Source organism: Halomarina halobia (genome assembly GCF_029338575.1).
In the GTDB taxonomy this organism is placed as follows: domain Archaea; phylum Halobacteriota; class Halobacteria; order Halobacteriales; family Haloarculaceae; genus Halomarina; species Halomarina halobia.
Genome location: NZ_CP119992.1, coordinates 1,865,380 through 2,085,526, shown reverse-complemented (window position 1 = coordinate 2,085,526; position 220,147 = coordinate 1,865,380). Strand labels below are relative to the sequence as shown.

Here is a 220,147-nt window from a genome sequence, read left to right as displayed (position 1 = left end):
TCGCCCCGCCGGGCCTGCAGGAGACCGCCCAGCGCGGCGGTCACGTCCCCGGTGCCCGCAACATCTCGTGGGCCGCGACGGTCAACGACGACGGCACGTTCAAGTCCGCCGACGAACTGCGCGAACTCTACGAGTCCCAGGGCGTCGACGACAACCAGGACGTCATCGCCTACTGCCGCATCGGCGAGCGCTCGTCCATCGCGTGGTTCGCGCTCCACGAACTGCTCGGCTACGACAACGTCACCAACTACGACGGCTCGTGGACCGAGTGGGGCAACCTCGTCAACGCCCCCATCGAGACCGGCGACGGCGAGTGAACGCGGCCTCGCCGCGGAGCGGCGAGCGCGGGCGAGCCGCGTAACCGGCGACGGAAGCCGGGCCGACCGCCGTATTTTCACCTTTCCGAGGCCCGGAGCGCCCGCTTCGCGTACTCGCTCAACGGACGAACGCGGCGACCCCGAGCGGACGCCCGCCGGTCAGTCCTCGTCCCCGGTATCCGGGGCGGAGAGCTCGCCGCGTTCGAAGCCCCGGCGCTCCCTGAGTCGCTCCTCGAACCACTGCCACTCGCGGGTGAACTGCCCCGTCTCCTTCAGGTTCCACACGTCGGCGTCCATCACTAGCGGGCCGGTGCGCAGCGACTGGATCATGTTGACGATCCAGAGGAAGACGCTGACGCCGATGACGTACGCGCCGACGGTGGCGATCTGGTTGAGCAGCGTGAATTCGGCGGGGTAGTAGGCGTACCGGCGCGGGAGACCGAGGTAGCCGAGGATCAGCAGGGCGTTGAAGGTGACGATCACGCCGACGATGAGCAGCACGGCCTGCACCCGCGCGAGGCGCTGGTCGTACATCCGCCGGGTGAGGATCGGGAACCAGTAGTAGCTCGCCGCGACCATGGACATCGCGATGACGCCCATGATGATGAGGTGGAAGTGCCCCACGACGTAGTGGGTGTCGTGCAGGACCAGGTCGACGGGGATCGAGGCGAGGAACACGCCTGTCACCCCGCCGACGATGAACGTGCCGATGCTGCCGATCAGGAGGATCATCGGGGCGGTCAGCCGGATGCGGCCGCTCCACATCGTCGTCATCCAGTTGAACGTCTTCACTGCGCTCGGGATGGCGATGGCGATGGAGACGGCCATGAACGACGCCCGCACGCGGGGATCGATTCCGGTCGTGAACATGTGGTGGGCCCAGACGCCGAAGCTGAGGACGCCGATGGCGAGCGTCGAGTAGACGATGAACTTGAACCCGAAGAGCTTCCGCCCGGAGAACTTCGGGAGGATGAGGCTCACCAGCCCGAACGCCGGGAGGACGAGGATGTACACCTCGGGGTGCCCCCAGAACCAGAACAGGTGCTGCCAGAGCAGGGGGCCGCCGCCGTCGACCGCGAAGAACGCGGTCCCGAAGTTCCGGTCGAGAAACAGCATGATGAGCGCGCTCCCGAGCAGGGGGAACGCGAACAGGGCGATGGCCGACGTGGTGAGCATCGTCCAGCTGAAGATGTCGAGCGTCGCCCAGGTGACCTCCTCGTCCCGCTCGGCGAAGATGGTGACGATGAAGTTGATCGCGCCCATGGTCGTCGCGACCCCGCTCAGGTGCAGCCCGAGCAGCGCGAGGTCGACCTGCGGGTTCGCGATCGTGCTCGAGAGCGGCGCGTACATCGTCCAGCTGATGTCGATGGGCGTGAGCGCGAACAGCGGCGCGGTCAGCGCGGTCAATCCGAGGGGCCTGAGGAGCTTCCCGAGGACCTCGGTGATGAGCCCGCCGCGGATCAGCACCAGCGCCGGGGGGAGCAGCCAGAAGGCGATGGCGTTGATGCGCGGGAACGACATGTCGTCCGCGCCGATGAGGATCGGGAGGAAGTAGTTCGCGATGCCGAAGAAGACGGGCAGCGCGAACAGGAAGATCATCGTGATACCGTGGGTGGTGAACAGCCCGTTGTACGTCTCGGTCCCCCAGATGGTCGTGCCCGGGGTGATCAGCTCCGTGCGGAGCATCATGGCGTCGGTCCCGCCCCAGAGGGCGGCCACGAGGCCGAAGATGATGTACAGTATACCGATGTCCTTGTGATCGACCGTCGTGAACCAGCGGACGAGGCCGAACGGCTTTTCAGTCTCCGTCACCGTCTCGCCGGAGGTGGGATAGCCGCCGTCGGCCATCGCGCGGCGTCGACGCACGACGCCGACGAGCGCGAGCACGGCAAGTAGCACGACGCCGAGTACCACTCCGGGGACGGAATCGATGGATACCATTGGTACGTAGAGTCACCGGGGACCCGTGGTTCACGTTGAACCTCCGGCGGCAAATACGTTAAGGCGGCGGCCTCGAGGCCGCCGGATCGCTCGTCCAGTCGGGGTGTTCGTCGCCCGACGTCACTGCCCCGCGTAGTACTCCTGTGGGACCTGCGATCCCTCGCGGAAGTGCCCGTAGACCATGCCGAGGGTGAACCCGTAGGCGAGGTGCGCGAAGAACGTGTAGGCCGTGTAGAGGATGAGGATCGGCCCCGAGAGGGTGCCCCGTCCGGTGATGGCGAACGCGACCCACAGCACGACGGCGAAGATCGCCCCCTGGGTGGCGGGGTCGGGACCGCGCGGGATGTAGTCGCGCAGCGCAACGAACAGCAGCGGCCACGCGACGACGCCCGCGACGGCGAACAGCACGAACCCGACCGTCGTGTCCCCCGGCGTTCCGACGAATCGCGCGATGACGTCGAACGCCCGGATCTGCTCTCGCGTCTGCACCTCGAGGAGGATCAACAGGAGCGTGAGGACCGCCGTCCCCGCGATACCTCCGGCGATCGCGCTGGTCACCCGGTTCGTCTCCATTTCGAATAGCTCAACGCCGAGGGGACAGAAAGGTTTGCCTCCCGACGGTGGGTACAAGCCCCCGCCCACCCTACGCCCGCGTATGACCGCCGAGGACTTCCTCGACCGCGTTCGGACCGACAATCGCACCGCACTCTCCCGTCTCGGCTCGTCGAAGGCGCTCTACGCCGACACGATGGGCGACATCGACACCGAACCCGTCCTGCGGGCCGCCGCCACCGCCGAGCACGCGGCGCGGGAGACGTTCGAGGCGTGGGCCGCCGAGGAGGACGGCGAGGCGGCGGCGGTCTTCCGCGAGACCGCCGAGGAGGAGCGCGAGCACTACGAGACGGTCCGCGCGAAGTTAGAGGCGGAGCCAGACCTCGAGGAGACGCCCGCCATCCAGGCGTACCTGCGCGACCTCGACGACACGCTCGACCGTGCGGGCGGATTCGTCGGGCGCACCCTCGCTGCCGAGAAGTCAAAGGAGCAACTGGTCGGCTTCTTCGTCGGGCAGGCGGACCCCAGGTCGAGCCAGACCTTCCGCGAGATGGGCGGGGACCTCGACGCCCAGCTGGAGCGCGGCGTCTCGCTGCTCGACTCGCTCTGCGAGAGCGAGGAGGACTGGGACCGCGCGCTCGACGCCGCGAGCGGCGCGATCCAGGCGGCCTACGAGGAGTACACCGAGCGGCTGGAGGAGATGGGCGTGAACCCGAAACCCGTCTGCTGAACCACCGGATTTTGCTGCGGTCGTGTCGGGCGACACGCTTCGCGGTCGCCCGTGACTCCCTGGCAAAAGCTGGACCAAAAGCCTGCGGTGCTCCCTTCGGTCGCGCCTTGGCCCGCTCCCTGTGGTCGCTCGCGGTGCGACTGCTCGTGCTGGCGATGGAAACGTGGGTTCCGCCATCGAGATCGGTGCGTGCTCCCGAAGCTTCTGGCAAGCGCTCGTCCATCCGCTCCTCGTGCTTTCGTTCGAAGGGAGGCGTCCGGCGAGCGCCGTCTACGGACGATCACGTCCACCGGCTCCTCGTCGCGCTCTACGACGGCGTCCAGCGGTAGCGCACCGTCTCGGTGCCCTCGAAGCGCGGCCCGTTGCCCGCCTCGACGAACGCCGCGTCGCGGGCGATCTCCCTCGTCGGCTCGTCGCCCGCGGAGACGAGCAGTTCGGCCTGCATGGACTCGTTCCGGGCGAAGCGGATTGGCTCTTCGAGCAGTCGCTCGCGGGCCTCCGACGGCCCCTCCAGCTGAGTCACGTAGACGGTGTCGCGCTGGGCGTCGAAGCTGACGAAGCCGACGATGTCGGCGTCGACGACGCCGACGCGGACGGTTCGGTCGTGCACGAGGTTTCGCATCACGTCCTCCGGCGACTCGGTGAGTTCGGCGAGGCGTTCGGCGTCGGCCTCGACCGCGTCCCGCACGTCCATGCTCGTGCTACCACACTGCACGACGATAAACCCCCGGTCTCGCGGTCGTCGCGTCCCACTGCCGTCTCCGGATATCGGGGACCGGCAAGGCTTCGGTGTATACCGGCAGTTTATACCCCGCGGAGAGCTACTGCCTCGGCAATGAGTTACACGCATCGGTGCTGTGAGGTGGTGGCGTGCGCGTCGTAGCGAAGTTCGGCGGGACGAGCCTGGGCAACGGCGACCGGGTCAACCGGGCCGCGGACTCCATCGCGGCGGCCGTCGAGACCGGCCACGAGGTGGCGGTCGTCGCCAGCGCGATGGGAAGCACGACCGACGACCTGCTCGACTCCATCACGTTCGAGATCGGGGAGGCGGACCGCGCCGAGATCGTGAGCATGGGCGAGCGCACCTCCGTACGCATGCTCAAGGCGGCTCTCGCCGCCCGCGGGGTCGAGGCGGTCTTCCTCGAACCTGGCGGCGACCTCTGGCCGGTCGTCACGAACGCCCGCGGGGAGGTCGACGTCGAGGAGACCCAGCGCCGCGCGAAGGCGCTCGCGGATCGACTCGGCGAGGTCGTCCCCGTCATCACGGGCTTCCTGGCGCAGGATCACGCGGGCAACGTCACCACGCTCGGGCGCGGCGGCTCCGACACGACGGCGGTCATGCTCGGGAAGTACATGGACGCGGACGAGGTGGTCATCGTCACCGACGTCGAGGGCGTCATGACCGGCGATCCCTCGGTGGTCGAGGGCGCGCGCAACGTCGGGAAGATCACGGTGGACGAACTGCGAAACCTCTCGTTCCGCGGCGCGGAGGTGGTCGCGCCGAGCGCGCTCAGCTACAAGACCAGCGACCTCGACGTTCGCGTCGTCCACTACCAGCACGGCGACCTGCTCGGCGGCGGCACGAGCATCGAGGGCCAGTTCGAGAACCTCATCGACCTCCGGGACGATCCGCTCGCCTGCCTCACGGTCGCGGGCCGGGCGATGCGCAACAAGCCGGGCGTCCTCGCGCGCCTCTCGACGGCGCTGTTCGAGGCGGGCATCAACGTGGACGCGGTCGCGAGCGGCATGGACTCGATCACCTACTACGTCGACAGCGGCGTGGCCGAGGAGGCCGAGACGGTCCTCCACGAGGAGGTCGTCGCCGACGAGACGCTCTCCAGCGTCACCGTCGACCACAACGTCGCCGTCGTGCGCGTCACCGGCGGCGAACTCCCCAACCGGCCGGGCGTCGTCCGCCACATCGTCGATCCGCTCGCGGACGCGCACATCAACATCCACGACGTCATCACGAGCGCCACGAGCGTCGCGCTGTTCGTCCACTGGAACGACCGCGAGGAGACGCTCCGCATCATCCAGGACGAGTTCATGCAGTAGTCCTCCCGCCGAAACGGGAAGGGAAGGGGGGGAAGGCGCGCCGGCCCGATGAGGAGGGAATGACACACACGGTGAACGGTCGTTCGGGCCGTCGGGGGCTCACGCGCCGGTTGACTCTCTTCGCTTCGAGCACAAATATCTCGCTAAGAGGTCTCCGTCCGACTATTGAGCGATTGGTACGCGGCCGTGTGGCGTAGCGGATGCTCGCACGGCGACGTTGCCCTAGACGGTGCTCTCGTCCTTCCACGCGGCGCGAGCCACCGTACCGCGAGCGAGTGCAACGAGCGAGCGGACGCGCCGAACCCCTCGAGCGAAGCGAGGGGGTGAGGCGTGGTTTTGGTCCAGCTTTTACCAGGGGGCGAGCGCAGCGAGCGACCGCGGCAAAACGGGGGCGGACAGGCGACGCCGCGACACTACTCGCGGGGCGTGGCGTCGCGCAACCGCGAGCGCCCCGCGACCGAAGTCAGGTCACACGGACGCTGGTCCCGCTCTCGGATATAAAGCTACGGGGAGACGGACGAGTTCGAGCGGTATCGTCTACGCCAGCGCGCCGTACCGCGAGCGGACGCAGTGAGCGAGCGGACCGAGGAGCGACCATCGGGAGCGACGAGGGTTTTGACCCAGATTTTACCGCGCGGTAAAAGGTGGATTTTAATAGATCAGTTCGTCGCTCCCCGTCGCCATGTAGAGGGTGCGCGCGGCGACGTTGACGGCGTGGTCGCCGACGCGTTCGAGGTCGCGCAGGGTGAGAAAGAGGACGGAGACGTCGTCGGCGAGCGCGTCCGCGTCGAGGTCGTCGTCGTCGAGTTCGTGCTCGATGAGCGTCCGGACGACGACGTTGCTCGCGTGTGCGCAGAGCGCGTCGAGTTCGTTGTCGCGGTCGGCCACCTCGTGACAGAGCCACCCGTCGTCGCGCCGGACGTAGGCGTCGACGGCGTCCTCGACCATTCGGATCGCGAGCGCGCCGATGTCGCCCAGGTTCACCTCGGGGAGCACCTCGCGGTCCGCGGAGAGCGCGTAGCTCGCGAGGTTCACGGCGAGGTCGGCGATGCGCTCGAGGTCGGTGATGATCTTGAACGAGGCGACCACGAAGCGGAGGTCGCCCGCGACCGGCTGTCGGAGCGCGACGAGGTCGGTACACGCGCGCTCGATGTCGAGGTACTGCCGGTTCACCACGCCGTCCCCGTTGAGGACGACGCGCGCGCCCCGCTCGTCGCCCTCGACGAGCGCGTCGAGCGCGAGTCGGAGGCGGTCGCAGACGAGGTCGGCCATCTCCTCGACCTCGGCCGCGAGCCGATCAAGCTCGCTCCGGAGACCGTCTGGTGTCATATCGGTTGATCAACCCGTCGTCGTTGGTCGCGGCGTGGAGTACTCGCCCCGCGATGTTAACGGCGCGGATGCCGACGCGCCTGAGGTCGCGCACCGCGAGCACGGCCGCGAGGCGGACGGCCATCTCGTCCGCGTCGGCCGGCGCGTTCTCGGGATCCGCGAGCCACAGCACGAGCCCCTCGCTCGCGTTCCCGCAGAACCGGCCGAGGCGTTCCCGGCGCAGCACCGTCCCGTGACACGGCCCGTCGTCGTCGGCGACGGCGTCCCGCTCCTCCCGGCTGCCCGCCGCCGCGAGCCGTCGGTAGGCGTCGACGGCGGTCTCGGCGGTCCCGACGGCGAGTTCGCTCAGCGAACGGACGTCGACCGGGCCGAACTGCGACCCGTCGGCGATGCGCGCGTACTGTCCGAAGCGGTCCGCGAGGGCTGACAGCTGCCTGAGCTCGCCGACGACGGCGAACGAGGAGAGGAGGTATCGCAGATCGCCCGCGACGGGATGCTGGAGCGCGATCGCGCTGAAGCACGCCGATTCGACCTCCGCACAGCGCGCCGCGACGTCGCGACTCCCGTCGAGCACGCGCTCGGCCCGCCGCTCGTCGCCCTCGACGAGCGCGCCGAGGGCCGTCCGCAACCGGTCGCAGACGAGTTCGGCGAGGTCGACGACGGCCTCGCCGACCTCGCCGAGCTGGTCGTCGAACCGGTCGCGCGCCATCCTCCGTTACCCGAACTTTCCGGTGATGTAGTCCTCGACGCGCTGGCTCTCGGGGTTCTCGAAGATCTTCTGGGTGTCGTCGAACTCGACGAGTTCGCCGCCGGTGAGGAAGACGGCCGTCTTATCGGAGATGCGGGCCGCCTGCTGCATGTTGTGCGTGACGATGATGACGGTGTACTCCTCGGAGAGCTCGTCGATGAGGTCCTCGATCTGGCTGGTCGCGACGGGGTCGAGCGCCGACGCCGGCTCGTCCATCAGCAACACCTCTGGATCGGTCGCGATCGCGCGTGCGATGCAGAGGCGCTGCTGTTGTCCGCCGGAGAGCTCGAGGCCGGACTCGTCGAGGCGGTCCTTCACCTCGTCCCACAGCGCGGCGCGCTTGAGCGACCGCTCGACGATCTCGTCGTGGTCGCCCCCGACGTCCTGGATCTTCAGGCCGTAGGCGACGTTGTCGCGGATGCTCTTCGGGAAGGGGTTCGGCTTCTGGAACACCATCCCGACGCGACGGCGGAGCGCGACCGGGTCGACGTCGGCGTCGTAGACGTTCTTGTCCCCGAGGTAGAGCTCCCCCTCGACGCGCGCGGCGTCGATGAGGTCGTTCATGCGGTTGATACAGCGCAGGAACGTGGACTTCCCACAGCCCGAGGGGCCGATCATCGCGGTGACCTTGTGCTCCGGGATCTCCATGCTGATGTCCCGGAGCGCCTGGTCGTCGTCGTACCAGACGTTGACGTTCCGCGCCTCGACGATCGTCCGGTCCACCCGCCGCGACCGGTCGGACTCGTCGAGGCCCGCGGTGACGTTGGTCTCGACCAGCATGTCGTCGCTCGTCGGGTCCTTCGACCGCTCGCTCGGGCTTGATACGACCTCCGCGTCGGTGTTTTCGTTGCTCATTGTTCTTTGATCCCTAGTTAGCTTTCACGCTGATACTTGTTCCGCAGGACGATGGCGATGGAGTTCATCGCGAGGAGAACGGCGACCAGCACCACGACGCCCGCGGGGACCGCCTTCTGGTAGAAGTCCGGCCCGGCGAACAGGGACGCCCACGCGTACACCTGAAGCGGCATCGCGGTCACCTTCGCGGACAGTTCCGTCGGGAGGCTGTAGTTGACCGTCGCGGCACCGATCATGATGAGCGGTGCCGTCTCGCCGATGGCGCGTCCGAGCGCGAGGATGGTCCCCGTCAGGATGCCCGGGAACGCCCGCGGGAGCACGACGTTCTTGACGGTCTGCCAGCGCGTCGCGCCCATGCCGTAGGACGCCTGGCGCATCTCGTCGGGCACCGCCCGCAGCGCCTCCCGCGAGGAGATGATGACGATGGGGAGGATGAGCAGCCCCAGCGTCGCGCCGCCGACCAGCGCCGTCCCGGTCGGCTGGCCGAGGTAGGTGACGAACAGCCCCAGCCCGAGGAGGCCGTAGACGACGGAGGGGACGCCCGCGAGGTTCGAGATGTTGACGTCGATGAGGCGGGTGAACCGGTTGTCTGGCGCGTACTCCTCGAGGTAGACCGCCGAGCCGACGCCGAGGGGAAACGAGAGTACCGCGACGACGACCATCAGGAGTATCGAGCCGCCGATGGCGGGGTAGAACCCCGCGTCCTCCGCGGTCCCGCTGTGCGGGCTCGTGAGGAACTGCCAGTCGACCCACGAGTTCGGTCCCGCGAAGCCGAGCAGGTCGACGACGCCCGCGCCGAGCAGCGCGCCGCCGACGATGACCCCGCTCAGCACGAGGCCGACGCGGTCGGCCGGACGGTTGACGACGACGTCCCCGACGTACGCGCCCGTCGGTACCACCACCGCGGCGGCGAGCACCGTCGCGGGGACGGGGGTGAGGTCGACCGCCGGGCCGACGAATGGCGCGATCACGGTCGCGAGGAACGCCGCGCCGCCGGCGATCAGCCCCGCGCGCGCGGCGTTTCGCCGCGCGAAGTAGTTACCGACGACGATCGCCGCCGGGCCGCCCAGCGTGAGCGCGAGCATCGCGCCGTCGCTCGGAACGACCGGCAGGCCCTGAACGAGACCCGGAACGACCAGCAGCGAGCCGCCGATCGCGGCGACCGTCAGGCCGAGTCGCGCGAGGAACGGAAGCCGCCGATCCAGCCGTTCGACGAGGACGACGACCGCCGCCGGGAGCGCGAGCGCGATCACGAAGGAGAACCAGACGAGCGGCGGGACGATGTCGACGAAGATCAGCGCGGCACCGCCGCCGAACATGAGGCTGACGACCAGGAGGCCGACGACTGCGAGTCCGGTCGCGAACGCCCGCGCGTCGCGGTAGTAGAGGTACCCCCCGACGCCGAGCGTCGGGAGGACGAGCGTGACGAGGAAGGTGAGCTGCCAGCCGGGGTCCGCGGTCAGCGGCTGGACGGCGTCGTTGGCGACGTAGACCAGCAGGACGCCGAGCAGGACGATCCCGAACAGCGTCGCCGCAAGCAGCGCGTAGCGGAAGATCGTTCCGACCGTCCGACTCACCTGACCGAAGCCCTCCGCGTAGTTCGCGTCCGTCCCGGTCGCCATGTCAGTACTCCTCCCTGAGGCGGACGGCGATCAGGTCGCTGACGACGTTCATGGCGAGCGTGATGACGAACAGCGTGAGGCCGATGGCGAACAGGCTGCGGTAGGCGAGGCCGCCGCCGGTGACGTCACCGGTCAGCAGCTGTACCATGGCCGCGGTCATCGGCAACGCCCCCTCGAGGTACGAGGCGGGGTTGATCGGGTTGAGGAACTGCGCCTGGGACCCCGCCGCGATGGTCACCGCCATCGTCTCGCCGATCGCCCGCGAGAGCGCGAGGATGAACGAGGAGGCGATGCCCGACACCGCCGCCGGGACGACGATACCCGTCGAGACGTCGAACTTCGTCGCGCCCATCCCGTAGCCCGCCTGCCGGAGTTCGTCGGGGACGGCGCTCATCGCGTCCTCACTGATCGAGGCGACCATCGGGATGATCATGACGCCGACGACGATGCTGGCCGAAAGCAGGTTGAAGAAGTTGATCGAGGGGAAGACGTTCGAGAGCGCGGGCGTGATGTACATGAGCGCGAAGAACCCGTAGACGACCGTCGGTATCCCGGCGAGGATCTCGAGGGCCGGTTTCAGCACGGACCGGAGCTGCGGGCTCGCGTACTCGCTCAGGTAGATCGCCGTCGCCACCCCGAGCGGGATGGCGATGACCGCCGACCCCAGCGTGATCATGAGCGTCGCCGACACCAGCGCCAGCACGCCGAACTTCCCCCTGGTTATCTCCCACTCGGTTCCCGTCAGGAACTCCACGACGGACGCCGTCTCGCCCGTGACTCCCACGAGGGGAGCGGTGACGCTGAAGAACTTCGCCGCCTCCGTCGTCAACAGGACCACGATCCCGACGGTGGTCGCGATCGACAGCGCCGCGCAGAAGAAGAAGAACGAGCGCGTCAACAGCTCCCGGGGCGAGTTCTCCGTCCTTCGGGTGAGGTCAGTTTTCAGGTCGTCCGTGCTCATTGATTTGCGTTGTTGGTTTCCTCGAGCGCGAAAAAACGCTTCGTTTGGTCGCGACGCCGCGATCAGTTGCCGCCGGCCTCGTCGATGGCCGACTGGAGCTTGTCCATCTGCTCCTGCTGCTCGCTATCGTCGAGGGGTACGTAGCCGACCTGGTCCGCGACGATCTCCTTGCTCGTCGAGTTCTCGATCCAGAACGTGGCGAACGCCGCGACGTGTTCCTCCGCGAGCGACTCCTTCGCCGGGTAGGTGAACAGCGGGCGCGCGAGCGGCGTGTACTCCCCGGACTTCGCCGTCTCGAGCGAGGGCTTGACGGGCTCGCCGCTGCCGTCGTCGATGCCCAGCGCCTTGACCGCGTCCGTGTTCTCGCTGTAGTACGCGAAGCCGAGGTAACCCATGGCGTTCTCGGAGTTCTGCACGCCCTGGATGATGGTGCGGTCCTGCTCGGTCGCCGAGTAGTCGGTCCGGTGGCCGGGGCCGTCCTCGCCGATGATGGCCTCGATGAAGTAGTCGTAAGTGCCGGAGGCGTCGGTCGGGCCGTAGAGCTCGAGCGGCTGGTCCGGCCAGTCGGAGTTGACGTCGCTCCACTTCTTCGGCGGGCTGTCGGCCGACCAGATCTCCTTGAGCTCCTCGACGGTGATGCTGTCGACCCAGTCTGCGTTGTTGTTGACGATGACCGTCAGCGCGTCCGTCGCGACCTTCAGCTCGACGGGGTTGACGCCGTTCTCCTCGCACGCCGCCTTCTCCTCCTTCTTGATGGGGCGCGACGCGTTGTTGAAGTCGGTACGGCCCGGACAGAAGTGGTTCGCGAACCCGCCGCCGGAGCCGGTCGACTCGATGTTGATCTTGACGTCGGGGTGCTCCTGGCGGAACTTCTCGGACATCGCCGTCGCCAGCGGGAAGACGGTCGAACTGCCGGCGATGTCGATGGTACCCGAGAGCTTCCCGCCGCCAGTGCCGTTTCCGTCGCCGCTGCCGTTCCCGTTTCCGTCGTCGGAGCCGTTGCCGGTGTTGCTCTGCGTACAACCGGCCAGCGTCAGCGCACCGACCGTCCCGGACGCTGCGATGAACTTCCGCCGTGAGATGTCGCGAATGGAGTCGTCTGCCATCACATCGACCTCTCGCCCTCCGCAATATGAAGCTTCCGAAGTCGATATATATTTCATTCGTATTTATTGCTTTTTTCTCATAGCGCTATAGCCAACTACGTACCGCTACCGAGCTATCACTATGCGGGAGTATCGCAACGTTCACGAAAAAACGAGGATCGGCGGAGATCCGCGGGTTACGCCTCGCCGGCGTCGAAGACCCAGATCATGTTGTTCTCGTGGAGGCCCGTGTCCTCCCCGATGACCACGCGCCCGTCGTCCATGACGACGATGTTGTCCGGGTTGGCGATGGTGTTGTCCGCGTCGAGTTCGGTCATCCCGGTCATCGCGAGCGCCTTCGCCATGCTCATCGTCCCGTTGATGAGCCCGCTGTCGCCCTCGTCGTCCTCCGTCGCGGGGTTGTACGGGCAGGACTTGCAGGCCTTGCTGTTGGACTTGGGGTTCGCGTCGTACGGACAGCCGCCGCAGATGTTGGCGTCCGGGCCGCCGGTCACGATGGGCTCCATCCGCGAGACGTCGTAGTCCGCGCCCAGCTTCATCCGGTAGACCGCGCCGTACTCGTTGCCCCGGAGCTGGATGTCGCCCTCCCCGTCCGACATGGTCTCGGTGACCGCGGACATGGCCATGTACATGTAGTCGCCGGGTTCGGCGTCGCGCCTGATGTTCACGCCCTCCATCTTGCGGAACTCCATGGTCGCACCTCTGGCGAGTCCCGCCTTGCGCGTCTCGAGGAACGCGACGCGGTCGTCGTCGGCCTCGCTGTTCGCCCACGCCTCGACCTCGGCGTCCGTGATGTAACTCGTCTCGCCCTCGGCGTAGTCGGCCTGCGTGACGTCGTCGTACTCCGCGATCCACGACTCGATCTCGTCGTTCGTAGCGTGGCCGAGTTCGACCCACTCCAGGTCGAAGCCGACGGTGTTGAAGTCGCGGCCGTCGTCCTGGGTCGCGCGCGCGACGTAGAGGGTGCCCGCCGAGAGGTCGCCCGCCTCGTCCGCGACGAACTTGTAGAAGCCCTTGCCCGTCCCGTCGGAGGAGGTGTAGACGGTCCGCTCGTCGGGCATGACGACCGAGTTCTCGTGGGCGCTCCGGCCGAGCGTGAAGTGCTTGACCGGCGTCGGCTCGTCGCTTCCCGGTTCGGTGATCTCCACGATGTAGCCGTAGCGATAGGGGTTGGGATAGACCGACTCGTAGTCGCCATTCGCGCCGAGGTACTCCGCGAGGTTCTCGACGCTCCCCACGCCGTCCCACTCGGGGTTGTTCCAGTCGGGCGTGCTCGTGTGCTCGTAGTTCTCCTCCGAGGTGAGGGGCGTCCCCCACGGGGAGACGGTGCCGAAGCAGTTGACCCACGTCCCCTCCACGTCCCGGAAGTCGACGTTCATCGACTCGGTGGGCTTCCAGGGTCCGTTCTTCCCCGTCGGTTCGATGCGCATCCGGCTGACCATCCCGGGGCGGTTCTCCCAGTTCGTGAAGACGTAGTAGCCGCCCTCGCCGTCCGGGACGACGCCGTTGAAGTCGGGGTTCGTCGCGTCGGTCAGCTCCTCGCCGTCGGGGCTGAGCGCGACGCCCAGCGGTTCGCCGTCGTCGGTCAGGTCGCGCCCCTCCGCGAGCACCTGGTAGCGCCCGTACGCCGTCCAGACGCGCTCCTTCTGGGGCTCGCTCCGCGGGAGCTGAACGCTCTCGAAGTCCTTCGGTAGTCGGTTGAAGTCGAGCCCCCAGACCGCGCCGACCGACCCGTGGTCGAACTGCGCGAACATGTTGTCCTGGTCGGGGTGCTGAACGTTGAAGAAGAAGTCGCCCTCCTCCGTGACGAACATCCCCGTGATCTCCGCGCCGTTGACCGTCGTCGCGAAGCGGTTGAGGGTCGCACCGTCCTGCTCGATGCCGCGTCCCTGTTCCTTGTCGTCGCCTGCCGCCGCCGCGCCAGTCCCGACCGCACCTGCCGCTGCCAGCGTCGCTAGCAGCTTCAGCGTGCCGCGTCGGTTCATCTCTCCGGGCATGCACGCGTAGCTTAGCTAACGAACACATGAACATATCGTAATTCTTATACGTTAGGGACTGTATCGATGGGGTTCCCTCTGATCGTTCAGAGCCCTCCCGAGCACTCACGAGACGCGACTCCCTCACCGACCGTTCCGGAGTCGTCCGGCGATTCCGTCGGGGAGGCCCGCGTCGCGGACGGCCCGCTCGACGGCCTCGACGTCGTAGGGGACCCGTCGGAGGTCGACGCGCTCCCGGTCGAGGTCGAGGACGGCGTAGGCGGCCCGGGGGTCGCCGTCGCGCGGCTGGCCGACGCTCCCCGGGTTGACGACGCTGCCGGCCGGGAAGCGTCGGACCCCCTGGACGTGGGTGTGACCCAGCACGAGCACCCGCTCGCCGTCGAGCAGGTCCGCCGAGAAGAGGTCCGGGTAGACGTAGCGGTCCGGGTCGGACGGGTGGCCGTGAGCGACGCGTATCTGCCCGTCGAACGCCCGGCGGGTCTCCGGCAGGGCGGCCAGCCACGCCACCTGATCGGCGGTCAGTTCGCGTCGAGCGTGTTCGAGCCCCGCGCCGGCCATCCCGCCGTCGAACGACGCCCCGGCGGCGAGCACCCGGTCGTGGTTCCCCCGGACGGGGACGAGCGACTCGCACGGCGGCCCCCGGGCCGCCCCCTCGCTCGACGCCTCGACCGCCGCTCGGTCGGGCGTCCACGCGCGGAGCGCCTCGACGCACGCGGCGGGGCGCGGACCGTACCCCACGACGTCCCCCGCGCAGACCAGCGCCGCGACGGGCGGCATGGCGGAGAGGACCGCCTCCAGCGCGACCGCGTTCGCGTGGATATCCGAGAGGAGGCCGACGCGCACCGTCACTCGTTGACGACGGCGGTGTCGATCCCGTCGCCGACGGTCACGCCCGCCGCGCACACCGCGTGCTCGAAGTCGGCGTCGTATACCGCGCGGGCGGCCTCGTCGGCGGTGTCGGCGTCGAGCGGGAACGCCGCCGGCGCGTTCCGCTCGTAGGTGGCGACGAGCGTCGGTTCGTCGACGCGCTCGACGAGGAGCGCGTCGCGGCGCACCGTCGCGACGTGCGCCTCGTCCTCGGCGACGACGCCCGCGATCCGCGGCGTATCGTAGTCGTCCCGCTCGAAGTCGAGCGCGAGCAGGGAGAGCGCGAGCGCGTCGCGCGCGGGGTAGCCCGTCGCGCGCTTCTCCGCGATCGGATCCACGTGCGAGCCGTTGCCGACGACGGCCTCCCCCTCGACCGTCCGCAGGCAGTTGTAGGCGATGTATGGGTTGTCCGTCTCCGGGGCGTCCGGCGTGGGCGCGACGGTGAGCGCGCCCTCGCGCTCCACGATCCGGCGATCGGGGAACGACCGCGAGGAGACGCGGTAGGCTCCGATACCCGGTCCGACGACGACGAATCGGCCGACGTACATACCGTGAGGCTCGTCCGCGGCGAGGTACGTCTTTCTACTCGGCACTCCGCGCCGCGGTCCTCGCTCGCCTCCTCACTCTCGTCCCCTCGCCGCCGACCGCCACTCGAAACCCGCCGCGCCTACCGACTGACCGCCACCCGAACCTCGCCCCCGCCGTCGCCGAGACGGACCGCCGGCGGGCGGTTCGGTCCGAATCACGAAGCTTTAATAGTCCGGTCCGTTACCCTTAGACTGCAGTCTGAGTTCCATGGGGTAGCGGCCAATCCTGTCGGCTTCTGGGGCCGACGACCCAGGTTCGAATCCTGGTGGAACTACTACCTCCGCCTCTCCCGTCGTTTCACCTGCGCCCCGGCCGGCGCGCAGTCGTACGGTTTCCAGTCGAAACAGAGGGGTTCGCGTAGCACGCCTCACGCCTCACGCCTCGCGCATCGAGCGTGCGGTACCGATTCGCTCATTCTCCTCGGCGGTGTACCCCCTCGAATGGACCCGGGGCGCGATCGGGACGGGGAACCGTCCGGGGTGCGCCGCGCGGCGGAGCGGGACGTGCCCCCGGGCGGGACCGAGGCGGACGAGTCGGTGACGAACCCGAGCGACGACGTTCGCGTCCGCCGCGTCGGCAATCCGCCGCCAGTTCCCGACGTCGTCGAGTGGCGCTGTCCGCACTGCGCGATGCACCACCCGCGGAACTCGCCGCCGTGCAGTCGCTGCGGCAACCCGACGCTCGAACGGGTGGCCGTCGTCCTCGACCCGCCGGAGGAGACGGTCGGGTTGCGCGCCCGCGCCCTCGCGGCCGGTCGCGCGGCGGTGCCGATCGCCGGCCTCATGCTCGCCGTCGTCGGCGGTGCCGTCGTGCTCTACGGCGGGCTCGCCGGGACGAACACGCAGGCGTACGTCGCCTCCGGCGAACTCCCGCCGAGCGCGCGGATCCTGGTCGTCGCGGGAGTCGCAGTGCTCGCCGTCGGCGCGTTCCTCCTGTTCGCGGGGACGCGCCAGCCGCGGGAGCCCCTCTGACCGCCGCGCCCCCCGAGAACCCCGACGTTAAAACCCCCTCGCGGCGTGGGGGGAGGTATGTCAGGGGCTGACCTCGCTTCCCGGGTTGCGGACGCGCTCTCTGTCGACCCCGAGGAGTTCGGAGCGCGCGTCGACGAGGAGGTCGACGTGTTGAAAGCGGCCGTCAGGGAGGGAACGTTCGACAACCCCCAGGGTATCGTCGGCCTCGAATACGAGTTCTACGGGGTCGACACGGAGACGGACGCGCTCAAGCGCGTCCCCCGCCCCCTGCTCGAGTACATCGGCTTCGAGAAGGAACTCGGCCTGCACAACGCCGAGATGCAGACCACCCCCCAGCCCTTCTCGGCGTACGGCCTGCGCGCCCAGGCCGCCGAGGTGCAGGCGCGCCTCGACGCCGCGCTCCGCGAGACGCGGACCCACGACATCCGTCTGGTCAGCGACGGCATCTGGACGGTCCCGCCGGTCGGCGAGACGGCCACCTCGTACCTCGCCGACAGCGTCGAGGACGACGGCGTCCGCATCGCGACGAACATGAGCGACGCGGTGCGCTACCACGCGATGGCGAACGTCGAGGCGCGCATCGAGATGAGCCTCGACGTGCCCCACGTCGCGCTCGACGCGAAGACGGTGATGCCCGAGAGCCTCATCACCTCCATCCAGCCCCACTACCAGGTGTCACACGCCCCCGACCTCCCCGAGTACCTCCGCTACGCGATCCGCATCGCCGGACCGCTGCTCGCCGTCGGCGTCAACTCGCCCTTCCTCCCGCCGGACCTCTACGACGAGGACCCCGAGACGGTCCTCGCGGAGTGCTGGATGGAGAACCGGATCCCCGTCTTCGAGTCGGTCTTCAACACCGAGAAGGGGAACAAGGTCCGCCTGCCGCCGGACGTGGACACCGTCGAGGAGGCCATCGACGACGTCGCCGCGGACACGACCGTCATCCCGATGATGCAGGACCCCACGGGCCGCTACGACGACCGCTTCGCCCACTTCCGGCACAAGCACGGCTCCTACTGGCGGTGGGTCCGCCCCGTCTTCGACGGCGCGACCCGCTCTGCGGCCAACGCCCGCATCGAGTTCCGTCCGCTGCCCGGCCAGCCGACCGTCCACGACGCCATGTCCCTCCTGGCCGTCTACGCGGGCCTGCTGGAGAGCCTCCCCAAGCGCGAGCACCCCGTCGCGTCGCTCCCCTGGGCGACCGCGGAGGAGAACTTCTACGCCGCCGCCGCCGCCGGCCTCGACGCCGAGTTCACCTGGATCACCGGCGGGGGCGACGAGACGACCGACGCGGCCGTCATCTACGACGACCTGTTCGAACACGCCCGCGACGGCCTCGCGCTCCGCGGCCTCGACGAGGCCGAGGTCGAGCGGTACGTCGGGCCGCTGGCCGAGCGCGTCGAGCGGCGGACGACGCCCGCGCGCTGGAAGCACGACCACGTGAGCGCCGCCGTCGAGGCGGGGACACCCTTCGCCGAGGCCGTCTGGGGTATGCAGGCCGAGTACATCGCCAACCAGAGGGAGACGCTCATCGAGGGGTCGTTCCTCGACTGGCTCTGAGCGCCGCACGCCTTTTCTCCACCGACGCCGTTACTTCAACGATGCAACAGGTTTCCAGGCGGCCGGTCGCCGGTCGCTCGCTCGGTCGGACGCTCGCCCCCTTCGCGCTCGCGCTGGTCGCGCTCGCCCTCCTCGTGGCCGCGATGGGTCCCGAGGAGGTCGCCGCCGAACTCGCCCGCCTCGACCCGGCGACGTTCCTCCTCGCGCTGGGGATCGCGCTGCTCGCCGTCGTCGCGTGGGGCGACGCGCAACGCCGCCTGCTGCGTTCGGCCGGCGGCCGCACCCCCCTCGGGCGGTTCTCCGGGGCCTACTCGCTCGCGGTGTTCGAGCGCCTCGCGCTCCCCGCGGGCCACGCCGCCGGGCCGGCGCTCATGGCCCACGCGCTCGGCGACGAGGCCGAGACGGGGTTCGACCGCGCGTTCGCCGCGACGAGCGCCGCCGAACTGCTGAGCCTGCTCGCCTCGCTGCTGCTCGCGGGCGTCGGCCTCGTCGCCTACCTCCTCGCCGCGCCGGCCTCGGCGGCCCTCCGGGAGGTGGAACTCGGCGCGGTCGTCGCGGCGGCCGCCCTGGCCGCCCTGCTGGCCGCCGCCTGGTACCGCCGGGGGACGGTCACCTGGGCGCTCGCGGGTCTCGCGTCCCTCCTGCGCGGGTCCGTCGGCCGCGTCTCGCCCCGTACCTACGACGCCCTTGCCCCCGAGCGCGTCGAGTCGGCGGTCGAACGCTACTACGACACCCTGGAGGCGGTCGCCGGCGACCGCCGGGCGGTCGCGCTGGCCGTCCTGGCCTCCGCGGTCGGCTGGGTCTGCTACGCGCTCCCGCTGACCGTCGGCGCGAGCGCGCTCGGCTACGCCGTGCCGCTGTCGCTCGCGCTGTTTCTCGTCCCCGCCTCGGGGCTCGCCAACGCCGTCCCCCTTCCCGGCGGTCTCGGCGGCGTCGAGGTGGCGCTCGCGGCGGCGCTGGTCGCGCTCGCCGGCCTCGCCACGCCGGAGGCGGCGGCCGTCGTGCTCGCCTACCGGCTGTGCACCTACTGGGGACACCTCGCCCTGACCGGACTGGTGGCGCTCGCGGGCGTGACGCGGTGGGGGATCCGTCCGTGACCCCGACCCCGGTCGCTCACTCGTAGGTGAGCGTCATCCCGCCGTCGTGGAGCACGTCGCCGCCGTCGAGGAAGCGCGCGTGCTCGGAGAAGCCCATCACGAACAGGTTCGCTACCTCGTACGGCTCCATCAGTTCCTTGACGCGCGCCTGGCCGAGCAGGACGTCCTCGATCGCCTCCTCGACGGTGATCCCGCGGCTGTCCGCCGTGTCCGGGAGCTGTTTCGCGACGAGTTCCGTCTTCACGTAGCCCGTCGAGACCGAGAACCCCCGAATCGCCCCGTCGCCCTCGGCGGCGATGGACTGGGTCAGCCCGCGCAGGCCGAACTTGAGCGCGTTGTACGCCACCTTGTCCCTGGTGACGTAGTGGCCGTGGACCGAGGCCATGTTGCCGACGACGCCGACGCCGTCGGGGTTCTCCCGGAAGTGGGGGAAGCAGCGCTTCGAGAGCAGCAGCGGCGCGCGGAGCATGACGCGGTGCATCAGGTCGTAGCGCTCCATCGGGAACTCGGCGAGCGGGGCGATGTGCTGGATGCCGGCGACGTTCGCGAGGTACCGGAGGTTCCCCTCGTCGGCTGCCCGCTCGACGATCCGATCGACCGCGTCGTCGTCGGTCAGGTCGCCGGGCACCGTGACGATCCGGCCGGGGGAGTCGAGCGCCCCGCGCTTCTCTGTGACCTCGGCCAGCCCCTCCTCGTCCACGTCGGTCGCGACGACCGTCAGCCCGTTGTGCGCGAGCGCGAGCGCCGTCGCCCGCCCGATGCCGTTTCCCGCCCCGGTCACCAGCGCCACGTTCTCCGCCGCGAACGCCGGATCCGGTACCGCGAGCAGGTCGTCGGCCGCGATCTCGCTCGGACCGTACCTCTCCAGGGCCTCCTCGGCGGTCATGTCGGCCATGATCGCCCTAAACCGACGAGGGTGATAAGCCGTCCCCCGGGCGTGGTAACGTCCCCCGAATTAGGAGCGCCTAAAAATCGGAGTCTTTTTGATGCTTTAGGCGAGCCAAAACCACATGGACGGCGACTCTCACCGAACGCGACGGACGTTTCTGAAGGGCGGCGCGGGCGTGCTGGCGGCGAGCGCGCTGGCCGGGTGCGCGGGCGAATCCCCCGGCGGGTCCGAGAACGGGTCGGACGGAAACGACACCGGGGGGAACGATACCGGGGGGAACGACACCGAGGGCGGGGCGAAGACGCCCTACACCGTCTCGATGGCACCGGTCGGGGAGGTCGAGTTCGACGCCGTCCCCGAGAGCTACGTGGTCTACGAGGCGGGGTACGCCGACATGGCCGTCGCCCTCGGGCAGGCCGACGGCCTGAAGGCGGTCGGGCTCCCCTCGCGCTACCACACCGACTACTACGACGAACTCGAGGGCGTGAGCGTCGACAAGGGCTCCCTGACGACGCTCTACAGCGACGGGGTCGACCGCGAGGTCTTCTACGAGATCGGCGCGGACGTCCACCTCATCGACCCGAACTGGCTCGTGAACAACGGCGCGTTCGGGCTCGAACAGGGCGACGTGGACGCCATCGGTCAGCAGGTCGCGCCGTTCGTCGGGAACACCATCTTCCGGCGCACGGACGAGTGGCACGACTACGAGTACTACACGATGTACGAGGCGTTCGAGAAGGTCGCCCAGGTGTTCCAGCAGGGCGAGCGCTACGAGGCGTTCGAGGAACTTCACGACGCGATGCTCGAGGACGTGGGGTCGAAGCTCCCCGCCGAGGACGAGCGTCCGAACGCCCTGCTCACGTTCGCGGCCGACGACGAGCCCGAGGAGTTCTCCCCCTACCGCGTGAGCGACGAGGGGACGAACAAGAAGCAGTTCCACGACCTCGGCATCGGGGACGCACTGGAGGGGACGGGCGTCAGCGGCCTCTCGACGAGCGACCGCGGCACGATCGACTACGAGACGATGCTCGAAGTCGATCCGGACTCGATCCTCGTCCGCGGCCACGAGACGAAGACCGAGGAGGAGTTCCGGAACACCGTCGTGACGTTCATGAAGAACCACAGCGTCGCCGGGAAGCTCACCGCCGTCCAGGAGGACCGCGTGTTCCGCGGCGGCCCGATCTACGAGGGGCCCATCCAGAACCTCTTTCTCACCGAACGGTTCGCGAAGCTGTACTACCCCGACAGTTTCTCGGGGAAGCTGTTCGATCGGGGCGAGGTGAGCGCGATCGTGCGCGGCGAGCTCTGAGATGGCGGGCGACGCGTCCACGGAGACCGCCGTCGACCGCGGAACGCGCACCGCCCGGTTCGGCTGGTTCGACGGCTCGCTCGTCGCGCTCGCCGTCGCCAGCGTCTGCGTCACGCTGGCGAGCGCGCTCGTGCAGGTCAGCTTCGGGACCTACTCGATGTCCATCCCCGAGGCGTGGCGGGCGCTGTTCGATCCCGCGATCCTGCTCGACCCGCGTCGCCTGCTCTACTTCTTCTTCGGGGAGTGGGTGATGCGCCTGCTGACCGGGTACGGGGGCGAGGTGGACGCGCTGCTCGACGGCCTCGCGGTCGGCACGACCGTCGTCTGGACGCTCCGGCTCCCCCGCGTGCTCGTCGGCGCGCTCGTCGGCGCGAGCCTCGCCGTGTCGGGGGCCATCTTCCAGGCGGTGACGCGCAACGAACTCGCCAGCCCGTACATCCTCGGCGTGAGCGCGGGGGCCGGACTGGGGGCGCTCGTGGCGCTCGTCCTGTTCACCGCCCTGGAGGCGGTGCTCCCGCTCGTGGCCGCCGGCGGCGGGGCGTTCGCGTTCCTCCTCGTCTACGTCATCGCGTGGAAGAACGGGACCAACCCCGTCCGCCTCGTGCTCGCGGGCGTCATCGTCAGCACGGTCTTCCACTCGCTCCAGACGGGGCTGTTCTTCCTCGCGAGCGACATCGGCGTCGTCCAGCAGGCCCTGTCGTGGACGACCGGGTCGCTCACCGGCGTCGGCTGGGAGCAGTTCCGCACCGCGCTCCCGTGGGTGGTCGTCGCGCTGGCGCTCGCGCTCGTCGGCGCCCGACAGCTGAACGTCCTCCTGCTCGGCGAGCGCACGGCGGCCGCGCTCGGCATGTCCGTCGAGCGGACGCGCTTCGCGCTGGCCGCGGTCGCCGTCCTCGCCGCCAGCGCCGCGGTCGCCGTCGCCGGCATCGTCAGCTTCGTCGGCCTCATCGTCCCCCACGTGGTGCGCACCATCGTCGGGAGCGACTACAAGCGGCTGGTCGTCGGCTGCGTCTTCGCCGGCCCGGCGCTCCTGACCGCCGCCGACGTGGGCGCGCGCCTCTTCTTCGAGGTGGCGTTCAACTCGCCGGTCCAGATCCCGGTCGGGATCGTCACCGGCCTCGTCGGCGGGCCGTACTTCCTCTATCTCATGCGGACGCGCGACCAGCTCGGTGAGCTGTGACGATGCCCGCCGAGCGAGATCGATGCCGCGACGACCGCCCTCCCGACCGCGAGTGGGACGTCGTCGTCGTCGGGAGCGGTCCGGCGGGCGCGTCGGCGGGCGTGTTCGCCGCCCGCGCGGGCCTCGAGACGTGCGTCTTCGACCGCGGCAGCTCCTCGATCCGTCAGTGCGCGTACCTGGAGAACTTCCTCGGCTTCCCCGCCGGCATCGACGTGCCGACGTTCTGTGACCTCGCGCGCGCGCACCTGCGAGAGGCCGGGGCGACCGTCGTCGAGGAGACCGTCGAGTCGGTCGCGCGCGCGGACGGGGGATTCCGCGTCGAGACGGACGCCGGGCGCGTCGCGTCGGCCGAGCACGTGGTCGCCGCCTCGACCTACGACGCGAGCTACCTCCGCGGTATCGACGACGGGGCGCTCTTTCCCGACGGCGAGTTCGTCCGCGACGCGGACGAGCGCGGGCGGACGCCCGTCGCGGGTCTCTACCTCGCCGGGCCGCTCGCGGGCGTGCCGAGTCAGGCCATCGTCGCCGCCGGACACGGGGCGATGGCGGCGCTCGCCCTCCTCGAGGACCGCCGCCTCGAAGCGGGTTACTGGCGGCCGGTCTCCGCGTACCACGACTGGGTCGTCCCGGATGGGCGCTACGGCGGTCCCGACTGGCACGGGGCGATGGACGAGTGGTTCGACGCGAACCCGCCGCCCGAGCGGTCGCTCGGCGATCCCGAGGTGCGGGACCTGCTCGCGGCCGAGAAGCGCCGTCGCCTCGACATGGCCGTCGACGAGGACGAACGCGACCGTCGAACCCGCCGCGGGCACGCGGTCCTCCGGTCGTTCCTGCGCGACGCTCGCGACGACGCGTAGGGCTAGCCCACGCGGCGCTCCACCGACTCGACGGCCTCGGCGGGCGTCTCGACCGCCTCGAACCCGCGGAACCCGGCGAGGTCCTGCGCGCCGATACCCGCCACCGGCCGGCCGAAGTCGAGGGCGTGACCCAGCTCGGAGAGCGTCCCCGCCGCCCCGTCGACGGCGACGACCGCGTCGCCGTTCAGCACCACGAGGACGTTCCTCGCGTTGCCCATCCCGGTGGCGACGGCGGTGTCGACGTACTCGTTCGCCGCGCGCGGGTCAGTCCCGGGGAGGATGCCGACGGTCTCGCCGTCCGTCGACGTTCGCGCGCCCCCCGTTCGCTCGTCCCGCGGTGCTCCCTCCCGCCGCGCGTCGCGGACGCCCCGACACGCGGCCTCCATCACGCCGCCCAGCCCGCCGCAGACGACCGTGTGACCGCGCTCGCCGAGCAGGTGGCCGACCTCGCGGGCCGTCCCGTAGGTCGCCTCGTCGATCCGCCCGCCGCCGATAACGCTGATGCGCACCCTACCACTCCATGCCGCCGTTGACGGCGAGGATCTGTCCGGTCATGTAGCTCGACTCCTCGCCCGCCAGGAACCGCACGATCCCGCAGACGTCGTCCACCTCCGCGAACCGCCGGAGGGGGATGCGCTCGACGATCTTCTCCCGGACGCGCTCGGGGACCTGCTCCAGCATGTCGGTCTGGACGAACCCGGGTGCGACGCAGTTGGCGGTCGACCCCGAGCGGGCCATCTCCAGCGCGATCGTCCGCGTGAACCCGAACATCCCCGACTTCGTGGTGGCGTAGTTGGCCTGGCCGTAGTTCCCCTGCTGGCCGACGACGCTCGAGATGTTGATCAGTCGACCGTGTTCGGCCTCGAGCAGGTCGTCGAACAGGCAGTGCGTGCAGTTGAACATCCCGCCGAGGTTCACGTCGATCACGCGGTCCCAGTCCTCCCGCGTCATGTTCCCGAACGTCCGGTCTACCGTGATGCCCGCGTTGTTCACGAGCACGTCGACGGGACCGAACGCGTCGCGGACCTCCTCGCACATGGCGGTCACGGCGTCCAGGTCGGCCACGTCGGCCCGCGCGGCGATCGCGCTCCCGCCCGCGTCCTCGATCTCCTCGACCACCGCCCGCGCCTCGGCCTCCGAGGAGCGGTAGTTGACGACGACGTCAGCGCCCTGTTCGCCGAGTTCGCGCGCGATACCCCGTCCGATGCCGCGCGATGCGCCCGTCACCACGCAGGTCTGCCCTGAGAGCATGGTAACACGATTCACTCGGGGAGAGAAAAAGGTGCGCCGGGGGAGTTAGCGCCTCGCGATACTGACTTTCACCGATTACGGTCGATCCACCGGCAGAACGCCTCGAAGTCCTCCGCACCCGCCCGTTCGGCGATGCTCTTTAGCGTGCCAATGCGAATCCGGTCGTGCATCGGGACCGTCACGGTACGCTTCTCGCCCGTCTTCGGACGCGTACACCTGAGGACGACGTTGCTGTCTGCGACCCAGTACCGACGCGGAGACGCGTTCGGAACTTCCTCGACGAGTTCGACCTCGATCTCGTTTGGAGAAGTCGTCACTCGTCTGTGGTCGGTTCCAGCGGTAGGCGCTCGGGATCGACATCCTCGTACGCTTTGTCCGACGAGAGGACGGGGAGATCGCGCGTTTCGGCGGTGGCCGCGTGGAAGGAGTCGAACGGCGTCATGCCGTCTTCGAAGTACGCGACCGCCTTCAGGACGACCTGCTGCTCGTTCTCGTCGCCGAGCGGGACGACGTCGAGGAGATTAGCGAACAGGCGGACGTAGTCGAACTGGTAGCGCTCCAGGACGAGGAGCATCTCCAGGTACGCGAACGGCGAGGTGACGACCTCCCGCTCATCGAGGACGTCTTCGGCGCGCTCCTGAAGCCAGTCGTCGCCCTTGGCGATAGCGAGGAGAAAGTCGGTCTCGACGAACACCGTCATTCGGCGGTATCCTCCGCCTCGCGCTTTGCCCGTTCGATGTCGTCCTCGACCTCCTGTTTCGCGCGCCGGAGCGCTTCCTCCCGCAATTCCTCTCTCGACGTCCCCTCCAGCGCGTCCCCGATCTCGTCGCGGACAGCCCGGAGCGGGTCCTCGTCGATCGGTATGAGTTCGATCCGGTCCTCGTATTCGACGACGTGGAACTTCTCGCCGTACTTCCGCCTCAGTTTGGAGGACAGGTAGAGGCGGCCGTGCGAGTCAGTTTCGACGGACACACGCGGGCGTAGGCGTGGCAAGAACAAAGAAGTTATCCCAAAGACGGGTCGAACGTCCCAAGTCCGCCCACTGGCCGGGTACTCGCTCAGGTGACTACCCGGGTCCGCGCCGACAAGATAGCGACAGGCCGACCACGCTCCGAAGATCGGGATGGTCGACGACCGCCCGCATGAGGGTCTCGCCGATCCCCTCGCCGCGTCGGTCGGCGGCGACGACGTCGCAAACAGTGGCGTAGTACGCGTAGTCGGTCAACACCCGCGCCGCCGCCACCAGATCGTCGTCGAGTGTGAGATCCCGTACGCGGGTCATCTACCGCCCCGTCGACCCCCGCGAACAATTCCCCTTCGATGGTGTGAGATGAACCGCCAAGGTGCCCGAGTGTACCGCCGTTCGACGCCGCATCTCACGCTCGGGAGGCGTCGCTACGTTCGCCGGCGCGCGTCCGAAAATTTACGGTGCGGCGTATTCCAGCGCCGCCGCGTTCGGCTCCTCACTCCTCGTCTTCGACCTGTTCGAGCCAGGTCTCGGCGCGGGCGACGCCGACCTCGGCGACCTCCGCGACGGTCTCCGCGTCCGCCCCGCGGAGGTCCGCGACCGTCTCGATGCCGGCCTCGCGCAGGCGCTCGGCGTAGGTGGGACCGATGCCGTCGACCGACTCGACGTCCGCCTCGTCGCCCGCGACCTCGACGAACTCCTCGCTCGTCGCCTCGACGTCCTCGGCGATGGCGGCGTCCGCGTCGGGCGTTTCCACGGTCTCCTCGACCGGTTCGCCACCCGACTCCCCGCTCGCCCCGCCGACGGCCTCCTCGACGCTTCGCTCGTCGCGCTCGACGCGTTCCGTCTGGACGCCGTCTTCGTCCTCGATCTCGATGGCGACCTCGTCGCGGCCGCCCTCGGTCGGATCGACGCGAACGTCGACGCCCTCGCGCTCCGCGACCTCGTCCGCGGTCTCGAGGACCTCCGGCGACTCGGGCGTCGACTTGTCGTGGTACCACTCGGCGACCTTCGGCCACACCTCGCGGTGGGAACTGGCGGACACCGAGAGGCCGATGTGACCGGTCGGGTAGTCGATGGTCGTCACGTCGTCGCTACCGACGACCTCGTTGAACGGCACGGACGACTCCGGCGGGATGAGGTGGTCGTACTCGCCGAGGATCTGGAGGACCGGCATGTCGATCTTCGATACGTCGACGCGCTTTCCGTTCAACTCCAGTTCGTTCTCGTAGAGCTTGTTGTCCTGGTAGATGTCCTCCAGGAACTGGACGTACGCCTCGCCGGCGACGTCGATGCCCTCGTTCAGCCAGCGCTCCATGCGCGCGAAGTTCTCGACGAACTCGTCGTTCTCGAGGTTGTCGTAGAGCCGGACGTACTTCGAGACGTAGTTGGCGACGGGGTCCATCAGCGCGAATCCCACCTCGAGGAACTCGGAGGGCATGTTCCCGAACGACTCGGTGACGGCGCGCGGGTCGTAGTACTCGTCCTCGCCCCACAGTTCCAGCACGCCGCCGGTTCCCTGGAAGCACAGCCCCGCGGCCATCAGCCCGAGGGCGTTCACCTTCTCGGGGTGGAGCGCGGCGTACATGGCCGATAGCGTGCCGCCCATGCAGTAGCCGAGGATGTTGATCGCGTCCTGCCCGGAGCGCTCGCGGACCACGTCCACGCAGTTCTCGATGTACCGGTTGACGTAGTCGTCGAGCGTGAGGAACTGATCGAGCCGCGAGGGCTCGTTCCAGTCGATGAGATAGACGTCGTGGCCCGCCTCGAGCAACCGTCGGACCACCGAGCGGTCGGGCTGGAGGTCGAGGATGAACGGCTTGTTGATGAGCGCGTAGATGATGAGGATCGGCACCTCGTTTTGCTCCTCGGTCTGGGCCTCGTAGTGTAGCAGTTCGAGCTTGTTCTCGCGGTAGACGACCTCACTCGGCGTCTCGCCCACCTCGACGGACTCCATGTCGTCGAGTCGCTCGTCGGCCACCTCGGCCCGCTCTATCGCGCCGGTGGCGGTCTCGAGGAGTTCCCGCTGGGTGTTCAGCGCCAGCGCGAACGGATCGTAGTATGAGTCTCCTTGTGCCATGGTCTCAACTCACTCCAGGTGCTCGATGACCGTATCTAATTTGTCTTCGACGCGCTGCTGTCGGCGCTCGAGTTCGACGAGGCGTTCGCCGACTTCGTCCACGTCGCCGCGGGTGGGCAGACCCATGCGCGCGAGCGTGTCCTGGCTCACCTCGTCCGCCTCCTGCTGGAGTTCCATCATCGCCTCGACCACGTTCCCCTGGGCCGCGGCGAACGCCGATGTCCCCATGACCTCCTTGAACGCCTCGTTGGCGCCGCGGAGCCAGATGTCGCGGAACTCGGTGAACGAGACGTCCTCGCCCTCGGCGGCGTCGAGGACGCGCTCGTACATCGTGTCCGCGGCGTCCATCCACACCTCGTAGGCGCGGTTGTAGGACTCGAAACTCTCTGCCATCGCGTCGTCGTCGGGCATGGAGCCCTCGATCGCGTCGGCCCAGGTCTCCATGAACCGGGCCTGCGCTTCGAGGTTCTGTTCGACCGACTTCGACATCGCCTCGTTCATCTGTTCGGCCATCCGTGTCCAGCGCTCCTGCATCTCCTGTGGGTCCGTGGTGTTGCTCATACTCGTACCTCGTCCTCTCGTGTAAAACGTCTTACTCGCCGTCCGCACGGCGCTGCATCTGCTCGATCTGCTGCTGCATCTGTTCGACCTGCTCCTGGAACTGCCCCAGCTGCGACTCGAACCGGCTCTGGAACTGCTCGGCCTGCTCCTGGAACTGCGCCTGGGCCTCCTCTGCCTGCGACTCCATCTGCTGCTGGAGGCGCTCGAACTGGTTCATCGCCTGATCGAAGGTCTCGACGGTCTGGCGCTCGATGTCCTGGTGGGCGTCGAGCAGCAGGTCGAGTTGCTCGTTCAGGGCGTCGAGGTACTCCTCGCTGAACTCGTCGTAACTGTCGAGGCTCTTCTCGAACTCGCCCTCGGTGGTGGCGAACGCCTCGGAGTGGGCGTCGAGTAGCGCGCCGAACTGCTTGTCGACCGCCCGGCGGATCTCGCTGACGTTGCTGCCGGAGCCCGGGAAGGCCGTCTCGACGGCGTCCAGGTAGGTGTGGATCGCGCTGCGCGACAGCTCGACGCTGTTGCGCTGGGCCTCCTCCTGGTTGTCGAGGTTGTCGAGCACCGACTCGTTCACGTTGCGTTGGAACTCGAGCGAGCGCTCGAAGGCGCGCTGTCCCTGCTTGATCGTCGTCCGCTGAAGTTCGAAAGCCGTACTGATGGGGGTTGTGTATTCACTCATCTGTGTTACCTCTGTTTCGCTTGACCGGAACGATGACCGTCTGCACGATGTCGCCCTCCTCGATGTCGAGGGCCTCGCGTTCCGCATCAGGGATGCTGATGCGGCCGCCGCTCTGGACCCGCGTCTTGAACGTCGCCATCTGACTCATCGCTCCCAACTGCGAAGGGAACCCCTTCGCGTCCACGCCGAACATCTGGCGGAAGAGATCCTGCTGTCGGTCGAACGCCTGCTCGCTCGCCTCCTGAAATCCGCGCGCGAACATCGCGGGCGTCCACGGGGGTCCTTCGCTCTCGTCTGGCATCGTCATTACCAACAAGCACCCTCGGACGCTTAAGTCTTACCCTGTTTACCATCTATTGGTGTGAAATGGTGCTCAATGGTAGATCGCTACTCGCCGTGCCAGTAGACGGTGGCAGTTCGACCAATGTGTATAGCGGGCTGCGGCCTATTCGGCGAACCGAATAGGCCGCGACTTTAATACGCTATGAGGAGAATAACCACTGACACGATGAGCTCCACCTCGTACTCGCTTTTCAACACGTGGTCTCGGACCTCCGAGCATCTCTTTAACAGCGTACTCGCGGCGAATCGTGCCGCTGCCGCCGCGTTCGGCGTGCCGATGTCCGACCCCGGGAACGCTTCGGAAGCGCGCATCACTGCCGGGAGCGACCTCGAAGAGTGGGACGTCGAGCGATCGACGCGCACGCGCGGCGACCTCTCCGTCGGTGATCGTATCGAGTTCGCCAAGACGATCACCGAGCGCGACGTCGAACAGTTCGCCGCGGTCAGCGGCGACACCAACCCCATTCACCTCGACGAGAACTACGCGGACGACACGCGGTTCGGCGGTCGCATCGTCCACGGGATGCTCGTCACCGGGCTCATCTCCGCGGCGCTCGCACGCCTCCCCGGCAACGTCATCTACCTCTCGCAGGACGTGCAGTTCCTCAAGCCCGTCCGCATCGGCGACCGCGTCACGGCCGAGGTGGAGATCGCCGAGGACTTCGACGACGAGCGCTTTCGCCTCGTCACGCGGGTCCTCGACGCCGACGGCGACCTCGTCGTCGACGGTGAGGCCGTCGTCCTCATCGACGACGCGCCGGCGCTCGACTAGCCGCCGGAGCCGATCCCCGCCTCTCGCTCCGGCCCGGACGCTACTTCTCGACGGTCAGCAGCGCGACGCGCTCGCAGACGAGCGCCTCGAGGCCCGCGTCGGTCGCCGCTAGCTCCGCGTCGGTGACGTCGAAGTACTCGCGGACGCGCTCTTCGTCGTAGTCGCCGAGCGTCTCCGCGGGCTCCAGGAACCCCTCGACTGCGGCGGCGGCCGCCGCCTCCGCCGCCCCGGCGCGTCCCCCCTCGCCGTCGACGACCACGACGACCGGTCGGTCCTCGCCCTCGCGCACCCCCATGGCGAGCGCCCGGTCGATCTGCCGCCGACCGGCCGCGTAGAGCAGTATCTCGACCGCCCGGTCGCGGGCGACGGCCTCGCCGCGCTCGTGCGCGCGGTTCGCCAGTTCCACCGCGCGCCGGAGGTGGCGCTCCCCGACGACCATCCGCGCGTCGAACGCCTGCACGGCGCAGCCGTGCTCGTCGCCGACGGCGGCGAGGTCGGTGACGAACGCGTCCACGTCCTCGACCGCTGCCAGCCCCTCGACCAACCGCATCAGAAGTCACCTAGGCTCGCCTGGTCGTCGTCCGCCCGCTCGCCCCCCTCGGTTCCCCCCGGCGTCGTGGAGGCGGCGGGCGCGGCCTCCGGGTCGGCCACGACGCCGTCCATCGAGGGGTCCTCCCGCCCGGCGTTCTCCAGGATCGTCTCCGCGGTCCGCCGTCGCCCGCGGAGCGCCGCGAGCACGACCGACTTGTCCGCCTCGCGGAGGTCGGCGCGCGTCTCGACGCCGGCGTCGTGGAGGCGGCGGGCGCGCTTGCGGCCCACGCCGCGCACCCGCGCCAGGTCGATCAGTTCCTCCCGCACGCCGTGCTGGACGCGCACGCGCGCCTCGTGGACGGCGGGCGCGGTGCCCATGTCCAGTTCGCCGGCGAGGCGCTCTGCCGCCCCCAGCAGCCACTCCGCGGTGTCCACCTTCCCGCGAACGTCGCCGGGGCCGACGCCGTACCGCTCGGCGATGCGCTCCTCGTCCACCTCGCTGGCCCAGTCCTCCAGCATGCGGGCGGTCTTGAGCGCCGACAGCCAGTCCTCGAAACGTCCCTCCTCGAACTCCGAGGGCATCGCGCCGAGGAACTCCGCCTCGCGCTCGTAGGCGAGCATCGTGTACTCCTCCCGGTCCCCCGAGCGGAGGTAGAGGTCGTACATGTCCGGCGTTCGACAGACGAGGTGGTACAGCCCCATGGCCGTCGGGTCCGTGGCCCCGCGCAACCCGTCGATGATCTCGGCGGCGCTCATCGGATCCAGGTAGAGCCGCGAGACGGTGTGGCCGAGGCTCGTCGCCCGCAGGGCGTCGCCGTCCCGTTCGAGGAACTCGTTGGCGACGAGGTAGGCGATGACGTTGTCCGCGACGCGCTCCAGGCGACCCTGCTCCGCCGTCTGCGTCGCGTAGAGCGTCCGGTCGAGAAACGAGAGCAGCGCTTCCCGCGAGTCGGCGAAGCCGGAGGCGACGGTGGCGAGCACGTGCGTCCGGAGGGCGGGTTCGGCGGCGAGCTTCGACCGCACCGCCTCCGGGTCTGCCCAGATGTAGCGCTCGAACAGTTCGTCGAGTTCGTCGTGGCTGTTCGCGAGCAGCAGCGCCTCGCCGTAGGGATCGAGCCCCGGCCGCCCCGCCCGGCCGAACATCTGGTGGACTTCGAGCACCGAGAGCGGGGCCATCCCGCCGACGCTCCCGTCGTACCGCCGCCAGTCGCGGACGACGACGCGCCGGGAGGGGGTGTTCACCCCCGCCGCGAGGGTGGGGGTGGCGGCGACGAGCTTGATGAGCCGGTCGCGGAAGGCGCTCTCGACGAGCGAGCGGTGCTCGCCGGCGCACCCCGCGTGGTGGAACGCCGCGCCCCGCTCGACCGCCCGCGCGAGGTCGTCGCTCGTCTCCGTGTCGCTCACCTCCCTGATCTCCGCCGCCACCGCCTCGAGGCGCTCCTCCTCCTCGGGAGTGAGCGCCCCCACCGTGACGCTCGCCAGCCGCTTCGCGGCGGCCTCGGCGTTGCGCCGGGAGTTGACGAACACGAGCGTCGAGCCGCCGTCGTCGAGCGTCTCCCGGGCGATGGCGGCCGTGGGTCGCTCGGAACTCCGCACCGGCAGCTCGCGCGTGTCGCCGTCGTCGAAGTGCAGCGCCTGCCCGTAGTGGACGCCCGTGCGGAGGTCGATCGGCCGCCAGTCGGAGTCGACGAGCCCGGCGTCGAGCCACTCGGCGATCTCTCCGGCGTTGCCGATGGTGGCCGAGAGCGCGACCGTCTGGAGGTCCGGGTTCAACCGCCGGAGCTTCGCGAGGGTGACCTCGAGCGTCGGCCCGCGGTGGGCGTCGTCGACGAGGTGGACCTCGTCGGCCACGACGCAGGCGAGGTCGTCGAGCCAGCCCGCGCCGTTGCGCACGAGCGAGTCCACCTTCTCCGAGGTGGCGACGATAATGTCGCAGGCCGCCAGCCAGTCGCCGTCGGACTCGTAGTTGCCCGTCGAGACCCCGACGGAGAGGCCGTACTCCTCGAACTGGTCGAACTCGCGCTTCTTCTCGCTCGCCAGCGCCCGCAGCGGGACGATGTACAGCGCCCGCCCGCCGCGCTCGACGCTCGCGAGCATCGCCAGCTCGGCGATGAGCGTCTTCCCGCTCGCCGTCGGGATGGAGGCGACGAGGCTCTCGCCCTCCGTGACGCCCCGCTCGACCGCCTCGGCCTGCGGCGGGTAGAGTTCCTCGATGCCGTCGTCGCGGAGGTGCCCCGGTACCCACTCCGGTACCCCCGAGACGTCTGCGACGTTCATTATCGACCCCTTGTTCGTCTCCCGATTTAAAAGGTCGGAGAGGCCGCGCCGGAAGTGGAACCGGCACCGTCACCCCTTTCTCGCCCACGGATCTACCACCGCGTATGAGAGTCGAGTTCGACCGCGACACCTGCATCGGGATGTTCCAGTGCGTCGCAGAGTGGGACAGGTTCGAGAAGAACACGAGCGAGGGGAAGGCGGACCTCGAGGGGAGCGAGGAGGTCGAGGAGAGCGTCTTCGTCCGCGAGGTGCCGGAGGGCGAGGAGTTCGACGCGACGTTCGCCGCGCGAGTCTGTCCCGTGGACGCCATCACCGTCTACGACGACGACGGCGAGCAGGTCGTCCCGTAGTCGCGCGCCGCTTCCGCTCCGCGGTCGGGCGTGGATCGACGGGCCGCGTCGTCGCCGTAGCTCTCAAAGCCGCGGTCGGGGAGCTACTCGATCTTCGAGTACTGCTCCGCGAGCTTCTCCGCCGCCTCCCCGAGCAGGTCGCGCTCCGTCTCCGAGAGGTCCCACTCGACGACCTCCTCGACGCCGTCCTTCCCGAGCTTCACGGGTACGCCGAGGCCGACGTCGTCGTGGCCGTACTCGCCGTCGAGGACGACCGAGCCGGGGAGCACCTCGCCGGTGTCGCGCAGGACGGCCTCGACCATGTGACCGACGCCCGTCGCGGGGCCCCACTCGGTCGCGCCCTTGCGCTCGATGACGTTCATCGCGGACTCCTGGAGGTCCGAGAGGATGCGCTCGCGCTCGTCGTCGCCGAAGTCGAAGTCCCGCCCGTTGACGCGCACCTTGGAGAAGACCGGCACCTGCGCGTCGCCGTGCTCGCCGAGGATCGTCGCCTCGACGTTCCGTACGGGCTCGTCGAACTCCCGGGAGAGCACGTAGCGGAAGCGCGCCGAGTCCAGCCGGCCGCCGAAGCCGATGACCTGCTCGCGCGGCCGGTCGCCCGTCTCGTAGAGGTGGCGGTTCAGCAGGTCCACCGGGTTCGAGGTGGTGATCGAGACGAAGTCGTCGTTGTGCTCCGCCAGCGAGCTCCCGATGTCCTCCATGATGGGCGCGTTGTCGCCCGCGAGGTCGATGCGGGTCTGCCCCGGCTTGCGCGGAATGCCGGCCGTGATGACCACCACGTCCGACCCGGCGGTGTCCTCGTAGGTGCCCTGCCGAACGACCGTGTTCGCGTCGTAGGCGATCCCGTGGTTGACGTCGGCCGCCTGCCCGACGGCCTCGTCTTCCTTGTCGGGGATGTCCACGAAGACGAGTTCGTCCACAACGTCCCGGAGTGCGATGTTGTATCCGGCGGCGGCACCGACCGTCCCTGCCGCGCCGACCACGCTAACTTTCGTCATACCACGTAAATCTGCACGCGGCCCGCCGTTAAATGCGTCGGAAACCGGTCTCAGTGCGCCTTTCGCCGATATTCGATTCGACGTTCGTCGAATAAACGGCCGTGGAGTCGGGACCGCACGCCGTCCCCCGCGCTCTCGTGCTCGCCGACGCGGCATCGGAGGATCACGCTTTTCGGTTCCGCCCTCCTGTCCTCTCCCATGAGCGACTTCGACAAGGAGGCCGAGCGCGAGAAGCTTCGGGAGCAGTTCGCCGAGGACGACCGCAAGCGCGCCTCGACCGAGCGCATGAGCGAACTCCTGCTCAAGGGCGCGACGATGACCAACAGGCACTGCGACGCCTGCGGCGACCCGATCTTCCGCTGGCAGGGCGAGGAGTTCTGCCCCACCTGCACCGCCGAGGGCCAGCAGCGCGCGGCGGAAGAACGGCCGGCGGAGTCGGACGGCGACCCGACAGCGGTCGAGGCGCCCCCGAGCGAGGGGACGGTCGACGCCGACGGCGTCGAGGTCGAACCGCTCGACGGGCCGGGATCGCCCGAGCGGCCCGACCCCCCCGAACCGCCGGAGTCGCCGGAGCCGTCGGCGACCGCCCGCTCGGCGCGAGACCCCCCCTCGGGATCGAACGAGGGCGCGGCGTCCCCGCGGGCGCCGCAGACGCCCCCTGCCTCCGGGAGTTCGTCCGGCCACTACGCCGACCTCTCGGCGGCGCGCGAGTCGCTCGCGCGGACGGTCACGCGCTTCGCGGAGGAGGCCGAGGCGGCGGACGATCTCGCGAGCGCACGCGAGTTCCTCGGTGCGGTCGGGGACGCGGCGGACGCGCTCGCGGCGGTGCGGCGGGCGGAACGGCGCTGACCGACAGTATATAGGGTCCGTCGCCCACCCTCGGGTATGACGCGCACCTTCGAGGAGATCGAGGCCGACGACGGAACCCGCCTCCGCCTGTGGCGTCGGCGCGCCGACGCCGGGAGCGCGGTCCTCTTCGTCCACGGCGCGACCTACCCGGGGCGGTCGGTCTTCGCGCTGGACGCCGACCCCGCCGGCGAGTCGTGGCTCGCTGCCTGCGCCCGCGGGGGGCGGGCGGCCTACGCGATCGACCTCCGCGGGTACGGCGACAGCGAGGCCCCGCCCGAACTCGACGCGCCGCCCGCGGCGAACGAACCGGTCGTGCGGGCCGACGCCGCGGCGGACGACGTGGCCGCCGCGCTCGCGACGCTCCTCGACCGCCACGAGCGCGTCCACCTCGTCGGCTACTCGTGGGGGTCGATGGTCTGCGGCCGCCTGCTCGCCTCGCGCGCGGTCGAGGTCGTCTCCCTGACGCAGTACGCGCCGGTCTACGCCTTCCCCGACGGGGCGGACGACCTGCCCGACGACCCCGACGCCTACCGCGTCGTGACGGCGTCCGAGGTGCGCGACCGCTGGGACGCGCAGTTCCCCGCGGGCGTCTCGCCGTCGTCCCGCCGCGACGAGGGGACGGTCGAGGCCTTCTGGCGCTCGCTTCGCGACTCCGGGCAGGCGGCGGACCGGGACGGCGCGCCCGCGGTCCGCGCGCCGAACGGGACGCTCGCCGACATGGCCGCCGCCGCGACCGGGACGCCCGCCTACGACCCGGCGGCGATCGACGCCCCGGCGCTCGTGGTCCGCGGGTCGTTCGACGCGAGCGCGACCCGGGCGGACGCGCTCGGTCTCTACGACGCGCTGGGCGCGGCGGACGACGAGAAGGCCTACGCGGAGGTCGCGGGCGGGACGCACTTCCTGAACCTCGAACGCCGACGGACGGCGCTGTTCGACCTCGTGTCGGGGTTCCAGCGCCGCTACGAGTAGTCAGGCGTAGTCGCTGCCGACGACCTCGCGGATGCGCTCGGCGGTCACCTCGCCGACGCCCTTCACGTCGAGCAGTTCCTCCTCCGAGGCGGTCATGACCGCCTCGACGCTCCCGAAGTGTTCGAGGAGCGCCCGCGCCGTCACCGGGCCGATGTCCGCGATCGCGCTCACGACGTACTGCTGCTGCTCGGTCAGCGTCTTCGCCGCCTTCTCGCCGTGGACGCGCACCTCCCGGTCGTCCTCCTCCTGCTCGCGACGGGCGATCACCTCGAGCAGGTCGGCGGTGTCCCGCTCGCCCTCCGTGCGGAGGACGCTCGCGCCGAAGTCGACGGCGAGCGAGGCGAGCGCCCCCCGGATGGCGTTCGGGTGGACGTTGCGCGCGCCGTAGAGGTCCCCGCCCTCGATGACGACGACCGGCCGGGAGTAGTGGCGCGTGGCCTCCTTCACCTGCTCGAACAGCGAGCGGTCGCCGCCGACGAGGGTGTCGAGGAAGTCCGAGACGGACTTGCGCTCCACCACCACGCGATCGGAGAGGACGTAGTCGCCCACGGCGAGCGTCTCCAGGCGGGTGGTGATGCCGTCGCGCGTCGAGAGGTCGCGGGCGATGGTCGCGTCGAGTTCGCGCTGGTCGGCGACGATCTCGACGGTCCCCGACTCCTCGTCGCCCTCGGCGGTCGCGACGACCCCCTCGTCCGCGCGCTCGCTCCCGTCGCTCCCGTCACCCTCCTCGCGCTCGTCGCTTCGCACACTGCCCTCGTCGTCCGCCGATTCGTCCGCCGCGAACGCGTCGAGGCCGGGCTGACCGTCCCCGTCTCCGTTCGCGTCCCCGTCCGCGCCGCCGTTCGCGCGGACGGTCCCCCCGGACTCGCCGGGTGCCGTCGCGGCGTCCTCGCCGCGGGTTGTCGGCGCGTCCTCGCCCGTCGCGGTCGGGTCGGACGCGCCGCTCGCTCCCCCGTCCGCGAAGTCGCCGAGGCTCCCCTGACCGAGTTCGCGGTTCACCTCGCTCGCGACGCCCTTGAGCGCGCGAAGCTCCTCGCGCATGCGCTTCTCCTCGCGCCGCGAGATCCAGAAGTACGCCTCGTCGCGGGTGTCCTCCGCGAGCAGGACGTGGACCTTCCCCTCGCTCTGTCGGCCCGTGCGCCCCTTGCGCTGGATAGCGCGGATGCCCTTCGGGACGGGCTCGTAGAACAGCACGAGGTCCACCTCGGGAACGTCGAGGCCCTCCTCGGCGACGCTGGTCGAGACGAGCACCTGAAACTCGCCACGGCGGAAGGCGTCGAGGGTCTCCTGTTGCTGCTTCTGCGTCATCCCGTCCGATCCCTCCTTGTCGCCTTGACCGACGAACTTGTGCGTCTCGAAGTGGTTCGAGAAGAACTCGGTGAGTGTCTCGGCGGTGTCGCGGGACTCGGTGAAGACGATGACGCGCTCGCCGCCCTCGATGCCGAGGGTCTGGGCGAGGAGGATGCGCGCCCGGCGGAACTTCGGGTGGAGGTCGTCGTACGCCTCCGCGCGGCGCATCGCCTCCCGGACGCGCGGCTCGCTCACGAACCGCTGGGCGGCCTTCGACGCGCCGGAGGAGCGCGCGGCGTTGCGCTGGCGCTCGAAGTACCGGCGGAGCGACTCGACGGACTGGGTCTCGACCAGTTCGACCGCCCGCCGGAGCTTCATGATCTCGGCGTGCGCGGACATGCCCTTGTAGCCGTCGCCGTTCCCCTCGTTGATCATCCGCTGGAGCTTCCCGCGGATCTCGTTCAGGTCGCGCTGGGACACGTCCGGCCGCGTCGAGTTCGTGACGCCGAGGCGCTTGAGCCGCTCTAAGCGGTCCGCGATCACCTCGTTCAGCGCGTCCCGGATCTCGATCACCTCCTCGGGGAGTTCGACGTGCTCCCACTCGATGTCGGTCTCGTGGGTGTAGTCGCTCACGTCCGAGTCCGCCTCGGTCATCACCTCCACCTCGCGCAGGCCGAGGTTGCCGCAGACGGTGAGGATCTCCTCCTCGTCGCCGCCGGGAGAGGCGCTCATCCCCGTCACCAGCGGATCCGCGGCGTCCTCGTGGTAGCGCTCCGCGATGTAGCAGTAGGCGTAGTCGCCGGTCGCGCGGTGGCACTCGTCGAAGGTGAGGTGGGTCACCTCCCGGAGCGAGATGCGGTTGCCGACGAGGTCGTTCTCGACCACCTGCGGCGTCGCGACGACGACCCGCGCGCGCTCCCAGAGCGCGGCGCGGTCGTCCGGCCTGACCTCGCCGGTGAACACCACGACCTCATCGTCGGGCACGTCGAGCGCCTCGCGGTAGAAGTCGGCGTGCTGCTGGACGAGGGGCTTCGTCGGCGCGAGCAACAGCGCTCGTCCGCCGGCGTCGTGGAGCCGCCCGGCGGTGACGAGCAGACTCACCGCCGTCTTGCCGAGGCCCGTGGGGAGGCAGACGAGCGTGTGCGTCCGCAGGGCTGCCGCCGCGAGTTCGAGCTGGTACTCGCGGCGCTGGAGGTACCCCGGGGTGAGCAGCGGTCGGTCGATGCCCTCGGTTGCCGCCATTACGCCTTCGTTCCTCCCCACGCCGAATAAGGGTTCGTACACCGGGGTGAAAGTGTCCTCCTTGAACCGGGCGTCCCGGTCAGCGCCCCCCGTCTGACGACCCGACGCCGGTCGTTCCCGCGACCGGATCGACGACGGTCACCCCGTCCCGGGAACGAACCGCGCGAGCGAGTCGGCGTACTGCATCAGGAGCGTCCCGAGGACGCTCATCACGAGCACGTAGCCGACGGCGAACGCCGGGATCGTCTCCGCGAGGACGGCGCTTCCCCCCGCGCCGGCGACGAGCGTGGCGATGATGAGCGAGAACTCCCCCCGCGTGACCATCCCGGCTCCGACCCTGACCGACCGCGTCACGTCGAGGCCGTAGTACCGGCGTCCGGTGAGGTAGCCCGAGAGGAGCTTCGTCGGGGTCGTGGCGACGACGGCGAGCGCGAGCAGGGCGGCGGTCGCCGCGACCAGTCGGGGGTCGGTCGTCAGGCCGATCCAGAAGAAGAACACGGCGGCGAAGACGTCCCGGAGGGGGACGAGCAGCCGTTCGAGTTTCTCCACGTGCGCGGTCTCGCTGAACCCCATCCCGACGAAGAAGGCGGCGACGGCCTCGCTCACGCCGATGGCGAGCGCGACGCCCGCCACGAGGACCGTCGCGGCCACCGCCCGGAGGACGAACAGCTCCGTCGAGTCCACGGCGAGGTAGCGCTCGAACAGGGCGTCGCCCCGCGCGACGCCCGCCACGAGCACGAGCAGGAACGCCATCGCGGTGCCGACGCTCGTCACCGCGCCCGTCAGGTCGCCGCCGCCGAGGACGACCGCCGAGAGCACCGCGAGGTAGAACGCGATGGCGAGGTCCTCGAAGACGAGCGTGCCGAGCATCGGTTCGCTCTCCGGGTTGGCGATCCACCCGAGGTCGATGAGCGACTTGGTGATGACGGCGCTCGAGGAGATGTAGACGATGCCGCCGAGGACGAACGCCTCGGTGGGAGACCAGCCGACGAGCAGGCCGAGCGCCACCCCGACCGGGAAGTTGAGCGCGGCGTCGAGCGCACCCGCCCTCGTCATCCGATCGCGCCCCTCGATCAGGCGGTCGATGCTGAACTCGAGACCGAGGAAGAACAGCAGGAAGACGATCCCCAGTTCGGCGACGACGGTGACGAACTCGCCGTCCTGGATGGCGGGCAGCCCGAGCGCGCCGAGCACGGCGTCGTTGACCAGGATGCCGGCGACGATGTACAGCGGGATGACCGACACGCCGAGCCGGTGGGCCCCGGCCCCGGCGAGGGCGATGACCGCGAACATCGCGCCGATCTCGAGCAGCGACGTCTCAGCCATCGAGCTCCGCGTCCCCGGCCACCACGTCGTCGAGCTTCCGACACGCCTCCTGCGATCCGAGGACGACGAGCGTGTCCTCGGCCCGGATCTCCGTGTCCGGACCGGGATTCGTCAGCGTCTCCTCGCCGCGCTGGATGGCGATGACCGAGACGCCGAGCGCCTGCCGGAGGCGCGCCTCGGCGAGCGTCTGTCCCGCGAGCGGCGATCCGTCCTGCACCTTCGACCACTCGATGAGCGTGTCGTCGGCGAGGACGGTGTCGATGGACTCCGTCCGGATGGGCTGGAAGTACGCCCCCTCCATGATGGTGCCCACCTGCCGGGCGAGCCGATCGGTCAGTTCGAACAGCTTCTCCGCGTCCGCGCCCTCCTCGCGGCGGAGGAACAGCTCCCGCTTTCCCGTGTTGTGAATGATGATGACGAGCCGCGTCTCGTCGTCGAGTTCCACCTCGAACTTCTTGCCCACCCCCGGGAGGTCGGCCTCGTAGACTGTCATACCGAAGAAAGCGTACGCGCCGGCAAAGGCACTTCGCTGCGAGACACGCCGGATCGGCGGCTCACGCTGCCATCAGGAACAGGCCGGCGGTCATCGCCGCGCCCGCCGCGAGCGGGATGGTGAGGTTGTCGTCGATGACGTAGCCCCGGACGACGGGCTTCACGCCGTCGGCCAGCGTCGCGGCGAGCGCCCCCAGGACGATAGCCGCGGGGGAGGTCACGAACGCGACGGCGATGAGCGCGCAGACGGCGAACATCACCAGCAGCACGGACGCGTCCTTGACGGCGCGAAGCTCGCCCGAGCCCAGCAGGCCGCTCACCGGATCGGCGAGCGCGAGCATCAGCATCGCCGCCGCGGCGACCCGCGGGACGAACAGCAGCGACGCGCCGGCCATGCTCAGCATGTAGAGGGCGTAGCCCGCGAGGTTGTCCCGCTCGTACTCCCGGGTGAGCTTCTCGAACACCCAGAGGTCGACGACGCCCGACAGCCGCAGGGCCTCGAACCCGAGCGCGGAGAGCGCCCCGGCGACGAAGACGGTCTGGACCCACGTCCACGGGACGAGGCCGACCGCCCACGCGAGCGGGACGCTCGCGCCGCTAGCGTGGACCAGTCGCCGCTCGATCTCCGGGGACAGCATGCTCAGCCCTGCGTCGCCTCGTCGGGCGTCTCGGTGCGAGCGTCGTCGAGCGATTCGAAGGCCGAGCCCGCCCGCAGCGCCGCGATGCGCTCGGGGAGCGCGTCGACGGGGACGCGGACCTGGTCGGTCGTGTCGCGGTCGCGCAGCGTCACCGTGTCGTCCTCCAGGGACTCGTAGTCGACGGTGACGCAGTAGGGCGTGCCGACCTCGTCCTGGCGGCGGTAGCGACGGCCGATGGTGCCGGAGTCGTCGTAGTCGACGCCGATGCCCGCCGCGCGGAGCGTCTCGACGATCTCGCGGGCGCGGTCGTCGAGGCCGTCCTTGCTCATCAATGGGAGGACGGCGACGGTCGTCGGCGCGAGCTCGGCGGGGAGGTGGAGGTACGTCCGCGCCTCGCCGTCCACCTCGTCCTCGCGCAGCGCGTGGTCGAGGACGGTGTAGAACACCCGATCGACGCCGAACGAGGGCTCGACGACGTGGGGCGTGATGTGCTCGCCCGCCTCGGTCACCTCCTCGACGGCGAACCCCGCGGCCTCGGTCGGGACGGTGTACGACTCGCCGCCGACCTCGACGGTGACCTCCTCGCCCTCGAACGCCGACTCGTCGGTCGCAGCGAGCCGCTCGAGTTCCTCGGCGACGTCCGCGGCCGCGCCGCCGAACTCGGGGCCGAGCACGCTCATGTCGGGATCGACGGTGGCCCGCTCGACCGTGATCGGCTCGTCGTACTGCCGGAAGACGGTGAAGTCGTCGTCCGCGTGCTGGCCGTGCTTCGTGAGGTCGTAGTCGCCGCGGTAGGCGAAGCCGGTGATCTCGATCCAGTTGCCGTCGAGTTCGGCCTCGGCGTCCCAGCAGTCGCTCGCGTAGTGGGCCCGCTCGCCGGCGAGGTGCTGGCGGTAGCGGAACCGGTCCATGTCGACGCCGATCCGATCGTACCAGTCGCGGGCGACGCCGAGGTAGTAGGCCACCCACGGGCTGCCGATGACGCCCGACTCGACGGCCTCGCCGATCGTCGTCGTCTCGATGCCGCCGTCGTCGGCCCGCTGGGCCTCGGCGGAGTACAGCGGCACCTCCACGGCCGCGACCCTGTGGAGCGGCGGCTCGTCGCGCTCGGGGTCGACGAAGTGCTCCAGTTCGGCCTGGGTGAACTCCCGGACGCGGATGAGCGAGCGCCGCGGGCTGATCTCGTTGCGGTAGGCCGTGCCGATCTGACCGACGCCGAAGGGGAGCTGGCCGCGGGCGTACTCCTTCAGCCGGGGGAACTCCACGAAGATGCCCTGGGCCGTCTCCGGGCGGAGGTAGCCCGGCGAGGCGCTGCCCGGCCCGATGTTCGTGGCGAACATGAGGTTGAACTCCGACACCTCGGTCCCGGCCAGCGACGCGCCGCAGTTCGGGCACGCCAGGTCGTGCTCGGCGATGAGGTCCGCCACCTCGGCGGTCGGGAGGCTCTCGGCGTCCTCGATGTCGGTCGCGTCCTCGACCAGGTGGTCCGCCCGGTGGCTCGTCCCGCACTCGGGGCACTCGACGATCATGTCGTCGAAGCCGTCGAGGTGACCCGACGCCTCGAAGACCGCCTCCGGCATGATCGTCGGGGCCTCGATCTCCACGTGCCCCTCGCGGGTGAGAAAGCGGTCGCGCCAGGCGTCCTCCAGGTTGCGCTTCAGCGCGGCACCCTGCGGACCGTAGACGTAGAAACCCGCGACGCCGCCGTAGGCGGCGCTGGCCTGGAAGAAGTACCCGCGGCGTTTCGCCAGTTCGACGATGTCCGCGTCGGTTCGTGTCATAGCGCCTTGAGCAGATCCATGTCGCCGACGATGCCGACGAGGTCGCCGCCGCTCACCATGGGGACCTGTTCGATGTCGTTCGAGAGCATCAACCGGGCCGCGTGCTGGGCCGTCTTCGTCCGGGAGACCGTCACGATCTCCTCGGTCATGAAGTCCGCGACGGTGCCCTCCGGGAAGACGACGTTCCGGGTGGGGACGTAGCGGTTGCCCACGGCCTTGATCCCCTCCCACATCCACTCGTCGTCCTCGTTGGCGATGGACTCGCCGGTGTCGCCCTCGCCCTCGACGATCTCGGCCACCTCGATGAGGTCGGTGTCGGTGAGGATGCCGCACACGTCGCCCTCGTCGTCGAGGACGATGCCGTACGAGACGTCGGCGTAGGAGAGTTCGCGCTCCGCGGTCTCGAGCGGCGACCCGGCGTACAGGCAGTTCACCTGCCGGGTCGCGAGCTCGCCGACCTCGGTGTCCCCGTCGGCGTCGCCGCTCGCGATGGCGCGCACCACGTCCGTGATGGTGATGATGCCCTCGAGACTGTCACCGTCGACGACGGGGACGCGTCGGGCCCCCGTCTCGCGCATGAGGCGGGCGAGGTCGTCGAGCGTCGCGTCGGCGCTCGTCGTCGGCCCCTCCTCGACGAGCAGCGCGAGCTGGTCCTCGTCGGGCTGTTCGATCAGCGCCTCGCGCGACACCAGGCCGCGGAAGACCTCCTCGCCGTCCTCGACCTTCACCACCGCGACGGAGGAGAACTCGCCCGTCCGGAGGTACTCGAGGGCGTCGTCCCGGCCGCCCGGAAGCGACACCGTCACCACGTCTTCGCGCGGCGTCATGGCGTCTGCGACGTTCATACCCCTTCGTCACCTCCCGCGTACTAAACCCCTTCACATCCGTGCCGACGATCCGCACGCGCGGGGCAGTGCTTCGTTTCCGTAGTCTTCTCGGGCGAGGTGCCCTCCGGCGGGTCATTCCGAGTCGACGACTGCTCGACGGCGCTCGTCGCAGGTGTCGGTCGAACGCGACGCGAGCCCGACGTGCTCCTCCTCGTGGAACGGATGCGTATCGGTCGAGACGAGGAGAAACGGGCGGTCGTAGTCCGCGAACAGCGCCGGATACCACACGACTTCGCCGCGCTCGTGTCCCGTCATCCCTCCGCGCGCCGTTTCCGTCGCCACCCCTCCAGTTCGGCCTCGTCCGCTTCGTGCTCCTCCGGACCGCTCGTCACTCCTCGTCGTCCTCGCCGATCCCGAACCGCTGTCGCGCCTCGGGGAAGAACAGCTCCCAGTCCTCGTGGCGGAAGCTCCCGAGATGGGTCTTATCGAGCGTCTGGACGTGCGTGTACATCTCGTCGCGCTCGATCGCCGTGCGGATCATCCCCTGGGCGAACGCGAGTTCGTACCCGCCCGCGAGGACGATGGCGACCCTCGGCTCGTCGGCGTACAGCACCGTCACCTGGAAGGCGCTCCCGCCGGCCTCCGTCCGGAACACCTCGTAGCGCTCGAACCCGCCCAGCTCCGTCACCTCGCCGTCCTCGCTCTCGGGGGACGCGCCGGTGCCGCGCTCGAACGCCCCCCGGAAGTCCTCGGCGCGGTTGTCGGCGACGACGTGCACCAGGCCGAAGCGATCGGACTCGCCGGCCTCGGGGTTCGTCGGCGCGGTGTTGACCGCCGACACGGCGGTCACGTCCCATCCCTCCGCCTCGAGCTCCGCGGCGATGGCGCGCATCTCCTCGAGGGTCGCCTCCCAGGCGTCCTTCAACTGGTCCGCGTTGCTCGCTAAGCGGTCGGCGTACTCCGTCTCCTCGCCGATGTCGGGCATGGGCGCACGTGCGGCGCTGACGCGGTAAAGCCTGTTGTTCGGCCCCCGACTCACGCGATCGTGACGCCGAAGACGAACTCCATCGCGGCGGAGACGGCGAGCACGCCGACGCTCGCCAGGAGGAGCTTCGCCGCGTCGGAGAACCGCTCGTCGGGCGCGAGGCGGTACCGCTCGCCGAGCAGGGCGACGAGCCGCTGGACGAGCGCCTGGAACCCCGTCTCCCCCTCGCTGTTCGCCGGGAGGAGGTCCCGCTCACTGTACGCCGCCTTCGGCCGGAGCTTGACGCTCGCCACCCCGAACAGGAGGAGGCCGACGACGAACAGGAGGTACTTCACGCCGACCCAGGGTCGCGCGACGCCGAGGGCGAGGGTCACCGCGACCGAGAGCGCGACGACGACGGCCGTCAGGACGAGCGCGTACGCCGCGGCGTCGAGCACCTGCAGCCGTCGGGGCGGGTGCGTTCCGTCCTCGAACTCGCGCGCGTACCGGCCGCGCTCGTCGTCGGGCATCGACTACCGGCTCCGGGTCTGTCTGGTCCCCCGGTCGAGCAGGTCGTCGAACACCGGCCCCGGCTCCTCGTACTCCGCGCGGTGGCGGTGACAGAGGCTCGTGCGCCCGCTCTCGCTCACGGGGTGGTGCGCCGGTCGATCCGTGTCGCACGCGCTCCCGAACTCCTCCAGCATGTACTCGCGGGCGGCCCGCTCGTCGCCCTCGCGGACGTACTCGACGACCCGCTCCACGTGTCGGCCGATCTCCGGCGGGAGGTCGAGGTCGCCCATCACCTCGTGGCGGATCTCGTCGATGTCGGAGAAGCGCGTCTCCATGCCCAGCCGCTGCTTCGCGCGCTCCGTGAGGGTGCGATCCGCCCGCTCGCGCTCGCGGAGGATCTCCCGGAGCAGTTCGACCGCGTCCCAGACCTCGTCGTCGAGGTCGCGGTACTGCTCCGGGCGGATCTTCACCGGGCAGCGCGTACTGAACGGACAGCCGGCCGGCGGGTCGCGCGGGCTCGGCGGCGTCCCCCGCAGGGTGACGCGCTCGCGCGTCGCGGTCGGGTCCGCGTCGGGGATCGCCGACAGCAGCGAGTAGGTGTAGGGGTTCTTCGGGTCGGAGAACAGCTCCTCCGTCTCGCCGATCTCCATGACGTGACCGAGGTACATCACGGCCACCCGATCGCAGATGTGGCGGACGACCGAGAGGTCGTGGGCGATGAAGAGGAAGGTGAGCCCGAACTCGTCCTGGAGGTCCTCCAGCAGGTTCAGGATCTTCGCCTGGACGGACACGTCGAGGGCGCTCACCGGCTCGTCGAGGACGATGAACTCGGGTTCGAGCGCGAGCGCCCGGGCGATGCCGACGCGCTGGCGCTGCCCGCCGGAGAACTGGTGGGGGTAGCGGTAGTAGTGCTCCTCGCGCAGGCCGACCGTCTCGAGTAGCTCCCTGACCCGCGCGCGGCGCAGCCGCGGCTTCGCGACGCGCACGTTCACCGCCACGTCGAGCGCGTCGCCCCGCTCCGTGACCGACGCGGTCACGTCCTCGTCCGGGAGCGGGATTCCCTCGCGGACCGACGCAGTCGCCGAGTCCCCCGAGACGGTGACGACGACGTCCGCGTCCGAGGCGTCCTCCGGCACGGGCCGTCCGTCGCCCGAGACGGTCACCTCGCGGCCGCGCGCGCCCTCGACGCGGACCGAGAAGTCGGGCCAGTCGTGGACGTCGAGGGGCTCCCGGATGATCTCGCCGACCGTCATGCGGTCGTTGAGGCTCGACTCGGGGTCCTGGAAGACGATCTGTGCGTCGCGCCGCCAGCGCTTGAGCTTCGAGCCGGAGAAGGTCGTGATGTCCTCCCCGTCGAAGAGCACCTCGCCGTCGGTCGCCTGCTCGAGGCGGACCAGCGTCCGCCCGAGGGTCGTCTTCCCGCAGCCGGACTCGCCCACGAGACCGAGGGTCTCGCCGCGCTCGATCCGGAACGTCACCCCGTCGACCGCCTTGACGGGCCGTGAGCTGAGCAGCCTGCCGTCCTCGTAGTAGGTCCTGAGCTCGTTCACTTCCACGAGCGCGTCGCGCTGCTCGGCCGCCTGGGGCTGTTCCTGGACCAGTTCCTCACTCATCGTCGGTCACCTCGGTCGCGCGGTCGTCGCGCTCGCGATGATAGGCCACGGCCTCCTCGCGGCTCCGGTCGTCCGGGTAGAGGAGGCAGGCCGCGGTGTGGGGGGCCTCCGAGTCGCTCACGTCCACGTTCACCGGGTGGACGACGTCGCAGGCGTCGAACGCCTCCGGGCAGCGCGGCGCGAACCGACAGTACGTCGGGACCTCGTTCGGCGTCGGGACGTCGCCCTCGATGGTTCGCAGGCGGTCGTTGCCCACGTTCCTGCCGGGGATGGATTCGAGCAGTCCCTGCGTGTAGGGGTGTTTCGGGCGAGAGAACAGCTCCTCGACCGGCGCGCTCTCGACGAGTTCGCCGGCGTACATCACGTTCACCCGGTTCGCTATCTCGGCGATGACGCCCATGTCGTGGGTGATGAACATGATCGAGAGGTCGCGCTCCTCCTGGAGCGCCTGGAGGAGTTCGAGGATCTGCGCCTGGATGGTCACGTCGAGCGCCGTCGTGGGTTCATCGCAGATGAGCAACTGGGGCTTGCAGGCGAGCGCCATGGCGATGACCGCGCGCTGGCGCATCCCGCCGGAGAACTGGTGGGGGTACTCGCCGATGCGACGCCGGGCGTCCGGGATGGAGACGGCCTCGAGCAGGCGAACCGCCTCCTCCGTGGCCGCCTTCCCCGTCTTGCCCTGGTGGAGGCGGATGGCCTCCTTGATCTGGTTGCCGACCGTGTAGACCGGGTTGAGCGACGTGAGCGGGTCCTGGAAGATCATCGCGATGCCGCGCCCGCGGAGCGCCCGCAGCGCCTCCTTCGACGCGTTCGTGATCTCGACGTACCCGCCCGGCCCGTCGCGAACGACGAACGCGTCGGCGTCGACGACGCCGAGCCGAGCCGCGTAGCCGCGCTCGACGAGGTCGCGCATGTCGACCGCGCCCTCGCGGACGAGCAGCGTCGCGTCGCGGGTGTCGTACTCGCCGTCGGTGAGTCGCTCGGGCGTGACGCCCCGGTCGAACAGCCGCTCGATCAGTTCGACGACGTCGTGGTCCTCGCGCAGCCGGTCGACGTCGACCGTCCGCTCGGGGAACCGGTTCGCCAGCCGATCGACCGTCGCCTCGTCGCTGAAGCGGATACTCCCGCCCATGATGCGACCGGGCGAGTCCACGAGCCCCATGATGGAGCGGGCGGTGACGGACTTGCCGGAGCCGGACTCGCCCACGATGCCGACGGTCTCGCCCGTGCGGATGTCGAACGAGATGTCGTCGACGGCGCGGATGGTCTCCTTGTCCGTGAAGAACGTCGTCCGGAGGTGCTCCACGGAGAGGACCGGCTCGCGGCCGAGTTGGACGCTCATCCGCCACCCCCTGCGACGGCAGCCTCCTCGGCCGCTCCGCCGCCACCCTCGCTCTGCGGGTCGATCGCGTCGCGGATGCCGTCGCCGAGCGCGTTGAACGCCGTCACCACGAGGACGATCAGGACCCCCGGGACGAACGCGATGTGCCACGACGCGGTCGCGACGTATCCCCGCCCGTCCGCGACTACCTGCCCCCACTCGGGGGTCGGGGGGTTGATGCCGATGCCGAGGAACGACAGCGCCGACGTCGTGATGATGACGCCGCCGATGGTCATCGACGCGTAGACGAGCAGGTAGCCGACGATGTAGGGGAGCATGTGCTTTCGCATCGTGACGGTCGAGCGCTGCCCGTAACTGCGGGCGGCGTCGACCCACTCCTGCTCCGAGACCTGCATCGCCGGCCCGCGGATCAGCCGCCAGATGCCGGGCCAGTAGATGAACCCGAACACCAGCGCGATCAGCAACCCGCCGTTGTAGAAGTCCCCGAGCCAGTGCTCGGAGAACACGACGGACATGAGGATGAGCAGCAGGATGGCCGGGATGGCCTGGATCGAGTCGCTCACCACCACGGCGGCGAGGTCGGCGAGGCCCTTGTAGTAGGCCGTGAGCAACCCGAGCCCCACGGCGATGAGGCCGCTGATGCCGATGGCGAGCAGCCCGACGAACAGCGACACGCGCGCCCCGTAGGCGAGCTTCGTGAACAGGTCGCCGCCCGGGGTCGGCAGGGTGCCGAGCGGGTGGAACCGGCCGTACTCGTCGTACTCCCCGATGCTGACGGTGTCCGCGGGGTCGTCCCCGCCGGTCGACGCCGTCGCGAGGTTGGCCTGACCGTAGTTGGTGGTCCTGACCTCCCCGGCCTCCTCGTCGAAGTACTTCAACTCGGCACCGTACGGGTCCATCGCGTCGTCCTGGTAGGTCACCGGCGAGAGCGTCGGCGCGAACAGCGCGAGGGCGACGAACATGACGACGACGACGAAGCCGAACTGCCCCCAGCGGTGGGTGCGCAGGCGACGCACCATGTCGTCGCGGGGCGTCCAGTCGGCGTAGCGGTAGTGGGTGACGAACAGGTCGTAACCCCTCCACAGCCAGTAGAGGAAGAAGAAGACGTAGGCGTAAACGAGTACGAAGCGGATCCCCCACGCGACGGCGGGCGGAAGGCCGAGGAAGGTCCCCTCCCAGCCGCCGCTCGGGGTCCTGTACCCCTGGTTGGGGACGAGTTCGCGCGAGAGCAGCGTGGGGATCTGCCCCGCCGCCCTGCCCAGGCCGTCGAGGTAGCCCATCGCGGCCGCGATGCCTGCCGTGACGTCCACGACGCCGTTGATCAACCCGCCGCCGATCTCGACGACGAACTTGAGGACGTCGATGGCGATCCCGAGCAGGGCACCGAGTTCGACGAGGACGAGCAGGGCGAACACGGCCCCCCACGCGAGCGCCGGTCCCGGGTTCTCCCGGATCCGGGCGCGAAGCGGTAGTTCGTCCGCGTACGGTGTCTCACGCATGGTCATTCGTACCCGATCCGCGGATCGATCACGGTGTAGAGGAAGTCCTGTAGGATGTTCATGCCGAGCGTGATGAGGACGAAGATGAATATCAGCGCCCCGGCCAGCGGGAGGTCCCCCTGGACCGTCGCGTCGAAGAAGAGCTTCCCGAGGCCGTTGATGCCGAAGACGGACTCCACGACGACCGAGCCGCCGATGAGCAGGAACGCCTCCGCCGTGATGACCGGCACGAGGGGGATGAGCGCGTTGCGGAAGACGTGCTTCCAGACGATGACGCGCTCCGAGAGCCCCTTCGCCCGAGCCGTCTCGACGTAGTTGGAGTTGATCGTCTCGAGCACCGCCGTCCGGCCGATGCGCATCTCGTTACCCATCGACGCCGATCCCAGCACGAGCGCGGCCGGGAGGATCTGTTTTATCGCCGCGACGAGGTTCTCGAACCCCTCCCCGTCGTACGACGGGACGCCGCCCTCGAACGAGACGAAGCTGAGGTTATCGAGCGGCGGCGCGGTGATGACGTCGGTCTCGACGATGAACTCGCTCCAGTTGAACAGCCCGTTGGTGAGTTCGGAGGAGGTGACCAGCACCCCGGCGAGGATGATGCCGAGCCAGAAGTTCGGCATGGCGCGCCAGACGATCCCGCCGAAGGAGGCGGTGTAGTCGGACAGCGTGTTCGGGTTCAGGCCGGCGTAGAACCCGAGCGGAATGCCGATGAACAGCGCGACGAGCACCGACCAGAACCCGAGCCAGATGGTCCGCGGCGCGCGGCTGGCGATGAGGTCGGTGACGGACGTCCCGCGATTGATCACCCACGCCTGACCGAGGTCGAACGTGAGCAGCCCCCACATGAAGTCGACGTACTGTCTCCAGAGCGGTACGGGGTCTCCGTTCTTATCAAGGATGCCGATACTCTTCGCGACAGCGATCCGATACTGCGGGTCGTTGTTCAGTCCGACGATGGCCGCCACCGGGTCGGTCGGGCCGATCCGGATGATGAGGAAGGTAAGCGACATCGAGAACAGCAGGATCGGAACCACGAGCACCAGTCGTCGGAGGAAGTAACTCCACCGACTCATAGTGCACCACCGCTGTCGGCTCGCTGGCGCAAACGGCGAATAGAGCGGTCTCTACCGCCGTCGCTGCAGGTGTGAATCATTGTAGCGTATCGCTGGGTTTTGTGTTGCGGCAATTATGTCTTTCCATCCCTTGCCTCGGGGCAAAAAGGGAGGCGGGCGGTTACTGGCTGCTGTTGTTGCCGCTGGGCGGTGCGTCGGTGGAATCGGGCTGCGCGTCCTGTTCGATCCAGAACCGGTTGTACTTCTGGCGCGATGGCCCCATCGCGCCGAACTTGGGCGCGTGGAGGTAGTCGTAGCTGAAGCGCTCGGTGGCACCGTGGAAGGTGTTCACGAGCACGACGTCCTCCCAGTTGGCCTCCTCCATCTTCTTGTAGGCCGCGTTGCGCTTCTCCTGGGCCTCGTCGGTCGGTTCGAGGTTGCCGCTGATGGTCTTCCACGCCTCTGCGGCCGCCTTCGACGCCTCGGTCTCCTGTTCGCGGCCCCAGTTGGTGTAGGTCAGCACGCCCGTCTGGCCGGTGTAGGTGTTCGACGGGTTGATGAGCTGCAGGAAGTTGTCGGGTGCCGGCCAGTCGGCGATCCAGCCGAGGGTGTACGCCTGGAGGTTGCCCTTCTCCCCGCGTTCGAGCAGCGTCGCGAACTCCGCCTGCTCGATCTTGAGGTCGATGTAGGCGCCGCGGAGCTGTTGCTGGAGGATCTGCGCGATCTGCTTCCACGTGTCGGAGACGTAGTGGGTGAAGGTGACCGAGATACGGTTGTTCTCGCCGTAGCCGGCCTCCTCCATGACCCGCTTCGCCTCGTCGACCTGCGACTCCTTGCCGTAGGGGTAGGCCTCCTCGATGTGGCTATCGTACCCCTCGCCCTCGCCGGGGAAGACGAGCGGTGGGGTGAGGTGGTAGCCGGGTTCGACGCGGCCCTTGTAGACCTCGTTCGCCAGCTGCTCCTGGTCGGTCACGTAGGCGACCGCCTGGCGGACGGGCTTGGGCACCTTCGCGGTGTTGAACGCGAAGTAGTAGGTGGAAACCTCGGGGACCTTCAGGTAGTTGACCTCCTCGCCGTTCTCGAGCGGCCCGTACTTGCCGACGGTGCGCCCCTGCTCGTCCTTCTCGTCGTCCTTGATCTTGCTCTGCTGGTACTTCGGCGTGGGAATGGGGAACGTGTCGACGTTCTTCCCCATGGCGTAGTTGTAGATCGCCTGGTCGTCCTCGATGACCTGCCAGTGGACCTTATCGACGTAGGCCGCCTCGCCGTGGTAGTCCTCGAAGCGGCTGGCGTCGGCAGCCGTCCCCTTCTCCCAGCCGTCGAACACGAACGGCCCGGAACCGATCGGCTCCTGCTGGGCGAACTGCTTGTACTGCTGGCTCGGGTCGCCGTCCCCGTTCGTCTCCTCGTCGATCCCGCCGACGATCCCCTCGGGTACCGCCGCGAAGGAGCTGTACGCGAGCATCTGCAGCGACGCGTGGAACGGGCGTTCGAGGTTGACGACGAACGTCTTCTCGTCCTCCGCCTCGACGCCGAGGGTACCGGGCTTGTAGTTCCCGTCGCCGTCCGTCTCGTGGGTCACGCCGAGCGAGTCGAGGAGGAAGTACGCCCGCTCGGAGTGGGGCGACGCGGCGAGTCGCTCGAAGGAGTAGACGAAGTCCTGCGCGCGGACCGGATCGCCGTTGTGGAACTGCGCGTCCTTGATCGTGAACGTGTACTGGGAGGCGTCGTCGTTCTCCGCGACCTCCGCGGCGAGGAGCGACTCGACCTCGGTCTCGCCGTTCGGGTAGTTCATCAGCGGATCGAACAGCTGCTGGACGACCTGCCCAGAGGCCGTGTCCCCCGCCGCCACGGGGTCGAACGTCGTGATCGTCGAGTTGATCTTCCGATACGTTCCGCCCTTCTGGGGTTCCTGGTCGCCGTTGCCGCTGCCGTTACCGTCGCCGTCGTCGCCGCCCATGCAACCCGCGAGCGCAGCGGCGGCCGCCGCGCCACCGGTCGCCCGAAGGAACCGACGCCGTGATACTCCGTTATTGTCTGTCATTCCAAATCCTCGTATTTGATTATGATTGATAAGTCTGCCGTTGTCCGGTCGTTAGCGGTCTGCCCGGCCGCGCTAACCGCCCGTTTTCCTTCACGTCTTCGTGTGACATGCGCCCACACGACCTCCACGTAGCTCTTCCCGTCCCCTATATATTCGGTTAGGTAAAATCTGCGCTTCACACATTGCCGTCGTCCCTATACGGACTGCTGTAACTGTTTACCGCTTCGATCGCCCGAAAGCGGGCGGTCGCTGCGTACATGACTTACAGCAGTCCGTATACATACCGCTCGAACTCGGCGACGCGATGCGCTCTACGGGTCAAATACCGGCTCGAAACGCGTGACGGTTCGGATTGAGTTCGACATGTTTATTACGGGATGTTAGCTATTGTCACATGATGAAGCCGAATACGGCGGCGACGTCCGACGCGGACGACGAGTGCGAGGTGATGACCGCGATCGACGACCAGCGGCTCATTATCGCCGACATCTGCCGCGACGGGGCGTGGCTCGCCCTCCCGCTCTCCGAGGCCCTCCCGCTCGAAGCGTATCGGTGAGCGGTCCTTCACGCGAGGAGGAAGACTGATAATCGGCTGGCGTTTTTGTCCCCTCAATGGCCCTCTCCGGTTCGTGGAAGCGCGATTTCGCCAGCGGCGTCATCGTACTCGCCCCGGTCCTCGTCACCCTCTACATCCTCAAGTGGCTGTTCGACCGGGTCGCCGCCCTGGGGATCATCGACATCGAACCGGCCACGCTTCCGACGGGGCTCAAGTGGTCCGCCCCCTACCTCGAAGTCGGCCTCCTGCTGCTCGTCTTCGTCCTCCTCACCTTCTCGATCGGGTACATGATGCGGACGACGTTCGGCAACGTCGTCGAGGGGAGCATCGACTCGGCGATGAACCAGCTTCCCGGGCTCCGGGTGGTCTACAACGCCTCGAAGATGGCGGTCGAGACCGCCGTCTCCGGCCCCGACGACCTCCAGAGCCCGGTCAAACTCGAGACGTGGAACGGGCTGCGCATGACCGCGTTCAAGACCGGGAAGGTGACGGACGACGGCCACGAACTCCTCTTCATTCCGACCTCCCCGAACATCACCACCGGGTTCGTCGTCGAGTGCGACCCCGGCCAGTACACCGAAACCGGCGAGACCGTCGAGGACGCCCTCACGCGCGTTCTCTCCGCGGGCTTCGGCGACAGCAAGGACGGCGGCATCCCCATCGCCGTCAACGAGGAGGACGCGGAACGGCGGACGCTCAACTGATTCAGACGCCGGCGACGGCCCGGAGCGCGAACACGAGGTTCTCCTTGCGCTCCATCACCCGCCGGTAGAAGTACGAGAACCACTTGGTGCCGTAGGGGACGTACTGGTAGACCGGGTACTCCCGGGCGAGTTCGACCTGCGCGTCCTCCCGGACGCCCATGAGCATCTGGATCTCGAAGTCGGTGCCGTACTCCCCGTGCAGTTCGATCGCCCGGTCGATCATCGCGGGGTCGTGGCTCCCCACGGCCACCGTCCCGTCGTACTCCCGGAAGAGGTATTCGAGGTGCTCGCGGTAGGCGTCGTTGACCGCGGCGCGACCCTTCAACGAGATCTCCCTCGGCTCGTCGTACGCCCCCTTCACGAGCCGGACCTTCCCGGGCAACTCGACCAGCCGTTCGAGGTCGTCGCGGGTGCGCTTCAGGTTCGCCTGTACGCAGATCCCCATCTCGGGGTGCTCCGTCACGAAGCGCTCGAAGGCGTCGATCGTGTCGTCGGTCGTCGTGTGGTCCTCCATGTCGATCCAGACGAACACGCCCTCGCGCTCGGCGGCGGCGACGATCCCCCCGAGGTTCCCCTCGAACGTCCTCGCGTCGACGCCGAGGCCGATCTGGGAGGGTTTCACCGAGATGCACGCGCCGATGTCGGCCCCCGCGATGTCGGCGACGAGCTGCCGGTAGGTCGCCGCGTCCTCGGCGGCCGGTTCGGGGTCGCGGTAGTGCTCCCCGAGCAGGTTGACGATGCTCCGTACGTTCCGCTCTCGCAACCGACGCGCGTGTTCGAGCACTTCGGCCGGAGTCTCGCCCGCGACGAACCGCCTGGCGACCGGAGGGATCATGGCTGGTGGGTTCTGTCGGTCCTCACTTGAGGGCTCGCTTTTCCTCGGCTACCGCCCGCGGACGATCGTCTCGACGCCGTCCTTCGGGTGCATCGTGATACTCGCCAGCGGATCGAGATCGGTCGACAGCGGTAGTTCGAGGTGGTACCGTCGCGCGGTCGTCGGCGAGCGCGCGGTCGAGTTCGTCGAGAGCACGAAGCGGTCGCCGACGTAGCGTCGCGGCCCGCCGCCCGGTTCCGTTCCCCCCGATCCCATCTCGTCCGTTCCATCCCCCTTTATATTCGCGCTACGATGAGCGAAGCGTATGTTAGAGGCCGTGGCTCGCGCCGTCTGGGCGATGCTCCCCGCGTACGTTCCGAACAACGCCGCCGTCCTCTTCGGCGGCGGCCGCCCCATAGACGGCGGTCGGGTGTGGAACGGGAAGCGTCTCCTCGGCGACGGCAAGACCTGGCGGGGGACGGCGGTCGGCACCCTCGCGGGCGCGCTCCTCTCGCTCCTGCTGAACCGCGTCGCCGGGCGGGTCGAGGGACGGACCGGCTGGTCGCTCCCGCGGTTCTCGCTCCGCACCGGTGTCGCGCTCGCCCTCGGTGCCATGCTCGGCGACATCGCCGGCTCGTTCTACAAGCGCCGCACCGGCCTCGACCGCGGTCAGATGGCCGTCGGCCTCGACCAACTCGACTTCGTGGCGGGCGCGCTCGGTCTCGCGCGACTCCTCGCCCCGCGCTGGTTCGACCGCACGTTCACACGCCCGACGATCGCCGTCGTGCTCCTGCTCACGCCGCTCCTGCACGTCGCGACGAACGTCGTCGCGTACCTGTGGGGGCTGAAGGACGAGCCGTACTAGAACCACCACCTTTTGCTGCGCTCGCGCGCCAGCGACACGCTTCGCGGTCGCTGGCGGCTCGCTGGCAAAAGCTGGATCAAAACCGCGCCTCACCCCCCTCCGGGGGTTCGGCGCGTCCGCTCGCTCACTGTGTTCGCTCGCGGGTGCCGCGCTGGTGCTATCGGTGGTGCTCGGGTCGTTCGGATCGCTCGCCCGGCCCGTACCTTTATGACAGAAGACGGGACCAGAACCCCCCGTGACGTAACTTCCGTCGCGGGGCGCTTCGCGATTGCGCGACGCCACGCCCCGCGAACACCCCCGCGGCGTCGCCTGTCCGCCACTCCCGTCCTCGTAGAGCGACGGCGACACCTACACGCTTTTGCCCGTCCGCCGGGCAGGACCGGTATGTTCGGTAAACTCGGTCGGACCGGCTTCGCGGGGTTGCTCCTGCTCGTCGGCGGCCTCGCGGTGCTCGCGCTCGAGAACCTCCTGATCGCGGGCGGCGTCGCGCTCGTGCTGGTCGGGCTCCTGCTCGTCGCGAAGGGCCTCGTCGGAACGATGCTCTCGGCGTTCGGGATGGAGGGGATGTTCTAGGCTACCCGCCGGTCCCGTCGGCGCGTCCCGCCTCGTCGTAGCCCGCGCGGTGCTCGCTGATGAGGCGGTCGACCATCGCGCCCTTCTGCTGGCGACGGCGCTCCTCGGCGCGCTCCTCCCAGTCCGCGACGACCGCCTCGACCTCGGACTCGGGGGCGATCGCGAGTTCGTCGATCTCCTGGATCGACACGTCGTTCGCGGGACCGACGGGGATCCCGTGTTCGAACAGCACCTCGTCGGCCGCGTCCGAGAGGCCACCTTGCCGGAGGACGACCCGCGGGTCCGTCGCCGCCAGTCGCTTCGCGGTGGAACGGCCCGCGCCGCTGGCGTCGCGGAGGAAGACGACGTCGCCAGCCGCGAGGCCGAAACTCCCGTCCGCGGCCTCGATGGCTCCCTTGGTGAACTGCTCGATCACCTTCACGGGGACGAGGTCGCGCCGGCCCTCGGCCACGTCGGCGAAGTTCGAGTGATCGAGCTTCCAGAGCGTCTTCAGGCGTTCGAGCTTGTCCTCCAGGCTCTCGGTCTCCTCGCGCTGCTCTGCGAGTTCGCGCTCGAGACGATCGTTCTCGCGTTCGAGTCGGGCGACGAGCCGACGCTCGCGCGCCTCGCGGCGCTCCTCGCGGCGGGTCTCGCTCAGTTCGCGCTCGTACTCGGCGATGCGGTCGTCCTTCGTCGAGACGGTCTCGCGGAGGTCCTCCACGTGCGATTCGAGGCGATCGATGCGCGATTCGAGGTGCTTGATGCGCTTCTCCTCGGGCGTGAGTTCGCGCGGCGCGTGCTCGGGTTCCTCCTCTTCGGTCGTCTCGTCCTCGGTGAGGTCGTCGACGACGGCCTCGACGGACTCCCCGCCGGAGACGACCCGAGCGATCACCTCGCCGCGGTCCACGGTCGCGGGCACCTTCCGCGCGATGCGCTCGAACTGGTCCTCGTGGTGGTCGAACGCGAAGAGCGCGGCGGCCGTCGCGTCGCGCTCGTGGTCGTTGTCGTACCCGATCTCGCGGGTGCGGTGCTGCTTCGAGTCGATCAGGAGGTCGCGCTCGGGCGTCCAGGCGGCGGCGTCGAAGCTCCGGCGGATCTTCTCGACCGTCTCCGGCATCGGCGTCACGTCCGCGGCCACGACGATCGGCCGGCCGCGCTCGACGATCCACTCGATCACCTCGGCGGTGTCGGCCGTCCGGGTCGAGAGCACGTCGAGCACCTCCCCGCCGAGGCCGACGACGGCGACGGCGGTGGTCGTCCCGGGATCGATCCCGACGATGACGCGGTCGCGGCGCTTGGCCAGCGGCCGAAACTCGATGCCGTCGCGCCGCTCGCGCTCGATCTCGACGCGCACGTCGCCCCGGCGGAGCCGCGAGACGGGGATGTCCCCCGGGCGGGCCTCGACGGTGAAGACGGCGTTGGCGAGGCCGCCGTACTTCTCGGTCCGCTCGACGTCGTAGTCGAGGCCGGCCCCGCGGAGGGCGTCCTCGACCTCGCGGGCCTTCCCCTGGACGTTGCCGTGGATGCGCCGGGTGAAGCGGTCCTCCGACCAGCCGCCCTTGCCCGTGGAGCGGCCGCGGGAGACCTTCACGGTGGTCGTGTTCGTGAACGCGCTCACCTCGTGACCGACGTTGGCCGCGGCGAGACGGGCGGCGGCCTCGGCCTCCTTCATCGGTTTCTTGCCGTAGGGGACGCCGTGACGGGAGGCGACCCGGGAGAGCGGTTCGGGTCGCTCCGCGCCGGTCACCTGCACCAGCTTCGTCTCCGAGGGGAGCTCGCGGAGGAGGTGTACGAGCGCGTCCTTGTCGGCCGCTAGCTCGTACACGTTGTCCGTCGCGACTATCGCGGGCCGCTCGCGGTCGATGAGTCGCCGGAGCTTTCGCAGGGAGACGACGTCGCGGTCGACGTGCTCGCCGTCACCGGAACGCTCCGCGTTCTGGTTGGCTCGAACCGCGCCGGGCGCGGTTCGAACGTCGAAGGCGACGACGGCGTAGGAGGGGGCGTCCCCGCGGACGTCCCCGCTCTGGACGTCGACCCCGAACACGACCGTGTCGAGCGTACTCGTGCGGGTACTCACGGCCCGTGCTAGACCGCGTACCGATAAAAACCTCCTGACGGTTCACCCGTCGGGCGACCGCTCGCAGGCCGTCCCGTAGACCAGCGCCGCGGCCTCGATCCACTCGTGCAGGCAGGCGTAGTTGCGGAACTCGCCGACCGACTCGCGCTCGTCGTCGGGTCCGTCGGTCGCTTCCTCCGCGAACACCGGATCGTGGGGCGAGCGGTCGCTGCCGCAGTACGCACACTCCGTGCCCGCGGTCACGGGACGAACGGACGAATGCGCGACGCTCACGTGCGGAGTCGCTACTCTCCCGACTGTGGCTCATCGGGATACGGCACGTCGAGCTCCTGGCCGTCCTCGGCGACGAACGCCTCGCCGTCGAAGACCTCGCGCGCGTCCTCCTGCAGGGGGGCCGGGTAGCCCCCGTAGCGCGTCGAGACGTGGGTGAGCGCGAGGCGCTTCGCCCCGGCGCGGGCGGCGATCCGAGCGGCCTCGCGGGCCGTCGAGTGGCCCGTCTGGGGCGCTCGCTCCGCGTGGTCGTCGGCGAACGTGGCGTCGTGGATCAACAGGTCCGCGCCCTCGGCCACCTCGACGGTCGCGTCGACGGGCCGCGTGTCGCCGGTGTAGACGAGGCGGCGACCGGGACGGGGCTCGCCGACGACCTGCTCGGGTCGGACGACGGTGCCGTCCTCCAGCTCGACCGATTCGCCCGAGTGCAGCCGCGAGAACATAGGACCGACGGGGACGCCGAGTTCCTCCGCCCGCTGGCGATCGAACCGCCCCCTCCGTTCGTCCTCGATCAGGGCGTAGCCGACCGACGTGGTGCGGTGCTCGGTGCGGAAGGCGCGCACCTCGTAGTCGTCGGCATGCAGCGCCACCTCACCCGGGCGTACCTCGTTGATCCGCACCGGGTAGGAGGGGTCCGTGTTCGTCGCGCGGAGGAGGCGCTCCACGTCCCGGCGGGTCCCGGGCGGCGCGTGGACGGCGAGGGCGTCCTCGCGGTCGTTGAAGTCCCACGTCTGGCAGAGGCCGGGCAGGCCGAGGACGTGGTCGCCGTGGAGGTGGGTGAGGAAGACGTTCGAGACGTCGAAGCCGGTCCCGAAGCGCATCATCTGGCGCTGGGTCCCCTCCCCGACGTCGAAGAGGAAGCGCTCGCCCTCTCGGCGGACGAGGACGGCGCTCGTGTTCCGCTCGGTCGTCGGGACGGCCCCGCTGGTTCCGAGGAACGTCACGTGCATACCCCAACTCGCCGCGGCGGTCGTATACCCGCTTCGGAAGCGCGCGAAGGTTTTTCGCCCGCCGCGGTGATGGAGAAACATGAGTCCCCTCAGCGAGCGCGCCCGCGAGAAGATCGTCGAGGTCCTCGCGCTCGCGGTCCTCGGGGTTGGCCTGCTCGACCTCTTCGTCGGCGTCCTCCCCCGGATCCCGTTCTTCGTCGTCTGGATCGTCGGGTACGCCGCCCTCCTCCCGATCGTCGCCCTCCTGCTCGACGTGGAGGACGGAGACGAGTCGTTCGTCGACGGGATCGAGCGCGCCGCGGACGACGTGGCCCGCGAGATCGAGCGCGTGACGGGGACCGGGTCGAGGAGCCGCAACGGGGCCGACGGGGATCGACGCGACCGCGGGGAGTCCACCGCCGACGCGATCAGAACCCTGCGCGCGCGCTACGCGCGCGGCGACCTCACCGACGAGCAGTTCGAGCGGAAACTCGATCGCCTGCTCGAGACCGAGACGCCCGAGTCGGCGACGGAGTGGCGCACGCGCGACCGCCTCGACGAGCGTTCCTGACCGCATCGTTCACGCCGTTCAACCGTTCAATCGCGAGACTGTGGCGGGGTCGAACGCTCGCGAACGGCCGACCGATTTTTGTAGGATTCCGTGACTACCACGAAATGCGATGAACTCAACACGCAGTGCCGTGCTGCTCGTCGGGCTGGTCGTCCTGGCCGGTTGTCTCAGCGGGACGCCCCTGACGAGCGGCACGAGCGACGATACCGACCGCGGGGACGCGGCCCGGACGGGTACCGTGAACGTGTACGTGAGCGACCAGCCGAACGCCATCGAGGCGTTCTCGCACCTCAACGTGACGATCACGGAGGTGGGCCTCCGGACCGCCGGGGACGCCGACGTCGAGGCGAACGTCTCCGGGAACGCCTCGATGAACGCATCCAGTGACGGCAACGCCACCGCCGCGAACGCGAGCGGGAACGGCTCCGCCGAGATCGACGGTGAGGCCGACGCCGAGGCGGAGGCCGACGGCGAGTGGCGCACCTACGACGTGGACGACCGCCGCGTCGACCTGACGGAACTGCTGGGGGCGAACGCGACCCTGCTCGGCAACGTCTCCGTACCGGAGGGGACGTACACCGGCGTCTACGTCGAGGTGAGCGAGGTGAACGGGACCCTGAAGGGTGGCGAGCGGGTGAACGTGAAGCTCCCGAGCGACCGCCTGCGCGTCCACGACCGCTTCACCGTCGGCGGCGAGGGCGAGAGCGAGGTCGACTTCGTCTTCGACATGACCGTGTTCGAGGCGGGGGGGAGCGGAAAGTACGTCCTGAAACCGGTCGCCGAAGAGTCCGGTGTGGACCAGCCGTTTCGCGCGGTGGCGACGGCCGACGCGGGCGTCCGCGCCCGCTTCGTCGGCCCCGTCGAGGCGGGCGAGCGGGCGACCGTGAAGGTGACCGGACCCGGCGGCCCCGTCGCGGAGGCCGCGGTCTACGTGAACGGCGAGCGGGCCGGGACGACCGGCGGCGACGGCACCGTCACCGTGGTGCTCCCCGACGGGGAGCGCTCGGTGAATCTCCGGGTGGAGACGCGCGGGAGCGGCGAAGCGACGGCGACCACGTCGCTCGACCTCGCGGTACGCTTCGGGGTGGGCGGTGATGCGGCGGGCGGTGCCGCAGGTAGCGGCGGCGCGAGTGGCGACGACGCGAGCGCCGGCGCGGGTGCCTCCGCGAACGCCGGGACGAGTGCGGGGGCGAACGGGAGCGGCGAATCGGACGCCGAGGTCGGCGCGGACGCGAACGCGACCGTGAGCGTCGGCACCTGACGCGCGTCGTCTCCGACGGTCCTCGGCGAGCGCCGACCGACCGATTCATACCCGTTCGACGGCTCACGTCGGGCATGGACGGCCCGCTGTGGACCGAAACGCACGCGCCGACGCTGGACGACCTGCCGCAGGCGGAGGTCCGCGACGCCCTCCGACGGGCGGTCGACGAGCCGATGAACCTCGTGTGCTACGGTCCGCGGGGTGCGGGCAAGACCGCTGCCGTCCGCGCGCTGGCGCGGGAGGCCCACGACTCCGAGAACGACCTCATCGAGTTGAACGTCGACGACTTCTTCTCGCGGACGAAGACCGAGATCAAGAACGACCCGCGCTTCGCGTCGTTCCTGGTCGGGCGCTCGCGGATGTCGAAACGGGACATGATCAATCACGTCCTGAAGGAGGCGGCCGCGTACGCGCCCGTCTCGGGGACGTACAAGACCATCCTGCTCGACAACGCCGAGACGGTCCGCGAGGACTTCCAGCAGGCGCTGCGCCGGGTGATGGAGCGCCACCACCGGACGACGCAGTTCGTCATCGCGACGCGCCAGCCCTCGAAGCTCATCCCGCCGATCCGCTCGCGCTGCTTCAACGTCCCCGTCCGGGCCCCGACCCACGACGAGGTGGTGGCGGTCCTGCGCGGCGTCGTCGAGGCGGAGGGGGTCGAGTACGAGGCCGACGGCCTCGAGTACGTCGCGGGCTACGCCGACGGCGACCTCCGGCGGGCGATCCTCGGCGCGCAGACCACCGCGGAGACCGCCGGCGCGGTGACGATGAACGCCGCCTACGAGGCGCTCGGCGACGTGGGCCTGACCGGGACGGTGGAGGAGATGCTCGCCGACGCCGAGGCGGGCGAGTTCGCGGACGCCCGCGACGCGCTCGACGCGCTCCTCGTCGACGAGGGCTACAGCGGCGAGGAGATCCTCGGCGACGTGCTCCGCGTCGCCCGCTCTCGCCACTCCGGACGCGAACTCGCGCGCCTGCACCGCCTCGCCGGGGAGGTGGACCTCGACCTGGCCGACGGGACGAGCGACCGCATCCACCTCGCCCACCTGCTCGCCGAACTCGGCAGATAGGGGTTATTCGTTGCGCGGCACCGCGAGGTTCCTGAGGTACCCCCCGCACCTCCGACAGAGCCGCCCGCCCTCCGCCGTGTCGTACCGCGCCTGACAGTCCATGCACTCGTAGTAGGGGTCCGCACCCCCCGTCCTCTCGAGATTCATGCCCGGTGTAGTACGCGCGACATTGTTAAACGTTACCATATAACACATTCGAGGAGACGGTATCAGGGGCCGACAATCGCTGGGCGATCCGAGGAGCGACCGGGGGGCCCTACCCGAGGACGAGCACGTGCCGGTCGAGCGACCGGTGGACCCGCCGCTCGAACGCGCGCTCGACGGTCCAGCCCGCCGCCTCCGCCGCCTCGCGCCACGGGCGATCCGCGACGAGCACGCACCGGGGGGCGACCCGCCGGGCCTCCGCGAGCGCGTCCCCGACGAGATCGGCGAGGCCGCCCACGATCTTCGACTGGCGGCCGTAGGGGGCGTCGAAGACGACGGCGTCCACGCTGTCGTCGCACAGGGGGAGGCGCGTCGCGTCGCCGCGGAGCGTCTCGGTGCGGTCGGGACCGAGGAAGTGCGCGAGGTTCTCGCGCGCGCCGCGGACCATCTTCCGCTGGGCGTCGAGGCCGACCACCGCCGCCCCCACCAGTCCCGCCTCGACGAGCACGCCGCCGGTGCCGCACATGGGGTCGAGCACGCGCGCGCCGGGGCGCGCCCCGGCGACGTTGACCAGCGCGCGGGCCAGCATCGCGTCCATGCTCCCCGGCTGGAAGAACGGCCGATCGGTGGGGCGGCGCTCGCCGAAGTCACGCGCCGTCTCGACCTCGAGCCAGCCGAGCGCACAGGTGCCGTCCGAGAAGCACGCGCGCAGCTCGTGGTCCGGGTCCTCGAGGTCGACCGCGAACCCGCGCTCGACGAGGACGCTCCCCAGCTCGCGCTCGGCGCGTCGGGCGTCCACGCCGGTCGTCCCGCGGACGTCGCGCGCGCGGACGGCGACGGTCCCCTCGCGGTCGACGCCCGCGGCGTCGAGCAGGGCGCGCGCGGCGGCGACGTCGGCGTCGGTCGTGCCGAGGAGCGCGCTGACGCGGCGGGTGTACGCGAGCGACGCGACGCGCTCTGTGACGCCGCGCGCCGTGACGAGGCCGGGCGCGAGCGGCCGCACGTCGGAGCAGGCGCTCTCCGCTTCGCACGCCGCGAAGGGGTCGTCTTCGCCGACGAGTTCGAGGAGATACACGGGCGGACTCGCCCGCGTGTCGGCTTGAGCGTACCGGACACGGGTCGCGATCGCGACCTGTCAGCGCATCCCCCGCACCTTTATAAAGGTTAAATACGTGTTTTAAGTCGAAATCCATGACCGACCCCAAGGAAACCATCAACATCGAGAACGTGGTGGCCTCGACCGGCATCGGCCAGGAGCTTGACCTGCAGAGTGTCGCGATGGACCTCGAGGGGGCCGACTACGATCCGGAGCAGTTCCCCGGCCTCGTCTACCGGACGCAGAACCCCAAATCGGCCGCCCTCATCTTCCGCTCGGGCAAGATCGTCTGCACGGGCGCGAAGAGCACCGACGACGTTCACGAGAGCCTGCGCATCGTCTTCGACAAGCTCCGCGACCTGGAGATCCGCGTGGACGAGGACCCCGAGATCGTCGTCCAGAACATCGTCACCTCGGCCGACCTCGGGCGCACGCTCAACCTGAACGCCATCGCCATCGGCCTCGGCCTCGAGAACATCGAGTACGAACCCGAGCAGTTCCCCGGCCTCGTCTACCGCCTCGACGACCCCGACGTGGTCGCGCTCCTGTTCGGCTCGGGCAAGCTCGTCATCACGGGCGGCAAGAAGCCCGAGGACGCGGAGCAGGCGGTCGACAAGATCGTCTCGCGGCTCGAAGAACTCGGCCTGCTCGAGTAACCGAGCATGTCGTTTCTCCGGAGTATCGACGCGCTAGCGGTGCAGCAGGTGACGCCGACGGCCGGCGGTCCGCTCGCGCTCGTCGGGACGTTCGTCCTCCTCTCGCTGCTGTTCGCGCTCACCGCGCACGTCGCCGCGCGCTACGTCCTCGGCGACGTGCCGTACTCGCGGGCGCTGTTCGTCGGCCCCGTCCCGGCGGCGGTGACGCTGCTGCTCCAGCAGTACCCGACGTGGGCGATGATCCTCGTCGGCGTGATCGGCGACTTCCTCGCCATCCGCTTCGTCTACCGCGTCCGCGCGGCGGTGGGGGCGCTCGTCACCGTCGTCCACTACGCGGTGACGGTCATCCTCAGTCTCATCGTCTTCTTCCTGATCGTCACCCTCTCGACCGCACCCCTGTAGCTCACTCCACGAGCCGTTCGATCTCGGTGACGAGGATGCCGCTCGCCCCCTGCTCGCGGAGCTTCGCGATGGTCTCGAAGACGTCGCGCTCGTCGACGACGACGTGGACGGCGAGCATCCCCTCGCCCGCGATGTCCATCACGGTCGGCCCGCCGAGGCCGGGGATGACCTCCTCGACCGCCCCCAGCCGGTCCTCGGGGACGTTCATCATCAGGTAGCGCTTGCCGCTCGCGGCGAGGACGGACTGGAGGGCCGTCCGAACCTGCTCCACCTTCTCGTCGCCGACGGCGTCGGAGCGGGCGAACAGCCGGACGGAGCTCTCCATCACCTCCGCCACGATCCCGAGGCGGTTCATGCGGAGGGTGGTTCCGGTGCTCGTGATGTCCACGATGGCGTCGGCGATGTCGACGTGCGGGGTGAGTTCCGTCGCCCCCGACACCTCCGCCACGTCCACCGAGACGCCCCGCTCCTCGAAGAACCGGCGGGTGATGCGCGGGAACTCGGTGGCGACCGTCCCGCCATCGAGGTCCGCGACCGACTCGACCGCGTCGTCCTCGGGGGCGGCGAGGACGAGCCGGCACCGCCCGAACCCCAGGTCGAGCAGGTCGACGAGGTCGGTGCCCGACTCGCGCTGCATGTCGAGACCGGTGACGCCGACGTCCGCGGCCCCGTCGGCGACGTACTCGGGGATGTCGGCGGCGCGGGCGAACAGGACGGTTACGTCCGGGTCGACCGTCTCCGCGTACAGCTTCCGGTCCGCGCCGTCGATGAGGTGCAGGCCGGCCCGTTCGAGGAGGTCGATGGTCGGCTCGTGCAGGCGGCCCTTGTTGGGCACGGCGATTCGCATACCCGCGTCTCGCGGCGACGGGGGAACTGTCTTTCCCTCGGCGCGCGATGGTGCGGTGGCCGACGCTCGATACCGCCCTTCCGGGACGCGCTCAGACCTGCTGTATGTTGTCCCGGATCTGCTGCTCGTCGACGTCCATGTCCGGGTGCTCGTTCCGCGCGTGCTCCTGTACCTCGTTCATGACCTCTTCCTCGCTGTCCCCCTCCGCCCTGAAGTCGCAGCCGTCCACGATGCAGTCGAATTGGTACGCCATGGTGCGCCTCCACGTTTCACGCGGGGCGAAGAAAGCGATCAGCCTGCATACACAGCGCATTGATATAAATTATCAAAAACGTTTATCGAGTTAACATCAGTTCCGAGGATCGTGTTCGCTTCCGGTCACCGCCGTCCCGGGGGACGACACTATTGACCATCCCCGTTCTCCGACGCTCGGTACCGGAGCGACGAGCGTTCGGTACGGGCGGACAGTCGATAGTATAACGCCCCTCCCGGGGGTAACGCCGGTATGAGTACACTCGGCATCACCGACGGTCTCGTCCTCCGGCCCGACATGCGCGTCGAGCGGGCGGACGTGCTCGTCGATCGGGAGGCGGGCGAGATCCTCGACGTCCGACCCGAGATCGGGAGAAGCGCCGACGAGCGGCTCGACGCGAGCGACGCCCTCGTCGCGCCCGGACTCGTCAACGCCCACACGCACGCGGCCATGACGCTCCTGCGCGGCTACGCCGACGACAAGCCGCTCGAGTCGTGGCTCCGCGAGGACGTCTGGCCCGCGGAGGCCGAACTCACGCCCGACGACATCGCCGCCGGGACGCGCCTTGCCGCGCTGGAGATGATCCGCTCCGGGACGACGGCGTTCGCGGACATGTACTTCTCCGAGCCGCGAGTCGCGGACGTGGTGGTGGAGTCGGGACTGCGCGCCCGCCTCGGCCACGGCGTCGTCACGGTCGGCAAGGACGAGGAGGCGGCGTGGGCGGACGTGGAGGAGAGTCTGACGGTGGCCGACGAGGTGCGCGGGGTGAGCGACCGCGTCGAGACGGCGTTCACGCCCCACAGCCTCACCACCGTCGGCGAGGAGTACCTCCGCGAGGGCGTCGCGCGCGCCCGCGAACTGGGCGTGCCCGTCCACGTCCACGCCAACGAGACGCGCCACGAGGTCGACCCCGTCGTCGAGGAGCGCGGCGTCCGTCCCCTTGAGTACGCCCGCGAGGTCGGCCTGCTCGAACCCGGGGACTTCCTCGCCCACTGCGTCCACCTCGACGCGACGGAGATCGACCTGCTCGCCGAGACGGGCGCGAGCGCGGTCCACTGCCCGGCGTCCAACATGAAACTCGCGAGCGGCATGGCCCCCGTTCAGCGCCTGCTCGACGCGGGCGTGCGCGTCGGCCTCGGGACCGACGGCGCGGCCTCGAACAACGACCTCGACCTCTTCGGGGAGCTTCGCGACGCCGCGATGGTCGGCAAGCTCGCCGCGGGCGACGCGAGCGCGGTCGCCGCGGGCGACGCCGTGCGGATGGCCACCGCGGGGAGCGCGGACGCGATCGGCCTCCCCGGCGGCCGCATAGAGCCCGGCGCGGCCGCCGACTGCATCGTCGTCGGCCTCGACGCCGCTCACCTCACGCCCGTCCACGACCCGGTCAGCCACCTGGCGTACGCCGCGACCGGGAGCGACGTGCGACACACCGTCTGCGACGGGCGGGTGCTCATGCGCGACCGCGAGGTGCTCGCGCTCGACGCCCCGTCGGTCAGGGCCGAGGCCGAGGAGCGCGCCGCGGCGCTCGTCGAACGCGCCGAGACCGCCTGACGCTCGTCCTAACGGGTCGTCCCTCGCGCGAACCGACGGCCAACACGGTTTTGACCGACCAGCTCGTACTCGTAATTTGACCGATCTATGACCGACGCTACCGAGTCACGACGCGACGGATCGACGCGCCGGACGGTGCTGCGGGGCCTCGGGCTGACGGCCGCGGCACTCGGACTGCCGGGACTCGCCGCGGCCGAAGGCGACGGCCGGGGAGGGGACGAGGGTACCGAGCGGACCGCGGAACCCTACTCCCTCCCCCCGCTGCCGTACGACTACGACGCCCTGGAACCGCACATCGACGCGCGCATCATGCGCCTCCATCACGACGAACACCACAAGGGGTACGTCGAGGGGGCGAACGCGGCGCTCGATGAACTCGCGGCGATGCGCGAGTCCGGCGAGTTCGACCGCATCAAGGCCGTAAAGCGCGACCTCTCGTTCAACCTCTCGGGACACCTCCTCCACTCGGTGTTCTGGCGGATCATGTCGCCCGACGGCGGCGGCGACCCCGGCGGCGACCTCGCGTCCGCGCTCCGACGCGATTTCGGTTCCGTGGAGGGTTTCAAGCGCGAGTTCGCCGCGGCGGCGACGGGCGTCGAGGGATCGGGCTGGGGGCTGCTCGTCTACGATCACCTCGCGGGTCGGTTGCTCGTCACGCAGGCCGAGGCGCACAACGACCTCGCCGTGCAGGGGGCGACGCCGCTGCTCGTCCTCGACGTCTGGGAGCACGCCTACTACCTCCAGTACGAGAACGACCGCACGGCCTACGTAGACGCCTTCTGGAACGTCGTCGACTGGTCGGCGGTCGACGCCGTCTACCGCGCCGCCGCCTCGGCGCGCCGACCCGCCGAGTCGAACTGAACGACGAGCGACCGCGATAAACTATATTAGTACGACTCGGGAACTATCACGTTCTAATGAACGAAGTGAACCACGTCGAACGGCCACACTAGTTTAACGTGGTGACATTCATCGACGCGGACGGAATGAGTCCGAAGCGAAACTCACAGCTGTTCGCCGTGGCGGCGACCGCCCTGCTGCTGGCGCTCGCGCCGAGCGCCCTCGCGGCGGGTGCGTCGAGCGCCGAGCGTATCGACCTGACCGTCTCCCAGACCGACGGGGTGACGGTCGCGGTGACCCAGAGCGGCAGCGCGGTCGAGAACGCGAGCGTCGCGGTCGCGACCTCGAACAACTCCACCTACGCGGGCGCGGGGAACTACGTGACGGACGGTAACGGGACGGTGTCGCTCCCGACGCCGGCGGAGAACGTCACGGTCGCGGTGACCGCGACCGTCGGGAACGCCTCGACGACCGAGCGGGTCGAACTGCTGGCCGATCGGGACGCGCCTGCCTACTTCGGTCAGCGCGTCGCGCTGCTCGTCCAGCAGCTGCTCGCGGACGGCGAGGGCGACGAGACGCTCGGTTCGATCGTCTCCGAGTTCGCCACCGGGAACAACCCCGCGAGCGACCGCGCGGCTCCCGGCCCGTCGGACGACGACCGCGACCGCGGTAACGGCCACGCCCCGTGGAGCGACGAGGACGGGGCGGATGAGAGAGACGGGAGCGGCGAGGACGACGAGGGTGAGACGGCCGAGCGCGGGGAGTCGGATCGACATCGGGACCACCCCCGCGACGACTGATTCGACCCCGACGCGATCCGATCAGTCGTCGGGTCGCGCCGCACGCGGCCCCGTCCCCTGCGGCGGTCGCTTCTTCGCGTCGACGTCGCGCGCCCGACGGAGCCGCGACCCGGTAGCGTTTTGCCCGAGTCCCTCACTTGTTCAAATATGTCGTATCCGCCTATCAGCGAGCAACTCGACGACCCGGAGGGGGCGCGCGAGGAGGGCCGACGCAAGATCGACTGGGCGAGCGGGCACATGCCCATCCTCGCGGCGCTCCGCGAGGAGTTCGAGGAGTTGCGTCCGTTCGAGGGCCAGCGCATCGCGATGGCGATGCACGTCGAGGCGAAGACCGCGGCGCTGACGGAGACGCTCGCCGCGGGCGGGGCCGAGATCGCCATCGCGGGCTGCAACCCGCTCTCGACGCACGACGACGTGAGCGCGGCGCTCGACGCGAACGAGAACATCACCTCCTACGCCAGGCGCGGCGTCGAGGGCGAGGAGTACTACGACGCCATCGAGGCGGTCATCGACCTCCGGCCGACGATCACCGTCGACGACGGCGGCGACCTCGTCTTCCGCATCCACGAGGAGCACCCCGACCTCGTCGACGGCATCATCGGGGGCTGCGAGGAGACGACGACGGGCGTCCACCGCCTGCGCGCGATGGACGAGGACGGGGCGCTCCGGTACCCCGTCTTCGCCGTCAACGACACGCCGATGAAGCGCCTGTTCGACAACGTCCACGGGACCGGCGAGTCCGCGCTCGCGAACATCGCTCTGACGACCAACCTCTCGTTCGCGGGGAAGACGGTCGTCGTCGCGGGCTACGGCGACTGCGGCCGCGGCGTCGCGAAGAAGGCCGCCGGGCAGAACGCCCGCGTGATCGTCACCGAGGTCGAACCGCGCCGCGCGCTCGAGGCGCACATGGAGGGCTACGAGGTCATGCCGATGCGCGAGGCGGCGGCGAAGGGCGACGTGTTCGTCACCGTGACGGGCAACCGCGACGTGATCACCCGCGAGCACTTCGAGGCGATGAAGGACGGCGCCCTGCTCGCCAACGCCGGTCACTTCGACGTCGAGGTGAACCTCGACGAGCTCTCGGATCTCGCCGCGAACGTGCGCGAGGTCCGCGACGGCGTGATGGAGTACGAGACGGACGACGGCCGCCGGCTCAACGTGCTCGCGGCGGGTCGCCTCGTCAACCTCGCCGGGCCGCTCGCGCTCGGCCACCCCGTCGAGGTGATGGACCAGTCCTTCGGCGTGCAGGCGGTCTGCGTGCGCGAACTCGTCGCCGCCCACTCCGGCGGCCTCCGCGACCGCCTCGCCGAGCGCCTCCGCGAACGGCTCGGCCGCTCCGACCGACTGGAGGCCGTCGGCGAGGACACCTACGGGCCGGGGCTCCACGAGGTGCCCGACGCCCTCGACCGCGAGGTCGCCACGGTGAAGCTCGCCGCCGAGGGGATCGACATCGACGCCCTCACCGACGAGCAGGCCGACTACATGGACGACTGGCGACACGGCACCTGAGGGTTTCGACGGCGCCCTCGACCGCGCTCCGTCACGGTCACGCTCGCGGTCAGACCTCCTGCTCCGGCGTGGTGAACGGAACTGTGGCGACGGTGCGCTGGGTGACGGTCGCCGTGCGGAGGATGAACGAGACGAGGATGGCGAGCGGCGCGAACCCGATCGTGACGGCGAGCGGGAGGACGACGTCGAGGGACGCGGTCGTCGTCGCGTCCGGCGGCGTGGTGAACGCGAGGAGCACGCCAACGGCGACGACCTCGGCGGGGATCCCCGCGTAGAGCAGGATGCGCGAGAGCCGGGAGAGCTCGTCCTGCAGGTAGAGGTTCTTGAAGTACTGGCGCGCGATGTCGAGCTCCTGCAGGCGCTCTACGGTGTCGTCGAGCGCCTCGAGCGTCTCCTCGGGGAGCGCGTCGCCGTACGCGGCCCTGATGCGACGGGCCCGGTGCATCTGCTCGGCGTAGTTCGTCCGCAACGTGGTCGACAGCGCGCCGAAGATGCCGTCGTCCGCCCCGTTCAGTTGGCGGTCGATCTCGTCGGTGCGGTCGGTGATGGTCGTCACGAGGTCGCTGATCTCCCACCACGCGCGCTCGGCACCCACTCCGACGGACAGGCCGCCGAGTACCTGCGCCTGTCTGCGCGCGTTCTGGAGCAGGAAGTCGAGGAACTCGGACGGCTTGACCGGGGCGACGTCGCGCTCGGCCGTCCGTTCCACGTCGCGGCGGTACTCGATCACGTCGTCGATCTCCGTCCGTAACTCCCCGGGCGACTTGAGCTCCCGCGAGAGGAGCAGCTGATTGATCGAGATGACCACCGTGATGAGCGTCAGGTTCCCCCCGAGCAGGGCGCTGAACAGGTAGTAGAGCGGCTGTCTGTCGCTCAGCGTCGCCACGTCGAGGAGTTCGATCGCGCCGACGGCGGCTAACACGAACGCCAACACGCCGGCGGCGACGACGGCCCGGTCCCCCTCGAGCAGGGTCCACTCGATCCACCGCCTCCTCGCGTCGGCGAGCGCGGCCCCCAGTCGGTGCGGGTCGATGGCGAGGGCGGTCATTCGGGTACTGTCACGGTCGGTCAGACCCGACTTCAGTCGTAGGCTTGCATCTCGGCCGGGACGGAGAGAGAGAGGTGACGGATCCCGTCACGATCGCGTCGATATCGCGTTCGAGTGGCCGCGTCTTCGCCGGAAGTCGACTGGTTTATCCGCGACGCGGCGCGAGTGAGGCTGAATGTCGAACGCGAAAGGGGACAGGCGCGAGCGCGAGCTCGTCAAGCTGTTCGACGAGCGCGGCTTCGCCGTCATGCGCGCGCCCGCGAGCGGGAGCGCCACGGCGCGCGAACTGCCGGACGTGCTCGCGGGCGACGGCGACGTGTTCTACGCCATCGAGGCCAAGGCGTCGGCCGGGCAACCCATCTACCTCACCGGCGAGGAGGTCGAGGCGCTCGTCTACTTCGCCCGCAACTTCGGCGCGAAGCCGAAGATCGGCGTCCGGTTCGACCGGACCGACTGGGCGTTCTTCCACCCGGCGGCCCTCCACCGGACGGACGGCGGTAACTACCGCGTCAAGAAGGAGGTCGCGCTCCACGAGGGCGAGACGCTCGACGACCTGACCGACGTCGAGGACGACCCGGGTCCGGACGTCCGCGCCGTTCTGCGGGCGTTCGAGACGGGCGAGATAACGCTCGACGACGCCGCGGCGATGCTCGAGTAGCGTCAGGCGCGCCGGGCGCTACCGAGGGCGGGCGTCTCCGTCTCCTCGCGCTCGCGGGGTGCCACCCGCTCTAACCGCGACAGCGGGAACGAGTACCGCCGGAGGTCCTCGAAGGGCGTCTCCGGGTCGGCGGAGAACGGGTAGACGACCCGGACGACGGGGTCGTCGCCCGGGTAGCGTTCGTTGCCGGGGTAGTCCGCGACGGTCGTCCCGACCCCGACGTCGGCAGGGACGGACGCGTCGCGCCCGTCGTCGCGCTCGGGCGTCCGTGGCGCGTCGGTCTCGACGGTCGATTCCCGGTCGTCGAAGGCGGAGAGGGTCTCCTGGCGGGGCGGGACGACCGTCTCGTCGGCCCGGTCGTCGGTCGTCTCCGCGACCACGACGAACGCGCCCGTCTCGCGGTCGCGGACCGTCGTCCCCGGGAGCAGATAGCAGTCCTCGCAGATCGTGGGGGCGTCCTCGCGGACGAAGGCGTCGCGCCCGCAGGCGCGACACTCGACGTCGAGGTACCCCGGGGCGGGGACCCGACCCCCCGTTATTTCGAGTGCAACTCGGCGGACGTGCTTACACCGTTCGCCGCGGAACTGGTTGTCCGGACAGGAGCAGATGCCGTCCAGCAGGTCGACGGTGTAGGTGTTTCCGCTCTGACTGTGGACGTCGTATACGCCGCCGCCGCGGGCGCTAACGGCCATCTTCTCGGTCCAGGCTCGGGCGGCTCTCGGATCGAGCCGACGGGTGTCGGGGGCAAGTGCGACTCGCGGTGACGCTGGTATTGTTTCGGCTTGCGTCATGGTTTCGTATCCGAAGAGCGATAGAATCGCTCCACGGGAAACGTAGGTTCCCGAGGTGCATTAGTGGCTCGCCCGGACGGACGAGACGGTCGCAACCGGTCGGCTTCGAAGCGTTTTTGCTCCGTCCGTGGAAACCGCGCCGCATGGCTCTCGAACGGGAGGCGCTCGTGGAAATCGTCGTCTCCGTCGCCGCCGTCGGGCTGTTCATCGCCGTCATCGTCGGCATCGGTGTGACCTACAACGGCTCCACCGGCCTCTCGAACGAGGGAGCGTTCGCGCTCGTCGGTAGCATCGCGGGCTTCGTGATCGTCATGTCGCTGCTCGGGTACGCGCTCTCGCGCCGCTGATCGTCCCCGACCGCCGCCGACCGCCGCTGATCGTCCCCGACCGCCGCCGACCGCCGCTGATCGTCCCCGACCGCCGCCGACCGCCGCTGATCGTCCCCGATCGTCGGCCCGCCGGGGTGTCGGCTCGAGTCGCTCCGAGACGTCGGCGCGCCGTCCGCCGTCACTCCAGCCGCTCCGCGTAGTACTCGAGCGGGTGGGCGATGGACTCACAGAGCGCGTCGGGGTTCACGCAGTCGCCGAGCGCCTGCATCGTCGCGCAGCTGGGCGGGTCGAACGGTCCCCCCTCGCCCGCCAGGCGCTCGACGGCGTAGGCGAACGACTCCTCCTCCCGCCCGGCGGCCGCGAGGATCTCCTCCTCGTCCATTCCGACGCGCGCGAGGAAGGTGACCAGCGCGAACTGCGAGTGTGCGGTGAGGTCCTCGCCCGCCCGCGCCTCGGTCAGCAGGTGCTCGACGCAGGGGGGGAAGGCGTCGGGTGTGGGGGCGGCGTCGAACGACCGCGGGTAGCGCCTGCTCGACAGCGACCGGGTCACGTCGCGGACGGTCGACGCGAGCGGCTCGGCGATCCCGTCCGGCACCTCGAACGGGAGGCCGTCGGCGACGCGCTCCTCGCAGGCCTCGCGTAGGAGTTCGTAGAGCTCAGCGCGGGTCACGGTGACGGTGCCGTCGGCGAGCGAGCGCCGGACGAGCGCCCACTGCGGCCCGGACGGGGCCAGACGGAGGTACGCGTCGACGGCGACCCGGTAGCCGTCCGACGCCTCCCGCACGTCGCCCGCGAGGTCGAACTCGTCGAGGAAGTCGGCGAGCGAGAGGTCGGACCCGCCGACGCCCGCCCGCCCCTCGAACTCGGCGGTGAACCGCTCGTACGCGGTCGACGCCTCGGCGGCGGCGTACTTCTCGACCGCGCCCGGCACGTCGAGCAGGGAGACGACCACCCGCGCGATGGGGTACGAGAGCACCTCGACGCGGGGGGTGACCCGGCGGTCGGTCTCGACGGTTCCGGCGACGAGCGCCCGCTCGACCCGCTCGCGTCCGCGCTCCACGACGGCCGGCTCCTCGCGGACGAGCGCGGCGAGGTCCACGCCCGCGGCTCCGACCGCCTCGCGGGCGGCACCGAGAAACGGGTATCGGGCGTGAAACGCGTCCATACCTCCCCCGTCCGTCCGAGATCGGTTAAGCGCTCTGAACCGACCACGGCCCCCGCCGACGTCCCGCCGGTTCGCCGCGAGGCGGGATCGGACGACGGCCGTCGGGCGGTTCGCCGGGAACGCTCGAACGCGCGGCGAGACCGTCGGGCGATTCGAACGGTCTATTAGCGCGCGCGCCAACGTAGGGCCAGTGCCGCGGTTCCGCTACCCCTGTCCCGACTGTCGCTCCACGAACAGCCTGCACGACCCGGACTGCCGGTTCGACGGGACGCCATGGGAGGACGTCGAGCGGGCCTACGCGAGCATCCTCGGCGTCCTCGCGGGGGGCGCCACGACGGAGGGACGCCTCCGCGAGGCGGTCGACGGGCCGTGGGATCGCCTCCACTCCGCCGCGCTGAGCCGCCTGCGACACGACCAGCGCGTCCGCGAGACGCCGGGCGGGGCGCTCGAACTGCTCTCGCCCGCCGAGTACAGGGAGGAGGTCGCGGTGCCCACCGAGGAGTCGCTGCGGACGATCTACGAGCACGGGAGCGTTCCCGGCTGTCACGACCACGCTATCTTCTCGCTCGTGGCCTACTACCGGAGCGTCGGTTTCTCGTGGGCGGAGACGCGCGAGCGCGTCGTCGAGTGGCTGAGAGAGAGCGGGACGTGGGCGCGCGGCGGGTTCGAGGAGTCCTCGCCCGAGGAGATCGTCGACTCGAAGCGCCACGTCTACGCACAGGCGTACGGCTGGCGGCAGTCCGCGCGCGAGGCCGCGGCCGTCATCGAGCGGAGCCTCGGCTAGCGCGGCGGTCGCCACGCCCGGAGCGTCTCGCGGCCGCCGACGACGGTGGAGCCGAGACCGACGACGACGTAGAGCACGGCGCGCGTGACGGGGTGTTCGAGGGCGCTGCACGTGGGGACAGCGGCGAGGCTAGTCACGCAACCGACCACGAGGAGGACGCCCACGACCAGTAGCGAGACGCCGAGCCCGATCCCGAACGTGCCGCCGAGAAACTGGAGGTGTGGAGAGGCCATGATCGAGTCTCCGCCAGCCGCCCCTTAAGCGAATCGGCGATCGTCTGACGGGCGGCACACGCGTCCGACGCGCGGCGTACGGTTTTGGGCGGTCCGAGGCCGCAGTCGGTGGTAGCCCCTCGCACCGTCTCTGGAGGGGTGGGGGAGACGGGCGACGGCGGCGATCGTGAGGACGCCGCCCGGGGAGAACTCGGAGGGGGCCGGGTCGGGTCGGGTCGGAGCGTCGAGGCGGCGGTCAGTCGCTCTGGATGCGCGGCGCGAGCATGTACGTGACGTGCCCCTGGCCCTCGGCGATGTCGAAGTGGATCTTCACCGGGAACTCCTCGCCGAGTTCGATGGTCACCTCGCCGTCGGCCGGGAGCGCCTTGTTCATCTCCTTCAGGTAGTCGAGGCTGAACAGCGAGCGGGCGTCGCCGGCGGTGAGGTCGATGAGGTCCTCGCGGTCGAGTTCGAAGTGGACGTCGTCGGTGTCTCCCTGCGCGTCGACGTAGAAGTACTCCTCGCCCGCGTCGACGCCGAGGGCGATGTGATCGCTCACCATGTCCGCGGCCTTCACCGCGCGGTCGACGTCGCGCCCCTCGACGACGACGGTCGCGGGGAGGTCGAGGTCGGGGAGGTCCGGCTCCTGGCGGATGGAGTCCGGATCGATGAGCGCGAGGGTGTACTCCAGTCCGTCGATCCGGATGTGGAGCTTGCGGGTCTCCTCGTCGAGTTCGAACTGGACGAGCTGGTCCGCGCCCGCCATCTTGGCGATGTCCTCCAGCCGCGAGAGGTTCACGCCGATGACGCCGCCGTCGGTCTCGTAGGACTCGAAGGCGGCCGCGGACAGCGAGAGGTCGACCATCCCCACGTTGGCGGGATCGACGGCCCGGATCGTGAGCTCGTCTTCGTCCAGTCGGATCTTACACTCGTCCACCAGCACGCTCACCGAGTCGAGCGCGGCCCGGAGTGTCCCCGAGCTCACGATAGCCTTGAACATGAACGCGACTTACCCGCGACGGGATAAAAACATGAACGGTTCACGCGCGCGCGATATCACCAGGCCTCCGTCGCCCCCCGCGCCGAGCGCCGCCGCAGATTCGGTTGCCTTTGCCAGGACAAGAATGAAACGCGTGTCTCGCGTAGCGCAAAACGTGACGGACGACGGAACGTTTCTCTCGCGGCGAGCGCTGCTCGCGGGTGTCGGTGCGACCGCGCTGAGCGCGGCTCCCGCGGGCGCACAGGAGAACGGCAGCGGCGACGGGACGAACGGATCCGGGTACGACGGGGGCGTCGACGACAACATCACCACGCCGGCGATCCTTCCGGAACGACCGATCGGGGAGAACACGGACTACAGGGGCGTGTTCGTCCACCTGACCTCGGAACTCGAGGACGTCCAGGTCGACGGCATCCAGCAGTGCGACGTGACGGGGTGGGACCCCGGGAACACGGACGTGTTCGAGGTGACGCTGATCAACCGTCAGGGTGACGCCGACCGGACCTACGCGTCGTCGATGTACTTCCCCCGGGAGGTCGACCTCACGCCGGGGTACCTGTTCGTCATCAACAACCAGGAACCGTGTCCGAACGGTTATCTCGGCGTCGAGGTGACGGAGGTGCGCGCGGAGGCGAACAGGCGCGGGTTCGCCGGAAGTCCCGAGGCGGGGGCGAGCGGCGGAACGTCCGGTGCCTCCGGCCCCGGGTTCGGTCCCGTCGGCGCGCTCGGCGGTATCGCGGCCGTCGGCTACGCGCTTGCGCGGCGAGCGGGCGACGAGTGAGAAAGGTCCGGGATCGCGGGGCGAACGAAGGGCGTATCCCGGGGCCTCGCGTAGTCCGAGCAAATGCCCCGGAAGGACGACTACTACAACCGCGCGAAGCAGCAGGGGTACCGCTCGCGCGCGGCCTACAAGCTCAAGCAGTTGAACGAGACGGCGGGGCTCGTCGGACCGGGCGACACGGTGGTCGACCTCGGCGCGGCCCCCGGCGGGTGGCTCCAGGTCGCCGCGGAACTCGCGGGAGACGGCACGGTCGTCGGGGTGGACCTCCAGCGGATCAGACCGCTCGACGGCGTCGAGACCGTCCGCGGGGACATGACCGACGAGGAGGCGAGAGAGCGGATCCGGGAGGCGCTCGACGGACGCGAGGCCGACGTCGTGCTCTCGGACATGGCCCCGAACGTGAGCGGCGAGTACTCGCTCGATCACGCCCGCTCGGTCCACCTCGCCCGGATGGCCTTCGAGACGGCCCGCGAACTGCTCGCGCCAGGCGGGGACTTCGTCGCCAAGGTGTTCGACGGCCCGGACGTGCGCGACCTCAGGCGGGACGTGGAGCGGGAGTTCGACTACGTCCGCGAGGTGCGCCCGGAGGCATCGCGCAAGGAATCCTCGGAGCTCTACCTCGTCGCCAAGCGGCGGCTCACCGCCCCCGTCCGCGCGGGCGACGAACTCGACGTGGAGATCGAGGACGTGGGCAGCGAGGGCGACGGCATCGCCAAGGTCGAAGGGTTCACGCTGTTCGTCCCCGACGCCCAGGCGGGCGACTCGGTCAGGGTGCGCGTCGAGGACGTGAAACCGCGGTTCGCGTTCGCCGAGCGCGTGGACTGACGCCCGCGGTCCCTCGCGACATCGCCGACCGTCCGCGAGGGGCTCCGACGCCGCACCGCTCGGCTCAGTTCGACAGCCAGGCGTACGTCTGGAGCGCGCCGAAGACGAGCGCCAGCAGGCCGTTCTCGATCACCAGCAGCAGGCCGGCGTCCGTAGCGCGCGCGACTACCGCCGTCGCGCCGAAGACGGTGGCGAGCAGCAGGTTGTACTTCGCGAGGACCGTCCAGCACTCCTGGTCGAGGTCGACGAGGCCGTCGCTGGTCACGACGGCGAGACGAGCGGTGGACGGAAAAGCGCCGGGCCTGCCGGCGTCAGTCGCCGAGGGTCGGCTCCGCGCGGGCGTTCCGAGAGCGCACGGCCCCGACGACGGCGTAGACGAACGGCGTGTCGACGAGCGCGATGAGGAGCTTCAGGAGGTACTGGCCGACGATCAGCGACGCGAGCACCCCGCCGGGGAGCGACTGGCCGCCGAGGAGTTCGGGGGCGAGCCAGAAGGCGACCCCGACGAAGATGAGCGTGTCGAGCAGCTGGCTCGTGGCCGTCGAGCCGACGTTCCGGAGCCAGAGCGCCTCGCCGTCGGTCCACTCGCGCAGGCGGTGGAAGACGAGCACGTCCCAGTTCTGACTGACGAGGTAGGCGAGCAGGCTCCCCGCGACGATGGAGGTGCTCGCGCCGAGGACGGTGGCGAACTGCCCGGGCGGAACGCTCGCGGGCGCGGCGGGCGCGAGGATCGTGCTCCAGACCAGCGCGAGCATGACGAAGTTCATCGCGAAGCCGACGTTGACCACCGCCTGCGCGGTGCGCTTGCCGTACAGTTCGGCGACGCAGTCGCTCGCGAAGAACGTGAGCGCGTAGGCCAGCGCCGCCCCCGGCAGGACGAGCGCGTCGCCCGTGACCGGGAGCGCGACGGGGAGCGCGAACATGAGCACCTTCGACGCGGTCAGCTGGGCGGTGACCAGCGCGGTCACGAACAGCGCGACGAGACCGAGCGCCGGGAGGGGAACCGCGAGTCCGTCGGCGTCGCTACGCCGACTCATCGTCCTCGAGTCGGCCGTGGCGGGCGTCGATGTCGTCGAGGAGGTCGAGCGTCTTGCGGATCGACGCGCGCACGGCGTCGCTACGGTTGACGAACTTGCCGTCGTCCCCGACGTGCTCGTCGAGGTCGTCGAGCAACTCCTGGGGGATCTCGACGCTTATCTTGGGCATATCGGCGAGTACGTGTATCGATCGTATATACAGAACGGGTTGACCTCCTACACGAATACCCCGGTCATATCCAGATCATATCACGGTGGCTCAATACTCGTATCGAGTAGCGGCACTCCCGATCGAGGATCACGATTGCTCGTCCGATTCGGGGGTGTCGGTAGCGTCTCACAGCGACTCCGCCACGGTAACTTGGACCCGCGAGAACTCGGAGAGCTCGTACGTGCCGGTAAACTCGACGTGAATCTCCTGTGTTCCAGCGGTTCCGAGGACGGCACTGTTGGTACCGGAGACGAGGACGCTACCGTTCTTCGCGACGAGTTTCGCTCGCGCGTCGCCGGTCAACTCGGTGCCGGTGTTGTTGACGAGGACGGTCACACCGGTGACGGCGTCGCCGTCGAACGCCAGGCTGTACCCTTCCGGAACGAGTCCGCCGGGCTCTTCGGTGTGTGACCGCGTCTGGTCGATCCCGAGCGTGAACGTGCCGACCGGAACGCCGGTCGCGACGCTAGCAGTGACGAGAGCCGTGGCGACGACGACCGCGAGGAACTGCCAGCTGGAGTGCGCGAGCGTCATCACTCTTCGATCGTCGCTTCGATGGTGACGACGTCAGCGACGGCCGGATCGCCCGCGAGGTCGATCAAAACGCTCGCCTCACCGCTGACGAACGTCTTATCGACCGTCCGCGTCGCCACGGCGTCCCCGTTGGCGTCGTAGATCGCCAAGTAGACCGTGCCGGTAATCGAGTCGGTGTGGCTGTTCTGGACAGTGAGGTTCACGGCCGTCACGTTAGTGCCCACATACTGCAGCCCCTGGTTCGTAACCGTGAGGTTCTCAGAGGCCCTCAGTTCGCCTTCGACCCCTGCGACCGGATCCGGATCGGCCTGCGTCACGATAGTCGTTGCCGCTGCCGTACCCACGGCGACGACGAGCGTGACGACCAGGAGTGTCCGGACCGAGACCCTCTGAGACCCCATAGTAGCACTACCTCTCCGATAGTATGTATAATTGTGCTTCCGTACAGTACCGATATCTGAACAAAAGCCCCGGCATTTTCTCCTCGTTCGGGCGTCGGAGTAGGCCGAGTGTCAGCTCCGACTCGAGGAAACCAGACAACGAACCGACGGTTCCGTGCTGGAGTACGTCACTGTCGAGGGAGGACGCGAAAGCGTACGTCACTCCCGAGGACACGCACAACCGTGAACTCCCATCGGGGAACCCCCGACTCTCGTCGCGCGGAGGGCGTCAATCCTGGTACAGCCGGAGGAGTTCGCGCCCGGCGTAGCCCGTGACGAACCCGACGACGGCCCCGGCGAGACAGACCCCGGCGACGACGAGGAGGGCCCCGGCGAGCAGGCCGTCGGTGAGGGCGAACAGCGCGAACAGCCCCGTCGGGAGGAGGCCGATGACGACGCTCTCGATGAGGCCGCCGCCCCGCCCCGCCGAGACGAGCGAGGCCAGCGGCGGCGTTCCGACGAGCAGCCACGGGAGCGCCATCCCGTAGATGAGATCGCCGACGACGAGCCGCGACCCGACGACGACGGTGACGAGCAGCGCGAGCACCGCGGCGTACACGCCCGTGACGAACCAGTCGCGGTGGTCGGACTCGCCGTGAAGGAGCGTCTCGAACTCCCAGTTCATCGGCCGCGACACCCCCGGCGTGCTCCGCGGCGACGACCCCGACGCGCCGCGGGCGGAGCGAACGGACCGATGAGTAGACGGGACAGATAACACTCCATACCAGTCCACTGGATCGTCCTCACCCATAAGGTTTCAGGGACGCCGACGGTTCGGTCAATCGGCTCGCTGGCCGGCCGAGCGGGCCGATCGCCGGCCGCCGAGGGTGTACAGCCAGAGCAGTCCGAGGCCGAGGAAGTAGGCCACGGCCACAGGGACGCTGAACAGAAGCATCATGAACACGCCGCCCGGGGCGGCCAGGCCGCTCACCGTGACGACGCCGACGATCACCTCGCGCCAGCGGCCGCGCATGACGCGGTAGGGGACGAGGCCACCGCGGTGAAACAGGAACATCGTCGAGGGGATGGTCGCGAGGAGGCCGACGCCGACGGTGGTGAAGAAGACCAGCCACCCCGCGCTGTTGATGCGGTACTTGATGATCATCTCCGAGTTGATGGCGTCCCACGCCAGCCACGAGATGACGTTCGGCGCGACGACGACGAAGCCGACGAAGCTCCCGGCGACCAGCGCGGCGAACGTCGTCACGGCCCAGGTGAACAGCGTGCCGCGGGTCCCGGTGACGAAGCCGCGCGTCTTCAGCGGCGGCCACGCGTAGTAGAGCACCAGGGGGATCGTCGCCACCGCGCCGAGGATCGTCGCCACCTTGATCTCGAAGATGAGCGCCTCGACGGGGTGGAGCGTGACGACGTTCACCTCGGGGCGGACCGCCTCGGGCATCCGCCCGAGGAAGCTGGCCTGGAGCTGTCCGATGCCGTCCGTGTAGAACCAGACGAACGTCCCGCCCATCACGAGCAGGAACAGCGCGACGATGCGGAACGACTTCGAGAGGAGCGTCCCGAGGACGAACTGGAGGTCGTAGAAGTACCCCCCGACGTCGTCCTCGTTCCGCTCTTCCTCGCTGAACGCGTTGACGACGCCCGTCGTCGTCCGGGTGACGACGCCCGTCTCCGCCTCGTCCGCTCCGTCAGCAGCGTCCGCTCCGCCCGCGGCGTCCGCCCCGGCCTCGTCCCCCCTGGATTCGGCCGCGCGGGCATCCTCGGCGGCGTCGAACCGGTCGAGGATCGCCTGCGCCCGGTCGTGGTCGCCGGCCTCCATCGCGGTCCGGGCGTGCCCGAGGGCCGTCTCCTCGTCCATCTCGGCGAAGACCTCCGGCGGCGCGGCGCGCACGCCCGCCGCGTCGAGCGTGTCGAGGTCGATCGCCGCGGGATCGCCCGTCACACCGCGGGGACCGGTCTCGGCGGCGAGGCGCTCGACCGTCGCGAACAGGCGGTAGACGAACGCCGCGAGCGCGGCCAGGAGCGCGACCGCGGCGGCGGCCGCGAGCAGCGCCGTCGGGCGCGGGAGGCCGAGCACCCGCTCGATCGGGTAGAGGGTGAAGCCGAGGCCCATCGGGAGCTGGCGGGCGTACTCGTTTACGACCTCGCGGACGCCGGAGGAGAGGCCGACGTAGGTGACCGCGCCGCCGAGCAGCGCCGCGCCGAGGACGGTGGTCCAGTGCGCGCGGAGGATGCGGCGGTAGCCGACCGCCTCGCGCGAGTGCCTGACGGCGACGACGAACTTCGTCAGCCCGAGGCTAAGGACGTAGAGGAACAGCAGGGGGACGGCCCACATGATCTGCGTGAACGGGTCCGGCGGCGAGAACAGCGCCCCGAAGGTGAAGATGGCGACGACCGCGTACCGCCACTTGTCGCGGAAGGTCTCGTAGCGGACGGCCCCGGAGTACGCGAGTCCGCTCATGAGCAGCGGGAGCTGCGCCGCGAGGCCGAACGAGAGCGTGAGGACGAGGACGAACTCCGCCCACTTCACGATGGAGTAGGTCGGCTGGAAGCCGGCGGCCGAGGCGTTGTTCGAGAGGAACTCGAACATGATGGGGAAGAACAGGAAGTAGCCGTAGGCGATGCCCACGGCGAACAGCGCGAGGGAGAACAGCCCGAGGAGCACCCCCTTCCAGATCGGGATCTTCCCCTGGGGCCACCAGCCGCGCTCCCGGAGCGCGTCGCGCGAGTAGTAGAGCAACAGCGGCAGCGCGAGGATGACACCGACGACGAGGCCGATCTTCACCTGCAGGAGGATGACGTCGAACGGCGTGACGGCGATGACGATGGTCCCCTCGGCCGCGCGGCCGAGCAGGTCGCCCTTGAGCATCGTCCAGCCCCACTCCTGGAGGTAGTAGATGGTCCCGATGAGACCGATGACGAAGAGGATGAACACCTTCTGGAGGTGCTTCTGGGCCGACCGAAGCATCGCGGCGAGCGCCTGCCGGCCGTCGTCGATGGCCCGTGCGGTATCCTCGTCAATCACGCTCGACACATCCGCACTAGCCAACTTGCCGTTATCAATCTTTTCTGTCGCCCGAGGAGGGAGGGCTGCCGGAGGTGAGAAGGCTTACAACCGCCGGGACACCTACGGACAGTAATGACCGGCGACGGGCGTCCCGATCCGGAGCGGGACGTTGACGGCAGCGACTACACGCCCCCGAGCGACGGCGACAACGACGACGACGACGGGGGCGAGGGCGACGGTATCTCGGACGGAGTCGGTCGCGACGGAGCCGACTCCGAGGCGGCCTCGGACGGCGGGACGACCGTCTCGGAGCCGACTCCCTCCGGCGACGACCCGTTCCTCGACGGGCCGGAGAGCGATCAGGAGATGCCGCTGGCCGACCACATCGAGGAGATGATAAACCGCCTCGGCGTGGTCGCCGTCGCGATGGCGGTCGTCGGCGTCGTCGCGCTCCCCTTCTCCGATCAGCTCATCAACGAGATCTGGTACGGCATCCTCGGCCCGATCGCGAACGACGTCGAGGGGATCCGGCCGCACGTCTACCACCCGCTCGCGCTGGTGCTCGCCCGGCTGAAGGTGGCGACGCTCGCCGGCTTCGTCATCGCGCTCCCCATATTCGTCTACGAGACCTACCTGTTCATGCGCCCCGGGCTCTACCGGCACGAGCGGCGGTACTACCTGGCCGCGGTGCCGACGAGCCTCGTGCTCGCGTTCATCGGCGTCGCCTTTGCCTTCTATCTCGTCCTCCCGGCGATCTTCATCTACTTCGTTCGCTACTCCAGCGAGGCGGCCGAGATCGCGTTCGGGCTGACCGAGACGTTCAACCTGATGCTCATGATGATGGGCTTCTTCGCCGCCGTCTTCCAGATACCACTGCTGATCATGCTGGCGGTGATGATGAACCTCACCAGCCGCGAGTGGCTGGCCCAGCGCCGCCTCTACTTCTGGGGGGGGGCTTCCTCGGCGTCGCGCTGCTGTTCAGCCCCGACCCGACCGGGATGGCACCCATCATCGTCGCCCTCACGATGGTCACTCTGTTCGAGGGAACCCTGCTCCTCCTGCGCTGGGTGCAGCGCTGAGCGCCCCACCCCTCCCACCCCCCGCCTCCCCACCCCCACTTCCCTGCTTCCCCACCTCCCGCTTCCCCACCTCCCGCTTCCCCACCTGCTTCTCGCCCGCTCCGACGATCCCATACTCACATATCGTCCGCCGCCGAATCGGAGAGCGATGGCGACGGTGATCCTCATGCGCCACGGAGAGACGACGTGGAACCGCGACCGCCGGATGCAGGGGTGGGCACCGGTCCCGCTCACCGAGCGGGGGCGCGAACAGGCGCGGGCGGCCGGGAAATACCTCGCGGAGCGGTACTCGATCGACCGCATCGTCTCCTCGGACCTCCTGCGCACGCGTCAGACGGCGGCGCACGTCCGGGAGGCGCTCGGGGACGTCCCCGTCTCGTTCGCTCGCGAGTGGCGCGAGCGCGGCGTCGGCGTCTACCAGGGCCTCTCGTACGACGACATGCGGGAGCGGTTCCCCGAGTTCGGCCTGGGCGAGGCGGCGGCCCACGCCGCGGACCGCACGCCCGACGGCGGCGAGAGCCTGGAGGCGGTCCGCGAGCGCGTCCTCGAGGGGTGGCGCGCGGTGCTCGAACACGAGGGGACGACGCTCGTCGTCACCCACGGCGGCCCCATCCGACTCGCCCTCGGGCACCTGAAGGGCCACACCATCCCGGACGCCCTGCTGAACCACCGGGTCGACAACTGCTGCCTGAACGAGTTCGTCGTGGCGAGCGACCCGGAGATCAGAGTCGAGAACGGGACGCCCTGGCGCGAGGAGGCGTAGTCGGCGCGGAGGTGCGGTCGGCGCGCGGACGCTAGGGGGGCGGAACCGTCGCACCGACGGGGGCGACCCGACCGCGTCGGTCGCTAGTCGCCCGTCGGGTACTCGGCGTCGAACACCGAGACCGCCTCGTTCGCCGGGCTCACGCTCCCCGTCTCGTAGCCGTCGAGGTCGAGGGTAACGTGGTCGAACCCTGCCTCGCGAAGGTGGGTGCGCGCGGCGCGGACGAAGTCGGCGTCGAGGGCCTTCCCGAGTTCGTCCCGTCCGACCTCGATGCGCGCGAGGCCGTCGTGGTCGCGAACGCGGAACTGCCGGAAGCCCCACGCCCGCAGGAGGCGCTCGCCGCGCTCGACCCGGGAGAGGCGCTCCTCGGTCACCTCGACGCCCGTGGGAATGCGCGAGGAAAGGCAGGCCATCGAGGGTTTGTCGGCCACCGAGAGGCCGTACCGCTCTGCGATCTCCCGGACCTCGGGTTTGACGATGTCGTGGGCGAGCAGCGGCGAGAACACCTCCAGTTCCTCGACGGCGCGCAGGCCGGGGCGGTGGCCCTCGCCGGGGTCGCTCGCGTTCGTCCCGTCGCAGACCGTCTCGATGCCGAGTTCCCGCGCCCGATCGAACATCCGCCCGAGGCGCATCGTCCGGCAGTGATAGCAGCGCTCACCGTCGTTCGCGACGAAGTCGGGGTTGTCCAGTTCTGAGAACTCCACCACCTCGTGTCGGATACCGATCTCCGCCGCGACCCGTCGGGCCCCGTCCAGTTCCTCGGCGGGCAGGGTCTCGCTCTTCGCCGTGCAGGCGACCGCACGCTCCCCCAGGGCGTCGTGGGCGATGGCGGCGACGACGCTCGAGTCGACGCCGCCCGAGAAGGCGACGAGCGCGCCGTCGCGCTCGGCGAGCGCGTCGCGCGCGGCGGCCAGTTTGTCCGCTACGTCCATGGACGGCGTTCGGCGGGGGGAGAGAAAAGCGCGTTGTGTGCCGGGCGCTCGCGGCCGGACGGCGATCGGACGGCGATACGACGGCCAGAACCCCCGCGAATCGCATCGTCGGGGGCCGAGCGCGAGCCGCCCTCCCGGTGTCGGGAGCGTTGCAGTTTTGCCGCGTCACCGCAACGACCCCGGTATGGACCTGGAGGCCATCCCGGGCGTCGGCGCGAAGACGGCCGAGCGGCTGGCCCACCTCGACGACGCCGAGCGGGCGCTCCGCGAGGGCGACGTGGCGGCACTCGCCCGCGCGCCGGGGGTCACCGAAGGGCAGGCCGCGCGCATCGCCCGGGGGGCGATTCGGGAGCGCCACGGCGACGGAAGTCGGTTCCTCCGGACCGACCGGGCGCGCGAGCTCTACGACGACGCGCTCTCCCTCCTCCGGGAGCGGGCCGTCACCGACTACGCGAAGCGCCGCCTCGAGACGTTCTACCCGAGCGCGTCGCGCTCGCGGATCGAGGAGGTGCGGGCGTTCGTCGCACGGGCGACGGAACGCGACCCCGACCCGGCCGTGCTCGACGCGCTCGCGGGCGTCGCGCCGCTGACGGACCCCGCCGGTCTCCGGGTGCGCGAGCGCTGTCTGGCGACCGGCGACGCCGAGGCGTACGCCCGGGCCGAGCGCCAGTTCCCCGAGTTGAGCGTCGAACTCGTCGAGGACGCGGCGGACCTCGCGGAACTCGCCCGCGGCTACTCGACGGTGATCGCGCTCGACGAGGGGTTCGCGGGGCTCGACCTCCCCGGCGACGTGCGCGTGCTCCCGGACGCCGGGGAACGGATCGACGAGGTGCTCCCCGAGCGCCTGCTCGCGTTCTTCGCGGAGAACCGCGAGCGGCTGCTCGCGGCCGCCGACGTGCACGAGGCGGCGGGCCTCGACTCGCCGTGTGGCCTCGACGCCCTCCGCGACGGCCTCTCGCGCATCGAGGCCGACGGAACGGTGAGGGGAGACGAGGAACTCGGCCGCCTGCAGGACGCCGTCTCGGACGTCGACGCCGCCGTCTCGACCGGCGAGAGCGTCGCCAACGACCGCCTGCGCGAGGCCATCCAGACGCGCGACGTGACCATCGAGGGCGCGGACCTCCTCTCGCTCGTCGAGCAGGGCGCGCGCGTCGACGCCCTGCTCGACCGCGAACTCGCCGACGAGTTCGACGAGGCGGTCGCGGCGGCCCGCGAGCACGTCGTCGACGCCCTCCGACTGCGCGACCACGCTGACCTCGCCGAGCGGGCGTTCCCGGACGACCCGACGTTCCCGGTACGGAGCGACGACGAGGCCGTCGCGCGCCTGCGGACGGACCTCGCCGCCGCGCGCGACCGCCGGGCGGCGGCGCTGAAGGCGGACCTCGCCGCCGACCTCGCCGCGCTCAGAGCGCCGGTCGAGGACCTCGTGCGGGACGCCCTCGAACTCGACGTGGAGCTCGCGGTGGCGCGGTTCGCCCGCGACTTCGACTGCACGCTCCCGGCGTTCGGCGGACGGGGGTTCGAGATCGAGGGGGGGCGCTCGCCCCTGCTCGACGTGCCGTTCGAGGACGTGGAAGCGATCGACTACGGCGTCGACGGGGTCGCGCTCCTCTCGGGGGTCAACAGCGGCGGCAAGACCTCCACGATCGACCTCGTGGGGCTCACGGTCGTGCTGGCGCAGATGGGGTTGCCCGTGCCCGCCGAGCGCGTCCGTCTGGAGCGGTTCGACGCGCTGCACTACCAGGCCAAGAGCCAGGGGACGCTCGACGCGGGCGCGTTCGAGTCCACCCTCCGGGAGTTCGGCGGCCTCGTCACCGACGAGGGGAACCGCCTGGTACTGGTGGACGAACTGGAGAGCATCACCGAACCCGGCGCGAGCGCGAAGATCATCGCGGGCATCCTCGAATCGCTCGACGAGCAGGGCGCGACCGCCGTCTTCGTCTCGCACCTCGCGGGCGAGATACGCGAGGCGACGGGCTTCGACGTGCAGGTGGACGGCATCGAGGCCGTGGGGCTGGTGGACGGCGAACTGGAGGTGAACCGCTCGCCCGTGAAGGGCCGGCTCGCGCGCTCGACGCCGGAGCTCATCGTCGAGAAGCTCGCGACCGCCGAGGAGGACGCGTTCTACGACCGGTTGCTCGGGAAGTTCGCGGAGTGAGGAGTAGAATCCCGAATTACGGCCGATCAGTCGATGACCGTCAGCCACGCGCCCGACACCGGACGAAGGATTAAGTAGTCCGGGGAGTCTGGTGAAAGTGAATGGCGGACGATGAGATGCTCTCGTGGGACGAGTCGGTCTTCCGCGACGAGCACGTCTTCGAGATCGACTTCCTCCCCGAGACGTTCCGCCACCGCGAGGAGCAGATGCAGGGCCTGAAGTACGCGCTCAGGCCGGCGGTGCGCGGCTCGCGCCCGCTGAACGTGATGGCGCGCGGGCCCCCTGGGACGGGGAAGACGACGGCGGTCCAGAAGCTCTTCGGCGAACTGGCGGCCGTCTCCGACGTGAACGTCGCGCGCGTGAACTGCCAGGTGGACTCGACGCGCTACGCGGTGTTCTCGCGGCTGTTCGAGGAGATGTTCGACTACGAACCGCCGACGAGCGGCATCTCCTTCAAGAAGCTCTTCGGGCAGATCACCGACCGCCTCGTCGAGGAGGACGAGGTGTTGGTGGTGGCGCTCGACGACGTGAACTACCTGTTCTACGAGGGCGAGGCGAGCGACACGCTCTACTCGCTGCTCCGGGCGCACGAGGCCCACACCGGCGCGAAGATCGGCGTCATCATCATCTCCTCGGACCTCGACCTCGACATCATCGAGGAGCTGGACGAGCGCGTCCAGAGCGTCTTCCGCCCCGAGGAGGTGTTCTTCCCGCGGTACGACGAGCGCGAGATCGTAGACATCCTGGAGGAGCGCGTGAAGCGGGGGTTCCGCGAGGGCGTCGCCGGGCTGGACGTGCTCGACCGGGTCGCCGAACTCACGGCGACGACCGGCGGGGACCTCCGGGTCGGGATCGACCTCCTGCGCCGGGCGGGGCTGCACGCCGAGATGCGCGCGAGCCGCACCGTCGAGGTGGCGGACGTGGAGGAGGCGTACAACAAGTCGAAGTACGTCCACCTCTCGCGGCACCTCCAGGGGCTCTCGGACTCCGAGATCGCGCTGGTGCGCGTCGTCGCCGAGCACGAGGGCGAGCGCGCGGGGGACGTCTACGAGTCGTTCTCCGAGGAGACGGAGCTCGGCTACACGCGGTACTCCGAACTCATCAACAAGCTCGATCAGCTCGGGATCATCGAGGCGGAGTACACGAGCGTCGACGGGCGCGGGCGCTCCCGACAGCTCTCGCTGGCCTACGACGCCGACGCCGTCCTCGAACGCCTCGACTGAGGGCAGCGTTTCGACTGGAGACCCCGACAGGTGACGACGATTCCCGTGCACCCGAACGCGAGAGCGCAGGGGAAACGGACCGCGAGACCACTCCGGAGAGCAACCGAGACGGGGGAAGTCGATGGGGGTGCGGACGTGGAACGACCGCACCCGAGCGAGGCAGTCGCGTCGGCGACTACCGAGCGAGCGCGGCAAACCGTTCTGGCGGACAGGCGACGCCGCGGGCGGCTTCGCGGGGCGTGGCGTCGCACACCCGCGGTGCGCCCCGCGACGACTTTCACGTCACGGGGGTTTCTGGCCCCGTTCTCTGTTATAAAGCTACGGATAAATCAAACGATTCGAACGGTCGGGTACCACCGTCGACACCAGCGCAGCCCCCGCGAGCGAGGCGCGAAGCGCCGAGCGAGCGGACGCGCCGAGTCCCCGAGCGGAGCGAGGGGGTGAGGCGCGGTTTTAGTCGAGGTTTTACCAGCGACCGAGCGCGAGCGAAGCGAGCGCGAGGGAGCGCAGTAAAACGCCGTGGTTCTTAGAAACTATCGCAGACAGGGGTCCCGACGGTCTCGTAGTCGCCCATCGAGGCGACGGTGTCGGGCACCGCAGAGAGCGGGATCGTCTCGCTCACGATGCGTCCGGGGTCGAGGCGTCCGGCCTCCATCATCGAGAAGATCTCCTCGTACTCGTGGGGCGGCATGCCGTAGGAGCCGTAGAACTCCCGCTCGTCGGTGACCATCGTGTCCACGGGCCGCGAGACCTCGCCGCCCACCTCGACGACCGTTCCGCACGGTTCGTGTCCGAAGATCAGCCCCGGCGACATCATCAGCCCGATCCACGACCAGTCGCCCTTCCAGGCGTGCCAGTCGGACCGACAGACGCCACACGCCTCCGTCTCGACGACGACGCCGTCCGGATCGCACTCCGGGGGGTCGACCTCCTCGACCGTCATCGGTTCCTCGGGGCCGTTGGACACGACTGCGCGCATCGTGTGCACACCTCAGACCTGCTCCGGATAACTCTTGGCGCGTGAGGCCACGGGGCTTCTTACGCTGGGCGGCGCGAGAACCGCCGCGTCGGTACGACAGGAGGGTTTGCAAAGCTTAACCGTGCGCCCCACAAACTGTGGGACATGAGCGACAGCGGTAGCAGGAAGAACCTGCGAATGCCCGACGAGGGCGAGGTGTTCGCCGTCGTCACGAACATGCTCGGCGCGAACCGCGTGAAGGTTCGCTGCATGGACGGTACGGAACGCACCGCTCGCATCCCCGGTCGGATGCAGAAGCGCATCTGGATCCGCGAGGACGACGTGGTCCTCGTCGAGCCGTGGGACTGGCAGGACGAGAAGGCGGACATCGTCTGGCGCTACGACAAGCAGGACGCCGACCAGCTCCGCCGCGAGGGCCACATACAGAGCCCGTGAGCGCATGACGCCCCACCGGCAGACGCCGGACGCTCCGGCTCCGCGAGGCCGCGTCACCGCGGCCTCGCTCCGGGCGGTCGCCGGCCGGCCGACCCTCGCGCGACCCGACCGCGACCCCTCGATCGACGAGGTTCGGCCATGAGCGAGGAGTACGGACTGCTCGACACCGAGGCGGTCGACGCGCCCGGCGACGAGTGGGAGGAACTCGACGTCGAGGACACGGAGGCGGATCGCATCGCGCGCAAGCGCGACCGCGAGTTCCTGGAGTTCAGAAAGCGCCTGAAGGACGCAGACCAGTTCAAGGTCGAGGAGTCGGTGTTCGACGACGCGACCTTCGCGGCCGTCTACAAACTCGTCCAGGACGGCCACATCGAGGCGTTCGGCGGCCCGATCTCGACGGGCAAGGAGGCCGCGGTCTACACCGCGCTCGGGCCGGACGGCACCGTCGCGGTCAAGGTGTACCGCATCAGCGCGAGCGACTTCCGCCAGATGCGCGACTACCTCGACGGCGACCCGCGCTTCTCCGGCATCGGCAGCGACAAGTCGAAGGTCGTCCTCGCGTGGGTCCGCAAGGAGTTCGCCAACCTCCAGCGCGCCCGCGAGGCGGGCGTCCGCGTCCCGGAGCCGATCGCCGTGGAGCGCAACGTCCTCGTGATGGAGTACGTGGGCGACGACGGCGGCCAGCGCGGCCACCGGCTCGCCGAGGTGCACGTCGAGAACCCGCAGACCGCCTACGAGGTGGTCCGCGAGTACGCCCGCCGGCTCTACAGCGCGGGGCTGGTCCACGGCGACCTGAGCGAGTACAACGTCGTCGTCCACGACGGCGAACTCTACGTCATCGACCTCGGGCAGGCGGTGACCGTCCATCACCCCAACAGCCGCGAGTTCCTCGAACGCGACTGCCGGAACGTGGCGAACTTCTTCGCCCGACAGGGCCTCGACGTGACGACCGAGGACGTGCTCGACTACGTCACCGAGGCCGACCCGGAGCCGTAGCTAGTTGGACGGCCGAGACGATCGCCCCCGACCGACACCGCGGTCGCAACCGTTTTTTCGCTCGGACGGCTCCTTTCGAGTATGACCGAACTGTGCCGCTGGCGCTGGCGCGCCCCCTCGCCAGCGGACAGTTCCGACCGCGTCGTCGTCGCGGCCTAACCGCCCCGACGGCCGATCGGCGCTCCCTTCGCTCCCGTTTTCCTCCCTCCCGAACCGTCACCGACCGCGACGCCGTCCGTCGCTCACGGACACTGAGATAGACCCGACACAGATGCCAACCGATCACGATCCGACCGACTCGTCCGATCCGGCCGACGCCGCCGAGTCGGTCGACTTCGACGTCACCCCTTACGCCGTCTCGGGCGAGGTGGACTACGAGAAGCTCCTCGCCCGCTTCGGCGCGGACGCGCTGACCGACGACCAGCTCGAGCGCTTCCCCCGGCCGCCACACCCGCTCCTCCGCCGGGGCGTGTTCTACGCCGGCCGCGACGTGGACCGCCTGCTCGACGCGGTCGAGGCCGACGAGCCGATCTCGATCGTCACCGGGATCGGCCCCTCCGGCCCGATGCACCTCGGCCACGTCCTGCCGTTCTACTTCGCGAAGTGGCTCCAGGCGGAGACCGGCGCGCACGTCTACGTCCCGCTCTCCGACGACGAGAAGTACCTCTCGAAGGACCTCTCGCTCGCCGACGTGCGGGGGTACGCGCGCGAGAACCTCCGTGACCTCCTCGCGGTCGGGTTCGACCCCGACCGGACCCGGATCGTCGTGGACACCGCGGACGCGGACGTGATCTACCCGCTGGCGACGGCGCTCGCGAAGCGCGTCACGCCCGCGACCGTGGAGGCGGTCTACGGCGAACCGGAGAACGTGGGGATGGGGTTCTACCCGGCGGTGCAGGCGACGCACCTGCTGCTCCCGCAGTTCGTCCGCGGCCCGCACGCGACGACCGTCCCCATCGCCGTCGACCAGGACCCGCACGTGCGCCTCTGTCGCGACGTCGCCGCGAAGGAGGTCCTCGACGCGGAGAAGCCCGGCGCGCTCCTCTCGCGGTTCCTGCCGAGCCTCGGCGGGCCGGGCAAGATGAGCGCGTCCGACGAGACCCCGAGCATCGACCTGACCGACGACCGCGAGACGGTCCGCCGGAAGGTGATGCGGTACGCCTACTCCGGCGGGCAGTCGAGCGTCGAGGCCCACCGCGAACTCGGCGGCGATCCGGAGGTGGACATCGCCTACCGCTATCTCCACGCGTTCTTCGAACCTGACGACGCCGAGGTGGCGCGGCTGGCCCGGGAGTACCGCTCCGGCGACCTCCTGACGGGCGACCTCAAGGCCCGCGCGGCCGAGCGGATCGCGGACTTCCTCGACGCCCATCGGGCCCGCCGGCCGAGCGACGCCGAACTGGACGGGGCGCTCGAACCGTACCGCCTCACCGTCGAGGAGCGCGAGCGGGCGCTCGCGGCGGTCGGGCTCGCTCCCGGCGTGCGAGCGCTCGACGCGGACGGGTAGGACTGAACCCGGTCGCTTCCGATCCCTCGCGCATGGCCGACGTAACGGTCCGCCCCGCGACGCCCGACGACGTGCCCGGTATCCGCCGGATCGCCCGCCGCGGCTGGGAGGCCGCCTACGGCGACTTCCTCGCCGACGAGACCGTAGAGCGCGCCCTCGCCGAGTGGTACGCCCCGGCGTTCGTCCGCGACGCGGTCGAGCGCGACGGGACGATCTACCGAGTGGCCGTCGCGGACGGCGAGGTGGTGGGGTACGCCACCGGGCGCGTCGACGATGTCGGTCGCCTCACCTCGCTGTACGTCGACCCCGACCGGTGGGGCGAGGGGATCGGCACCCGGCTGTTGGAGGCCGTCTTCGACCGCCTGCGCGAGCGCGGAGTCGGGCGGCTCGAGGTCCGGGTGCTCGCCGTGAACGAGGTCGGGCGGGCGTTCTACGAGTCGCGCGGCCTCGAACCGGTCGCGGAGGCGGAGACGGACCTGTTCGGCGCGAGCCACCGGGAGGTGGTCTACGCGGGGTCGACGTGACGGCGAAGGCTTGAAACCGATCCGGGCGGTAGCACGTCCATGCAGCACGTGACGATTCCGCAGGACCGCATCGGCGCTCTCATCGGCGAGGGCGGCGCGACGATGCGACGGATCGAGGATCAGGCGGAGGTGCGACTCGACATCGATTCGGAGACGGGCGCGGTCGCTGTCGAGACCGTCGGCGACCCCGTCATGGGGTTGAAGGGGCCGGACATCGTCCGGGCCATCGGCCGCGGGTTCGCCCCCGAGGAGGCGCTCTCCCTGCTCGACGACGACATGCGGATGTTCGAACTCGTCGACCTGGACGCGGCGACGCGAAACAAGAACGACCTCCGCCGCCAGAAGGGCCGGCTCATCGGCGAGGGCGGCCGCACCCGCCAGCTGATGGAGGAACTCACCGGCGCGTCGGTCGTCATCTACGGCTCGACCGTCGGCATCATCGGCGGGCCGGAACAGGTCCGCACCGTCCGCAGCGCGGTGGAGATGATCCTCGACGGCGCGCCCCACGGCGCGGTCTACTCCTTCCTCGAACGCCGCCGCAGCGAGATGAAGCGCGAGGGGCTGAGCTACCACGAGTTCTCGGGCTGATCCCCGCCGCCGTTGCGGTCCCACGCACCGAACCGAATCACACGGTGCACGGTCCCCCGAACGTCGAACCGCTCCCGTTCCGAACCACGGAGTGGGTGAGCTTCCGCACCCGTCTTCCGCCGTTTCCACCCGATAGCGCCCGCACCTTTTTCGCGTCCGCCTGCGACCCCCTGGCATGGTCTGGAACGACGTCGAGACCGCCTCCCGCGAGACGGTCCGAGAGCTGCAGGACGACCGCCTCCGGGCGGTCGTCGAGCACGTCTACGAGAACGTTCCCTTCTACCGCGCCCGCCTCGACGAGGCGGGCGTCTCGCCCGGCGACGTCGATGGCGTCGGAGACGTCGACCGCCTCCCGTTCACCACCAAGGAGGACCTCCGGGACACCTACCCCGACGGGATGTTCGCCGTCCCCGACGACGCGATGCGCTGCATCCACGCCTCCTCCGGGACGACCGGGAAGCCGAAGATCGTCGGCTACACCCGCGACGATCTGAACCTCTGGCGGGAGGTCATGGCGCGCTCGCTGACCGCCGCGGGCGTCGAGCGGGGCGAGACTGTCCAGAACGCCTACGGCTACGGTCTGTTCACCGGCGGACTCGGCGTCCACCACGGCTGCGACGAACTCGGCGCGACGGTCGTACCGATCGGCGGCGGCCAGACGAGCCGTCAGCTCCAGCTGCTCTCCGATCTGGGGAGCGAGACGCTCACCTGCACGCCCTCCTACGCGCTCTACCTCGCGGAGCGGGCCGACGAGCGGGGCGTCGACGTTCGGGACCTCCCGCTCTCGACGGTGATCTTCGGCGCGGAGCCCTGCACCGAACCCATGCGCGAGGCCATCGAGGAGCGCCTCGCAGTCACCGGCGTCGACATCTACGGCCTCTCGGAGGTCATCGGTCCCGGCGTCTCGATCGAGTGCGCCGAGGCCCAGGACGGCCTGCACCTCTGGGACGACCACTTCTACCCGGAGGTGATCGACCCGGAGACCGGCGAGGTCCTCGAGGCGGGCGAGGAGGGCGAGCTGGTGCTCACGACGCTCACGAAGGTGGGCCTGCCCGTCCTGCGCTACCGCACGGGCGACGTGACGCGCCTCCGCTTCGACGAGTGCGAGTGCGGGCGCACGACGGCGCGCATGGACAACGTCACCGGTCGGGCGGACGACCTCATCATCGTCCGCGGGGTGAACCTCTACCCGAGCGAGATCGAGGCGACGGTGCTCGACATCGACGGGGTCGAACCGCAGTACCGGATCGACCTCCACCGCGCCGCCGAACTCGACGAGATCGAGATCACCGTCGAGCGGGCGGCCGACTACGACGGCGACCCCGAGGACCTCCGCGAGCGGGTCCAGCGCGCGCTCGACGCGCAACTGGCCTTCTCGCCGGACGCCGTGCGCGTGGTCGAACCCGGCAGCATCGAGCGCCAGGAGACCGGGAAGGTAAAGCGCGTGTACGACCACCGGACGACGGGCTGAACTGCCGGTCCCCCGATCGCGGGCGCGCTCGCGGTCCGCGCCGATCGCCTCGCGGCGGTCGCCGGGCGGTAGTTTGATATCTCGGTCGTCGGAGTGGTAGCGTATGGCGTACAGCTACGAGCCCCATTACTTCGAGGACATGGAAGTCGGAACGACGTTCGAGAGCGCCGGCCGCACCATCACGGAGGCCGACTTCGTCTTCCACTCCGCCTTCGCGGGCGACTGGACCGAACTCCACACGAACAAGGAGTACTCGGAGGAGGGGCCGTTCGGCAGGCGCATCGGCCACGGCCCGATGACGTTCATCGTCACGACCGGCCTCGTCCAGCGCTGCGGCTTCGTCGAGCGCACCGTGATCGCCTTCCTCGGGATGAACTACATGGACATCGAGAACCCGATCTTCATCGGCGACACCGTCCAGGCCGAGTTCGAGGTCACCGAGCGGCGCGAACTGGCGAGCCGCGACGACGCCGGGCTGGTCGTGATCGACGCCCACACGACGAAGCAGACCGGCGAGGAGGTGTTCGCGGGCGACATGAAGTTCCTGTTCAAGCGGCGGGAGTAGCACCGGGCGTCTTCTACACATTTCTCGCCCGACGTCACTGCTGGTTCCATACGGTACGGGTGAACCGTCGTCACGATCGTCGAAATAGAGTAGCGTGGCGACGATCCCGTCGCCGTCCGGCCCGATCAGTGCCAGTAGTCGAAACTCGGTTCCGTTCCGACCGTGAACGAGGCGTTACCGTCGGTCGAGCGCGTCTCCGTGTGCCCGTCCGGGTAGGTCAGCGTTCCGGAGTACGGTTCGTCGCTATGCTCGGGGTCGTTGAACGAGATGTGGAAGCCGCGGAGGCTCTCTGCCCCCTCGACAGTCAATGAATCGTCACTTGTGAGTTTGACCTGACGCATCGTGGTCAGAGTACCGTTTTCGGTCTGGTGGACCTCAGTGACGATGACGAGACTGTCCTTCTCGACCGTGAGGGTGTGATCGCCGGTGATCGCCTCACCCTGGACGCTAGCGTCGCGTTCGTATTCGAAGCCTACGGCGTCGTCCTGGTCGCTTACCGTGCCCTCGAACAGGGTTGTATCGTCGTGCGAGAAGGTGAGCGACGCGCTACCACCGTGGCTCGCCAGTAGCGCTTTGATGGAGTCGGCGTCCGCCGAAACGTGTCGCGTGTAGTCGGTGTAGATCTCGTCGGTCTCGTGGCCGTCGACCGAGACGCTGGCGTAGTACGGTTCGACCTGCGAACCGTTGAAACTAACCTCGTAGGGGTAGTTGGTGCCGTCACCGTCGGAGCGGTTGTCGGTCGCGCCGCCCGCGGTGGCGACGACGTCGCCGTCGACCTTCACGACCGCCTTACCGTTCACCGAGACGGTCTGGAGGTCGCCCGTGAACTCGTAGGAGTCGTAGCCCATGGCGACCTTCCCGTCGAGGGTGCTCTTGTCGTCGGAGAGCTCGTCGTCGTCCGTGCCACCGCGGACGGGAGTGATCTCGCCCGAGACGGTGACCGTGTAGTGAGTCTCCTCGGTGCTCTGTCCGTCGATGACGAGCGTGTGCGTCTTCGCCGAGTCGTCGGAGTCGCCGTCGTCGGCATCACCGGAGGAACCATCGTCGCCGGTCGCGTCGTCACCCGACGACCCGTCCGATCCCGAGCCGCCGTCGGCGTCCGAGTCGTTCGAGTCGTCCGAGGAACCGTCGTCCTCCGACGATCCGTCGCCCCCGTCCGAACTGCTCCCGTCGTTGGACGAGCTATCGTCGCCGGCCGACCCGTCGGAGTCGGTGCCATCGTCAGCGGGGTCGTCCGAGGCACCGTCGTTCGTTCCGTCGGAGTCGTCGCCGTCCGGGCCGTCCGACTCGTCAGCGCCGCCCGAATCACCGTCGTCCCCGTCGTCCGATGGCGTGTCGGTCGGTGTATCCGTCGGCGTGTCGGTCGGTGTATCCGTCGGCGTCCCGCCGTCGTCCGTCGGCGTCGAGTCCGACTCGGCGTCGTCGGTCGTGTCGTTCGACGCGTTCGCTCCGTCGTCAGTCGACGCGTTCCCGTCGTCCGTGAGGTTGCCGGTGGAGTTGCCCGTGTCCGCGGTGTCGTTCGCGGGGACCGAGGCGTCGCCCCCGAACAGGCCGGGCGCGCCCCAGACGGCAAACGCACCGATGGCGGCGATCACCACCGCCGCCGCGATGACGACGACGGCCACCCCGCCGATCGATTCGAGTATGTTGGCGTCCGCGTCGGCACCGCCGCCGGAACGCGAACGAGGCCTGTCTGCTGGCATCACGCCGGACGACTCTTGTACTAACAATAAATACGCGAGACTGTTTCCCCGAGTAGTGGGTACTTACCGAAAATAAAGGTGCGCGAACAGGTCGACCGTCTAATATTCTGGTAATCACATTCACGAAGTAATGAATATGTGTTCGGAGGATATCGGTCGTGACGGCGGCCGCGTCGAATCCCGTGGAGGGGTGTCGGCGCGTGTCGGGGAGAGGTCGGGGGCGCGAGTCCACTCGAGGGTGGTCGTCGGTCCGGACTTACCGACGGCGACGGCCGGTCGAGGTACTCATGAAGACGACGCCGTCGGCCGAACCGACGAGCTTCCGCCCGGAGTCGCACTTCCTCCTCCGGCCGAGCAGCCGTCGGACGATTCCGGTGGCGCGCTTCGCGCGAGAGGAGCGGGGTTCCGAGACGGTGAGAGTGGTGGATCGCTGGGGGTCAGGGTCGGCGGCCATACACCCCCCTCAGACCTCGTCCGCAATAAACATGTCTCCAGTGGAGACAGAAAGCTTATTACGATTGACGCGGCCCGCGAACGGCGGGTCGGGGCGGCCGGCGACTGGTCGGGTCGGACGAGGCGGGACGGCGGCCGATCGGCTCCCGCCGTCGGGCCTAGATCGTCAGCGCGGCGTCGAACAGCGTCAGGTCGAGGTCGTCGTTCTCGCCGACGCGGGCGTAGCCGACGTGACGCGGTCGCGGGAGTTGCCGGAGATCGTAGTGACGGCGGACCTCCGCGTCGATGCGCGGGAAGTGCGCGCCGATGAGGTCCCCGCTTCCCCGGAGAGTCACGCCCTCGGGACCCGCCATGATCGCGTATCCCATACCCCTGTCGAGGTGTGACGCACCTTAAACATTATCCATCGCCGGTATATCACTGATCGGTGATTCTTGTGTCGGATGACCGGACGTTCGTCGGACGCTCGGCTGACGTCGAACACTTTTATCCGCGTACCGCGACCCACAGCACATGTTACCCGTCCTCGAGGAGCAGCGAGAACCGCGCGCCGTCGACGTGCACGCCCACCAGCCGACCGCCGAATTCCTCGAAGAGGCGGGCGGCGAGATGATGCGGGACGCGGCGCGGAAGTTCGGCACGGCGATCGAGACGTGGGACTACGACGCCATGCGCGAGGAGTACCGCGAGGCGGGCGTCGGCCGCGCGGTCCTGCTCGGCTGGGACGCGGAGACCAACACCGGAAACCCGCCGGTCCCGAACGACTACGTCGCCGAGGTGCGCGACGAGTCCCCGGACTTCTTCGTCGGCTTCGGCGGGGTGGACCCGCTCAAGGACGACTGCGTCGAGGAGGCGATCCGGTGCGTCGAGGACCTCGACCTCTCGGGGTTCAAGTTCCAGCAGATCGCCCAGGGGTTCGATCCGAGCGCGCCCGAACACGAACCGCTCTGGGGGACCATCGCCGACCTCGGGGTCCCCGTCGTCTTCCACGGTGGGTCGTCGACGCTCGGCGCGGGCGCGCCGGGCGGTCGCGGGCTCAAGATCAAGTACGGCAACCCGATGCTGATCGACGACGTGGCGGCGGCCCACCCCGACCTGCGGATCCTTATCGCCCACCCGGCCTTCCCGTGGGAGCGCGAACAGTTGGCCATCTGCCAGCAGAAGGGGAACGTCTACATGGACCTCTCGGGGTGGCTCCCGAAGTACGTCGACGACCAGGTGCTCCACTACGCAGGCACCGTCCTCAAGGACAAGGTGATGTTCGGCACCGACTACCCGATGATCCGCCCGGAGGCGTGGCTCGACTCCTTCGAACGGCACACCGCCTTCCCGGAGGCGGTACAGCGAAAGATCCTCTGGGAGAACGCCGAGGCGTTCTTCGAGCGATAATTCCGACCTTGCAGACGCAACCCTAACCCCTTTGCGGATTTCCCCCGCAGTTCTCGGAGCATGAAAGACACCCACGCGAGCGGGACGGACGCGACGGGCGGGCGCGTGCTCACTGACGGTGGCGAGGCCGAGTCGGGGGGAGAGGGGGACGAGGAGACGAACGACGAGGCGCAGGAGGAGGCCTCACAGGAGCAATCGGGGGGCGAGGAGGAGCAATCGGGGGAGGACGGACAGGAGGAGGCAGAAGGGTCGGACGAGGGGGAATCCGAGGAGGGGGAGGAGACGAACGTACTCGACCTCGATCTCCACGGCCTCGATCTCGACCTGCTCGGCCTCGAAGTTCACCTCGATAAGGTCGACCTGAACGTCCTCGCCTCGCGCGGGTCGGGGAACCTCCTCGGCAACCTCCTGTCCGGCGTGGCCCACCTGCTCGACGTCGGCGTGGGGAAGCTCCTCGGTGGGCTCCTCGGCGGCGGGAGCGGTCGCGTCTCGGAGATGGTCGAGAACGCCCGCGAGTCGATCTCGGAGGCGCTGTCCGACCTCCCGGTGCGCGACCTCCTCGTCCAGGTTCTCGTGGGCGTCGTTCGTCAGTTCCTGGGCGAGCGGGCCCCCGAGGAACCCTCCGAGGAAGCCGAGGGGGGAGAAGAGGGAGCGGAGGGAAACGAGGAGGAGGCAGAGGCGGAGGCATGAGCGACTCGCTGACCGAGGGCCTCGATTACGAGCAGTTGATCGACGACGTCGACTTCGAGGACGCGCTGGCGGGGACGAAGTGGGAGGGGGTCGTCGCCGACGCGGACGGCGTCGGTGCCACGCTGGGCGCTCGGATCGGCGAACTGCTCGGCGCGCTCGTCGGCGCGGCGCTCGGGCGAATCGTCGGCGAGTCGCTGCTCGACGAGATGCTCGGCGCGAGCGATTCGAACGGCACGACCGACGCGAACGGCGACGATACGAGCGACGCGGGTGACGACGATGACTGAGGGGTGGTCGCGGTGAGCGACGCGTCGATCGGCGACCTGCTCGCCGAGGAGTTGAACGACCGCGTCGCGGGCGACGAGGTGGCCGAGGAGGTCGGCAGGCAGCTCGGCACGCGCGTCGGCCGAGCCCTGGGCGCGCAGGTCGGAGCCGCCGTCGAGGAGGCGGTGGTCTCGGGACTGCGCGAGGGGAAGTCCCTCGGGGAGGTGCTCGCCGACGCGAGAGAGGAGTTCACCCGGGGCGTCCGGGAGGTGCTCACCGACCGCGCGCTCCTCGAGGCGCTCCTCGCCGAGGTCCGCGAGGCCGCGACCGAGGAGACGGTGAGGCAGGTGACCGACGCGGCGACGGACGCCGTACGCGGTGCCGGCGACGCGGCCGAGGGAGCCTCGGACACCGCGACCGGGGCCGCCGAGACGGCGGTCGAGGCGGCCGGCGAGGCCGCACAGGGGCTCGCGGAGAGCGCCCGGGGGGAGAGCGAGGAAGCCGAATCCGAGGCGGAGGCCGGGGCGGACGACGCGGAGGCGGAACCCGAAGCCGGGACCGAAGGGGACGAGGAGGGCGCCGCGTCGCTCCTCCCCGACGACGCCGCGTCGCTCCGCGAGGAGACGTTCCGCGAGCTGCTCGAGGTGATGTCCTACCGCGAACTCCAGTCGGTCGCGAAGGGGGTCGGCGTGAAGGCCAACCTCGAACGCGAGGAGATGACCGACCGCATCGTCGAGGAGTTCGCCAGCGACGAATAGTTGGGCGCGGGCGACCAACGGTACGTGATCGAAGATGAGCGACGAACTGTCCGACCGGATAGGCGAGGTGCTCGCGGACGCCGAGGCCCTCCTCGGGGAGGAGCCGTCGCGGACCGACGAACTCCACGAGGTCGCGGAGGCGGCCTCCGGCCTGGTCGACGAGGCCGACTCGGTCGCCCTGCTGAAGGCGGTCGGTCTCACCGACGAGGACGGCGATGCGGACTACGCCTCCGTCCCGGAGGCGCTCGCGAAGGGCGACTCCGACCGCGTGCTCGACCTGGAGCGCCTGCTCCGGCTCTCGAAGCTCGACCGCGCCCGGGAGGACGACGAGGAGGCGGACGATATCGTCGACGACCTCGCCGACCTGTTCGGGGTCGGCACCGACGCCGACGAGGCCGGGGCCGGCGAAGGAGAGGAGGCGGAGGAGGCGCAGGACGCCGAGAGGGGTGAGGACGAGGGCGACGACGGAGACGCGCTGCCGGACTCGATCGACGGGTTCCGCGACGCGCTCGATCGGACGACCGCCGTCCTCTCGGGCTTCGGCTCCGACGACGAGGAAGCGGAGGCGGAGGGCGAAGGCGACGAGGACGACGGCTCGCTCACCGAGGAGGTTTCCGACCGCTCGTCCGGGGGGCGCTCGCGCCCGCGGTTCTCCTCGGCGATCTCGACGGTGCCTTCCTCGAAGCGCCGCGACATGTTCTCGACGATGTCGCCCGGGCGTACCCGCGACGAGGACCGGGACTGAGTACCACCCGACGTCTGGGAGTAGGTACAACCCACCTCGGACCGAACCCGTGGCATGGACGTCGAACAGTTCTTCGCGTCGATGCCGTTCGCCGACCTGCTGGGGATCGAGTTGACGGAGGTTCGGAGCGGTCGCGCCGAGGGCCGCCTCCCGATGCGCGAGGGCCTCTCGTGGAACCCGAGGAGGCGACCGCCCACGGCGGCGCGGTGTTCGCGCTGGCCGACACCGTGGGCGGGGCGGCGCTCGCCTCGCTCGTCGGCCGACCGACGCCGACCGTCGACATGCGCATCGACTACCTCGCGCCGGGCCGGAGCGACCTCGTGGCGCGCGCCGAGGTGGTGCGGGAGGGCGGTTCCGTCGGCACCGTGGACGTGACCGTCGGGGACGCCGAGGGGACGCGGGTCGCGGAGGCGCGCGGTGTGTACGAGACGGGCTGAGAGGTCACGCGAACACCTGTTCGAGCAGCGCGCGCTGCGCCCGCCGGAGCCGTTCGAGGAAGGCGGACTTGCTGATCCCCAGGTCCGCGGCCACGGTCGCCGCGTCCGCGCCCCGCGGCACGTCGAAGTACCCGCGGTCGAGGGCGGCGCGGAGGGCCTCCTCCTGGCGCGGGGTGAGGTTCCACCGCCGGGCGACCGGCTGGTCGTCCTCCTCGCCGAGGGGGTAGACGCGCTCTAAGCTCACGCCCACCGTCTCGCCCGCGCGGCTCATCACCCCGGAGAGCACGTCGTAGCCGACGACCGCGCCGGTGATGCGGGCGTCGCCGTCGCGGTAGGCGAGCGACTCGACGACGAGGCCGACGCTCACGAGTTCGTGGACCACGCAGGGGTGTTTCGAGAGACAGCGGTAGCTGTACCGGCCGTCCACCCGCGAGCGGTGGAGGTAGCGGATGCGCGGGTCGGCGTCAAGCGTCTCGGCGAGGCGGTCGTCGTCGGGCGCGGCGAACTGCAGCAGTGCGTACCCGTCGGCGCGTAACTGGGGCGGCCGGGCGTCGATCGTCACCGGGACCGCCCGCGAGGCCGCCGCCAGCGGGCAGTCGTCGCCCGTCACCCCCACCTCGACGACGAGACACTCCGAGATCACGGGAACGATTGGCACGCTTAGAACATAAAACCCGCGTATGCGCGGGCCAACCGGTATGGTAATCCATTACAAATACCTCACTATGGACTTGGAGGAGGTCGAGCGACGGGCGGGTCCGCGGGAGTTCGGGCCGAAGGACGACATGCCCGAGGAGTACCGCATGGCGGCGACGCGGATGATCCAGTTCCACGCGAACTCGGAGATCATGGGCGCGTACATCGAGCGGCCGTTCATCCGGCAGTCGCCCAGCCTGGAGCGCAAACTCGCCGTGAGCGCGCAGGTGCAGGACGAGATCGGCCACGGACAGCTGCTCTACCGCGCGGCGGAGAACCTGGGGATCAAGACGCGCGAGGAGATGCTCGACGAACTGGCGAACGGCGAGGGGAAGTTCCTCAACTGCTTCCACTACCCGCTCGCCGACTGGTACGAACTGCCGATGATCATGTTCTTCGTCGACGGCGCGGCGATGCGCCGGCAGGCCACGCTCAAGCGCACCTCGTGGGAGCCGTACGCCCACGCCATCGACAAGATCTGCTTCGAGGAGGGCTTTCACATCAAGCACGGCGAGGACATCCTGAAGGAGCTCGCCACCGGGTCGCGCCGCGACCGCGACCGCCTCCAGGAGGCGTTCGAGCTGTGGTGGCCGCGCATCCTGCAGTTCTTCGGCCCGACCGACGACCGATCGACGCACAACGACTTCTCGACCGCCGTCGGGCTGAAGACGATGAGCAACGACGAGCTCCGGACGGCGTTCCTCAACGTCTACCTCCCGAAGGCCGAGAAGTACGGACTCGAACTACCGGAGACGCCCGAGGTGTGGTACGACGAGTACGAGGAGCGCTACCGCGTGAACGAGGACCAGCTCGACTGGGAGGAGTTCGGCCTCATCGCCCGCAACCAGTTCCCGCAGGGCGTCGGCCAGATCGACAAGCGCCACCGGACCCAGGAGGCCGTCGAGTGGGTCCGCGAGTCGCTCGAGACCCCCGGCGCGCCCGGCACGACCGGCGCGGCCGCCGACTGACCATGACCATGATCTGGGAGGTGTTCAGACAGGAGCGGCGGAAGGACTACCACGTCCACGTGGGCAACGTCCACGCCCCCGACCGCGAGATGGCGCTTACCTTCGCACAGGTGATGCACGCCCGCCGGAAGCCGGCCAACTCGCTGTGGGTCGTCCCCAAGGACGAGATCGTGGAGGTGGACGCGAGCGAGGCTGCCTTCGGCGGCACGACGAACAAGAGCTACCGCTGGGCGACGACCTTCGCCACGGACGAGACGTTCGCCGAGGAGATCGAGGCGTCCCAGCGCGAACAGGAGCAGGCGGAGCGGAGCCGCGCCGAGGCGCGGGGTGAGGAGTGATGGCGACCGCGACGCTCCCCGGTCCGGCGGACCTCGACGAGCGCGAGCGGGCGGCCGTCGAGGCGCTCCTCCGGGCGCTCGCGGACGACGAGTACGTCGCCGCCGAGCGCTACATCGACTGGCAGGTCCGCGGCCCCACCCTGGAGGCCGACATCTCCATCGCCAACATCGCGCAGGACGAACTCGGCCACGCCCGCCTCTGGTACGACCTGCTCCAGGACTTCGGCTACCGCGAGCGGGACCTCATCTGGGAGCGCGAGCCCGACGACTTCCGGCACGCGACGCTGCTCGAACTGCCCTTCGAGCGGGGCGACTGGGCCGACTTCGTCCTCCGGTCGTACCTCTACGACGTGGCGGAGTACCTGCGCCTGGAGGCGCTCGCGGGCAGTTCGTACCCGCGCATCGCGGACCGCGTGGCGAAGGTGCGGGCCGAGGAGTCCTACCACCGCGAGCACGCCCAGAACTGGCTCGAACGGCTCTGCGACGACGAGCCGGGCCGCCGTCGCGTGCAGGACGCGCTCGATCGCCTGTTCCCCCGCGCACTGACGCTCTTCGAGCCGACCGACCGGGAGGACGACATCGTCGACCTCGGCGTGCGGACCGAGTCGATCGAGACGCTCCGCGGCGACTGGCTCGCCATCGTGGCCCCGTACCTCGAATCGCTCGGCCTGCGGGTCCACGACGGCGAGGCCGACCTCGCGGCGCTCCTCCCCGAGGAGCGCGGGCGCGACGGGACGCACACGGCACACTGGCGGCGGCTGTACAACGAGATGACCTACACCTACGAGATGCTGGGGCGGCGCGAGCCGCGACGCATCATGCCCGATCCCGACGATGAGTGAGTACGAGGACGCGGACGACTCCGACGAGTTCGAGGTCGAGGACCCGACCGGCTCGCGGGCGTGTGCGTACACGAGCTACGATCGCGGCGAGGCCCACGAGGAGTATCCGAAGACGGGCAGGGGGGCGACGGGACTCGAACGCGAGGTCTGGGACGCGCTCTACGCGGTCGAGGACCCCGAGATGCCCGTCAGCGTCGTCGATCTCGGCCTGATCTACGGCGTCGAGGTCGAGGAGCGTCCGGGGGGCGATGGCGCGCGCGTGACGGTGCGGTTCACGCTCACGTACACCGGCTGTCCGGCCCGCGAGATGCTCCTCGCCGACGTGGAGGCGGCCGCGGCCTCGCCCGAGGGCGTCGCCGGGGCCGAGGTCGAACTCGTCTGGTCGCCGCCGTGGTCCGTCGACATGGTCACCGACGCCGGTCGGGAGGACCTCCGCGAGTTCGGGGTGAGCGTGTGAGACGCCTCGACCCGAGCGTGACGGCGGGCGGGGAGGCCGGCCCCGCGCGCTGTCCGTACTGCGGCGGGACGAACACCGAGCGCGAGCATCCGAAGGGGCCGTCGCTCTGCCGGTCGATCCACTACTGCGAGGACTGCGGGGAGCCGTTCGAGGCGATGGCCTGATCCGAGCTGACTCAGCTGGCCGATCGGTCGATCGGGGGTCGGATCGGTTCGACCCGACTCGACCCGGACCGATCCGGACCGCGACCCCCTCGCCGCGAGTTAGGTCTAAGCCGCTGTCCGTGCTACCGTGGGGCATGAACGTCAGATCGGCGACGCTCACCGACGTCCCGGCGCTCCAGCGCATCGCCCGGGAATCGTGGGAACGGGACGAGGCGCTCACGCGCGAGACGGCGACGGAGACGGTCGAGGAGTGGTACGACGAGTCGCAACTCGGCGCGGACATCGAGAGCGGGGACATGCTCGTGCTGGTCGCCGCCATGCGGGACGCCGTCATCGGGTTCTCCCACGCCGTCGTCCACGGCGACGCGGGGACGGTGTTGCGTCTCTACGTCGAACCGGATCGACGACGCACCGGCGTCGGCTCGCAGTTGCTCGAGGCGACGTGCGAGGAACTCGCCGCCCGGGGCGTCGAGCGCGTCCAGGCGATGACGCTCGCCGCGAACGAACCGGGCAAGGCGTTCTACCGCGCGAACGGCTTCGAGCGGACGGGCCGGGGGGAGACGATCATCGGCGGGAAGTCCTACCCGGAGGACGTCTACGCGCGGCCGGTGTAGGTATTTAAATACCTCCCGGAACGCCGAAACCCGTCGCGCCGCGGGGCGACCGTGCTCCGTTTTCGCACACTGTCTCGAAGATTTTATATAGAATCACATTCAATCGTTCCACTGACTATGGCTCAATACATGGGCAACCAGCCGCTCATCGTGCTGTCCGAGGACAGCCAGCGCACGACCGGGCGCGACGCCCAGTCGATGAACATCACGGCCGGGAAGGCCGTGGCCGAGGCGGTACGGACGACCCTCGGTCCGAAGGGGATGGACAAAATGCTCGTCGACTCGACGGGCAACGTCGTCGTCACGAACGACGGCGTCACCATCCTCGACGAGATGGACATCGAGCATCCGGCGGCCAACATGATCGTCGAGGTCGCCCAGACCCAGGAGGACGAGGTCGGCGACGGTACGACCACCGCCGTCGTCATCGCGGGCGAACTCCTCGCGAAGGCCGAGGACCTGCTCGAGCAGGACATCCACGCCACCATCCTCGCACAGGGGTACCGCCAGGCGGCCGCGCGGGCGAAAGAGCTCCTCGAGGAGATGGCGATAGACGTCTCCGAGGACGACACGGAGCTCCTCGAACAGATCGCGGCCACCGCGATGACGGGCAAGGGCGCTGAGTCCGCCAAGGAGGACCTCGCCGAACTCGTCGTCCAGGCCGTCCGCGCCGTCGCCGACGAGGAGGGTATCGACACGGACAACGTCAAGGTCGAGAAGGTCGTCGGCGGCTCCATCGAGGAGTCCGAGCTCATCGAGGGCGTCATCATCAACAAGGAGCGCGTCCACGACAACATGCCGTACTTCAAGGAGGACGCGAACATCGCCCTCCTCGACACGGCCATCGAGGTCAAGGAGACCGAGATCGACGCCGAGGTCAACGTCACCGACCCCGACCAGCTCCAGCAGTTCCTCGACCAGGAGGAGAGGCAGCTCAAGGAGATGGTCGACAAGCTCGTCGAGGTCGGGGCCGACGTCGTCTTCTGCCAGAAGGGCATCGACGACATGGCCCAGCACTACCTCGCCCAGGAGGGCATCATCGCCGTCCGCCGCGCGAAGAAGTCCGACATGAAGCGCCTCGCGCGCGCCACCGGCGGTCGCGTCGTCTCCAACGTCGACGACATCGAGGCCGACGACCTCGGCTTCGCCGGCAGCGTCGCCGAGAAGGACATCGGCGGCGACGAGCGCATCTTCGTCGAGGACGTCGAGCAGGCCAAGTCCGTCACGCTCGTCCTGCGCGGCGGCACCGAGCACGTCGTCGACGAGGTCGAGCGCGCGATCGAGGACGCCCTCGGCGTCGTCCGCGTCACCCTCGACGACGGCAAGGTGCTGCCCGGCGGCGGCGCGCCCGAGACGGAGCTCGCCCTCGAACTGCGCGACTACGCCGACTCCGTCGGCGGCCGCGAACAGCTCGCCATCGAGTCGTTCGCCGACGCCATCGATGTCGTCCCGCGCATGCTCGCCGAGAACGCCGGCCTCGACCCCATCGACTCGCTGGTCGACCTGCGCTCCAAGCACTCCGGCGGCCAGAGGACGTCGGGCCTCGACGCCTACACCGGCGAGGTCATCGACATGGAGGAGGAGGGCGTCGTCGAACCCCTCCGCGTGAAGACCCAGGCGGTCGAGTCCGCCACGGAGGCCGCCGTCATGATCCTCCGCATCGACGACGTCATCGCCGCGGGCGACCTCAAGGGTGGCTCCAGCGACGACGACGACGAGGACATGGACATGCCGCCGGGCGGAGGCATGGGCGGCATGGGCGGCATGGGCGGCATGGGCGGTGCTATGTGAACGTCGGTTCAGCCGACGTTCACATAGGCAGCCGAACTCCGTTCGGCCCGCCGATGTAGAACGAGCTTTTGCCCTGCGCTCGGGCCTAGCGGCCCTGCGCTCGGCAAAAGCTCGATCAAAAGCACTCCTCCTTCGCTTCGAGCCGCTTCGCGGCTCTCCGCTCAGTCGTCGGCCCGCTCGCACCGCTCCGCGGTGCTCGCGGTGAGCGCGCCGGTGAACCGCCCGCCGAACACGTCTTCTTTGTTTTCGCTCGCCGAGCGTGAGCTACCGCTCCCCCGCTACCTCCGCCTCGAACCGCTCGACGAACCGCGCGACCACCGCGTGGCGCTCCTCGGCCAGTTCGCGCCCCCGAGCGGTGTACATCCGGTCGCGCAGCGAGAGGATCTTGGACTCGATGTGGGCGAGCTGGTCGCGCCCGTCCTCTCCCGTGCATCGGATTGCCGAGCGCCCCGCCGTGGGCGAAGACGCGGCCGATCCCGACCGAGCCCATCGCGTCGAGGTTGTCGGCGGTCGGGCGCGCTCGCGGACGGCGTCCATCGTGGCGGAGGGGGACGAGCCGGACCGTTAGGCGCTTCGGAACCTCCCGACCGGAGGCCCGGGACTATCACCCCGGCCGACGTATCGGGGGGTGAACGAAGATGGTCACCAGCATCGCCGTGGACGTGGCCCTCGTCGCCGCCGGCGTCGGGGCGCTGTGGCTCGGTGCGCAACTGTTCGTCGACAACGCCGCGCTCCTCGCGCGGCGCGCGGGCCTCTCGGATCTCACGATCGGGCTCACGGTGGTCTCGATGGGCACCTCCATGCCGGAGGTGGCGGTGTCGGTCGAGGCGGCGCTGCTCGGGAGCTCCGACATCGCCGTCGGCAACGTCGTCGGGTCGAACCTGTTCAACATCGGGTTCGTGCTCGGCCTCGTGGCCCTGCTCGGCGGCGTCACCGCCTCCCGCACGCTCGTCCGGCGCGACGGCGGCGTCCTGATCGCCTCCGCGGTGCTCCTGCTCGCCGTCCTTCTCGACCTCCGCGTCTCCCGGGTCGAGGGCGCGCTCCTCCTCGTCGGCTTCGTCGCCTACCTCGCGTACCTCGCGCGCAGCGACGACGCGCCGGTCGAGGAAGTCCCACGGATGGACGCGGCGCTCCCCCGGAGCGCCGCCGCGATGCTCGCGGGGCTCGTGCTCGTCGTCGTCGGGGCGACCGTGCTCGTCGCGTCGTCGAGCGACCTCGCGCGCCTCGCGGGGATCTCCGAGTGGCTCATCGGCGTGACGATCGTCGCCGTCGGCACCTCCTCGCCGGAGATCGCCGCGAGCGTCGCGGCCGCGCGGCGCGGCTTCGGGGGGATCGCGGCGGGCAACCTCGTCGGGAGCAACGTCTTCAACGCGCTTGGCATCCTCGGACTCGTGGCCGTCGTCCGGCCCGTCACCGTCTCGGCGGCGGCGCTCCCCGACGCGACGTGGCTGGTCGGCCTCTCGGTGTTCGTGGTCCTCCTGTTCGCGTCCGGGCGGCGGCTCTCGCGGCCCGAGGGCGTCCTGCTGCTGGCGGCGACGCTCGTCAGGTGGGCGCTCGACGCGCTGTAGAAGCTACTCGGTCGTCCTACTCCGGGATCTCCAGCGAGAACTGCTCGTGCTCGCTGACGGCGTTGAGCACGACGCTCGTGTTCGACTCCTTGATGTTGGCGTCGACGAGTAACTCCTTGATCTGCCGGTTCATGTCGTCGGTGTCCCTGAACTTACCGATGGCGACGACGTCGTGGTCGCCCGTCACCTCGTAGACGGAGATCATCTGACGGGCGTTCCTGAGGTTGTCGGCGACGTCCTGGATGGCGTTCCCCTCGACCTTGAGCTGGATGACCGCGGTCACGTCGTAGCCCAGCGCGTCGTAGTCCACGACGGGGGTGTACCCCTGGATGACCCCGTTGGCCTCGAGGTCCTTCAGGTGGTTCGAGACGGTCGTCACCGAGACGTCCAACTGCTCGGCGAGACTGCGGAGGCTGGCGCGGCCGTCCTCGAGCAGGGCGTTCACCAGTTTCTCGTCTAGATTTTCGTACGTCATCACACTCCGAGAGCATCTGGGGGGACTATAATTTTACGAATATCCAGTTCTGACATGCGGTACGAACTTTGCGCAAACCACTACGGTTTTATCGGATAGGACAGTTGTATAGCGCGTCCAAGAAAGATGACAAACCCAAACGTGAAAACTGACGGAGGGTTGACCGCCGACGCACAGGCGGTGGTCGACGAGATCGAATCGGAGGACGTCGACTTCCTGCGTATCCAGTTTACCGACATCCTCGGGACGGTAAAGAACGTCTCTATTCCCGCGAGCCAGGTGGAGAAGGCCTTCACCGAGGGCATCTACTTCGACGGGTCGTCCATCGAGGGGTTCGTCCGCATTCAGGAGAGCGACATGCGTCTCATCCCCGACCCCGCGACGTTCGCCATCCTGCCGTGGCGGACCCGCGACGACGGCACCGCCGCCGCGCGGCTCATCGCGGACGTGGTCGACACGTCCACCGGCGACCGGTTCGTCGGCGACCCGCGCCACGTGCTGCGGCGGGCGATCAGGCGCGCCGGCGACATGGGCTACACGCTCAACGCCGGGCCGGAACCCGAGTTCTTCCTGTTCGAGGAGGACGAGGACGGCCGCGCGACGACCATCACCCACGACGCCGGCGGGTACTTCGACCTCGCGCCGAAGGACCTCGCGAGCGACATCCGCCGCGACATCATCTACGGGCTGGAGTCGATGGGCTTCGAGGTCGAGGCGAGCCACCACGAGGTCGCGGAGGGCCAGCACGAGATCGACTTCAAGTACGACGACGCGCTCACCACGGCCGACAACATCGCCACGTTCCGCTCGGTCGTGCGCGCCATCGCCGCCGAGCACGACACCCACGCGACGTTCATGCCGAAGCCCATCGCGGGCATCAACGGTAGCGGGATGCACACCCACCTCTCGCTGTTCACCGAGGGCGGCGAGAACGCGTTCCACGACGAGGACGACGAGTTCAACCTGAGCGAGGTCGCGAAGCAGTTCCTCGCCGGCGTCCTCGAGCACGCGCCCGCGATCACCGCGATCTGCAACCCGACGGTGAACTCCTACAAGCGCCTCGTGCCGGGGTACGAAGCGCCGGTCTACATCGCGTGGTCCGACGTGAACCGCAGCGCGCTCGTACGCAAGCCCGACTCGCGGACGCCCGCCGCCTCGCGCATCGAACTGCGCTCGCCGGACCCCGCCTGTAACCCCTACCTCGCCATCGCCGTGATGCTCCACGCCGGGCTCGACGGCATCGAGCGCGGGCTCGAAGCGCCGGCCCCCGTCCGCGAGAACATCTACGAGTTCGACGAGGCCAAGCGCGAGGAGTACGGCATCGAGACGCTCCCGCCGAACCTCGGTCGCGCCGTCGACGCGCTCGAGGAGGACGAGGTCATTCGGGAGGCTCTCGGCGAGCACGTCACGAGCAAGTTCGTGGAGGCGAAGCGCGCCGAGTTCAGCGAGTACAAGACCCAGGTCTCCCAGTGGGAGCTGGACCGGTACCTGGAGAAGTTCTAAGAACCACCTTTTGTTGCGGGAGCGGCCGGAGGCCGCTCCCGGGCAAAATCTGGACCAAAACCCTCCTCACCTCCTCACTTCGTTCGGGGGTTCGTCGGTCCGCTCGCTCACTGCGTTCGCTCGCGGGACAGCGCACCGGCGTCGGCGGTGGTGACCTCGGTCTACCGTCGCGTACATTTATAACCGAGAAGGGGACCAGCGTCCCCGTGCGCTGACTTCCGTCGCGGGGTGTCTGCGGTTGCGCGACGCCACGCCCCGCGAGCCGCCCGCGGCGTCGCCTGTACGCCTTACGGAGCGAGACCGTGGTCTCGTCGTCCGACGGCAGCCTCACAGCCGACGGAGTGACGTCGTCCGGTCGCTACACCTCGTTCGGCCACTCGTCAGCCAGGACGGCGTAGAAGTGGACGTCCACGTACTCGCCGTCGACGAACTCCGACTCGACGTGCGTGCCCTCGTGGCGGAAGCCGAGCTTCTCCCAGATGCGCCGCGACCCGGCGTTTCCGTCGAAGACGCGGGCCGTGACCCGATGATTGCGCCGCTCGCGGAACGCGTAGTCGGTGACGAGCCGACTCGCGTCGGTGCCGTAGCCCTCTCCCCAGTAGTCCTCGGCGAGGAAGATGCCGATCTCGGCGTTAACCCCCGTCGGGTCGCGGGGGTGGAGGCCGATCGATCCCATCGGTTCCTCGCCCCGGCAGACGAGCAGGTTCACGTGCTCGTCGCTGGAGCCGCGCTCCTCGTACCACTCGCGCTCCTGGCGACCGTTGATCGGAGCGCGCGCACTGAGAAAGCGCCGAACGGCGGGGTCGTTGATGGTCCGCTGGAGGAAGTCGAGGTCCTCCTCTTCGACGGTGCGAAGGGTGACCGAATCGCCGCGCAGGAAGGTGGGTCCGGGCATAGTCGACGCTCGGCGCACCCGATATTACCGCTTGGGGAGCGGTGACAGGCGGTGGCACGCGCTCGTGGCGAGCGGGGCGGGCACCGTATGCGTCAGCCGTCGGGGTACTTCGGCTCGCGCCGCTCGGCGCGTTCGAGGGCCGTCTCCACCACGTCGCGCACGTCGCCGTGGAAGACGCCGCCGTGGCCGGAGTACATGTGCTCGACGCCCTCGGGCATCCGGTCGAGGAGGTCCCGGATCGACTGTACGAGTCGCTCGCGCGACTGGCCCGGCCTGTCGGTGCGCCCGAAGCTGCCGTAGTCGAACGCGCCGTCGTCGTGGACGACCACGTCGCCGCTGAACAGCGTCGTCTCGCTCACGAACGCGAGGTGATCGTCGGCGTGGCCGGGCGTGAAGACCGCCTCGAACGTCTCGTCCCCGATGGTGACGGCGTCGCCGTCGTCGAGCGCGTGGGTCCTGCGGGGGTGCTCGGCGTATGCGTAGACGTCGGGATCGAACGCCTCGACGACCGCGTCGAGTTCCGCGACGTGGTCGCCGTGCTGGTGAGTGAGGACGAGGCGGTCGAGGGAGTCGGTGCGTTCCTCGATTACGTCGACGACGCCCGGCATCGCACCGGCGTCGACGAGCGTCGGCGTTGCTCCGAGCGCGAGGTAGGCGTTGCACGTGAACGTCTCTGCGTCCGCGGTGACGTGGTGAACCTCCATATTCCGCGTCCGCGCGGCTATCACTTCAACCTCCGTGCGATCGGCCACCGTGCGACCGACGGCCGTAGATCGACCTCGGTGTGCCCTCCGACGGGTGGACGACCCCACGACCGACCCAACGCTTTTGAGGAGCAATTCCTTAGCGTGGGACGACCATGGGTTTCGGGAGCTACGACGAGTCCGAGCAGGACCGCCAGCAACTCGACACCGACTTCGAGGACGACGACAGCCTCTCGGCCGGTGAATCGCACGAGGGCAAGGTGAACTTCGAGTTCGGCGCGTCCAACGACGAGTTGCTCGACCGGCTCAAGGACATGAAGGAGTGAGGGGGTGACCGTCCGCGGACGCGCGCTGGGTATCGCCGAGTCCTACGCGGACCCGGAGCGGAGCACCGTCGCGGGGGCGATCGTCCGGACCGACCGCGCCCTGGACGGGCTGGCGTTCTCGTCGATTTCGGTCGGCGGCACCGACAGCACGGAGCGATTCGTCTCGCTGTGGGGGACCCTCGATCGGGAGGACGTCCGGTACGTCCTCGTGGCGGGCGTCGCTCCCGCCTGGTTCAACGTCGTCGACCTCCCGCGGCTCGCCGAGACCGTCGAGCGGCCGGTCGTCGCCGTCTCCTTCGAGGAGAGCGAAGGGTTGGAGCCCGCGCTCCGCGAGGCGTTTTCGGGCGACGCGCTCGACGAACGCCTCGACACCTACGAGCGACTGCCCGAGCGTCGGCGCGTCGACCTGAACGGGGAGACGGTCTACGTCCGCGGTGCGGGGATCGACGCCGCCGCAGCCGCCGAGGTGGTGCGGGCGTTCACGCCGGAGGGGGGACGCCCGGAACCCCTCCGCGTGGCCCGGTTAGCCGCGCGGGCGGCCGACGCCTTCCGACACACCGATGGGTTGTAGTTCGCCGCGCCCACGCTGTGGGTATGGAACACATGGACGGCCTGACTGTGAGCGGCTGTGAGCGCTGTCCCGCCCTCTGTGCGTCCCGCTCGCGGATCGTAAACGGGAGCGGCCCGGCGGACGCGTCGCTCCTGTTCGTCGGGGAGGCTCCGGGCGCTCGGGAGGACGAGCGGGGCGTGCCGTTCGTCGGACGCTCGGGGGACGTCCTCTGGAGCGCGCTGCGCGAGCGGGGCGTCCTCCGGGAGGACGTCCGCATCACCAACTGCGCGCGCTGTCGCCCGCCGAACAACCGCGATCCCACCCGGGAGGAACTGGCGAACTGCCGGGGCTACCTGGAAGCGGAGATCGACCGCGTCGACCCCGACCTCGTCGTCACGCTCGGTAAGGTGCCGAGCGAGCACCTCCTCGAACGCGACGTGGCGGTGACGAAGGAGGCCGGACGCGTCGTCGAGCACCGCGTCGCGGGGACGCCGCGCCGCGTGCTCGTCTGCGTCCATCCGGCGGCGACGCTCTACGACCGTAGCCAGGAGACGACGTTCGCCGGCGCGCTCGACGAGGCGCTGGTGCTGTCGGGACTGAGTGACGGCGGGGGCGGCGGAAACGGCGAACGCGGCGGACAGTCGCGCCTGGGCGAGTTCTGAGGATCTCTCCGAAGTCCGATCGCGGGTGAGAGGGCGACGCACGGGACGGAAAGCGACTTTGCTCGGTCTCCCTAATCGTGCGTATGAGCACTCAGACCCCCGTCGTAGCCGACGTGGTCCTCGTGGACTACGGCCTCGGGAACCTCCGGAGCGCCACGCGCGGGTTGGAGCGGGCGGGCGCGAACGTCGAACTGAGCACCGACCCCGCCGACTTCGAGCGCGCCGACGGCGTCGTCCTCCCCGGCGTCGGCGCGTTCAGCGAGGGGATGGAGAACGCCGGGCCGTTCCGCGAGGCGCTCGCCGAGGTCGCGGCGTCGGGCACTCCCCTCTTCGGGATCTGTCTCGGGATGCAGATGCTTCTCACGACGAGCGAGGAGGCCGAACGCGTCGGCCAGGGCGACGTGGAGGGCCTCGACCTCGTTCCCGGCACCAACGTCCGCTTCGCCGAGGGGCAGAAGGTACCCCACATGGGCTGGAACGAGCTCTCCGTCGAGCGTGAGCACCCGCTCGTCGAGGGAGTCGACGGCCAGTACGCCTACTTCGTCCACTCGTACTACGCCGTCCCCGAGGACGAGCGCGCGGTCGTCGCCACGACCGACTACGGCGTGACCTTCCCCAGCATCGTCGCGAACGAGGCCGGGAACGTCTTCGGCACGCAGTTCCACCCGGAGAAGAGCGGCGAGACGGGGCTGCGGATCCTCCGCAACTTCGTGAACCTCTGTGCGGAGCGGTAGCTTCCCGACCTCCGGCTTCGCAGATCGAGCGAGGCCCCGGGGGTTAGGGCCGATAACGGCGGACAGGCGACGCCGTGGAAGCTCCGAATCGCGGGGCGTGGCGTCGCACAACCGCGAGCGCCCCGCGACGATTCTCACGTCACGGAAGGCTCTGGTTCCGCTCTCTGTTATAAAGATACGGAGCGAGCGAAGGGCCCGACCACCACCGAGAGCACCAGCGTAGCACCCGCGAGCGAACGCAGTGAGCGAGCGGACCGAGGAGCGACTAATGGCGCGCGAGCGAAGCGAGTGCGCCAGCAGGAGCGACGAGGGTTTTGATCCAGCTTTTACCAGGGAGCCGCGGCCGACCGCGAAGCGGGTCGGCCGCACGCGACCGCAGTAAAAGGTGGGTTTACAGGAACTCGTGGACGTCCGAGTACCACATGTCGTGGTGGTCGACGGCGCCGACCCGGCGGGCGATCTCGACTGCGAGCGCGTGCCAGCAGAGGTCGTCCGGGTCGGCGGGATCGAGGTTGTACTGCGAGTCCTCGCAGGTGCACCCGCCGTCCTCGACGACGTACTCCGCGCGGTGGCCGACGACGACGGTGAAGTCGCGGTACTCCTTCACGCGTCGCTCGCCGACGGCCTCGATGGCGCGGGCGGCGCGCGATCCGTGGGCGTCGAGCAGCCGTTCGGCTGTGCGGGCGTCGAGTTCGCCCGCCTCGTCGAGCGCCTCCCGCCACGTCTCGGCCGTCGTCACGCCGCGTGCTTGCCGCGGCGGGGGGAAAACACGTTCGGTTCGGAAACCCGACGTGTTCGGCCGCGAGGTCGCGAGCCGCCCGGCGTGGAACCGACGGAACGGTTCACCACCGGCGGGAGGTCGATCCGCGCCCGGAGACGACACGGTTTTTCGCCCGGGACCGACAGTGTCGGGTATGGAGGTCAGAGAGGGGTCCGTCGTCGTCGAGGTGCCCGAGCAGCCCGACGAGGGCGCGGGCGACGCGGTCTTCTTCAACCCGCACCAGGAGTTGAACCGCGACGTGACCGTCGCGGTCCTGCGCGCCCACCGTGAGCGGGGGAACGGGCGGGCACGAACGTACCTCGACGCGACCGCCGCGAGCGGGATACGGGGCGTCCGCGCCGCCGCGGAGGGGTGGGAGGTGACCTGCTGTGACGTCGATCCGGACGCGGTCGACCTGGCGCGGGAGAACCTCGCGCGCAACGACCTCGACGGCGAGGTCGTCCGCCGCGACGCGAACGCCTACATGCACGAGACGCGCTTCGACGTGGTCGACGTGGACCCCTTCGGGACGCCCATCCCGTTCGCGGACGCGGCGTTCACGTGCGCTACGGAACTCGCGTGCGTGACCGCGACCGACACCGCCCCGCTCTGCGGCGCGCACTTCATGAGCGGCGTCAGGAAGTACGGGGCCGTCCCGAGGAACACCGACTACCACGCCGAGATGGGCCTTCGGATCCTCCTCTCGGCGCTCGCGCGCACCGCCGCCCGCTACGACGTGGGCGTGACGCCCGTGCTGAGCCACGCGACGCGCCACTACGTCCGCACCTACCTCCGGGTGAGCGGCCGGGCGACCGACGCCAACGCCGCCATCGACGAGCTGGGCTACCTCTATCACTGCCCCGAGTGCCTGTACCGCGAGCACGACGGCGGCCTCGTCGCCGACCCCCCCGACGGCTGTCCGAACTGCGGGGGCGATCAGGTGCTCTCGGCCGGCCCGGTCTGGTTGGGACTCGCGCACGCTCCGGACTTCGTGGCCGCGGTCCGCGAGCGCGTCACCGACGACATGCGCACCGCGAAGCGCGCGCGCCGCCTGCTTGACGCCGTCGAGGGCGAACTCGACGTGCCGACCCACTACGACCAGCACGTGCTCTCGAAGCGGTGGGGCGTCTCGGCCATCGGGATGGACGAGTTCCTGGAGCGGCTCCGATCGGCGGGGTTCCCGGCCTCGCGGAGCCACTTCGGCGGGACGACGTTCAAGACGACGGCGGACGTGGAGGAGATCCGACGGGCGACGACCTGAACCCGCCCCGCGCTCGCCGTTTTCCGCAATCGTTCCCCTCGATTATATGTGATCATCCCGCGATTGCAGTAGCGTGAGCCAAGCGGCACCTCGCACGGTTACGATCGCGAAGGGGGTGGTGAACGGAATCCGGTCCGATCGGATCACCTTCATTGCCGCCAGCCTCGCCTACTACGCGTTCATCTCGCTGTTCCCGCTGCTGCTGTTCGGGCTGGTCGTCGCGTCGATCGTCGGCGGACAGGAACTGGCGAACGACCTCGCGCAACAGGCGAGTCGACAGCTCGGCAGCGAGCAGGTCGGCGAGATGGTGCGCGACGTCCTCACGAATCAAGCGGGTCGAAGCGGTGCGACGATCGTCGGGACGGTCACGCTCCTGTGGAGCGGCCTGAAGCTCTTTCGCGGACTCGACGTCGGGTTCTCGATCGCCTACCAGGCCCCGGGACCGTCGGGATTCGTCGATCAGCTCCGCGACGCGTTCGTGACGCTCGTCGCCGTGGGCGCGGGCATCGCGTTCACGCTCGGCGTCGGGACGCTGCTCTCGCTACAGCGGTACGATCTCGTCGTCGCCGGGGTCAACGTCCTGGGGGCGATCGGGACGCTCGTACTCCTGACGGGGTTGACGGTCACGTTCCTCCCGCTCTACTACTTCCTCCCTGACCCGAGCCTCTCGGTCGGTGACGCCCTGCCGGGCGCGATATTCGCCGCGATCGGCTGGACCGCGCTCCAGACCGGGTTCAGGGTCTACGCCGAACGGGCGGCCGCGTTCGAGGCCTACGGCGTCCTCGCCGGCGCGCTCCTGCTCGTCACGTTCCTCTACTTCGGCGCGCTCGTTCTACTGGTCGGCGTAGTGCTCAACGCCGTCCTTGAGGGACGGATCGACCCGGAGACCGGCCTCGACACCGTCGGCGAGGAATCGACCACCGAACCAGAACGATCACTCTCGCTCATGGCAGACGAAGACCTGGAACGACTCGAGACGGAACTGGACGACGAAGAACTCGCGGCCGAGGTTCGCCGCCTGCGCGAGCAGGTGGCCGAATTCGAGGCGGAGATCGAGGATCGAACCGTCCACCGCGACGACATCGAACGTGACCTGAAGCGCTACGTCCGCCAGCGAATGCGCCGGGGGAAGGCCCGCGGCTGGGGACCGTACCTCGTCCTCCTGTACGGCACTGCGATGACCCTCGGGGCGTTCTACTTCCTCGACAGCGGCGCGTGGGCGGTCGCCGCGATGCTCGTCGTCTGGCTCTCGACGCTCGGACTGTACGTCGTGTTCGTCGTGGTCGGACTCGGGCTGGACCTCGCGGGCGTCCCCGGTCGGCTTCGCGACCGCGTCCAGCAGTTCCGGAGCTGATCGGGGGCACCGGCTGTGGACCAGAGCCCTATTGATCCGTGGGACGCTACGGAGTCGTGATGCTTCCCGCGGGAGTGCAGGTCGCCGATCCGAGACGCGGTCTCGGCGTCACCGAGACGCTCGGTGCGGCGCTGCCCGACGCCGCGTTCGCGCTGTTCGTGGTGCTGACCCAGCTCGGCGACCCGTGGTTACTCGTCCTCGTCGCGGGCGCGACGTATCTCGTCGCCGATCGAGTGACCTGGATCGACCGCGAGCGGGCGGCGTACGTCGTCGCGCTGACGGTGACTGCCATGGCGCTCACGACGGCGCTCAAGGGACTGTTCGCGTTCCCGCGACCGCCGAGCGCGCCGATCCCCGGCATCGAGCCGCTGCCGACGATCCTCCGGGCGGTGTACGTCGACGCCGCGAACGCTGGCGGGTTCGGGTTCCCAAGCGGCCACGCGCTCGGCTCGACGGTCGTCTGGGGCGGGCTGGCGCTGGTCGTAGAGCGGTCCACTCCCCGCAGGCGGCTGGCGGTCGCCGCGGCACTCGTCGCCGTCGTCTCCCTCTCGCGGCTCGTCCTCGGCGTCCACTACCTCGTCGACGTGCTCGCCGGGGTCGCCCTGGGCCTGCTCGTCCTCCTCGCGACCGCTCGACTCACCGCGAGCGGACGGCGGCCGGAACCGGCGTTCGCGCTCGCGACCGCGAGCGCGCTCGGAGCCGTTGCCTTCGCGGGCGTCGGTCTCGTGCCGGTCGTCGAACTCGCGAGCGCCGTCGGCGGGTGGTTCGGCTGGCGCGCCGTCGCCGACGCCGAGGGGCGCGGGGGGCTCCTCCGCCGGTCGCTCCTCGCCGTCGGCCTCGGCCTCCTCGGCGGGGTCGTACTCCTGACTGCGGGGGCGACGCGCGCCGCCGCGGTCGTCTTCGTCGCCGTCGTCTCCGCCGTGGCCGTGGGGGTCACCCTCCCCCTCGCCGACGACCCCCGCCGAGCGCGACGGCCGACCGAGTCGAGGTGAGACGGCACGTGGGCGAACAGGCGACGCCGCGGCGAGGGCGATGCTCACGGGGCGTGGCGTCGCGCAACCGCAGACACCCCGCGACGGAAGTCAGCGCACGGGGACGCTGGTCCCCTTCTCGGTTATAAATGTACGCGACGGTAGACCGAGGTCACCACTGCTGTAGACGCCAGCGTGGCACCCGCGAGCGAGTGCAACGAGCGAGCGGACCGAGGAGCGACCGGCGTTCCCGCGAGCCGACGGCGAGCGGGAGCCCGCCGGACGAGCACCGCGAGTCCGGCGGTGGGAGCGAGGAGGGTTTTGATCCAGCTTTTGCCAGCGATGCGGCGAAGCCGCCGAGCGCAGCAAAAGGTGGGTTTACATGAAGTCGGCGATACCGCTCTGTTTGTTCTTGTCGTTCTCGAACACGCTCTCCAGGCTCTTCTGGAGCACTTCGAGGCGCTGTTTCGTGTAGTCGCGACAGTCGTACTCCTCGGCGACGCGAATCGCGGTGGTCATGTACTTGTTCACCGACCCCTGGTGGACGGTGAGGTTGACCCGGCCGCCGCACTCCCGGCAGTCGCCGGTCAGGGGCATCCGGCGGTACTTCTCGCCGCAGTCGAGACACCGCGTCTCCTGTCTGGAGAACGCACGGAGGTTCCCGATCAGGTCGGGCAGGAAGTGGTACTCGATGACACGCTCGGCGACGTCGGTCTCGTCCACCGCCCGGAGCTTCCGCGCGAGTTCGAGCTGCGCGTCCATCTTCTCCATCATGCTGCCGAGGGTCTTGTACGCCGAGAGCGCCGGCCCGAGCGCGACGTTCGAGGTGTCGTGGGTGTGATCGAACCCCACGTACTCGCGGTCGGTGCCGAGGGACGCCTCCGCGATGGTGATCTCGACCTCGTCGGGGTCGGCCAGTCGCCGCGTCGCCTCGTAGAACTCGCGGGGGTACTCCCGGACGACGTCCATGTTGTGCGCCTCGTCGTCGATCTCGGCGGGGTCGATGCGCGAGGACATGACGAGTGGCGCGTCCATGCTACCTCCGCGTTTGTCCGGGAGGAAGGATTTAGAGAAGTTCAGCAGGCCGTCCATGAGGAGCATGACGCAGTCCTCGTCGCCGTCACACTGGCCGACCCGTACTCCTTCGGCGACGAGATTGTGGGTGTTCGAGACGGTGAGACAGTAGGTGTGGTCGGTGTCGGCCCCGACGATCTCGACGCGACTCACGGCGTCCGTCGCGACGGCTCCGCCGTCGGCGGCTACCGGTCGACGCGCTGTGGTGGCTGTCGTCCCTCGGTCGACCGGCCCTACCGGTAACTCGTCACCGACCGCTAGTTCGCTCGCCGTGACGCGCTCGACGCCGTCGGCAGCGCGGAGCATCGTGTGCTCCGGCGTGACGGTGATCGACCGTCCGCCGCGCGTCTCGATCCTCACGAGGTGGTCGGGAGCGGGGTGCCGCGAGACGGCTTCGACCGGTTGCAGTCGCTCGTCTCCGCCCTCGTCGATGGACGGGACGACGACGTCACCGTCGAGTTCCTGCACGAGCGTTCCGAAGTCGTCCTCCCGGGGATCGTCCATGCGCTCCTCGACGAACTCCTCGATGCGCTCGTAGCGCCACGCTCCATCCTCGTCCCGGAACCAGATCTTCGTGTCGGGGTGGAAGCAGTTCCGCCGCTTCGCCGCGTGGAAGTACGGGTGGGCGTACCCCACCGCCGCGCTCGTGAAGCCGACGACCCGGCCGACGACCGCCGCGGAGGTGTGGGGTGCCATCCCGAACACGAGTTCGCCGACGAGGTCCTGTCGCTCCTCGACGTCGTAGAACGGTTCGAGCCCGTAGTACTGCTCTAAGAGCGCGTCGACGAAGTCGGCGGTCTTGAGCATGTGCTCGGCCGCGCCGTCCGAGAGGACGATGTCCTGGACGCGCAGTTCGACCAGCTGGTCGTCGTGGCGGAGCGGCTCGCCGTCCACGTCCGTCCCGTAGCCGAGCGCGCGGAGCTGCTCGACCTCGACGCCGAGTTCCGAGGCCCGGACGGCGGTGACGGGCAGGTCGGTCATGTCGTAGCGGACGGTGCCGTCCTTGAACGTCGAGACGCCGTGTTTCGCCCGGAGGACGCCCTTCTCGATGGGTTCGGGGACCTTCTCCGCGGAGGTGAGCCCCTTCACCCCCTTCAGGATCTCGAAGTTACCGGGGCGTTCGCCCACGTTCGCGAGCGCCTCGCGGTACTCCGAGGCGAGGTCGACGGTGCGGCGCTCGACGGCCTCCGCGTCGCGCTCGCAGCGCGGACAGACCGCACGGCCGGACTCGTCGCGCTCGGCGCGGACGCCGCAGCTGTAGCACTCGTAGACGGGGTCGGTGTGCGTCGAGCAGTCGGGACAGCGCGGCTTGAACGTCCGCTCGCCGCAGTCGGGGCACTCCCGCCGGGCGACCTGCACCTCGACCTGCCCGGCCGCGCCGCGCATCGAGTCGGTGTGGGAGGCGGCCTGGCCGAGGTTGCGCTGGTTGCCGCCGGCCTCGCCGATGGGAAAGAGCGCGTGGACCGCGGGGCTCATCTCGCGCTTCTCGGACTTCTCGGGGCGGCCCATCCGGTTGCCGATGCGCGTCGGCGCGCGCTCCCGCACCTCGAAGGCGGCGACCTCCGCCACCGCCCGCATCGCGCTCTCCCCGCCGTCCCAGGAGCGCGCCTCGGGGGAGAGGTCGTCCCAGGTCCGTTCGAGGTCGTCGGTCAGCCCCAGCGAGCGCAGCAGCGGGCGGGCGTCGGGGACGGTGACGGTCTCCTCGCCCCGCGTGTGCTCGACGAGGAGGATCTCGAGCGCCTCGCAGATCGCGTCGCCCCGCGGGACGACGAGCGCGTCCCGGTCGCCGTTCCCCGGTTCCGGGCCGCCGGGCATCGCCGCCCCGTCGGCGCGCGCGAGGTGCCCCGCCTCGACGGCGTCGACGAGCGCCTCGAACCCCTCGACCGGGAGGTCGTGCCAGAGGTAGGTGTACTTCGGGTGCAGCGGCGCGTCGTACCCGTGCGCCCACGACAGGGCCTCCTCGGCGCTCGGGTCCTCGAGATCGACGTGCGGGGAGTCCCGGAGCGCCTGCACGTCGCCCCCGGCGGCCTCGAGGTCCTGCACCCACCACTCGACGGTGTAGGAGGCGGGCGCGAGCGGGTGGTTGTTCTCGACGAATTCGCCGTAGTTGACGAGGTACTCGCCGAGGTCGATGATCGACTCGACACCGTTTCGCACCTCGAGGGCCTCCTCGGGGTCGTCGATGCGCCGGACGTCGCCGTTGGCCAGCCTGACCGTCGGCCCCTCGATGCTGTCGACGGGGACGACGCCCGCCGCCTTGCCGGGGCGCTCGGTCTTGATCTGCGTCCCGGTGGCGAGGAAGTCGTCCACGAGGTGCATCGTCGCGGGGTGGACGCCCGCCGTGGCGAAGCCGTGGTTGCGCGCCCGGCCGTAGCGAAGGCGGAAGCCCCCCGGCTCGCTCGGGTGGCCGAAGACGGGTCGCCCGGCGATGAGGTCGCGGAGGTACTTCCCGGCGGGTTCGACCCGCGGCGGGCCGTCGGGTCCGGCGGGCGCCGCGGGCGCGTCGCCGTCTCCCGCGTGGTTCCCGTCCTCCGCGTCGCCCGCGCCGTCTCCGTCGTCCTCGTCGCTCGCCGCGTCGCCCTCGCCCTCGTCGCCCCCGGCGTCGATTCCCCCGTCGCTCCCGATGGTGCCGTCGATGAGGTCCTGAAGCCACGGCCAGTCCACCTCGTCCAGGTTGCGGGTGTAGCGCTGGATCTTCGGCGCCTTGAGCGCGATCCCCTCCGCGAGGACGAGGCACATCCCGCCGCGCGGGGAGTTCGTGTCCACGCGCTCGAGGTCGCGGAAGCCCGAGACCTCCTCCTGGCCGGTCGCCTCGCCGTCGAGGCAGATCGGGGTGTGCTCCGCGATGAACTTCGTCTCCTCGTCCTTCGGGGAGTACTGGAGGCCCGTCTCCTTGTCGTAGAGGCCGACCTCCTCCGCGTAGCGCTCCACCTCGTCCGTCCGGGGTTTGAACCGATCGATCCCGAGCAGCGTCCGGGCGTAGTCGGCCACGAGCACCGACAGCGCCTGGGCGGTGCCGCCCGCGGAGCGGATCGGGCCGGCGTAGTAGACGCTCACGTACTCGGTGCCGTCGTCGTTGTCGTTCACCTCGACGCGGTCGATCCCCTCGATCGGCGCGGCGACCACCCCCTCCGTCAGGAGGGCGACGGCGGTGCGGACCGCCCCCTCGACCTTCCCGGCCTCGGTGTCGTAGTCCCCGACGGCCCCCTCGACGAAGTCCTCGACGAGCGCGAGGGCGGCCTCCTCGCGGGACATCTCGCCCTCGAGTTCGCGGACGCGCTCCGCGACGCCGTCGATGCCGAGGATGTTCTCGACGCGGTCGGCCATGTCCCGGGCGACGGGGATCTCGACCTCCGGCTTCGGGTCGCCCCCGCGGCGCTTCGCCTCGCTCGCGACGCCCATCGCCTCCTCCAGGCGCGACTCGATCCGGTCGAAGTACCGCCGATCCTCGGGCCTCATCGCGCGCGGACCGGGGGACCGTCTCTCGCCCGCTCGCGCTCGGCGTCGTCGCGAGCGTCCGATTCGTGCATACCCGTTCGATAACGGGCGGATCGCAAAAAGGTTGTATCTTCCTGACGGTCTTCGATACGGTTCGATAGCGGGTGACACAACACTTTTGCGGGCGTGCCACGCGCTCACGGGCATGCCCGAGAAGACGGTCGGATTCATCGGACTCGGTATCATGGGCCTGCCGATGGCCAGGAACCTGCTCGACGCGGGGTATCCCGTCGTCGGCTACAACCGCTCGAACGACCCCGTGGAGGAACTCGTCGAGGACGGCGGCGAGGCGGGCGACTCCCCCCGCGACGTGGCGGCGCGCGCGGACGTCGTCGTGACCTGCCTCCCCGACTCGCCAGACGTAGAGCGCGTCGTCCTCGGCGGCGAGACGGAGCCGAACCCCGTCGTCGACGGCCTGCGCGAGGGGACGACGGTGATCGACATGTCCACCATCTCGCCGACGGTCACCGAGCGCGTCGCCGAGGCGGTGGCCGAGGCCGGGGGCTCGATGCTCGACGCGCCCATCAGCGGGGGCGAGGAGGGGGCCGTCGAGGGGACGCTCTCGATCATGGTCGGCGGCGAGGCGGGCGTGCTCGACGAGCACCGCGACCTCTTCGAGGTGATGGGCGGGACGGTCACCCACTGCGGGCCGACCGGCGCGGGGCAGGTCACCAAGGCGTGCAACCAGATCGTCGTCGCCTGCACGAACGTCGCCGTCAGCGAGGCGCTCGTCTTCGCCGACAGGGCGGGCGCGGACCTCCAGGCCGTCGTGGACGCCATCAGCGGCGGCGCGGCGGGCTGCTGGACGCTCGACAACCGCGCCCCGCGGATGATCCGCGGCAACTTCGAACCGGGGTTCTTCGCCGACTACCAGTACAAGGACCTCCGCATCGCCACCGACGCGGGCGAGGCGTTCGGCGCGCCCATGCCCGCCACGGAACTCGCCCACGAACTCTACAAGTCGATGGTGACCAACGACATGGGCCGGGACGACAACTCCGGCGTGATGCAGGTGATCGAGCTACTGGCCGGGACGGAGGCGCGCGTGGACGGGGACGCGGGCTGAGTACCCTCTCGACCTGATTCTGTGGCCCGACCCCACTGACCTGACTTCCCCCTCCCGGTCGGCCCAGAGCGCGTGCCCGAGCGGCGCGAGGGCCGCGCGAGGGCGGGGGAGGGCTGGCGTGCGGGCGTGGTGCTGATCCCTGGCGGTCCCGTGAGCGAGCAGCGCGAGCGAACGGGAGCACGGGAGACTCGCTATGCCCGTCTCCTGGCGGATCGAAAGGGCGAGGGGGCTCGGGGAAGGCGGGCGACGTAAGCACGCGAACGAGCGACGCGAGAGAGCGCGCGCAACGAGCCCCCCGACCCGAGCCCCCGAGGGCTTTCGAGGTGGTTTCGAGGCGATCAGTGGCGCTGGTTCGGTCGTGGGCTGTCGGGACGTTCGAGGTATCGACGTCCGAATCGCGTCCACCGAAGACTGACCGACGTCCATCCCGCGACCGCGAATCCGCAGAACTATGCGCGGACGGTCCCAACCGCGGGCAATGGGAGTCCTCGAAGACAAGGCTCGCGCGCGGCTGTTCTACAAGTACCTCTCTACGGTGTACGATCGAGTGAACCCCTTCATCTGGAACGAGGAGATGCGCGCGGAGGCGCTCGACCTCGCCGAGGTCGAGGCGGGCGACGCCGTCCTCGACGTGGGCTGCGGCACCGGGTTCGCCACCGAGGGGCTGCTCGAACGCACCGAGAACGTCCACGGCCTCGACCAGAGCGTCCACCAACTGGAGAAGGCGTGGGCGAAGTTCGGTAGGACCGGCCCGGTGGACTTCTACCTCGGCGACGCCGAACGCCTCCCCTTCCGGGACGACGCCTTCGACGCCGTCTGGTCCTCCGGCTCCATCGAGTACTGGCCGGACCCCGTCGCCACGCTCGCGGAACTCCGCCGCGTCGTCCAGCCCGGCGGCACGGTGCTCGTCGTCGGCCCGAACTACCCGAAGTCGTCGATCGTCGGGCGGCTCGCGGACGCGATCATGCTCTTCTACGACGCCGAGGAGGCCGACCGCATGTTCGCCGAGGCCGGCTTCGAGTCGTTCGAACACCACCTCATGGGACCGAGCTACAGCCCCGAGATCGCCATCACCACCGTCGCGCGCGCACCCGGCGCGACGGACGAGGCCGTCGAGACCGAGTCCTCCTGAACGTCCCGCCGCCCGTCCCCTCCCCACCCTCTCCCCGCCGCGTCGTCCCGCCGCGCCGACCCGCGACGGCCCCGGCACGTACGACGCGATTCGCCGCGATCCGCCTCGGACGCGCGCTTCGAGGCGCGCGAGCGGCCGACCGTCGACCCACAGCCGAACCGTCACGAGCGACCCCTCCCGGAGCCGCGTGTTCGTCCCCGCCAGCCGGAGGCTCGCCGTCTCTCCCGGCCGCCACCGACCCGCCGTCGCGCTGTTGAACGCGCCCGTCGGGCCGCTCTCGAATCCGCGGGCCGCGAAGAACGGTACGGGGGGCTGGTGAGCGACCGGATCGCCGTTCACCCGGACGCGCATCCGGAGCGCGTCGGGATCGACGGGGTCGCCCCCGAGGTGCGTGAGGGCGATCGTCCCGGACGCGTCGGCGGAGAGCGAGAGGGCGACGCGAGGGGCGGGGTCGGCGGGCGCGGCGCGGTCGAGCACCAGCGCGCCCACGACGGCCGCCGTCGCGACGGTCAGCGCGAGGAGGAGCGCGACGGCGACCACTGGGGAGGCGGCGCGATCGGACACGGGACGTGCTGGTCACGTCTTCGGAGATAAATTCTCGCTTCCGACCCCTCGCCCGCGTCAGCCGGTGCCGTTCGTCGACCGGGAGTCCCGGACGGCGACCGTCGCCGTCCCCTCCTCGGCCGTCGCGCGGACGCCGACGACCGCGCGTCCGCTCGAGAGCGTCCAGAGTTCGCCGTCGCTCCCGGTCGTGCCGACGGGGTCGCCGTCGACGGAGACGGTCGCGTTGACCGGCGCGCCGGTGGCGTTCTCCAGCCGGACGAGCAGCGGTCCGCCGGCGTGGGTCTGCCCGACCGTGAGGTTGAGTTCGTCGGTGACGTTCGACGTGGAGCGCGTGATCGGAACGAACATGAGGTCCTTGCGCTGGTACTCGCGGAAGACCTGATCGCTCTGCCCGTCGAGGAACGTCGTGAGGTAGCCGTGGGGGTGGGAGAGCGAGACGCGGTAGACCTCCGCCATGCCGTGGATCCCGTCGTACGAGCGCGTCGAGGCCCACGGGTAGAGTTCGTTGACCCGGCCCGGTATCTCCATGATGTCGTCGCCCCGGTACCGGTCCGGACCGGTCGACGTTCGCCGGACGTCGCCGAGGTACGCCTCGCGCAGGTACACCGGCCGCCTCCCCCGGTCCGTGATCGTCGAGAGGACCAGGCCTGTGTCCGAGGTCTCGACGGAGACTCGCGTCGGCGAGGCCCTCCCGGCCGCAACGGAGACGAGGTGCTCGCGCACGGGGCCGTCGAGCGCGACGAGGTCCGCGCGGACGGCGTTGAGCCGTCGTTCGGAGACGGGGGCACCCCGAACCCGTTTTCGCAGCACGTTCAGCTGACCGACGAGCCGATCGAGCTGTTCAGCCTCGGCGTCGAGCTGGGCCAGCGTCCGGAGGTACCGGCTCGTCGACCGCTCCCCGGCGTTGAACGCGGAGAGCGCCCGTCGTTCCCGAGCGCGCAATTCCGCCGTCTCGTTCTCGACGTAGCGGGTGTATCGGAGGAGGAGCGCACGTCGCGCGTCGCGCGTCTCGGCGTCCCGGAACGCGGCGTCGAGCGCCTTCGATCGCACCTCCCCGCCGATCGCCGTCGCGTCCGCCGACAGGGCGGTGCCGACGTCGACGTCCGCCCGGTCGAAGTTGGGACCGATGACCGCGGTACGGTTCAGGTCGAGGTAGTTCGTGGTGTTGTTCGCGGTGACGACGGGGAGGGCGGCCGGAGCCGTCGCGACCGCCGCCGGAGTGGACGACGACGCGGACGACGCGCTGAGCGGTACTGCCGAAACGCCCGCCGAGAGGACACAGCAGAGCGCCAGCACCAGGCCGACGGTACGTCGCATCGTTCGAGAAATTCGCGTAATGATATAAAAATCCGACCCTCTCGTGGCCGATCCGGCGGGGCGGACCGACCGATTCGGCCGGTAATTCATCCGAATATATTACGGATGGAAAGGGTTTTCGTCCTCGGATGACCAGTCGGAGCCACATGCGGACCGGGTCGCGTCTCACCCTCGCCCTTCCCATCGCGATCTGTCTCCTCGTCGTGATCGGTGGGATACCGACCAGTGGGGCGGCCGCGCGGGCTCCCTCGTCGCTCGACCCGATCCAGACCATCCAGATCGACCTCCGGGCGGACGGCGACGCGCGGTTCACCGTCTCGGTCCGGTTCGCCCTCAACGACAGCAACCAGACGGCGGCGTTCCGCGACGTCGCGGAGGACTTCGAGTCGGGCACCGGTACCGCCGCGCTCCCGGTCGATGCCTTCAGACGGGCCAACTCGCTCGCCGCCGAGGCGACCGGGCGGGAGATGGCCTTCGAGAACGTCACGCGGTCGACGAACCTGACGGGCGTGAACGACAGCGACGGGCCGCGAAACGCGACGGGCACGCTCTCGCTCTCGTTCAGGTGGACGAACTTCGCCGTCGTCGACGACGACCGGATCCGCGTGGGCGACGCGTTCCGGACGCGCGACGGGCTGTGGCTCGACAGGTTGGACTCGAACCAGCGCCTCGTCGTCCGCCCGCCCGCGGGGTACTACGTCGAGAGCGCGCAGGTCGGGCAGGTGAACGGCGTCCTCACGTGGCGCGGCCATACCTCGCTCTCGCCGGACGAGCTGACCGTCGTCTACCGCGAGCGCGGGGTCGGAGAGCGTCGGGGCGACCCCACCGACCCGGACCTCTTCGCGCCGATCCTGGGCGGCGCGGCGCTCCTCATCGCGGTGTCCGTCGTCGGGATGTACGCCCTGCGACGGCGCGGCGGCCGCGGGCCGACGCCCGGGAACGGCGGGGCGGACGGCGGTGCGACCTCGACACCCCCCGGTCCCGACCCCGGCGGTGGCGTCGAACCGGGCGCGGACGCGGCGACGGACGGCCTCGACGTGGACGACGAACTGCTCAGCGACGAGGAGCGCGTCGAGCGCCTCCTCCAGTACAACGGCGGACGGATGCGTCAGGCCGACATCGTCACGGAGACCGACTGGTCGAACGCGAAGGTCTCACAGTTGCTCTCGCGCATGGACGAGGAGGGGCGCATCGACAAGCTCCGGATCGGGCGGGAGAACCTGATCAGCATCCCAAACTCGGAGGACGATAACGGTCGTTCCTAAACGTTTAACACCGCACGGGGGCCACTACCGGGTGCATGAAAATACTCGTCACCGTAAAGGAGGTGGCCGAGGCCGAGGACGACTTCGAAATCGACGGCCTCGACATCTCCGAGCGGTACCTCGAATACGACCTCAACGAGTGGGACGACTACGCCATCGAGGAGGCCGTCGGGATCGCGGAGGCGGGAGACGACGTCGAGGTCGTCTCCGTCACCATCGGCCCCGAGCGGAGCGAGGAGACCATCCGCATGGCGCTCGCGAAGGGGGTCGACCGAGCGATTCGCGTGTGGGACGACACGCTCGCCGGCACGGAGATGCTCGACGTGGGCGCGAAGGCCGACATCCTCGCGGCCGTCGTCGAGGCGGAGGAGCCGGATCTCGTCTTCACCGGCGTGCAGGCCAACGACGACGCCTTCGGGGCCACGGGGGTCGCGCTCGCCGACACCGTCGGCTTCGAGTGGGCGGCCGTCGTGAACGCTCTCGACCTCGACGCCGACGGTGGCGTCGCCCACGTCCACCGCGAACTGGAGGGCGGCGTCGAGGAACTCACCGACGTCGAACTCCCCGCGGTACTCACCATCCAGACCGGGATCAACGAGCCGCGGTACGCCAGCCTGCGTGGCATCCGGCAGGCCCAGCGCAAGGAACTCGACGTTCAGGAGCTCTCCGACCTCGGGCTCGACGCGAGCGTCGTCGAGTCGCCCGTCACCCGCACCGCGATGTACGAACCCGAAGCCGAGGGCGAGGCGACCGTCTTCGAGGGGAGCGCGGAGGACACCGCCGGGCAACTGGCCGACCTCCTGCGGGACAAGGGGGTGGTCGAGGGATGAGCGCCGACGACGTCCTCGCGATCGCCGAGCACCGCCAGGGCGCGCTCCGCGACGTGAGCCTCGAACTCGTCACCGCGGGGCGCGAACTGGCCGACCAGCAGGGCGGCGATCTCCACCTCGCCGTCATCGGCGGCGACGTCGACGGGTTCGCCGAGGAGCTGAACCGCGAGGGCGTGGACGTCATCCACACCGTCGCCGAGGGCGAGGAGTTCAACCACGACGTCTACGTGCAGGTCGCAGAACAGCTCGCCGCCGAGATCGCACCCGGTGCGCTCCTCATGCCCAACTCGGTCAACGGCCTCGACTACGCCCCGGCGGTCGCAGAGCGCCTCGGCGTGCCCATCGTCACCGACGCGATCGGCCTCTCGCGGGAGAACGGGACGCTCGAGGTGACCCGGGAGATGTACGGCTCGAAGGTGGAGACGACCGTGGAGGTCGACGCCGAGGAGGTCGCCGTCTCCGTCCGGCCCGCGGAGTGGCCGCAGGCCGAGGGCGACGGGAGCGCATCGATCGAGGCCTTCGACGCCGAGATCGACGAGTCGGCGGTGCGCTCGACGGTCACCGGCTTCGAGGAGGTCGCCGGCGGCGACGTGGACATCAGCGAGGCCGACGTGCTCGTCTCCGTGGGCCGCGGTATCGAGGAGGAGGAGAACATCGAACTCGTCGAGCGGCTGGCGGACGCCCTCGGCGCGACGCTCTCCTCCTCGCGCCCGATCGTCGACGCCGGCTGGCTGCCGAAGAACCGGCAGGTCGGCCAGTCCGGCAAGGTCGTCACCCCGAAGGTCTACATCGCCATCGGGATCTCCGGGGCGGTCCAGCACGTCGCCGGGATGAAGGGATCCGACACCATCGTCGCGATCAACACGGACCCGAACGCGCCGATCATGGACCTCGCCGACTACGCCATCGTGGACGACCTCTTCGACGTCGTCCCCGCGCTGATCGAGGAGTTCCAGTAGTCCGACCTTTTGCTCTGCGCTCGGGCCTTCGGCCCTCGCTCGGCAAAAGCTCGATCAAAAGCACTCGTCACTCACTTCGCGCTCGAAGAGCGCTCCGGAAGACTCGCCACGCTCGTCTTCCGTGCTCCCGCTCGCCTTCGGCTCGCGGGAACTCCGTTCGTTCCTCGGCCCGCTCGCTCCCGTTGGTCGCTCGCGGTGAGTGCGCTGGCGCACCGTCCGGGCCGTCGCGCTACGAGGAGGCGGAACGCCGCACCGGCCGGCCTAATTACTCACGTCGAGACGGCAAAACCAGGAATCAGGAATGAAATCGGAGAAGGAGATGATGCTCGACGGCGAACCGTACGACCCGCTCGACCCGCGACTGGTCGCGGAGCGCGAGCGAGCGAGGGGCCTCATCCCACCGTTTCAACCGGACGGGGGCGACCGACGGCGAGGCCGTCGCTGTCGGTTTCGTCCCTTTCCCCGGGCTCGCGGGGATCGTCGCTCTCGCTGGTTTCGTTGCGCGACGACGTGGTAGCGGGGAAGCCGGGGAGACATCGTTCCACGCTCTCACGAGGGGGGACAAACGCTTTGTGGCTCCACCGACCGCGTCCGCGCGCCACGCCCTCGAACCCTCCCGCGTTCCGTCACGTACTTGCCGCGCCGTCACCACCTTTATATACAATGGAATACCTGGAGTCCCGGCGGTCGCGCATCGAGGACCGCCTCGAGGAGGTCCTCGACGCGGTCGAGCCGCCGGAACTCGCAGATCGGGTGCGCCACGTCTCGCTGTCGGGGGGCAAGCGCGTCCGACCGATGGTGACGGTGCTCACCTGCGAGGCGGCGGGGGGGAACTCCGCCGACGCGATCGACTTCGCCGTGGGGGTCGAACTCGTCCACAACGCCTCGCTCGTCATCGACGACATCATCGACCGGTCGGAGCTTCGCCGGGGCGTCGAGGCGGCGTGGACGGCCTTCGGCTACGGGCCGGCGATCGTGGCGAGCGACGGGCTGCTCGGCGAGGCGTTCGCGCTCTTTTCGGCCGACGAGGAGGCGATGCAGATCGTGAGCGAGGCGATGGTCGAACTCGGTGAGGGCGAGGCGACGGAACTCGTCGCGCAGCCGAGCACCGAGGAGGAGTACATGACGCTCGCCCGGCGGAAGACGGGTGCGCTCTTCCGCGCCGCCGCCGAGCTGGGCGCAGTCGCGGCGGGAGCGGACGCCTACGCGGTCGAGTCGTTCGGTTCCTACGCCGAGGGGGTGGGCGTCGCCTTCCAGATCCGCGACGACGTGCTCGACGCGACGGCCGACGCCGAGGAACTGGGCAAGCCGACCGGCCAGGACGAGATCATGGAGCGCCCCTCGCTCGTTCAGATCACGGACATGACCCCCGAGGAGGTGAACGAGCGCGCCTACGCGCAGGCCGACGACGCCCTCGCCGCCCTCCAGACCGCGACCGTGTCCGGCGAGGACGGGAACGCGCAGGCGCTCGAGTACCTGCGCGACCTCGCGGAGTTCGTCGTCCTCCGGGAGCGGTAGGGAGTGAGGTCCAGTTTCGTGTCAGCGTGAGATTGTGAGCGACTGCCAGGGGTCGTCGTGCGGTTCTGGCGGACTGGGAGGGATCAGCACCACGCCCGCGCGCCAGCCCTCCCACGCCCGCGCGCCGTTCGGCCACGCGCTCACGGCCGCGGCGGAGTATCATCGCGGTACCGTTGCGCTGTACCGCGAGCGACCAACGGGAGCGGGCCAAGGCAAGGAACCCTCGAAGGAGCGCCGACGGCGCGACTGAGGGGGTGACGCAGTGCTTTTGATCGAGCTTTTACAGCGGGTGCGCCAGAGGCGCACCCGCGTCGTAAAAGGTCGCGTCGGTTCGCAAATACCAAATAGGCCCTCGTCCAAGTTTCGTCTGACATAATTATGGCGAGACCCGAGGTTCTTGACCGCATCAAAGGGGCCGAGCGCGAGGCCGACGAAATCCTCGACGAGGCCGAGAGCGACCGCGACGACCGCATCGCGGAGGCGCGCCGGCGCGCCGACGAGATCCGCGCGCAGGCCGAGGCCGAGGCCGACGAGTACGAGGCCGAGCGGCTCGCCGAGGCCCGCGCGGGCATCGAGGAGGAGCGCGAGGCCATCCTCGAGGCTGGTGAGGAGGAGCGCGCCGCGCTCGAAGCGAAGGCGAAAGACCGCGAGGACGAGGTCGTAGAGGAGGTGCTCGACCGGTTCAAGGAGGCCGTCCATGCTCAGACCTGAGCGGATGAGCCGGGTCTCGGTGACCGGCTCGAAGAAGGTCATCGACGACGCCATCGAGGCCGTTCACGACCTGAACCTGCTGCACATCACCGACTACGGCGGCGAGTGGGAGGCGTTCACCCCCGGCAACCCGCTGTCGGGTGCCGACCGGGCCGCCGAGAGGCTCGTCACCGTTCGAGCGCTCCAGAGCATCTTGGGCATCGAGGACGAGGACGCCGGCCCGGCCCGCATCGTCACCGAGGAGGCGCTTGAGGAGGACCTCGAGGAGATCCGCCGACGCGTCAACGAACTCGACGACCGGCGGGACGACCTGCGCGACGACCTGCGCGCGGTCGAGGACCGCACCGACGCGATGGAGCCGTTCGCGCGGCTCAATATCGACCTCGACCTCCTGTCGGGCTACGACTCGCTGTCGGTCGCCGCCGGCGAGGGCGACGCGGAGCGGGTCCGGAACGCGCTCGACGACGCGGGGATCGACGACTACCGCGTGTTCGCCGAGGACGGCGTCCTCGCCGTCTTCGCGCGCACCGACGAACTCGACGACGTCCTCGTCGGGACGGAGTTCGCGGCGTACGACATCCCCGACGCGGCGGGGACCCCGAGCGAGTACGTCTCCGAACTCGAACACGAGCGCAAGCAGCTCCAGTCGAAGCTCCGGACCGTCGAGAACCAGCTCGAGGAGGAGCGCTACGAGGTCGGCGGGTTCCTGCTCGCCGCCGAGGAGACGCTCGCCATCGAGGTCGAGCAGCGCGAGGCGCCGCTCTCCTTCGCGACGACGGAGAACGCGTTCGTCGCGGAGGGGTGGATCCCCACCGACCGCGTCGGGGACCTCGAAGACGGCCTCAAACGGGAGGTCGGCGAGCACGTCGACGTGGACGAACTGGAGGTCGCGCAGTACGACGGTCACGGCCGCGTCGTCGAGCGCGAGGATGTCGGCGGCGCGCCCGGCAGTCGACCGACGGCCGCCGCCGACGGCGGTGACGGCGCGGACGGCGACGAGGAGGTCGCCGCCGACGGGGGAACGGTCGACGCGGAGCGCGGCCCCCACGGCGAGACGACCCTCGCCCCGCCGGTCGTCCAGCAGAACCCCGGTCCGGTGAAGCCGTTCGAGACCATCGTCCAGGTCATCAACCGCCCGCGGTACTCGGAACTCGACCCGACGGTTGTCCTGTTTCTCACCTTCCCGCTGTTCTTCGGGTTGATGATCGGCGACCTCGGGTACGGGCTCCTCTACATCGCGATCGGCTGGTACATCTACACGAAGTTCGAGAGCGAGGCGATCAAGAGCCTCGGCGGCGTCGGTATCATCGCCGGCGTCGCCACCGTCGTCTTCGGCATCCTCTACGGCGAGGTCTTCGGGCTACACGTGCTCGGTGACGTCCTCTGGGGCGGCTCGCCGCCCATCCACAAGGGGCTGCAGCCGCACTACGAGGAGTACGCGTTCCTCTGGCTTGTGATCAGCGTCCTGCTCGGGTTGCTCCACCTGACCATCGGGTACGCGTTCGACTTCTACGAGCACCTGGACCACGGGTTCAAGGATGCGATGCTGCACAGCGGCTCCTGGATCCTGATGCTCGTCGGCCTCTGGGCGTTCGTCTTCAGCGACATCCTGCTCGACACTGCGCCCGCGTTCATGGTCGGCCCGCAGAGCGTCTTCAACGGCAACCCCTTAGCGCTCGGGTTCACCGGCTTCCCGGAGCCCGTCGGCTACCTCGGTCTCGCGGTGTTCGCGGTCGGCCTCGTGCTGCTGGTCTACGGCGAACCCATCGAGGGCGTCGAGGCCCTCAACGTGCTCGTCAACGGGCTGTCGTACACGCGGCTCGCCGCGGTGCTGCTCGCGAAGGCCGGCATGGCGTTCGTCGTGAACCTGCTCGCCTTCGGCGCGTACGAGCACGACGGCGAGTGGCACTTCATCTTCCCACACTCGCTCGCGTACGCCGAGGAACACGGCGAGGTGGTCTTCGGCGGGTTGATGACCGGTACGGGGCCGCTCGAACTCGTCGTCGGCGGGCTCGTCGGCGTCCTGATCCTGGTCGTCGGCCACGCCCTCGTGCTCGTGCTCGGCGTCACCAGCGCCGGCCTACAGGCGGTGCGTCTCGAGTACGTCGAGTTCTTCGGCAAGTTCTTCGAGGGCGGCGGCGAGGCGTACGAGCCGTTCGGCTACGAGCGGACCTACACCACCGAGGACTGACTCCTCGGGGACCCGGGGTTCTGCGGCCTTCTCTCACCCTCTCCCGAACCCTCAATATAGGTATTTCGAGAGGGTCAAACCTTACGATTCGCCGTTCTAGGGCGGCGTTGGCTGGTGAATTTGGGAAGCTTTATGAAGCTACTGAGTCGATTCCCAACTGTTCGGTTACGAGCGAACCATCCCGGAATCCATGCTAGAATTCGTCATCGCGTTCGTCAGCAGTATCGCACCGCTCCTTCAGCAGTCGGCTCCCGCCATCCCCCCGACGGCCGGCGCGGCCATCGCGGTCGGTCTCGCCGCGTTCGGTGCGGGGTACGCGGAGCGTGGCATCGGTGCCGCCGCGGTCGGAGCCATCGCCGAGGACGACGCCATGTTCGGTCGCGGCCTCATCCTGACGGTCCTGCCGGAGACGCTCGTCATCCTCGCGCTGGTCACCGTCTTCGTCGTCTAAACCCACCCGCCTTCTCACATTATGAGCCTTGAAACGGTCGTAGAGGACATTCGAGACGAGGCCCGCGCGCGTGCGGAGGAGATCCGTTCGGACGCCGACGAGCGCGCCGAGGCGATCGTCGCCGAGGCCGAGGCCGACGCCGAAGAGATCCTCGAAGAGCGAAAGCGGGCGGTGGAACGGCAGATCGACCAGGAGCGCGAGCAGAAGCTATCCAGCGCGAAGCTGCAGGCCAAGCAGGCGCGCCTCGAGGCGCGCCGCGACGTGCTGTCGGACGTCCGCGAGTCCGTCGAGCGTCGCGTCGCGACCATGGAGGAGGGCCGCGAGGAACTCACCCGCGCCCTCCTCGACGCGGCCGACGAGGAGTTCGACGCCGACGCCGAGAAGCGCGTCTACGGCCGCGCCGACGACGAGGCGCTGCTCGCCGATATCCTCGCGGACTACGACAACTACGAGTACGCCGGCGCGATCGAGTGTCTCGGCGGCGTCATCGTCGAGAGCGAGGGCTCGCGCATCCGCGTGAACAACACGTTCGACTCCGTGCTGGAGGACGTCTGGGAGGACAGCCTCCGCGACGTCAGCTCCCACCTGTTCGACCAATGAGCACGGCGAACGAGGCAGCGAACTACGAATACGTCACGGCGCGAGCGCGCGCCCGGAGGGCGGCGCTGTTCGACACGGACGACTACCGCAAGCTCGTCCGCATGGGCCCCGGCGAGATCGCCCGGTTCATGGAGGAGACCGAGTACGAGGAGGAGATGAACGCCCTCGGCGCTCGGTACTCCGGCGTCGACCTCATCGAGTACGCGCTCAACCGCAACCTCGCGAAGCACTTCAACGACCTGCTCGACTTCGCGGAGGGCACGCTCTACGACTACCTCGCGCGCTATCTCCGGAAGTTCGACGCGTGGAACGTGAAGACGGTCATCCGCGGGCTCTACTCGGACGCCGACCGGCAGGAGATCGAGGACGACCTCATCCGCGCCGGCGAACTCGACGACCGCACGCTGAACCGGCTCGTCGAGGCCGACTCGATCGAGACCGCCGTCGAGGTGCTCGACAACACGCTCTTCGGCGACGCCCTCGCCGCGGCCTACGACGACTACGAGGAGACGGGCGTGCTCGTCCCCCTCGAGAACGCCGTCGACCGCGCGTACTACCGGTCGCTCCTGACGGGACTGCCCGCGGAGCCCAACCGCGCGACGCGGCTCTACGTCGAGTTCCTGCAGGCCGAGATCGACTTCCGCAACACCCGAAACGCCCTCCGGCTCGCCCGGAGCGGCGCGGACATCGACCCCGCCGAGTACTTCATCCCCGGCGGTCGCCTCTTCGACGAGGGCGAACTGCGACAGCTCGTCGGCAACCCCGACCAGCTCGTCGAGCGCATTCGAACGAGCCCCTACGGCGACGACCTCGACGCGGCGCTCGATCAGCTCGACGCCGCGGGGAGCCTGATCGAGTTCGAGCGCGCGCTCGAACAGGCGCTGCTCGAGTACTCGCACACGCTGTCGAACCGGTATCCGCTGTCGGTCTGTCCGGTCCTCGCGTACATCCTGGCGAAGGAGCGCGAGGTCGACAACATCCGGGCCATCGCGCGCGGAACCGAGGCGGGCCTGTCGGACGAGGAGATCGAAGAGGAACTGGTGGTACGATGAGTCAGGAGATCGCGGTCATCGGCAGTCCGGACTTCACGGCCGGGTTCCGCCTCGCCGGGGTGCGCCGCTTCGCGAGCGTCCCCGACGACGATAAACCCGCGGAGCTCGATAGCGCCGTCGAACGGATGCTCGCGGACGACGAGGTCGGCATCGTCGTGATGCACGACGAGGACCTCGATCACCTGTCGCGGCAGGTGCGACAGGAGGTGGAAACGAGCGTCGAACCCGTCCTGGTCACGCTGGGCGGGACCGCCGGCAGCGGCGGGCTGCGCGAGCAGATCAAGCGTGCCATCGGTATCGACCTGATGGAGGAAGACCAAGAATGAGTCAAGCACAAGACATCGACGCCGAACAGCAAGAGGGCGTCATCGAGAGCGTGAGCGGACCGGTCGTGAGCGCAGTCGACCTCGACGCCCGCATGAACGACGTCGTCTACGTCGGCGAGGAGGGGCTGATGGGCGAGGTCATCGAGATCGAGGGGAACCTCACGACCATCCAGGTCTACGAGGAGACCTCCGACGTCGCCCCCGGCGAACCCGTCGTCAACACCGGGTCGCCGCTCTCGGTGGACCTCGGACCGGGCATGCTCGACTCCATCTACGATGGTGTCCAGCGCCCGCTCGACGTCCTCGAAGAGAAGATGAACAGCGCCTTCCTCGACCGCGGCGTGGACGCCCCCGGTATCGACCTGGAGCGGGTCTGGGAGTTCACCCCGACCGTCGAGGAGGGCGAGGAAGTCGCCCCCGGCGACGTCGTCGGCACCGTCCCCGAGACCGAGAGCATCGAGCACAGAGTGCTCGTCCCGCCGGGCTTCGAGGGCGGGGTCGTCGAGTCCATCGAGGCCGGCCAGTTCACGGTGACGGAGGCGATCGCCACGCTCGACAACGGCGAGGAGATCACCATGCGCCAGGAGTGGCCGGTCCGCGAGGCCCGTCCGACCGTCGAGAAGAACACGCCGCGCACGCCGCTCGTGTCCGGTCAGCGCATCCTCGACGGCCTGTTCCCCATCGCGAAGGGCGGGACGGCCGCCATCCCGGGGCCGTTCGGCTCCGGGAAGACGGTCACCCAGCACCAGCTCGCGAAGTGGGCCGACGCCGACATCGTCGTCTACGTCGGCTGCGGCGAGCGCGGCAACGAGATGACCGAGGTGATCGAGGACTTCCCCGAACTCGAGGACCCGACGACGGGGAAGCCGCTCATGTCCCGGACGTGCCTCATCGCGAACACCTCGAACATGCCCGTCGCCGCCCGCGAGTCGTGCGTGTACACCGGCATCACCATCGCCGAGTACTACCGCGACATGGGCTACGACGTGGCGCTGATGGCCGACTCCACCTCGCGGTGGGCGGAGGCCATGCGCGAGATCAGCTCGCGCCTGGAGGAGATGCCCGGCGAGGAGGGCTACCCCGCCTACCTCGCCGCGCGCCTCTCGCAGTTCTACGAGCGCGCCGGCAAGTTCGAGAACATCAACGGCACCGAGGGGTCGATCTCGGTCATCGGGGCCGTCTCGCCGCCCGGCGGCGACTTCTCCGAACCGGTCACCCAGAACACCCTGCGCATCGTGAAGACGTTCTGGGCGCTCGACGCCGACCTCGCGGAACGGCGTCACTTCCCGGCGATCAACTGGAACGAGTCCTACTCGCTCTACCGCGAGCAGCTCGATCCGTGGTTCGAGGACAACGTCGCGGCCGACTGGCCGGAGACGCGCCAGTGGGCGGTCGACGTGCTCGACGAGGAGGGCGAACTCCAGGAGATCGTCCAGCTCGTCGGCAAGGACGCGCTGCCGGAGGACCAGCAGCTGACCCTCGAGGTCGCGCGCTACCTCCGCGAGGCGTGGCTCCAGCAGAACGCGTTCCACGACGTAGACACGTACTGCGAGCCGGAGAAGATCTACCTCATGCTGACGGCGATCAAGACGTTCCACGACGAGGCGTTCGAGGCGCTCGACGCCGGCGTTCCCGTCGACGAGATCGTCGCCATCGAGGCCGCCCCGCGGCTCAACCGCATGGGGACGGCGGAGAACTACGAGGAGTTCATCGCCGAACTCAAGGAGGACATCACCGAGGAAGTGAGGGATCTCTACTGATGAAAGAGTACCAGACAATCACCGAAATCAGCGGCCCGCTGGTGTTCGTCGAGACCGACGAACCCATCGGCTACGACGAGATCGTCGAGATCGAGACCGGCGACGGCGAGACCCGCCGCGGGCAGGTGCTCGAAGCGACGAGCGACTACGTCGCCATCCAGGTCTTCGAGGGGACCGAGGGGATCGACCGCAACGCGTCGGTTCGCTTCCTCGGCGAGACGCTGAAGATGCCCGTCACCGAGGACCTGCTCGGGCGCGTCCTCGACGGCTCCGGTCGCCCGATCGACGGCGGCCCGGAGATCGTCCCGGAGGAGCGCCACGACATCATCGGCGCGGCGATCAACCCGGTCTCGCGGGAGTACCCCGAGGAGTTCATCCAGACGGGCGTCTCCGCCATCGACGGGATGAACACGCTCGTTCGCGGCCAGAAGCTGCCCATCTTCTCCGCGTCGGGGCTGCCGCACAACGACCTCGCGCTCCAGATCGCCCGCCAGGCGACGGTGCCGGAAGAGGCCGCCGAGGAGGGCGAGGAGGCGAGCGAGTTCGCGGTCGTCTTCGGCGCGATGGGCATCACGGCCGAGGAGGCAAACGAGTTCATGGAGGACTTCGAGCGGACGGGCGCGCTGGAGCGCTCGGTCGTCTTCATGAACCTCGCGGACGACCCCGCCGTCGAGCGGACGGTCACGCCGCGCATGGCGCTCACGACCGCCGAGTACCTCGCGTTCGACAAGGGCTACCACGTGCTGGTCATCCTCACGGACATGACCAACTACTGCGAGGCGCTGCGCGAGATCGGCGCGGCGCGCGAGGAGGTGCCCGGTCGCCGCGGGTACCCCGGCTACATGTACACCGACCTGGCGACGCTCTACGAGCGCGCGGGCCGCATCGAGGGCCGCGAGGGGTCGGTGACGCAGATCCCCATCCTCACGATGCCCGGCGACGACGACACTCACCCGATCCCCGACCTGACGGGGTACATCACGGAGGGGCAGATCTACATCGACCGGTCGCTCAACAGCCAGGGCGTCCAGCCGCCGATCAACCCGCTGCCCAGCCTCTCTCGGCTGATGGACGACGGGATCGGCGAGGGGCTCACCCGCGAGGACCACGCGGACGTCTCCGACCAGCTCTACGCCGCGTACGCGGAGGGCGAGGACCTGCGCGACCTCGTGAACATCGTCGGTCGCGAGGCGCTCTCCGAGCGCGACAACCGCTACCTCGACTTCGCGGACCGCTTCGAGACGGAGTTCGTCCAGCAGGGCTACCACACCGACCGGAGCATCGACGAGACGCTCGACATCGGCTGGAAGCTGCTCTCGATGCTTCCGAAGACGGAACTCAACCGCATCGACGAGGAGCTCATCGAGAAGTACTACGTCGAGGGCGAGTCGGAGACGGTCGAGGCGGCCGCGGACTAGAGTACCCTTCTCCCTTCGCTTCCCGTGATCGAGTACCGGATGTAGCGACGGTTGTTTAGCTATTCAGGTGATTATCTATGCTTATGTTCGAGGCGAGGAGGTTCGCGACGCCCTCGCCCTTCACGACGGAGCCGTAGAACGTAGTCGACTCGACGACCAGATGGACGATACCGAGGAGCGTCGCGTCCGCCGTCTCGTCCGTACTGGTGGATTTGTCACCGAGGGATGGTGGGACGGAACCGGCATTTCGTCTGGTCAGCCGTTACCCACGGCGTTGGCAGCGGTCCACTGGGAGGGTGGAACTCCCTCGCTCCCTGTATGGCTGGTCTAGACAGCGAGTTCCTCGAGCGCGTCTCGGTGTGTTCGAACAGTCACCGCAGAAACATCCGCAGTCTCCGCGGCCTCGGTTTAGGTTAACCATCGGCCCTGCTCGCGCCCGGTCTCGTAGCGGTGGGCGACTGCGTTCCTCCATCGGCTCACCGAGCAATACGCTCTCTCTGGCGGCTGCGTTGCTCGTCGATCAATTCGGCTACCAGACTGCCCTCGCTCGGGTAGGGCTGAGCGGTCGACTCTACTGACCGAAACCTGCTTGAAAAGCGGTTTCACACGTTGAAGGTGCGGGTCGACCGCTTCCACAACTCGTGGGTGGGAAGTCGGCAGAGCGTCCGCAACTGGATCGAACAGTTCGTACATTCTACGACCGACTGCGGCCGCATCAAGCGCTCGACGATCGGACGCCAGCCGAGGTGCTACACCAGACCGTGCCGAATTCGTAAACCTCCTCGTTCGCGATTCGCGCGCGACTGTGCCACGGAGAGTGGAAAGGCGTAAGTTCGGCGGACGGGAAGCTAGCCCAACATGGCCACAGACGTCAAGCCGACGCGCAAGAACCTCATGGCGATCGAGGACCGCATCGACCTCTCCGAGCGCGGTCACGACACCCTGGAGAAGAAGCGCGACGGGCTGATCATGGAGTTCATGGACATCCTGGACCAGGCCCAGGACGTCCGCTCGGACCTGAACGTCGCGTACGACACCGCCCAGCGGAAGATCAACATGGCGCGCGCGATGGACGGCGACATCGCCGTGCGCGGGGCCGCCGCCGCGCTGAAGGAGCACCCCGAGATCACCACCCAGTCGAAGAACATCATGGGCGTGGTCGTCCCGCAGATCGAGTCCTCGAAGGTACGAAAGAGTCTCGACGAGCGCGGCTACGGCGTCGTCGGCACGAGCGCGCGCATCGACGAGGCCGCCGAGGCCTACGAGGAACTGCTGGAGCAGGTCATCCTCGCGGCCGAGGTCGAGACGGCGATGAAGAAGATGCTCGAGGAGATCGAGACGACGAAGCGCCGTGTCAACGCCCTCGAGTTCAAACTCCTGCCGGACCTCTACGAGAGCCAGGATTACATCGAGCAGAAGCTGGAGGAGCAGGAGCGCGAGGAGATCTTCCGCCTGAAGAAGATCAAGGCGAAGAAGGAGGCCGAGGAGGCCTCCCCCGTCCGCGAGGAGATCGAGGAGGAGACCCGCGAGCCCGTCGCCGCGGACGACTGACTGGCCCTAGCCCCGCGACGCGCCGTCGGCTCGCGTCGCCTTCTGTGCGCTTTTGTACCCCCGCCCCTCACCTCCGGGTATGACCTGTCCCGACTGTGACGCGCCGCTGGTGGCCTTCGCCGTGCCCGAGGACCTCGCAGCGCACGTTCCGTACGACGCCGAGGCGGTCGCGCTGTGCACCCGCTGTCTCGGGCTCTTCGAGGTGCGGCCGCCCGTGGACGTCCCCGACTTCTCCCGGGTGAGCGAGGAGTTCCCCGAGGGCGAGGCGGGCGTCGCCATGGCCGTCGGCGTCTCGCTGCTCGACTCGCTCGCCCTGCACCGCGCGCGCATCGAGGCGCTCTTCTCTCGCGTCGAGGAGGCGGGGTACGACCCGCTGTTGATCGTCGACCGACTCGCCCGACAGGGGTCGATCCAGCCCCGGATGGACCTCGACCGTCGACGGACGCAGCTCGAACAGCTCCTGGAGTGAGACTCGACGTTCGAGTCGTCCTCAACGTTTAATCCGATCGGGCCACCAGTCGCGGTGTGGTTCCCCCGCTCGACGCGGCGGCACTCCCCGGGGGCGTCGCCGACCTGCTGCGACTGCTCGCCGTTCCCGCGTTCGCGTGGGCCGCCTACCGGGACATCCGGACCCGGCGGGTGTCGAACCGGACGTGGCCGCCGTTGCTGCTCCTGGGTGCCGTCGCGCTCGCCTGGGACGCCCTCGTCGTCCTCGACGCGTCGGCGTTCGCGCGACGGCTGTTCCTGCTCCGGGCCGCGGTGAGCCTGGGGATCGTCGCGCCCCTCGGCTACCTCTTCTGGCGGATCGGCGGGTTCGGCGGCGCGGACGCCAAGGCGCTGGTGACGCTCGCGGTGCTCTTTCCCACGTACCCGACCTACTACGTCGGCGGTATTGCCCTCCCGCTCGTCCGAAGCGCGGTCGGCGCGTTCTCGCTATCGGTGCTCACGAACGCGGTGCTCGTCGCCCTCGCCTACCCGATCGCGCTCGCGGTCCGGAACCTCGCAGACGGGTGCGTCTCGCCGCTCGCGCTCGTCGGCAAGCCGGTGGCCAGCGACGCGGTCGAGCGCGAGTACGGCCGCCTGCTCCGGACGACCTCGGGAGTCAGTCGGAACGGTCTCGACCTCGACGCGCTCCGCATGTACCTGCGCTGGCGCGGGACGTCGCTCGCGGCCGTCCGCGCCGATCCCGAGACACACCGCGACCCGGGGAGCCTCCCCGGAACGCCGAACGACCCCGGCGACGGGTCGCTCGCCGACTTCGAGGAGCCGCCGACCGCCGCGAGCGCGGCGGACGGGGGGTCGCGCTCCTCGCCCTCGGTGAACGCCTCTCCCGACTCACCGGCCGGACGCGCCGGGAGCGACCCGTGGGGAGCCGCGGCGTTCCTCGCGAGCATCGAGGGCGACGCCTACGGGACGACGCCCGACCGCCTCCGCGCCGGTCTCGACGCGCTCGTCGAGGCGGATGAGGTGTGGGTCACACCCGGCCTGCCGTTTCTCGTCCCGATGTTCGTCGGGTTGATCGTCGGCCTCGTCCTCGGCGATTTACTCTTTCTCGCCTTAGCCGCGGCCGGGGTAGTGTGAGCGGTCTTCGCACGCGCGGGCTGGCCGCTCGTGCGTCGGCAGTGCATCGTTCCGGTCGGAGATGTGGCCCCGTCCGAGGTGCGGCCGGTTCCGAGCGAGGCGATCGACGAGCGCCGCCGATGGTCCGAACCGCCGACGAATCGGAGGGGATCACCGATACCGACTGACAGTTCGTCAAAAGACCTATTCGCGCGTCGTTCCTCGGTTCGTCCATGAGCGTTGACCTCGCGTTCGAGGGGCCGGACGACCTGCTGCCGACCGTCGCGCAGGACGCCGAGACGGGGGAGGTGTTGATGCTCGCCTACGTCTCCCCCGGGGCGGTCGAGCGCACCCGCGAGACGGGCCGCGCGCACTACTACTCGCGCAGCCGCGACGAGCTGTGGGAGAAGGGCGCGACGAGTGGCAACGTCCAGCGCGTCGAGGAGGTGCGCGTGGACTGCGACGCCGACGCGCTGCTCTACCTCGTCCGCCAGGAGGGCGGGGCGTGTCACACCGGCCACGAGAGCTGTTTCTATCGCACGATCGACGGCGAGGAGGTCGGAGAGCGCGTCTTCGACCCCGACGAGGTGTATGGGTGACGCCGTCGAGGAGCTGACGGCGGCCGCGGAGTCGCTGGCGGCCGTCAGGGTCCGCGTCGCCGACGTGGGACCCGACCGCCTCGACGCCGTCACCGACGCGTACCGCGACCTCATCGGGATCCTGGACCGACACGAGGAGGACGCGACCGGCTACGGGGAGTTCCAGAAGTACGTCCGGTTTCAGGAGGCCGTCGCCGAACGGTTCGACTCGCTGCCGGACGACCTCCCCGCCCGCGAGGCGTTCGACGCGGCGGACGACGCGTTACGGAAGCGGACGCTCTCGGGGAGGGACTTCGATCGCGCCCGCGACGCGCTCGCGCCCGCCGCCGAGCACGCCGATCTCCACGAGGAGTGGCGGGCGGCGCGCGAGCGGTACCGCGAGGCCCGGCGGAGCACGCTCCGCCGGAAGCGCGAGGTCGAGGAGCGAATCGCCGACCTCGAACGGCTCCAGCGGCTGGGCGCGGCCGACCCCGACGCGCCGGTAGAGCGCCTCCGCGACCCGATCGAGGCGTACGACGAGTCGGTCCGGGCGGCGTTCGAGCGGTTCGTCGCCGAATCGAACGCCCGCGAGGTGCTCGCGTTCGTCGAGACGACGGCGGCCTACCCCCTCGTGGGGTTCGAGCGCCCGCCGGAGCGACTCCGCGAGTTCGTCGCGAACCATCCCGTGGGCGAGGAACCGATCTCGACGCTCCTCTCGTACGCCGACTACTCGCCGTCGAAGCTCGATCACTACGTCGAGGCGCCGCGGGAGTTGAAGGCGGCGGTCGCGACCAACCGCACGTACCTCGCGCGCCTCGACGCGACGCCGCTGACCGTCGGCTGGCCGCCGCCGGCCGCTCGCTCGCTTCGCTGGCGAACGCGGGAACTGCTCCCGGTGGTCGCGCGGTTCGCCGACGAGGGGACGGTCGCGCGCCTGCGCGCCGTCCGCGAACTCGCGCGACTGGACGACTACGCCCGGCTCCGCGAGAGCGCCGTCGCGCGGGCGGAACTCACCGCACAGGAGCGCCGCCGCCTCGAGACGACGGACGTCGCGGCGACGCTCGCCGAGGCGCGCGCCGAGCGCGACCGCCTCGCCGACGCGCTGGCGGAGCACCCGCCGCTCGACGAACTCGCCCCGCCCGCCTGACGCCGAGTGGGAGCTACCGCTCGGCGCGCGAGATAAGGTACGTCGGCGATCCGAACCGATCGTGGAACATCCGACCGGAGGTGAGTCAATGACCGGGGGATGCGGTTCGGAGTCGTGCGGCCCGGGGACCTCGAAGCTGAGGTGCGCGGGGACCCAGGGTCACTGTACGGCCGCCCGGCGGCGATGCGTGTGTCCCGCACCGCCGCGAGGACCGGTTACCGACACGTACTCTTCCGCGGGGCGGTGTATAAGGGTTGGGCGTAAGTACTTAACCGGGCCCGCTTCGTCGTGTGGTTTTGTCGGTACGCGGTCACCCGTCCGGCCGATCGGACGTTCGAGATCCGTCGTCAGCGTAGTCGCCGCCGATCCGTCGGGCGGTCACGGTACGACCGGTTTCATTTCCTATTGCGGAATGGGGTTTATCGACGTCGCGGCGGCGCTGCTTCCGGTCCGTCGCTGACCGATGCCGACTACGCGGCGGCCAGCAGAACGTCGTGCATGTCGCGCGCGAGTTCGTTCGCGCGCTCGGGCGTGCGCGCCTCGGCGTAGATGCGGACGACGGGTTCGGTGCCGCTGGGGCGGACGAGCACCCACGCGTCGCCGTAGTCGAGTCGGTGGCCGTCCGTGACGTCGAGTTCGGCGTCGCTCTCCCGGGCGGCGGCCTCGGCAGCGCCGAGGAGCGCCTCGCGCTCGCCGTCGTCCTCGTACTCGACGTTGACGCGCACGTTGTAGTAGCCGCTGTGGGCGGCGGCGATCTCGCTCGCGCGTCGGTCGGCGAGCAGTTCGCAGAAGCGCGCGGCGGTGTACGCGCCGTCCCGACCGAGACGGAAATCGGGGAAGAGCACGCCGCCGTTGCCCTCGCCCGCGACGGGGACGGTGACGTCCGCCTGCTCGAGCGCCCGGATGCGCGTGATGATGTTGGTGCTCCCGATCGGCGTGAGTTCGAGGTCGGCACCGACCTCGTTGGCCACGTCCACCAGCCGCTGAGAGACGTTGACCGCGGAGACCGTCGTGTCCCCGTCGGCGAGTTCGGCGGCCGCCAGCGCGGCGAGCGCGGCGTCGCCCTCGACGTGTTCGCCGGTCTCGTCGACGAAGATCGCGCGATCGGCGTCACCGTCGTGGGCGATGCCGACGTCGGCGTCGCTCGCGCGCACGAGCCGGCGCAGGTCGGCGAGGTTCTCCGCGATCGGTTCCGGATCGCGCCCGGGGAAGCGCCCGTCGGGCTGGCTGTTGACGGTGACGACGTGGCAGCCCAACGCCTCGAACAGCGTCGGGCTGGTGAGCGCGCCAGCGCCGTGGCCGGGATCGAGCGCGACGATCAGTCCCGCTTCGGCAATGCGGTCGCGGTCCACCGCCGCGAGCACCTCGCCGACGTACGCGCGCTTCGCTCCCTCGATCCGCCGGGTCACCCCCGTCGCGTCCCAGGAGACGGTGGCGAAGCGTTCGGCGAGCAGGCGGTCCTCGACGCGTTCCAGGGCGTCGCGGGCCAGTTCCACCCCGTCGCGGCCGACGAGCTTCACGCCGTTGTACTGCGGCGGGTTGTGGCTCGCCGTGATCATCAGGGCGGGGACGCCCTCGCGGGCGGCGTACGCCTGGAGCGCGGGCGTCGGCAGGACCCCGACCCGGTCCACGTCGCAGCCGACGCTCGCGAGTCCGGCGGCCGCGCCGTCCGCGAACATCTCCCCGGTCGCCCGGGTGTCCCGTCCGAGCGCGACGCGCGTCGGTCCCTCCCGCGACGCGAACACCGACCCTGCCGCCATCGCAACGCGCCCGACGAAGGCGGGCGTCAGCTCCTCGTTCGCGACGCCCCGAACGCCGCTGGAGCCAAAGATCTTCATCGTGTGTGTGTGGATCGGGGTCTGTCAAAGGGATTGCGAAGAATCCGTACACCTCATATGGATATATAGAACGTCGATCGTCGAACCTCCCTGGTTCCGAGGGTGGATCTCTGTGAATGGTTGTTCGCGCCTGTTTTTCGGACGGTTTTGTCGGTGGACGTCACTACAGGCCTTGATTAGCCGGTCTCGTCTCCCGGCTCTTCGAGCCTCGGGTCGATTTCCTCACGCTGAGCTTGGTCCGTCGCGGCCACTTCGGCGGACATCTCTTCGTCCTCGTATTCCGCTTCCGCTTCCCCGTGTACGTCATCTTTCCCTTCGTCCGGCGCTTCACCCTCAGTGGAGAAGTCGAGGTTGATACCTTCCCCGCTTACGAGCTGGCCGCCGAAGCTGTTCGCGAGCACGAGCGTGACGCTCGCGAGCATGGCGAGCATCGCGAAGACGGGGTGGACCAGCCCGGTCATCGCCGCCGGGACGCCGACGCCGTTGAAGCCGAACGCGATTATGAGGTTCTGCTTCGTCTTCGCGTAGCTGTTCTTGCCGATCTCGTAGGCGTCCATCACGCCGCCGAGCCGGTCACCCATCAGGACGATGTCCGCCGACTCGATCGCGACGTCAGTGCCGGCACCGATCGCAATCCCGATGTCCGCCTGGGTGAGCGCGGGCGCGTCGTTGATCCCGTCGCCGACCATCGCCACCCGGACGTCCTCGGCCTGGATATCGCGAATTTCGCGCGTCTTGTCATTTGGGAGCACCCCTGCCATCACGCGCTCGATGCCGACCGCTTCGGCGACCGCCGAAGCGGTGCGCTGATTGTCGCCGGTGATCATCACGGGCGTGATCCCCGCCGATTTCATTCGCTCGATCGTCCCGGCGGCATCCGCCTTGACCGTATCTCCGATCGCGACCAGTCCCAGGAGTCGCCCGTCGACAGTCACGCCGGAGACGGTGTTACCCCGGTTCTGGAGCCGCTTGATCTCCTCCTGGCCGGCACCGATGTCGATGCCTTCCTCGGCGAGCCACCCGGGTTTGCCGACTAGGACCTCCTGATTCTCGACAGTCGCCCGGACTCCTTTGCCGGTGACGCTCTCGAACTCCGAGGAGTCCGGGGCGCTCACGCCCCGGTCCTCTGCGTGGTCGAGAATCGCCTTCGCAAGCGGGTGTTCGCTGAACGCCTCCGCCGCGGCCGCGACGCGGAGCACCGTCTCGTCCGTTTCGCCGAGGCTGACGACCTCGTCGACGGCGGGCTCGCCCTCGGTGATCGTTCCAGTTTTGTCGAGGACGATCACTTCGACGTCCTGGAAGATCTGGAAGGCGTCACCCGAGCGCATGAGGATGCCGCGGTCGGCGGCCCTCCCGCCGCCGCGGATGAGCGCGAGCGGCGTCGCCATCCCGAGCGCGCACGGATAGCCGAGCACGAGGGCCGCGAGCGCGGCGAACGCTCCACGCTGGATATTCGGATCACCGCCGATGAGCAGCGGGCCGACCGTCCAGAAGACGAACGCGATGGCAGCCGCCGCCAGCACGCCGGGAACGAAGTATTTGAGCACCCGGTCGGCGAGTTGGAGGACGCCCGGTTTCATCGCGCGTGCCTCCTCGATCTGGTGGGCGACCTGTTGGAGGAACGCGTCGTCGCCTGTTGCCGTGACTTCGATGAGCAACGTCCCGGTCTCGTTGACGCTGCCGCCGATCACCTCGTCACCGACTTGCTTTTCCTCGGGGACGGACTCACCGGTCGCGACGCTCTGGTCGACGGCACTCTCGCCCTCGATGACCTCGCCGTCGACGGGGATCTTCTCGCCCGGTTTCACTCGGACGTGATCGCCAACCTCGATTTCGCTGACTTCGACCTCCTCAACCTCGCCGTCTTCATGCACGCGCCGTGCCGTATCGGGTTGGAGATCGAGGAGATCCTGCACTGACCGCGAGGCGCGCGTCCGGACGATCAGGCTCGTGTAGCCGGAGAGGATGTGGTAGGTGGTGATGAAGACGGAGACCGCGAAGAAGTGGACCGTCGGAAACTCGGGGTAGACGAACAGGCCGAGGAATCCGCCGGCCAGCCCGCCGAACGCACCGGCTTCGAGCAGGACGTGCTGGTTGAAGATACCGCGACGAAGACTGTAGTACGCCTTCTTCAGGATGTAGAAGCCCGGCCAGAACATCGTCACCAGCGCGAGCGTCATCACCGTGAGATCCATCAAGGGCGACTGTGACTCGAACGTCCCCCGTACGAAGATCATGAATCCCATCAGTGCCGCGGTGATGATCGCGGCGGCCCCGCTGATGATGAGTTCGCGCTTCCCCTCCTCGAGTTCCTCTTGCTGTTGTTCGAACTGTTTGACCTTATCTGGGTCGCGGATCGTGTAGCCGAGTTCCCGGAGGGTGTCCTTCAATTCGACCTCCTCGACTTCATCCTCCTCGTACTCGACGAGGACTTCTTCGTGGGCGAGGCTGACGTTGACCTTGCTGACGCCGGCGGTCCGATCATACGCCTTCCGGATGCTCTCGGCGCAGAACGAACACGACATCCCGCCCACGTTGAATTGCACCGTCCTGGTCATCCTCTCTAGGAGAGAGCGCCAGAACGTCCTTAAGTATTACGACAATAATTGTATCGGTTTGACGGGGTTGAATGTGGTTGGCGCCGGTCCAGCCGCGCTATTTCACTCTGTACCAGTACAGCCCATCTCCCAGTAGTCTTAAGATTATAGGAGCTGTAGAACTGCCCAATGAGCCTATTTACGGCCGACGTGAACATCGAGAACGTCATCACCACCGATCCAGAGAAGGCGCGAGCGCTGGAAAATGACATCCGTGCGAAGATCCTCGATATGCTGGCGGACGAGGAGATGACGATCGAGCAGATCCACGCCGAACTCGAGCGCCGTGGCGACGAGAAGGCCGAGACGACCGTCCGCCACCACGTGAACATCCTGAAGGACGCGGGGATGGTCGAACTCACTCGGCTCGAGGAGGCGGGCGGCGGGACGCTTAAATACTACCGGTCGAACACTCGTGTCTTCTTCTATGACCTGCCGGAGAGCGCGGAGGAGTCGCTTGCCGGGGCCTCTGAAGCGACCCGCGACGCACTTCGGGCGTTCATCGAGACGCTATTCGCTGAACACGGCGACGAAATCCGGACGGTGGCAGAGGAGCTGAAGCCCTGTGAGTACTGTTCGACCCAGCACTACGAGGAGTTCATCCTTCGCGAGCTGCTCAATCGCTCGCTGACCGAGCTGAGCGAGGACGGCGATCTCGACGACCTGCTCGATTAATCGGCCAGTCGCACTCTTCCGGCTCGCCACCTGATTCAAGCAGGGAGTCCCGGCCTTTAGGCCGGGCGGGAATGCGACAAGACACCACCAAACCGCCGGACGTAAGCCGGCCAACCCCCAAATATTTATGATAGTTTAATACCACATGTGGTATGTAGCATTGAAACGTACCGCCCGCGTCAAGCTCGCCGTCCCCGACGACCGGCGGGACGATCTCAAACGGACGATGTTAACGTTCCGGGAGGTCGCCCAACGGTTCGCGGATCGGGGATGGGAGCGTGACGCGGACGGCTACGTTATCACATCCAGAACGCGCCTTCAGTCGCTCGCCTACAAACAGATCCGAGAGGACACGGAGTTGCACTCGGATCTGTGCATCGGTGCGGTCAATCTCGCATCCGAAAGTCTTCGGAGCGCGGTCGAACGTATGAAGGCCGGCAAACGAGCCGGCAAGCCAACGTTCACCGCCCCGACAGCGACGTACAACACCAACGCGGTGTCGTACTTCACAGACGGAGACGAGCCGGGATACTGCACGCTCGCGGCCTATGGCGGTCGTGTTCGTGCCGAGTTCGTGTATCCGCCGGACGAGGACTGTCCGCAACGGCAGTATCTCAACGGAGACGAGTGGGAACCGAAAGGTGCGACACTACACTACGAACGAGACGGCGGCGAGTACTACCTTCACGTCACGGTAGAACGCGACGAACCGGAAACGGAGTTGGGAGAGGCCGAGAACGGAACGGTTCTCGGTGTAGATTTAGGCGTGGAGAATATCGCCGTCACCAGCACGGGGACGTTCTACTCTGGCGGGCTGTTCAATCACCGCCGAGACGAGTACGAACGCATCCGTGGATCGCTGCAACAAACCGGTACGGAATCGGCACATCGAACCATCGAGCAGATGGGAGATCGAGAACGGCGCTGGAACAACGACGTACTACACCGCATATCGAAGGCCCTCGTTCAAGAGGCAATCACGAACGACTGTTCAGTGATCGCCTTTGAGGACTTGACCGACATTCGGGACCGGATGCCCGGCGCGAAGAAGTTCCACGGATGGGCGTTCAGGCGACTCTACGAGTACGTTGAGTACAAAGCCGCCGAGTTCGGTATCCGAACCAAGCAGGTCGATCCGGCGTACACGTCACAACGCTGCTCGAAGTGCGGGACGACACTTCGCGAGAACCGAACGTCACAAGCGGACTTTTGCTGTCTGAAGTGTGGCTACGAGGTTCACGCCGACTACAACGCGGCGAAGAACGTTGCAACGAAACTACTCCGGTCGGGGCAGAAGTCTCCGGTCGGAGGGGCGGCCAATCAACTCACCCTGAAGTCGGGAACGCTGAACGGGAGCGGCGATTTCACGCCCGCCTCATCGTAGGCCAGACCGGGAGTTCACCGACAAACGCCGGCCTTCAGGCCGGGGAAGTTGATTTCCGACCCCAATCATCGCAGAGCGTCCCGGACACCAACGGAGCGAGGGCGTACGGAATCCGTGTGCCCTGACCGTATGAGTGGAGTGAACGAAGACCGTCCGCGCTGGTTGACGTGTCGCTGCTGAACGCGAAATAAAGCCCTCTACCTGCAACCGCTATCATCGACATGGCGCTACTACGAAAATACCCATAACAGTTAAACGGATCGCTCGTCTACGCGTGGACATGGAACAGTACGGATTCACGGTCGAGGGCATGTCTTGCAACGGGTGTGAGGAGCGTGTCACGAACGCGGCCAAGCGCGTCGAAGGCGTCCGACGGGTCAACGCCGACCACGAAACCGGGACCGTCGAAATCACCGCCGACGAGGACACAGAAGACGACGTCCGCCGGGCCGTCCACGACGCTGGCTACGATATCACCGCCTGAACGGACGAAGCATATCTATTGTATCCTGGCGAAGAGCGCGGGATGATTTCAATTCAAGTGAGCATTGGCGACCGCTTCCGTCCAGTAGTTTCACGAATGAGGTTTGTATTGTGAAATATTGGGACAGCCTCCGGTTCGCGTAACCGCTTCTATTCCCTGGAACTGTGCAGTCCGCTCGTGGCAGTCCACGTCGATCGGGTGTTCCAACTCGTCAAGGTCCTTTACGACGAGTGAAGGACGTGTCATCCGTCTTGGCTTCGGCTCATCGAAGCTCGTGAAGTACAACACGGTCCCGACGCGGCAAACACTCACGCGTGAGACGAGGAGCTCTCCGACGCCGGGAAACGAACTATCCTCTCACTGAGGAACGACTCGTCGACACGTATGAGAACGAGGGCGCCCTCGATCTCCGGCTCCCCCAACGTTGGGGGAGCGATTCGGACCTTCGAGAGCGCCACGTCGGCGAGTTCACGGACGATCGAATCCGGGAGAACATTCGACTCGCTGAAGAGACGATTTTCGGCGCGTTCGACTCGGAACGAACAGCGAACGTGAAGTACCCTGATAACCGGTTCAACGAACTGCAAGCGCTCACGTCGTTGTTCGGATGCGGGACGCCACGGGGCCAGTCGCGGATGGGGAACTTCTTCGGCGGCGACGGGAAGGTGCCACGCGATCGAGGCGGTCGGCGAACGGGGCCTCGGCGACGATCGTGCGTGCTGATCCGGACGACCGTGGCGACACGCTTTCGGCGCTGGCCCGCCGCATCCCGCCATGGACGAGGACATCAGCATCGACGAGAAGCGCGTCTACGGCGCGAAGGCGGGCCGGACGGTCGCGTTCGTCGCCGCGGGGGCGGGGCTCGTGCGCGTGGACGTGTCGGGCGACCTCGTCGGCGGCTTCGGCCTCGAACGCCGCGGGGCGGTCGCGTCGGTCGCCGCGCGCGACGGGGCGCTCGCCGTCGCCGCCGAGGGAGACGTGTTGATCGGTGACGGCGAGGAGACGGGGTTCGGCCCCGCGAGCGCCGTCGGCTTCGACCCGGAGGGGGCGCTCGTCGCCGCCGGATCGGGTCGGGTCGCGCGGCTCGCGGACGACGGGTGGACGACGCTCTCCGCGGTCGAGGACGTGCGCGCGATCGACGGCGACCTCCTCGCGGCCGAGGGGGGCGTGTTCCGCCTCGACGGGACGCGCGTCGGCCTCGCGGACGTTCGAGACGTCTCGACGGTCGGCGTTCCCCTCGCCGCGACCGCGGATGGCCTGTACAAGCTCGGAAACGGCTGGATGGACGCGCTGGACGGCGACTTCCGGGTCGTCGCGTGCGACGGCGAGCGCGCCCACGCCGCCGCGTCCGACGCGCTCTACGAACGGGAACGGGTCGACGGGGAGTGGACCGAGGTCCCCCTGCCCGTCGCCGAACCCGTCGCCGGGATCGGGTACGGCGAGTCGACCTACCTCGTCAGCGGCGAGGGGACGTTCCTCGTGGCGGGGGAGGACGGCTGGCGCGCCCGGTCGCTCGGCGTGCGCGACGTCCGCGGGCTCGCGGTGCTGTAGCCACGAGCGGCAACGAAAACGCGTTTTACCACGCGCCGTCGAGAGGCGCACATGATACTGCCCGGATCGGCGTCGCAGTCGCTCGCGGCGTCGCTCGCCGCCGAACTCGACGCGGAGGTGGGACCCGTCGAGTACGACCGGTTCCCCGACGGCGAACTCATCGTCCGCGCGCCGGCGAGCGGCGAGCACGCGATCGTCGTCGCCTCCACCGTCGACAGCGACGCCCACGTTCAACTCCTGCAGCTCCAGGACGTCGCCCGTCAGCACTTCGAGCGGGTCACGACGGTCGTCCCGTACCTCGGCTACGCCCGGCAGGACCGGGCGTTCAGGGAGGGCGACCCCGTCTCCGCGCGCGCGATGGCGCGGGCCATCTCCACGACCACCGACCGCGTCGTCACCGTCACGCCCCACGAGGAGGCGGTCTGTGACTTCTTCGACGTTCCGACGGAGTCGGTGGACGCCTCGCCGCTGCTCGCCGACCCGCTCCCCGCCGACCTCGACGAACCGCTCTTTCTCGCCCCCGACGAGAGCGCCACCCCCCTCGCGGAGACGGTCCGGGACGCCCACGGGGCGGGCGGCGTGGACTACTTCGAGAAGGTGCGCGACTACGACACCGGCGAGGTGACGCTCACGCCGAGCGAGACGGACGTCGCGGGGCGCGACGTCGTCGTGGTGGACGACATCATCGCCACCGGCTCGACGATGGCCGGGGCGATCGAACACCTGCACGCCGAGCGCGTCGCCCGCGTCTACGCCACCTGCGTCCATCCGATGCTCGCCGCGAACGCCCGGGCGAAGCTGGCCCGGGCGGGCGTCGCGGCGGTCTACGGCACCGACACCGTCGAGCGAGCCGAGAGCGCGGTGAGCGCCGCGCCCGTCCTCGCGCCGGCCGTCGCGGACTCGCGATAGCCGTCCCCCCCTTCCCCGTTCTTTCCCGCCGCCTTCCGGGGTAGCGGCCGCTCTTCTACCGCACCGGCCTCCGGACCGATTTTGGCCGGCCTAAATCGACGCGCTCAAGTATTTTAGGCTGACCTAAAGCGGTATGGAAACCGGACGAACGGGACGCAAACCGGAGAACGGAGGGATCGCTCGTGCGGGCGCGTGAGTGGGTCGTCGCCTCGCTGTACTACGGGCCGGAGGACTACGACATCCCGCCGCTGCCGCGCTGGCGCGAGGGCCGCGACGAGTGCGGGCGTCTGGCGCTGTTCGAGGCCGAGACGGACGAACCGTTCATCACGTGCGGGCGGCCGGTGACGGTGCGCCGGTAGGAAGAGCGCGGTCCCGCCGTTCAGTCCGACGGTTCGGGCGTCGCGAGCGGTTCGACCGCGATCGACATCTCGACGCCCTCGACCTCCCACTCGCGGCGGTGGCCGTCGGCCACGTCGCCGAACTCGGCGGCCCGCACCTCGCGGGCGATGAGGTCCTCGTGCTCGCGCACGAGGCGGGCGACGCGGTCGTCGCCGACGTCGAGGTCGACGCGCACCTCAGCCTCGATGTCGAGGTCGAGGTCCTTGCGCATCTCCTGGACGCGGCGGATCACCTCGCGGGCGTAGCCCTCGCTCTCGATGTCCTCGGTGATGCTGGTGTCGACGTAGACGACCCCGCGCTCCTCGCCGTTCGTCGAGAAGACGGTCCCGGCCACGTCGTCGGGCGTCTCGGTGACGAACTCGACCATCTCGTCGGTGAGTTCGACGGGTTCGTCGAGCCGGTCGTTGACGCTCGCCTCGAGCGCGTCGAGCGTCGCCTCGGACACGCGGGCCTCGTTGAGCGCCCGCATGACCTCCTGGGCGCGCGAGCCGAAGGCGGGGCCGAGGACGCTCATGTCGGCCTGCGCGGAGTACCGAAGCTCCTCCCACGACTCGTCGGGGGCGACGACCTCCACTTCGCGGGCGTTGAGCCGCTCGCGGAGGAGCGGGGCGTGCTCGCGGGCGGCGCGGGCGGCCTCGGCGTCGTTGGCGGCGACGACCACGCGCGGAACCGGCCAGCGGAGCTTGCGCTCGGCCTGCTGGCGGGCGTTCGCGCCCGCCTCCTCGATCCCGCGCAGCACGTCGACGTCGGCCTCGAGGTCCTCCCGGAGGAGCGCCTCGTCGGGTTCGGGCCAGTCGCACATGTGGACCGTGTCGTACCCCGCCTCGCCGGTGAGGGTGGCGTAGACGTCGTCCGCGACGTACGGCGCGTAGGGCGCGAGCAGCTGGACCGTCTCCAGGAGGACGCGGTAGAGCGTCGCGTAGGCGGCGCGCTTCGAGTCGCTCGCCTCCTCGGCCCACATCCGCTCGCGGACGACCTGGATGTAGAACCGCGAGACGTCCTCGACGACGAAGTCGAGGAGGGCGGCGAGCGCGCGGTCCTGTCGGAAGTCGTCCCAGTGGACGATCGTCTCGCGCTTCGTGGACTGGAGGCGCGAGAGCACCCACTCGTCGGCGAGTTCGAGGGGCACGTCCCCGACGCTCACCCCGTCGGGGTCGAACCCGTCCATCCGCATGTACGGCAGCGGGAAGCGAAAGACGTTCCAGAGGATGTTGAGGTCGCGCTGCATCGTCGCCATCTCGTCCCAGGAGAAGCGCATGTCCTCGCCCTGCGGGTTCACCGACAGAAGAAAGAGGCGCATGGGATCCGCGCCGTGGCGCTCCATCGCCTCGTGGGGCGTGACGACGTTCCCGATGGACTTCGACATCTTGCGGCCGTCCTCGGCCAGCGCCCAGCCGTGCATCAGCACCTCCCGGTAGGGGATCTCGCCCATCGCGGTCGTCCCCATGCCGAGTTGCGACCAGAACCAGCCGCGGGTCTGGTCGTGGGCCTCCATGATGAGGTCCGCGGGCCACAGCTCCTCGAAGTCCGCCGTCTCGCCGGGGTAGTCGAGCGTGCCCCACGACGCCACCGAGGAGTCGAGCCACACGTCGAAGACGTCCGGGACGCGCTCGTAGGTGACGCCCCCCTCCGTGATCGTGAGGTGATCCACCGTGGGGCGGTGGAGGTCCACCTCCTCGGGGTCTACCGCCTGATCGACCCGGTCGGCGAGTTCCTGGCACGTCCCGACGACGATCACCTCCTCCGTGTCGCCGTCCCACCCCTCGGGCACCCAGATCGGGATCGGGATGCCCCAGTAGCGCTGGCGGGAGACGTTCCAGTCGGGCGACCCCTCGATGAACTTCCGGAACCGGTTGTCGCGGGCCTCCGGGGGGTGCCACTCCGAGTCCTCGATGTTCGAGAGCATCTCGTCCTTCACGTCGGTGACGGTGACGAACCACTGGTCGGTGGCGAGAAAGACGATGTCCGTCCCGCAGCGCCAGCACTGCCCGTAGTCGTGGCGGGTGGTCTCGTGGGCGAGCAGCAGGCCCCTCGCGTCGAGGTCGGCGATGATGTCGTCGTTGGCGTCGCGGACGAACTCGCCGGCGTACGCCCCGCCCTGCTCGGTGTAGACGCCGTCGGGGCCGACCGGGCAGAAGATCTCGAGGTCGAGTTCCCGCCCGCGCTCGAAGTCCTCCTGGCCGTGACCCGGCGCGGAGTGGACGAGGCCCGTGCGGTCCACCTCGACGTAGTCCGCGTGGTAGACCCGCCCCGCGCCCTCGCCGGTCGGGCGGCTCGGCACCTCCTCCGCGAGGGGGTGGTCGTACTCCCAGCCGAGCATGTCCGCGCCCGACAGCGCCTCGACGACCTCGTAGTCCTCGTAGCGCCCGCGCTTCAGCACGTCCTCGACCATCGCCTCGGCGAGGTAGAGCCGTTCGGTCTCGCCGTCCCTCACGGCGTCGACGGCCACGTAGTCGGCCGCCTCGTCCACCGCGACGAAGGTGTTCGCGGGGACGGTCCACGGCGTGGTCGTCCAGATGACGAGGTGCCCCTCGCGGTCGCGCAGGGGGAACTTCACGTAGATGCTGGGCGACTCGATCTCGTGGTACTCCACCTCGTTCTTGGCGATCGCGGTCTCGCAGCGGGGACACTGCGTGATCGAGCGCTTTCCGCGGTCGACGAGGCCGCGCTCATGGGCGCGCGCGAAGCCCCACCACGCCGCCTCCATGTACTCCGGCGTGACGGTCCGGTAGGGGTTCTCCCAGTCCATCCAGACGCCGAAGGACCGGAAGTCGTCCTGGAGGCCCTCCAGTTGCTCGTCGGCGTACTCCTTGCACGCCCCGATGAACGCCTCCATGCCGAACTCCTCGATGTCCTTCTTGTTGGCGAAGCCGAGTCTCTCCTCGACCTTCGTCTCGATGGGCAGCCCGTGCATGTCATAGCCGGGGCGGTCGGTCACGTCGTAGCCGCGCATCCGCTTGTAGCGGATGTAGGCGTCCTTCAGCGACTTGTTCCACGTCGTCCCCATGTGGGCCGCGCCGCTCGTGTAGGGGGGGCCGTCGACGAAGAAGAAGCGCTCCGCGCCCTCCCGGTTGCGCTTGGTCTGCTCGTAGGCGTCAACGTCCGCCCAGTACTCGCGGACGCGCGCCTCGACGACGTCCGGATCGTACTGGTCGTCTACCTCCCCGAATCGTCGTCGGAGCCGGGACGACTCCGTACCCGACTCGGGGGCGCTGTCGGCGCTATCGCTCATGGGTGAGAAACGCACCCCCGAGGGTAAAGGCGAATCGGTCCGACAGGTATGGCTGTCCGCGGTCGAGGACCGTCGAGTCGAGTACTGTTCCGCTCAGGCCAGCAGCGCCCGCGCCCGGGGGAGCAGGCGGCCGGTCGCGACCAGGTACGCCCCGCCGAGCGCGACCGCACCCATGGCGAGCAGCCAGAGGCCGAGCATCTGGTCGGTTCCGATCGTACTGAGCCCCGCCTGTTCGGTCAGCAGGCCGAGGCCGGTCAGCGCGACGGTCACGACCGCGTAGACGAGCACGGAGAGGGCCTCGAGCACCGGTTCCAGCAATGCGTCGTTCACGGGGGACCGTATCCCGCTCTCGGGTAAACCAGTTACGGAACGGTGTGGTACTCCCCCTCGAACAAGTTTATGCCCGACGTGGCGATACGTGACGTATGGGACGTTACGGTTCGCTCGACTACCCGAAGCTCACGAAGGGCGGCTTCCTGCTCGGCCTGACGCTGTTTCTGGCGGGGGCGATCGGGGGCGCGTTCGCCCCCGCCGTGCTCGGATCGACGCCCGGCTGGCTCTCCACGGTCTTCGTTGACATGGAGGCCGTCGGCATCCTCCTCGGACTGCTCTCGCCCATCGTCTTCGGCGTCGTCCTCCCGCTGACGGAGTGACGGTGACGCCGCGGTACCCCGACCCCGACGACCGCCTCGTCCTCGAACCCGACTGCCGGCGCTGTCCCGAGCTCGCCGCCGCCCGCGAGCGCATCTCGTGGGGCGTCGGACCGGCCGACGCCGACCTCGTGGTCGTCGGCGAGGCCCCCGGCCCGGGCGCGCCCGAGGCCGACCGCTGGCGGGGCGGCAACTGGACCGGCATGGCCTACACCTCGCGCGCCTCGGGTCGGAAGGTGCGGGCGATGTTCGAGCAACTGGGCCACCCGGACGCCTACTACACGAACGCGGTGAAGTGCTTCCCGCTGGATCCGGCGGGCGGCAACCGCGAACCCGCGGCCGAGGAGCGCGCGAACTGCCGCCCGTACCTCCTGGACGAGATCGAACGGGTCGATCCGGCGTGCGTCGTCGCCACCGGCAAACACGCCACGCGGTCGCTGCTCGCGGTCGAGGGGCGCGAGGTCGGCCGCTTCCTCGACCTCGTGCTCGAACCGCAGGACTGTCCGACGCTCGGCGTTCCCGTCCTCCCCGTGCTCCACCCCTCCTACCAGGAGGTCTGGATCTCCCGACTCGGATACACCTACGAGTCGTACCGCGACGCGATCGGGGCGGTGCTGTCGGAGTACGCGTGACGCCGACGCGCTCATCGGCGGACGGTCAGAGCCAGTCGTCGGGTAGCTTCTCGCGGTTGTCGTGCAGGAGGCGAATCGCCGGTTCGATCTCGCGGAACCGCGGTCCGCGATCGACGACCCCCCGCTCCCGATCCCACGTGATGAACCCGGCCGCGGCCAGCTTCGGCAGGTGGACGTGGTGGAGGCGAACCCGACATGCCTCCGGTAGTTCATCCCGCGTCGAGAACGCCTCGACGCGGAACGCCGAGCGCCTCCGGCGGTCGGTACGTCGGTACACTTCGACGAGGATCCGGCGGCGATAGCGGTGGCTGAGGACGTCGAACATCGCGTCGAGCGACGAACCGACGTCGGATTCGTGATGGTCTGTCGTCATTTCGTGGGCTGTAGAACACGCTCGTCGCCGTCGTGGGGACTGCACGGACCGAAGCGACCCGACCAGCGTGATCCGACGCGTCGCGCGAGGAGATCCGGGCGACCGCGTAACCGCAGGACGTCGTGTCTACCCTCCGGTAGCGGCCAAAAGGTACAAATACGTTCCGCGAACCGTGGTAGCGTTTACCCGTTCCCGTGTTAACGGGAATCCATGGCCGTCGATCTCTCCGACCTCGCCGCGCGCGAGGTGACCGGACGCCGCGAGTTCACCGTCCAGCCCCGTCACGCGACGAACGTCTTCGGCGAGCAGGACGATCCGCCCGCGCTCCCCGCCGCGGCGGACGCGACCCCCGACGAGGCCGTGCGCGTGCTCGGCTCGCCCTCCCTCCTCGCCTTCTGCGAGTTCGTCGGCCGGGAGTCGCTGCACGGACGCCTCCCCGACGGCACGGGGACGGTGGGCGAGCGCGCCGACCTCCGCCACCGCCGGGCCGCGCCCGTCGGGACGACCGTGGCCGTCGAGACGGAACTGGTCGGCGTCGAGGGCCGCCGCCTGGAACTGGCGGCGACCGCCTCGCGCGCGGGCGACGGCGCGGTCGTCGGGGGGGCCGACCTCGCCTTCCGGGTGGTCGAGCGCGCGCGGTTCCGGGCGGCGCTGGAGGGACTGGAGGGGTGAGCGGGACGACTGTCGAAGTGGTGTCGTGATCTACCGCCGGCGCTCCGTTCGTCTCCTCGCGCACCGCGTTCAGCGCGCTGTCGAGTTCGAAGAGTTCCCGGACGACGTCGCTGTCGGCGACGCGAAACCGCGTCGGGGACGTACCGGGGACGATCTCGACGATCTCGATCGAGCAGGAGGTCGATGTAGCTCCCGACGGTCTGGCGCGTGACGCCCGCGTGGGTCGCCAGCTCAACGTTCGGAAGCCCCTCGCTGCCCCCGACCCCAACGCCTACCCTCCCGGCGTGCATCCCCCTCCCATGGATACGAGCGAGCAACTGTACGACCGCGAGGCGACCGGGTGGCGTCGCGGCCTCTACGACGACGTCAAACACACCTTCCGCGCGCCGGTGGTCAACTGGATCTTCCGGACGGCGGTGGCGAACGAACCCGAGTTCACCCGCTACGCGTGGGGGCAGGTCAAGCCGCTGTTCGAGACGCGCGCGTTCGCCCGGCTCACGGTCGAGTACCGGGACGCCGTGCTCTCGGAACTGGACGACCTCCCGGCCTACGACCCGGCGGCGCTCGGCGTCTCGCCGGCCGCGTTCGCCGAGTTGCGGGGGCAACTCGCCACCTTCGACGTCGTCGCGCCCCGCCTCGCCGTGCTCTTCGAGGCGATGGACCGGGGGCTCCACGGTGAGGCAGTGGGGACCGACACCGCGGACGACCCCGCGACGACCGCGCCGTTTCCCGACTGGCTCGACCGGGACCGGGGCGCGCCGCCGTCGATGGTCGCGCCCGACGCGGTGCCGGGCGAGCTATCGGGGACGGTCGAGTCCGTCCGGGAGTTTCACGGCCTCGGTTCGAACCTGCCGAGCATCTACCGCTGTCTCGCGCAGTGGCCCGCCGCGCTCGACCGGCTGTGGGGGGACGTCGAACCGGCCCTCGAGAGCGCGGCGTTCGACCGCGCGTGCGACCGGGTGGACGATCTCGCGAGCGGGTTCGTGACGGGCGCGCCCTACCGACCCCGCCTCGCGCCCGACGACCTGCGCGGGATCGGGATGGAGGAGGATTCGATCGAGGACGTACAGGAGCTCTTCCGGGAGTTCAACTCGGGGCCGGTCGAGACGGTCCTGCCCGCGCTCCCGGTCTTCGCGGCGACGGTGGGCGCGGGCGGCGAGCGCGCGCCGCTGTAGCGCGTCGCGTCCCCCGCGACGGGCGAGGCCGGGGTCAGTCGAGGCCAAGCCCGCCCCGCTCGCCGTACCGGAGATCGCGCGGCGGGGCGAGCGAGTAGGGGTTCGGCGCGTCCGGGTGGCCGAGTTCGGGGCCGGCGTTCCAGGTGAGAAAGACGTCACGGCCGTCAGGATCGGGGACGACGCGGCCGGTGTACTGCCGGCTGTCGCTCCCGAGGAGGAGGTCGTCGGTCTCGGGCGGCGCGAAGTCGCCGTCGAGCGCGTCAGCGACGAGGTAGCGGACGCCCGTCTGGCGGTCGTCCGCCGGGACGTGATCGGCGTACCACGACGCCTGCACCGAGAAGAGGAGGTACCAGCGCCCGTCGCGCCGGTGGAGCGACGGGACCTCCATCTCGCGGTACCGTCCCGGCGACGCCGCGGGCGGGAGGACCTCCCACTCCACGAGGTCCGCCGAGCGCGCGCGGGCGATGCACCCGCGCCGCCCCGGCGGCCGATCGGGATCGCGCGCCGTGACGAAGGCGTAGAACGTCCCCGACTCCGGGTCGCGGACGATGCAGGGATCGCGCCAGGGTACCGTTCCGTCCACCGTCTCCTCGCGCCCGGCGTAGCGGTCGTCGGGGGGGAGTACCGGGTTCGCCGGGTGGGGTTTCCACGTCCGGAGGTCCGTCGAGGTGGCGACGCCGATCCGCTGGGTGTGCCCGTCGGGGTCGCGCCGCGAGCGCCCGGTGTAGAAGAGGTAGTGGCGACCGTCGCGTTCGAGCGTCCAGCCCGTCCAGAGCGCGAGGCTGTCCCACGCCGCCCGGTCGGCGCTCGGTTCGAGTATCGTCCCTCGGTCGGTCCACTCGCGGAGGTCGGTCGAGACGGCGTGGCCGACGCTCGAACAGTGGTGTCGTTCCGACGGCTCCGTCCCCGCGGGGGCCTGCAGGTGGAACAGGTGGTACGTTCCGTCCACCTCGGACACCCAGAAGTCCCAGATGACCCGATCCGGCGGACAGTATCCGATGCGGCTCACGTAACGCGGTTCTCTCCCCAAGCGCGTATACTTTCGGTCGCCCGCCCGATATCGCCGGGCCGGCGACGCCGCTCGACCGAGTGCGACCGGGAGCGTCGGCGTCAGTCGTCGGCCGCCGCCACCCCGCCGCGGGCGGGTCGGCCCACCCGCAGGTGGATCCACGCCGCGCAGCCGACGGCGAGCACGCCCGCGAGCGCGGCGAGGCCGAACGCGACGCGGTAGCCGGTGACCGAGTAGACGCGCGCGCCGTTGATCGTCTCGCCCGTCCAGTAGGCGTCGAGCGCGACGCCCATCAGCGCGGGGAAGGTCGCCGCCCCGAAGTAGCCGAGGCTGTTCACCGTCCCGGTCACCGTCCCGCTCGCGGTCGCGCCGTGGCGCTCCTTGGCGACGGTGTAGGCGAGCGCCGTCCCGCCGTTGACGAACGTCCCGAGGAAGAGCAGCGCCCCGAGCACCGGCAGCGGCGGCGCGACGGCGAGGAAGATGGCCCCGTAGGCGAGCGTGAACCCGACGCTCGACGCGAGGATTACCTCCGTCCGGCGGCCGAGGCGATCGGAGAGCGCGCCGAAGACGGGCGGGCCGAGCAGCAGGCCGACGTTCCCGAGCAGGACGTACGTCGAGGCGCGGGCGACCGACACGTCGTAGACGTGGACGACGTACGGCACGCCCCACAGCCCGAGGACGGTGAAGTTGACCCCGAAGAGGAAAAAGAGCATGCCGCCGAGCAGCCACGTCTCCCGCTCGCGCAGGACGCGTTTCGTGTTCGCGAGGACCGTCGCGGCGCTCACCGACTCCGTTCCGGGGGTCACGCCGTCGGGCGCGTCGAAGCCGGCCCGCCCCGGGTGGTCGCGGACGAGCGCGTAGACGACGACGGCGATGCAGAGGCCGGCCGCCCCCGCGATCAGCAGCGCCGTCCGCCAGCCGAGGGCCCCCGCCACGAGCGCCAGCGGGGTGGTGGCGAGCACGCCCCCGAGCCCCGCGGCGGCGATCGTCCACCCGGTCATCGTGGCGAACTCGTCCGGGCGGAACCAGTTCGCGCAGAACCGGAGCGTGGCGATGTAGAGGACGCTCCCGCCGAGGCCGATGCTCGCGCGGGCGAGGAAGCCCCCGACGAGCGTCCCTCGGGTGGCGAACGCGAACACGCCGGCGCTCATCACCACCAGCCCGAGGGCGGCCACGCGACGCACCCCCGCGCGATCGACGAGCACGCCCGCCGGTAGCTGGAGCGCGGCGTAGATGTAGAAGAACGAGGCGTGGAGCAGGCCGAGTTCGGCCGCGCTCGTGTCGAAGGCGCGGGTCAGCTGGTCGGCGAGCACCGACGAGGAGACGCGGTGGAAGTTCACCAGGAGGAAACCGCCGGCCAGAACCGTCCACAACACCCATCGCCACCGTCGCGGATCCGACCGAACTGTCATCCCCTGTCCCGTTCGGTTCGAGCGACAAATAGGTACGCGTCACCGACGCTCACGGTGACGCTTCGCCCAGAAAGCGCGCCGCCGCGCCCCGGAGGAGCGCGTCGAAGGCCTCGTCGGACAGGTCCCGGGACAGCAGGTGCTCGCGCTCGCGCTCGTAGGCGTACGGGACGTTCGGGTAGTCGGAGCCGTACATGATCCGGCCGGCGAGGTCCTCGAAGGCGGCGTCGGGGATCGAGGCGGGGTCGAAGCCGAGGAGGTCGGGGGCGGTGGACGCCATCGCCACGCAGGTGTCGAGGAACACGGACTCGCGCTCGCGGGCCAGCTCGAGAAAGCCCTCGTGCTCGTAGGTGCCCATGTGGGCGCAGCAGGCCCGCACCTCGGGGTAGGAGTCGACGAACGCCCGGAAGCGGTCGAGGCCGACGTGGGGGCTGTCCTCGAACATCGGCGCGGTGCCCGCGTGAAAGACGATCGGGCGGTCGTACTCGGCGGCGAGCTCGTAGGCGGGGTCCAGCCGCGGGTCGTCCGGCGCGCAGCCCTGGACGGGACACTGGAACTTCAGGCCGCGCGCGCCCGCCTCGAACGCGTCGCGGACGACCGTCCGCACTTCGTCGTCGGCGTGGACCGTCGCGAACGGGATCGCCATCTCCGACGCGCCCGCCCGCTCCAGCAGCCACCCGTTCAGCTCCCGCGCGATACCCGGCTTGTGGGCGTAGGGGAGCGCCACGTAGCGCGCGACGCCCTGCGCGCGCAGCACGCGCTCCACGTCCGCCTGGGCGGCCGAGTCCGGGAACGACCAGCCCGCCTCGTCGTGCAGGGCGCTCCGGATGGCCGTCATGAGGCGCTCGGGCATCAGGTGGACGTGGGCGTCCGTGACGTCGCTGAATCGGTCGTCACGGCCGGAACCGCCCGCGTCGTCCGACCGACCGTTCCCCGTCATGCGCGCTCGGCCTCGAAGTCGAGCAGGCGGCGCTTGCACGCGACCCCGTCGGCGGCCGAGAACCCGCGCAATCCGCCGTCGCTGCCGACCACGCGGTGGCAGGGGACGACCAGCGGGACGGGGTTGCGCCCGCACGCCCCGCCGACGGCGACGGGGGCGGTGTCGAGATCGGCGGCGAGGTCGCCGTAGGTGCGCGTCTCGGCGTAGGGGATCGCCGCCATGGCGCGCATGACCCGTCCGGTGAACGTCTCCGGGAACCGGACGGCGAGGTCGAACGACCGGCGCTCACCGCGCTCGTACTCCCGGACCTGCTCGCGGATCTCGGCGCGGTCGGCGTCGAGGGACCGCTCGTCGAGGGCGAGGTCCGAGCCCAGGACGGAGACGCGCATCAGAAGTGCCCCCGCGCCTCCGCCGCGTAGGTCTCCGGGGCGACGTCCACCACGCCCTCGTCGTGCAGCACCGTGAAGAACGTCGCGTCGCTCCAGTAGTACCGGTCGAACACCGACCGCGCGACGATGTCGAGCACCGGGGTCACCCCGTCGGCGAGGAAGAGCGCGAAGTTGAAGCTGTTCAGCCCGGCGTCGCCGTAGTAGGAGAGGACGTTCGCGAGCCCCGACGCGAGGTCGGCGACGAGGTCGCTCTCGGGGGCCGGGACGCCCTCCGCCCCGGCCGCGACGCCGACCAGGTGGCGGTGGTTGCGCGGGGCGAACGGCGCGAGCCACGACACGCCGCCTGTCTCGGCGACGAACCGCTCGCCGTCGCGCTCCTCGTCCGCGAGGTCGGCCCAGTAGTCCGCGCCGTGCTCCTCGCGGTAGGCGCGCTCGGCCTCGCGCAGCTCGCGCTGGACGTTCGTCCCCCGGTCGTCGACGAGCGTCTGGAGGTGGGGGTGGATGATGCTGCTGCCCGCCGACCGGAGGAAGTTCATACTCACGCTGGCGTACGGGGCGTCCTCGTGGTCGCGAACGGCCGTCACGTACCGGAGCGCGGCGCGCAGGCCGTCCGCGAACACCTCGGGCGTGAACCCGTCGATCGGTCGGTAGTGGTCCTCCGTGAGCGCGACGACGTTCGAGTGCGCGCCGTAGGGGCTGAGGTTCGGGAAGGAGGTCGCCTCGCCCTCCGTCCCCCGCTCCTCGCCCACCCAGTCGGGGTACTTCGGGGTGACCTCCTCGACCGTTCCCGGGCAGAAGAAGCAGTTCTCGTCGTCGCGCACGACCTCCTCGATGTCGAACTCCTCCGGGTGGACGAAGTTATCGGGAACGATCCGCGCCTGTCGCCCCGTCAGCGGATCCTCGCGCACCTCGACCTCGACCTCGACCGGGGCGAAGTCCTCGAGCGGGCTGTAGAACGACGCCCGCTGTACGTCCCTGACGAACTCGATCGGCATGGTGTCTCACGATTCGCGGGTCAGAGTAAAAAGGTTCACCGCCCCCGCCGCGCCGGCCCCTGAGCGGGGCCACCGGGAGGCTTTTGCCGCCGCCGGACGACCGCCCGCCCATGGTCGACTGCATCTTCTGTCGCATCGTCGACGGCGACCTCCCGAGTCGCACGGTGTACGAGGACGACTCGGCCCTCGCCTTCCTCGACGCGAACCCGCTCGCGCCGGGACACACGCTCGTCGTCCCGAAGGCCCACCACGAGCGGCTGGACGACCTCCCCGACGACCTCGCGGCGGACCTCCTCGCCGTCCTCTACGACCTCGTGCCCGCCGTCGAGCGGGCGGTCGACGCAGACGCGATCACCGTCGGGTTCAACGACGGCGCGGCCGCCGGCCAGGAGGTGCCACACGTCCACGGCCACGTCGTCCCGCGCTTCGAGGGCGACGGCGGCGGCCCCATCCACGCCGCCATGGGACGCAGGCCAGACCTGAGCGAGGAGAAACTGGACGACATCGCCGCGGCGATCGGGGAGCGGGGGTAGTCGTTTCGACGGCAGTCGCCACGGGCCCGTCGTAGCCCCTCGCGACGGCCGTTCCGAATGTACGCTTCGTCGTCTCTCTCGCCGACGGCGGACCCCTCGCTTCCGTCGCACGTGGCCGTCAGGTGGGGGTACGGGCCGGTCGAGCGACCCGTCAACCGATCGTTCCAATCCGTTCGTACCGCGAGACGTCCTCCCCGTCGGAGACGGTGACGTCCTGCAGGTGACAGTACAGCGTCTCGTAGCCGCCACCGTGATCGATGACGACGTAGTTGCCGCGGGCGCGCTCGTAGTGGGTGTGGGCGGTTCCCGCTCGCGCGGCAAGGACCGGCGTCCCGTGGTCGCTGGTGCTGTCGACCCTGTCGTGGTCCCCGTAGCTCCGGTTGCTATACCAGTCGGATACCATGTATCCCGTCGCCGGGCGGGAGACCTCCGCGGCGTCGGTGCCCCGCTGGATGGCCCACCCGGTCAGGCGACCGTGGGTCCCGTCGTCGAAGCGGTGCTTCCACCACGTGTAGCCGTCGGCGGACACCGGGCCGTCTACGATGTAGCCGCCGGCGTACCTCGCGGCGGTCGCCTCGATCCCGTACCGCAGCCCCGGCCCAGCACGGACTGCCAGGTCGGCCGTCGCGTAGACTGCCTGCCCGACGGAGTGGACACTCGCGCGCTCGCACCTCGCCGTTGGGATCGCCAGGAGGGCGGAGGCCGCAACCGCCGCACCCAGAAACTGTCGACGGTCCAGATATTCGCACATAATTCTGATTCACAATACCGTGTTATATATTTTAAATTTACTATCGGGTATATGTATACTACTGTTCGGCTCGGGAGACGTCGGGTCACGGTCGTGGACGCCCGTATGCTTTTATAGGATACCCTCACGAAATACGATATGACTGGTTACAGCCTCGTCGGCGCGACCGGCGGTGCCGGAACGACCCGCCTCGCGCTCGAGTTCGGCGCACTGCTCGCCCGTGGCGGCCACGACGTCGCCGTCCTCGACGCGGCGTACGCCACCCAGGGCCTCGTCGATCACTGTCCTACCTACCCGGACGCGGACGTAACGGAACTGGCGCTCGACCCCGACGCGCCGCTGGAGGCGGGTCTCGTCGACTTCGCGTCCGACGCCGAGGGCCGCCTCGCCGTCTGCCCCGCGCGCGCCCCGTTCGAGCGACTGGCCCGCGCGAAGACGCCCGAGGCGGCGCGGCGGTTCGAGGCGCGCATAGAGGAGGCCGGGGGGCGCTTCGACTACGTCCTCGTCGATACGCCCCCGGTCGCGGCGAACCAGGCGGTCGCGGCGGTCACGGCCTGCGCGTCCGTCTCGGTCGTCGCCCCGCCGGGCCAGCGGGGACGCGCCGCGCTGGTCCGGGCGCGCGACCGCCTCGCCGACCTCGGCGTCGAGGTGGACTCGGTCGTCGTGAACCGTCCGGAGAGCGTCGACGACGCGCCCGACGCGGACGCCGTCGTTCCGGAATCGACCGGCACCGACCCGGCCGCGGTGCCGGTCTGCGCCGCCGCGGACGGCCCGTTCGCCGCGGGCGTCGCGGACGCGGTCACGACGCTGTTCGGCGTGCGCGTCGAGGTCGAGGTCGGGGACGACGGCGTGCGCGAACGGTTGCGGTCGCTCCGCCGCTAGCGACGGTCGAACCCGTCGTCCATCGTCTCGGCGAGGAGGTCGCGCTTGGCGACGGCGGCGTCCCCGCCGAGCGCGAGCGCGTCCGCGAGCGCCTCCCGCGCGCCCGGAAGCGGGTCGTGGGTCTCGACGTAGACGGCGAGCGCGAACGCCGACTCGCTCGCCCCCGAGAGCGAGAGGGCGTCCGCGCGCGAGAGCCGCGCGTCCAGCCAGTCGTCCACGAGTTCGCGACCCGTCGGTCCGAGCGGCGAGACGTGCTCGCCGAGGAGGTGCAACACCTTCGCGCCGGTCACCGGCGGGAGGTCGGCCGCGCCGGCGCTCGCTCCCACGCTCGCGCCGCCCGCGTAGGCCTCGACCACCGTCGCGGCCGCGTCGGCCGAGCACGGCAGGTCGTCCTCGAACGCGGCGAGTCGCTCGTCCAGGGAGGCCTCGGTCGCGTCGACGCTCGCGACGCCGCGCTCGCGCTGCTCGGTCGTCACCTCCACCCCGGCGGCGATGTCCGACAGCCCCATGCGCCGAAATTGTTCCTTTAACTGACTTAAAAGTTCGGATGAATGTATCGTCGCGGGGCGGGCCGTCTCGGTTCCGCGGCGGTGATCGTCGGGGACGTCCGACCGAAGGCACGAGAGCGCCCGGCGATTATATTCATAAGATAAATTTCTAATAGAAAAAGAGTTATACCGACGCGAACGATTCACTACGTCCGGTGGGTGGACTGATCAGATCATGAGACGAAACACAGGTGGTTCGAATCCGACGTCCGGATCAGGACTCGCCGACAGCGAGGCCCTGTCGGCGGACTCGATATTCGATGCGCTGGCCCACAGGCGTCGACGGTGCGTCATCTACTGTCTCCGGGAGTACGACACGCCGATGACGCTGCCCGATCTCGCGGACGAGGTCGCGGTCCGGGAGCGCGGGACGACGATCGCGGCGATCCCGGGCGAGGAGGTAAAGCGCGTCTACATGTCGCTCTATCACTCGCACATTCCGAAGCTCGCGAACGCCGACGTCGTCGCGTACGATCAGGAGCGGGACATGGTCGCGCTCGCGGAGAACGCCGCACACCTCGCGCCGCACCTGGAACTCCTCGAGGAGAACGATCCGTCGTAGGCGGACGGGAGCGACCCTCGAACGCGTCGGCCCGGACCGCTCGCCGCCGAGCGTGGGCCCCGGCCGAACGAAGGTACCGGTTACCGGCACGCTCTCGCCCCCGACTCCGGTCGAAACGCGGACCCGTCGCTCTTCTTTAAAGGCGGTGTCGGGACAAGTTTCACCTGTGATGAGTTCGGCATCAGCGGGGAGTTGCCCCGAATGCGACGGTCACCTGCGGCGGGAACGTACCGAGACGGTCTGCGGTAGTTGCGGCCTCGTCGTGAGCGAGGACGCCATCGACCGCGGTCCCGAGTGGCGTTCGTTCGCGGAGGACGGGTCCGACCCCAGGCGCACCGGCGCGCCGCTGACCCGCTCGCGTCACGACCGCGGCCTCTCGACGGAGATCGGCTACGCGACGCGCCTCAAGGGGCGCAAGCGCCGCCGCGTCGCCCGGATGCGTCGCCACCACGACCGCGCGAAGATCGGCTCGAAGACCGAGCGAAATCGCGTCTACGCCTTCACCGAGATCCGCCGCCTGACGGGCGCGCTCCAGCTTCCCGACCACGTCCGCGATCGCTCCTGCGTCCTCTTCGAGTCCGCACAGAACGAGGACCTCCTCCGGGGCCGCTCGCTCGAGGGGTTCGCCGCGGCGGCGGTGTACGCGACCTGCCGGGTCGGCGGTATCTCGCGCACCGTAGGGGAGGTCACGGAGCACGCGAGGGCCACCCGCGCCGAGCTGCGGGCGGCCTACGACGCGCTGAACCGCGAACTCGGGCTCCCCACCGGACCGATCGACCCCCGCGAGTACCTCGCGCGCTTCGCGACGGAACTCGACCTCCCCGCCTCGGTCGAGCGTCGCGCCCGGGAACTGGGCGTCGAGGCGGCCGAGCGCGGCCTCGTCTCCGGGCGCAACCCGGCGGGCGTCGCCGCGGCGTGCCTCTACACCGCGGCGGACGAGGCGGGCCGCTCGATCACCCAGCGTCGCGTTGCGGACGTCGCGGGCGTCACCCCGGTCACGCTGCGCTCCACGCACTACGACCTGACGGACGACTGAACGACCGACCCGAGTTCCTCGAACGGTTCCGCCGCCCGCCCGTCGAGCGACGCGACCGGCACGCCGTGGGCCGTCGCGCGGGCGACGACGTCGGACTCGGGGATGGGCGTCACCGGCGCGCCGAAGAGTCCCTCGATCCGATCCACCGACGGATCCTCGCCGGCCCGGTTCAGCGCGACCGCCGCCAGGCCCGCGTCGAGTTCCCGCGCGAGGACGCGCGCGCGGACGGCGTCGGCCAGCGCGACCGACGACGGCGTCGTCACGAGGACGCACGCCTCCGCCGCGAGCAGCGCCATCCCAACGTCGCTTCCCGCTCCGGCGGGGCAGTCGACGACGCACCGGCCGTACTCGTCGGCCACCGCCTCGATCGCCCCGACGAGCGCCCGCGGGTCCGCCGCCCGCGCCCCGACGAGCGTCCGACCGCAGGGGAGGAGCGCCACCGGTCCGCCCTCGCGCACGGCCTCGACGGGGTCGGCCCGCCCCGCCAGCACGTCGTGGAGGTCCGGTCCCCGCGCGGTCGGCAGGTCGGCCATCCCCAGGTCGGCGTCCACGACGACCGCGTCGAGCGCCCGGCCGAGGTTGTACGCGACGGTGGTCTTCCCGACGCCTCCCTTCCCGCCCGTGACGGCGAGGATCACGCGACGCGCTCCAGCGTCTCGATCGGCAGGTCGAGCGACGCCCGCCGGCGCAGGTCGGCGACGCGCGCCTCCAGTCGAGCGAGCGTCTCCCGATCGTCTTCGAGCGCGGATCGGAGCGCCCGCGCGCCGGCCAGCCCGCCGACGCGCTCGAGCGCCGCGGTCGCGTCGTCGAGCGTCTCCACGGCGGCGAGTTCCTCGCCGGCCTCGATCCGCGCCTCGATCGTTGGGAGCGTCGCCGCCGCCGCATGTAACGGAGCCGCGCCGTCCCCGCGCGCGTCGGTCGCCTCCCGGTCGGTTCCCCCCTCCCGCTCGCCCGTCGCCTCCTCGTTCCCGCCCGCTCGCCCGTTCTCCGCACCCTCATCGTCGTCGCTCTCCGACCCGCACTCCGCCGACCGATCGCCCCCCGCCGCCCGCTCGGGAACCGGCACCGCCGCTCGCGGCGGGCGGGGATCGGAGAGCGCCCGGACGACGCCGTCCGGGGTCGCCTCGACCGCGGGTGCCCAGTCGGGGCGGTCGAACGTCGGCGACCCCTCGTCGGCCGCCAGCGACTCCACGGCCACCGGTTCGCCGTCCGTCGGTCGCGCGGGCGTCGCGAAGCCGAGCGCCAGGGTTCCCTCCACGCTCCCCTCGAACCCCTCGTCGGTCCACCCCGGTTCGGGCGCGCCGCGACGTCGCGGCGGCCAGATCGGCGCGAGGTGACTCGTCAGTCGGACCCGCCGTCGCCGGGCGCTCCGTAGCACGACCGAGACGAACGTCACCCCGCTCCGGCGGCGCTGTGACCACTCGATGTCCATGGGGACGCTTGCCGCGTTCTCCGGGATAAACTACAGGCGGAGGACGGGCGCGTCGAGCCACTCGGCGGCGGCCGCCGCGCCGTCGAAGCGGTCGCACGCGAGCACGACCGGCGCTCGCACCTCGCCCACCCGGAGCACCGCGAGCGTCGCCGTGACGCCGTCGGCGGCGAACGGATCCGTCGGGTCCGCCGGATCCGACGACGTCGGTCCGGGCGCGTCGGCGACGCCCGCCTCGTCACCCGTCCCGCGGAGCGCCCGCACTCGCCCCTGGAGGGCGGCGACGCGCTCGCGCAACCGCGCCACGTCGCTCGCGGCGTCGGCGACCCGTCGCCGCACATCGCTCGCGTCGACGCGCTCGACCGGTTCGTCCCCGAGGGCTTCGAGCCGACGCTCCAGGCGGGCGCGCTCGTCGTCCTGCGGCGCAGCGAGCCCCCGCGATCGGGCCGCGAGCGCCAGCGCCGTCCGCACGCGGAGCGCGGCGGCCTCCCGGACGACGCCCGCCCGCTCGTGGAGCGCCCCGGGCCGCGGACACTCGACGAACGAGTCGGCCTCCCGGACCGCTCGCGCGACGCGCTCGACCGTCAGCCCGCGTCCCCGGAGGTCGATCGCGTCCCCGGTCAGCGTTTCCGACGGCAGGTGAACCCTCACCGGCCCCCTCACAGCTCCCGGTCGGCTAGCTCCTCGGGGGCCGGGTGGTCGGTCCCGACCGCGAACTTCGCGTAGGGCACGTTCGGGTCCGCTCGGCGCTCGTAGGCGTGGGCGGCCTCCCGGACGCGCTCGGGGACGGCGTCGAACTCGTTGAACGGCTCGACGCGGGAGAGCTGCACCTCGCCGGGGTGCTTCTCGCGCAGTCGGAGCGCGAGGAACGCGCCGAGTTCCGTCGCCTCGAACAGCGCGACCCGCCCGAACCGCCTGACGACGCTCCCCTCGTGCGCGCGATGGACGTTCCTGAGGCTTCCCCTGGCGGCCCGCGAGTAGGCGATGACCAGTAGCACAGCGTGAACTCGAACCCCTCTCCACGATAAACAGTACGGTTTTCGTGACTGATCGTCACTCGACGCGCTCGACCTCGAACGAGCCGGGGTCGTCGACGAGCGCGCGGAGGCGCTCGCGCGCCTCCTTCGGCGAGGTCGCCACGACGACGAGGCCGTCGACCGGCGGATCGCCGCTCGCGCGGTAGGCGTCCCGCTCCGCGAACGACGTGGCGTAGGTGCGCAGGACGCCGCGGACGCGCCGCTCGGCCGCGGCGAGGTCGCACTCGCCCGCCTCGAAGTCGCTCAGCACGTCCTCGATGTTGCGCAGCGCGGAGATCCGGTCCATTCGACTGGTCGTGATCGAGCGCGGGGCATAAGTCTCCCGCTCGCCCGTACCGAGTCAGTCCGCCCTCGGTCCCGGTCCCGCCCGACTCTGCGCGCGCCAGCCGCCCGACAGGTCGCACTCCGGGCGCTCGACGTACTCGACCTCCGTCTCCCTCGTCACCTCGCCCTCCCCCTCGACCGCCTCGACGACGAACGCGATGTCGTGGGAGCTCCCGCAGCAGCCGACGTCACAGAACTCCTCGAAGCGCTCGCCCTCCTCGAACGTGTCGTGGGTGCGCCTGAGCCACGCTCGGAAGGGCTTCGTCTCGATCTGCATGCGCCCCCACGCGCTCAGGTCCTCCGGGTGCGAGAGCACGACGCGCGTGATCATGCCGGCAGGTAGGGTCCGAACGCGCATAGACCTTCGGCGCGCGCCGCGTCACGTCCTCGGTACGAAACGGGCGGTCAGACCGTCCGGAGGTAGTCGGTCTGTGGCTCGTAGACGTCGCCCTGGCGGCGCAGTTTCTCGATCTCGTGTTCGGCCTTCGAGCGCTCGATGCCGACCGCCTCGGCGCGGTCGAGCACCTCCTCGACGGGCGCGCCCTCGTCGTACTCGACCTCGACCTCGCCGATGATGCCCTTGATGTCGCGGATGCGGTCGCGCTGGGTCTTCGAGGTGCCCGTCTCGACGATGTCCGCGTCGAACTCGCCCGTCTCGGGGTCCATGCCGATGTCCTCGAGCGAGGAGCGCACGACGTCGATGACGCGCCGGGCGTCCTCCCGGTCGACGCTGTCGGAGAGGCGGACGCGCGCGGAGGCCTCCGCGAGTCGGACCAGCCCCTCCAGCTTGCGGGCGGTGACGGGAACGGGCGCGTCGCCGTCGGCCCCCTGCGAGCGGAGGTCGACGTAGAACTCCTCGATCTCCTCGCGCGCCTCCTCGGTCATCACCGGGAAGCAGGTACGCTTGGCGTAGGCGATGTACTTCCGCAGCAGGTCGGCGTCGATGGCCGGCTCGACGTCCTCCGTGACGGTGTCGACCTCGTCCTGCGTGACGTTCGAGGCGTTCGCCTCCGTGCGATGGGTGTGGAGCTCGCCCGCGTAGTTCGTCGTGAGGATATGCTTCGCGAGGTCGCGGTCCTGGTCCGGGTCGGGCTTGTCGGTGATGGTGAAGATGAGGTCGAACCGCGAGATGAGCGCGGGCTCGAGTTCGATCTGTTCGCCGATGGACTCGTACTCGTCGAAGCGCCCGTACTTCGGGTTGGCCGCGCCGAGGAGCGCACACCGGGACTTGAGTGTCGCGTTTATTCCGGCCTTGCTTATGCTGATCGAGTTGTGGAGGACGACCCCCTGGCTGATGAACGTGTGTGTTGGCTCGACCGTCACGTCGTAGACCCAATCTGTCGCGTACTCGCCGGCGTTCGGAACGGTCTCGACGTTCGTGACACGGTAGTACCGAAGATCGGCCCTGGATTCGAGCCGGTCGACGCGTCGCTCGAACTCGTCGAGCGCAGCTATGACTGCGCCCCGTGCCCGTTCCGTTAGCCCACGACGTTTCTCTTGGTCGTATCCCCCGTCTTCGGCGTAGTGGATCGACCATCGCGTAACCCCGTCGAGCCGTTCGGCAAGCTGTCGATCCGACCAGCCGATCAACTCCCGAACGTCGGTCAACGACGTCGTAGTCTCGAGTTCTCGGTAAACGGTGGCGGCTCGACGACGGAGTTCTCGCACGTGTCGCTCGACGGTCTCCACCTGGACACCGTACCCTTCGTCGAGATTCGGCCTGAACTCACCCGTGAGCCGGAGTCCGAGTATCCGTCGCAGTTCGCGGATCTCGCGAGCTACGCTGGTCGGCAGAACGTCGTGGTGTCGTCTCACTCCCTTGCTGCGAGCGACAAACGTCCTCGCCTTCTCGTACCGATCGTCGGCCGGTTCGACCACCTGTTCGACGAACCGTTCGATCGAGTCCCCCATGACGTACGTCTTCCAGGAATTCTCAGACCGGTTGTAGTGAATGCGGGACGAGACGCCGATTTTCGACAACGCGTCGGCGTAATCGTCGGCCAACCCCCGAGACGAGGTCGACAGCGCCATCGATTCACTCTCGACGCTCCCGTCACCGGCGAACGCCCCGACGAGGAACCGTCGAATCTCCTCCTCGGACGCCCCCAGGACCTTCGACGGCATTCGTTTCTCTCGGGCAGTGTGCATAAACTCGGGGAAGTTCGCCTCGAACCAACGGTAGAGCTTCGTCGAGACCCATCGCTTCGTTACAGTCCCTGCGGCGTTCGTGGTGTCCGTGCTTGTCATTCCGAACACGCCGGCCACGAGTTCGTCGGCCCGTGCGAGCAGTCGTTCGTCCTGATTCGAGAATCCGATTTCGTGAGACGAACCGGCGTAGGAATGACCCTCGGCGATCAGCAGACCCAGGATCTCCGCCAGGGCTGGAGACATCTCGGACGGCAGTCGTACGTCTTTCTCTTTTCCGACGTGTGCTTCGTCGGTGAGTGGGATCGTCTCTGGAGAATTGGGGAGTTTTCGAGGAGCCGGAACGAACGCCCCCTCTTCGATGTCGCGGGCCTCGATGGAGCCGATCGCTCCAGCGTCCTCGACGAACATCGGGTGTTCCGGCGTCACCAGTACGCTCCGGCCGTTCGAGAACGTGACTCGAACGAACTCGTCGGGGGCTTCGTGGCGACTGACACGATCGACCGGCACTTTCTCGACGATGTTCGAATCCAGGTCGGCGGAGTGAACGGAGATTCCGTTGACAGGCAAGATCTCACAGTTCACTCCCTCGATGACGTCGCCGGCGCGGTCTGCCATCGCGTCTTCCACGAACGGACCGATCTCAACACGTCGGCCGTCTGCGAGCAGGATCTCCGAACTCGGGTGATAGGATTGCTGCTCAAGCGCTTCGTGCATGGCCGAGCGATCCTCCGATCGCATCTTGTCGAGTTCGTCGATCGCGGCGATCCCCTGGTCGGCCAGCACGAGCGCGCCGGCTTCGAGCGTCCACTGCTGTCCCTCGCCGAAGTCGTCGCGCACGGCGGCGGCGGTCAGCCCCGCGGCGGAACTCCCCTTCCCGGACGTGTACACCGACCGGGGCGCGATGTTCCGGACGTACTGCAGCAGCGCGGACTTGCCGGTCCCTGGGTCCCCGATCAAGAGCATGTGGAAGTCGCCCCGGATCCGGGAGCCGTCGGGGAGGTGCTTCGTCACGCCCGAGAAGAGCTGGAGGATGATGGCGAGCTTCTCCTCCTCGTAGCCCCAGATCGAGGGGGCCATCGAGGCGACCATCCGCTCGTAGATGTCGGACTCGCCGGAGAGGTCGACGATCTCCCGCTTCTCCTCGTCGGTGATGTCCATCTCCTCGAACTGCTCGTCTTCGATCTCGATCGCGATGCCTTCCATGAAGATGTCGAACATCGCGGACTTCTTCTGGCCGGACTCCTGCTGGTCGAGCCGGAGGATGCCGGTGACCTTCACGTGGTCGCCGGCGGTCACCTCGCCGGTGATGTCGTCCTCGACGTGGACGTCGATGTTCTGGGGGGTCTCGCCGCCGCGCAGCCCCTCGGGGGACTCCTGGACGCGGAGCTTCTGGGCGTCGACGAACTCGGACTGGTCGAAGTTGATGCGGAACGGCCCCTGGCGCTCGCAGCCCTGGCACTCGTGGGGCTCCTGGAAGTCGCCGCCCGTCTGGGGGATGCGGGTGAGCGTCCCGCAGCGCTGGCACTCGAAGGCCGCCTGCTGGATCTTCGGACGGACGTCAGTCGCCTTGCGGACGATCCCCTGCACGCTGATGAGCTGCCCGCGGTGGCGCGCCCGGATGGCCCGGATCTCCGTCGTCCGATCGAGGTCGCGGATCCGGACGTGGGCTTGCCCGAGGCTCACGTCCACCGGGAGGTCATAGAGCCGGAGGGCCTCCTCCGCGTACTCCTGCAACTGCCCCGGCTGGTTCCGGTACTGATCCGCGAGCTCGGGGTTGAACCGGTAGAGGTCGTTCCAGGAGATGTAGAGCGAGCGCTGATCGTTGGGATACTTGCGCGCGAGCTCACCGATCTCGTTGCGATAGTACGTCCGATAGAACTCCTCGAACGAGTCGATGATGTCGGTATCCTCCGCGAGCGCCATTTACCGACGATTGCGCCCGTTCGGATTAAAACCTTCCCACGGAGCGGAGCGAAAGTGAACGTGGGGGGGAGCCGTCGTGTGGGGTGGTTTTGACGGCGGACCATCGATTCGGCGGGACCGCGCGGATTCGAACGCCGGTCGTTCCGCTCACTGCGTTCGCTTCACTCCCTGATTCGAATCCGTGCTCGTTCACGCTGCGCTCCTCACGTTCGTTCGTCGCAGCAGCAGTGGGACCGCGCGGATTCGAACCCCAGTCGCACGTGCTCGCTTACGCTGCGCGCGTGCTCCCTAGTTCGAATCCGCGCACCTTCCGGTTCAGACCCCTCGCTGTCGCTCGGGGTCCTGAATGTGGGACCGCGCGGATTCGAACCGCGGTTACAGCGTCCCAAACGCTGAAGGATACCAGGCTACCCCACGGTCCCGCGTGTCCACAGAGGGGGAAGGATCACGAAAGCGTTTCGTTCCGCGCGACGCCCTGAGCGATCACCGTCCCGACCGCGATCAGGCCGAGGGCCACCACGACGCCGACCAGCGCCCGGTCGACGAGGACCGCGACGACCACGAGCAGCGTCGCGCCGCCGAAGCAGCCCCCGACGACGAACCGCTCGGTGCGACGGTCGAACCGGCCGCCGCGCCGGCTCCGATAGTCGGCGGCCGCGAACAGCGCGAGGACGGCACCGGCGGCTCCCGCGAGGTCGTCGCCGGTCGCGAGACCGACCGCGAGCGCGACCGCCGCGAGGAGGCCGCCGAGCGCGACGGTCGCCCGGGGCGAGAGGGGATTGACCGACGCGCCGTAGCGGACGTGGTAGGCGACCGTCGGGACGGCGGCGAACAGGCCGACGGCGAGGCCGGTCGCCGGTCGTGCGACGACGAGTCCCGCGAGCGCGCCGAGCGCGCCGAGCCCCACGCCGGTGGCCAGCACGGCGTCCGGGACGAGCACGCTCGCGGGGTCGTCCGAGAACCGGACGGCGTAGGCGGCGAAGGGGTAGAACAGCGCGAGCGCGAGCGCCGCCGCGGCAAGCGGGTCGCCCTCCACGAGCGCGACGAACAGGCCGACCGGAACCGCGAGGACGACGCCGACGGCGAGGGAGATCTCGGGGACGCGTTCGCTCGTTCGGGCGGGGTTGCTCACACCGTTCGAACGACGTCGACCGCCCAAAACGTTGCGGTGCGGCCCTCTCCGTCCGGATCCTCCGAGGCGCAAGCGTTTAGAACGCGCACCCTGTTTCCACACTCATGCCCGACTGTCCACTCGCGGACCAGTGCCCCAAGTACTCGGAGCGGATCTCCGGGATGGGGTGTCAACACTACGGCGACCGCGGTGGGGCCGAGTGGTGTGACCACTACAGCATGCCCATCCGCGAACTGAAACAGCAGCCCGTTCAGCCGGGCGAGGAGGTCGTCGTCGACGTCACCGACATCCACCGGAGCGGGGCGGGCGTCGGGCGCACCGAGGACGGCTTCATCGTTCTCGTCGACGGCGTCCTTCCGGACGCACGCGCGCGGGTGAAGATCACCAAGGTCCGCTCGAACCACGCCATCGCCGACGAACTCGAACGCCTCCCACTGGCGGAGGAAGGGGAGGGCGAGGGCGAGGGCGGTTCCGAGGAGGCGAGCGCCGACGACGGGGACGACCGATCGAACCGGCGGCGTCCCCGCCGCGAACGACTGGGCAGTCGAGACAACTTCTGGGGAGGATGACCGATCCCGCCGACGCCGTGGCGATCCTCGACCGCGTCGGTTTCGAACCCGAGCAGAGCATCCTGACGCGCCGTCAGGCCGAAGTGCTGTGCCTGCGCGAGCGGGGCCTCGCGCAGGCGGACATCGCGGAGTGGCTGGGTACCTCGCGGGCGAACGTCTCCAGCATCGAGGCGAGCGCCCGCGAGAACATCGCCAAGGCGCGCGAGACGGTCGCGTTCGCCGAGGCGCTCAGGGCACCCGTGCAGATCACCATCGAGTCGGGAACCGACCTCTACGACGTGCCCGCGCGCGTCTACGCCGCCTGCGACGAGGCGGGCGTGAAGGTGAGCTACGCCGCCCCCGAACTGATGAAACTCGTCTCCGACGCCGCCGGCGACGCGGTCCGGGGGCGGGAGGTGCGCCGCGACATCCTCGTCGGCGTCACCAGCGAGGGCGCGGTTCGCGTCCGGACGCCCTGAGGTACGTCTGGACGCCCCGAGGCCCGCGGGCGGCGAGGGGCAGCTATTTCTCGGACCCGTGCGACGCCCCGCCATGGACCTCGGACTAAGCGGTAACAGCGCGCTCGTGACGGCCGGCAGCAGCGGTCTCGGCCTCGCTAGCGCCGAAGCGCTCGCCCGCGAGGGCGCGAACGTGGCGGTCTGTGGCACCACGCCGGAGCACCTCGCGGAGGCGGAGGAGACGCTCTCCGACGCGGGCGACGGCGACGTGCTCGCAATGGAGGCCGACATCACCGACCGCGAGCAGGTCGAGGAGTTCGTCGACAGCACGGTCGAGCGGTTCGGCGGCCTCGACCACGTCGTCACGAGCGCGGGCGGACCGCCGAGCGGCCCGTTCCTCGAGACGGACGACGACGACTGGTACGACGCCTACGACCTGCTCGTGATGAGCGTCGTCTGGACGACGCGGCGGGCCTATCCGCACCTCGCCGACGGCGGCGGAACCATCGTGAACATCACCTCCCGGAGCGTCGCGGAGGTGATCGACGGCCTCGTGCTCTCGAACTCGGTCCGGCGGGCGGTCATCGGTCTGATGAAGACCCAGTCGCGGGAGTTCGCCCCCGACGTGCGCGTCAACGCGGTGCTCCCGGGGAGCCACGAGACCTCTCGGATCAGGGAACTCATCGAGCAGGGCGTCGAGCGCGGCGAGTACGACGCCTACGAGGAGGGCCTCGAGGAGTGGGGGTCGGGCACCCCGCTCGGGCGCATCGGGGACGCGCGCGAACTCGGCGAGGTCGTCGCCTACCTGTCGAGCGACCGCGCGAGCTACGTCACCGGCGTCGCGCTCCCGATCGACGGCGGATCGATGCGGAGCGCGTAGGCGGGCGGATCCCCCTCTGACGGTCGTCCGTTTTCGACACTATGAAATTTCCGATCAATATAATCAGAAACAAACGTAAATCCGACGCAAACAGTTAACAACGTATGGCGAACAATCACCCGTAGGACCTCACGAGGAACCATGCTACCAGCAGAGCGAAAGCGGAAGATCGTCGAACTGGTCTCGGACGCGGGCGGGCGGTCCGTGGAGGCGCTGGCCGACGACCTGGGGTACTCCAGGGCGACCATCCGCCGGGACCTGCGGGAACTCGAGGACGAGACCCTGATCGAGCGGTCCCACGGTGGCGCGGTGCCGATCACCGCGGTCGGCCGGGAGCAGACCTACGGGCAGCGGGAGGTGCAGAACCTCGACGCGAAGCGCGCCATCGCCGCGCGCGCCGTGGAGGAACTCGCCCAGGGGCAGGTCGTCTTCTTCGACTCCGGCACGACCACGATGGAGGTCGCGCGACGGGTGCCGAAGGACGGGTCGCTGCTGGCGGTCACCAACTCGATCCAGCTCGCCTCGGAGCTCGGCGGGGAGTACAACGAGGTGAAGCTCACGGGCGGGACGCTCCGCCACCGCACGCGGGCGCTGGTCGGCCCCACCGCGGAGGCGTTCATGGAGCGGATGAACTTCGACGTGCTCTTTCTCGGAACGAACGCCGTCGACGCCGAGTCGGGGCTCTCGACGCCCAACGAGGACGAGGCGCGGATGAAGGAACTGATGGTCGAGCGCTCGGCCACGGTCGTCCTCGTCGCCGACAGCTCGAAGGTGGGCGAGCGGAGCTTCGTCCAGTTCGCCGACGTGGGGGAGGTCGATGCCTTCGTCACCGACGACGGCATCGACCGGGCGGCGCGCGAGTCGTTCGAGAGCGTCGGGCTCCGCGTCGTCGAGGTGACCGCCGAGTGATCCTCTCGGTCACGCCCAACCCGGCGCTGGATCACACGCTCCGGCTCGACGAACCGCTCGCGGCGGGCGCGGTCGCCCGCACCGACGAGACGCAGTTCGACCCCGGCGGCAAGGGGATCAACGTCTCGAAGTACCTCGCGTCGCTCGACGCGCCCACGGTCGCGACCGGGTTCCTCGGCGATCCGTTCGGCCGCCTCGTCCGCGACCGCCTCCGCGAGGCGGGCATCGAGAGCGACTTCGTGACCATCGACGAGCCGACCCGCCTCAACACGACGGTGCTCGCGCCCGACGGCGAGTACAAGATCAACCACGACGGCCCGCGGGTCGGCCCGGCGGCCGTCGACCGCGTCCTCGACGCCATCCGACGTCGCGATCCGGAGACGGTGGTCGTCGCGGGGAGCCTCCCGCCCGGCGTCGGTCCCGACGCCGTCGACCGCATCGCCCGCGCCGGCGACTGGGAGACCGCCGCGGACGTGGGCGGCGGCGTCCTGCGCGACCTCGAGGCCCCGTTCTCGCTCTGCAAGCCCAACCGCGAGGAACTCGCGGCGGCCACCGACGCGCCCGTCGGGACCGTCGAGGAGTGTCTGGCCGCCGCCGAGGCGCTCCGCGGGGCGGGCTTCGACCGCGTCGTCGCCTCGCTGGGTCCCGACGGGGCGGTGCTGGCGACCGGCGACGGTACCTACCACGCGCCCGCGGTCGAGACGACCGTGGTGGACACCGTCGGGGCGGGCGACGCCCTCCTCGCGGGCGTCCTCGCCGCCCTCGCGCGCGACGAGTCGGGGGACGCCGCCCTCCGGGCCGGCGTCGCCGTCGCCTCGCGGGTCGTCGCCGTCGCGGGGACGCGGGTCCCCGACTTCGACGGCGTTCTCACCGCCGCCGATGACGTCCCGATCTCGGCGTACTGACCCGCCCCCCGGGGCCGTTTTCGGTTTAGCGCTCTATCGAGAAAAAACGAACAGAAACGATCACATTCGAAAGCGTTTTTGAACCGTTGGGTGAACAACCGTGAGGGTGGATCAATGTCAACGCAAGACTCGGCCGAACGCGCGCTTCGCTCGCACGTCTCCTCGGTGAAGGAGGACGTCATGACCGGCGTGTCGTTCATGATTCCGTTCGTCACCATCGGGGGTATCTTCCTGGCGCTTGGGTACGCGGTCGCGTCGCTCCCGCCGATCGAACTCCTCGGCGTCACCGTCTGGTCCGGCGGGACGACCGTGGAGGGGGTGTTCGAGGCGACGGGTACCCTCGAGTGGTTCCTGGCACAGATCGGCGGCGCGGGGCTCACCTTCATGGTGCCGATCCTCGGCGCGTACATCGCCTACGCGATCGCCGACCGACCGGGGCTCGCCCCGGGCTTCCTCCTGTCGTACGTCATCCAGCAGGGGACGGTCCTCCAGGCGGCGGGCGACGTCATCGGCCTGACGGGCGGGGACGCGGGCGCGGGGTACCTGGGCGCGCTCGTCGCCGGCCTGCTCGCGGGGTACGTCGCGCGGTGGTTCAAGCGCCGTTCGGTGCCGGAGTTCGTGAAGCCGATGATGCCGGTGCTCGTCGTGCCGGTGCTGACGATGGTCGTCCTCTCGCCGGTCGTCATCCTCCTCCTCGGGGTGCCCGTCGCCATCGCGAACGCGTGGCTGACGGAGTTCCTGCGGACCGCTCAGGGCGGACAGGCCGTCCTCGTCGGCGCGCTGCTCGGCGCGATGATGGCGTTCGACATGGGCGGCCCCGTCAACAAGGTCGCCTACGTGTTCGCCGTCGGACTGCTCTCCGAGCAGCTCTACGAGCCGATGGCCGCCGTGATGATCGCGGGGATGATCCCGCCGATCGGCCTGGCGCTGTCGAATTTCGTCGCGCCGCAGAAGTACGCGGCCGAGATGTACGAGAACGCGAAGAGCGCGGTGCCCCTCGGCCTCTCGTTCATCACCGAGGGGGCGATCCCCTACGCCGCGGCCGACCCGCTGCGGATCATCCCGAGCATCGTGGCCGGGAGCGCCGTCGGGGCGGCCGCCTCCATGGCGCTCGACGTGACGATGCCCGCCCCGCACGGCGGCGTCTTCGTCGTCGTGCTGTCGAATCGACCGCTCCTGTTCCTCGGCTGCATCGCGCTCGGGTCGCTCGTGACGGCGGCCGTCGCGACGGCCCTGAAGCCCGACTTCGAGGTCACCGTCGCCGATCTCGAGGAGCGCGACGCGGACGCGAGCGCACAGGGGTCAGACTGAATCCCCCCCGAGTAGACTATCCACCAGACAATGACCGAGACCGAGATGGACCGAGACGACGTGACGCGGCTGGTACCGACCGAGGCGATCTCCCTCGACGAACCGCCCGAATCGAAGGACGCCTGCATCGAGTTCCTGCTCGATCTCGCCGTCGAGGCGGGTCGGGTCGAGGACCGCGAGGCGGCGCTCGACGCGCTGCTCGCCCGCGAGGAGGAGACCACCACCGGCGTCGGGAAGGGCATCGCCATCCCGCACGCCCAGACCGACGCCGTGTCCCGACCGTCGGTCGCGTTCGCCCGCTCCGCGGCCGGCGTCGACTTCGAGTCGATGGACGGGGAGCCGGCGCACCTGCTGTTTACGATCCTCGTCCCCGCCGACGGGAGCGACGACCACCTCGCCATCCTGAGCGCGCTCTCGCGCTCGCTCATGCACGAGGAGGTGAGGGAGGGACTGTACGAGGCCGACTCGCCGGCGGACGTGCGGGCGGTGCTCGCGGAGGCGATGACCTGATGGAGCGGGTCGTCGCCGTCGTGCCGGAGGCCGGCCTGCACGCCCGCCCCGCCGCGACGTTCGTCGAGACCGCGAACCGGTACGACGCCGAGATCACCGTCGCGCCCGCCGAGGACGGCGGCCCCGTGGACGCCCGCAGCATGCTCGCCGTGACGAGCCTCGGGGTCGAACACGACGACCGGGTCCGGCTCGTCGCCGAGGGCGACGACGCGGAGGCCGCCCTCGACGCGCTCGAGGCCGTCCTCTCGACGCCGGAGGCGGGCGAGGGCGGCGGGGACGGAGAGAACGGGGAGGACGGCGAATCCGGATGACCCGCACGCTCGACGGCGTCGGCGCGACACCCCGGACGGGGGTCGGCCGCGCGGTCTGGTACCGCCCCGACGCGGCCCTCGACCTGCCCGACCCGCCGGACGCGACGACCGTCGATCCGGCGGCGGAGCGCGAGCGGTTCGAGCGCGCCCGCGACGAGGCCCGCGAGGCGCTGCGCGCCGAGCGCGACCGGGCCGCCGAGCGCGTCGGCGAGGAGGAGGCCGCCGTCTTCGACGCCCACGTGCAGTTCCTCGACGACCCCCAGATCGAGGCGAGTATCGCGGGGGAGATCGACGACGGGCTCCCCGCCGAGCACGCCGTCCGGGCGGCGTTCGCCGGCCCCATCGAGCAGTTCGAGGGGATGGACGGCCGCATGGCCGAGCGCGCGGACGACCTCCGGGACGTCCGGGATCGGCTGCTCCGCCTCCTGCTCGGCGACGATGGGACGGACCTCGCGGGGCTCCCCGAGGGATCGGTCGTCCTCGCCGAGCGGCTCACGCCGAGCGACACGGCCCGCCTCGACCCCGAGCGTGTCGCCGGCTTCGCCACCGTCACGGGCGGTCGGACGTCCCACGCGGCCATCTTCGCGCGGTCGCTCGCGCTCCCGGCTGTCGTCGGCGTCGGCGACGCGCTCCGGGAGATCGAGGAGGGGACCGAGGTCGTCGTCGACGGCGAGGCCGGCGAGGTGGCCACCGATCCGGACGCCGACCGGCGCGCCGCGGCCGAGCGCGAAGACGCCGCCGAGGTGCACGCCGGGGCGGTGACGACCGCCGACGGCGTCCCGATCGAGGTGGCCGCGAACGTCGGCCACCCGAGCGAACTGGCGGGGGCCGCCGACCGGGGCGCGGACGGGATCGGCCTCTTTCGCACCGAGTTCCTCTTTCTCGACCGCGAGACCCCGCCGGACGAGGACGAGCAGTACGAGGCCTACCGCGAGGCGCTCCGCGCCTTCCCTGACGGTCGGGTGATCGTCCGCACGCTCGACGTCGGCGGGGACAAGCCGATCCCCTACCTCGACCTGCCCGAGGAGGAGAACCCCTTCCTCGGCGAGCGGGGGATCCGCCGGTCGCTCGGGGCCGACGCCGACCTCTTCGAGACGCAGCTGCGCGCGCTCCTCCGCGCGGCGGGCGACGCCCAGGGCGGCCTCGCCGTGATGCTCCCCCTCGTCGCCACCGTCGAGGAGTTCGAGGCGGCCGCCGAACGGGTGGAGGCGGTCGCCGCGGCCCTCGACGGGGAGGGCATCGCGCGCGGCGCTCCCGACCTCGGCGTGATGGTGGAGACGCCCGCCGCGGTCCTCCTCGCGCCCGAGCTCGCGGCGCGCGCGGACTTCCTCTCGATCGGGACGAACGACCTCGCCCAGTACGTCAACGCCGCGGCGCGGGGCGACGAGCGGGTCGCGGACCTGCACGACCCGCGCCACCCGGCCGTCCTGCGGGCCGTCGCGCGCACCGTCGAGGCCGTCCGGGGGACCGACGCCTGGGTCGGGATGTGCGGCGAGATGGCCGGCGATCCCGACCTGACCGAACTGCTCGTCGGCCTCGGCCTCGACGAACTCAGCATGAGCGCCGTGACGATCCCCGACGTCAAGGCGCGCGTCGAGCGGACGAACGCGGCGGACGCGCGCGAACTCGCGGAGCGCGCGCTCCGCGCGCACACGAAACGCGAAGTGATCGACCTGCTCTCCCAACAACCCGACCAGCCATGAAACTCGTCGCAGTCACGTCCTGTCCGACCGGTATCGCACACAGCCAGATGGCCGCGGAGAACTTAGAGCAGACCGCCGCGCGGCTCGGCCACGAGATCCACGTCGAGATCCAGGGGGCCATGGGCGCGGAGAACGAGCTCTCCGCGCCACAGATCGCGGCCGCGGACGCGGCCATCATCGCCGCCGACACGGCCGTAAGCCCGGACCGGTTCGAGGACCTCCCCCTCGTCAAGGCACCCGTCAAGGACGCGGTCAACGACCCGGAGGGCCTCATCAGGCGGGCCGAGGCGGCCGCGGAGGGCGGGACCGTCGCGGGGGACGGGGAGTCGAACGCAGCCACCGCCGACACGCGGTCCGAGGGGCCGGACGCGGCGGAGCGCGCGGAACCTGAACGGGTCGGCGGCGACCCGCGGAAGGGCCTGTTCGCCCGGCTCAGGCGGTTGCTCTCGTAACGCTCGCCCGCCCCGCGTCGGCGTTTCCCTTCCCTATCGCGCCGCCTCGCCTCACCCAGTCGCGCCTCACTCCTCCTCAGCCTCCAGCCGCGCGACCACCTCGCGCACCCGCTGGGCGTCCTCGGTGGGCACGACGAGCACGCGGCCGTCGTAGGCCGCGACGGTGAGCCCCTCCACGCCGACGACGCTCACGTGACTCCCCTCGTCGGTGGCGATCACGCAGTCCTCGGCGTCCACCGTCAGGGCGTTCCCCGCGACGACGTTGCCCGCGGCGTCGGGGTCGCCGACGCGGGCGAGCGCGTCCCACGCGCCGAGGTCGTCCCACTCGACGTCGGCGGGAACGACCGCGGCGTTCGCACAGCCCTCGAGGATCGCGTAGTCGACGCTTACGGGCTCGACGAGGCGGAAGCCGCGCTCCGGTTGCCCGGCGTCGAGGCTCTCGACCAGCGGGGCGAGGTCGGAGCGGCGGGCTTCGTCGAGCAGCGCCTCCGGCGTCCACGCGAAGACCCCCGCGTTCCAGAGGAAGCCGTCGTAGACGTAGCGCTCCGCGGCCTCCGTGCTCGGCTTCTCGAAGAAGCCCGCCACGTCGAAGTAGTCGCCGCGGTCGGTCCCCGGTTTAATGTACCCGTAGCCGGTCGCCGGTCGGTCGGGTTCGACGCCCAGCGTGACTAGTTTCCCCGTCTCGCGCGCCGCGCGCAGGGCGCGCTCGGCGGGGTCCGCGAAGCCGTCCCCGACGCGGTGGTCGCTCGGGAGGTTGAGCAGGACGCACTCGCCGACCTCATCGCGGACGCGGTGGGCGGCGTAGACGAGCGCCGGGCCGGTGTCGCGCCCGGCGGGTTCGACCAGCACCTCCGCGTCGGGCGCGTGGTCGGGGACGAGGTCGGCGTACTCCGGCCTCGTGAGGACGTACGTCGCGTCGGCGAGCGGCTCGACGCGCTCGACTGTCCGGGAGAGCAGGGAACGCTCGCCGTCGAGCGCGAGGAACTGCTTGGGTCGCTCGCGGGAGCTCGCCGGGTAGAGGCGCGTGCCGACGCCGCCCGCGAGGACGACGGCTATCGTGTCCATGGCCGGCGGTTCGACGGCGGATCACAAAGGCTGATCGCCGACCGGGGTAGCTTCGATCCGGTCGCCGCTCGCCCGCTCGATGCCCTCACCACGTCTCGATGCGTCCGTCGCGGATGTCCTCGACGCAGCCCCGGCAGTCCACGTGGTCGGCGTCGTAACAGTCGGGTCGCAGGCCGGCGTCGAGTTCGACGCTCCGCTTCTCGGCGTAGCGGCGGCAGACGACGCGGGCGTTGCCCCCCTCGTCGATCGGGAGGTCGGCCTCGCTCGCGGCCCTCGCCGCCCGGTAGGCCTCCTTCGCCTCGCCGTACTGCCGCCCGGCCGCCCGGAGCTTCGAGCGCAGGACGAACTCCAGTCGCCGCCTGTTGCTCATGCGTGCGGATTCGTGCGCGGGTGACAAAATCCCGTCGCCGCCGGGAGATCCGCCGCGGACAGGTTCGGTGGACGAGCGCGGACGGGGTGTCGGTTCGCTCGTCACTCCTGCCGTTCGTGGAGCGGGTGCCGCTCGATCCGCCGGAGCGTCGACGTCTCGACGGCCCGTAGTACGTCGTAGGCGTGATTCGCGTGTTCGTGCGGCGTCGGATCACCCGCGTCGGGTGGCGGGTGGAAGTGGTCGCGCACGGGTCGACCGTCGAAGGTATGCCCGTCGTGGCGATGCCAGGCGCGCGTCCACCCGCCCGTGACTCCGTGAACGTCCTCGTGGTACACCACGGCGAAATCCCCCGACTCGCGCCAGTCGATCTCGTGGTAGGCGGCGGTCACGTCGAGCGGGTAGTACGCGAGGTCGAACGCGGCGCGGAGACGTACCATCCCCGTCCGCGTGTTGATCGGTAGCGACGTCCGCTTACACGCCGCTCGCGCACCGCCTCGGACGTCCCGGATTTCGACGCGAGGAAACTCCCCGCAGTACGTGCGCGCGAACGGGCGGCGCGCCGGCGATGAGCCGTGTGGCCTCCTCGACACGGCGTGACCGGCCGACCGAGACGCCCACTCTCGACCGACTGAGGCGCTCCCGTTCACTTTCACCCCGCTAGCGCAGGTTTTTATACCATCAGGAACCAAGCGACGTACGTCTCCCACTGAAAACACGCGGAGACGGCAACCATGACGGAACTTCGACAACACGCCGAAGCGATACAGGCGCAGTTCTCCGACCAACTGGATATAACGGTAGAGGAGGTGCAGACCCGCCTCGAGACGCTGGTGAACGACTACAAGGTCCCCGCCGAGGAGGCCCGGCGCTCCATCGTGAGCAGCTACCTCGACGAGGCCGGGATGGACCGCGATCAGCTCGGCGGCGGCGGCAACGACCTCGTGCAGGTCGCCGACGTCGACGAGGACGAGCAGTGGATCGACGTGCGCGCGAAGGTGGTCGACCTGTGGGAGCCCCGCAGCGACGCCATCTCGCAGGTGGGCCTGCTCGGCGACGAGTCGGGCACCATCAAGTTCGTCTCGTTCACGACGAGCGACCTCCCCGAACTGGAGGAGGGCGCGGTCTACCGCCTCGGGAACGTCGTCACCGACGAGTACCAGGGCCGGTACTCGGTGAAGCTCAACCGGACGACGAGCATCGAGCGCCTCGAGGAGGACATCGAGGTGGGCGACGACGCCACCGAGGTCGAGGGCGCGATGGTCGACGTCCAGCGCGGCAGCGGCCTCATCAAGCGCTGCCCCGAGGAGGGGTGCACCCGCGTGCTCCAGAACGGTCGGTGTAGCGAACACGGCGAGGTCGAAGGCGAGTTCGATCTCCGCATCAAGGGCGTCCTCGACGACGGGACGGACGTCCACGAGGTCATCTTCAACCAGGAGATGACCGAGGAACTCACCGGCATCGCGCTGGAGGAGGCGAAGCAGATGGCGATGGACGCGCTCGACACGTCCGTCGTCGCCGACGAGATGAAGGCGGACGTGCTGGGGGTCTACTACCGCGTGCGCGGGCCGACGCTCGGCCGCTACGTCCTGGCGAACGAGTTCGAACGGCTCGGGCCGGTCGATCCCGAGGCGGCGCTCATCAAGGCGAGGTCGATGTAGATGTCCGGAGCACCCACCCGCGAGGTCGCCCGCCGCGTCTTCGCGACCGAGTTCAACGACGCGGGCTACACGTTCAAGGAGTCCGACGAGGAGCGCGCCCCGGTCTACGCGCTGCTTCCCACCGGCGAGCGCGCAAACCGCGTGTTCATCGTCGGCACCCTCACCGAGACGGAGGACGTCGGCAGCGACAGCGAGTACTGGCAGGGACGGGTCGTCGATCCGACGGGCACGTTCTTCATGTACGCCGGCCAGTACCAGCCCGACGCCGCGAGCCACCTCCGCGAGGCGGAGCCACCGGAGTACGTCGCCGTCGTCGGCAAGCCCCGCACCTACGAGACCGACGAGGGCGAGGTCAACGTCTCCGTCCGCCCCGAGTCCATCACGACGGTGGACGCGGACACCCGCGACCGCTGGGTCGTCGAGACCGCGATGCGCACCCTCGAACGCGTCCGGGCGTTCGACGAGGGCGGCGAGTACGCGGAGATGGCCCGCGAGCACTACGGCGACGACGGCGAGTTCGACGCCGAGCGCTACCGCCGCGCCGCGCTGAGCGCGCTCGAGGACCTCGAGTCGGACGGCGAGGAGTCGGAGACGGAACCCGAAGCCTCCGCCTGAGCGGCGCGGACCGCCGTCGACCGCTATTCTATCGCGTCGTCGAGCGCCCCGGCGAGCGCCTCGTCCAGCGCGCCGCTCGCGACGAGCGCGTCGCAGGCGGCGATGTCCGGGCGGAGGGGACGGTCCTCGGAGAGCGGCGGGACGACCTCGCGGACCGCCCCGTAGGTCGCGCCCGTCCCGACGCCGTGTTCCAATCCGGGGTCCACGAACTCGGCGGCCTGCGCGCCGCACAGCAGTTCGATCCCGACGACGGTGCGGGCGGCGTCGAGCGCCCGGCGGGCGGCGAACGCCGCCGTCGCGCTCATGCTGACGTGGTCCTCCTGGTTCCCGCTGACGGGGACGTTGTCCGACGACGCGCGGCCGATCGCCCGGCACTCGGCGACGTGCGCCGCGGCGGTGTACTGCGCGATCATGAGCCCCGAGCGGAGGCCGCTGTCGGGCGTGAGGAAGGGCGGGAGGTGGGGCTCCTGGACGTGCGGGTTGAGCATGCGGTCGACGCGGCGCTCCGCGATGGCGGCGAGTTCGGTGAGCGCGCCCGTGACGTAATCGAGCCGAAGCGCGAGCGGTTCGCCGTGGAAGTTGCCCCCGGAGACGACGTCGGCGACGTCGGTGCCGCTGGTGCGGCGGTCCACGCGGCCCGCCGCGAAGACGAGCGGGTTGTCCGTCGCGCTGTTGAGTTCGACCTCGACCGCCCCGCGGAGGTGGGTGACGGCGTCGCGGACCGCGCCGTGGACCTGCGGCAGGCAGCGGATCGAGTAGGCGTCCTGCACGCGGTCGCAGTTGCGGTGGGACTCGACGACTTCGGAATCGGCGCAGAGCCGCTTGACGTTCGCCGCGCTGACCGCCTGTCCGGCGTGCGGACGGACCGCCTGGACGGCCGCGTCGGCGGCCGCCGTCGTCCCCATCGTCACCTCGGTCGTGAGCGCGCCCGCGGCGTCCGCCGCGCGACAGAGGCGTTCCGCGTCGTGGACGAGCAGCGCCGCGATCCCCACCGTCAGTTGCGTCCCGTTGATGAGCGCGAGGCCCTCCTTCGCGCGGAGCGTGAGCGGTTCGAGGCCGACCGCCGCGAGCGCCTCGTCCCCCGGCAGGCGCTCGCCGTCCGCGTCCGCCCGCGGGTCGTCGCGCCGCTCCTCCCCGCTCGACCGTTCGGTCGAACTCCGTTCGACCCGCGCCGTTCCCTCGCCGAGGAGCACGAGCGCCATCTCCGCAAGCGGGGCGAGATCGCCGCTCGCGCCGAGGCTGCCCCGCGAGCGGACGACCGGGTGGACGCGCTCGTTGACGAGCGTCACGAGGTGGTCGACGACGACCTCGCGGACGCCGGAGTAACCCTTCGCGAGCGCGTTGATCCGCGCGAGGGTCATCGCGCGGACCTCCTCCCCCGTCAGTTCGCGCCCCGCGCCCGAGGCGTGGCTCCGCACGAGGTTCGTCTGGAGGCGATCGACCTCCTCGGGCGGGATGCGCTCGTCCACGAGGTCGCCGAACCCGGTGTTGATGCCGTAGACGGCCTCGCCGCTCTCGATCACGCTCTCGACGCGCTCGCGTGACGCCCGGATCGCCTCGCGCGCCTCGTCGGCGACGGCGACGCGGGCACCCTCGCGCGCGACCGCGACCACGTCCTCGGGGGTGAGCGACGCGCCGTCGAGTACGACCTCACCGGCCATGCGCCACCTCCCCGTCCTTCAGGACGGTCTCGACGGGGTTCGTGTCGAAGACGTACGGCACGTGGACGTGCGAGGGGGCGTCCACGACCGCGACGTCGGCGCGCGCGCCCTCGCGGAGCGTCCCGCGATCGTCGCGGTTCAGCGCCCGCGCGCCGCCGTCGGTGGCCGCGGCGACCGCCGCGGCCGGGTCGAGCCCCATCCCGACGCAGGCCAGCGTGGTCGCGAACCCCATGCTCCGGGCGTAGCAGTTCGGGTTGAAGTCGGAGGCGACGGCGATCGTCGCGCCCGCCTCCAGGAACGGCGCGGGGTCAGCGTACGCCGCGCCGAGGCCGAAGGCGGTGCCGGGGAGGAAGACGGCCGTCACGCCCGCCTCGGCCAGCGCGCGGGCGTCCTCGCGGGTGGCGTGCAGGAGGTGATCGGCGCTGGCCGCGCCGAGCGACGCGGCCAGCTTCGTCCCGCCGAGGTGCGAGAGCTCCTCCGCGTGGACCTTCGGCGTCAGGCCGTGCTCGACGCCGGCCGCGAGCACGCGCCGGGACTGTTCGACGGAGAATACGCCCTCCTCGCAGAACGCGTCGCAGAACTCGGCGATCCCCTGCTCGGCGACGGCGGGCACCTGCTCCTCGGCGACGCGCTCGGCGTACTCGTCCGCGTCGCGCCCCTCGGGGACGGCGTGTGCGCCCATGAACGTCGGGACGACGTCGATCGGGTGCGCGGCGTCCGCCCGCGCGATCGCGTCGAGCATGCGAAGCTCCGTCTCGGCGTCCAGCCCGTAGCCCGACTTCACCTCGACGGTCGTCGTCCCGTGGGCGAGCATCGCGTCGAGGTGGCCGAGGAGGTTCGCCAGTAACACCTCGTCGCTCGCCTCGCGGACCGCCCGGACGGTGCGGAGGATGCCGCCGCCCGCGGCGAGGATCTCGCCGTAGGTCTTCCCGCGCAGCTTCGCCGCGAACTCGTCCGATCGGTCGCCCGCGAACAGCGCGTGCGTGTGGGAGTCAACGAATCCCGGGAGCAGGGTCTTCCCGGTCGCGTCGAGGGCGGTGTCGGCGTTCTCGGGGGGGTGCTCGCGCGTCACCGCCGCCGAGGGGCCGACGGCGACGATCCGCCCGTCCTCGATCGCGACTGCGCCGTCCTCGATCCGCTCACCGGGGCCGACGAACACCTCGCTCGCGCCGTGGAGCACGGTCCGCGTCATGGCTGTCCCCTCGACGCGACGGTACTTAGCACGTGGGCGACGGCGCGGGCGGCGGCGGCGACCGTCCGGCCGTCCCGGTCGAGCGGCGGGGCGCACTCGACGACCTCGAACCCGCGGACCCGCTCGTCCGCGACGACGCGCCGGAGGACCCGGAACAGCTCCCGGGTGGTGAGACCGCCGGGGGTCGGCGCGCTCACGCCCGGCGCGGCGGTCGCGTCCAGCACGTCGAGGTCGACGCTGACGTACACCCGCTCGACGTCGCCGAGCGCGTCGAGCGCGCGCTCCGCGGCTCTCTCCACGCCGTCGCCGAGTGCCTCGGCCGTGACGACCGTCCCCCCGCGCTCGGCGACGTACTCGGCGTAGGCGGTCGATGTCTCGAAGTGGCGCGCCCCGACGCAGGCGTAGGCGTCGAGCCCCGCCTCGAACAGCTGTCGGTAGGGGGTGCCGCTGGTCGGCCCGTCGCGCGCCTCGCGCACGTCCAGGTGGGCGTCGAGGTTGACGACGCCCAGGCTCCCTCGCTCGAGCAGGGGGCGGGCGTTCGCGTAGGTGAGGGAGTTGTCCCCCCCGAGGAAGACGGGGAACGCGCCCGACTCGTGGAGGCGGCGGGCGACCGCCGCGACGGTCTCCTGGGCGTCGGCGACCGGCTCGCGTCCGTCGAGCGACACGTCGCCGCAGTCGCCGACCAACGGGGCGGCCCCCGACCCGAAGCGGTGGGTCTTCACCCCCGCGAGTTCCCGGCGGATCGCGGCCGGCCCCTCGCGCGCGCCGGGGCGGCCGATCACCGCGCCGTCGTAGGGCTCGCCGAGCAGGACGGCGTCCGCGTCGATCGCCCCCTCGGCGCTCACCGGTTCGACGACGTGGCCGAACTGCTCGTCGTTCCGGTCGTCTGACGTCGGTTCCCACGCGGCGGGCGGATCGAGGCGGGACACGTCACCGCTCCTCCCGCATCGGGACGCGGACGCCCGAGCGCTCGGCCTCCTCCAGCGCCTCCTCGTAGCCGGCGTCGGCGTGACGGATCACGCCCGTGCCGGGGTCGGTCGTGAAGACCGCCCGGGCCTTCTCGGCGGCGAGGTCGGAGCCGTCGAGGACGACGTGGTTGTTCGCGTGCAGCGCGTTGCCGATGCCGACGCCCCCGCCGTCGTGGACGCTCACGATGTCCGCGCCCGCCGCGCAGTTGAGCAGCGCGTTGAGGATCGGCCAGTCGGCGACCGCGTCCGATCCGTCGCGCATCGCCTCCGTCTCGCGGTGCGGGCTGGCGACGCTCCCCGCGTCGAGGTGGTCGCGCGTGACGACGATCGGCGCGCGGATCTCGCCCTCGCGCACGAGGTCGTTGATCCGCAGCGCGAACTGCGCGCGCTCGGTGAGCCCCCGTTCGTCGGTCCGGTAGCCCAGCCAGCACACCCGCGAGGGGAGCCCCTGGAAGTGCACCTCCTCCGACGCGAGGTCGATCCAGCGGCCGAGCGCCTCGTCCTCGGGGAAGAGTTCGAGGACCGCCTCGTCGGTGCGGCGGATGTCCGCCGGGTCGCCCGAGAGCGCCACCCAGCGGAACGGTCCCCTCCCGCGACAGAACAGCGGGCGGACGTAGGCGGGCACGAAGCCCGGGAAGTCGAACGCAGTGGTCATATCTCGGTGCTCTGCGACCTGCCCGCGGATGTTGTTGCCGTACTCGAAGGCGACCGCGCCCCGCTCCTGCAGGTCGAGGATGGCGCGGACGTGGCGGGCCATCGTGTCGAGGCTCTCCTCGACGTACCGCTCCGGGTCCTGCTCGCGCAGCGCGTCGGCCTCGGCGACGGCGTAGCCCGACGGGACGTACCCCTCCAGTTCGTCGTGGGCGCTCGTCTGGTCGGTCACCACGTCGGGGACGAAGCCGCGCTCCAGCATCCCCTCCAGCATATCGGCGGCGTTCGCCACGACCCCGACGGAGTACGGCTCGCCCGCCTCGGCGGCCTCGCGGGCCGCCTCGATCGCCTCGTCTACGTCGTCGGCCTTCGCCTCGCAGTAGCCCGTCTCGATCCGGCGGTCGATCCGCGCCTCGTCCACCTCGGCCGCGATGCAGACCCCGCCGTTCATCGTCACGGCGAGCGGCTGCGCGCCGCCCATCCCGCCGAGGCCGCCGGTGGCGACGATCCGCCCCCGGAGGCCGTCGCTCTCGGGCCAGTGCTGGCGGGCGCACTCCGCGAGCGTCTCGTAGGTGCCCTGAACAATGCCCTGCGTGCCGATGTAGGCCCACGAGCCGGCGGTCATCTGTCCGTACATGATCAGGCCCCTCGCCTCCAGTTCGTGGAAGTGCTCCCAGTCGTCCCACTTGCCGACGAGGTTGGAGTTGGCGATGAGCACCCGCGGGGCGCGCTCGTGGGTGCGGAACCGCCCGACGGGCTTTCCGGACTGGACGAGGAGCGTCTCCTCGTCCCCGAGCGTCCGGAGTTCGTCGACGATCGCGTCGTAGGCGTCCCAGGACCGCGCGGCCCGTCCCGTCCCGCCGTAGACGACCAGCCGCTCCGCGTCCTCGGCCACCTCGGGGTCGAGGTTGTTGTTCAGCATGCGGAGGGCGGCCTCCTGTCGCCACCCTTCACACTCGATCTCCGCGCCGGTCCGGGCTCCCCGGTACTCGCGCCACGTCTCGCTCGGTTCGCCGACGTCGAAGTCGGGATCGGTGTCGCTCTCGCGCCGCGCTCGCTCGTCCATACTGTAGAATCGTTACGGTTACGGGAATACCTTCGACCCCGCGTGCGGAGGGGGATTTATATTTGCTCCCCGTCGACCCCCGACGATGTACGAAGCGATCTTCCGCATCCGGGGGGCGGAGGGGTACGCCGCGGCGACGGCGGGCACCGACGCGCGCATCGAACTGTGGTGCAACGACCACTGCGACCTGCTGCACGTCACCGACGGGGCGGCCGAGGAGACGCTCGCCCGCGTCGAGGCGTCACTCGGCGTCCGGGAGTCCCTCCGCCGGGAGGGCGAACTCGTCGTGGTGACCGAGCGCTGTCTCAAGGAGCGCGATCCGACGCACGTCGAGCGGTACCTGCGGGCGCACGACTGCCTGCTGGTGCCGCCGCTGCGCTACGCCGAGGGAGCGAAGTTCTGCCGCCTGCTCGCGCTCGACCCGGCGGCGCTCACCGCCTGCTACCGCGACCTGATCGCCGACGGGTTCGACATCTCGGTGGAGGCGAAGCGCGAAATCGAGTCCGTCCGCCCCGACGCCCCGCTGCTGACGATCGAGGAGGTGCTCCCGACGCTCACCGCCCGCCAGCGCGAGGCGTTCACGACGGCCTACGAGCGGGGGTACTACGCCATTCCGCGGGAGACCTCGACCGCGGCCATCGCGGCGGCGGTGGGCGTCGAGCGGCGCACCGCCGAGGAGCACCTGCGCCGGGCGGAGAACAAGCTAGTGGCGGCTCTCGTGCCGTACCTCTAGCGGCGCTCGCTCCCTTCCTCCGGGTCCAGTTCGAACGCTGACCGTCAGTCACCGAATTCCTGGAGCCTCCTCTGGACGCGGACGTACACTCTGGGGTGGAGGTTCATTCCCTCGTCGACGAGATCGTACAGGACGTCGGTCGCCTCGTCGGACGTCACGTCTCCGTCCTTCGCGCACTTCAGTAACAGCGTCGTCACCCACCAGCACTCCACGCCGTGAATTCGAGCGACTTCGATCAGTCCCTTGTCGTTAGCGAGAAGGACTTCATTCGGGGTGTCCGCCAGCAGGATAACCGATGCATCCGCCGCTGCGATCCCCTCTACCTCGGCCACTCGTTCGGCGTCGGGCGGTGTTTCCTCCACGCTCACGTCTTCGAGAAACGATTCGAGGGCGATCGTTCCCGGTTTTCCCGTGACGAGCACCTCTTCCCGTACCATCTCGGTCGTTCGGAGGTCGTCGAACGCGTCGGTGACGAGGTCGAGTCGTCCGACCCACGCTAGCGGAATCAGCGCGGACGAATCGACGACGACCATCAGATCCGCTCGAGATCGCGCTCGAGATCGTCGGTCGTGTACCCGATGGTGATACCCTCCTCCGCGGCGAGTGAGAGCATCTCGACGTAACTCGTCCCCGCGAGTTCCGCGGCTCGACGCAGCGTTATCTCGTGCTCTCCGAGTCGCTCGAGCGCTCGCTCGGTTCGCCACTCCTTCAACCCCTGCCGGATGAGGCGACGAAGCACCTCCGACCGATCCGCGCTCATCTCCCGCTCCAGTTCTCCGAGCGCCTCCTCGTCGTCTTCCGGGATGCGCGTCGTGACCGTTTTCATCGTTACGATAGGGTACGTTACGATACGATATGATTGTAACGGACGCGCGTCACTTCCGGACGACCGAAAACGTCGACACAGCTCGCCTCACAGCAACCCCAGCGCGGCGACGAGGTGGGTCATCGCCGCGACGAGCGGGACGAGGATGATCGTCCGCATGACGAACAGCGCCACGAGGTCGCGGAGGCGGATCGGCACGTCGGAGAACATGTCCATGGTCATCGGGCCGACGCTGGAGAAGAAGATGAGCTGCGAGACGGCGAGGACGGCGACGAAGAAGCGGGCCATCGGCGCGGCCTCCGCGACGAGCAGGACGGGCACGTACATCTCCGTGATGCCGACGATGGTGGCGGGCGCGACGACCTCGGGGTCCGGGATGCCGAGCAGGTCGATCACCGGAACGAGCGGCGCGCCCAGGATCTCGAACGTGGGGGTGTACGCGGAGAGCGCGACGGCGGCGAGCCCCACGAGGAGGATGGTGCCGAGGATGAGGCTCGTCAGGCGCAGACCGTCGACGAAGCCGCGGCGGGCGGCCTCGAGGAACGTCTCGCCCCGCTCGGCCTTGCCGACGGCCTCGCTGAGCGCGAACCGGACGTAGTCGCCCCCGGACCCGTGAAACGGCACCTCGGGGTCGGGTTCGGCGACGTACACTTCAGGAACGGTGCTGATCGGCGGGACGCGGACGAGGATCGCCGCGCAGACGGCCACGCAGACGAAGTACGCGAGGAAGATAACCGGGAAGAGGTCGAGCATCTCCACCGTCGCGGCGACCACGCCGACGAAGCCGATGCTCACCGTCGAGAAGCACGTGGCGATGGTGAACACGTCGCGCTTGTCGTAGCCCCCGCGATCGAAGACGTTGCGGGTGACGTACAGCCCCACCGAGTAGGAGCCGACCCACGAGGCGAGGCTGTCGAGGGCGGCCCGTCCGGGCAGGCGAAACAGCGGCTTCATCACCGGGCGCGAGAGCGTCCCGACGAACTCCAGCCCCCCGAGTTCGACGAAGATCGTGATGAAGATCGCCCCGAGCGGGATGATGACGCCGACGCTGTAGATCAGCGTCCCCCACATGAACTCGCCGACGCCCGGGGCCCACAGCCAGCCGAGGTCGTAGCCGGCGAGCGATTCGAGGTGCAGAAACAGGACGGGGGCGACGAGCGCGCCCCCGACGCGCAGTGCCCAGAAGGCGGTCGAGGTCTCGAAGTACGAGAGGTCATAGCCGAGCGAGATCACGTCCCGGGCGTCGAGTTCCGCCAGGGTGGTCAGCGCGCCCCCGGCGAGAACGATCGCGAGGCAGTACGCCCCCACCGCGTCCGGGAACGCCGTCGTGATCCCGTCCACGGCGACGTCGAACGGAACCGTCAACTCGCCGTTCCGGGGGACCGGCACGAGGAAGAAGACCGCGCCGATGGCGAACGCCGCGACGAACTTCGCGACCGCCCGGGGGTTCGACTCGTTCAGGTCCACGTCGTCGATGCTCCGCGCGGCGGGTTCGGTCTCGACCGTCCGAACCGGATCTTGCGCTTCGGTAGCCATGTCCGTATTGTGAGGAACCGTGATAGTGGGTCCGACACCGCCGTGCGCTGGTGGGTTTAAGTGAGAGCGGGGGCTACGCTATCCCACGGGAAACTCCGGCCGAGGCCGTCGCGGAAGCGGTGGGCGTCGAGCGGCACACCGCCGGGGGTCCTTCGGGCGCGTCGAATGGGCCTCTATATTGCCCGATTCCGGGGTTTGAAATTCGGCGAGAGTATCCCGTGAACATGCGCGTATGGGAGTCGGCCGATGGGGAGAGAACGACGGGGCAGGGCGTCCCCTACGGTTTCATGAAGGGTGAGCTGTCCTCCGAGGACACCCACCTCACTGAGGACGGTGACCTCGTGCTGAAGGGCGAACTCTACCGGAGGATAGAGTGATCCCTTCCGTCTCTCTCTCTATCACGGTTCTCACGCTCGATCTGAGGGCATCCGAGAGTCTTTGCGAGGAGGGGTGCTAAGCCAGAGGAGTCGTTAGAGTCCCTGACGCCAGACGACGAGGATCCCTTCGTCATCGACCTCCGAAGCGCGTCCGACCGAAGAACGTGCGACGACTGTGACCGGCCCTACCATCCCTCCGACTGGATGCGATGGCGTGAGGAGGACGGAAAGGACTACTGTGGAAAGTGCTCGATCGACCGTGGCCTCCGGGGGTAGATCAGGAACCGCCACAGGCGTTTTCAGGGATTCGATGGCTCTCCAGGTAAGAAGGGACACGTCGGGCGGAGAAGGTATCCCGGCTAGACCGAGGCCTCAGAGGCGGGGAGTACTGTGACGGGGGTAACTGTGATCGAGCCTCCTCCACAGGACGGGATTAGTCCTCGTCTCCTGTCGGTCGCGGTCGGTTCTCTATCACTACGTAGGACGGCAGTCTACCGCCACGTCTGACGAACCGTTAAGTAGACGGACCCGTTAGTGTCGCCATCGCATGGGCAACAAGAACAAGACGATCTCGTTTCGCGTCAACGAGGACGCGTTCGAGAGCCTGCGGGACATCGCGGAGGAGCGCGACATCTCGCTGTCGGCGGTGTTCCGCGACTACGTGGACCAGCTCGTTGCCCACGACGGCCAGGTACGCGTCGTCCCGGAGCACGAGATCAGCGACGACACGTCCAGTTCCACCGAGTTCCCGCCGAAGGTCGAGGTACCGAAGAGCTTCATCCGCGAGCACGAGCGCCTCGAACTCGAAACCGACCACCTCCGCGAGCAACTCGACGAGTACAAGCGCTACGTCACACAGCTCACCCAGGAGCTAGAGCAGTACGACGAGGAGGAGGTCATCCTCCTCGAAGATCTCGACGACGAGACCGGGGCGGACGAGCCGTTCCGACTCGGGTAGTCAGGACAGCCGTCGCCTCCGCTCGCGCGCTTCGGTCGCCACCGACTCGTGTCCCTCGACGTCCGCCAGTTCCTCGACCGCCTCCAGCGTCCGCACCGCGTCGTCGAGGAAGGAGAGCACGTCGCCGGGGTAGGCGTAGAGGACGTAGTCGTCGCCCATCACGTCCACGATGGCGTCCGGCCCGAGCCCCTGCTCGCGCAACTCCAGCAGGTACCGGACGAACTTCTCCTCGGGGTGGCCGCAGTGGGGGTTCGACTCGCAGTCGCAGTCGAGGAAGTCCTCCGCGAAGTCGAGCACGCGCTCCCGCGTCGCGTCGTCGAGCTTCGCGAGCCCCTCGCCCTGAAAGAGGATGTCGAGGGTCGCCCCGGAGAACGCGCTCTTGGGGATGTTCGTCTCCAGCTGCGAGCTGATCTGCCGGTGATTCTTCAGGTAGATCTTGTCCGTGATGGCCACGCTTGACGGAGGAAGGCGTTCGGGGCGTAAAACTCCCGCGCCTGAGAGAGCGACCGACGGTGCGAGCAGATCACGCTTCGAGTCGGTAGTGCGGGAGTCGCGTCAGATCGAACACGTCGAAGTCGTTGTCGTAGGTGAGGACGTGCGACGCTCCGCTCCCTTCCGCGTGGGCGGCGATGACGAAGTCGGTGAACGACCCGACCCCCGAGTCGGTGTACCGCCCGAACCAGTCGCACGCCAGTTCGAACGTCCCCGTCTCGATGTGCTCGACTGTGAGCAGCGTGCTCTCGAACACTGTTTCGAGCGCGGCCGCGGCGATCTCGGCGGAGACGCGCTTCGACAGTCGCGTGAGCGTCTCGTCGAGGGCGTAGTCGGTGACGTAGAGCGGGCGAAACGGCGTCTGCCGGTGGCGGATCGCCTCGAAGAACTCTATCACGTCCGCGTGACACTGGTCGTTGCGGTTGAAGTACGCGTAGAGCGCGCTCGAATCGATCTCGACGGGCTGGGTCCCGACTTCGGAGGGCTGGAAACGCCCTCCGTCACTGATCGCGCTCGCCGGATCGTTCATCGCGGATCGTCGCCGTAGAGATCGTCGTCCATCTCCGCCGCGTCCGTCGCCTCGGCGTCGTCGGGGAACGTCTCCTTCGTCCGTTCGTGGAACGTGAACATCGGATCGTCGGGATCGACGCGCGTGCGCCCCTCGATGAAGTCCTCGGCCGCCTCGCGGAGCGCGTCCTTGATCGATAGACCCTCGCGCTCGGCGAGACGTTTGAACGTCTCGTACTCGCCCTTCGTGAGTCGCGTCTGGACGGTCTTCGTCCCCTTCGTCTTGGACATGGATTCGGACGTTACATGACTATACGAGATCCATGCGATATGAATCTTGGTGACGCTTGGTGACGCCGCCGATCGACGGGTACACGTGATTCAGACCAGCAACTCGACGGGGTGGCGCGTCGGGCGCGCGAGCAGCGCGTCGAGCTGTTCGAGGCAGGACGTGCCGCTCGCGACGACGGCGCGGTCGCGCGTCTCGTCGGTCGTGAACTGCTCGCGGAGCGTCCCGCCCACGTCCATACTCAGCTCGTAGTACTCGGACTTGTAGCCGAAGCTCCCGGCCATGCCGCAGCACTCGACGTTCGAGGTGGCCACGTCGTAGCCGAGTTCCGAGAGGACGGCCTCGGTGTAGGCCTCCAGCCCGAGCGTGCGCTGCTGGCAGTGGCTGTGGTAGGCGACGCGCTCGCCGTCGCCCGCCCGCAGGGCCTCCGGGTCCGCGCCGTCGTGGAGCAGCCCGTAGACGTACTCGAGCACCTCGTAGCTGTTGTCCGCGAGGCGCTCGAAGGCGGCCGGGTCGAGGAACCTCTCGTACTCCCGCTCGAACATCGCGAGGTCGCTCGGCTCGATCACGACCACGTCGCGTCCCGCGTCGAGGTGGTCGGCGAGTCCGGCGTACGCGTCGCGGGCGTGCTCCTCGGCGGTGGCGACCATCCCCTGGGAGAGCGGCGCGCGCCCGCTCGACCGGAGGGGCGGCACGCGCACCCGGACGCCCAGCCGCTCCAGCGCGCGGACGGCCGCCTTGCCGCGCTCGACCTGCACGTGGTTCGTGTAGACGTCGGGGTAGAGCACCGCCTCGCGGACGGGGTCCTCCACGCGCACCTCGCGCGCCTCGAACCAGTCGACGAGCGTCTCGCGGCGGAACGACGGTAGCTCGCGGCGGGCGTCGATCCCCAGGAACCGCTCCATGAGCGCGCGGGCGGTCCGCGTCCCCGCCACCCGGTTCGAGACGGGCGCGGTGGCGCTTCCAACCCTCGCGAGCGTCTCGAAGTTGCCGAAGAAGCGCTTCTGGAGGTCCATCCCGCCGGGCTCCTCGTCCGGGGTCAGCCCCTCCACGAGGAAGTCGAACCGCCCCTCCTCGCCCCGGTTGATCCGGTCGCGGACGACGGTGTTGATCCACGGAATGTCGATCTTCACGGGGCAGGCGGGTGCGCAGCGCGAGCAGCCCGTGCAGAGGTCGTTGAACTCCGCGGCGACGTCCAGTCCCTCGATGCCCGCCTCCCAGCCGGTGGCGATGCCGCCGGAGTAGGTCTCGCCGCCGAAGGCGTGGCCGCCGACGTGCTGGAAGTTCGCGCAGACGTTCGAGCACGCCGAGCACCGGATGCAGTAGAGCGTCTCGCGCAGTTGGGCGTCCTCGCGCATCGCGAGGCGGCCGTTGTCGATCAGCACGAGGTGGAACTCGCGGTCCGAATCGCGTTCGGAGAGGGCCGTCCGGTCGTCGTCGAAGTCGAGGGTGGGCGACTTCACGGGCGGCGTGAACAGCGAGACGTAGGAGGTGATGTCCTGTCCGGTCCCCGAGCGGCCGATCAGCTCGACGAACGGCGCGAGGTCCTCGACGCGCGGGAGCACCTTCTCGACGCCCGTGACGGCCACGTGCACGTCGGTCGCCGCGACGCACTTGCGGGCATTGCCCTCGCTCGTCACGAGCGCGACGGTGCCCGTGTCGGCGGTGACGAAGTTCGCGCCGGTCATCCCCACGTCGGCGTCGCGGAGCAGTTCGCCCAGCCGCTCGCGCGCGAACGCGGTGAGCTCCTCGGCGGTCTCGAGCGGCTCGTCCGGCTCGAAGCGGGCGTTGAACAGCTCCGCGATGGCCTCGCGGGACTTGTGGATCGCGGGCGCGATGATGTGCGATGGCGACTCGTCTGCGACCTGGAGCACCCACTCGCCGAGGTCCGTCTCGACCACCTCGACGCCGTCGGCCGCGAGCGCGTCGTTGACCTCGATCTCCTCGGTCGTCATCGACTTGGACTTCACGACGCGGCGGGCGTCGCGCTCCGCGCACACCCGTCGGACGTAGTCGTTGGCGTCCTCCGCGTCCTCTGCGACGTAGAGCGTCCCGCCGTTGCCCTCGACGGTTCCGCGCAACTCGTCGATCAGGTCGGGCAGGCGCTCGATGGCGTCCTCCTTGATCGCGCGGGCCTCCTCCTTCAGCGCCTCGTAGTCCTCCAGGTCCGCCACGGCGGCGTACCGCCCCTCGTTGAAGCCGACGGTGCCGCGCTCCACGCTCTCCCCCTCGGTCGCCATCAGCTCGCGGATCCGGGCGGCCTTCGCCTCCCGGGAACGGCCCTCACTCATCGAGGATCACCACGTGGACCTCCTTGGGGCCGTGCGCGCCCTTCACGAGCCCGCCCATGTCGGCGGTGGCGCTCGGGCCGGTGGCGATCACGGCGCTGTCGCGCCCCTCGCGGAGCCAGGGGCCGAAGCGGGCGAACGCCTCGCGCATCCCGGGCACCACGTCCTCCCGCCGCAGGACGGCGACGTGTCGCTCCGCGTAGAGGCCCACCGGTTCGCCCCCCTCGGGCGTCGACTCGAGGACGACGCTCCCGTAGTCGGCGATGCCCATCCGCGCGGCGGTCACGCCGGTCCTCGCGCCCTCCAGTCGCGCGGGCGTCGGATCCACGTCTACCGGCGTCTCGGCGAGCGAGACGCCCTCGAAGGGGAGTTCGACGCCCACCGCCGGCGACTCGACGACCGCGGCGATCGTCGACGCGAAGTCGGATCGGGTCGCGTGCGTCCAGTCGACGTCGAGGCGATCGAGCGCCGCCTCGAACGCGCCCACTGTCTTCGTGCTCATAGCAGAACCGTACGCGGGTGGGGGCATCAATTGTGGGCCTCGTTCCCGTCCGGGGGTGACGCCGCACCTCGTCGGACCGCTCGACGCAGACGACCGCCGTTTATACCTGTGGAACCGCAAGTCCGGGCATGGCGACCGATCCGGGTGCGCGACCCGACCCCGCGAGCGACGCGCGAAGCGACTACGACTACGTCACCGACGAGGTCGACCGGCCGGGGCTGGTCGCCGACCTCGAACGCTACGTGGCGGACGTGCGCTTCGACGACTACTCCCGACAGCTCTACGCGACCGACGCGAGCGCATACGAGCGACTCCCCGTCGGCGTCGTCTTTCCGGAGTCGACCGAGGAGGTGGTTGCAGTAGTTGAATACTGCGCGTTGCGGGGGATTCCCGTCCTCCCGCGCGGGGGCGGGACGAGCCTCGCCGGCCAGGCGGTCAACGAGGCGGTCGTCCTCGACTTCTCGCGGCACATGGACGGGGTGCTCGACGTGGACCCCGAGGGCCGGACGGCGACCGCGCAGGCCGGCGTCTACCTGGGCGACCTCAACGAACGCCTCGCCCCGCACGGGCTGAAGTTCGCGCCCGATCCGGCGTGGGGCGACAAGAGCGCCCTCGGCGGCGCGATCGGCAACAACTCGACCGGCGCGCACTCGCTCAAGTACGGCAAGACCGACTACTACGTCGAGGAGGTCGAGGCGGTCCTCGCCGACGGCACCGTGACGCGGTTCGGCGAGATCGCGGTCGAGGAACTGCGCGAGCGGGCCGACCCCGCTGCCGACGCGTGGGGGCCGGACGGACCGGAGAGCGATCTCCTGCCGCGGATCTACGCCGAGATCGTCCGGATCCTGGACGAGGAGCGCGAGGAGATCAGCGCGCGCTACCCCGACCTCAAGCGCAACGTCTCCGGGTACGACCTCGACATGCTCGTCGCCGAGGCGGAGGGCGAGCGCCGCCTCCCCGACGACTCGGGCGTCGATCCCGAGTGCGAACCGGGGACGGTGAACCTCGCGCGCCTGCTCGCGGGCAGCGAGGGGACGCTCGCGGTCGTCACCGAGGCGACCGTCTCGCTCGAACCCGTCCCGGAGACGAAGTCCGTCGCCCTCCTGACCTACGACGCCGTCGTCGACGCGATGGAGGACGTGGCACCCATCCTCGAACACGACCCCGCCGCGGTCGAGGTGATGGACGACGTGCTGCTCGACCTCGCGCGGGACACCACCGAGTTCCGCGACGTGGTGAACCTCCTGCCCGAGGGGACCGACTCCGTCCTCCTCGTGGAGTTCTACGCCGAGGGCGAGGAGGACGGGCGGCGGCGGGTGGCCGACCTCATCGCGGACCGCGTCCCCGACGGGACGAGCCTGACCGAACCGACCGAGGACCGGGTCCGAACCGAGAAGGAACGCTACGCGCGGCAGGCGCTCGAAGCCCACGACGCCGAGACGCGCGCGAAGTTCTGGAAGATGCGCAAGTCCGGCCTCCCGATCCTGCTGTCGCGCACCTCCGACGCGAAGCACATCGCCTACATCGAGGACACCGCCGTCCCCGCCGAGAACCTCCCGGCGTACGTCGCGGACTTCCAGGCGGTCCTCGAGGAGCACGACACGTTCGCCTCCTACTACGCCCACGCCGGGCCGGGCGTGCTCCACATCCGCCCGCTGGTGAACACGAAGACCGTCGAGGGGGTCGCCACGTTCGAGGCCATCGCCGACGAGGCGACCGACCTCGTCGTGAAGTACGGCGGATCGGTCTCCGGCGAGCACGGCGACGGCCGCGCGCGCACCCAGTGGAACCGCAAGCTGTACGGCGACCGCCTCTGGAACGCCTTCCGCGACCTGAAGACCGCCTACGACCCCGACTGGCTGCTCAACCCCGGATCGGTCTGCGGCGACTACGACATGACCGAGCACCTCCGGTTCTCGCCCGACTACGAGTTCGACGCCGGCTTCGAGCCGACGCTCAACTGGGAGAACGAGAACGGCTTCCAGGGGATGGTCGAACTCTGCCACGGCTGTGCGGGCTGTCGCGGCCCGCAGTCGACCACCGGCGGGGTGATGTGCCCGACGTTCCGCGCCGCGGAGGAGGAGATCCAGGCCACGCGCGGCCGGGCGAACATGCTCCGGGCCGCGATGAGCGGCGCGTTCGACGGGGACGAGGCGTTCACCGACGAGTTCGTCGAGGAGGTGCTCGACGTCTGCATCGGCTGCAAGGGCTGTGCGAGGGACTGTCCGAGCGAGGTGGACATGGCGAAGCTCAAGGCCGAGGTCACCCACGAGTACAAGCAGCGAAACGGCGCGAGCCTCCGCGACCGCGCGTTCGCCAACATCGATCGACTCTCCGCGCTCGGTAGCGCGTTCGCGCCCCTCTCGAACTGGGCGGCGACGCTCCCCTACGCCCGCGCCGCGATGGAGCGCACCCTCGGCATCGCCCGCGAGCGCGAACTCCCCGAGTTCAGCCGCGAGACGTTCGAGGACTGGTTCGAGGCCCGCGGCGGCGCGGCGGTCGCCGAGGCCGACGCCGACCGGCGGGCGCTGCTCTTTCCCGACACCTACACCAACTTCAACCACCCCGAGGCGGGGAAGGCGGCCGTCCGCGTGCTGGAAGCCGCCAACGTCCACGTGCGCCTGCCGGAGGGCACGACGGGGAGCGGGCGGCCGCCCCACTCGAAGGGGCTGGTCGGGAAGGCCCGCGAGCAGGCTCGCCGGAACGTCGACGCCCTCGCGCCGATGGTCCGCGACGGCTGGGAGGTCGTGGTCGTCGAACCCTCCGACGCCGTCATGTTCCAGTCTGACTACCTCGACCTCCTCTCGGGGCCGGACGTCGAGGCCGTCGCCGAGCGCACCTACGGCGCGATGGAGTACGTCGACGCCCACCGCCTGGACGAGGCGATGGCCTTCGACGCGCCCGCCGAGCACCTGACCTACCACGGCCACTGCCACCAGAAGGCCACCCTGAAGGACCACCACGCGGTGGGCGTGCTCCGCCGGGCGGGCTACGAGGTCGACCCCCTCGATTCCACCTGCTGTGGCATGGCCGGGAGCTTCGGCTACGAGGCCGAACACTACTCGATGAGCAAGGCCATCGCGCGCATCCTCTACGACCAGGTGGACGCGAGTCCGGGCGACGTCGTCGTCGCGCCGGGTGCCTCCTGCCGGTCGCAACTGGGCGACCACGAGGGTGAGGAGCCGCCGCATCCGGTCGAGAAGCTGGCCGCGGCGCTCGCCTGAGGCGGACGGAGTCGTAACCTATATCAGATCCCGGGCGGGTAGTTTCCCATGTGTCCGGGTTGGGGTAGTGGACTATCCTTCAGCCTTGTGGAGGCTGAGACGCGGGTTCGATTCTCGCACCTGGACTGTAAAATTATATTTTTGCGGCGACTGGGCAACAGCGCCGGCGATCGAGCGCTCCCCTACCCTGCGTAGCGAACGTGCGGGGAAACGGCTAACCCTCGGTCACCCCACCTGCGGGTATGGAGGTGGCCCTGCTCACAATCGGCGACGAGTTGCTCGCGGGCGACGTGGAGAACACCAACGCGACGTGGCTCGCGCGCCAGCTCTCGGCGCGAGGCGTCGCGGTCCGGCGCATCGCGGTCGTTCCCGACGTCGTGGCGGTGATCGCCGACCACGTCCGCGCGTACGGCGACGCCTTCGACGCCGTCGTCTGCACGGGCGGGCTGGGGGGGACGCCCGACGACCTGACGATGGAGTCGGTCGCGGCGGCGTTCGACCGCCCGCTCGTCGTGAACGAGGCCGCCCGCGAGGACGTAGAGCGCACGCTCGCGGCCATCGCGGCGGAGTACCCCGACCTGGACGTGAACGTAGAGCGCCACGCCTCGCTGCCGGAGGGCGCGCGCCCGCTGCTCAACCCGGACGGCCTCTCGCCGGGGTGCGTCCTGGAGAACGTCTACGTCTTCCCGGGGATCCCCCGGGAGATGAGGGCGATGTTCGGGCTCGTCGCGGAGGAGTTCGCGGGCGACCTGCGCTCGCGGCTGCTCCGGACGCCGCTGCCCGAGTCGGAGGTGACGCCGACGCTCGAGGCCGCCCGGGAGGAACTCCCCGAGGTCATCCTCGGATCGTATCCGAGTCGGGGCGACGACCCGAACCGGGTCAAGATCACCGGCGAGACGGAGGCGGCGCTCGACCGCGCGGAGGCGTGGCTGCGCGAGCGGATCGAGGTCGAAGACGGACGGTGACGCCGGCGGTCAGCGCAGTTCGTTGGGTCGCGGGTCCCGACCGTTCCCGCCGCGACCGCCGTCGGCCGCCGCGCCGGTCGCCTCCGGCCGGTTGTCAAGCGACCCGCTGGAGCGGATGATGGTGAGCGCGGTCATGAGGTCGGTCCGCGAGACCAGCCCGACCAGTTCGTCGCCGTCCATGACCAGCAGGCGACCGACGCCCGACTCCTGCATCCGGGTGAGGGCGGTCATCGCGTCGTCGTCCGGGCCGATGGTGATGAGGTCGGTCGACATCACCTCCTCGACGCGGTAGGCGTCGCGCTCGACCTCGTTCACGGTCTTCGCGTCCTCGAGCGTGACGAGACCGTCGACGCGGCCGTCGCGCATCACCGGATAGCCGGTGTGGCGCTCCCGGAACATCCGGTTGATGAGGGTCGCGACGCTGTCCTCCGCGTCGATGGTGTGCAGGCGCTCGCGCGGCGTCATGATGTCGCGCACCCTGACGCCCTCGAAGGCGGCCTTCATCAGGGTCTGCTGGGCCTCCGAGGACGCGCCGATGTAGATGAAGAAGGCGACGCCCACGAGGAAGATGTTGAACCCGGCGAACAGGCCGAACAGGCCGAGCAGGATGGCGAAGGTCTTGCCCACCTCCGCCGCGATCTGCGTCGCGCGCGCGTAGGAGCGCGTCCGGGCCAGCAGCGCGCGCAGGACGCGCCCGCCGTCCATCGGGAACCCCGGTAGGAGGTTGAACGCGGCGAGCGCGAGGTTCGTGATCGCGAGGTAGCCGACGACGAACAGCAGTGCGTTCGCCGCCGCGCCGCCGCCGGGGATCACGTAGAACAGCGCGTAGAGGCCGACGCCGAGGGCGATGCTCACGATGGGGCCCGCGACGGCGATGTAGAGCTCCTGCTTCCAGTCCTCGGGCATCTCGCTCAACTGCGCGATGCCGCCGAACAGCCACAGCGTGATCGAGGCGATGGGGAAGCCGAAGCGCCGGGCGACGAGCGAGTGGCCCAGTTCGTGCAGGAGGACGCTGGCGAACAGGCCGATCGCGGCCACGGTGCCGAGGACGTACGGCATCAGCCCCGCGCTCATCCCGTCGAGCGCGAGCCCCGCGTCGAACAGGTCGTTGAGGGTCCCGACCCAGATACCGACCTGACTGCCGATGATGTAGGCGAACAGCGGCAATACGAGCAGGAACGTCAGATCGAGCTTGATCGGAATGCCGAACGCGCTCCCGATACGGAAGCTTCGCATACTTCTACTCCGCGCCCCACGCTATTAAGTCACAACGCCACCTCTCGCTGCGCTCGCCCGTCAGCGACACGCTCCGCGGTCGCCGGTGGCTCGCTGGCAACTGCTGCATTGTGAGACGCTCGCGCTCCCGCCGCCTCCCTGACCGAACGTTTACGTATCGAAACGGGTCCAGAACCCCCGTGCGTTGACCGTCACCCGCGGGCGGCCCGCGGTCGTGCGACACGACCGCCCGCGGTACCGTCGCCGTGTCGCCCGTTCGCCCACCGTCTGCCGCATCGGTCGCCGCACACCGCTTCACGGGGCTACTCCTCACGGACGACTTCGTGCCGGCCGAAGCCGTAGCGCAGGCGGTTCGCCAGCCGCCGCGAGAACCGCCCCTCGTCGGCCCGCGAGCCGAAGCGCTCGGCGAGCGCCGCGTAGATGAGCGGGACCGGCACCTCCCGCTCGAGGGCCTCCTGTACCGTCCAGGTGCCCGTCGAACCGCCCTCGACCCGGTCGGCCACGTCGCCGAGGTCGACGCCCTCCTCGCGGAACGCCTCCTCGCAGAGCTCCAGCAGCCAGGAGCGGATCACCGCGCCGTTGTTCCACGTGCGCGCGACGGCCTCCAGGTCGAGGTCGTAGCGCCCGTTCGCGAGCAGGTCGAACCCCTCGCCGTAGGTCTGCATCAGCGCGTACTCGACGCCGTTGTGGACCATCTTCACGTAGTGGCCCGACCCCGACGGCCCCATGCGCTCGTGGCCGTCGGGGCCGGTAGCGACCGCGTCGAACGCCGGGGTCATCGCCTCGTAGGCCCACTCGGGACCGCCGACCATCAGCGAGAAGCCGAGTTCCGCTCCGGCGGGGCCGCCGCTGGTGCCGCAGTCGAGGTAGGCGGCGGTCGTCCGCTCGGCCCGCGCGACGGAGTCCTCGAAGTGGGAGTTGCCGCCGTCGACGACGACGTCGCCCTCCTCGAGGCGCGGTTCGAGTTCCGAGAGCGTGGCGTCCACGATCTCGCCCGCCGGCACCATCAGCCAGAGCCGCCTGTCCTCGCCCAGCGCCTCGGCGAGGTCCGCGAGCGAACCGACGGGCGTCGCCCCCGCGTCGGCGGCGGCCGCGACGGCCGTCTCGTCCACGTCGAACGCCACCACGTCGTGACCGGCGTCCATCACCCGTTCGGCGACGATGCGCCCCATGCGACCGAGACCGACGACTCCGAGTTGCATGTTCCGGACTCCGCGGGCGGGCGCTAAGGGGTTGTGGTTCCGGGTTCAGCGTGCGCGGTTCCGCGTTCAGTGGTAGCCCAGCTGGCGCAGTTGCTCCGCGGGGTCGTAGCCCTGATCCGCCGTCGAGCGGCGGGTGGGTTCGTACTCGCCGGTGTCCTCGGCGCTCGTGACGCACCACGGGACCCGCCGGATCGGGTCGATCCCCGCGAACGCGGGGTGACCGTAGACGCCCCACTCGCCGAGGGCGTTGCCGTGATCGGAGGTGACCACGACCCGCTCGGCGTCGATGCTCGACAGCAGGAGCGACACGTCGTCGAGCGCGTACCGGAGGTTCCGTCGATAGGCGGCGCGCACTTCGTCGAGGTCGCGCTGTCCCCAGCGCACCTGATCCCACGGGTCGGCGGTTCGGGGGTCGGGATACGCGCCGGGGGAGAACCCACTCGTGTCGTCGTCGAGAAACGGGTGGTGGGGCTGCATGTAGTGGACGACCATCCGCTCGGGGTCGTGCCTCCGGTGGTGTTCGATGGCGCGGTCGGTGACCGGTCGGGGGAGGATCGTCCCCTCCCGCTCGTCCCACGCGTAGCGCCACACCTCGTCGAGCAGCGCGAACGAGGAGGGTTCGAGCACCTCGTCCGAAAAGGGGTTCCCGGTGACGTAGACGGTCCGCCGCGTCTCGTCCTCGTACTTCGACGCGAAGTTGCGGCGCATCCACGACCTCGAGTAGCTGGCGAGGGAGTAGGTCTCGTCGAGCGCGCTCAGAAACGAGTACTCTTCCACGAACGCCGCGAGCAGGTCGAACCGACAGGCGTCGAGGACGACCAGCACGTCCCAGTCCTCCTCGTAGATGGGGGTTCCCCGTCGCGGTCCGGCCCTGAACAACCCGATGAGCCCGATCTTTCCGTAGTACAGCCCCTCTCGTCCGACGTGGCGAAGAACCCGTGCCCCTCGCGCCGTGATACTCCGTCTCGCCATCCGTAACCTTGTTCACCACAGAGGGTTCTTATTCTTTTGACCTACGTCGGACACTTTTCGCCCTCATCGGGCGGCGCGAGGGCCGGACGCGAAGATTTATCCCATCGACCCCGCTAGGTGCGTCCATGCATCGGTCGTCAGTAGTACGTGCGTAGGCTCCTTCTCCTCCAGCACCGCCCGGCGACCGTTCCACAGCGACCATGACGGAGTTACCAGACGAGTACGACCCGGACCGAATCGAGCAGAAGTGGCGCGAGGCGTGGCGCGAGAGCGACGTCTACGCCTACGAGGGCGACGGCGAGCGACCGGAGTACGTCATCGACACGCCGCCGCCGTACCCGACGGGGAACCTCCACATCGGCCACGGTCTCGGGTGGACGTACATCGACTTCGCCGCCCGGTACCACCGGCTCAAGGGCGAGGACGTGCTCTTCCCGCAGGGGTGGGACTGCCACGGCCTCCCCACCGAGGTCAAGGTCGAGGAGATCCACGACATCCACCGTACGGACGTCCCCCGCGAGGAGTTCCGGGAACGCTGCATCGAGTACACCGAGGAGCAGATCGACGCGATGCACGAGACGATGGACCTGCTCGGCTTCTCCATCGACTGGGATCACGAGTTCCGGACGATGGACCCCGAGTACTGGGGCGAGACCCAGCGCTCGTTCGTCCGCATGGCGGCCGACGACTACCTCTACCGCGACGAGCATCCGGTCAACTGGTGTCCGCGGTGCGAGACCGCCATCGCCGACGCGGAGGTCGAGAAGGAGGACCGAACGGGGACGCTCTACTACGTCGCCTTCGAGGGGATCGGCAACGACGATATCGAGATCGCAACCACCCGGCCCGAACTGCTCGCGGCGTGCGTCGGGATAGCCGTCGATCCCGACGATGAGCGCTACACCGACCGCGTCGGCGACACCTTCGAGATCCCGCTGTTCGGCCAGGAGGTCGAACTCATCGCCGACGAGGACGTCGACGGCGACTTCGGGACCGGCGCGGTCATGATCTGTACCTTCGGGGACAAGCAGGACGTGACCTGGTGGGCCGAGCACGACCTCGACCTCCGCCCCGTCGTCACCGAGGACGGCCACCTGAACGAGCTGGCGGGCGCGTTCGAGGGCCTCGCGATCGTCGAGGCGAAGGAGGAGATCGCCGCGGCGCTCGACGAGCGCGGTCACCTCGTCGACAGCGAGCCGACCGAGCAGTCCGTCGGCGTCTGCTGGCGCTGCGATACGCCCATCGAGATCCTCTCGAAGGAGCAGTGGTTCGTCCGCGTCGACCGGGAGACGATCCTCGAGAAGGCTCGCGAGGTCGAGTGGATCCCCGAGCACATGTACGCCCGGCTCGAGGAGTGGACCGAGGGGATGGACTGGGACTGGGTCATCTCCCGCCAGCGCGTCTTCGCGACTCCCATCCCCGCCTGGTTCTGCGAGGACTGCGGACACGTCCGCGTCGCGGGAGAGGACGAACTCCCGCTCGATCCCACCGAGACGGAGCCAGAGATCGACGCCTGCCCCGAGTGCGGGGGCGCGTCGTGGCGGGGCGACCCCGACGTGATGGACACCTGGATGGACTCCTCGATCTCGCCGCTCTACATCAGTGGCTGGCCCGAGGAGGAGTTCTCGCCCGTCGCCCTGCGCCCGCAGGGCCACGACATCATCCGCACGTGGGCGTTCTACACCATCCTCCGGACCGCGGCACTGGAGGGCGTCCGCCCGTGGGACGAGATCCTGATCAACGGGATGGTCTTCGGCGAGGACGGCCGCAAGATGTCGAAGTCCCGCGGCAACGTCGTCTCGCCGGACGAGGCCGTCTCCGAGCACTCCGCCGACGCCTTCCGGCAGGCGCTCGCGCTCGGCGGTCAACCCGGCACGGACGTCCAGTTCCAGTGGAAGGAGGTGAAGTCCTCCTCGCGGTTCCTCACGAAGGTCTGGAACATCACGAAGTTCGCGGCGGGCCACCTCGACGAGCGCACGCCGACGATCGAGGACCCCGCCTATCGGGACGCGGACGAGTGGATCCTCTCTCGCGCCTCGCGGGTCGCCGACAGCGTCGGCGCGCACATGGACGCCTACCGCTACGACGCGGCGCTGCGCGAACTCCGCGAGTTCGTCTGGCACGACCTGGCCGACGACTACCTCGAACTCATCAAGGGACGGCTCTACGAGGGACGTCCGGGCGAGCGCAACGCCGCCCGCCACGCGCTATACGCGGTGCTCTCGGCCTCCCTGCGGATGCTCTCGCCGTTCGCACCCTTCCTCACGGAGGAGGCCTATCGCGCGCTCCCGGGCACCGAGGGGAGCGTCCACAACGCGCGCTGGCCCGATCTCGACCGCGCCGACGGGGACGCCGAGGCGCGCGGCCGGCTCGTCGCCGATATCGCCGGCGCGGTTCGCGGCTGGAAGTCGGATTGTGGGATGGCCCTCAACGCCGACCTCGACCGAGTCGAGCTCTACCTCGACGCCGACCGCGCGCTCGACACCTACGACCTGAGCAGCGCGGTCAACGGTCCCGTCTACATCGAGTCCGGCCGCCCCAACGTCGAGATGGTGCCGGTCGGGATCGACCCCGATCACGCCACCATCGGGCCGGAGTTCCGCGACCGGGCCGGCGCGGTCATCGGCGCGCTCGAATCCGCCGACCCCGCGGAGATCAAGGCACAACTGGACACGGACGGCGAGATCGAACTCGACGCCGGCGGCGAGGTGGTCGTCCTCACGCCCGACGCCGTCGACGTCGTCGAGGAGCAGCGCGCCGCCAGCGGCGAGGAGGTCCAGGTGCTCGAACTGGACGACGCGACCGTCCTCATCTACGAGAGCTGAGCGACTCACGTCGGTTCGACATCGGTTCGGCTTTTATCCACGCCCGGCCAGTCGTGGGCATGGACGAACGAATCCGCGAGCACGCCCGCGTGCTCGTCGAGTGGAGCGCCCGCGTCGAGCGCGGCGACGACGTCGTCGTGAGCGTCGGGGCCGACGCTCACGACCTCGCGGTGGCGGTCTGCGAACGGCTCGGCGAGCGGGGTGCGAACGTCGCGACGACCTACGCCTCGGGCGAACTCACGCGCGCGTACCTCCGCGCGCACGACGGCGAGTTCGAGGCGTCGGACCACCAGCTCGCGCTGTACGAGAGCGCCGACGTCGTGCTCTCGCTCGGCGGGGGACGCAACACCAGCGCGACCGCCGACGTTCCCGGCGCGACGCGACAGGCGTACGCGAGGGCCCAGACGCCCGTCCGCGAGGCGCGCATGGACACCCGGTGGGTCTCGACGGTCCACCCGACGCGGTCGCTCGCCCAGCAGGCCGGGATGGCCCTGGAGGAGTACCAGGAGTTCGCCTACGGCGCGATCCTCCGGGACTGGGCGTCGCTCGCCGACGAGATGGGGCGGATGAAGGACCTCCTCGACGGCGGCAGTGAGGTCCGACTCGTCAAGGAGGCCACCGACCTCACGATGTCGATCGAGGGGCGGACCGCCGTCAACAGCGCCGCGAGCGTCGCCTACGACAGCCACAACCTCCCCTCCGGCGAGGTGTTCACCGCGCCGTACGCGACCGAGGGCGAGGTGTTCTTCGACGTGCCGATGACGCTGCACGGGAAGCGCGTCCGGGACGTCCGCCTGACGTTCGAGGGCGGCGAGGTCGTCGACTACTCGGCGGAGACGAACCAGGAGGTCCTCGAGGAGATCCTCACGACCGACGAGGGGGCGCGGCGGCTCGGCGAGCTCGGGATCGGCATGAACCGCGCGATCGACCGCTTCACGGACAACATCCTCTTCGACGAGAAGATGGGCGACACGGTCCACCTGGCGCTCGGGCGGGCCTACGACTCGAACGTCCCCGGGGGCGAGGAGGGGAATCAGAGTGCCGTCCACGTGGACATGATCACCGACGTGAGCGAGGGCTCGCGCCTGGAGATCGACGGCGAGGTGGTCCAGCGCGACGGTCGCTTCCGGTGGGAGGAGGGGTTCGAGAGGTAGCTTCCCGTATCGCCAGTAGCCGATACCCGGCAATGGCAAGCAGGCGACGCCGCGGCGGGGGCTGTTCGCGGGGCGTGGCGTCGCGCACCCGCGAGCGCCCCGCGACGATTTTCACGTCACACGGACGCTGGTCCCGCTCTCCGATATAAAGCTACGGACGGGGCGACTGTTGAGCGCCCCGCCTCGAATTGCACCAGCGCGGCAGCCGCGAGTGAGCGCCCCAGGCGCGAACGAGCGGGCCGACGACCGAGCGCTCGGAGAGCGCGAAGCGAGGGAGGAGTGCTTTTGATCGAGCTTTTACAGAGGGGCCACCGGAGGCGGCCCCTCGTAGTAAAAGGTCGTTGTCTAGAAGTAATCGACGCTCGGGGGCAGTTCCGTCTTCATGCCCTTGCGCTCGCGGATCTCCGTGATGGTCTCGCCCTGGAGGTTGTCGGCCATGACCTGGAAGCCGGCGTTCTCGGTGTTCCAGGAGGCGCGACCCTCGGTGGCGCTCCGGATGTCGCTGGAGAAGCCGAGCATCTCGGAGACGGGCGCGACGCCCTCGACGACCATGAGGTCGCCCTCCTGGTACATGTCGTCGACGCGGCCGCGGCGGCCCTGGATCTCGCCGCTCGCGGGTCCCATGTGCTCGTTGGGGACGTCGATGCGGACGTTCTGGATGGGTTCGAGCAGGCGCACCTCCGCGTCGATGAGCGCGCCGTGGACGGCCTGGCGGGTCGCCGGGATGACCTGCGCCGGGCCGCGGTGGATGGCGTCCTCGTGGAGCTTCGCGTCGTGGAGGCGGATGAGCGCGCCCTGCACCGGCTCGGCGGCGAGCGGCCCGTCGTCGAGCGCCTCCTCCAGGCCCTCGATGACGAGTTCCATCGTCTCGTTCAGGTGCTGGATACCCTTCGTGTCGTCGATGAGGATGTTCGTCCCGTAGATGTGCTCGACGTTCTGGGAGGTGTCCTTGTCCATGCCCGCCTCCTGGAGGGCCTCGCGGCGCTCCAGTTCGGGCATGTCCATGGACGCCTCGCCGAGCTTCAGGATGTCGACGATGTCCTGGCTGAGGGGTTCGACGCTGATGTAGAACCGGTTGTGGCGGTTCGGCGAGATGCCCTCGACGACGTCGCCGGCGCGGGTGGGCTGTTCGCGGAAGACGACGATCGGTTCGCCGGTGATGACCGGGATGCCCTGGTTGCGCTCGATGCGCTGGGTGATGACCTCGAGGTGGAGTTCGCCCTGCCCCGAGATGAGGTGCTCGCCGGTGTCCTCGTTGATCTCGATGCGGATCGTCGGGTCCTCCTTCGACACCTGGCGGAGCGTCTCGATGAGCTTCGGCAGGTCGTCCATGCTCTTGGCCTCGACGGACTTCGTGATGACGGGCTCGGAGATGTGTTCGATGGACTCGAAGGGCGTCATCTCGACGGAGGAGACGGTGGAGCCGGCGATGGCGTCGCGCAGGCCGGTCACGGCGGCGATGTTACCCGCGGGGACGTGCTCGACCTCCTCGCGCTCGCCGCCCATGAAGATCCCGACCGACTGGACGCGGTTCTTCCCGGCCGTCCCGGAGACGTAGAGCTCCTGGCCCTTCTCGATGGTGCCGGAGAAGACGCGGCCGGTGGCGATCTCGCCCGCGTGCGGGTCCATGGAGATGTCGGTGACCATGAGGACGACCTCGCCCTCGTCGTCGACGAGGCGCATCTGTTCCGCGAGTTCCGACTCCGCGTCGCCGCGCCAGATCCGCGGGATGCGGCGGGGCTGGGCGTCGATGGGGTTGGGGAAGTGCTCGCAGACCATGTCGAGCACGACGTCGGAGAGCGGCGTCCGCTCGTGGAGCTCCTCGCGCTCGTCGGCGCGCTCGAGCTCGATGATGTCGCCGAAGTCCATGCCCGTCTCCTGCATCGAGGGCATCGAGACGCCCCACTTGTACAGGGCCGACCCGAACGCGACGGTCCCCTCCTCGACGGAGACGCGCCAGTCGCCGACGTCGTCCATCTCCTCGGTCATGCCGCGGATGAGTTCGTTCACGTCGCGGATGACCGCCATGAGA

General features: G+C 69.6%; 227 protein-coding genes, 3 tRNA genes and 5 pseudogenes (2 of these 235 running past the window's edge). 119 read left to right on the top strand and 116 right to left on the bottom strand.

Going from position 1 to position 220,147, the window contains the following annotated elements; genetic code table 11:
* Positions 1-317 carry the 3' end of a sulfurtransferase gene (locus P1K31_RS11050; protein WP_276303386.1) on the top strand. The gene continues 544 nt to the left of window position 1, outside the view, so only the last 317 of its 861 coding nucleotides appear in the window; its start codon lies beyond the left edge, outside the window; the stop codon is at positions 315-317.
* A 159-nt stretch (positions 318-476) separates the two neighbouring features.
* On the opposite strand, the gene P1K31_RS11045 is transcribed toward P1K31_RS11050, so the two are convergent.
* Positions 477-2,258 (bottom strand): cbb3-type cytochrome c oxidase subunit I, encoded by a 1,782-nt coding sequence (locus P1K31_RS11045; RefSeq protein WP_276303385.1) that lies wholly within the window; start codon positions 2,256-2,258, stop codon positions 477-479.
* Between the two features lie 120 nt (positions 2,259-2,378).
* A complete protein-coding gene (locus tag P1K31_RS11040) occupies positions 2,379-2,831 on the bottom strand; it encodes a DUF6789 family protein (RefSeq protein WP_276303384.1) in 453 nt (150 codons plus the stop codon).
* Between the two features lie 82 nt (positions 2,832-2,913).
* Between P1K31_RS11040 and P1K31_RS11035 the strand changes: the two genes are divergently transcribed.
* Positions 2,914-3,540: a rubrerythrin family protein gene (locus P1K31_RS11035; RefSeq protein ID WP_276303383.1), complete on the top strand. Its 627-nt coding sequence runs from the start codon at positions 2,914-2,916 to the stop codon at positions 3,538-3,540.
* Between the two features lie 307 nt (positions 3,541-3,847).
* Here P1K31_RS11035 and P1K31_RS11030 read toward each other — a convergent pair whose 3' ends face one another.
* A complete protein-coding gene (locus P1K31_RS11030) occupies positions 3,848-4,234 on the bottom strand; it encodes a hypothetical protein (RefSeq protein ID WP_276303382.1) in 387 nt (128 codons plus the stop codon).
* Between the two features lie 176 nt (positions 4,235-4,410).
* On the opposite strand from P1K31_RS11030, the gene P1K31_RS11025 reads away from it, so the two are divergent.
* Positions 4,411-5,595, top strand: a complete 1,185-nt coding sequence (locus tag P1K31_RS11025) for an aspartate kinase (RefSeq protein WP_276303381.1) — start codon at positions 4,411-4,413, stop codon at positions 5,593-5,595.
* 651 nt (positions 5,596-6,246) lie between these two features.
* Here the strand turns inward: P1K31_RS11025 and phoU are convergent.
* The 9 genes from phoU to P1K31_RS10980 all read right to left on the bottom strand — a co-directional run bounded on the left by phoU (position 6,247) and on the right by P1K31_RS10980 (position 15,628).
* The gene (gene phoU / locus P1K31_RS11020; protein WP_276303380.1) at positions 6,247-6,924 is read right to left on the bottom strand and encodes a phosphate signaling complex protein PhoU; all 678 of its coding nucleotides are present in this window, start codon (positions 6,922-6,924) and stop codon (positions 6,247-6,249) included.
* Entirely contained in the window at positions 6,893-7,633 is a 741-nt protein-coding gene (locus P1K31_RS11015; protein ID WP_276303379.1) for a phosphate signaling complex PhoU family protein, read from the bottom strand. Before P1K31_RS11015 ends, phoU begins: the two co-directional genes overlap by 32 nt.
* Positions 7,634-7,639: 6 nt before the next feature.
* Positions 7,640-8,527: a phosphate ABC transporter ATP-binding protein PstB gene (gene pstB, locus P1K31_RS11010; protein ID WP_276303378.1), complete on the bottom strand. Its 888-nt coding sequence runs from the start codon at positions 8,525-8,527 to the stop codon at positions 7,640-7,642.
* A gap of 17 nt (positions 8,528-8,544) precedes the next feature.
* Complete coding sequence (gene pstA, locus P1K31_RS11005) at positions 8,545-10,149, bottom strand: phosphate ABC transporter permease PstA (protein WP_276303377.1); 1,605 nt, start codon at positions 10,147-10,149, stop codon at positions 8,545-8,547.
* Position 10,150: 1 nt separating this feature from the next.
* Positions 10,151-11,110, bottom strand: a complete 960-nt coding sequence (gene pstC, locus P1K31_RS11000) for a phosphate ABC transporter permease subunit PstC (RefSeq protein ID WP_276303376.1) — start codon at positions 11,108-11,110, stop codon at positions 10,151-10,153.
* A gap of 62 nt (positions 11,111-11,172) precedes the next feature.
* Complete coding sequence (locus P1K31_RS10995) at positions 11,173-12,216, bottom strand: PstS family phosphate ABC transporter substrate-binding protein (protein ID WP_276303375.1); 1,044 nt, start codon at positions 12,214-12,216, stop codon at positions 11,173-11,175.
* A 176-nt stretch (positions 12,217-12,392) separates the two neighbouring features.
* Positions 12,393-14,213: an alkaline phosphatase PhoX gene (locus P1K31_RS10990; protein ID WP_276303374.1), complete on the bottom strand. Its 1,821-nt coding sequence runs from the start codon at positions 14,211-14,213 to the stop codon at positions 12,393-12,395.
* A 123-nt stretch (positions 14,214-14,336) separates the two neighbouring features.
* Positions 14,337-15,056: a metallophosphoesterase family protein gene (locus P1K31_RS10985; protein ID WP_276305738.1), complete on the bottom strand. Its 720-nt coding sequence runs from the start codon at positions 15,054-15,056 to the stop codon at positions 14,337-14,339.
* A 2-nt stretch (positions 15,057-15,058) separates the two neighbouring features.
* Positions 15,059-15,628 carry an IMP cyclohydrolase gene (locus P1K31_RS10980; protein WP_276303373.1) on the bottom strand — a complete coding sequence of 190 codons (570 nt, stop codon included), beginning with the start codon at positions 15,626-15,628 and terminating at the stop codon, positions 15,059-15,061.
* Positions 15,629-15,869: 241 nt separating this feature from the next.
* Between P1K31_RS10980 and P1K31_RS10975 the strand changes: the two genes are divergently transcribed.
* From P1K31_RS10975 to P1K31_RS10960, 4 genes are all read left to right on the top strand, one after another.
* Positions 15,870-15,942, top strand: a tRNA-Gln gene (locus P1K31_RS10975).
* 166 nt (positions 15,943-16,108) lie between these two features.
* Positions 16,109-16,639, top strand: a complete 531-nt coding sequence (locus tag P1K31_RS10970) for a hypothetical protein (RefSeq protein WP_276303372.1) — start codon at positions 16,109-16,111, stop codon at positions 16,637-16,639.
* A 57-nt stretch (positions 16,640-16,696) separates the two neighbouring features.
* Positions 16,697-18,199: a glutamate-cysteine ligase family protein gene (locus P1K31_RS10965; protein ID WP_276303371.1), complete on the top strand. Its 1,503-nt coding sequence runs from the start codon at positions 16,697-16,699 to the stop codon at positions 18,197-18,199.
* A 41-nt stretch (positions 18,200-18,240) separates the two neighbouring features.
* Positions 18,241-19,296 (top strand): flippase-like domain-containing protein, encoded by a 1,056-nt coding sequence (locus P1K31_RS10960; protein WP_276303370.1) that lies wholly within the window; start codon positions 18,241-18,243, stop codon positions 19,294-19,296.
* 16 nt (positions 19,297-19,312) lie between these two features.
* On the opposite strand, the gene P1K31_RS10955 is transcribed toward P1K31_RS10960, so the two are convergent.
* Positions 19,313-20,191 (bottom strand): SDR family oxidoreductase, encoded by an 879-nt coding sequence (locus P1K31_RS10955; RefSeq protein ID WP_276303369.1) that lies wholly within the window; start codon positions 20,189-20,191, stop codon positions 19,313-19,315.
* 115 nt (positions 20,192-20,306) lie between these two features.
* On the opposite strand from P1K31_RS10955, the gene P1K31_RS10950 reads away from it, so the two are divergent.
* From P1K31_RS10950 to P1K31_RS10940, 3 genes are read left to right on the top strand one after another with little or no spacing between them, the layout of a single operon-like run.
* The gene (locus P1K31_RS10950; protein WP_276303368.1) at positions 20,307-21,494 is read left to right on the top strand and encodes an ABC transporter substrate-binding protein; all 1,188 of its coding nucleotides are present in this window, start codon (positions 20,307-20,309) and stop codon (positions 21,492-21,494) included.
* A gap of 1 nt (position 21,495) precedes the next feature.
* The gene (locus P1K31_RS10945; protein WP_276303367.1) at positions 21,496-22,674 is read left to right on the top strand and encodes a FecCD family ABC transporter permease; all 1,179 of its coding nucleotides are present in this window, start codon (positions 21,496-21,498) and stop codon (positions 22,672-22,674) included.
* A gap of 2 nt (positions 22,675-22,676) precedes the next feature.
* Positions 22,677-23,531, top strand: a complete 855-nt coding sequence (locus tag P1K31_RS10940; RefSeq protein WP_276303366.1) for an NAD(P)/FAD-dependent oxidoreductase — start codon at positions 22,677-22,679, stop codon at positions 23,529-23,531.
* 2 nt (positions 23,532-23,533) lie between these two features.
* Here the strand turns inward: P1K31_RS10940 and P1K31_RS10935 are convergent, their stop codons facing one another.
* The 10 genes from P1K31_RS10935 to P1K31_RS10890 all read right to left on the bottom strand — a co-directional run bounded on the left by P1K31_RS10935 (position 23,534) and on the right by P1K31_RS10890 (position 29,364).
* Positions 23,534-24,040, bottom strand: a complete 507-nt coding sequence (locus P1K31_RS10935; protein ID WP_276303365.1) for an SLOG cluster 4 domain-containing protein — start codon at positions 24,038-24,040, stop codon at positions 23,534-23,536.
* A gap of 1 nt (position 24,041) precedes the next feature.
* Positions 24,042-24,782, bottom strand: a complete 741-nt coding sequence (locus P1K31_RS10930) for a beta-ketoacyl-ACP reductase (protein ID WP_276303364.1) — start codon at positions 24,780-24,782, stop codon at positions 24,042-24,044.
* 68 nt (positions 24,783-24,850) lie between these two features.
* Positions 24,851-25,099, bottom strand: coding sequence for a type II toxin-antitoxin system HicA family toxin (locus P1K31_RS10925; protein ID WP_276303363.1), 249 nt, complete (start codon positions 25,097-25,099; stop codon positions 24,851-24,853).
* Positions 25,096-25,482, bottom strand: a complete 387-nt coding sequence (locus tag P1K31_RS10920) for a PIN domain-containing protein (protein WP_276303362.1) — start codon at positions 25,480-25,482, stop codon at positions 25,096-25,098. Before P1K31_RS10920 ends, P1K31_RS10925 begins: the two co-directional genes overlap by 4 nt.
* Complete coding sequence (locus tag P1K31_RS10915) at positions 25,479-25,754, bottom strand: AbrB/MazE/SpoVT family DNA-binding domain-containing protein (protein WP_276303361.1); 276 nt, start codon at positions 25,752-25,754, stop codon at positions 25,479-25,481. The genes P1K31_RS10920 and P1K31_RS10915 overlap by 4 nt, the downstream gene beginning before the upstream one ends.
* A 94-nt stretch (positions 25,755-25,848) precedes the next feature.
* Positions 25,849-26,064: a GNAT family N-acetyltransferase gene (locus P1K31_RS10910; RefSeq protein ID WP_276303360.1), complete on the bottom strand. Its 216-nt coding sequence runs from the start codon at positions 26,062-26,064 to the stop codon at positions 25,849-25,851.
* A gap of 181 nt (positions 26,065-26,245) precedes the next feature.
* On the bottom strand, positions 26,246-27,829 hold the full coding sequence (gene phaC, locus P1K31_RS10905; protein ID WP_276303359.1) for a class III poly(R)-hydroxyalkanoic acid synthase subunit PhaC: 1,584 nt from the start codon (positions 27,827-27,829) through the stop codon (positions 26,246-26,248).
* 9 nt (positions 27,830-27,838) lie between these two features.
* Positions 27,839-28,390 carry a poly(R)-hydroxyalkanoic acid synthase subunit PhaE gene (locus tag P1K31_RS10900; RefSeq protein WP_276303358.1) on the bottom strand — a complete coding sequence of 184 codons (552 nt, stop codon included), beginning with the start codon at positions 28,388-28,390 and terminating at the stop codon, positions 27,839-27,841.
* Between the two features lie 31 nt (positions 28,391-28,421).
* On the bottom strand, positions 28,422-29,063 hold the full coding sequence (locus P1K31_RS10895) for a hypothetical protein (protein ID WP_276303357.1): 642 nt from the start codon (positions 29,061-29,063) through the stop codon (positions 28,422-28,424).
* Positions 29,056-29,364, bottom strand: a complete 309-nt coding sequence (locus tag P1K31_RS10890; RefSeq protein WP_276303356.1) for an AbrB/MazE/SpoVT family DNA-binding domain-containing protein — start codon at positions 29,362-29,364, stop codon at positions 29,056-29,058. The genes P1K31_RS10895 and P1K31_RS10890 overlap by 8 nt, the downstream gene beginning before the upstream one ends.
* Before the next feature lie 207 nt (positions 29,365-29,571).
* Here P1K31_RS10890 and P1K31_RS10885 point away from each other — a divergent pair, with 207 nt between their 5' ends.
* Entirely contained in the window at positions 29,572-30,177 is a 606-nt protein-coding gene (locus tag P1K31_RS10885; RefSeq protein ID WP_276303355.1) for a MaoC family dehydratase, read from the top strand.
* Between the two features lie 40 nt (positions 30,178-30,217).
* Here P1K31_RS10885 and cgi121 read toward each other — a convergent pair whose 3' ends face one another.
* The gene (gene cgi121, locus P1K31_RS10880) at positions 30,218-30,727 is read right to left on the bottom strand and encodes a KEOPS complex subunit Cgi121 (protein ID WP_276303354.1); all 510 of its coding nucleotides are present in this window, start codon (positions 30,725-30,727) and stop codon (positions 30,218-30,220) included.
* The gene (locus tag P1K31_RS10875; RefSeq protein ID WP_276303353.1) at positions 30,727-32,985 is read right to left on the bottom strand and encodes an ATP-dependent DNA helicase; all 2,259 of its coding nucleotides are present in this window, start codon (positions 32,983-32,985) and stop codon (positions 30,727-30,729) included. Before P1K31_RS10875 ends, cgi121 begins: the two co-directional genes overlap by 1 nt.
* Positions 32,986-33,089: 104 nt before the next feature.
* On the opposite strand from P1K31_RS10875, the gene P1K31_RS10870 reads away from it, so the two are divergent.
* Complete coding sequence (locus P1K31_RS10870; protein ID WP_276303352.1) at positions 33,090-33,335, top strand: ferredoxin; 246 nt, start codon at positions 33,090-33,092, stop codon at positions 33,333-33,335.
* Positions 33,336-33,418: 83 nt separating this feature from the next.
* On the opposite strand, the gene mdh is transcribed toward P1K31_RS10870, so the two are convergent.
* Positions 33,419-34,333, bottom strand: coding sequence for a malate dehydrogenase (gene mdh, locus P1K31_RS10865; protein ID WP_276303351.1), 915 nt, complete (start codon positions 34,331-34,333; stop codon positions 33,419-33,421).
* Positions 34,334-34,531: 198 nt separating this feature from the next.
* On the opposite strand from mdh, the gene P1K31_RS10860 reads away from it, so the two are divergent.
* Complete coding sequence (locus P1K31_RS10860) at positions 34,532-35,182, top strand: Sjogren's syndrome/scleroderma autoantigen 1 family protein (protein ID WP_276303350.1); 651 nt, start codon at positions 34,532-34,534, stop codon at positions 35,180-35,182.
* Between the two features lie 36 nt (positions 35,183-35,218).
* Positions 35,219-36,151 carry an alpha/beta fold hydrolase gene (locus P1K31_RS10855; RefSeq protein WP_276303349.1) on the top strand — a complete coding sequence of 311 codons (933 nt, stop codon included), beginning with the start codon at positions 35,219-35,221 and terminating at the stop codon, positions 36,149-36,151.
* Here P1K31_RS10855 and P1K31_RS10850 read toward each other — a convergent pair whose 3' ends face one another.
* From P1K31_RS10850 to P1K31_RS10785, 14 genes are all read right to left on the bottom strand, one after another.
* Positions 36,152-38,683 carry a DEAD/DEAH box helicase gene (locus P1K31_RS10850; protein ID WP_276303348.1) on the bottom strand — a complete coding sequence of 844 codons (2,532 nt, stop codon included), beginning with the start codon at positions 38,681-38,683 and terminating at the stop codon, positions 36,152-36,154.
* A 138-nt stretch (positions 38,684-38,821) separates the two neighbouring features.
* Positions 38,822-40,009 carry a cation:proton antiporter gene (locus P1K31_RS10845; RefSeq protein ID WP_276303347.1) on the bottom strand — a complete coding sequence of 396 codons (1,188 nt, stop codon included), beginning with the start codon at positions 40,007-40,009 and terminating at the stop codon, positions 38,822-38,824.
* On the bottom strand, positions 40,002-40,502 hold the full coding sequence (locus tag P1K31_RS10840; RefSeq protein ID WP_276303346.1) for a cation:proton antiporter regulatory subunit: 501 nt from the start codon (positions 40,500-40,502) through the stop codon (positions 40,002-40,004). The genes P1K31_RS10845 and P1K31_RS10840 overlap by 8 nt, the downstream gene beginning before the upstream one ends.
* A gap of 61 nt (positions 40,503-40,563) precedes the next feature.
* Complete coding sequence (locus P1K31_RS10835; protein WP_276303345.1) at positions 40,564-41,139, bottom strand: dolichol kinase; 576 nt, start codon at positions 41,137-41,139, stop codon at positions 40,564-40,566.
* A gap of 2 nt (positions 41,140-41,141) precedes the next feature.
* Positions 41,142-42,920, bottom strand: a complete 1,779-nt coding sequence (glyS, locus tag P1K31_RS10830; RefSeq protein WP_276303344.1) for a glycine--tRNA ligase — start codon at positions 42,918-42,920, stop codon at positions 41,142-41,144.
* On the bottom strand, positions 42,917-43,765 hold the full coding sequence (locus P1K31_RS10825) for a CBS domain-containing protein (protein ID WP_276303343.1): 849 nt from the start codon (positions 43,763-43,765) through the stop codon (positions 42,917-42,919). The genes glyS and P1K31_RS10825 overlap by 4 nt, the downstream gene beginning before the upstream one ends.
* Positions 43,766-43,879: 114 nt before the next feature.
* A complete protein-coding gene (locus P1K31_RS10820) occupies positions 43,880-44,062 on the bottom strand; it encodes a hypothetical protein (RefSeq protein WP_276303342.1) in 183 nt (60 codons plus the stop codon).
* Positions 44,063-44,135: 73 nt separating this feature from the next.
* Positions 44,136-44,732, bottom strand: a complete 597-nt coding sequence (locus P1K31_RS10815) for a DUF7529 family protein (RefSeq protein WP_276303341.1) — start codon at positions 44,730-44,732, stop codon at positions 44,136-44,138.
* A gap of 50 nt (positions 44,733-44,782) precedes the next feature.
* The gene (locus tag P1K31_RS10810; RefSeq protein WP_276303340.1) at positions 44,783-45,241 is read right to left on the bottom strand and encodes a DUF7555 family protein; all 459 of its coding nucleotides are present in this window, start codon (positions 45,239-45,241) and stop codon (positions 44,783-44,785) included.
* Between the two features lie 3 nt (positions 45,242-45,244).
* Entirely contained in the window at positions 45,245-46,834 is a 1,590-nt protein-coding gene (locus P1K31_RS10805; protein WP_276303339.1) for an ABC transporter ATP-binding protein, read from the bottom strand.
* The gene (locus P1K31_RS10800) at positions 46,827-48,176 is read right to left on the bottom strand and encodes an ABC transporter ATP-binding protein (protein ID WP_276303338.1); all 1,350 of its coding nucleotides are present in this window, start codon (positions 48,174-48,176) and stop codon (positions 46,827-46,829) included. Before P1K31_RS10800 ends, P1K31_RS10805 begins: the two co-directional genes overlap by 8 nt.
* Positions 48,173-49,675 (bottom strand): ABC transporter permease, encoded by a 1,503-nt coding sequence (locus P1K31_RS10795; protein ID WP_276303337.1) that lies wholly within the window; start codon positions 49,673-49,675, stop codon positions 48,173-48,175. Before P1K31_RS10795 ends, P1K31_RS10800 begins: the two co-directional genes overlap by 4 nt.
* 2 nt (positions 49,676-49,677) lie before the next feature.
* Entirely contained in the window at positions 49,678-50,748 is a 1,071-nt protein-coding gene (locus P1K31_RS10790; protein ID WP_276303336.1) for an ABC transporter permease, read from the bottom strand.
* 160 nt (positions 50,749-50,908) lie between these two features.
* Positions 50,909-52,771: an ABC transporter substrate-binding protein gene (locus P1K31_RS10785; RefSeq protein ID WP_276303335.1), complete on the bottom strand. Its 1,863-nt coding sequence runs from the start codon at positions 52,769-52,771 to the stop codon at positions 50,909-50,911.
* Positions 52,772-53,168: 397 nt separating this feature from the next.
* On the opposite strand from P1K31_RS10785, the gene P1K31_RS10780 reads away from it, so the two are divergent.
* Both P1K31_RS10780 and P1K31_RS10775 read left to right on the top strand, forming a co-directional pair.
* Complete coding sequence (locus P1K31_RS10780) at positions 53,169-53,327, top strand: DUF7556 family protein (RefSeq protein ID WP_276303334.1); 159 nt, start codon at positions 53,169-53,171, stop codon at positions 53,325-53,327.
* Positions 53,328-53,383: 56 nt separating this feature from the next.
* Positions 53,384-54,031: a DUF502 domain-containing protein gene (locus tag P1K31_RS10775; protein ID WP_276303333.1), complete on the top strand. Its 648-nt coding sequence runs from the start codon at positions 53,384-53,386 to the stop codon at positions 54,029-54,031.
* Between the two features lies 1 nt (position 54,032).
* Here the strand turns inward: P1K31_RS10775 and P1K31_RS10770 are convergent, their stop codons facing one another.
* Positions 54,033-54,866, bottom strand: a complete 834-nt coding sequence (locus P1K31_RS10770) for a proline dehydrogenase family protein (protein ID WP_276303332.1) — start codon at positions 54,864-54,866, stop codon at positions 54,033-54,035.
* Between the two features lie 48 nt (positions 54,867-54,914).
* Positions 54,915-55,121 carry a hypothetical protein gene (locus P1K31_RS10765; RefSeq protein ID WP_276303331.1) on the bottom strand — a complete coding sequence of 69 codons (207 nt, stop codon included), beginning with the start codon at positions 55,119-55,121 and terminating at the stop codon, positions 54,915-54,917.
* Positions 55,122-55,170: 49 nt separating this feature from the next.
* Here P1K31_RS10765 and P1K31_RS10760 point away from each other — a divergent pair, with 49 nt between their 5' ends.
* Together P1K31_RS10760 and P1K31_RS10755 are read left to right on the top strand one after the other, a co-directional pair.
* Positions 55,171-55,710 carry a CDP-2,3-bis-(O-geranylgeranyl)-sn-glycerol synthase gene (locus tag P1K31_RS10760; protein WP_276303330.1) on the top strand — a complete coding sequence of 180 codons (540 nt, stop codon included), beginning with the start codon at positions 55,171-55,173 and terminating at the stop codon, positions 55,708-55,710.
* Between the two features lie 384 nt (positions 55,711-56,094).
* The gene (locus P1K31_RS10755; RefSeq protein ID WP_276303329.1) at positions 56,095-56,283 is read left to right on the top strand and encodes a DUF7470 family protein; all 189 of its coding nucleotides are present in this window, start codon (positions 56,095-56,097) and stop codon (positions 56,281-56,283) included.
* A gap of 1 nt (position 56,284) precedes the next feature.
* Here the strand turns inward: P1K31_RS10755 and P1K31_RS10750 are convergent, their stop codons facing one another.
* From P1K31_RS10750 to rnz, 3 genes are read right to left on the bottom strand one after another with little or no spacing between them, the layout of a single operon-like run.
* Complete coding sequence (locus P1K31_RS10750) at positions 56,285-58,339, bottom strand: DUF460 domain-containing protein (protein ID WP_276303328.1); 2,055 nt, start codon at positions 58,337-58,339, stop codon at positions 56,285-56,287.
* A 42-nt stretch (positions 58,340-58,381) separates the two neighbouring features.
* Positions 58,382-58,612, bottom strand: a complete 231-nt coding sequence (locus tag P1K31_RS10745; RefSeq protein ID WP_276303327.1) for a hypothetical protein — start codon at positions 58,610-58,612, stop codon at positions 58,382-58,384.
* Positions 58,613-58,623: 11 nt separating this feature from the next.
* Positions 58,624-59,559: a ribonuclease Z gene (gene rnz / locus P1K31_RS10740; RefSeq protein ID WP_276303326.1), complete on the bottom strand. Its 936-nt coding sequence runs from the start codon at positions 59,557-59,559 to the stop codon at positions 58,624-58,626.
* Between the two features lie 79 nt (positions 59,560-59,638).
* Here rnz and P1K31_RS10735 point away from each other — a divergent pair, with 79 nt between their 5' ends.
* The 3 genes from P1K31_RS10735 (at position 59,639) to P1K31_RS10725 (ending at position 62,440) form a co-directional block, all read left to right on the top strand.
* Positions 59,639-60,109, top strand: coding sequence for an SHOCT domain-containing protein (locus tag P1K31_RS10735; RefSeq protein ID WP_276303325.1), 471 nt, complete (start codon positions 59,639-59,641; stop codon positions 60,107-60,109).
* A gap of 109 nt (positions 60,110-60,218) precedes the next feature.
* Positions 60,219-61,370, top strand: coding sequence for a DUF4382 domain-containing protein (locus tag P1K31_RS10730; protein WP_276303324.1), 1,152 nt, complete (start codon positions 60,219-60,221; stop codon positions 61,368-61,370).
* 74 nt (positions 61,371-61,444) lie between these two features.
* Complete coding sequence (locus P1K31_RS10725; protein WP_276303323.1) at positions 61,445-62,440, top strand: AAA family ATPase; 996 nt, start codon at positions 61,445-61,447, stop codon at positions 62,438-62,440.
* Positions 62,441-62,443: 3 nt separating this feature from the next.
* On the opposite strand, the gene P1K31_RS10720 is transcribed toward P1K31_RS10725, so the two are convergent.
* Together P1K31_RS10720 and P1K31_RS10715 are read right to left on the bottom strand one after the other, a co-directional pair.
* Positions 62,444-62,587 (bottom strand): rubrerythrin-like domain-containing protein, encoded by a 144-nt coding sequence (locus P1K31_RS10720; RefSeq protein ID WP_276303322.1) that lies wholly within the window; start codon positions 62,585-62,587, stop codon positions 62,444-62,446.
* Between the two features lie 109 nt (positions 62,588-62,696).
* On the bottom strand, positions 62,697-63,659 hold the full coding sequence (locus P1K31_RS10715) for a methyltransferase domain-containing protein (RefSeq protein ID WP_276303321.1): 963 nt from the start codon (positions 63,657-63,659) through the stop codon (positions 62,697-62,699).
* 116 nt (positions 63,660-63,775) lie between these two features.
* On the opposite strand from P1K31_RS10715, the gene P1K31_RS10710 reads away from it, so the two are divergent.
* Complete coding sequence (locus P1K31_RS10710; protein ID WP_276303320.1) at positions 63,776-64,336, top strand: TATA-box-binding protein; 561 nt, start codon at positions 63,776-63,778, stop codon at positions 64,334-64,336.
* A gap of 6 nt (positions 64,337-64,342) precedes the next feature.
* Positions 64,343-64,738 carry a DUF7473 family protein gene (locus P1K31_RS10705; protein ID WP_276303319.1) on the top strand — a complete coding sequence of 132 codons (396 nt, stop codon included), beginning with the start codon at positions 64,343-64,345 and terminating at the stop codon, positions 64,736-64,738.
* 1 nt (position 64,739) lies between these two features.
* On the opposite strand, the gene hisG is transcribed toward P1K31_RS10705, so the two are convergent.
* On the bottom strand, positions 64,740-65,585 hold the full coding sequence (gene hisG, locus P1K31_RS10700) for an ATP phosphoribosyltransferase (RefSeq protein WP_276303318.1): 846 nt from the start codon (positions 65,583-65,585) through the stop codon (positions 64,740-64,742).
* Between the two features lie 91 nt (positions 65,586-65,676).
* A complete protein-coding gene (locus tag P1K31_RS10695) occupies positions 65,677-65,838 on the bottom strand; it encodes a DUF1059 domain-containing protein (protein WP_276303317.1) in 162 nt (53 codons plus the stop codon).
* 252 nt (positions 65,839-66,090) lie between these two features.
* On the opposite strand from P1K31_RS10695, the gene P1K31_RS10690 reads away from it, so the two are divergent.
* The 4 genes from P1K31_RS10690 to P1K31_RS10675 all read left to right on the top strand — a co-directional run bounded on the left by P1K31_RS10690 (position 66,091) and on the right by P1K31_RS10675 (position 70,538).
* On the top strand, positions 66,091-67,389 hold the full coding sequence (locus P1K31_RS10690; RefSeq protein ID WP_276303316.1) for an amidohydrolase: 1,299 nt from the start codon (positions 66,091-66,093) through the stop codon (positions 67,387-67,389).
* A gap of 87 nt (positions 67,390-67,476) precedes the next feature.
* Positions 67,477-68,250 carry a superoxide dismutase gene (locus P1K31_RS10685; protein WP_276303315.1) on the top strand — a complete coding sequence of 258 codons (774 nt, stop codon included), beginning with the start codon at positions 67,477-67,479 and terminating at the stop codon, positions 68,248-68,250.
* Positions 68,251-68,375: 125 nt separating this feature from the next.
* Entirely contained in the window at positions 68,376-69,029 is a 654-nt protein-coding gene (locus tag P1K31_RS10680; RefSeq protein WP_276303314.1) for a hypothetical protein, read from the top strand.
* Between the two features lie 147 nt (positions 69,030-69,176).
* Positions 69,177-70,538 (top strand): adenosylhomocysteinase, encoded by a 1,362-nt coding sequence (locus tag P1K31_RS10675; protein ID WP_276303313.1) that lies wholly within the window; start codon positions 69,177-69,179, stop codon positions 70,536-70,538.
* A 49-nt stretch (positions 70,539-70,587) separates the two neighbouring features.
* Here P1K31_RS10675 and P1K31_RS10670 read toward each other — a convergent pair whose 3' ends face one another.
* Complete coding sequence (locus tag P1K31_RS10670; protein WP_276303312.1) at positions 70,588-71,586, bottom strand: DUF7972 family membrane protein; 999 nt, start codon at positions 71,584-71,586, stop codon at positions 70,588-70,590.
* 175 nt (positions 71,587-71,761) lie between these two features.
* Here P1K31_RS10670 and hjc point away from each other — a divergent pair, with 175 nt between their 5' ends.
* Positions 71,762-72,244 (top strand): Holliday junction resolvase Hjc, encoded by a 483-nt coding sequence (gene hjc, locus P1K31_RS10665; RefSeq protein WP_276303311.1) that lies wholly within the window; start codon positions 71,762-71,764, stop codon positions 72,242-72,244.
* A gap of 2 nt (positions 72,245-72,246) precedes the next feature.
* Here the strand turns inward: hjc and P1K31_RS10660 are convergent, their stop codons facing one another.
* Positions 72,247-72,936, bottom strand: coding sequence for an SWIM zinc finger family protein (locus P1K31_RS10660; RefSeq protein ID WP_276303310.1), 690 nt, complete (start codon positions 72,934-72,936; stop codon positions 72,247-72,249).
* A gap of 242 nt (positions 72,937-73,178) precedes the next feature.
* On the opposite strand from P1K31_RS10660, the gene P1K31_RS10655 reads away from it, so the two are divergent.
* Entirely contained in the window at positions 73,179-73,382 is a 204-nt protein-coding gene (locus P1K31_RS10655; protein ID WP_276303309.1) for a DUF7472 family protein, read from the top strand.
* A 160-nt stretch (positions 73,383-73,542) separates the two neighbouring features.
* Here P1K31_RS10655 and P1K31_RS10650 read toward each other — a convergent pair whose 3' ends face one another.
* Positions 73,543-74,529: a DNA primase large subunit PriL gene (locus P1K31_RS10650; RefSeq protein WP_276303308.1), complete on the bottom strand. Its 987-nt coding sequence runs from the start codon at positions 74,527-74,529 to the stop codon at positions 73,543-73,545.
* Positions 74,530-74,719: 190 nt separating this feature from the next.
* Between P1K31_RS10650 and P1K31_RS10645 the strand changes: the two genes are divergently transcribed.
* Positions 74,720-75,313 carry a DUF7474 family protein gene (locus tag P1K31_RS10645; RefSeq protein WP_276303307.1) on the top strand — a complete coding sequence of 198 codons (594 nt, stop codon included), beginning with the start codon at positions 74,720-74,722 and terminating at the stop codon, positions 75,311-75,313.
* On the opposite strand, the gene P1K31_RS10640 is transcribed toward P1K31_RS10645, so the two are convergent.
* Together P1K31_RS10640 and P1K31_RS10635 are read right to left on the bottom strand one after the other, a co-directional pair.
* Positions 75,310-75,546 (bottom strand): hypothetical protein, encoded by a 237-nt coding sequence (locus P1K31_RS10640; protein WP_276303306.1) that lies wholly within the window; start codon positions 75,544-75,546, stop codon positions 75,310-75,312. The two genes, P1K31_RS10645 and P1K31_RS10640, sit on opposite strands and share 4 nt — an antisense overlap.
* A gap of 235 nt (positions 75,547-75,781) precedes the next feature.
* A complete protein-coding gene (locus P1K31_RS10635) occupies positions 75,782-76,525 on the bottom strand; it encodes a DNA polymerase sliding clamp (RefSeq protein WP_276303305.1) in 744 nt (247 codons plus the stop codon).
* Positions 76,526-76,679: 154 nt separating this feature from the next.
* Between P1K31_RS10635 and P1K31_RS10630 the strand changes: the two genes are divergently transcribed.
* Both P1K31_RS10630 and P1K31_RS10625 read left to right on the top strand, forming a co-directional pair.
* Positions 76,680-77,306: a hypothetical protein gene (locus tag P1K31_RS10630; protein ID WP_276303304.1), complete on the top strand. Its 627-nt coding sequence runs from the start codon at positions 76,680-76,682 to the stop codon at positions 77,304-77,306.
* Positions 77,307-77,369: 63 nt separating this feature from the next.
* Positions 77,370-78,131: a 23S rRNA (uridine(2552)-2'-O)-methyltransferase gene (locus P1K31_RS10625; protein ID WP_276303303.1), complete on the top strand. Its 762-nt coding sequence runs from the start codon at positions 77,370-77,372 to the stop codon at positions 78,129-78,131.
* A 64-nt stretch (positions 78,132-78,195) separates the two neighbouring features.
* Here P1K31_RS10625 and P1K31_RS10620 read toward each other — a convergent pair whose 3' ends face one another.
* From P1K31_RS10620 to P1K31_RS10590, 7 genes are all read right to left on the bottom strand, one after another.
* Positions 78,196-78,396, bottom strand: a complete 201-nt coding sequence (locus tag P1K31_RS10620) for a hypothetical protein (RefSeq protein ID WP_276303302.1) — start codon at positions 78,394-78,396, stop codon at positions 78,196-78,198.
* 46 nt (positions 78,397-78,442) lie between these two features.
* Positions 78,443-79,168, bottom strand: a complete 726-nt coding sequence (locus P1K31_RS10615) for a queuosine precursor transporter (protein ID WP_276303301.1) — start codon at positions 79,166-79,168, stop codon at positions 78,443-78,445.
* Entirely contained in the window at positions 79,155-79,337 is a 183-nt protein-coding gene (locus P1K31_RS10610; protein ID WP_276303300.1) for a ribbon-helix-helix domain-containing protein, read from the bottom strand. The genes P1K31_RS10615 and P1K31_RS10610 overlap by 14 nt, the downstream gene beginning before the upstream one ends.
* 168 nt (positions 79,338-79,505) lie before the next feature.
* Positions 79,506-79,913 carry a hypothetical protein gene (locus tag P1K31_RS10605; protein WP_276303299.1) on the bottom strand — a complete coding sequence of 136 codons (408 nt, stop codon included), beginning with the start codon at positions 79,911-79,913 and terminating at the stop codon, positions 79,506-79,508.
* Positions 79,913-80,314, bottom strand: a complete 402-nt coding sequence (locus P1K31_RS10600) for a hypothetical protein (RefSeq protein ID WP_276303298.1) — start codon at positions 80,312-80,314, stop codon at positions 79,913-79,915. Before P1K31_RS10600 ends, P1K31_RS10605 begins: the two co-directional genes overlap by 1 nt.
* 268 nt (positions 80,315-80,582) lie before the next feature.
* A complete protein-coding gene (locus P1K31_RS10595; RefSeq protein ID WP_276303297.1) occupies positions 80,583-80,978 on the bottom strand; it encodes a hypothetical protein in 396 nt (131 codons plus the stop codon).
* Positions 80,979-81,131: 153 nt separating this feature from the next.
* On the bottom strand, positions 81,132-83,345 hold the full coding sequence (locus tag P1K31_RS10590; protein WP_276303296.1) for a twin-arginine translocase subunit TatC: 2,214 nt from the start codon (positions 83,343-83,345) through the stop codon (positions 81,132-81,134).
* Positions 83,346-83,450: 105 nt separating this feature from the next.
* On the opposite strand from P1K31_RS10590, the gene P1K31_RS22070 reads away from it, so the two are divergent.
* Entirely contained in the window at positions 83,451-85,160 is a 1,710-nt protein-coding gene (locus P1K31_RS22070) for a twin-arginine translocase subunit TatC (protein WP_379801546.1), read from the top strand.
* Between the two features lie 83 nt (positions 85,161-85,243).
* Here P1K31_RS22070 and larE read toward each other — a convergent pair whose 3' ends face one another.
* Entirely contained in the window at positions 85,244-86,092 is an 849-nt protein-coding gene (gene larE, locus P1K31_RS10575) for an ATP-dependent sacrificial sulfur transferase LarE (protein WP_276303295.1), read from the bottom strand.
* A 184-nt stretch (positions 86,093-86,276) separates the two neighbouring features.
* Here larE and P1K31_RS10570 point away from each other — a divergent pair, with 184 nt between their 5' ends.
* Together P1K31_RS10570 and P1K31_RS10565 are read left to right on the top strand one after the other, a co-directional pair.
* Positions 86,277-88,250: a MutS-related protein gene (locus P1K31_RS10570; RefSeq protein ID WP_276303294.1), complete on the top strand. Its 1,974-nt coding sequence runs from the start codon at positions 86,277-86,279 to the stop codon at positions 88,248-88,250.
* A 101-nt stretch (positions 88,251-88,351) separates the two neighbouring features.
* Positions 88,352-89,473 carry an ORC1-type DNA replication protein gene (locus tag P1K31_RS10565; RefSeq protein WP_276303293.1) on the top strand — a complete coding sequence of 374 codons (1,122 nt, stop codon included), beginning with the start codon at positions 88,352-88,354 and terminating at the stop codon, positions 89,471-89,473.
* 742 nt (positions 89,474-90,215) lie between these two features.
* Here P1K31_RS10565 and P1K31_RS22065 read toward each other — a convergent pair.
* Positions 90,216-90,452, bottom strand: a pseudogene (locus tag P1K31_RS22065) (alcohol dehydrogenase catalytic domain-containing protein); the annotation flags it as partial.
* Between the two features lie 144 nt (positions 90,453-90,596).
* Here P1K31_RS22065 and eif1A point away from each other — a divergent pair.
* From eif1A to P1K31_RS10525, 7 genes are all read left to right on the top strand, one after another.
* On the top strand, positions 90,597-90,887 hold the full coding sequence (gene eif1A / locus P1K31_RS10555; RefSeq protein WP_276303291.1) for a translation initiation factor eIF-1A: 291 nt from the start codon (positions 90,597-90,599) through the stop codon (positions 90,885-90,887).
* A 138-nt stretch (positions 90,888-91,025) separates the two neighbouring features.
* The gene (rio1, locus tag P1K31_RS10550) at positions 91,026-91,883 is read left to right on the top strand and encodes a serine/threonine-protein kinase Rio1 (protein WP_276303290.1); all 858 of its coding nucleotides are present in this window, start codon (positions 91,026-91,028) and stop codon (positions 91,881-91,883) included.
* Between the two features lie 271 nt (positions 91,884-92,154).
* Positions 92,155-93,390, top strand: a complete 1,236-nt coding sequence (locus P1K31_RS10545; protein ID WP_276303289.1) for a tryptophan--tRNA ligase — start codon at positions 92,155-92,157, stop codon at positions 93,388-93,390.
* 32 nt (positions 93,391-93,422) lie between these two features.
* The gene (locus P1K31_RS10540; RefSeq protein WP_276303288.1) at positions 93,423-93,914 is read left to right on the top strand and encodes a GNAT family N-acetyltransferase; all 492 of its coding nucleotides are present in this window, start codon (positions 93,423-93,425) and stop codon (positions 93,912-93,914) included.
* Between the two features lie 39 nt (positions 93,915-93,953).
* Positions 93,954-94,502 carry a KH domain-containing protein gene (locus P1K31_RS10535; RefSeq protein ID WP_276303287.1) on the top strand — a complete coding sequence of 183 codons (549 nt, stop codon included), beginning with the start codon at positions 93,954-93,956 and terminating at the stop codon, positions 94,500-94,502.
* 175 nt (positions 94,503-94,677) lie between these two features.
* A complete protein-coding gene (gene paaK, locus P1K31_RS10530; protein WP_276303286.1) occupies positions 94,678-95,973 on the top strand; it encodes a phenylacetate--CoA ligase PaaK in 1,296 nt (431 codons plus the stop codon).
* Positions 95,974-96,076: 103 nt separating this feature from the next.
* Positions 96,077-96,538 carry a MaoC/PaaZ C-terminal domain-containing protein gene (locus tag P1K31_RS10525; protein ID WP_276303285.1) on the top strand — a complete coding sequence of 154 codons (462 nt, stop codon included), beginning with the start codon at positions 96,077-96,079 and terminating at the stop codon, positions 96,536-96,538.
* Between the two features lie 125 nt (positions 96,539-96,663).
* Here P1K31_RS10525 and P1K31_RS10520 read toward each other — a convergent pair whose 3' ends face one another.
* The 3 genes from P1K31_RS10520 to P1K31_RS10510 form a co-directional block, all read right to left on the bottom strand.
* A complete protein-coding gene (locus P1K31_RS10520) occupies positions 96,664-98,241 on the bottom strand; it encodes a hypothetical protein (protein WP_276303284.1) in 1,578 nt (525 codons plus the stop codon).
* Positions 98,242-98,497: 256 nt separating this feature from the next.
* Positions 98,498-98,695: a hypothetical protein gene (locus P1K31_RS10515; protein WP_276303283.1), complete on the bottom strand. Its 198-nt coding sequence runs from the start codon at positions 98,693-98,695 to the stop codon at positions 98,498-98,500.
* 157 nt (positions 98,696-98,852) lie between these two features.
* The gene (locus P1K31_RS10510) at positions 98,853-99,062 is read right to left on the bottom strand and encodes a hypothetical protein (RefSeq protein WP_276303281.1); all 210 of its coding nucleotides are present in this window, start codon (positions 99,060-99,062) and stop codon (positions 98,853-98,855) included.
* A gap of 145 nt (positions 99,063-99,207) precedes the next feature.
* On the opposite strand from P1K31_RS10510, the gene P1K31_RS10505 reads away from it, so the two are divergent.
* The 6 genes and pseudogenes from P1K31_RS10505 (at position 99,208) to P1K31_RS10480 (ending at position 102,977) form a co-directional block, all read left to right on the top strand.
* On the top strand, positions 99,208-100,083 hold the full coding sequence (locus P1K31_RS10505; protein ID WP_276303280.1) for an amidohydrolase family protein: 876 nt from the start codon (positions 99,208-99,210) through the stop codon (positions 100,081-100,083).
* Between the two features lie 60 nt (positions 100,084-100,143).
* Positions 100,144-100,773, top strand: a complete 630-nt coding sequence (locus P1K31_RS10500; RefSeq protein WP_276303279.1) for a hypothetical protein — start codon at positions 100,144-100,146, stop codon at positions 100,771-100,773.
* Positions 100,770-101,060, top strand: a complete 291-nt coding sequence (locus P1K31_RS10495) for a hypothetical protein (RefSeq protein WP_276303278.1) — start codon at positions 100,770-100,772, stop codon at positions 101,058-101,060. Before P1K31_RS10500 ends, P1K31_RS10495 begins: the two co-directional genes overlap by 4 nt.
* Before the next feature lie 12 nt (positions 101,061-101,072).
* A complete protein-coding gene (locus P1K31_RS10490; protein ID WP_276303277.1) occupies positions 101,073-101,795 on the top strand; it encodes a hypothetical protein in 723 nt (240 codons plus the stop codon).
* A 34-nt stretch (positions 101,796-101,829) separates the two neighbouring features.
* Positions 101,830-102,540, top strand: coding sequence for a hypothetical protein (locus tag P1K31_RS10485; RefSeq protein WP_276303276.1), 711 nt, complete (start codon positions 101,830-101,832; stop codon positions 102,538-102,540).
* A 54-nt stretch (positions 102,541-102,594) separates the two neighbouring features.
* Positions 102,595-102,977: pseudogene (locus P1K31_RS10480) on the top strand (PaaI family thioesterase).
* 4 nt (positions 102,978-102,981) lie between these two features.
* Here the strand turns inward: P1K31_RS10480 and P1K31_RS10475 are convergent.
* Positions 102,982-103,620 (bottom strand): helix-turn-helix domain-containing protein, encoded by a 639-nt coding sequence (locus tag P1K31_RS10475; protein ID WP_276303274.1) that lies wholly within the window; start codon positions 103,618-103,620, stop codon positions 102,982-102,984.
* Between the two features lie 82 nt (positions 103,621-103,702).
* On the opposite strand from P1K31_RS10475, the gene P1K31_RS10470 reads away from it, so the two are divergent.
* The 7 genes from P1K31_RS10470 to thsA all read left to right on the top strand — a co-directional run bounded on the left by P1K31_RS10470 (position 103,703) and on the right by thsA (position 108,847).
* A complete protein-coding gene (locus tag P1K31_RS10470) occupies positions 103,703-104,641 on the top strand; it encodes a Phenylacetic acid catabolic protein (protein WP_276303273.1) in 939 nt (312 codons plus the stop codon).
* An 8-nt stretch (positions 104,642-104,649) separates the two neighbouring features.
* Positions 104,650-104,979: a 1,2-phenylacetyl-CoA epoxidase subunit PaaB gene (paaB, locus tag P1K31_RS10465; protein ID WP_276305736.1), complete on the top strand. Its 330-nt coding sequence runs from the start codon at positions 104,650-104,652 to the stop codon at positions 104,977-104,979.
* A complete protein-coding gene (paaC, locus tag P1K31_RS10460; protein WP_276303272.1) occupies positions 104,979-105,821 on the top strand; it encodes a 1,2-phenylacetyl-CoA epoxidase subunit PaaC in 843 nt (280 codons plus the stop codon). The genes paaB and paaC overlap by 1 nt, the downstream gene beginning before the upstream one ends.
* Positions 105,814-106,278, top strand: coding sequence for a 1,2-phenylacetyl-CoA epoxidase subunit PaaD (gene paaD / locus P1K31_RS10455; protein WP_276303271.1), 465 nt, complete (start codon positions 105,814-105,816; stop codon positions 106,276-106,278). Before paaC ends, paaD begins: the two co-directional genes overlap by 8 nt.
* Positions 106,275-106,442, top strand: a complete 168-nt coding sequence (paaE, locus tag P1K31_RS10450; RefSeq protein ID WP_276303270.1) for a 1,2-phenylacetyl-CoA epoxidase subunit PaaE — start codon at positions 106,275-106,277, stop codon at positions 106,440-106,442. Before paaD ends, paaE begins: the two co-directional genes overlap by 4 nt.
* Positions 106,443-106,576: 134 nt before the next feature.
* Positions 106,577-107,056 (top strand): GNAT family N-acetyltransferase, encoded by a 480-nt coding sequence (locus P1K31_RS10445; RefSeq protein WP_276303268.1) that lies wholly within the window; start codon positions 106,577-106,579, stop codon positions 107,054-107,056.
* 129 nt (positions 107,057-107,185) lie between these two features.
* On the top strand, positions 107,186-108,847 hold the full coding sequence (thsA, locus tag P1K31_RS10440) for a thermosome subunit alpha (RefSeq protein ID WP_276305735.1): 1,662 nt from the start codon (positions 107,186-107,188) through the stop codon (positions 108,845-108,847).
* 264 nt (positions 108,848-109,111) lie between these two features.
* On the opposite strand, the gene P1K31_RS10435 is transcribed toward thsA, so the two are convergent.
* Entirely contained in the window at positions 109,112-109,384 is a 273-nt protein-coding gene (locus tag P1K31_RS10435; RefSeq protein ID WP_276303267.1) for an HD domain-containing protein, read from the bottom strand.
* Positions 109,385-109,485: 101 nt separating this feature from the next.
* On the opposite strand from P1K31_RS10435, the gene P1K31_RS10430 reads away from it, so the two are divergent.
* Positions 109,486-110,415: a calcium/sodium antiporter gene (locus P1K31_RS10430; protein WP_276303266.1), complete on the top strand. Its 930-nt coding sequence runs from the start codon at positions 109,486-109,488 to the stop codon at positions 110,413-110,415.
* Positions 110,416-110,431: 16 nt separating this feature from the next.
* On the opposite strand, the gene lrp is transcribed toward P1K31_RS10430, so the two are convergent.
* Positions 110,432-110,890, bottom strand: a complete 459-nt coding sequence (gene lrp / locus P1K31_RS10425; RefSeq protein WP_276303265.1) for an HTH-type transcriptional regulator Lrp — start codon at positions 110,888-110,890, stop codon at positions 110,432-110,434.
* 126 nt (positions 110,891-111,016) lie between these two features.
* Here lrp and glnA point away from each other — a divergent pair, with 126 nt between their 5' ends.
* Positions 111,017-112,393, top strand: coding sequence for a type I glutamate--ammonia ligase (glnA, locus tag P1K31_RS10420; protein ID WP_276303264.1), 1,377 nt, complete (start codon positions 111,017-111,019; stop codon positions 112,391-112,393).
* A 358-nt stretch (positions 112,394-112,751) separates the two neighbouring features.
* Here glnA and P1K31_RS10415 read toward each other — a convergent pair whose 3' ends face one another.
* Both P1K31_RS10415 and P1K31_RS10410 read right to left on the bottom strand, forming a co-directional pair.
* Complete coding sequence (locus P1K31_RS10415) at positions 112,752-113,288, bottom strand: GNAT family N-acetyltransferase (protein WP_276303263.1); 537 nt, start codon at positions 113,286-113,288, stop codon at positions 112,752-112,754.
* Positions 113,289-113,380: 92 nt separating this feature from the next.
* A complete protein-coding gene (locus tag P1K31_RS10410) occupies positions 113,381-113,992 on the bottom strand; it encodes an MBL fold metallo-hydrolase (protein ID WP_276303262.1) in 612 nt (203 codons plus the stop codon).
* Between the two features lie 155 nt (positions 113,993-114,147).
* Here P1K31_RS10410 and P1K31_RS10405 point away from each other — a divergent pair, with 155 nt between their 5' ends.
* The 4 genes from P1K31_RS10405 to hisH all read left to right on the top strand — a co-directional run bounded on the left by P1K31_RS10405 (position 114,148) and on the right by hisH (position 116,264).
* Positions 114,148-114,318 (top strand): DUF5786 family protein, encoded by a 171-nt coding sequence (locus P1K31_RS10405; protein ID WP_276303261.1) that lies wholly within the window; start codon positions 114,148-114,150, stop codon positions 114,316-114,318.
* A 4-nt stretch (positions 114,319-114,322) separates the two neighbouring features.
* Positions 114,323-114,889 (top strand): endonuclease dU, encoded by a 567-nt coding sequence (locus P1K31_RS10400; protein ID WP_276303260.1) that lies wholly within the window; start codon positions 114,323-114,325, stop codon positions 114,887-114,889.
* A gap of 23 nt (positions 114,890-114,912) precedes the next feature.
* Positions 114,913-115,530 carry a uracil-DNA glycosylase gene (locus P1K31_RS10395; protein ID WP_276303259.1) on the top strand — a complete coding sequence of 206 codons (618 nt, stop codon included), beginning with the start codon at positions 114,913-114,915 and terminating at the stop codon, positions 115,528-115,530.
* A gap of 83 nt (positions 115,531-115,613) precedes the next feature.
* Positions 115,614-116,264 carry an imidazole glycerol phosphate synthase subunit HisH gene (gene hisH / locus P1K31_RS10390; RefSeq protein ID WP_276303258.1) on the top strand — a complete coding sequence of 217 codons (651 nt, stop codon included), beginning with the start codon at positions 115,614-115,616 and terminating at the stop codon, positions 116,262-116,264.
* A 391-nt stretch (positions 116,265-116,655) separates the two neighbouring features.
* Here hisH and P1K31_RS10385 read toward each other — a convergent pair whose 3' ends face one another.
* Positions 116,656-117,003 carry an SWIM zinc finger family protein gene (locus tag P1K31_RS10385; protein ID WP_276303256.1) on the bottom strand — a complete coding sequence of 116 codons (348 nt, stop codon included), beginning with the start codon at positions 117,001-117,003 and terminating at the stop codon, positions 116,656-116,658.
* Between the two features lie 175 nt (positions 117,004-117,178).
* On the opposite strand from P1K31_RS10385, the gene P1K31_RS10380 reads away from it, so the two are divergent.
* The 3 genes from P1K31_RS10380 (at position 117,179) to P1K31_RS10370 (ending at position 120,631) form a co-directional block, all read left to right on the top strand.
* Positions 117,179-118,285 (top strand): tRNA (guanine(26)-N(2))-dimethyltransferase, encoded by a 1,107-nt coding sequence (locus P1K31_RS10380; protein ID WP_276303255.1) that lies wholly within the window; start codon positions 117,179-117,181, stop codon positions 118,283-118,285.
* Between the two features lie 118 nt (positions 118,286-118,403).
* The gene (locus tag P1K31_RS10375) at positions 118,404-119,639 is read left to right on the top strand and encodes a YhjD/YihY/BrkB family envelope integrity protein (RefSeq protein WP_276303254.1); all 1,236 of its coding nucleotides are present in this window, start codon (positions 118,404-118,406) and stop codon (positions 119,637-119,639) included.
* Positions 119,640-119,698: 59 nt separating this feature from the next.
* Positions 119,699-120,631, top strand: coding sequence for a phosphatase PAP2 family protein (locus tag P1K31_RS10370; protein WP_276303253.1), 933 nt, complete (start codon positions 119,699-119,701; stop codon positions 120,629-120,631).
* A 357-nt stretch (positions 120,632-120,988) separates the two neighbouring features.
* On the opposite strand, the gene P1K31_RS10365 is transcribed toward P1K31_RS10370, so the two are convergent.
* On the bottom strand, positions 120,989-125,143 hold the full coding sequence (locus P1K31_RS10365; RefSeq protein WP_276303252.1) for a DNA-directed DNA polymerase II large subunit: 4,155 nt from the start codon (positions 125,141-125,143) through the stop codon (positions 120,989-120,991).
* 184 nt (positions 125,144-125,327) lie between these two features.
* Here P1K31_RS10365 and P1K31_RS10360 point away from each other — a divergent pair, with 184 nt between their 5' ends.
* Together P1K31_RS10360 and P1K31_RS10355 are read left to right on the top strand one after the other, a co-directional pair.
* Positions 125,328-126,248 carry an NAD(P)-dependent oxidoreductase gene (locus tag P1K31_RS10360; RefSeq protein ID WP_276303251.1) on the top strand — a complete coding sequence of 307 codons (921 nt, stop codon included), beginning with the start codon at positions 125,328-125,330 and terminating at the stop codon, positions 126,246-126,248.
* A gap of 478 nt (positions 126,249-126,726) precedes the next feature.
* A complete protein-coding gene (locus P1K31_RS10355; protein WP_276303250.1) occupies positions 126,727-127,380 on the top strand; it encodes a methyltransferase domain-containing protein in 654 nt (217 codons plus the stop codon).
* Between the two features lie 621 nt (positions 127,381-128,001).
* Here P1K31_RS10355 and P1K31_RS10345 read toward each other — a convergent pair.
* Positions 128,002-129,261, bottom strand: a complete 1,260-nt coding sequence (locus P1K31_RS10345; RefSeq protein ID WP_276303249.1) for a DUF7096 domain-containing protein — start codon at positions 129,259-129,261, stop codon at positions 128,002-128,004.
* Between the two features lie 128 nt (positions 129,262-129,389).
* Between P1K31_RS10345 and P1K31_RS10340 the strand changes: the two genes are divergently transcribed.
* The 13 genes from P1K31_RS10340 (at position 129,390) to P1K31_RS10280 (ending at position 142,342) form a co-directional block, all read left to right on the top strand.
* Positions 129,390-130,526, top strand: coding sequence for a helix-turn-helix transcriptional regulator (locus P1K31_RS10340; RefSeq protein ID WP_276303248.1), 1,137 nt, complete (start codon positions 129,390-129,392; stop codon positions 130,524-130,526).
* 35 nt (positions 130,527-130,561) lie between these two features.
* Positions 130,562-131,356, top strand: a complete 795-nt coding sequence (locus P1K31_RS10335; RefSeq protein WP_276303247.1) for an electron transfer flavoprotein subunit beta/FixA family protein — start codon at positions 130,562-130,564, stop codon at positions 131,354-131,356.
* Positions 131,353-132,315 (top strand): electron transfer flavoprotein subunit alpha/FixB family protein, encoded by a 963-nt coding sequence (locus tag P1K31_RS10330; protein ID WP_276303246.1) that lies wholly within the window; start codon positions 131,353-131,355, stop codon positions 132,313-132,315. Before P1K31_RS10335 ends, P1K31_RS10330 begins: the two co-directional genes overlap by 4 nt.
* A 301-nt stretch (positions 132,316-132,616) precedes the next feature.
* Complete coding sequence (locus P1K31_RS22060) at positions 132,617-132,832, top strand: maltose acetyltransferase domain-containing protein (RefSeq protein ID WP_379801545.1); 216 nt, start codon at positions 132,617-132,619, stop codon at positions 132,830-132,832.
* A gap of 146 nt (positions 132,833-132,978) precedes the next feature.
* Positions 132,979-133,833, top strand: coding sequence for a polyprenyl synthetase family protein (locus P1K31_RS10320; RefSeq protein ID WP_276303245.1), 855 nt, complete (start codon positions 132,979-132,981; stop codon positions 133,831-133,833).
* A gap of 378 nt (positions 133,834-134,211) precedes the next feature.
* The gene (gene ahaH / locus P1K31_RS10315) at positions 134,212-134,544 is read left to right on the top strand and encodes an ATP synthase archaeal subunit H (RefSeq protein ID WP_276303244.1); all 333 of its coding nucleotides are present in this window, start codon (positions 134,212-134,214) and stop codon (positions 134,542-134,544) included.
* A complete protein-coding gene (locus tag P1K31_RS10310) occupies positions 134,531-136,735 on the top strand; it encodes a V-type ATP synthase subunit I (protein WP_276303243.1) in 2,205 nt (734 codons plus the stop codon). Before ahaH ends, P1K31_RS10310 begins: the two co-directional genes overlap by 14 nt.
* 190 nt (positions 136,736-136,925) lie before the next feature.
* The gene (locus P1K31_RS10305; RefSeq protein WP_276303242.1) at positions 136,926-137,186 is read left to right on the top strand and encodes an ATP synthase subunit C-like protein; all 261 of its coding nucleotides are present in this window, start codon (positions 136,926-136,928) and stop codon (positions 137,184-137,186) included.
* A 21-nt stretch (positions 137,187-137,207) separates the two neighbouring features.
* A complete protein-coding gene (locus tag P1K31_RS10300; RefSeq protein WP_276303241.1) occupies positions 137,208-137,786 on the top strand; it encodes a V-type ATP synthase subunit E in 579 nt (192 codons plus the stop codon).
* Positions 137,783-138,838 (top strand): V-type ATP synthase subunit C, encoded by a 1,056-nt coding sequence (locus tag P1K31_RS10295; protein WP_276303240.1) that lies wholly within the window; start codon positions 137,783-137,785, stop codon positions 138,836-138,838. The genes P1K31_RS10300 and P1K31_RS10295 overlap by 4 nt, the downstream gene beginning before the upstream one ends.
* Positions 138,835-139,164 (top strand): V-type ATP synthase subunit F, encoded by a 330-nt coding sequence (locus P1K31_RS10290; RefSeq protein ID WP_276303239.1) that lies wholly within the window; start codon positions 138,835-138,837, stop codon positions 139,162-139,164. The genes P1K31_RS10295 and P1K31_RS10290 overlap by 4 nt, the downstream gene beginning before the upstream one ends.
* Positions 139,161-140,924 carry an ATP synthase subunit A gene (locus P1K31_RS10285; RefSeq protein WP_276303238.1) on the top strand — a complete coding sequence of 588 codons (1,764 nt, stop codon included), beginning with the start codon at positions 139,161-139,163 and terminating at the stop codon, positions 140,922-140,924. The genes P1K31_RS10290 and P1K31_RS10285 overlap by 4 nt, the downstream gene beginning before the upstream one ends.
* Positions 140,924-142,342, top strand: a complete 1,419-nt coding sequence (locus P1K31_RS10280; RefSeq protein ID WP_276303237.1) for an ATP synthase subunit B — start codon at positions 140,924-140,926, stop codon at positions 142,340-142,342. Before P1K31_RS10285 ends, P1K31_RS10280 begins: the two co-directional genes overlap by 1 nt.
* 85 nt (positions 142,343-142,427) lie before the next feature.
* Here the strand turns inward: P1K31_RS10280 and P1K31_RS22215 are convergent.
* Positions 142,428-142,596: pseudogene (locus P1K31_RS22215) on the bottom strand (biosurfactant protein 1); the annotation flags it as partial.
* Positions 142,597-142,796: 200 nt separating this feature from the next.
* On the opposite strand from P1K31_RS22215, the pseudogene P1K31_RS10275 reads away from it, so the two are divergent.
* From P1K31_RS10275 to P1K31_RS10250, 6 genes and pseudogenes are all read left to right on the top strand, one after another.
* Positions 142,797-143,118 (top strand): annotated as a pseudogene (locus P1K31_RS10275) (integrase core domain-containing protein); the annotation flags it as partial.
* A gap of 82 nt (positions 143,119-143,200) precedes the next feature.
* Entirely contained in the window at positions 143,201-143,893 is a 693-nt protein-coding gene (locus tag P1K31_RS10270; RefSeq protein ID WP_276303236.1) for a V-type ATP synthase subunit D, read from the top strand.
* A 79-nt stretch (positions 143,894-143,972) separates the two neighbouring features.
* On the top strand, positions 143,973-144,362 hold the full coding sequence (locus P1K31_RS10265; RefSeq protein WP_276303235.1) for a DUF6276 family protein: 390 nt from the start codon (positions 143,973-143,975) through the stop codon (positions 144,360-144,362).
* A gap of 56 nt (positions 144,363-144,418) precedes the next feature.
* Complete coding sequence (locus tag P1K31_RS10260; RefSeq protein WP_276303234.1) at positions 144,419-145,474, top strand: A24 family peptidase; 1,056 nt, start codon at positions 144,419-144,421, stop codon at positions 145,472-145,474.
* 212 nt (positions 145,475-145,686) lie between these two features.
* Positions 145,687-146,052, top strand: a complete 366-nt coding sequence (gene hisI, locus P1K31_RS10255; protein ID WP_276303233.1) for a phosphoribosyl-AMP cyclohydrolase — start codon at positions 145,687-145,689, stop codon at positions 146,050-146,052.
* Positions 146,045-147,178 carry a DUF7118 family protein gene (locus tag P1K31_RS10250; RefSeq protein WP_276303232.1) on the top strand — a complete coding sequence of 378 codons (1,134 nt, stop codon included), beginning with the start codon at positions 146,045-146,047 and terminating at the stop codon, positions 147,176-147,178. The genes hisI and P1K31_RS10250 overlap by 8 nt, the downstream gene beginning before the upstream one ends.
* A 470-nt stretch (positions 147,179-147,648) precedes the next feature.
* Here the strand turns inward: P1K31_RS10250 and glmM are convergent, their stop codons facing one another.
* On the bottom strand, positions 147,649-149,016 hold the full coding sequence (gene glmM / locus P1K31_RS10245) for a phosphoglucosamine mutase (RefSeq protein ID WP_276303231.1): 1,368 nt from the start codon (positions 149,014-149,016) through the stop codon (positions 147,649-147,651).
* A gap of 176 nt (positions 149,017-149,192) precedes the next feature.
* Complete coding sequence (locus tag P1K31_RS10240) at positions 149,193-151,574, bottom strand: heavy metal translocating P-type ATPase (RefSeq protein WP_276303230.1); 2,382 nt, start codon at positions 151,572-151,574, stop codon at positions 149,193-149,195.
* Positions 151,575-151,742: 168 nt separating this feature from the next.
* Here P1K31_RS10240 and P1K31_RS10235 point away from each other — a divergent pair, with 168 nt between their 5' ends.
* From P1K31_RS10235 to P1K31_RS10225, 3 genes are all read left to right on the top strand, one after another.
* Positions 151,743-152,288: an ArsR/SmtB family transcription factor gene (locus P1K31_RS10235; RefSeq protein ID WP_276303229.1), complete on the top strand. Its 546-nt coding sequence runs from the start codon at positions 151,743-151,745 to the stop codon at positions 152,286-152,288.
* A gap of 160 nt (positions 152,289-152,448) precedes the next feature.
* A complete protein-coding gene (locus tag P1K31_RS10230) occupies positions 152,449-153,672 on the top strand; it encodes an RNA-guided endonuclease InsQ/TnpB family protein (RefSeq protein WP_276303228.1) in 1,224 nt (407 codons plus the stop codon).
* A gap of 280 nt (positions 153,673-153,952) precedes the next feature.
* A complete protein-coding gene (locus tag P1K31_RS10225; protein ID WP_276303227.1) occupies positions 153,953-154,156 on the top strand; it encodes a heavy-metal-associated domain-containing protein in 204 nt (67 codons plus the stop codon).
* A 308-nt stretch (positions 154,157-154,464) separates the two neighbouring features.
* On the opposite strand, the gene P1K31_RS10220 is transcribed toward P1K31_RS10225, so the two are convergent.
* Positions 154,465-154,743, bottom strand: coding sequence for a hypothetical protein (locus tag P1K31_RS10220; RefSeq protein ID WP_276303226.1), 279 nt, complete (start codon positions 154,741-154,743; stop codon positions 154,465-154,467).
* A gap of 187 nt (positions 154,744-154,930) precedes the next feature.
* Here P1K31_RS10220 and P1K31_RS10215 point away from each other — a divergent pair, with 187 nt between their 5' ends.
* The 3 genes from P1K31_RS10215 to P1K31_RS10205 all read left to right on the top strand — a co-directional run bounded on the left by P1K31_RS10215 (position 154,931) and on the right by P1K31_RS10205 (position 156,975).
* Entirely contained in the window at positions 154,931-155,707 is a 777-nt protein-coding gene (locus P1K31_RS10215) for an HVO_0234 family beta-propeller protein (RefSeq protein ID WP_276303225.1), read from the top strand.
* Positions 155,708-155,758: 51 nt separating this feature from the next.
* Positions 155,759-156,616 (top strand): ribose-phosphate diphosphokinase, encoded by an 858-nt coding sequence (gene prs / locus P1K31_RS10210; RefSeq protein ID WP_276303224.1) that lies wholly within the window; start codon positions 155,759-155,761, stop codon positions 156,614-156,616.
* A 182-nt stretch (positions 156,617-156,798) separates the two neighbouring features.
* Positions 156,799-156,975 (top strand): hypothetical protein, encoded by a 177-nt coding sequence (locus P1K31_RS10205; protein WP_276303223.1) that lies wholly within the window; start codon positions 156,799-156,801, stop codon positions 156,973-156,975.
* Between the two features lie 20 nt (positions 156,976-156,995).
* On the opposite strand, the gene ileS is transcribed toward P1K31_RS10205, so the two are convergent.
* Positions 156,996-160,247, bottom strand: coding sequence for an isoleucine--tRNA ligase (ileS, locus tag P1K31_RS10200; RefSeq protein ID WP_276303222.1), 3,252 nt, complete (start codon positions 160,245-160,247; stop codon positions 156,996-156,998).
* Between the two features lie 93 nt (positions 160,248-160,340).
* Positions 160,341-160,577 carry a DUF8151 family protein gene (locus tag P1K31_RS10195; protein ID WP_276303221.1) on the bottom strand — a complete coding sequence of 79 codons (237 nt, stop codon included), beginning with the start codon at positions 160,575-160,577 and terminating at the stop codon, positions 160,341-160,343.
* 95 nt (positions 160,578-160,672) lie between these two features.
* On the opposite strand from P1K31_RS10195, the gene P1K31_RS10190 reads away from it, so the two are divergent.
* Complete coding sequence (locus P1K31_RS10190; RefSeq protein WP_276303220.1) at positions 160,673-160,900, top strand: DUF7860 family protein; 228 nt, start codon at positions 160,673-160,675, stop codon at positions 160,898-160,900.
* A 2-nt stretch (positions 160,901-160,902) separates the two neighbouring features.
* Positions 160,903-161,529 carry a uracil-DNA glycosylase gene (locus P1K31_RS10185; protein WP_276303219.1) on the top strand — a complete coding sequence of 209 codons (627 nt, stop codon included), beginning with the start codon at positions 160,903-160,905 and terminating at the stop codon, positions 161,527-161,529.
* 25 nt (positions 161,530-161,554) lie between these two features.
* Here P1K31_RS10185 and P1K31_RS10180 read toward each other — a convergent pair whose 3' ends face one another.
* Positions 161,555-161,902: a DUF7344 domain-containing protein gene (locus P1K31_RS10180; RefSeq protein WP_276303218.1), complete on the bottom strand. Its 348-nt coding sequence runs from the start codon at positions 161,900-161,902 to the stop codon at positions 161,555-161,557.
* A 210-nt stretch (positions 161,903-162,112) separates the two neighbouring features.
* On the opposite strand from P1K31_RS10180, the gene P1K31_RS10175 reads away from it, so the two are divergent.
* Positions 162,113-162,574 carry a thioesterase family protein gene (locus tag P1K31_RS10175; protein ID WP_276303217.1) on the top strand — a complete coding sequence of 154 codons (462 nt, stop codon included), beginning with the start codon at positions 162,113-162,115 and terminating at the stop codon, positions 162,572-162,574.
* A 299-nt stretch (positions 162,575-162,873) separates the two neighbouring features.
* Positions 162,874-163,749, top strand: a complete 876-nt coding sequence (locus P1K31_RS10170) for a halocarboxylic acid dehydrogenase DehI family protein (protein ID WP_276303216.1) — start codon at positions 162,874-162,876, stop codon at positions 163,747-163,749.
* A 34-nt stretch (positions 163,750-163,783) separates the two neighbouring features.
* On the opposite strand, the gene P1K31_RS10165 is transcribed toward P1K31_RS10170, so the two are convergent.
* The 5 genes from P1K31_RS10165 to P1K31_RS10145 all read right to left on the bottom strand — a co-directional run bounded on the left by P1K31_RS10165 (position 163,784) and on the right by P1K31_RS10145 (position 168,491).
* Positions 163,784-164,758 (bottom strand): glycoside hydrolase family protein, encoded by a 975-nt coding sequence (locus P1K31_RS10165; protein WP_276303215.1) that lies wholly within the window; start codon positions 164,756-164,758, stop codon positions 163,784-163,786.
* A gap of 101 nt (positions 164,759-164,859) precedes the next feature.
* A complete protein-coding gene (locus P1K31_RS10160) occupies positions 164,860-166,170 on the bottom strand; it encodes an MFS transporter (protein WP_276303214.1) in 1,311 nt (436 codons plus the stop codon).
* Between the two features lie 49 nt (positions 166,171-166,219).
* Positions 166,220-167,107 (bottom strand): amidohydrolase family protein, encoded by an 888-nt coding sequence (locus tag P1K31_RS10155; protein WP_276303213.1) that lies wholly within the window; start codon positions 167,105-167,107, stop codon positions 166,220-166,222.
* A complete protein-coding gene (locus P1K31_RS10150; RefSeq protein WP_276303212.1) occupies positions 167,104-167,496 on the bottom strand; it encodes a methylated-DNA--[protein]-cysteine S-methyltransferase in 393 nt (130 codons plus the stop codon). The genes P1K31_RS10155 and P1K31_RS10150 overlap by 4 nt, the downstream gene beginning before the upstream one ends.
* A complete protein-coding gene (locus tag P1K31_RS10145) occupies positions 167,496-168,491 on the bottom strand; it encodes a hypothetical protein (protein ID WP_276303211.1) in 996 nt (331 codons plus the stop codon). Before P1K31_RS10145 ends, P1K31_RS10150 begins: the two co-directional genes overlap by 1 nt.
* 110 nt (positions 168,492-168,601) lie before the next feature.
* Here P1K31_RS10145 and P1K31_RS10140 point away from each other — a divergent pair, with 110 nt between their 5' ends.
* Positions 168,602-169,024, top strand: a complete 423-nt coding sequence (locus P1K31_RS10140) for an HIT family protein (RefSeq protein ID WP_276303210.1) — start codon at positions 168,602-168,604, stop codon at positions 169,022-169,024.
* Positions 169,025-169,175: 151 nt separating this feature from the next.
* On the opposite strand, the gene P1K31_RS10135 is transcribed toward P1K31_RS10140, so the two are convergent.
* Positions 169,176-169,775: a M23 family metallopeptidase gene (locus tag P1K31_RS10135; RefSeq protein ID WP_276303209.1), complete on the bottom strand. Its 600-nt coding sequence runs from the start codon at positions 169,773-169,775 to the stop codon at positions 169,176-169,178.
* Between the two features lie 138 nt (positions 169,776-169,913).
* Between P1K31_RS10135 and P1K31_RS10130 the strand changes: the two genes are divergently transcribed.
* Positions 169,914-170,657 carry a P-loop NTPase family protein gene (locus tag P1K31_RS10130; RefSeq protein WP_276303208.1) on the top strand — a complete coding sequence of 248 codons (744 nt, stop codon included), beginning with the start codon at positions 169,914-169,916 and terminating at the stop codon, positions 170,655-170,657.
* On the opposite strand, the gene P1K31_RS10125 is transcribed toward P1K31_RS10130, so the two are convergent.
* Positions 170,654-171,166, bottom strand: coding sequence for a DUF7858 family protein (locus P1K31_RS10125; RefSeq protein WP_276303207.1), 513 nt, complete (start codon positions 171,164-171,166; stop codon positions 170,654-170,656). The genes P1K31_RS10130 and P1K31_RS10125 overlap by 4 nt on opposite strands.
* 214 nt (positions 171,167-171,380) lie before the next feature.
* Here P1K31_RS10125 and P1K31_RS10120 point away from each other — a divergent pair, with 214 nt between their 5' ends.
* Together P1K31_RS10120 and P1K31_RS10115 are read left to right on the top strand one after the other, a co-directional pair.
* Entirely contained in the window at positions 171,381-171,767 is a 387-nt protein-coding gene (locus P1K31_RS10120; RefSeq protein ID WP_276303206.1) for a DUF7344 domain-containing protein, read from the top strand.
* Positions 171,768-171,936: 169 nt separating this feature from the next.
* Positions 171,937-172,803: a transcription initiation factor IIB gene (locus tag P1K31_RS10115; RefSeq protein WP_276303205.1), complete on the top strand. Its 867-nt coding sequence runs from the start codon at positions 171,937-171,939 to the stop codon at positions 172,801-172,803.
* On the opposite strand, the gene P1K31_RS10110 is transcribed toward P1K31_RS10115, so the two are convergent.
* The 9 genes from P1K31_RS10110 to P1K31_RS10070 all read right to left on the bottom strand — a co-directional run bounded on the left by P1K31_RS10110 (position 172,782) and on the right by P1K31_RS10070 (position 180,796).
* A complete protein-coding gene (locus P1K31_RS10110; protein WP_276303204.1) occupies positions 172,782-173,441 on the bottom strand; it encodes a nucleotide-binding protein in 660 nt (219 codons plus the stop codon). The two genes, P1K31_RS10115 and P1K31_RS10110, sit on opposite strands and share 22 nt — an antisense overlap.
* The gene (locus P1K31_RS10105) at positions 173,438-174,235 is read right to left on the bottom strand and encodes a DUF7857 domain-containing protein (RefSeq protein WP_276303203.1); all 798 of its coding nucleotides are present in this window, start codon (positions 174,233-174,235) and stop codon (positions 173,438-173,440) included. Before P1K31_RS10105 ends, P1K31_RS10110 begins: the two co-directional genes overlap by 4 nt.
* 30 nt (positions 174,236-174,265) lie before the next feature.
* Positions 174,266-174,883, bottom strand: a complete 618-nt coding sequence (locus P1K31_RS10100; RefSeq protein WP_276303202.1) for a DUF7856 family protein — start codon at positions 174,881-174,883, stop codon at positions 174,266-174,268.
* Between the two features lie 8 nt (positions 174,884-174,891).
* Positions 174,892-175,230: a DUF7855 family protein gene (locus P1K31_RS10095; protein WP_276303201.1), complete on the bottom strand. Its 339-nt coding sequence runs from the start codon at positions 175,228-175,230 to the stop codon at positions 174,892-174,894.
* A gap of 55 nt (positions 175,231-175,285) precedes the next feature.
* Entirely contained in the window at positions 175,286-175,555 is a 270-nt protein-coding gene (locus P1K31_RS10090; protein ID WP_276303200.1) for a DUF7854 family protein, read from the bottom strand.
* Positions 175,556-175,609: 54 nt separating this feature from the next.
* Positions 175,610-175,924, bottom strand: coding sequence for a DUF7968 family protein (locus P1K31_RS10085; protein WP_276303199.1), 315 nt, complete (start codon positions 175,922-175,924; stop codon positions 175,610-175,612).
* A gap of 74 nt (positions 175,925-175,998) precedes the next feature.
* Positions 175,999-179,664, bottom strand: coding sequence for an LAGLIDADG family homing endonuclease (locus tag P1K31_RS10080; RefSeq protein ID WP_276303198.1), 3,666 nt, complete (start codon positions 179,662-179,664; stop codon positions 175,999-176,001).
* Between the two features lie 349 nt (positions 179,665-180,013).
* Positions 180,014-180,086: transfer RNA gene (locus tag P1K31_RS10075), tRNA-Pro, on the bottom strand.
* Positions 180,087-180,109: 23 nt separating this feature from the next.
* Entirely contained in the window at positions 180,110-180,796 is a 687-nt protein-coding gene (locus P1K31_RS10070; RefSeq protein WP_276303197.1) for a hypothetical protein, read from the bottom strand.
* 104 nt (positions 180,797-180,900) lie between these two features.
* Between P1K31_RS10070 and P1K31_RS10065 the strand changes: the two genes are divergently transcribed.
* The 10 genes from P1K31_RS10065 to P1K31_RS10020 all read left to right on the top strand — a co-directional run bounded on the left by P1K31_RS10065 (position 180,901) and on the right by P1K31_RS10020 (position 188,783).
* Positions 180,901-181,365 (top strand): TRAM domain-containing protein, encoded by a 465-nt coding sequence (locus P1K31_RS10065; RefSeq protein WP_276303196.1) that lies wholly within the window; start codon positions 180,901-180,903, stop codon positions 181,363-181,365.
* Positions 181,362-181,823: a Tfx family DNA-binding protein gene (locus P1K31_RS10060; RefSeq protein ID WP_276303195.1), complete on the top strand. Its 462-nt coding sequence runs from the start codon at positions 181,362-181,364 to the stop codon at positions 181,821-181,823. The genes P1K31_RS10065 and P1K31_RS10060 overlap by 4 nt, the downstream gene beginning before the upstream one ends.
* Before the next feature lie 73 nt (positions 181,824-181,896).
* Entirely contained in the window at positions 181,897-182,682 is a 786-nt protein-coding gene (locus P1K31_RS10055; RefSeq protein WP_276303194.1) for an SDR family oxidoreductase, read from the top strand.
* A gap of 141 nt (positions 182,683-182,823) precedes the next feature.
* Positions 182,824-183,591, top strand: coding sequence for an HTH-type transcriptional regulator GlpR (glpR, locus tag P1K31_RS10050; protein WP_276303193.1), 768 nt, complete (start codon positions 182,824-182,826; stop codon positions 183,589-183,591).
* Positions 183,588-184,496 (top strand): 1-phosphofructokinase, encoded by a 909-nt coding sequence (gene pfkB / locus P1K31_RS10045; RefSeq protein ID WP_276303192.1) that lies wholly within the window; start codon positions 183,588-183,590, stop codon positions 184,494-184,496. The genes glpR and pfkB overlap by 4 nt, the downstream gene beginning before the upstream one ends.
* A gap of 114 nt (positions 184,497-184,610) precedes the next feature.
* Entirely contained in the window at positions 184,611-185,807 is a 1,197-nt protein-coding gene (locus tag P1K31_RS10040) for a PTS fructose transporter subunit IIC (RefSeq protein ID WP_276303191.1), read from the top strand.
* A 30-nt stretch (positions 185,808-185,837) separates the two neighbouring features.
* On the top strand, positions 185,838-186,317 hold the full coding sequence (locus P1K31_RS10035) for a PTS sugar transporter subunit IIA (RefSeq protein WP_276303190.1): 480 nt from the start codon (positions 185,838-185,840) through the stop codon (positions 186,315-186,317).
* The gene (gene ptsH1, locus P1K31_RS10030; protein ID WP_276303189.1) at positions 186,317-186,628 is read left to right on the top strand and encodes a phosphocarrier protein HPr; all 312 of its coding nucleotides are present in this window, start codon (positions 186,317-186,319) and stop codon (positions 186,626-186,628) included. The genes P1K31_RS10035 and ptsH1 overlap by 1 nt, the downstream gene beginning before the upstream one ends.
* Complete coding sequence (ptsP, locus tag P1K31_RS10025) at positions 186,625-188,331, top strand: phosphoenolpyruvate--protein phosphotransferase (RefSeq protein WP_276303188.1); 1,707 nt, start codon at positions 186,625-186,627, stop codon at positions 188,329-188,331. The genes ptsH1 and ptsP overlap by 4 nt, the downstream gene beginning before the upstream one ends.
* A complete protein-coding gene (locus P1K31_RS10020; RefSeq protein ID WP_276303187.1) occupies positions 188,328-188,783 on the top strand; it encodes a PTS fructose transporter subunit IIB in 456 nt (151 codons plus the stop codon). Before ptsP ends, P1K31_RS10020 begins: the two co-directional genes overlap by 4 nt.
* A 66-nt stretch (positions 188,784-188,849) precedes the next feature.
* Here P1K31_RS10020 and P1K31_RS10015 read toward each other — a convergent pair whose 3' ends face one another.
* The 3 genes from P1K31_RS10015 to P1K31_RS10005 all read right to left on the bottom strand — a co-directional run bounded on the left by P1K31_RS10015 (position 188,850) and on the right by P1K31_RS10005 (position 190,655).
* Positions 188,850-189,848, bottom strand: a complete 999-nt coding sequence (locus tag P1K31_RS10015; RefSeq protein WP_276303186.1) for a mannose-1-phosphate guanylyltransferase — start codon at positions 189,846-189,848, stop codon at positions 188,850-188,852.
* 85 nt (positions 189,849-189,933) lie between these two features.
* On the bottom strand, positions 189,934-190,218 hold the full coding sequence (locus P1K31_RS10010) for a DUF7091 family protein (protein WP_276303185.1): 285 nt from the start codon (positions 190,216-190,218) through the stop codon (positions 189,934-189,936).
* Positions 190,219-190,319: 101 nt separating this feature from the next.
* On the bottom strand, positions 190,320-190,655 hold the full coding sequence (locus P1K31_RS10005) for a hypothetical protein (protein ID WP_276303184.1): 336 nt from the start codon (positions 190,653-190,655) through the stop codon (positions 190,320-190,322).
* A gap of 294 nt (positions 190,656-190,949) precedes the next feature.
* Here P1K31_RS10005 and P1K31_RS10000 point away from each other — a divergent pair, with 294 nt between their 5' ends.
* Together P1K31_RS10000 and P1K31_RS09995 are read left to right on the top strand one after the other, a co-directional pair.
* A complete protein-coding gene (locus tag P1K31_RS10000; protein ID WP_276303183.1) occupies positions 190,950-191,876 on the top strand; it encodes a replication factor A in 927 nt (308 codons plus the stop codon).
* Positions 191,877-192,491, top strand: coding sequence for an RPA family protein (locus P1K31_RS09995; protein WP_276303182.1), 615 nt, complete (start codon positions 191,877-191,879; stop codon positions 192,489-192,491). It abuts the gene before it with no gap.
* 23 nt (positions 192,492-192,514) lie between these two features.
* Here the strand turns inward: P1K31_RS09995 and P1K31_RS09990 are convergent, their stop codons facing one another.
* From P1K31_RS09990 to hutU, 4 genes are read right to left on the bottom strand one after another with little or no spacing between them, the layout of a single operon-like run.
* Positions 192,515-194,152, bottom strand: coding sequence for an HAL/PAL/TAL family ammonia-lyase (locus tag P1K31_RS09990; protein WP_276303181.1), 1,638 nt, complete (start codon positions 194,150-194,152; stop codon positions 192,515-192,517).
* Positions 194,142-195,344: an imidazolonepropionase gene (gene hutI, locus P1K31_RS09985; RefSeq protein ID WP_276303180.1), complete on the bottom strand. Its 1,203-nt coding sequence runs from the start codon at positions 195,342-195,344 to the stop codon at positions 194,142-194,144. The genes P1K31_RS09990 and hutI overlap by 11 nt, the downstream gene beginning before the upstream one ends.
* Entirely contained in the window at positions 195,341-196,273 is a 933-nt protein-coding gene (hutG, locus tag P1K31_RS09980; protein ID WP_276303179.1) for a formimidoylglutamase, read from the bottom strand. Before hutG ends, hutI begins: the two co-directional genes overlap by 4 nt.
* A 1-nt stretch (position 196,274) precedes the next feature.
* Entirely contained in the window at positions 196,275-198,029 is a 1,755-nt protein-coding gene (hutU, locus tag P1K31_RS09975) for a urocanate hydratase (RefSeq protein ID WP_276303178.1), read from the bottom strand.
* An 85-nt stretch (positions 198,030-198,114) separates the two neighbouring features.
* Between hutU and P1K31_RS09970 the strand changes: the two genes are divergently transcribed.
* Positions 198,115-198,762: a helix-turn-helix domain-containing protein gene (locus P1K31_RS09970; protein ID WP_276303176.1), complete on the top strand. Its 648-nt coding sequence runs from the start codon at positions 198,115-198,117 to the stop codon at positions 198,760-198,762.
* Between the two features lie 44 nt (positions 198,763-198,806).
* Here the strand turns inward: P1K31_RS09970 and P1K31_RS09965 are convergent, their stop codons facing one another.
* The 3 genes from P1K31_RS09965 to P1K31_RS09955 all read right to left on the bottom strand — a co-directional run bounded on the left by P1K31_RS09965 (position 198,807) and on the right by P1K31_RS09955 (position 201,124).
* Entirely contained in the window at positions 198,807-199,295 is a 489-nt protein-coding gene (locus P1K31_RS09965; RefSeq protein ID WP_276303175.1) for a PIN domain-containing protein, read from the bottom strand.
* Entirely contained in the window at positions 199,295-199,588 is a 294-nt protein-coding gene (locus P1K31_RS09960; protein ID WP_276303174.1) for a UPF0175 family protein, read from the bottom strand. Before P1K31_RS09960 ends, P1K31_RS09965 begins: the two co-directional genes overlap by 1 nt.
* A gap of 87 nt (positions 199,589-199,675) precedes the next feature.
* Positions 199,676-201,124 carry a YjiH family protein gene (locus P1K31_RS09955; RefSeq protein WP_276303173.1) on the bottom strand — a complete coding sequence of 483 codons (1,449 nt, stop codon included), beginning with the start codon at positions 201,122-201,124 and terminating at the stop codon, positions 199,676-199,678.
* A gap of 224 nt (positions 201,125-201,348) precedes the next feature.
* Between P1K31_RS09955 and P1K31_RS09950 the strand changes: the two genes are divergently transcribed.
* Together P1K31_RS09950 and P1K31_RS09945 are read left to right on the top strand one after the other, a co-directional pair.
* Positions 201,349-201,501 (top strand): hypothetical protein, encoded by a 153-nt coding sequence (locus P1K31_RS09950; protein WP_276303172.1) that lies wholly within the window; start codon positions 201,349-201,351, stop codon positions 201,499-201,501.
* Positions 201,502-202,048: 547 nt separating this feature from the next.
* On the top strand, positions 202,049-202,459 hold the full coding sequence (locus P1K31_RS09945) for a DUF8146 domain-containing protein (RefSeq protein WP_276303171.1): 411 nt from the start codon (positions 202,049-202,051) through the stop codon (positions 202,457-202,459).
* On the opposite strand, the gene P1K31_RS09940 is transcribed toward P1K31_RS09945, so the two are convergent.
* From P1K31_RS09940 to P1K31_RS09920, 5 genes are all read right to left on the bottom strand, one after another.
* Positions 202,460-202,912 (bottom strand): DUF5814 domain-containing protein, encoded by a 453-nt coding sequence (locus tag P1K31_RS09940; RefSeq protein WP_276303170.1) that lies wholly within the window; start codon positions 202,910-202,912, stop codon positions 202,460-202,462.
* 70 nt (positions 202,913-202,982) lie between these two features.
* On the bottom strand, positions 202,983-203,480 hold the full coding sequence (locus P1K31_RS09935; protein WP_276303169.1) for a type II toxin-antitoxin system VapC family toxin: 498 nt from the start codon (positions 203,478-203,480) through the stop codon (positions 202,983-202,985).
* Positions 203,477-203,749, bottom strand: coding sequence for a hypothetical protein (locus tag P1K31_RS09930; RefSeq protein ID WP_276303168.1), 273 nt, complete (start codon positions 203,747-203,749; stop codon positions 203,477-203,479). Before P1K31_RS09930 ends, P1K31_RS09935 begins: the two co-directional genes overlap by 4 nt.
* A gap of 90 nt (positions 203,750-203,839) precedes the next feature.
* A complete protein-coding gene (locus P1K31_RS09925; protein ID WP_276303167.1) occupies positions 203,840-206,038 on the bottom strand; it encodes an LUD domain-containing protein in 2,199 nt (732 codons plus the stop codon).
* Complete coding sequence (locus P1K31_RS09920) at positions 206,031-206,537, bottom strand: LutC/YkgG family protein (protein ID WP_276303166.1); 507 nt, start codon at positions 206,535-206,537, stop codon at positions 206,031-206,033. The genes P1K31_RS09925 and P1K31_RS09920 overlap by 8 nt, the downstream gene beginning before the upstream one ends.
* A gap of 128 nt (positions 206,538-206,665) precedes the next feature.
* On the opposite strand from P1K31_RS09920, the gene P1K31_RS09915 reads away from it, so the two are divergent.
* The 3 genes from P1K31_RS09915 to P1K31_RS09905 all read left to right on the top strand — a co-directional run bounded on the left by P1K31_RS09915 (position 206,666) and on the right by P1K31_RS09905 (position 210,726).
* Entirely contained in the window at positions 206,666-209,761 is a 3,096-nt protein-coding gene (locus tag P1K31_RS09915) for an FAD-binding and (Fe-S)-binding domain-containing protein (protein ID WP_276303165.1), read from the top strand.
* Between the two features lie 53 nt (positions 209,762-209,814).
* Positions 209,815-209,887, top strand: a tRNA-His gene (locus P1K31_RS09910).
* Positions 209,888-210,003: 116 nt separating this feature from the next.
* Entirely contained in the window at positions 210,004-210,726 is a 723-nt protein-coding gene (locus P1K31_RS09905; protein ID WP_276303164.1) for a competence/damage-inducible protein A, read from the top strand.
* A 9-nt stretch (positions 210,727-210,735) separates the two neighbouring features.
* Here the strand turns inward: P1K31_RS09905 and P1K31_RS09900 are convergent, their stop codons facing one another.
* The 3 genes and pseudogenes from P1K31_RS09900 to P1K31_RS09890 form a co-directional block, all read right to left on the bottom strand.
* Entirely contained in the window at positions 210,736-211,962 is a 1,227-nt protein-coding gene (locus tag P1K31_RS09900; protein WP_276303163.1) for a site-2 protease family protein, read from the bottom strand.
* A 302-nt stretch (positions 211,963-212,264) separates the two neighbouring features.
* Positions 212,265-213,170: pseudogene (gnd, locus tag P1K31_RS09895) on the bottom strand (phosphogluconate dehydrogenase (NAD(+)-dependent, decarboxylating)); the annotation flags it as partial.
* Between the two features lie 60 nt (positions 213,171-213,230).
* Entirely contained in the window at positions 213,231-214,136 is a 906-nt protein-coding gene (locus P1K31_RS09890) for a sulfatase-like hydrolase/transferase (protein WP_276303161.1), read from the bottom strand.
* A 200-nt stretch (positions 214,137-214,336) separates the two neighbouring features.
* Between P1K31_RS09890 and P1K31_RS09885 the strand changes: the two genes are divergently transcribed.
* Together P1K31_RS09885 and P1K31_RS09880 are read left to right on the top strand one after the other, a co-directional pair.
* Entirely contained in the window at positions 214,337-216,961 is a 2,625-nt protein-coding gene (locus P1K31_RS09885; RefSeq protein ID WP_276303160.1) for a valine--tRNA ligase, read from the top strand.
* A gap of 59 nt (positions 216,962-217,020) precedes the next feature.
* The gene (locus P1K31_RS09880) at positions 217,021-218,115 is read left to right on the top strand and encodes an aminopeptidase (RefSeq protein ID WP_276303159.1); all 1,095 of its coding nucleotides are present in this window, start codon (positions 217,021-217,023) and stop codon (positions 218,113-218,115) included.
* Positions 218,116-218,460: 345 nt separating this feature from the next.
* Here P1K31_RS09880 and P1K31_RS09875 read toward each other — a convergent pair whose 3' ends face one another.
* Positions 218,461-220,147 carry the 3' portion of an elongation factor EF-2 gene (locus tag P1K31_RS09875; protein ID WP_276303158.1) on the bottom strand. The gene runs 500 nt beyond the window's last position, so only the last 1,687 of its 2,187 coding nucleotides appear in the window; its start codon lies off the right edge, out of view; it ends in the stop codon at positions 218,461-218,463.

Coding starts and splice junctions, on each gene's coding strand:
- P1K31_RS10020 (WP_276303187.1), top strand. CDS start 188,328: ATGAAACTCGTCGCAGTCACGTCCTGTCCGACCGGTATCGCACACAGC.
- P1K31_RS10660 (WP_276303310.1), bottom strand. CDS start 72,936: ATGGCCGTTAGCGCCCGCGGCGGCGGCGTATACGACGTCCACAGTCAG.
- P1K31_RS10840 (WP_276303346.1), bottom strand. CDS start 40,502: ATGACAGTCTACGAGGCCGACCTCCCGGGGGTGGGCAAGAAGTTCGAG.
- glyS (WP_276303344.1), bottom strand. CDS start 42,920: ATGACACGAACCGACGCGGACATCGTCGAACTGGCGAAACGCCGCGGG.
- P1K31_RS10565 (WP_276303293.1), top strand. CDS start 88,352: ATGGCGGACGATGAGATGCTCTCGTGGGACGAGTCGGTCTTCCGCGAC.
- P1K31_RS10960 (WP_276303370.1), top strand. CDS start 18,241: ATGCAACAGGTTTCCAGGCGGCCGGTCGCCGGTCGCTCGCTCGGTCGG.
- P1K31_RS10735 (WP_276303325.1), top strand. CDS start 59,639: ATGAGTCCCCTCAGCGAGCGCGCCCGCGAGAAGATCGTCGAGGTCCTC.
- P1K31_RS10035 (WP_276303190.1), top strand. CDS start 185,838: ATGACCGAGACCGAGATGGACCGAGACGACGTGACGCGGCTGGTACCG.
- P1K31_RS10280 (WP_276303237.1), top strand. CDS start 140,924: ATGAAAGAGTACCAGACAATCACCGAAATCAGCGGCCCGCTGGTGTTC.
- glmM (WP_276303231.1), bottom strand. CDS start 149,016: ATGAAGATCTTTGGCTCCAGCGGCGTTCGGGGCGTCGCGAACGAGGAG.
- P1K31_RS10730 (WP_276303324.1), top strand. CDS start 60,219: ATGAACTCAACACGCAGTGCCGTGCTGCTCGTCGGGCTGGTCGTCCTG.
- thsA (WP_276305735.1), top strand. CDS start 107,186: ATGGGCAACCAGCCGCTCATCGTGCTGTCCGAGGACAGCCAGCGCACG.
- P1K31_RS10545 (WP_276303289.1), top strand. CDS start 92,155: ATGCCAACCGATCACGATCCGACCGACTCGTCCGATCCGGCCGACGCC.
- P1K31_RS10320 (WP_276303245.1), top strand. CDS start 132,979: ATGGAATACCTGGAGTCCCGGCGGTCGCGCATCGAGGACCGCCTCGAG.
- P1K31_RS10535 (WP_276303287.1), top strand. CDS start 93,954: ATGCAGCACGTGACGATTCCGCAGGACCGCATCGGCGCTCTCATCGGC.
- glpR (WP_276303193.1), top strand. CDS start 182,824: ATGCTACCAGCAGAGCGAAAGCGGAAGATCGTCGAACTGGTCTCGGAC.
- paaB (WP_276305736.1), top strand. CDS start 104,650: ATGATCTGGGAGGTGTTCAGACAGGAGCGGCGGAAGGACTACCACGTC.
- hutU (WP_276303178.1), bottom strand. CDS start 198,029: ATGGACGAGCGAGCGCGGCGCGAGAGCGACACCGATCCCGACTTCGAC.
- P1K31_RS10595 (WP_276303297.1), bottom strand. CDS start 80,978: ATGAACTGGGAGTTCGAGACGCTCCTTCACGGCGAGTCCGACCACCGC.
- P1K31_RS10725 (WP_276303323.1), top strand. CDS start 61,445: ATGGACGGCCCGCTGTGGACCGAAACGCACGCGCCGACGCTGGACGAC.
- P1K31_RS10115 (WP_276303205.1), top strand. CDS start 171,937: ATGAGTTCGGCATCAGCGGGGAGTTGCCCCGAATGCGACGGTCACCTG.
- P1K31_RS10980 (WP_276303373.1), bottom strand. CDS start 15,628: ATGTACGTCGGCCGATTCGTCGTCGTCGGACCGGGTATCGGAGCCTAC.
- P1K31_RS10360 (WP_276303251.1), top strand. CDS start 125,328: ATGCCCGAGAAGACGGTCGGATTCATCGGACTCGGTATCATGGGCCTG.
- P1K31_RS10120 (WP_276303206.1), top strand. CDS start 171,381: ATGAGACGAAACACAGGTGGTTCGAATCCGACGTCCGGATCAGGACTC.
- P1K31_RS11045 (WP_276303385.1), bottom strand. CDS start 2,258: ATGGTATCCATCGATTCCGTCCCCGGAGTGGTACTCGGCGTCGTGCTA.
- glnA (WP_276303264.1), top strand. CDS start 111,017: ATGACAAACCCAAACGTGAAAACTGACGGAGGGTTGACCGCCGACGCA.
- P1K31_RS10250 (WP_276303232.1), top strand. CDS start 146,045: ATGGGTGACGCCGTCGAGGAGCTGACGGCGGCCGCGGAGTCGCTGGCG.
- hisG (WP_276303318.1), bottom strand. CDS start 65,585: ATGCGAATCGCCGTGCCCAACAAGGGCCGCCTGCACGAGCCGACCATC.
- P1K31_RS11035 (WP_276303383.1), top strand. CDS start 2,914: ATGACCGCCGAGGACTTCCTCGACCGCGTTCGGACCGACAATCGCACC.
- P1K31_RS10510 (WP_276303281.1), bottom strand. CDS start 99,062: ATGGGATACGCGATCATGGCGGGTCCCGAGGGCGTGACTCTCCGGGGA.
- P1K31_RS10105 (WP_276303203.1), bottom strand. CDS start 174,235: ATGGACATCGAGTGGTCACAGCGCCGCCGGAGCGGGGTGACGTTCGTC.
- P1K31_RS10235 (WP_276303229.1), top strand. CDS start 151,743: ATGAGCCTATTTACGGCCGACGTGAACATCGAGAACGTCATCACCACC.
- P1K31_RS10330 (WP_276303246.1), top strand. CDS start 131,353: ATGAGCGCCGACGACGTCCTCGCGATCGCCGAGCACCGCCAGGGCGCG.
- P1K31_RS11030 (WP_276303382.1), bottom strand. CDS start 4,234: ATGGACGTGCGGGACGCGGTCGAGGCCGACGCCGAACGCCTCGCCGAA.
- P1K31_RS10640 (WP_276303306.1), bottom strand. CDS start 75,546: ATGGCCTCTCCACACCTCCAGTTTCTCGGCGGCACGTTCGGGATCGGG.
- P1K31_RS09915 (WP_276303165.1), top strand. CDS start 206,666: ATGGCGACCGATCCGGGTGCGCGACCCGACCCCGCGAGCGACGCGCGA.
- P1K31_RS22060 (WP_379801545.1), top strand. CDS start 132,617: ATGAAATCGGAGAAGGAGATGATGCTCGACGGCGAACCGTACGACCCG.
- P1K31_RS10755 (WP_276303329.1), top strand. CDS start 56,095: ATGTTCGGTAAACTCGGTCGGACCGGCTTCGCGGGGTTGCTCCTGCTC.
- P1K31_RS22070 (WP_379801546.1), top strand. CDS start 83,451: ATGACCGGCGACGGGCGTCCCGATCCGGAGCGGGACGTTGACGGCAGC.
- P1K31_RS10080 (WP_276303198.1), bottom strand. CDS start 179,664: ATGGCGCTCGCGGAGGATACCGACATCATCGACTCGTTCGAGGAGTTC.
- P1K31_RS10500 (WP_276303279.1), top strand. CDS start 100,144: ATGAAAGACACCCACGCGAGCGGGACGGACGCGACGGGCGGGCGCGTG.
- P1K31_RS10650 (WP_276303308.1), bottom strand. CDS start 74,529: ATGGACGCGTTTCACGCCCGATACCCGTTTCTCGGTGCCGCCCGCGAG.
- P1K31_RS10570 (WP_276303294.1), top strand. CDS start 86,277: ATGGACCTGGAGGCCATCCCGGGCGTCGGCGCGAAGACGGCCGAGCGG.
- P1K31_RS10355 (WP_276303250.1), top strand. CDS start 126,727: ATGGGAGTCCTCGAAGACAAGGCTCGCGCGCGGCTGTTCTACAAGTAC.
- P1K31_RS10215 (WP_276303225.1), top strand. CDS start 154,931: ATGGACGAGGACATCAGCATCGACGAGAAGCGCGTCTACGGCGCGAAG.
- P1K31_RS10445 (WP_276303268.1), top strand. CDS start 106,577: ATGAACGTCAGATCGGCGACGCTCACCGACGTCCCGGCGCTCCAGCGC.
- ahaH (WP_276303244.1), top strand. CDS start 134,212: ATGGCGAGACCCGAGGTTCTTGACCGCATCAAAGGGGCCGAGCGCGAG.
- P1K31_RS10705 (WP_276303319.1), top strand. CDS start 64,343: ATGTCGTTTCTCCGGAGTATCGACGCGCTAGCGGTGCAGCAGGTGACG.
- P1K31_RS09890 (WP_276303161.1), bottom strand. CDS start 214,136: ATGGCGAGACGGAGTATCACGGCGCGAGGGGCACGGGTTCTTCGCCAC.
- P1K31_RS10145 (WP_276303211.1), bottom strand. CDS start 168,491: ATGCCGATCGAGTTCGTCAGGGACGTACAGCGGGCGTCGTTCTACAGC.
- P1K31_RS09885 (WP_276303160.1), top strand. CDS start 214,337: ATGACGGAGTTACCAGACGAGTACGACCCGGACCGAATCGAGCAGAAG.
- P1K31_RS10610 (WP_276303300.1), bottom strand. CDS start 79,337: ATGCCCAAGATAAGCGTCGAGATCCCCCAGGAGTTGCTCGACGACCTC.
- P1K31_RS10395 (WP_276303259.1), top strand. CDS start 114,913: ATGGAACACATGGACGGCCTGACTGTGAGCGGCTGTGAGCGCTGTCCC.
- P1K31_RS10690 (WP_276303316.1), top strand. CDS start 66,091: ATGAGTACACTCGGCATCACCGACGGTCTCGTCCTCCGGCCCGACATG.
- P1K31_RS10930 (WP_276303364.1), bottom strand. CDS start 24,782: ATGCTCTCAGGGCAGACCTGCGTGGTGACGGGCGCATCGCGCGGCATC.
- P1K31_RS10010 (WP_276303185.1), bottom strand. CDS start 190,218: ATGAGCAACAGGCGGCGACTGGAGTTCGTCCTGCGCTCGAAGCTCCGG.
- P1K31_RS11015 (WP_276303379.1), bottom strand. CDS start 7,633: ATGGCGCGCGACCGGTTCGACGACCAGCTCGGCGAGGTCGGCGAGGCC.
- P1K31_RS10820 (WP_276303342.1), bottom strand. CDS start 44,062: ATGACGGGACACGAGCGCGGCGAAGTCGTGTGGTATCCGGCGCTGTTC.
- P1K31_RS10065 (WP_276303196.1), top strand. CDS start 180,901: ATGCCCGACTGTCCACTCGCGGACCAGTGCCCCAAGTACTCGGAGCGG.
- P1K31_RS10525 (WP_276303285.1), top strand. CDS start 96,077: ATGGCGTACAGCTACGAGCCCCATTACTTCGAGGACATGGAAGTCGGA.
- P1K31_RS10615 (WP_276303301.1), bottom strand. CDS start 79,168: ATGAGTCGGCGTAGCGACGCCGACGGACTCGCGGTTCCCCTCCCGGCG.
- P1K31_RS10170 (WP_276303216.1), top strand. CDS start 162,874: ATGGATACGAGCGAGCAACTGTACGACCGCGAGGCGACCGGGTGGCGT.
- P1K31_RS10910 (WP_276303360.1), bottom strand. CDS start 26,064: ATGACCCGCGTACGGGATCTCACACTCGACGACGATCTGGTGGCGGCG.
- P1K31_RS10000 (WP_276303183.1), top strand. CDS start 190,950: ATGACGGAACTTCGACAACACGCCGAAGCGATACAGGCGCAGTTCTCC.
- prs (WP_276303224.1), top strand. CDS start 155,759: ATGATACTGCCCGGATCGGCGTCGCAGTCGCTCGCGGCGTCGCTCGCC.
- P1K31_RS10900 (WP_276303358.1), bottom strand. CDS start 28,390: ATGAGCAACACCACGGACCCACAGGAGATGCAGGAGCGCTGGACACGG.
- hjc (WP_276303311.1), top strand. CDS start 71,762: ATGTCGAACGCGAAAGGGGACAGGCGCGAGCGCGAGCTCGTCAAGCTG.
- P1K31_RS10625 (WP_276303303.1), top strand. CDS start 77,370: ATGCCCCGGAAGGACGACTACTACAACCGCGCGAAGCAGCAGGGGTAC.
- P1K31_RS10370 (WP_276303253.1), top strand. CDS start 119,699: ATGCTTCCCGCGGGAGTGCAGGTCGCCGATCCGAGACGCGGTCTCGGC.
- P1K31_RS10365 (WP_276303252.1), bottom strand. CDS start 125,143: ATGAGGCCCGAGGATCGGCGGTACTTCGACCGGATCGAGTCGCGCCTG.
- P1K31_RS09900 (WP_276303163.1), bottom strand. CDS start 211,962: ATGCGAAGCTTCCGTATCGGGAGCGCGTTCGGCATTCCGATCAAGCTC.
- P1K31_RS09930 (WP_276303168.1), bottom strand. CDS start 203,749: ATGTCCAAGACGAAGGGGACGAAGACCGTCCAGACGCGACTCACGAAG.
- P1K31_RS10800 (WP_276303338.1), bottom strand. CDS start 48,176: ATGAGCGTCCAACTCGGCCGCGAGCCGGTCCTCTCCGTGGAGCACCTC.
- paaD (WP_276303271.1), top strand. CDS start 105,814: ATGAGTGAGTACGAGGACGCGGACGACTCCGACGAGTTCGAGGTCGAG.
- P1K31_RS10685 (WP_276303315.1), top strand. CDS start 67,477: ATGACCGACGCTACCGAGTCACGACGCGACGGATCGACGCGCCGGACG.
- P1K31_RS10765 (WP_276303331.1), bottom strand. CDS start 55,121: ATGGGATCGGGGGGAACGGAACCGGGCGGCGGGCCGCGACGCTACGTC.
- P1K31_RS10540 (WP_276303288.1), top strand. CDS start 93,423: ATGGCCGACGTAACGGTCCGCCCCGCGACGCCCGACGACGTGCCCGGT.
- P1K31_RS10415 (WP_276303263.1), bottom strand. CDS start 113,288: ATGCCCGGACCCACCTTCCTGCGCGGCGATTCGGTCACCCTTCGCACC.
- P1K31_RS10835 (WP_276303345.1), bottom strand. CDS start 41,139: ATGCTGTCCCCGGAGATCGAGCGGCGACTGGTCCACGCTAGCGGCGCG.
- P1K31_RS10345 (WP_276303249.1), bottom strand. CDS start 129,261: ATGCGACGTACCGTCGGCCTGGTGCTGGCGCTCTGCTGTGTCCTCTCG.
- P1K31_RS10290 (WP_276303239.1), top strand. CDS start 138,835: ATGAGTCAGGAGATCGCGGTCATCGGCAGTCCGGACTTCACGGCCGGG.
- P1K31_RS10125 (WP_276303207.1), bottom strand. CDS start 171,166: ATGGGGCTGTCGGACATCGCCGCCGGGGTGGAGGTGACGACCGAGCAG.
- P1K31_RS10845 (WP_276303347.1), bottom strand. CDS start 40,009: ATGGCTGAGACGTCGCTGCTCGAGATCGGCGCGATGTTCGCGGTCATC.
- P1K31_RS09925 (WP_276303167.1), bottom strand. CDS start 206,038: ATGAGTGAGGGCCGTTCCCGGGAGGCGAAGGCCGCCCGGATCCGCGAG.
- P1K31_RS10175 (WP_276303217.1), top strand. CDS start 162,113: ATGGCCGTCGATCTCTCCGACCTCGCCGCGCGCGAGGTGACCGGACGC.
- P1K31_RS10150 (WP_276303212.1), bottom strand. CDS start 167,496: ATGCGCGTCTCCGTCCTGGGCTCGGACCTCGCCCTCGACGAGCGGTCC.
- P1K31_RS10995 (WP_276303375.1), bottom strand. CDS start 12,216: ATGGCAGACGACTCCATTCGCGACATCTCACGGCGGAAGTTCATCGCA.
- P1K31_RS10965 (WP_276303371.1), top strand. CDS start 16,697: ATGTCAGGGGCTGACCTCGCTTCCCGGGTTGCGGACGCGCTCTCTGTC.
- P1K31_RS10140 (WP_276303210.1), top strand. CDS start 168,602: ATGGTCGACTGCATCTTCTGTCGCATCGTCGACGGCGACCTCCCGAGT.
- ptsP (WP_276303188.1), top strand. CDS start 186,625: ATGACCCGCACGCTCGACGGCGTCGGCGCGACACCCCGGACGGGGGTC.
- P1K31_RS10160 (WP_276303214.1), bottom strand. CDS start 166,170: ATGACAGTTCGGTCGGATCCGCGACGGTGGCGATGGGTGTTGTGGACG.
- P1K31_RS10790 (WP_276303336.1), bottom strand. CDS start 50,748: ATGAGTCGGTGGAGTTACTTCCTCCGACGACTGGTGCTCGTGGTTCCG.
- P1K31_RS10860 (WP_276303350.1), top strand. CDS start 34,532: ATGAGCGACTTCGACAAGGAGGCCGAGCGCGAGAAGCTTCGGGAGCAG.
- P1K31_RS10515 (WP_276303283.1), bottom strand. CDS start 98,695: ATGGCCGCCGACCCTGACCCCCAGCGATCCACCACTCTCACCGTCTCG.
- P1K31_RS10470 (WP_276303273.1), top strand. CDS start 103,703: ATGGACTTGGAGGAGGTCGAGCGACGGGCGGGTCCGCGGGAGTTCGGG.
- P1K31_RS10945 (WP_276303367.1), top strand. CDS start 21,496: ATGGCGGGCGACGCGTCCACGGAGACCGCCGTCGACCGCGGAACGCGC.
- P1K31_RS10810 (WP_276303340.1), bottom strand. CDS start 45,241: ATGCCCGACGACGAGCGCGGCCGGTACGCGCGCGAGTTCGAGGACGGA.
- mdh (WP_276303351.1), bottom strand. CDS start 34,333: ATGACGAAAGTTAGCGTGGTCGGCGCGGCAGGGACGGTCGGTGCCGCC.
- P1K31_RS10695 (WP_276303317.1), bottom strand. CDS start 65,838: ATGGCGTACCAATTCGACTGCATCGTGGACGGCTGCGACTTCAGGGCG.
- P1K31_RS10060 (WP_276303195.1), top strand. CDS start 181,362: ATGACCGATCCCGCCGACGCCGTGGCGATCCTCGACCGCGTCGGTTTC.
- P1K31_RS10920 (WP_276303362.1), bottom strand. CDS start 25,482: ATGACGGTGTTCGTCGAGACCGACTTTCTCCTCGCTATCGCCAAGGGC.
- P1K31_RS10855 (WP_276303349.1), top strand. CDS start 35,219: ATGACGCGCACCTTCGAGGAGATCGAGGCCGACGACGGAACCCGCCTC.
- eif1A (WP_276303291.1), top strand. CDS start 90,597: ATGAGCGACAGCGGTAGCAGGAAGAACCTGCGAATGCCCGACGAGGGC.
- P1K31_RS10890 (WP_276303356.1), bottom strand. CDS start 29,364: ATGCCAGACGAGAGCGAAGGACCCCCGTGGACGCCCGCGATGTTCGCG.
- P1K31_RS10335 (WP_276303247.1), top strand. CDS start 130,562: ATGAAAATACTCGTCACCGTAAAGGAGGTGGCCGAGGCCGAGGACGAC.
- P1K31_RS10605 (WP_276303299.1), bottom strand. CDS start 79,913: ATGACGCTCGCGCACTCCAGCTGGCAGTTCCTCGCGGTCGTCGTCGCC.
- P1K31_RS10710 (WP_276303320.1), top strand. CDS start 63,776: ATGACCGACCCCAAGGAAACCATCAACATCGAGAACGTGGTGGCCTCG.
- P1K31_RS10885 (WP_276303355.1), top strand. CDS start 29,572: ATGAGCTCCACCTCGTACTCGCTTTTCAACACGTGGTCTCGGACCTCC.
- P1K31_RS10040 (WP_276303191.1), top strand. CDS start 184,611: ATGTCAACGCAAGACTCGGCCGAACGCGCGCTTCGCTCGCACGTCTCC.
- ptsH1 (WP_276303189.1), top strand. CDS start 186,317: ATGGAGCGGGTCGTCGCCGTCGTGCCGGAGGCCGGCCTGCACGCCCGC.
- P1K31_RS09880 (WP_276303159.1), top strand. CDS start 217,021: ATGGACGAACGAATCCGCGAGCACGCCCGCGTGCTCGTCGAGTGGAGC.
- P1K31_RS09920 (WP_276303166.1), bottom strand. CDS start 206,537: ATGAGCACGAAGACAGTGGGCGCGTTCGAGGCGGCGCTCGATCGCCTC.
- P1K31_RS10955 (WP_276303369.1), bottom strand. CDS start 20,191: ATGGCCGACATGACCGCCGAGGAGGCCCTGGAGAGGTACGGTCCGAGC.
- P1K31_RS09945 (WP_276303171.1), top strand. CDS start 202,049: ATGGGCAACAAGAACAAGACGATCTCGTTTCGCGTCAACGAGGACGCG.
- P1K31_RS10875 (WP_276303353.1), bottom strand. CDS start 32,985: ATGAACGTCGCAGACGTCTCGGGGGTACCGGAGTGGGTACCGGGGCAC.
- P1K31_RS10285 (WP_276303238.1), top strand. CDS start 139,161: ATGAGTCAAGCACAAGACATCGACGCCGAACAGCAAGAGGGCGTCATC.
- P1K31_RS10895 (WP_276303357.1), bottom strand. CDS start 29,063: ATGAGTGAATACACAACCCCCATCAGTACGGCTTTCGAACTTCAGCGG.
- pstA (WP_276303377.1), bottom strand. CDS start 10,149: ATGGCGACCGGGACGGACGCGAACTACGCGGAGGGCTTCGGTCAGGTG.
- P1K31_RS10130 (WP_276303208.1), top strand. CDS start 169,914: ATGACTGGTTACAGCCTCGTCGGCGCGACCGGCGGTGCCGGAACGACC.
- P1K31_RS10135 (WP_276303209.1), bottom strand. CDS start 169,775: ATGTGCGAATATCTGGACCGTCGACAGTTTCTGGGTGCGGCGGTTGCG.
- P1K31_RS10090 (WP_276303200.1), bottom strand. CDS start 175,555: ATGGACCGGATCTCCGCGCTGCGCAACATCGAGGACGTGCTGAGCGAC.
- P1K31_RS10265 (WP_276303235.1), top strand. CDS start 143,973: ATGACCTGTCCCGACTGTGACGCGCCGCTGGTGGCCTTCGCCGTGCCC.
- P1K31_RS10005 (WP_276303184.1), bottom strand. CDS start 190,655: ATGGTACGTCTCCGCGCCGCGTTCGACCTCGCGTACTACCCGCTCGAC.
- pstB (WP_276303378.1), bottom strand. CDS start 8,527: ATGAGCAACGAAAACACCGACGCGGAGGTCGTATCAAGCCCGAGCGAG.
- P1K31_RS10300 (WP_276303241.1), top strand. CDS start 137,208: ATGAGCCTTGAAACGGTCGTAGAGGACATTCGAGACGAGGCCCGCGCG.
- P1K31_RS10775 (WP_276303333.1), top strand. CDS start 53,384: ATGGCCCTCTCCGGTTCGTGGAAGCGCGATTTCGCCAGCGGCGTCATC.
- P1K31_RS09965 (WP_276303175.1), bottom strand. CDS start 199,295: ATGGTCGTCGTCGATTCGTCCGCGCTGATTCCGCTAGCGTGGGTCGGA.
- P1K31_RS11040 (WP_276303384.1), bottom strand. CDS start 2,831: ATGGAGACGAACCGGGTGACCAGCGCGATCGCCGGAGGTATCGCGGGG.
- P1K31_RS10310 (WP_276303243.1), top strand. CDS start 134,531: ATGCTCAGACCTGAGCGGATGAGCCGGGTCTCGGTGACCGGCTCGAAG.
- P1K31_RS10055 (WP_276303194.1), top strand. CDS start 181,897: ATGGACCTCGGACTAAGCGGTAACAGCGCGCTCGTGACGGCCGGCAGC.
- hisI (WP_276303233.1), top strand. CDS start 145,687: ATGAGCGTTGACCTCGCGTTCGAGGGGCCGGACGACCTGCTGCCGACC.
- phaC (WP_276303359.1), bottom strand. CDS start 27,829: ATGGCACAAGGAGACTCATACTACGATCCGTTCGCGCTGGCGCTGAAC.
- P1K31_RS09935 (WP_276303169.1), bottom strand. CDS start 203,480: ATGAACGATCCGGCGAGCGCGATCAGTGACGGAGGGCGTTTCCAGCCC.
- P1K31_RS09950 (WP_276303172.1), top strand. CDS start 201,349: ATGCGCGTATGGGAGTCGGCCGATGGGGAGAGAACGACGGGGCAGGGC.
- P1K31_RS10505 (WP_276303280.1), top strand. CDS start 99,208: ATGTTACCCGTCCTCGAGGAGCAGCGAGAACCGCGCGCCGTCGACGTG.
- hutI (WP_276303180.1), bottom strand. CDS start 195,344: ATGACGCGGACCGTGCTCCACGGCGCGAGCGAGGTGTTCGTCGGCCCC.
- P1K31_RS09995 (WP_276303182.1), top strand. CDS start 191,877: ATGTCCGGAGCACCCACCCGCGAGGTCGCCCGCCGCGTCTTCGCGACC.
- P1K31_RS10410 (WP_276303262.1), bottom strand. CDS start 113,992: ATGGAGGTTCACCACGTCACCGCGGACGCAGAGACGTTCACGTGCAAC.
- P1K31_RS09960 (WP_276303174.1), bottom strand. CDS start 199,588: ATGAAAACGGTCACGACGCGCATCCCGGAAGACGACGAGGAGGCGCTC.
- rio1 (WP_276303290.1), top strand. CDS start 91,026: ATGAGCGAGGAGTACGGACTGCTCGACACCGAGGCGGTCGACGCGCCC.
- P1K31_RS10785 (WP_276303335.1), bottom strand. CDS start 52,771: ATGACAGACAATAACGGAGTATCACGGCGTCGGTTCCTTCGGGCGACC.
- larE (WP_276303295.1), bottom strand. CDS start 86,092: ATGGACGTAGCGGACAAACTGGCCGCCGCGCGCGACGCGCTCGCCGAG.
- paaC (WP_276303272.1), top strand. CDS start 104,979: ATGGCGACCGCGACGCTCCCCGGTCCGGCGGACCTCGACGAGCGCGAG.
- P1K31_RS10485 (WP_276303276.1), top strand. CDS start 101,830: ATGAGCGACGAACTGTCCGACCGGATAGGCGAGGTGCTCGCGGACGCC.
- P1K31_RS09990 (WP_276303181.1), bottom strand. CDS start 194,152: ATGGCCGGTGAGGTCGTACTCGACGGCGCGTCGCTCACCCCCGAGGAC.
- P1K31_RS10780 (WP_276303334.1), top strand. CDS start 53,169: ATGAAGCCGAATACGGCGGCGACGTCCGACGCGGACGACGAGTGCGAG.
- P1K31_RS10795 (WP_276303337.1), bottom strand. CDS start 49,675: ATGCGTGAGACACCGTACGCGGACGAACTACCGCTTCGCGCCCGGATC.
- P1K31_RS10380 (WP_276303255.1), top strand. CDS start 117,179: ATGGAGGTCAGAGAGGGGTCCGTCGTCGTCGAGGTGCCCGAGCAGCCC.
- P1K31_RS10680 (WP_276303314.1), top strand. CDS start 68,376: ATGAGTCCGAAGCGAAACTCACAGCTGTTCGCCGTGGCGGCGACCGCC.
- P1K31_RS10340 (WP_276303248.1), top strand. CDS start 129,390: ATGACCAGTCGGAGCCACATGCGGACCGGGTCGCGTCTCACCCTCGCC.
- P1K31_RS10600 (WP_276303298.1), bottom strand. CDS start 80,314: ATGGGGTCTCAGAGGGTCTCGGTCCGGACACTCCTGGTCGTCACGCTC.
- P1K31_RS10760 (WP_276303330.1), top strand. CDS start 55,171: ATGTTAGAGGCCGTGGCTCGCGCCGTCTGGGCGATGCTCCCCGCGTAC.
- P1K31_RS09905 (WP_276303164.1), top strand. CDS start 210,004: ATGGAGGTGGCCCTGCTCACAATCGGCGACGAGTTGCTCGCGGGCGAC.
- P1K31_RS10635 (WP_276303305.1), bottom strand. CDS start 76,525: ATGTTCAAGGCTATCGTGAGCTCGGGGACACTCCGGGCCGCGCTCGAC.
- P1K31_RS10825 (WP_276303343.1), bottom strand. CDS start 43,765: ATGAACGTCGCAGACGCCATGACGCCGCGCGAAGACGTGGTGACGGTG.
- P1K31_RS10430 (WP_276303266.1), top strand. CDS start 109,486: ATGGTCACCAGCATCGCCGTGGACGTGGCCCTCGTCGCCGCCGGCGTC.
- P1K31_RS10305 (WP_276303242.1), top strand. CDS start 136,926: ATGCTAGAATTCGTCATCGCGTTCGTCAGCAGTATCGCACCGCTCCTT.
- P1K31_RS10850 (WP_276303348.1), bottom strand. CDS start 38,683: ATGGCGGCAACCGAGGGCATCGACCGACCGCTGCTCACCCCGGGGTAC.
- hisH (WP_276303258.1), top strand. CDS start 115,614: ATGAGCACTCAGACCCCCGTCGTAGCCGACGTGGTCCTCGTGGACTAC.
- P1K31_RS10295 (WP_276303240.1), top strand. CDS start 137,783: ATGAGCACGGCGAACGAGGCAGCGAACTACGAATACGTCACGGCGCGA.
- ileS (WP_276303222.1), bottom strand. CDS start 160,247: ATGAGCGATAGCGCCGACAGCGCCCCCGAGTCGGGTACGGAGTCGTCC.
- P1K31_RS10655 (WP_276303309.1), top strand. CDS start 73,179: ATGGCTCTCGAACGGGAGGCGCTCGTGGAAATCGTCGTCTCCGTCGCC.
- P1K31_RS09955 (WP_276303173.1), bottom strand. CDS start 201,124: ATGGCTACCGAAGCGCAAGATCCGGTTCGGACGGTCGAGACCGAACCC.
- P1K31_RS10240 (WP_276303230.1), bottom strand. CDS start 151,574: ATGACCAGGACGGTGCAATTCAACGTGGGCGGGATGTCGTGTTCGTTC.
- P1K31_RS10870 (WP_276303352.1), top strand. CDS start 33,090: ATGAGAGTCGAGTTCGACCGCGACACCTGCATCGGGATGTTCCAGTGC.
- P1K31_RS10520 (WP_276303284.1), bottom strand. CDS start 98,241: ATGCCAGCAGACAGGCCTCGTTCGCGTTCCGGCGGCGGTGCCGACGCG.
- P1K31_RS10405 (WP_276303261.1), top strand. CDS start 114,148: ATGGGTTTCGGGAGCTACGACGAGTCCGAGCAGGACCGCCAGCAACTC.
- P1K31_RS10990 (WP_276303374.1), bottom strand. CDS start 14,213: ATGCCCGGAGAGATGAACCGACGCGGCACGCTGAAGCTGCTAGCGACG.
- P1K31_RS10180 (WP_276303218.1), bottom strand. CDS start 161,902: ATGACGACAGACCATCACGAATCCGACGTCGGTTCGTCGCTCGACGCG.
- P1K31_RS10435 (WP_276303267.1), bottom strand. CDS start 109,384: ATGGACGCCGTCCGCGAGCGCGCCCGACCGCCGACAACCTCGACGCGA.
- P1K31_RS10015 (WP_276303186.1), bottom strand. CDS start 189,848: ATGGACACGATAGCCGTCGTCCTCGCGGGCGGCGTCGGCACGCGCCTC.
- P1K31_RS10940 (WP_276303366.1), top strand. CDS start 22,677: ATGCCCGCCGAGCGAGATCGATGCCGCGACGACCGCCCTCCCGACCGC.
- P1K31_RS10815 (WP_276303341.1), bottom strand. CDS start 44,732: ATGCCCGACATCGGCGAGGAGACGGAGTACGCCGACCGCTTAGCGAGC.
- pstC (WP_276303376.1), bottom strand. CDS start 11,110: ATGAGCACGGACGACCTGAAAACTGACCTCACCCGAAGGACGGAGAAC.
- P1K31_RS10155 (WP_276303213.1), bottom strand. CDS start 167,107: ATGACGGGGAACGGTCGGTCGGACGACGCGGGCGGTTCCGGCCGTGAC.
- cgi121 (WP_276303354.1), bottom strand. CDS start 30,727: ATGCGGTTGGTCGAGGGGCTGGCAGCGGTCGAGGACGTGGACGCGTTC.
- P1K31_RS10495 (WP_276303278.1), top strand. CDS start 100,770: ATGAGCGACTCGCTGACCGAGGGCCTCGATTACGAGCAGTTGATCGAC.
- P1K31_RS10805 (WP_276303339.1), bottom strand. CDS start 46,834: ATGAGTGAGGAACTGGTCCAGGAACAGCCCCAGGCGGCCGAGCAGCGC.
- P1K31_RS10270 (WP_276303236.1), top strand. CDS start 143,201: ATGGCCACAGACGTCAAGCCGACGCGCAAGAACCTCATGGCGATCGAG.
- P1K31_RS10970 (WP_276303372.1), top strand. CDS start 16,109: ATGGACCCGGGGCGCGATCGGGACGGGGAACCGTCCGGGGTGCGCCGC.
- rnz (WP_276303326.1), bottom strand. CDS start 59,559: ATGCACGTGACGTTCCTCGGAACCAGCGGGGCCGTCCCGACGACCGAG.
- paaK (WP_276303286.1), top strand. CDS start 94,678: ATGGTCTGGAACGACGTCGAGACCGCCTCCCGCGAGACGGTCCGAGAG.
- P1K31_RS10950 (WP_276303368.1), top strand. CDS start 20,307: ATGGACGGCGACTCTCACCGAACGCGACGGACGTTTCTGAAGGGCGGC.
- P1K31_RS10225 (WP_276303227.1), top strand. CDS start 153,953: ATGGAACAGTACGGATTCACGGTCGAGGGCATGTCTTGCAACGGGTGT.
- phoU (WP_276303380.1), bottom strand. CDS start 6,924: ATGACACCAGACGGTCTCCGGAGCGAGCTTGATCGGCTCGCGGCCGAG.
- P1K31_RS10675 (WP_276303313.1), top strand. CDS start 69,177: ATGTCGTATCCGCCTATCAGCGAGCAACTCGACGACCCGGAGGGGGCG.
- P1K31_RS09970 (WP_276303176.1), top strand. CDS start 198,115: ATGTACGAAGCGATCTTCCGCATCCGGGGGGCGGAGGGGTACGCCGCG.
- P1K31_RS10770 (WP_276303332.1), bottom strand. CDS start 54,866: ATGATCCCTCCGGTCGCCAGGCGGTTCGTCGCGGGCGAGACTCCGGCC.
- P1K31_RS10670 (WP_276303312.1), bottom strand. CDS start 71,586: ATGACCGCCCTCGCCATCGACCCGCACCGACTGGGGGCCGCGCTCGCC.
- P1K31_RS10190 (WP_276303220.1), top strand. CDS start 160,673: ATGGGACGTTACGGTTCGCTCGACTACCCGAAGCTCACGAAGGGCGGC.
- P1K31_RS10720 (WP_276303322.1), bottom strand. CDS start 62,587: ATGAATCTCGAGAGGACGGGGGGTGCGGACCCCTACTACGAGTGCATG.
- P1K31_RS10085 (WP_276303199.1), bottom strand. CDS start 175,924: ATGATCACGCGCGTCGTGCTCTCGCACCCGGAGGACCTGAGCGCGTGG.
- lrp (WP_276303265.1), bottom strand. CDS start 110,890: ATGACGTACGAAAATCTAGACGAGAAACTGGTGAACGCCCTGCTCGAG.